Raw genomic sequence first — 200,216 nt, 5'->3', positions numbered from 1 at the left:
TTTACATTTTTGCAAGAAAATTGAAATTGAATCCAACATTTCATTGGTACGTAAAACTAGTGTCGCTCCTGTTATTAGGCACGGATATATTTCTTCAGCCGCAGCATCAAAACTCATTGAAGCAAATTGTAATACACGATCATTTTCATTAAGTTCAAATGTATTGCTGGCACTTAAAGTGTGATTAACTAAACTCTGATGTTCAATCAATACCCCTTTAGGTTTACCAGTTGAGCCAGAAGTATAAATCACATAAGCAAGATTGTTGGGCTTAACATTAGCGTTTGGATTTTCGACATTTGCTTCATCAATTTGTGCTAAACGTTCTTTATCTAATAAGACTTCGATTCCAGAATCTTCTAAAATAAAATTTAAACGTTCTTCAGGATAACTTGGATCTAATGGCACATAAGCGGCACCAGCCTTGAGAATTCCTAACATTCCCACAATCATTTCAAGGGAACGCTCTATAGATAAACCAATTAAAGTATCTGGTTTAACATCTAAATGGTGAGCGACTTGATTAGCACGTGCATTTAATTCTCTATAAGTTAATTCTTGATTTTCAAATTTAACCGCAATTGCATCTGGTGTTTTTTCTACTTGTTCTTCAAAAAGTTGATGTACACATTTATCTAAAGGATAATCAGCCGCTGTATTATTCCATTCTACTAATAACTGATCTTTTTCAGTCTTGGTTAATAATGAAATTTCTGATAAACCTTGTGTTGGATTTGCTATAATACTTATTAAAATATTCTGCAAATGCCCAAACATGCGATTAATGATACCAGTATCAAAACGTGCTGTTTCATACTCAAGCATTAAATGCAGACGACTATCCACTGTAGCTGATAATACTAATGGATAATTAGTTGTTTGTAGCAGAGTAAAATCACGTTTTTCCCAATCACCACCTTGAGCACGTAAACTACTGTTAAGATCAGCATTTTCAAATACTAAAATACTATCAAATAAGGATGAATCAGCCCGAACTTCACTCCATTGTTGAATCTGAGTTAAAGGAGTATGTTCATGTTCCCGCATTTCTACCCAATGGCGACGCAGACTATTTAGCCAAGTTAATACATCCATATTAGCATCAAGCTTCGTGCAAAATGGAACCGTATTAATAAATATACCCGCTCTGTTACTAGGTTCAATTTTAGTCCAATGACGACAAGCTCTTGTTGCACCAAAGACAACTTTATCATCACCACTATAGCGACTCAATAAAATTGCCCAAGCTGCTTGTACTAAAGTATTAAGCGTCAAACCATTTTGTTCAACAAAGAATATTAAACTTTCAGTTAAAGTCTCATTTAAATCATAGGCTTTTTCAAGATAAGCTTCTTCCTCAACAACAGATTCAGCACTCTTAATTAAAGATGTTGGAGCTTCCACACCACTAAGACTTTTTCGCCAAAATTGCTCTGACTTAGAAAAATCTTGTTGTTCTAACCATTCAATATATTCGCTATAAGGATAAACTTTGCTTAAATTTAACTGTTTATTTTCATTAAATATTCTATAAATATTAAACAATTCTTTAAATAAAATAAAATATGATCTACCATCTAAAATAATATGGTGATGTGTCCAAATAAAACGATAATCATTGTCACTAAATTTAAATAAAGCTAATCTTATTAATGGAGACTCGGTAAGATCAAAACCTTGTTTTTTATCAGATTCTAAATAAGCTGCTAATTGAATATCGGGATTATCAATATCGCTCCAATCTTCACAGTGTAATGGACAATTAACTTGTTTATAAACTATTTGTTGTGGTTCATTTAACCCTTGCCACTGAAATCCAGTACGCAAAACAGCATATTGTTCTATAATTTTTTGCCAAGCTTGCTCAAAAGCCTTAATGTTTATATTTTCATTTAAATTACAGATAAACTGCTGAAGATAAACACCATTATTTGGTTGCTCAAGGCTATGAAATAACATGCCTTTTTGAACAGGAGAAAGGGGATAAGTTTCATGAATTTGATCATTTGTTGACATAGAATTTTTTCTCTATTAATGCAATTAAATCTTTGTTGATTTTTTAGTAATCAATTTCTATGCCATTTATAATTAGGATCAAAATTTCTGAGAATCTTTCAAATTTATACTTACCTAAAACATTAACAAATTACTTGGTTATTAATCCAGCCTAAAAATTATTACCATCTGGTAAATAACGTACCAAATCTCCAGTTTTATAGAGACGCTTATTGAAATGAGAAATGAATTTTTCTGCTGTTAATTCAGGGCGATTTAAATAGCCTCGTGCTACACCTATTCCGCCAATATGTAATTCACCGGCTACGCCAGTTGAACCAGAAGTATAAATCACATAAGCAAGATTATTTGGCTTAACATCAGTGCTTGGATTTTCAACATTTTGCTCATCAATTTGTTCTAAACGTTCTTTATCTAATAAGATTTCTATTCCAGAATCTTCTAAGATAAAATTCAGACGTTCTTCAGGATAACTAGGATCTCATGGCACATAAGCAGCACCAGCTTTAAGAATTCCTAACATTCCCACGCTCATTTAATTTTCTATAAGTTAATTGTTGATCTTCAAATTTAACCGCAATTGCATCTGGAGTTTTTTCTACTTGTTCTTCAAACAGTTGATGTACACACTTATCTAAAGGATAATCAGCCGCTGTATTATTCCACTCAATTAATAATTGATCTTTTTCTGCTTTGGTTAATAATGATATTTTTGATAAATTTTGTGTAGGATTGGCTATGATGCTGATTAGAATAGTCTGCAAATGCCCAAATATTGTTTCAGCATTTGGATAATCAAGCATCAAATGCAGACGATTATCCATTTCTTCAAATGCAACAACACTATCAAATAAAGGCAAATCAGCCGGAATATCGCTCCATTGTTGAAAAGGAATATCTTCATATTCCTGTATATCTAGCCAATTGTGATGTAGATTATTTAACCAAGTTAATACATCCATATCAGCATCAAGCTGAGTGCAAACTGGAACAATATTATTAATACCAGTTGCACCAAATATAACTTTATCTTCACCACTATAACGACTTAATAAAATTGCCCAAGCCGCTTGTAGCAAAGTATTAAGCGTCAAACCATTTTGTTCAGCAAAGAATTTTAAACCTTCGCTTAAAGTTTCGCTAAAATCAAAAGTTTTTTTTATACAAACCTCATCCTCAACACTCCTAATTAAAGGTGTTGGAGCTTCTACACCACTGAGACTTTTTCGCCAAAAATATTCGCTATAAGTATAAATGTTGCCTAATTCTAACTTTGTAGTTTCATTAAATAAAGTTAAATATGATTTAGCATCTACAATATTATGAGATGTCCAAATAAAACGATAATTATTATCACTAAATTTAAATAAAGCTAATCGTATAAATGGAGGTTTGGTAAGATCAAAAGCTTGTTTTTTATCAGAGTCTAAATAAGCAACTAATTGAATCTCAGGATTATAAATATCGCTCCAATCTTCAAAATGTAATGGGCAATTAATTTTATCTAAATTTTGCCAAGCCTGCTCAAAAACCTCAATATTAATATTTTCATTTAAATTACAAATAAATTGTTGAAGATTTGTTGACATAGAAATTGTTCTCTGCTACTTTATTTGTGAGCAAATGTGATCACTCACGGTTAAATTTGCGATTCATCCAAGCAGGTTGCTTACTGGAAGTACTTCCAGAAACAGAGCCGTCTTGTCCCCGCACGTTAATTTCCGGTTAGCCCCCGGTATTTTGCTACTCGGTTAAGAGAGAAGACATATGCCTTCTCGTTCAATATTTATTGCTGCATTTAAATCACGATCTATTTCAAAACTACATTTATCACACAGATAAATCCGTTCAGAAAGTTTTAATTCATCTTTCTTGTTACCACAGTTTGAGCATGTTTTTGAAGAAGGAAACCATTTTGAAACAGTTGAAATCCAATTTCCAAAAAGAGTTGCTTTATATTCAAGCTGCCGTTTAAACTCGTAAAAACCCATATCACTTATAGCCTTAGCTAATTTATGATTCTTCATCATCCCTTTAACATTCAAATCCTCAATGCATATTATCTTGAAGTCTTGACAAATATGATGAGTTAGCTTATGCAAACTATCTTGACGAATACAACGGATGCGGTAATGAAGTTGTGCTAGCTTAATTTTCTGTCGATTATAACGTTTGGATCCTTTGGTGCATTTTGCCAAATGTCGTTGAATTCTAGCCAATTTGTGACTAAGTTTTTTTAAGGGTTTGGAACCTTCTATGGTAGAACCGTTGGATAAAGTAGCTAAGTTCTTAACACCTAAATCAACACCTACAGCGTCAGCTTGGTTTTCACTGATCTTGTGTGGTGCAAAATTCATTTGGATGTTAAGACTAACAAACCACCGGTTAGCTATACGAGAAACGGTTGCTGATAATACCTTGCCTTCAAACCTAAGACTTTCAGTTACAGACACCCAACCTAGTTTAGGTATTCTGATTTTATTTGCTTCAATTTTAAATTGATCATTAGAAAGATAAAATGAGTCATGAATTCCTTTCTTTTTAAACCGTGGGTATTTGCTTAGATGCTTAAAAAAACGCTTAAATGCCGAACCCAAATCAATAAAGGCTTGTTCGGCAGCACATTTTGTAACATTGAATACCCAAGGAAATTCAATCGGTTTGATTGCATTAAAAGCCTTTTTGACTGCTAAAGCAGTTGGTTTTAAACCAGCATCATATTGCCGTTGCCATTCAGCTAAACCCCAATTATAAGCAAACCTACTAATACCACAAGCTTGTCTAAAGTATTGATCCTGTTTTATTGTTGGATTTTTTATTTGTATCTTATGGCTTAGAACTATCATTTTATTTGCGTCACATAATGTGATTTCATTTCCGCTATTATATCACTTTTATCCACATAAATCATTACTAGTAATCAGCTCTTAATGTTAAGTAAGTCTGTTAATTTCTAGTATTCCAATTTCTATGCCATGTGAATTATATTAGTATCAGATGAATTATTAGAAGCAAGCAGTTGCAAATGCGATTTAATTCGTGTGCCTAATGTACTTACTTGTGGTTCTACAAATAGTGTGTCATGATATCCCGGTACCTCCTCCATTGTCACGTTTCCTGTCACTAAACTATTTATTTGTTCTGATAAAGTTTTATCTATTTCCAATTCTGAAATTAGTTCAGATGATAATAATAAGCTCAAATTGCCTGAATAAGATTGAGGTTTATAATCATCTAAAGCATTAAAAAATGATTTAATTAACAATGTATGTTGTAATTGTAGTGGTAAACTTTCCCCAGAACCTTCATATTTTTGTTTTTCTTGTTCTAATTGTGATAGAAGCTTTGATTCTTTCCTAGCTTTTAATTTAGCCTTAATTTTATGTATAATAAATTTTAGTCCAAATTTCGCTATATTTTTTCCAAATTTAGAAGCTCGTTGATTCAGAGAAAATGATGAATCAGCATACCAATCCACATCAATAAAACCTAAATATGCTACTTCTTGCCCTTGTTTATTAAGTTGTTGTGCCATTTCAAATGCTACTTTCGCGTCTGAACAATATCCACATAAATGATACGGACCTTCTGGTTGTAAAATACGAATTTCTTGCAAATACTCTGTTGCCATAGTTTCTACAGTTAAAACTTCTTCAGAATGCAAACCAAACATATTTAAACCATATATTGGTTGTTCTTTACCAAGCGAGGGTACTAACAGACGAGCATAATCAGTAGAACCTAGAAAAAACAATGGTTTGCGCTTAGAGTGTTCCTGAATTGGCAACAATGCACGCCAAGTAGCTGTATCAGCTTGATCACGTAATATATCAGCAAATTGTGCAATAGTTGGTGCTTGAAACAGTTTAATAACTGATATTGCTTTATCAAAAGCTTGCTCAATTTTACCTAGCAAAGTGATAGCTAATAAAGAATGCCCACCTAAATCAAAAAAGTTATCATGCACACTAATGACATTAACGCCTAATACCTTTTGCCAAATTTCAGCTAATTGTTGTTCCAATTTATCGCGAGGTGCAATGAAAGAATCGGTTTTAGTTTCAATTGGAGCAGGCAAAGCACGTCGATCAATTTTACCATTTGGCATCAGCGGCATTTTTTCTAAGCTGACAAAAACCGCAGGTACCATATAATTAGGTAATTCTGCCTTAACCAAATCACGTAAACCATCAATTGAACCAACAATATAAGCCACCAAACGATCTTCTCTAACAATCACTGCGACTTCATCAACATGCTGCATTATTACAGATTCGATTTCACCAAGTTCAATCCGGAAACCGCGAATTTTAACTTGATTATCAATCCGCCCTAAAAATTCTATATTACCATCTGGTAAATAACGTACCAAATCTCCAGTTTTATAAAGACGCTGATTGAAAAGACAAATGAATTTTTCTGCTGTTAAATCTGGGCGATTTAAATAGCCTCGTGCTACGCCTATTCCACCAATATGCAATTCACCGGCTACGCCAATTGGTACAATTTGTTGATATTTATCTAAAATAAATATTTGGGTATTAGCGATTGGTCTGCCAATTGGAACTGAATTAGTGTCATCTAATTTCGTTTGATAAGTAGTTGCCGTAATTGTGCATTCTGTTGGACCATAAGCATTGAGTAAATCAATATCAGTTGTTTCATGCCATAATCTTACAGTTTCTAGCGGTACAGTTTCACTACCAGCAATAACAAGACGTAAACAACTTGGCAATCTTTCATTTAATACCCAAGTATGCCAATATTGAGCTGGTAAATTTAGAACAGTTAATTGTTGTTGTTCAACAAAATTGGTGAAATCAGATACAACGGCTTTCCATAGAATTAGTGTCGCACCACTAAGCAAAGTTGGAAAAATTTCTTCAGTGGCTACATCAAAATTAAAGCTGGCAAATTGTAGTAATTTATCTTTAGGCGTTAATTTATATTCATCAATAATGGCAAAATTATGATTAACTAAACTCTGATGTTCAATCAATACCCCTTTAGGTTTACCAGTTGAACCAGAAGTATAAATCACATAAGCAAGATTATTGGGCTTAACATCAGTGTTTGGATTTTCGACATTTGCTTCATCAATTTGCTCTAAAGCTTGTTTATCTAATAAGATTTCTATTCCTGAATCTTCTAAGATAAAATTAAGACGCTCTTCAGGATAACTTGGATCTAATGGCACATAAGCCGCACCAGCTTTGAGAATTCCTAACATTCCCACAATCATTTCAAGAGAACGTTCTATAGATAAACCAATTAAAGTATCTGGTTTCACATCTAAATGATTAGCTACTTGATTAGCCCGCTGATTTAATTCTCTATAAGTTAATTGCTGATTTTCAAATTTTACTGCAATTGCATCTGGAGTTTTTGCGACTTGTTCTTCAAACAGTTGATGTACACATTTATCTACAGGAAAATCAGCCGCTGTATTATTCCAGTCTATTAATAATTGATCTTTTTCAGTTTGACTAAGAATATCTAATTCAGCAATTGACTGTTCTGGATTAGCGACAATATCTTCCAATAAAGTTTGGAAATGTACCATCATCCGCTCAATCGTACTCTCTTCAAATAAATCAGTGTTATATTCAAATGAAGCTGTCAGTTCTGAATTAGCTTCTTCCACCATGTCGAGAGTCAGATCAAACATCGCGGTGCCAGTATCTGCTAACAAAGGGCTTATACTTAAATCAGGCAATTCTAAATCTTGCATCGGCGCATTTTGCAACACAAACATTACTTGAAATAACGGGTTTCTACTTACATCTCGTACAACTTGTAACTCTTCAACTAACTTTTCAAATGGTACATCTGAATTTGCATAAGCACCTAAAGTCACTTCACGCACATCTGCCAACAATTCAACAAAACTAGAATCTCTATTAATCTTAGAACGCAAGACTAAACTATTAACAAAAAAACCAATTAAATCCTCTACTTCCGCATGATTACGCCCAGCAATTGGAGAACCAACGACTATATCATCTTGCCCACTATAACGATGCAATAATATTTGAAATGCACCTAATAGGGTCATAAATAAACTTACACCTTGTTGTTGACTTAAAGTTTTTAATGCTTTTCCAACTGAAACTGGTAATAGTAAATCAAGTTTGTTACCATTTCTAGTTTGAATAGCAGGGCGTAATTTATCAATAGGTAAATCTAATGCGGTTGGCATTCCATCAAGCTGCTGTTTCCAATAACTTAATTGTGTTTCCAACACTTGTTCTGATAAATATTGATGTTGCCAAACCGCAAAATCAGAATATTGAATCGCTAATTCTGGTAGCGTATTTCCTTTATAAAGGGCTACAAGTTCATCAAATAATACACCAATTGACCAACCATCAGAAGCAATATGGTGCATAACTAAAACTAGCACAAACTCATTAGAATTAACTTCTAATAAAGTTACTCGCAACATTAAATCAGTTGAAATATCAAAAGGTTTTGCCGATTCTTCACTAATAAAAGTTTCAGCATCAGCTTTAACTACTGGTAAATCCACAACAGCATTATCAATAACAACTGGAACTGGTTTACCATCAACATTTTTTAAAATAGTACGAATGACTTCATGACGTTCAACTATAATATTTAAGCTTTGTTGCAACCTAGCTATATTCAAATTGCCAGTTATTTTAAATGAAATCGGCAGATTATACATTGCTGTATTTGGCTCTAATTGTTCTATAAACCACAAACGTTGTTGAGCAAAAGACACCACATCATGCTGATCACTACGAGGAATAATTACCGTTTCTTTTGCCTCTGAATTAATTCGCTCAGCTAATCCAGCTATAGTAGGAAATTCAAATAAATCGCGCTGTGTAACAGGCAGACGAGAAACTAATTGAGTTGCTATTAATGAATGCCCACCCAATTCAAAAAAATTATCATGCACACCAATAGAATCAACACCCAACACTTGTTGCCAATTATCGGCTATTTTTTGTTCCAATTCATTGCGAGGTGCAATGAAAGAATCAGTTCTAGTTTCAGTTGGAACAGGCAAAGCACGTCGATCAATTTTACCATTTGGCGTTAGCGGCATTTTTTCTAAGCTTACAAACGCCGCAGGTACCATATAATTAGGTAATTCTGCTTTAACAGCATCACGTAAACCATCAATTGAACCAACAGTATAAGCCACCAAACGTTTATTACCCGGCTGATCTTCTCTAACAATCACTGCGACTTCACTAACATGCTTCATTATTACTGATTCTATTTCACCAAGCTCAATACGGAAACCGCGAATTTTAACCTGATTATCAATCCGCCCAATAAATTCTATATTACCATCTGCGCGATAACGTACCAAATCTCCGGTTTTATAGAGACGCTGATTGAAAAGATAAATGAATTTTTCTGCTGTTAAATCTGGGCGATTTAAATAGCCTCGTGCTAAACCGATTCCACCAATATGCAATTCACCAGCAACACCTGTTGGTACAATTTTTTGATTTTTATCTAAAATATAAATTTTAGCCTTAGTTATTGCTTTGCCAATTGGAACTGAATTAGCCTCATCTGATAATAGTTTAGTATTGTAAGTAGTTGTTGTAATGGTAGATTCAGTTGGACCATAAGCATTATATAAACTAGCATTTAATGTCTCCAAAAAGCGATTTTTAAGTTCTACTGACAAAGCTTCGCCACCACAAAATACTCGTTTTAATGATATACAAGTTTTAAATTCTTTATCTTCTAGCAACATTTGCAATAAAGAAGGAGTAGCTTGAACCATAGTCACTCCTTCATCTTTAATAACTTTGATTAAATAATTAGTATCTTGATGCAGCAGAGGTTTAGCAACTATTAATTGTGCCCCCACTAATAAAGGTGCATAGAACTCTGGAATAGAAGCATCAAAACTAAAAGGAGTTTTTTGTAGAACTTTATCAGTTTTAGCCAATGGAAAAGTGGTTTGCATCCATTGCATATGATTACTAATGGATTGATGATCTATCATCACACCTTTAGGTTTTCCTGTTGAACCAGAAGTATATATTATATAAGCTAAATTATTTTTATGAAGTTCAATAATAGGATTATCATTCTGTTGTTGAGCAATAAGTTCCCAATCTGTATCTAAACAAATAATTTTAGTATTTAAATTAGGTAATTGACCAACTAACTTTGCTTGAGTTAATAAAACCGGTGCTTGTGAATCCGTCAACATATAATTAAGACGCTGTTCAGGATAAGCAGGATCAAGAGGTACATAAGCCCCACCAGCTTTAAGTATTCCGAACATTCCTACAATCATTTCAAGAGAACGTTCTATACAAAGCCCCACAATAACATCAGCTTTAACACCCAAACCAATAAGATGATGAGCTAATTGATTAGCACGCGCATTTAATTGACTATAAGTTAATTGTTGATTTTTAAATTTAACTGCGATAGCATCAGGTGTTGTTTCGACTTGTTGCTCAAAGAATTGATGCAAACATTTTTCTAAGGGATAATTTGACATAGAAATTTTTATCTATTAATGTAATAATTAAGTCTGTTAATTTCTACTATTCCAATTTCTATGCCATTTGAAAATGGCAATTTTTGCTTTTTAATATATAATAAAGAGTTTTGAAGGAGATTTACCATCGCCAATTCATATTCTAAAGGCGGTATATTTGATCTGATGCCTCATGCCGCAGTCATCATGCTTTCAATTATTAGCTTTATTTCCACCTATTCAGGTATGCAATCTCTAATGACTAATATTGGAGATAATGGATTAGGTATATTTGGTTTTATGCCCTCTGAAATTATAAACCTTATATCATTCCTATTTACTTTCACAGTCCAAATAATGATTATATATCATGCAATGCACATAAAAGGTGCTGGTTGGTCTATATTTCATTTACACAGAAACCTCGTAATGAAAAGCTGGCATATTACCGTATATATAACATTTACGTTATTAAGTGTAGGTTTTAGTTACGCCTTTTGGTTTGAACGTATTGGAGCTGACACTTATTCTAAAGACATTTATCGAGAAGAAGTGTATAAAAGCTTACAAAGACTAGATGAATTTAGAAATGCTTATACAAACTTTTCTAATATAACCTCAAATTTAGCATCATATTCTCAACAAAAAGCCAGAGAAGAGCGTCAAGTTGGAGGAACTTGTGGAGGTGCTGCCAAAGTAGGCGCGGGACCACGGATGCGTTTAAGATCTGAAGATGCTATCTATTTTGCCGCGCAAAAAAGGTATTTTGATCAACAAACTAGAGAAATTGACCAACTAATTAATAAGTTAAATTATGAATTACAATTTAACATGACTAAAACAGAAGGTAGTTTCACTAGTCAACAAATTGAAAAAATGCAACTTCAATTAAATCAGGCAAATTTAAAAGCCAATATATTAAGACAAAGTTCAATTAGAACTGCATTTATTAGTTGGTTAGGACAACGGATTGATACAGGTAAAAACGGTATTCCAGATGGTCATGGCAAATTATTTATCTGTCCAGATAGAACCATTGAAACCATGAAAAATGAATTATTAAAAGTACAATTTCCAGCCTTATCGGAAAATATAAAACTGTTTAATCCTAATGATTCTAAACAAAGTGTATTTCTAGCTTTTAAACGAATAAGTGAATTTGTTACTTCTATATTTCAACAGCTATGGAATGGCACAGAAAATAGCATAATATTGAAATTAGCTGAAATTATACCACTAGTTGGTGGAATTTTAATTGATTTTATGATCTTTATTGTCGCACCTCCAGAAGGAACTAGCAATATTCTAAATCGCAGAAAAAGCTTCCTATCTTCTGTCAACCATGCCTTTAGCGACAAACCTTTATTGCATGAAAATGTATGGAGAGAATTAAAGAAAAATCTTAATTTAATTAAAAAATATGAATTTCGTTATGGCAAACGTCACTATCTTATATATCCTACCCATTCCAGACAAGAAGAACATTTAATGCTAGGAGAAATGATAGATTTATTGATTGATAATCATGGAATTAAATTACTAAGTGGTAGAATAAAAAACCAAGAAATAGAACATCAATGGATAAGCAATCACCCAGATTTAAGTGAATTAGAAGTGTTTTCTATCTACGAAATGAGACCGAAAATACGTCAAGAATTAATAATAGAAAAATGGCTATGGTCCAAGAAAAAAAGCGATACCACCCCAACGACGATAGATATTTTACAAGCATTGCATAGAGCAGTATTGCATAATATTTATGATTATTTATTAAGTAAGGTTAAGCATAGACAAGAAAGAACTATGGCGCGTTTGGATATTTGATTTAAGTAGGGTCGGTGAAAACCGACCAACACCAAAAGGGCTAAAAGTGGTATGATAAGCCTATCAATTAATTTTAATTCAAACTATCCAACATCACCCGAACCAACGGTGATAAATGATTACCACTAATCCGCTTACCAAGTGGTTTTTTAGGATCAGAATGTCCAACTAATACCAAATAACTGTAAAGTCTGCCTTTCCAAATTATACCTCCGACTATATATTTATCTAATATTGGTGAAATCCAGTTTTTGGATGTTTTTCCTAAAGTCGAGGTACCGGTTTTGGCAATATGTAATTCTACTTCACTGTTGTATTCAGGTGTCCAATCTTGTAAGGATTTTAAAGTGCCGCGCATATTACCGCCTTTTAATCCTGCACTTAATACTGTTTTTACAAATTCAATGGTATTAGGTTTCGCAAAATAATCTGCTATTCCACTTAGATCGGGGTTATTCATAGTTGGCATTTGTCGTTTTACAATTACACCATTTTCTGTAATTAGTTCTACTTCTTGCACTATACTTGGTTGCAAAGCTGTCGGAGTCGCAATAATACCTGTTGTAATACTATGTATTATTCCATGCAGAGTATGGGGTGAAGCACTGACTAAGCCTAAAGTTATTGCTGTACTTAAAGGAGTTTTATCTTTGACATTGAATTGCAAACCAAAGTTGTTTAATAATAAAGCTAATTGCTGTTTCTTAATGGTTTTTAATCTATTAATAAGAGGTAAATTCAATGAACGTCCAAACACCATTTTAGGGCTATAATTGGAGAATCTTACTGAACAATTTTTTAAGCCTTTTGGACTACCATATGGTCCAGGGTTATGTACACCATTAATTGCTTTATTACAATAATTGGGTTTGTTAGCATTATCTCCTGCCGCTCCTAAAAATACTGCCGCTGCTAGTTTTGCTATTGATGCTACTTGGCGTGTTTCATTGTCTATAATATATTTTCCATCTTTACGTTCTGATTGTTCGCCAGAATAAATAGTGTCTTGTGAATTAGAATAGTAACGCAATAATTTACCATCAGCATTGGCTAATGCTAAAACTACTTGTGCTACTTCAGCATTTTTAGTTGGCAATAGGTTTAGTGCTAAACGTTGTTCTATTTTTAGACTGGTTTCTATGCTTTTTAAGGTTTTTTCTACTCGGCGTTTAAATTTTACATTATCAATTGTATTAGTATTTAAATGGATAGCATAAACTTTATCGCGCCATTTCATACCATACTGTTCTTGCAATTCTCCAATTGCTTGAATCATTTCTCCACGCACAAAAAATAAACTGCGTCTATAAGGATTAGCCAAAATGCCAAATTTTTTAAGTTCATCTTTTGGTAATAAGCTTGCCACTTTAACTGGGCTGTATGGTTGAGAAGCAAATTTCAATTCATCAACAGCCTGTAGATTAGCCTTTGGGTAGGCGATTTTAATACCTTCTTTAGCACGTGCTTTTAAATATTCCCAACGTTTTATTGCCAATTTTTGAGCTGATTCATCATTTAAAGGAGCTAATAAAATTGGTTTTTTAAAGGCAGCCGCTAACATAGCTTGTTCAGCTACAGTCAAATCTTTGGGTGCTTTACCAAATACAATCCTAGCAGTAATACCAATTCCATACAGAGCGGCTCCCATTTTAGAACCCGGGGTGCCATTTACTAATGGAACGTGCATGGCTAACCAAATTTTCAAATCATCAGGATATAAATTTTTAAATAAAATCGGCGCGTGTAATAATTCGGTGAATTTACGTCGCAGTTTTTTCAATTTAGAATCATTAGGGTTAGCACTTTCATGACGCATAGAACGAATTAACATCATGGTTAATGATGATGCGCCTTTAGAATCGTCACCACCTAAAAATCCCAAACTACGTTGAGCTAAAGCAAAAACATCAATTCCACCCCATGAGCGGCTAGGATCATCAATATGTCGATCTTCTAAAGCCTTCAGCACCTCCCACCAAGCCTCTGGAACCTCACTAACATATAAACTTTTATGATCTTGCTCCGCACTTTCAACATCCAATTGCGGTGGAATAATACCTAAGAATTTATCAGTTTGATCATAGACACCAGTACCATGAAATCTTTGATGAGCTATGCGATAATCTTCAAATACAAAAGAATTAGTACTGATTGCATAACTATAAATTAAAACTCCAATTACAGCAAAAACTAGTGCAATTACTAAGACAGTTCTACGCCATAGCAACAGTGCTAGTAATATCAGTAACACTTCGAGAAACAGAGCAAAAAAATATAAATACCGATTAGTTATAAATTTTGGATCATATATACCTAAAGTTATTTTATAATGCCAAATAATATGACGAAATTCTTCATAAAAACCTAGCAATTTTAAACGTATGTGCCATAAAAACTCTTGCATTATTGTTAATTATCCATATTGTGTTATGTTACGCTTAGCACTTCCTGCTTTACAAAAATTTCTTCTAAATCTTCCTTAGTAAGAGAAACAATAAAATCATGAAAGTTCATTTTTTACCTCCCTAATAACCACAGAACTATCTAACTGTTCTAAACATCGACTATAACTTTGCTTATGCCGCTCACAACCCTCTTGATGGCACGGCACACAATCACCCACACCCTGCACTAATACCACATTATTTTTATCTGACCAAGGTGCCCATTTTACAGGATTAGTTGGTCCATACAACGCTATAGTCTTAGTACCAGTTGCAGCCGCTAAATGAGTAACCGCCGTATCTGGACCCACATATATTTGACTTTTACTAATTAATTCAGCTACATCACTAAAACGTAACTTGCCTGCTAAATTTATGATTTTCTCAGATTGTTGTTTTAATAACACATCATTAATATAAGCCTTTTCTACTTCACTATTACCACCAGTAAGTACTACATATAAATCCATTTCTAGTAAATAGTCAATTAACTGACACCAGCCGCTGATTGTCCAACGCTTATAATGCCACATAGGTAATAAGTGCAATACCGCAAATCTCGCTTGTTGCCAATCAAAATAATTATGTAATACTGAATCATCAGCTTTTGGAATTACTACCTCATAATATCTCTTAATACCCAACAAATCAGCCAATCTAAGATTTTGAAGAACCGTATGCGTACTATCATTATCTAACTCAGTATAAGCTGCTGTTATCCAACGCTTCCAAGCATCTTGCCAGCGTTTAGCAGGAACCAATGAAACTCGTTGCCGTGCAGCTAATAGAGCGTAAATTAAAGGTCTATCACCAGCTAAAGTAGAAACAGCCAAATCATAGTGACGAAAAATCCGCTTAAATAAAATTTTATATTGACTAAAATTCGGATGCTCAGCCACAGAAATCAGACTATTATAATCAGGATTACCCTCTAACATACCCCCCTTATTATCATAAACCAACACATCTATGATCGAATCAGGATATGCACGACGCAAAGAACGTAATAGCGGCGTAACTAATAACACATCACCTATTTGCCGTGTTGCAATTAATAAAATTCTAAGCTGTTTCTTTGATCGTTTTGCATATGGATTTTGTATTGATAGTGAAAAATCATAGTTATCCTTCATATCAAAAACCCTTGCATTGTTTCTGCTCAAACTTGTTAATGTGACCGATATTTAATAACATTACTTCGTATGAAGTCACTACATATTTGTAATGAACCATTTGCCATGTTGCAATTAATAAAATTTTCATAATTTTAACTTAATACGGTCATAAAAGCGTAAACGATACAATAATCTACTTTGATTTGTATCATCAGTAAATGCAGTACGACTATGTAATACATTATTACATAGTACCCCTTGATTAGCTTCCAATTTACATTTAAAAATATAAGGAGAATCAGATTTCAAAAAATCACTCAAAAATTCCAAAGCCTCTTTCGCTTTTGATTTCCACTTAATACTACGAGTGCGGGCTGTATAACGCATATGCAAACTCTCATTAAAACAAAACACTGGTCCAGTTTGTTCTGGGCGTACTTCAGTATTAGCCGGAATCGTCATCACAGTTGGATCCATCAGAGCTGCAATATATTCAGGATTTTCATCCCGTAACTTAATATAAACAATCTCAGGATCTAATAAACCATTTTCCCCACCACTGATAGCAGGTTGAATACAATGAAGCAAAAAAGCATGTATTTGCTGTTCAAGAGTGTTATAGTAACCATCTGTATGCCAATTTATACTCCTATTCGTATAAGGTATATATTCTTGAGAGTGATTATCATTCACCTCTACAGCGGTAATACCATCATCATTAGCGCATAAATTTTTATCTAAACAAGATAAATCAAACTGCGCCGCTAATGCTAGTAATCCAGATTTATCAATCTTTGCCTCTAGCTTATAAATAACCATATTTGTTTTATTACAACTATGACATATCTGATTATATTCATTGGATGATAAATTATAGGGATTTTTTATAGAAACAGATATTAGCTTAGAAGGATACTGATCTAATTTTTCATCACGCCATTTCAAATATAAATCTTCATCAGCTAATGAAAAGTTCATTGATCGGCTTGATTTTTGTATGTTTTTCATAAATTTCTGAATTCTTGACTAAAATAGTATATTATAGATATGTTCATAAATTTTTTTCAAAATTGATTAAAACAAAATTAGTATAGTATGATATACTATTAAATAATGGAAGAATTAGTCCTATATTTTATTCAATGTTAAAATAAATGAACTAACTTTTAAAATCATTAAACTAAGGAGTAACTAATATGGGTAAAGCAATGCACGATACCCCAATGCTAGATCAATTGGAAAGTGGTCCTTGGCCTAGTTTTGTGACTGGGTTAAAACGTCTAGCAAATGATGAGAGCCTTACATATCAAGATATGGTAGTTGATCTATTAGGTCAATTAGAGCATTCCTACAAAACCCGTAAAGGTTATTGGAAAGGCGGTACTGTAGGTGTTATTGGTTATGGTGGCGGGATTATCCCTCGTTTTTCTGAGGTTGCTGCTGAATATCCAGCATCTAAAGAATTCCATACCTTACGTGTTCAACCACCAGCAGGTATGCATTATGACACCAAACTCATGCGTAATTTGTGTGATATTTGGGAAAAACATGGTTCAGGCTTAATAGCATTTCATGGACAAAGTGGCGACATTATGTTCCAAGGTGCTAGTACTGAGAAAGTTCAAGACGCATTTAATGATTTCAATGAAATCGGTTTTGACTTAGGTGGAGCAGGTCCAGCAGTACGTACAGGTATGTCATGTGTAGGTGCAGCACGTTGCGAACAATCTTGCGCGAATGAACAAAAGATTCTTCGTACTTTGGTAAATAACTTCTTGGATGATATGCATCGTCCAGCTCTACCTTACAAATTTAAATTTAAAGTATCAGGTTGTCCTAACGATTGTATGAATGCAATCGAACGCGCTGATATGGCTGTCATTGGTACTTGGCGTGACGACATGAAAGTCGATCAAGAAGAAGTCAAGGCTTTTGTAGCTAAAAATGGCAGTAAATATGTAGTTGATAACGTCATTAGTCGTTGTCCTACTCAAGCATTATCATTAAATGATGATAATACTTTAGCTGTTGATAATCGTAACTGTGTGCGTTGTATGCATTGCGTTAACGTTATGACTAAAGCTTTATCTCCCGGTGATGATAAAGGTGTTACTATTTTAATGGGTGGTAAACGTACTCTTAAAATCGGTGATTTAATGGGTACAGTTGTGGTACCATTCATGAAATTAGAAACCGAAGAAGATTATGAGCGTATCACTGAAATAGCTGAAGAAACTATTGATTTCTTTGCTGAAAATGCTTTAGAACATGAACGTACTGGGGAAATGATTGAACGTATTGGTTTAGTCAACTTCCTTGAAGGTATTGGCTTAGAAGTTGATCCAAATATGATATCAGAACCTCGTCAATCTTCCTATGTTAGAATTGATACATGGGAAGAAGAAGCTGATAAATGGAATGAACGTAAAGCTGAAGAAAAAGCTGCTTAATTAATTTCAAAGACCTGTCTGACAGGTCTTATGGTATTTTAAATAACAATATTAATAGGAGAACTTTATGGCTGCACCAAGGATGCCAATCGAAAGTGGAGTACCTGATCCATTTCAATACATGCACCCCGTAATGATCAAAAACTACGGTGCTTGGAAATCACATCATCGTCCTCGCCCCGGTGTTTTATGTCACTTAGCTAAAAGCGGTGATCAAATTTGGACTGTACGTGCTGGTACTCAGCGTCAAATGGATTTATATACCATTCGTACATTATGTGATATTGCCGATGAATATGCAGATGGTTACATGCGTTTTACTATTCGCAGTAACATTGAATTCATGGTTGATGAAGAATCAAAAGTTAATCCATTAATTGAAAAATTAATAGCAGAAGGATTTCCTGTAGGTGGTACTGGTCCTTCTGTAACCATGATTGCTCATACTCAAGGTTGGTTACATTGTGATATTCCTGCTACTGATGCTTCAGGTGTTGTAAAATCATTGATGGATGAATTGCATGAAGAATTCATCAAAGAAGATATGCCTAACCGCGTACACATCACAACTTCCTGTTGTCAAATTAACTGCGGTGGTCAAGGTGACATTGCAATTAATATTCAACATACTAAGCCACCAAAAATTAATCATGACTTAGTTGCAAACGTATGTGAACGTCCTTCAGTTGTAGCACGTTGTCCAGTTGCCGCGATTCGTCCAGCTCTAGTGAATGGTAAACCTACATTAGAAGTAGATGAGAAAAAATGTATTTGTTGTGGTGCTTGTTTCCCTCCATGCCCACCAATGCAAATTAATGATCCTGAACATTCTAAATTAGCAGTATGGGTTGGTGGAAATCACTCTAATGCTCGTAGCAAGCCAAGTTTCCAAAAATTAGTAGCTGCTGGGATTCCTAATAATCCACCTCGTTGGCCTGAAGCTGCCGAAGTTGTTAAAAATATCTTAAATGTCTATAAAAAAGACGCTAAAGATTGGGAACGTATTTCTGATTGGGTAGAACGTATTGGTTGGCCGCGTTTCTTTGAATTGACAGAATTACCATTTACCAAGTTCCATATTGATAACTGGCGTGGTGCTCGTCGCAGCTTGAATTCCTCTACACATATTCGTTTTTAAATAAATAGAACCAAGTGAAAAGTGAAAACAATATTTTCACTTTTCACTTTTGGCTCTTAATACTTTAGGAGAAGTCTATACAATGAAGTTTGGTATATTGGTCAATGAAGGACCATATCAACATCAAGCCTCTGATTCTGCTTATCAATTTACTAAAGCAGCTTTAGAGAAAGGGCATGAAATTTTTCGTGTCTTTTTTTATCATGATGGTGTTAATAACGCTACACGTCTAACAGTACCACCACGCGATGACCGTAATATTGTGGATCGTTGGTCTGAATTAGCTAAAGAGCATAACTTAGATTTAGTTGTGTGTATAGCTGCTGCGCAACGACGTGGTCTGTTAGATGAAAATGAAGCTAAACGTCAAGGCAAAGATGCGAATAATATCGCTGAAGGTTTTCGTATTTCCGGTTTAGGTCAATTGATTGAAGCTGGTATCCAATCAGAACGTTTGGTAGTATTCGGAGACTAAAAGGAGAATATAATGGAAGAAGATGAAGAAATAATTAAAAAATTCCTCTATGTCAACCGTAAAGCACCTTATGGTACTGTTTATGCGTTAGAATCATTAGAAGTAGTATTGATTGGCGCAGCATTTGACCAAGATGTGAGTTTAGCTTTTATTGATGATGGTGTGTACCAACTCAAAAAAGATCAAAACACATCAGTAGATGCTGGCGCTGGTATGAAGAATTTCTCTAAAACTTATCGCGCTCTTGAAGCTTATGATGTTGAAAAACTCTATGTAGATAAGAAATCTATGGATGAACGTGGATTGTCTGTTGATGATTTACTTGTAGATGTAGAGATTTTAGACGAAGCAAAAATGGCTGAAATGATGGGACAACAAGACGTTGTCTTAAGTTTCTAGGCGGGAGAATAATATGTTACATACAGTAAATAAATCACCGTTTGAAAAAAATTCATTAGAAACTTGCTTGCGTTTAGCCAGTGCCGGTAACGCAGTTTTATTATTTGAAGATGGTGTTTATGGCGCAGTAAAAGGCACACGTTTTGAACCAACTGTTTCTAATGCTCTAAGCAATAATAAAATTTATGTCTTAGTTTCTGATCTTGAAGCAAGAGGCATGAATAAAGACAACGTTATTGATGGCGTAGAAACAGTTGATTATGCTGGTTTTGTAGATCTAGTTGCAGATAACAAATCAGTACAAGCTTGGTTATAAATTTTAATACACAACACAAAAATAGGTCAATATAAAATGGCAATTGAAGTAAACGGAAAAACAATCGAAACTGATGAAGAAGATTACTTAGTAAATTTATCCGATTGGACTAAGGAAATCGCTGAAGTTTTAGCAAAGCAAGATGAATTAGAACTTACAGAGCAACATTGGCAAATTATTAATTATTTACGTGATTACTACGAAGAATACCAAATTGCTCCAGCAGTTCGTGTCTTGACCAAAGCAATTGGTAAGAAATTTGGTAAAGATAAGGGTAATAGTAAATATTTATATACTTTATTCCCTTATGGTCCCGGCAAACAAGCATGTCGTTTTGCTGGTTTACCTAAACCAACTGGTTGTATCTAAAATTTAAGATCATCCCTTACTCTGGACCCGACTCATGGTAAATCATAACCAGAGTGAGGGGGAATGAGGATATATAAACATAATGGGATTTTGGACGGAGTTTTATGCTCTCTCATTTTATCTAGCTACTCTAATTTTATTAGCGGGCTTAGCTCACAAGATTTATCAATACGCTAAAACACCTGCCCCTTTAAAAGTACCCACCATGCCGGCTCCTTTAACGCAACGCGGTGTTGTTTTGCGTCTATTGAGTGAGGTTATTTTCTTTCGTAGTTTATTTCGTGCTAATAAATGGATTTGGCTGTTCGGCATGTTATTTCATGGTGCTTTATGGCTAGTTCTGATGCGTCATTTACGTTATTTCACCGAACCTGTCTGGACTTGGGTGGTATTAATACAACCTATTGGTCAATATGCTAGTTTTGCAATGATGCTGGGTTTAGTAGGCTTATTAGTACGACGCATTGTTGTTGAAAGAATTCGTTATATAAGTAGTCCTTCTGATTATTTAATGCTGATTTTATTACTAGTTATTGGTGGTAGTGGCATGATGATGACTTTTGTTGCACATACCGATATTGTTCAATTTAAAACATTTGTATTAGGTGTAATGTCTTTTGATTGGCAAGAAATTCCTACAGATAGCATGTTATTAATACATTTAGGTGCAATTTTATTATTAATGATAATTTTTCCTTTTAGTAAATTACTACATGCACCCGGGGTATTCTTTAGTCCAAGTCGTAATCAAGTGGATAATTCAAGAGAAAAACGCCATGTTGCCAAATGGGCGATTAAACAATTTGAAACCAAACAGAATTAAGGATGATATATGGCTAAGGTAAAATTTGAAACACCTGATGTAAGACCATATCCGGTAATACCAATCTTGAAACAAGATTCAATGAAAGGTGATGGTCCTTTTGTTGCTAAGCCGCCAATGCAAGCAGCATTAGGTTATCCGGGAGAATTGGTTGATAATTGGCAAGAAGTAGCCATTGAAAAAATGGGCGATTTGTTAGGTAAATATCGTTCCTTACGAGTATATTTAGATTCTTGTGTTAAATGTGGTGCCTGTACTGATAAGTGCCATTATATGCAAGGTACACAAGATCCTAAAAATATGCCAGTGGCTCGTCAAGATTTATTACGACAAGTTTATCGTCGCTATTTTACTGTAGCAGGCAAATTGTTTCCAAAATTAGTTGGTGCAAAAGATTTAACTAAAGATGTTCTTGATGATTGGTATAATTATTATCATCAATGTTCACAATGTCGCCGCTGTTCAGTATATTGTCCTTATGGAATTGATACTGCTGATATTTCAATGGCAGCCCGTGAAATCTTGGATACAGTCGGTAAAGGCCAGAAATATTGTAATGAAATTATCGGTAAAGTCTTTAAAATCGGTAATAATTTAGGACTACCAGAACCTGCATTACGCGATACTTTAGAAGGCATCGAAGAAGATATTAAAGATGAAACTGGTATTGATGTACGTTTACCTTTAGATGTAGAAGGTGCTGACATACTATTAGTTACTCCATCTGCTGACTTTTTTGCTGAACCACATGTTGATGGTTTAATTGGTTATGCTAAGGTATTTCATCAAGCAGGAGCCTCTTGGACTGTCAGTTCTTATGCTTCCGAAGCTGCTAATTTCGGTATGTTTATCGGTAGTTATGAGAATATGCGAGAAATTTCCTTACGTATTCGTAAGGCTGCGATAGATCTTAAAGTAAAACGAATAGTGTTTGGCGAATGTGGTCATGCTTGGCGGGTAGCTTATAGCTTCTTAAATACTTTAGCTGGTCCTTTTGATTTTCTGGATCAACGTTATCCGATTCCGCAACATATTTGTGAATATACTTACGATTTAATTAAACAAGGCAAATTGCAGTTTGATAAATCGAAGAATGATGATCGTCGAATGACTTTTCATGATTCCTGTAATGTAGCACGCGCTTCTCGTATGGGTGATATACCGGGTGGTCAATTTGTAATTCCTCGTGAAGTTATTAAGGCAACTTGTAATCATTTTTATGATATGCCTTCTGATACCATTCATGATCAAACATATTGTTGTGGTGGTGGTGGCGGGTTATTAACTGATGATCTGATGGAATTACGTGTTAAAGGTGCCTTGCCGCGTATGGAAGCCTTAAAACATGTGGTTGAAACTCATGGTGTTACTCACATAGCGGCTATTTGTGCTATTTGTAAAACTCAATTTCTTAAAACATTACCATTTTATGGATTTGAAATGGATCAAATCATCAGCCTTCATCAATTAGTAGGTGATGCACTGATCTTAGATGATAAAACTGATAACTAAATGGAGATAATATGTCTGTTAAAGCCGAAGAAATAGAATCAAAAACAACTGATCTAACTTTCCGTAAATATGAAGATGGCGATGACGCTCATCCTGAATGGAAAGACGAAATTTTCCAAGCTAGTTGGACTCATAAATGTCCAACTTACGTACACCGTACACCACCTTGTCAAGGTAGTTGTCCATCCGGTGAAGATATACGTGGTTGGTTAGGTATTGTGCGTGGTATGGAAAAACCACCTGAAGGTGTAGAATGGCAAGAATATGCTTTTCAACGTTCCACTGACGCTAATCCATTTCCATCTATAATGGGTCGCGTTTGTCCAGCACCTTGTCAAACTGGTTGTAATCGTAATGCTGTTGAAGATTTTGTGGGTATTAATGCGGTTGAGCAGTTTATTGGTGATAATGCTTTAGATCAAGGTTATAAATTAGCTGCTGCTGGTGCAGAAACTGGTAAAAAAGTAGCTATTATTGGTGGTGGACCAGCTGGTTTAGCTGCTGCTTATCAATTACGTCGTAAAGGTCATGCCTGTACTGTTTTTGATGATCATGAAGAGTTAGGCGGCATGATGATGTATGGTATTCCCGGATATCGTACTCCTCGTGATAAACTTGGTGGTGAAATTCAACGTATTCTGGATCTGGGTGTTGAAATCCGTATGAATACATGGGTTGGTAAAGATATTAGCATTGCTGATGTAGAAAAAGAATATGATGCTATATTATGGGCGATTGGTTGTCAATCTGGTCGCGCTTTACCAGTACCCGGCGGTGATGCAGCTAATTGTGTTTCTGGTGTTGCTTTCTTAAGTGAATTCAATCATAAAACTAAAGATTCAGTACCTAAACGAGTTGTAGTAGTTGGTGGTGGTGATACTTCTATCGATGTTGCATCTGTAGCACGACGCTTAGGTTATAACCATATAACTGAAGAGCAATTAAAAAATTCCGTACAAGATAATTCATCTCAAGGCTCACAATTGGGATATGTAGCTCATGATGCTGCTGAATTAAGTGCGCGTGAAGGGGCTGATGTTACTTTGACATCATTATTCCCAATTGAAAGTATGACTGCTGCTGAACATGAAGTTCAAGATGCTATTCGTGAAGGTGTGGATATTCATGGTAGTGTGATGCCTACAGAAGTCATATTAGACGATCAAGGGCGTGCTACTGCTTTGAAGATGGTTAAATGTACATTGGATAGTAAAGGTGCTCCTACAGCGATTGAAGGCACAGAATATACCATTGAAACCGATTTAGTAGTTTCTGCAATTGGACAATATGGTGATTTAACTGGCGGCTTAGAAGATTTAAACAATGGACGTGGCTTTATTGACGCTGATGCAGTTTATCAAGTCAAAGGGCGTGAAGGTCATTTTGTAGCTGGGGATATTGTTAGACCACATCTATTAACAACTGCTATTGGTCAAGCCTCTGTTGCTTCTGATACTATTGATCATTACTTGAAACATCAAGAACAAAGCAAGCGTCCAAAAGTCGATGTACATCATTTTAACTTATTAGCTAAGCTTAATGAAACAGATTTAGAACCAGAAGCATTTGTTGTTGAAGAAGCAGGGGATTTACGTGGTACCTCTGATAATAATTATGCAGTGCATAATTATGAAGATCGTTCAGCCAACGATGTGATTGCACCAGAAGCCTTGTTCTTGGGACATTTTCCTTATGAAGAACGTAGGTTACGTGAAGATATGCCAGTCAGTTCTGACGAAGTATTAGGACACTTTGGTGAACGTATGAATGGTTTAGCTACTGATCAAGCAGTGGATGAAGCTAAGCGTTGTATGAGTTGCGGCATGTGCTTTGAGTGTGATAACTGCGTTTTATTCTGCCCACAAGACGCTGTCTTGCGTACTCCGAAAAAAGTTTCAACAACTGGACGTTATGTTTATACCGATTATAATCGTTGTGTTGGTTGTCATATTTGCGCAGACGTTTGTCCAACTGGTTACATCAATATGGGTTTAGGTGAATAATGAATTTAAGAATAAGCCAAATAGGATTTGGGTTATTATTAAGTGTGGCTGTTAATGCTGTTGAAACACCAAACCCACCAAAAGCTAATAAACAATTTTCTACTGAACAATCTTGTGTAGAACCAATTGAAATTATGCGCCGTTATCATGGGCATTTTCTAAAGCATCATCGTAATGATACTATGCATAGTGGTGTACGTACCACACAACATAGTCTGATTGAATGTATTAATTGTCATGTTACAGCAGATGATGATGGAAATTATCCTAATGTTAATGAAGGCTCAGAACATTTCTGTCGAAGTTGTCATAATTATGCGGCAGTAACGATTGATTGTTTTCAATGTCATGCTAGCAAACCAGAGAAAAAATAAATAAAAAATATAGCAAGCGATTAGCCTCGCTTGCTATTGATTTTATTAACTTTATCCTTTGAATTATCATCACCCCATCCTCATTAAATTAGAACTAATCACAAGGTTTTGCTTGCACTTCTGTTAATTTGCTTTTAAGATAAAGCCCACATTGATTACTGACAGGATAAAAAATCAATGCTTTTTAATAGTCTTTGTTTTGGAGAAAAGAATGCCAGAGTTTGAAACACAAGTTGAAAAATTTGCAATAAAAATTATAGACCTACACGGTTTTCGTTTTAATGAAGGATTTTCATGTTTAATCCCTGATGATAAAGTTTATCCTCTTAATGAAGGATTGTTTTTATGGGGCTTTAATAAAAAGCGTATGCGTTTTGAAACCAAGATTGAAAAATTCCATACAGCTTCAAGAATTAACCGCATGAATGAAATGCTGGGTGTTTCTGAAACGGAATATAAAAAAATTTACACTGCTATAGATTCATATTTGGAGTCTTTAAAAAAACTTGGTTTTACTGAAATTGGTAAAGGCGTAGCTATCTTTGGTAGAAAGAAACTCTTTAATGTTACTGCTGAAGCTAAAATTTTTGAAAATAATGTAGCTGCTTTGAAAGAATTTGAAAAAATTACTATCAATAGCCAGATCATGAAATTTGCTGAAAAAAATAATTATTTCAAGGCAAAAAATAAAACTAAGTCTGCATGGGATACTATATTTGCTGCTGCAAAACCAAAAGCAAAGCCAAAAGCTAAAGCTGCACCTAAGAAGAAAGTTGTTGCAGCACCTAAAAAAGTTGTTGCTGCACCTAAGAAAGTTGTTGCAGCACCTAAGAAAGTTGTTGCAGCCAAGGTGGCTAAAAAGCCTGCAGCAACATCTAAGCGATCCGCAACACTTGCAGATAAATTCAAAAAAATGGCTACTGCCAATAAACCAAAAACTTCTGTAAAGACAGGCTCTGAGAAACAAGTATGGGCGAAAGAAGTAAATGGTTTGCATAAAACTATAAAAACATGGCTAAATGATTATAGTAAAAATGGCTATATATCTTTTAGTACTAGTAAGGTTAAACTACATGATGAAGATGTTGGTAATTATGAAGTAAATGCTCTGGAATTAGATATTCTGGGTGGTCATAAGATTGTATTTCAACCAATGGAAATTGGTTTCATAGGTGCAATCGGTAGAATTGATGTTACACATATTGCTCCTGATGATGATGGTCATAAACATATGATGTTATTGATTAAAGATTCTAAGGACAATCTGCATTGGAAATTATGGAAGAACCTAAATATAGGTAATCAACTAGCATTTAATAAGCAAATGTTAGATGAATTATTAAATCAATGGATTGAATTTTAATTTAATCTATTCTCCTTATCTTTACAGATAGGGGGTTATTTGAGAGAGTAAATATTAATGTCACCGACTCAAAATCGCCGTGATTTTCTTAAAAAAACTGCAACAGTTGCCGGATTAACAACAGTTGCCCCCGGCATGTTATTTTATAGTGTTTCTCAGGCTAAACCTGATGGTGAAGCAGTCACTTCTAAAGTGCGTTGGGGTATGTTGATTGATACTACTAAATGTGCTGATGGTTGTAATGACTGTGTGAATGCTTGTACCAAAGAACACGGTTTAAATGATAATGTTCGTGCTGAAATTGCACCACAATGGATACGTAAAGTAGGTTTACGTGATAAGCAAACTGGTAAAGAAACAACTTTGCCGATGTTATGTCAACATTGTGAACACCCACCTTGTGTTGATGTTTGCCCAACTGGAGCCTCATTTAAACGCGCTGATGGAATTGTATTAGTAGATAAGCATACTTGTATTGGTTGTCGTTATTGTATGATGGCTTGCCCTTATAAAGCACGATCTTTTGTTCATGAAAACTTAGAAAACCAAAAACCACATTCTCCACGCGGTAAAGGTACTGTAGAAAGCTGTACTTTTTGTGTGCATAAAGTAGATAAGGGTGAAAAGCCAGCTTGTGTAGAAGCCTGTGGTAAAGCTATGATCTTTGGGGATATAAAAGATCCTGAAAGTGAAATTTCTAAGAAATTAGCTGAAGTAAGTAGTACTGCTTTACGTGCTGATATGAAGTTAAATCCCGGTGTGCGTTATCAAGGAATATAGTTTATGAAGGAAATTCAATTTCAAGAACTTGAAGGCAAGAGTGCAGGTTTTTATGCATTATTAGCAGTATCAGGCTTCTTCCTGTTGCTGGGTTTATATGCTGTTTATAACATGGAACATTATGGTCATGCTATAACTGGTATGAATAATCAAATTGTGTGGGGAATACCACATGTTTTTGCAATTTTTCTTATTTTAGCCGCTTCTGGTGTCTTGAATGTTGCCTCAATCAGTTCGGTATTTCGTAAAACCTTTTATCATCCATTAGCGCGTTTATCAGTATTGTTAGCCATAACCTTATTGGTAAGTGGATTAATGGTGTTAGTGCTTGATTTAGGCCGCCCTGATCGCTTAATAGTTGCAATGACCATTTACAATTTTAAATCTATTTTTGCATGGAATATCATTCTGTATAATGGGTTTTTGCTAATTTCTATTATTTATTTGTGGTTTATGATGGAACGACGGATGAAGCAATATTATCCTACAGCGGGTTTAGTTGCTTTTATTTGGCGTATTATTTTAACCACAGGTACTGGTTCTATTTTTGGTTTTCTAGTAGCACGAGAAGCTTATAATACTGCAATTATGGCACCTTTATTTATTGCCTTATCGTTAGCATTAGGATTAGCAGTATTTTTATTAGTCTTATTGATTGATTGTTGGAAAACACATTGCTCATTAGGAGAAGGTGTATTAGAACGTCCTAAAAAGTTATTAGCTGTATTTATTGTAGCTGTATTTTATTTTGTATTAGCTTATCATTTGACTAATTTATATATAACTGGTCGTCATGGAATTGAATACTTTATTTTAGCAAGTGGTGGTATTTATACAGCTTTATTTTGGGGTGGTTATATATTCTTAGGAACAATAATGCCGCTATTATTGCTTTATCATGAAAAATTTACTCATAGTCGTGCAAGTATTGCCGCTGCTGCTTTATTGACTATCGTAGGTGGTTTTTCATTATTGTATGTCATTATTATAGGTGGTCAAGCATATCCTTTAGATATATTTCCGGGAATGGAAGTAACATCTTCAAATTTTTTTGATGGTGTTGTAAATAGTTACACTCCTAGCGGTTGGGAAATATTATTGGGTATTAGTGGAATTTCTCTGTTTGTGTTACTAACCACTTTAGCTTTAAAAATCCTTCCTTTTTTACCTCGCAGTTTGGCTGATAGTGATATTGAGCCTGAATTTAGAAATTAATTTTCTTAAGCCCCCTAAAGGGGCAATCTGATTATGCCAACAAAAACATTCTATGAAGAACATCCTTTTGCACAATATGTCCGTATTTTAGGTAAGGGTAAAAATGGTTCCCGTCCTTTAACACAAGATGAAGCTTATCAATCTATGCTTATGATTCTTAAAGGCGAAGTTGAACCAGTGCAATTAGGTGCATTTATGATGCTGATGCGCGTGAAGGAAGAAACACGTGAAGAACTTGCGGGTTTTATTCAAGCAGCGCGTGATTCATTTCAATTGCCAAGCGGCATGGCAAAAGTTGATTTAGATTGGTCATCTTATGCTGGTAAGCGTCGTCATTTGCCTTGGTTTCTATTGTCTGCGTTGTTATTAGCAGATAAAGGAATTAAGGTTTTTATGCACGGTGCTGGAGGACATACCAATGATCGTATTTATACTCAAGATGTATTGTCATATTTGAATATTGACTATGCGACTTCATTTGAACAAGCATCTGAACAATTAGAACAAACCAATTTTAGTTATTTGCCGCTAAAATATCTAAGCCCTAAATTACATGAAATTATTGAAATGCGTTCATTAATGGGTTTACGTTCGCCGGTGCATACTTTGGCGCGTATGATAAATCCATTGAATGCCCCTTATGTAATTCAAGGTATTTTCCATCCGGGTTATAGCCCAGTTCACCAAGAAGCGGCTTTATTGCTAAATATGCCTCACCTTGCTGTGATGAAAGGAGAAGGCGGCGAAATTGAGCGTAATCCAGATATGGAATGTTTAGTACAAAGCGTCCATAATGGCGAACTGTCCGATGAAGTGTGGCCACCATTATTTAAAAAACGCCATGTCAAAGAACCAATTTTGGAACCTGAACGCTTAGCAAGCTTATGGCGTGGAGAAATTGAAGATGAATATGCTCAAGCAGCCATCTTGGGAACCACTGCTATTGCTTTGAGATTGATGGAAAAAGCGGCTAGTGTTGATCAGGCACTAGAATTAGCGCAACAGATGTGGGAGAATCGTATATGTCATGGTTAAATAAACTGCCTTGGGCGATGTTAATTATAGGTTCACTGTTTTTAGGTTTATCACCTTTTATGCCTGAACCACATTTATTTGAAAAAGTCAGAATGTTATTTGAAGGTAATTTACATAAACCAATTGATATTTTTGATTTGTTTTTACATGGTACTTTTCCATTGTTATTGTTGTTGAAAAGTATTTATTCTATTATTAAAAAGTAAGCAAAGTGTTAGACCTGACAGGTTTTAAAAACCTGTCAGGTCTGATACGAAGTGAAGTAAATCCGTTGTACTATATAGGTATATTAATATGTCTTACGGAAAATTTAAATCAGTTGAGGAAGTTGCAACAAAATTTGATATTGAAGTTGCGGATAGAACTGCATTTTTAAATGAAATAGAACTTGAAATTTTAGACGTTTTCTTTTCTATGATCACAAAAAATTTGCAGGATGAGACAAACTATATTAATGAATTTGCGATTTGTGAGACAATTATAAGACCTATTTTGGGGATAGTGGCAGAAAATTACAATTTAAAAGTATGGTCACATATGCCTTACAATATAGATGAAAAAAAAGGTTTGGTAGGCGAACCAGATTATTTAATTGCGCCTAAAACTAAATATGGCGCAATGGCAAAACCTTCACTTTGTGTCATAGAAGCTAAAAAAGATGATTTTAATCAAGGCTGGGCACAAGCTTTGTCTGAAATGGTCGCATCTTCTCTGCTAGATGCGCATATCTGCTATGGTATTGTAACTACCGGGGCTATCTGGCAATTTGGCAAACTGGATCAAGGTATTTTTGTAATAGATCCAAGGTATATATCTGCCACTACTGAATTACAATTGGTTTTTAATATAATTAATTGGATATTTCAGGAAATATCCTAAACAATAATGCGAGTTTTATTCATAAAATTATTATTACACCTATTTGCCTTATTACCCTTAGCCATAACACACACTATTGCCAACATATTAGGTAGATTATTAGCGCGATCTTCATCATTACGCATCACTAATGTAACACGTACCAATATTAGTTTGTGTTTTCCTCAGCTATCTGCCGCTGAACAAGCAGATTTAGTTAAACACAGCTTAATTGAAACCTGTAAAACCTTTATAGAAATAGGTAAAATCTGGTTATCACCGCTTGATAAAGCATTAGCTTTGGTGTGTGAAGTAAAAGGTGAAGAATGTGTACAACAGGCATTCGAGCAAGGCAAAGGAGTTATATTTTTAACACCACATTTTGGGGCTTGGGAAATGGCAGCCTTATATGCAACTTCACGTTATACTATGAGTGCCTTATATCGTCCACCCAAATTACATGGATTAAATGACTTAATTCATACAGCTCGTGAGCGAGCAGGTGGGAATTTGATGCCAGTAAATCGTGCAGGTGTACGAGCTTTATATCAACAATTACGGCAAGGAAAAGCCGCTGGTATTTTACCTGATCAAGTTCCAACTGATAATAATGCTGGAATTTTTGTGCCTTTTTTTGGCGTAAAAGCTTTTACTACCGTATTAGTTTCTCGTTTAGCCAATAAAACTGGTGCTAGCATAATTTTTACTTATGCAGAACGTCTGCCAAACAGCAAGGGATTTAAAATTCATTTTTTTCCAGCACCAACCGAGATTACAAGTTCCAATTTGGAGGAGGCTTGTACAGCACTAAATAAAGGCATAGAACACTGCGTAGAAAATTGCCCGGCACAATATCTATGGAGTTATAAACGTTTTAAAATGTCGGTAAACTATTAAGCGGCTAAAATTTCAAATTCAACCGCTTTAGCTACAGGTTTTACTTGCTTGCTCTCTTTGATCAACTCAAGAATACCATAGCTTGATAGTGTTTTTAATGTGCGGGAAAGGTTACTTTGTTTTCTTCCTGTGGTTTCAGATAGTTCTTTTATTGAATTGGGTTTTGTATCTTTAATAATGTGTAATAATGCACGGTTTTCATCGCTTAATACTTCAGCTAAAGAACGCATGGAAGTAAACCAGATTTTTGGTTCATTAGGTTCTGGTTTATAGCTTCCTTTTGCGATTAGCAACATTCTTTCCCTTATTTTTTCTTGTGGCATGATGCCAATACGTACTTTATATTCGTTACTCATATCTATCATTCCTGCTTCTTTAATACTTCATCAACTTTTTCAAAAAAATCTTGAATAAGTTGATAAGGATCTTTGAACTCATAGGGAATACCATTATCTAAACTATGACGATGATAATGATCATATTCAATGATACGACCAGAGTATTTATATTTCTTTGGTAATTTTACTGCATGAGCATTATCATAACCCATGAGTCGTTTACCATATTTATCATGAAGAGTGAGGCTATATCGAAGCCCATGAGAACGTTCTTTTGTAACCTTTGTTTTTGACACCTCAAATTTTACCCAATAACCATTTCCCTGATCTATAATCACTCCATCTAAGTCAAGAAGTGTTTCTAATCCATAATCTTTGTTATCACACATACAATTAGTTATTTTCATATCATCAGGTGATAATTATAGCATAATTAATGCTAACTCAGAGCATTATTAGACTTATTCTGAAAAGCTTGAGCTTAGCTGCTATAATAATCTTATATATAAGATATAGACGATTAGACCAGATTAATCGTCATATATTTGATTCCTTTCATAAAATTATCCATAAATAAACGTGATTAAAAAAATAATATATACATTATTTGGTATCCTCCTATTGAATAATGAAATTTTGGCTAGTGAAGAAGATATTTTTAAACAAGCTCTTGCTTATACAGTTAAAATTAAAGCTAGAGTTGATAAACCATTTCTTGGAGATGAAAAAGGCGCATTTACTGCCGCTGGATTTTTAGTTGATGCTAAACAACGATTAGTAATGACAAATGCACATGTAGTAGCGCGTTCTCCTTCACATGTGTCAGTTGCATTTTATAATGGACATTATTATAAAGCGCGAAAACTTTATGTTGATCCAGTTTTAGACTTAGCCTTATTAAAATTACCTAAAAATTCTATACCTAAAGGGATAAAAGCAGCGCAATTAGAATGTAAAAATATTCCAGCAGTCGGACATCCAGTAGGCGCATTAGGACATCCTTGGGGTATATTTTTTACCGGAACTCGTGGGGTTATTTCTGGCATTACTGATAAATTTGGAGGAGAATTTTTACAAACTGACGCTCCAATAAATAGCGGCAACTCAGGTGGACCATTAATTAGTATGAAAACCGCAAAAGTAGTAGGTATTAATACATCTAGTTTAAATAAAAATCAAGATCAAAATACCAATTTTGCCACACCAATGAAATATGCTTGTAGAGTATTAGAACTATTACAAATAGGCAAAAATCCATCACCACCAGAATTACCAATCCTATTTCAGCTTGATATTGATGATAGTAATAAATTGATAGTTGCTAGCACCCACTTAGCTTCAGATTTAATAGCATTAGAAAACGGTGATATAATTGAAAAATTTGAAAATGAAACTCAATTTATTCATGCGCTTAGAGGTAATTTAGACAATTTTAGTTTAGCTATTACTCGTCAAAATAAAAAAATGATTCTATCAGGCAGACTCAATGCCATGCAATTAGTTACAGAACGTAAAGGTATATTTGTATCAGGAATAGTGATTGCACCTTGGTGGATACGTGATTGGCAAGAAGTGAATTTACCGCCACTAGTAATTCATAATGTAGAAGCTGGCTCTATAGGAGACGATCAAAAAATTCAAAATTGGGATAACCTAGTATCTATTGATAGAAAACCAATGAAAAATTTAAAACAATTATTTGCTTATCTAAAAGCGGCTAAATTACAAGACAAAAAGGTATATCTTACAATTAAACGCTTTAGTGATTTAGATGATCGTTTATATGATTATTTGGAACGCCCTTTAAAAGTTGTAGATTTAAAATATTTTGGTGGCAAAAAAAAATAATCATTTAACTAACTTTTTAACTTTCATGACCCTACAAATATGATTTAACATCATACAAAGTCACATGTGGTTTTAAAACAAATTACCCAATGACAAGTAATAATTAAGACTACCTTGTTTGGTATATCCTGTTCCTAAGAATAGTGATCCAAATGGTGTCTCCCATACAAAGCCTGCTAATCCTCCATATAGTAAATCTGTCATATTTATATCTTGGTAGCTATCCCAAGCATTACCAGCATGTAATAATCCTACTAGTCTGATTCCTAATGCACTTAACACTTCTCGTTGTTTGTGTGTTGTTTGTAAGTTAGTAGGATTGTATAAGCCGCCAAATTGAAATATTAAAGCATGTTTGCCACCTATGTCACCTTCAGGATAACCAGCTAGGTAATTTAAGCCGCCTATTGAAAAACTTTCATATATTGGAGGAGTTGAATGTAGAAAAGTAAACAAACTGGCATTTGTTATTAAAGTTAAGCGGCGATTTATAGGAAACATTTCGCGCATATCTAAGGTTATTTTTTGATAATCTGATTCTGAACCAAATGATTGATTATAAATTTCGCTGTTAAATTTAATTCTTCTACCTTTTCTCGGAAATACCCGATCATCAAGAGTATCGTAGCCAAAACTTAGAGTTAGTAAGTGTTCTTCTGTAGTACCTATAGGTAATATGCTTGGATCACCAATTCTTAAGTTAGCTTGTAACCGCTTATGTTGCATTCCTACACGTAATTCAGCGTAGTTACCAAAGTTCATACCTATATCTACACCTAGTAGAAAACGTTTTAAATCATATTCAGCAATACCTTGTTTGTTTTGAAAAATATCAGTAAAACTTCTACTAAACTTTGCATAAGGCGCGATAAAAAAACGTCGTTTATAATCTAAAGGTTGATAAAATTCCGTAAAAAAACCATAACCGGCTCCCATGCCTAATTCTGTTATCCATTCAGCACCAAAACGATTAATATTTAATTGTTCATGACGTAATAAACTTATAAATTCAGCTTTATCACTAAAACTGGTAGTAGTATTCAAGCCAAAACGAAAATAATTAGGACCCCAGCTTTTTTCACGTATATCAAATAATAAGCCACTATCTCCTTGTTTATTTTGAATAATATCATAAGTAATTTGTTCAAAATCATTTAATGACATTAAACTATTAGTTTCTTTTTCCAGTTGTTCTATATCTAGTTGTTTGCCGATTAATCCTTCTAATTTATTCTGTAATAACTTATTGCTAGTGCGATTATTACCAGTGAATTTCAAAAACGATGGTGTAATTTTTTTAGGTAAAGGAGGTTTTTTTGCTGTGATATCAGCGCGATGCTTATTATAATTATTTGTATTTAAAGCAAAACCTTTGAAAACTGCCGATTTTTTTATAATTGCTTCATAACCTTTACTGATCATCTCAACCCCTTTGGCAAAATCGGTAAAACTATAGCCTTTCAATTCAGGTGTGATGATAATGTCTGCATGTTCTAAAGCGCGTCTAGTATTTTGAATTAGGGCAGCATCAAGAGATTGTGAAGCGATAGTCAAAAAGGAACTGTTGGCTTTAATTTCCTTTAGTGGCATGGAAATATTAACAGCTATTACAATATCAGCTCCCATTGCTCTAACTACATCAACGGGTAAATTATTGAGAATGCCACCATCAACCAATAAATGACCATCAATTTCTACTGGTGAAAACGCAAATGGAACTGCCATAGAAGCGCGAAGAGTTAAAGCTAAATCACCTTTTTCTAAGATAAAGGGTTTAGCCGTATTTATATCAGTGGCAACAGCTTGAAATGGAATTGGTAATTGAGAAAAGTTTTTAAGCCGAATTCCTCTGGTTAGACGTTTCAGGGCTAATAATAAATTTTGCCCACCTACTAATCCAGCCGAAGATGTTAAACTATAATTTTTATCTAAACCAAATTCTAGTTGAAAAAAGCGACGCTGATTTTGCTTTTCACGATAAGACAGTTGATTTCGATCACTTTTTAAATTAAAAATACTTTCCCAGTCGATTTGTTTGACAGCCTTAGCCAATTCTTGGCTTGATAAACCACTAGCATATAATCCACCTACAATGCTACCCATGCTAGTGCCAGCGATATAATCTATTGGAATTTTTAATTCTTCTAAGGCTTGCAAAACCCCAATATGAGCAATACCTCGTGCGCCACCGCCTGAAAAGGCAATACCTATTTTTGGTCTTTCAGAGGCTTGAAGTTGAGTTGATATAAGAAAGAATATGAAAAAAAAATGTGGTTTTAACATAGCGAACTTTGCAGACAAACCTGACAGGTTTTAAAAACCTGTCAGGTTTAGTTTATTGATTAAGCAAGAGCTTTAAATATAGAATCACGAATTTCTTCAACTTTACCAATACCTTCAATACGTATATATTTAGCCGCATTATCAGCTTCAGCAGCTTTTAAATAATATGCAACTAAAGGTTCAGTCATTTCATGATAAACTTTCAAACGTTGTTTAACAGTTTCTTCTTGATCATCATCACGTTGAATTAAATCTTCACCTGTGGCATCATCTTTACCTTCAACTTTAGGTGGATTATATTGAACGTGATAAGTACGCCCAGAGGCTAAATGTACACGTCTTCCAGCCATACGCTTAACAATTTCAGCATCATCAACCGCAATTTCAACCACGTAATCTATTGGCACACCAGCATCTTTCATAGCGTCAGCTTGTGGAATAGTACGTGGAAAACCATCAAATAAGAAACCATTTTCACAATCAGCTTCTTTGATACGGTCCTTAACTAAACCAATGATGATTTCATCAGAAACCAAACCACCTTCATCCATGATTTTTTTAGCTGCTAAGCCTAATTCAGTACCAGCTTTAACAGCAGCACGTAACATATCACCAGTAGAAATTTGTGGAATATTATATTTTTCTTTAATGTAATTAGCTTGAGTACCTTTACCAGCGCCGGGGCCACCTAAAAGAATTAAACGCATTTATATAGTCCTACATGTTAAAAAATGTATATTTTACCGCAAATAGTTAATATAATCAGGTAATTTTTTAATTGTCGTATTATAATTCATTGAATTTGGTCTCCAAAATTACATTATAGTATATAACTCATTTGTCTGAATCAGACATATTAATTAATCCCTATGTCAACAAAATTTATAATAAATCCGGGTGGATGTTTGCGTGGTAGTTTGCGTGTTCCCGGCGATAAATCTATTTCTCATCGTTCTATAATGTTAGGTGCTTTAGCTGAAGGAACGACAGAAATTAGTGGTTTTTTAGAAGGCGAAGATACTCTAGCAACATTAGCCGCTTTTCAAACAATGGGAGTAAATATCAGTCGAAATAATGGGCAAATCAGCATTCAAGGTGTAGGTTTACATGGTTTAAAAGCACCTAATTCTCCTCTATATCTTGGTAATTCTGGAACTTCGATGCGCCTATTATCAGGATTAATGGTAGGTCAAAATTTTTCCGTAGAAATGACTGGTGATGCCTCATTATCGCGTCGCCCTATGCGTCGCGTTACCAAACCATTATCTTTAATGGGTGCAAATATCTCAACTAATGCAGATGGCACCCCGCCACTTAAAATTAATGGCAATTCTTTACAAGCAATTAATTATAATTTACCAATTGCCAGTGCCCAAGTTAAATCTGCTATATTACTTGCGGGTTTATATGCAAATGGTAAAACTTGTGTAACTGAACCAGCACCGACTCGTGATCATACAGAACGTATGTTAGCAGGTTTTGGTTATTCAGTGACAAGAGATGCAAATACTATTTGTTTACAAGGTGGTGGTAAATTACAAGCACATTCAATTGATGTACCGGCTGATATTTCTTCAGCGGCTTTTTTTATAGTTGCAGCTTGTATTGCTAAAGATTCTGAATTGTCTTTAACCCATGTGGGTATTAATGCAACTAGAATTGGAATTATTAATATTTTGCAACAAATGGGAGCTGATATTAGTTTGACTAATCAACATGAAGTTAGCGGCGAATTAGTAGCAGATATTCATATACGTTCCAGTCAATTGCATGGAATCCATATTCCACCACAACAAGTACCATTAGCAATAGATGAATTTCCTGCGATATTTATAGCTGCTGCCTGTGCTGAAGGAAAAACAGTATTAACAGGAGCAGCAGAATTACGAGTTAAAGAAAGTGATCGAATTCAAGTCATGGCAGATGGCTTAAATATTATTGGTATTAAGGCAGAAGCTACAGCTGATGGAATGATAATCCAAGGTGGTAAAATACAAGGTGGTATAATAAATAGTCATGGCGATCATCGTATTGCAATGGCATTTACAATAGCCGCTTTACGTGCCAATGAGACGATTACAGTAACAGATTGCGCTAATGTTGCAACATCATTCCCAAATTTTGTTAAACTATCACAACAAGCAGGGATAAATCTAAGTGAGCAATAATATTCCTGATATAATCATATCATGAGTAGGGTGGGTAGAGCGAAGCGATACGAAGTCAGCGAAGCTAAACCCACCATTTTGTGACTACATAAAATACATGATAAGACATGATAATACCTGTTATAACCATAGATGGAGCTAGTGGAGTTGGTAAAGGCACTGTAAGTTCAAGAGTAGCAAAACATTTTAATTGGCATATATTAGATAGTGGAGCAATATATAGAATACTCGCCTTAACTGCCATAAAAAATAAAATAGCACTAGATGATGAGATTGAATTAGCTATTTCAGCTATTAATTTAGACTTAAATTTCAAAGCATTAGAAGAATTACGCACTGAAGAGTGTGCAGCAGCAGCCTCAAAAGTTGCTGCTTTAGCAAAAGTACGCGAAGCATTATTAGCTCGACAACGCGCTTGCCGTGTTGCTCCCGGCTTAGTTGCAGATGGGCGTGATATGGGAACTATAGTATTTCCTGATGCCAAAATAAAAATATTTTTAACTGCGACGGCTGAAGAAAGAGCACAAAGACGTTATAAACAGTTGAAAGAAAAAGGGATAAATGCTAAGCTATCCGACATAGTGATAGACATTACTGAACGTGATAAACGTGATCGTACTAGATCTATTGCACCATGCCGTGCTGCCGATGATGCTTTTATAATTGATACAACAAATTTATCAATAGATCAAGTGGTAGCACAAATCATTAACCTTTAACAATATCGACTTGTTATTGTCACACAACAAGTCAATGATTTACATTTAGAATGAACGAAAGCTTTGCCGAGTTATTTAACGAGAGTCAATCACAAAAATCCATGAAAACCGGTAGTATTATACCGGGTACAGTTGTAGAAATACGTCAAGATTTAGTTATTATAGATACAGGGCTAAAATCTGAAGGCGTTATCCCTATAAGTCAATTTTATGATGACGCTGGACAATTGGAAGTTGCAATTGGTGATCAAGTAGATGTATCTTTAGACGCTGTAGAAGATGGTTTTGGAGAAACCAAATTATCGCGTGAAAAAGCTAAACGAGCTGCTGCTTGGGCTGTGTTGCAAAAAGCCCATGAAACTAATGAAACTATTACAGGTTTAATTAGTGAAAAGGTTAAAGGTGGATTTACTGTTAATGTCAATAACATTCGTGCCTTTTTACCCGGCTCATTAGTAGATGTACGCCCAGTGCGTGATACTACTTATTTAGAAGAAAACCCGATAGAATTTAAAGTTATTAAATTAGATCAACGACGTAATAATGTAGTTGTATCACGTCGCGCAGTGGTTGAAACAGAAAATTCCCAAGAACGTGAAGCCTTATTAGAATCCATGCAAGAAGGAATGAAATTGCGTGGTGTAGTGAAAAATTTAACCGATTACGGTGCTTTTGTGGATTTAGGCGGTGTGGATGGACTTTTACATATAACAGATATGGCTTGGCGGCGCGTTAAACATCCTAGTGATGTTGTTAGTGTTGGTGATGATGTTGATGTTAAAGTGCTAAAATTTGATCGTGAACGTGTTCGAGTATCTCTAGGATTGAAACAATTAAGTGAAGATCCTTGGGTTGATATTGCACGTCGTTATCCAGTTAATTCACGCTTATTTGGTAAGGTAACGAATTTAGCAGATTATGGTTGCTTTGTAGAAATTGAAGAAGGTGTAGAAGGCTTAGTACACGTTACCGAAATGGATTGGACTAATAAAAATGTACATCCATCGAAAGTAGTTCAGATTGGCGATGAAACAGAAGTAATGGTATTAGAGATTGATGAAGAACTTCGTCGTATATCTTTAAGTATCAGACATTGTCATCCTAATCCATGGGAAGAATTTGCTGCAACCCATAATAAAAATGATAAAGTGGTTGGTCGTATTAAGTCTATCACTGATTTTGGTATATTCATTGGTTTAGATGGCGGTATTGACGGTTTAGTACATATGTCAGATATTTCTTGGAATATCCCGGGTGATGAAGCTGTACGCCAATTTAAGAAAGGTGATGAAGTTGAAGCAGTTGTATTAGCTGTAGATGCTGAACGCGAAAGAATTTCTTTAGGAATAAAGCAACTAGAAAAAGAATCATTTTCTCATTATATAAGTCAATATCCTAAAGGTAGTGTAGTTAAAGGAGTTGTAACTGAAATAGCAAATAATAGAGCTATCGTTCAACTAGATACTGAAGTTGATGGCGTGTTACGAATTCAAGAACTAGCTCGTGAGCGTGTAGAAGATATTAACCATGTCTTAAAAGAGAATCAAGAAATTCAAGCTAAGATCATTAATGTTGATCGTAAGAAACGTAGCATTAGCTTATCTATTAAAGCATTAGTATCAGATGAAGAATCCGCTGTTCTTGAAAATTATAGCAATTCACAACAAGAGAACAATACTGCTGCTACTTTAGGTGATTTAATTAAAGAACAAGCAGATAAACAATAACGCAAGAGGCAATCTTTAACGATTGCCCATATAGCAATGACAAAATCAGAACTAATTGAAGCAATTTCATTAAAACAAACCCATTTATCTCAAAAAGATATTGATCTTGCCATTAAAACTATTTTAGAAAATATGGCACAAGCTTTAGAGCAAGGTGAAAGGATTGAAATACGTGGTTTTGGTAGTTTTTCACTTCATCATCGCCCACCTAGAAAGGGACGTAATCCTAAAACTGGTGCTGCTGTTAAATTATCTGAAAAATATGTACCTCATTTTAAACCGGGTAAAGAAATGCGAGATCGTATTAATACCAGTGGCGGTTTTTAGTCTTAGCGTCAGCTTATGATTAGCCATGAGTTTTTTGTTATGGCTGTTGTTGCCTGTAGCTGCTGCCTCTGGATGGTTAGTAGCACAGCATCAAAAACGGCGAAAACCAATAAGTTCTCATTTATCACCTGATTATTTAAAAGGTTTAAATTATTGGTTACGTGAAGAACCTGATAAAGCAATTGATATTTTCATAAAGTTAATTGATGTTAATAATGAAACTTTTGAAACTCATTTGGCTTTAGGTGTTTTATTTCGCCGACGTGGTGAAGTGAATCAAGCAATTCATATTCATCAAAATATTATTAAAATACCCACCCTTGATCCGCAAAAACGTAATCTAGCACTATTTGAACTTGCTCATGATTATCAAAATGCAGGTTTGTTTGACAGAGCAGAAGATGTATTTAAAAATCTGTTGATTGTTGAAAATTATCAAATTCCTGCATTATCTCAATTATTAAAAATTTATGAACAAGAGCAAGAGTGGGAAAAAGCAATTAAGGTTGCGCAAAAATTAGCAAAACTCTCAGGTAAGAAGATGCCAATTGCGCAATATTATTGTGAACAAGCAGAAAACTATCGAGAGCAAGGAAATACTAATAGAGTGCAACAACTTATACAGAAAGCACTAGATACAGATCCTTTTTGTGTACGTGCAAGTATTATAGAGGCTAGCTTAGCATTAGAAAATAATGATTATAGGCAAGCAATTGTTGCATTTAAGCGGGTAGAAAAGCAAGATCATAAATATATTATTGAAATCATAGATGATTTACATGATTGTTATCATGCAATTGGACAAATTGATCAATTTCAAGTCTATTTGCAAGCAATTTTGAATCGTTATGATGAGATTACACCAATTTTAAGCTTCGTAAAAATTATTCAACAACAGTTAGGCAGACAACAAGCTATAGATTTTGTTTCAAAACAAATGCTTGAACGTCCTTCATTATGTAGTATTAATAGTTTTTTAGCTTTATCTAAAGCGGATAACACATTATTACATAATACTATTACGCAATTATTAAACAATAAAGCATTTTATAAATGTAATAATTGTGGATTTACTGCTCGTAAATTATATTGGCATTGCCCAAGTTGTAAGAAATGGAATACTATGAAATCTATACAAGGCATTGATGGCGATTAATATGTCTCCTTTAATTATTGCTTTAGATTTTGCAGATGCAAAATCAGCATTAGCATTAGCAAAACAATTAGATCCTACACTTTGCCGAGTTAAAGTTGGCAAAGAATTATTTACTCGAAGTGGTCCACTTTTAATTGAGCAATTAATAAATTTAGGTTTTGATGTTTTTTTAGACTTAAAATATCATGATATACCTAATACGGTGGCACGCGCTTGTTTAGCAGCCGCTGATTTAGGTGTGTGGATGGTAAATGTTCATGCTTTAGGCAGTCGTAGTATGTTATTAGCAGCTCGTGAAGCCTTGGAAAAACATTCACAACGCCCTTTATTAATTGCTGTAACAATTCTAACTAGTTTAGAAAAACATGATTTATATGCAATTGGTTTACATGGTAGTGTGGAAGAAAATGTATTGCGTTTAGCTCGTTTAACTGATGCTTGTGGTTTAGATGGTGTTGTTTGTTCTCCTCATGAAATTTCTACTATACGTAAAGCAATTGCTAATGATTTTAAATTAGTTACACCCGGAATTCGTCCAGTTCATAGTGGTTTAGATGATCAAAAACGGATTATGACACCAGCGGAAGCTGTAAATTTAGGAGCTGATTATTTAGTAATTGGTCGTCCAATTACGGCTGCGCCGGATCCCTTACAAGCATTAATGGATATTATTAATGAAATTTAGTGAAAATTGGCTACGTGAATTAGTCAACCCCTCAATTTCACGAGAAGAATTAGTAGCACAATTAACTATGGCGGGTTTGGAAGTTGATGCTGTTGAACCTGTAGCCGCTGTATTTAATAAAGTAGTGATTGGAGAAGTTATTTCTATTGCTGCTCATCCTGATGCTAAAAAACTACAAGTTTGTCAGGTTAATACAGGTGCTGAGCCTTTAACTATAGTTTGTGGTGCCGCTAATGTGCATGTCGGAATGCGGGCACCTACTGCTGTAATTGGTGCGCGTATTGGTAAGATAAAAATCAAAAAGTCTAAATTACGTGGGGTTTTATCTTATGGCATGTTATGTTCGGCTGAAGAATTAGGCTTAGCTGATAGTTCTGAAGGTTTAATGCCTTTAGCGAATGATGCGCCGCTTGGTGAAGATTTACGTGAATATTTGAAATTAGATGATGTCAGTTTTGATGTTGATTTAACTCCTAATCGTGGTGATTGTTTAAGTGTTGCTGGAATTGCACGAGAAGTTGGTGTTTTAACACGCACTGCTGTAAATTATCCTAAGATTTCAAATATTAGTGCTAGCATAACTGATAGTTTTTCAGTGGATATTCAAGCTGATAAGGCTTGCCCTCGTTATGTTGGACGTATCATTAAAAATATTGATGCGAAAGCCACAACTCCTTTATGGATGCAAGAACGTTTACGTCGTAGCGGCTTACGTAGCATTAGCGCAGTGGTAGATGTAACTAATTATGTATTATTAGAATTAGGGCAGCCTATGCACGCCTTTGATTTTAATAATTTATCAGGTGGCATTGAAGTCAGAATGGCTAGGGCTGGGGAATCTTTAACTTTATTAGATGAACAAACTGTAAAATTAGATGAACAAACTTTAGTAATAGCAGATGAGAAGCAAGCTTTAGCTATTGCTGGAGTTATGGGTGGGCAAGCATCCGCAGTTACTGATTCTACTACTGATATTTTTTTAGAAAGCGCGTTTTTTGCTCCTGAATATGCCGCTGGTTGTGCGAGACGTTACGGATTACATACCGATTCCTCTCATCGTTTTGAGCGTGGTGTTGATTCAGATTTACAAGTTAATGCGATTGAACGGGCTACAGAATTATTACTAGAAATTGTTGGTGGAGAAGCTGGAGTAGTTATTGAAAAAGTAGCTGATAGTTTACCAGTAGCTTCCAATATTGAATTACGCGCACATAATATTAAACGGATACTTGGTAAGTCATTTAAGGCTAACGATATTACCGATATTTTCACTCGTTTAGGTATGAAAGTAGAAAGCGGTGACTCTAGTTGGCAAATACAAGCTCCAAGTTTTCGCTTTGATGTCAGCATTGAGGCTGATTTAATTGAAGAATTAGCGCGTTTATATGGCTATAATAATTTACCAAGCCAAGCACCAAAATCGCGCTTAATAATGCACAGTTCAAAAACTATAACTGTAAATCAATTAAAAGAAATATTAGTACAGCGCGATTATCAAGAAGCGATTACTTATAGTTTTGTTGATTCAAAATTACAAGCACAATTGAATCCAGAATTAAAAGCCATAACTTTAGCTAATCCAATTGCTAGCGATATGGCAGCAATGCGTACTAGTTTATGGTCAAGCTTATTGCCAGCGGTACAATATAACCAAAAGCGTCAACAATCACGAGTGCGCTTATTTGAAACTGGCAGACGCTTTATACAGTCACAAACTGAAGGTTTATTACAAGAATTGATGATTGCCGGTGTGGTAACGGGAACACGATTCGCTGAACAATGGGCTGCTGTTTCACAACCAGTTGATTTTTATGATGTAAAATCAGATATAGAAGCATTATTAAATGTTAATGATATTGATTTTAGAGCAGATACACATCCTGCCTTACATCCCGGCAAAACAGCGGCTATTTATCGTGGTGATGAATATATAGGAATATTAGGCGCAGCACATCCTAGTTTAATAAAACAATTAGATTTAATAACACCAGTATTTTTATTTGAATTAAAACTGGCTCCATTATTAGAAAATAAACCACATAAATTTCAAGAACTATCTAAATATCCTAATGTAAGAAGGGATATTGCGTTGATATTACCACAAGATGTAACAGCCATTCAAGTAATGGATTGTATTAAGGAAACAGCACCTGAAATCTTGATTGAATGGCAGTTATTTGATGTATATCAGGGCGAAAAAATAGATTCAAATAAAAAAAGTTTAGCAATAGGCTTGATTTTTCAAGCATTTTCACGCAATCTTATTGACCAAGATGTAGAAACTGTCGTTGAACAGTTGCTAAATACTTTGGAAACTAAATTAGGTGCAAAATTAAGGAATTAAAATAATGGCATTGACTAAAGCTGTAATAGCAGAAAAACTTTTTGACGAAGTAGGCTTAAATAAAAGAGAAGCCAAGGATATAGTAGATTTATTTTTTGAAGAAATCCGCTCATCCTTAGAAAAAGGGCAACAAGTTAAACTTTCTGGATTTGGTAACTTTGATTTACGTGATAAAGAAGAGCGCCCGGGAAGAAATCCTAAAACAGGAGAAGAAATACCAATTTCTGCTAGACGTGTTGTCACCTTTAAGCCCGGGCAAAAGCTTAGAGCTAGGGTAGAATCTTATGCTGGAAATAGCAAAAAGTAATAATGAACTTCCTTCTATTCCGGGAAAGCGTTATTTTACAATTAGCGAAATGGGTGATTTATGTTCAATTAAACCACATGTTTTACGTTATTGGGAACAAGAATTTACCCAATTAAAACCTATAAAACGCCGGGGTAATAGACGTTATTATCAGCGGCAAGATGTGGTTTTAGTACGTCGAATTCGTAGTTTATTATACGATCATGGTTTTACCATTGGTGGTGCTAAACAAAAATTACTTGAAACAAATTCACTAAATCACAAACAATTAAATAATGAATTAATCTCTGAATTACGTTTAGAGCTTGAAACATTATTGAAGATTTTAAATTAACAGGAGCAAAATATGAGTACAGTTGAAGAAGCAATACCAAGCCCTTTAGTATTTACTGATAATGCAGCCGTAAAAGTAAAAGAATTAATCAAAGAAGAACAGAATGATGATTTAATGTTGCGCGTTTTTGTGCAAGGTGGTGGCTGTTCAGGTTTTCAATATGGCTTTACCTTTGCTGAAAGTATTGAAGAAGGTGATACTATTGTTGAAAATCAAGATGTAAAACTATTGATTGATCCTATGAGTTATCAATATATGGTAGGTGCAGAAATTGATTATAGTGAAGGCTTAGAAGGCTCACAATTTGTGATTCGTAATCCTAACGCAACTACTACATGTGGTTGTGGTTCCTCATTTTCCGCTTAAAAATCAATTAAACCTGACAAGTTTTTAAAACCTGTCAGGTTTTTAGCTAGTTAAATAAATTCATAGGAGTCTAACTAAATTGATTACTTTAAGATTAGAGCCAAATTTAGAACATAATGTACAACATACCGCTAATATTCTTGGTATTACAACATCTGAATTAATTCATCAAAGTATATCAGAATATATTAGTAAAGTATCAAAACCAACTCCTTGGGAACTTGGTAAACATTATTTTGGTAAATATTCAAGTGGAAAAGGTAATTTATCTAAAGATCGAAAAGAATTATTGAAATTAAAGCTAAGAGAAAAAAGAAAATGAAGAAAATTCTGATTGATTCAGGTCCTTTGATTGCTCTTTTTGATAAGTCAGATAAATATCATGAAAGTGCTATTAAATTCATTCAAAATAATAAATTACCTTTAATAACTACAATAGCTTCAATAACAGAAACCTTGCATCTATTAGATTTCAATCGTAATGCTCAAATTGATTTTTTAGAATGGATAAATAATGGAGCCTTGGAAATACAGAATATTGAAATATCTGACTTTAATAGAATTAAAGGTTTGACAGAAAAATATCGTGATTTACCTATGGATTTTGCAGATTCATGTCTAGTATTTTTAGCTGAAAAACTTAACATAAATACGATTGTAACAATAGACATTGATTTTTCAATTTATAGAATAAAAGATAAAAATACATTTGAAATTATATATTTATAAGAAATATCAAAATTAGTTTAGCTAAATGAAATAATAATTGCTTAGAAGGCTCACAATTTGTAATTCGTAACCCTAACGCAACTACATGTGGTTGTGGTTCCTCATTTTCCGCTTAAAAATCAATTAAACCTGACAGGTTTTTAGCTAGATTTAAGATTAATCATTTGTTGATTGAAATCAATCGTTATAATGAACTGGCTCAAAATATCATTTCCAATGAAACCATTAATTCCTAAACTTTCTTTGATTGCTCCAAATTCAATTTCATTTAAATATACCTTTAAATGGAATATTTTCCACAATGAATTCTTCTGTGGTGCTGGGAAGTGAGTAAAGTACATCTTTTCCTTGACTGTTATATTTTTGATATTCTGTTCTTATTTCTTTAGCATCATTACTAACTTTCAGAACTTCTCCGCCTAAGATTTTATATCTGTGCAAAGATATATGTTCTTCTACTAAATTACCTAATAAAATAAACTGATCAGGATAACGTTGCTTAATATCAACCCATTTCATAATCTTCACCTTATAACTTTCATGCTTAGTCAAATAAAGATATTATTATCTCACTTAAAACTTTGGAGTTCAAGGTTTCATGCTATGGTCTATTTATTGCTAATAGGTATGTTATTTCACTATTAAACAATTAAATATATGTCGCCGAATATTCGTTCTTTTGTACGTGATCTCGCAGGTGATTTGCTCTATGCTACTGGTATTACACAGCCTTCAAAGAGAATCAAAGATCATCCGTTTTCTATTGTCACCTTTCATCGTGTATTGCCAGCAGAACTGTTGAAATCATATCCTATTAATGGCATTGCAGTGACACCCAGCGAGTTTGAATGGTTTGTAAAACTTTTTAAAAAACATTTTATTTGTGGAACCTTGTCTGAAAATTTTGCCCGCTGGCAAGCTGGTGAAGTTACAGAACGCCCTTTACTTAGTATTACTTTTGATGATGGGCAATTAGACAATTTTGTTTATGCTCAACCTATATTAAAAGCCGCTAAAATTCCTGCCACTTTTTTTGCGGTGACAAATGGTGTTGAATATAATGAGACTTTATGGTATGACCGTTTAGCTTATGCTGCTGTTAAGGCTGGTAAATCTCCTGTCAATATAGTTGAACAAGCTAAAACTCTTAGTGTTGGTGAACGTTTAAATTTAGTTCAGAAATTTGAACAAGAAGTAGGTGGTTTAGCCCGCCCAGATTGGGATGGTATGATGAATTGGCAACAGTTAGCTGAATTGGCAGAATATGGTCATGAAATTGGTTGTCATTCTATGACACATCCTATTTTACCTTTATGTAATGACACATCATTACAAGATGAAATAGTTTTATCACGTAAAATACTTCAAGAAAATCTTAATACTCCAATTACATCTTTTTGTTATCCCAATGGCGATGCTGATCAGCGCATAATTAATCTGGTTGAGGAAGCTGGTTATACTAAAGCAGTTACCACAAAATGGGGGCAAAATAACAATAGTAATTCTCCTTTTACCTTGAAGCGGTTTGATATTCAAGGTAAAACTAGCCGCTCCAGACTAGGAGACTTATCTGAATCACGTTTGGCATGGCGATTAAGCCCATATTTTCCTAAGAGGATGTAATAATGCGTATTGCTTATCTTGTTAGTCAATATCCCGCTCCTTCACATACCTTTATTCGTCGTGAAGTTGAAGAACTACGTAATCGTGGGCTTGACATTCAAACCTTTAGTATTAGATCACCTTTAAAAGCAGAAGTAATATCTGATAGTGATCATCGTGAACATAAAAATACTTGGTATTTGTTACCAGCATCGCCGCTATTATTGATATGGGCACATTTTGTATCATTAATACTACATCCGATTCGATATTTTAAAACTCTTAAATTAGCATTTAAGCATAGTACACCGGGCATTAGTTTACATCCTCTGTTTTATTTTGTTGAAGCAATTTATTTAGCGGCAGAATTAAAGCAGCGTAAAATTACACATTTACATAATCATTTTGCTCAAGCAGGTGCAATTGTAGGTTTGCTAGCAAGCCGCTATTTAGATATTAAATGGAGTTTTACTGTTCATGGAACCAGTGAATTTGATGGTGCCGCTGGTTCATTGTTAAATGATAAATTAGCAGCGGCTGATTTTGTGCCTTGTGTATCTTATTTTGGTCGTGCTCAAGTAATGCGTCTAGTCAATCCAAATCATTGGTCAAAACTATTTATTTCTCGTTGTGGAGTAGATTTAGAAAATATGCCTCAGCGAATTGAAGATAATCATGATACTATACGTATTTTATGTATAGCGCGTTTATCTCCAGAAAAAGGTATTCTTGGATTAATTGAAGCTTTTGACAAAGCCCTAAAACAAAACCCGAATTTAGAATTAAGAATAATTGGAGAAGGTTCAGATCGCCCTATTATAGAGCAAAAACTGCCTAAAAACTGCCAATTACTTGGGCGGGCTTCAGAAACAGAAGTATTTAAACAATTAACATCAACAGATATATTTGTAATATCCAGTTTTATGGAAGGATTACCGGTGGTATTAATGGAAGCCTTAGCCATAAAAGTACCTGTGATAGCACCTTGTGTTGCTGGAATTCCAGAATTGGTAACAGATGGAAAATCAGGCTTATTATTTAGCCCTTCTAATTGGGAACAACTAAGTGAACGTATATTACAACTAAGCAATGATAAAGAATTACGTAACAACTTAGCCACAGAAGGGCAACGAAGAGTAGAAACAGAATTTGATATTAAACGCGCTGTTGAACCTTTGTTATTGAAATTAAACTATGAACCTTGAAACAGTTTTAGCTAAAGCTGAACAATTATATACTGAACATGAAATCTCTGATACAATGGATGAGATGGCAGCGGAAATTAATCAACAATTACAAGATAAATTGCCCATATGTTTAACTGTCATGAATGGCGGTTTAATTCCAGCCGGGCAATTATTGCCACGTATGAATTTTCCCTTAGAAATGGACTATATTCATGCTACTCGCTACAAAAAGGCAACTACAGGCGGTGATTTAGAATGGGTTAAATATCCTAGTATCAGTTTAGAAAATCGCACAGTCTTAGTAATTGATGATATTTTAGATGAAGGCTTGACTTTACAAGCAATTGTTAAATATTGCCTTGAAGCAGGTGCTAAAGAAGTATTTACAGCAGTATTAGTAGAAAAACAATTAGAGCAACGTTCTGGATTACAAAAAGCTGATTTTACAGGATTAACTGTACCAAATCGCTATGTTTTTGGTTATGGTATGGATTATCAAGGGCAATTACGTTATGTGCCCGGAATTTACGCAGTACATGGATTATGAATAATAAATTAGCAATAATTGGTGGTTCTGGTTTAACCGAATTACAAGGCTTAGAAATTATTAAGCGGCAAGTTGTAGAAACACCTTATGGTTCTAGCCCTGTAGTTTATGGAATATATAATAATCAAGAAATAGTATTTTTAGCTCGTCATGGAGCTAAGCATACTATTGCCCCGCATAAAATAAATTACCGCGCTAATATATGGGCATTAAAACAAATTGGGATTAAAAATATTATTGCAGTAGCAGCGGTAGGTAGTATTAATCCTGCATTTAAAAATACTGAAATAGTAATTCCACATCAAATAATTGATTATACATATTCACGAGAACATACATTTTTTGATGAAGAAATTGTAACTCATATTGACTTTACCGAACCATATTGTGAAACTCTGCGTCAGAAATTATTAGTAGCAACGGAAGCTCATTCAAAAGCTGTACATGCGGTAACACAAGGACCTCGATTAGAAACAGCGGCAGAAATTGATCGTCTGGAAACAGATGGAGCTGATATTGTAGGCATGACAGGAATGCCAGAAGCAGCTTTAGCTCGTGAATTAGAATTATGTTATGCTTGTTGTGCAGTGATAGCAAATGAAGCCGCTGGACGTGGTAAAGCAGAAATTACTATGGCAGAAATTGAAACCAATTTAATTAATGGTATTGCTAAAGTTCAAACATTATTGAGTAATTTTATTAAAATGAATGATTGAAATAGCTCTTAATATATATGACAAGCATATAAGTAGTTTAATTTTTGGAGATAAACGTAAACAGTATTTACAAGAATTTACCAAAAAACAACCAAATCATGATATTCACTTAGAACGATTATCTGATACAATCTTATATGCTGTCAATTTAGATGGAGTAGCTACTAAATATAAACAATATATTAATAATCTACGTGATATTCGTCAACAACTCGAAATAATTCAAACTAAATTAAACCAACCAATATTATCTTCCGCGTTGGTTTCAGCACCTCAGCAAATCACCTCAAGACAAGCACATCACTTTTTAAAAGACATTTCACCCTTAAAACATATAACAATTCCAATAGCAAAAGATTGGATTCCAATTTTATTTCATGATAATGGTATAAATTATATTGGTTGGCAATCACCAGATTATTTATCTGAATTAGGATGCCAATCATATTCACAATGGCAACCAAATAATAATTTATTATCAAAAACTAATCCCATTGAAATTAACAGCTTTTTAGATTATGGAGAACAATTTGATTTTGACTTTGTAACTGTTAATGCGGCGGGCAATATTATTAAACGTCAGCGTCAACAAAGTTATTGTAAATTAGAAAGCTTAGATAATACAATTAGTTTAGAAATGATTTATATTCCCGGTGGATTATTTACTATGGGTTCACCAGAAATAGAAATTGGTAGAAACCATGATGAAATACAACAGAAAGTTCAAGTAAATAGTTTTTTTATGAGTAAATTTGCCATTACACAAGCACAATGGCAAATTATCATGAATAATAATCCATCCTGCTTTAGGGGTAAAAATTTACCAGTAGAGAAAATTTCTTGGTATGACGCAATGAAATTTTGCGAACGCCTATCTGAAAAAACTGGAAATTTTTATAGATTACCAACAGAAGCAGAATGGGAATATGCTTGTCGCGCTGGCACCACCAGCGCATTTCATTATGGTGAGACTATTACACCACAATTAGCCAACTATGATAGCAATTCAAAAGGAACTATTTCAGTAGGTAATTACTACCCCAATGCCTTTGGTTTATATGATATGCACGGTAACGTCTGGGAATGGACAGCTTCAGGATACGAAGAATCTAATGAATATAAAGTATTACGTGGAGGCTCATGGGGAGGAGAACATCACAGCTTACGCTCAGCATATCGCTACAAAGGTACAGCATTTGTGCCAGTAAGAATGGGAGGATTTAGAGTGGTGATGATTAACTAATCAATAGGAATTTGGTGTAATTATTGCTATTGATTAGTATTTTAACAAGCAATTATCAGTAAATTAAGAAAGGATTGATTTATGCTCTTAAAGTCATATATAAATAATATTACTTTAATTTATCAATCTATATGACCAAAAAATCTAATGCCGCTGATCATGGTATTTTTATCAGCTTACTAATTTTAATATTCTGGTTACCTTTACCTTTGGGCAGCAATCGCCCTTGGGCATGGGCTATCATGGAAGTATGGATATTTAGCTTATTTATCGCTTGGTTATGGAAGTATCGGCGAGGTTTGGTTAATCCTACACAGGTTTTTCATAAAGCTAAACTGATAATCGCAATATTTATTTTATGGCTTATATACATTGCATTTCAGTGCATACCATTACCTTTCTCAATTGTTGAATTGTTATCTCCAAAAGCCGCTGAAATACATACTTTGGTAACTGGATTGCCTCCAGTTACTGCAACTCTCTCTGTAATCCCTCATATAACAACTGTTGCTTTACTCAAAAGTATTAGTTATGTATTGCTATTTGTATTGATTCTATTAGTTGTCAACCGACGCAAACGACTACGCTGGTTAGCCTACGCCTTAGTCTTGAGTGGTCTATTTCAAGCGGTTTACGGCAGCTTAATGACATTATCTGGTCTTGAATACGGTTTTTTGATTCAAAAGATCCATAATTTAGGGCTAACAACTGGTACTTTCATTAACCGCAATCATCTGGCTGGCTACTTAGAAATGTGTTTGGCAGTGGGAATTGGTTTGTTGATTGCTCAATTGAAGGATTCTACTAGTGCCACTTGGCGGCAACGTTTACTAGCTTTTTTTAATTGGTTACTGAGTGACAAAATGCGCTTGAGATTATACCTTGCCATGATGGTCATCGCTTTAGTGTTGACACGTTCTCGTATGGGTAATACCGCTTTTTTTGCTAGTATGCTAATTGCTGGTGTTATCGGTTTAGTGCTATCCCGACATGCTACCCGAGCAACCATCATACTATTAGTTAGTTTGATTGTGATTGATATGTTAATTGTCGGAGCTTGGTTTGGTATAGATAAAGTAGCTGATCGCTTGGAACAAACCAGTTTTGCCAGTGAACAGCGTGATGAAGTTGATATATATACTATTCCTTACTGGCAAGATTACTTATGGACAGGCTCTGGTTTAGGTACTTTTGCTCAGACTTTTCCTAGTTATCAACAACATGATGTCACTGGTTTTTTTGACCATGCTCATAATGATTATTTGGAATTTGGCGCAGAAACTGGAATTATAGGAATGTTATTAATAGGGGTCAGTGTGATTTTATCCTTCATTATGGCCCTATTAGCACTATATCGACGGCGCGATCCCTTATGCAGGGGCATAGCCTTTAGTGCCGTGATGGGGATAACGGCTATACTTATTCATAGTACTGTAGATTTTAATCTACAAATTCCTGCGAATGCAGCGACTTTTATTATAATTTTAGCAATGGCATGGATAGCCAATTTTCTAGGATCCCACAATCATGGCTAATTTAACTAGTTTTATCATTGCTTTTAGCATTGTAGTGTTTATTTTATATAAATTCAGACCCTTGGCAAGGCGTATTAAGCTTATTGATAATACTTATCAGAAATCTATACCCCTTATTGGTGGTATTGCTATGTTTTGTGGTTTTATCTTAGCACTGTTGACTTTAGATATGCCACTGTCAGGATTACGGTTTCTAATTGCTGGAGCTACCATTTTAGTGATAGTTGGGATTTTGGATGATTTTCATGAATTATCAGTATCAATACGATTTATAACTCAAATTATGGTAGCAGTCTTGATCACTATAAGTGGTGACATAGTAATTCACGATCTAGGAACTATTGGTTTATTAGGCTGGTTTGCAGAACCTTTAACTATTTTAGCAATCCTTGGTGCAATTAATGCTGTCAATATGACCGATGGTATAGATGGTTTAGCAGGTGGATTAACGCTGATTACTATTTCTGCCTTAGCTTTTATCTCTTGGCAAGCAAATTTATACCAAGAATTGAATCTTGTATTGTTATTAATTAGCTGCCTGCTGGCATTTTTGATATTTAATGCACCCTATAGAAAGAAATCAGGAGCATTAATATTTATGGGCGATGCTGGTAGCATGTTTTTGGGATTTATGATTGTGTGGTTTTTGATAAGTCTATCTCAAGGTGAACAACCCGCTATGTCTCCTGTGACAACACTGTGGATTTTTGCTTTACCTTTATTTGAGATAACTACCATTATGATATTCCGTACCTTAAAAGGATCTTCTCCATGTGCTAGGGATAGGAAACATATCCATTATATCCTCTTAGAGCTTGGTTTTACAGTTCATAAAACTCTTTTAGTTCTATTCGGAACTGCTATTTTAATAGCAGTTTCTGGGCTTTTAGGATTTTATTTAGGTGTTTCTGATAAAGTTATGTTTTGGACATTTATGGCTTTATTTGGATTATATTTTATCTTATATCTAAAACTTGTCGCCATAAGCCGAATGCAATAGGTTTATTATATAACTTCTCAAAAATATCACGGGCATTGTTACCCATTTCTTGACAACTTTGTGGATTGTTTGCTAATCGTTTAATATGATTAGCAAGATCATCGCTATCTTGTTCAGATATTGTTAGACCACAATTATTGCTATCTAAAATACGTGGAATTTCGCCTGCTTTATCTCCAATATAAAGAGTAGCTCGCCCAGCGGCAGCAATACCATAAAATTTACTGGGTACAATTAAACCTTCTAAATCAGAACGTAAAGAAATTAGGTGAACATCAGGTACTGTTAAACTATTGCTTAATTCTTCCCTTGGTTGATAGGGGCGGAACATGACATTGGTTAAGCTGCGTTTCTGGACTTCATGCTTTATCCATGTTCGCATTGGTCCGTCTCCAATAAATAAAAAGATAATCTGTTTATCTTCAATCAGCTTTTCTGCCGCTTCTAATATAGTCGCAAATTCATGAGCACGTCCCATATTTCCGGAATAACCCACTACAAATTGCTTTGAAAGTCCCCATTTCTCAGTTAATGGATTATTAGCTTTTGCTATTGGTTGAATATGATCACCATCTACCCAATTAGGTATTATCCTGATTTTACTTGATGCTATTCCAAGCTGCTCTAGCCGTTTTGCCATCAAGTGACCTAATACCACATTTGTCAACGCGCTGCGTAGAGAACGATTTCGTAACCATTGTAGGATACTCAGTAGTGGACCTCGTCGCATACCAACAACACCTAAAGATGTGGCTATTTCAGGATAGACATCTTGTAACCAATTAATTAAGGTGGCACCACGCAATTTAACTATCACAGCCGCTACAACTGAAATAAATGGTGGATCAGTTTTAGCTATGACCACATCAGCTTTTGAAGTTAAACGCCACAATCGCCACGCCGCTGAGAAATAAAAACTCAAATAATCAACAGCACGTCCCAACAAACGTTGCCGCCCAAAACGGGTAGTCCAAAGACGATGAATTTGAATGGAATTTTTGATTTCAAACGGCGGGAGCTTTTGTTTGGGATCATCATAGCGTTGGCTACTGGTGATGATATGAATATTTTTATCTTGAGATAGGTCAAACGCAAGATCAGTCAATAACTGACTAGTTGCCGACTGATCTGGATAAAAGTAACGGTTTATAAATATAATTTTCATTAATAGTTTTCTAAATACCATTGATAAGTAGCAGCAAGTCCATTTTTAAAACTAAATTTAGGCTGCCAACCAAGCGATGTCAAACGTTTGGTATCTAATAATTTTCTAGGTGGACCCTCGGGTTTACTGACATCAAAGACAATCTCGCCATCAAATTCTACCACAGTTTTGATCAATTCTGCTAATTCACAAATACTAATATCAACTCCAGTACCAATATTTAAGTGTGAGAGCATCAGATCAGAATAAATGGCATCATCTAATTGCATCACATAGAAACAAGCCTCAGCCATATCGTCCACATATAAAAATTCGCGTCGCACATTACCAGAACCCCAAATTGACACTGATGGTGCCTTATTTAATTTGGCTTCGTGAAATTTTCTAATTAAGGCTGGAATTACATGGCTATTTTCCAAATTAAAATTGTCATTTGGACCATACAAATTAGTGGGCATAACACTACGATAGTTGGTACCATATTGGCGGTTATAGGATTCGCACAGTTTTATTCCGGCAATTTTGGCAATCGCGTATGGTTCATTAGTGGGTTCCAAACTGCCCGTAAGTAATTCAGATTCCGCCATTGGTTGAGTGGCAAATTTGGGATAAATGCAAGAACTACCCAAAAATAGTAAACCTTCTACTCCATTTTGATATGCTGCGTTTATTAAATTAGCCTCAATCATCAAATTATGATAAATGAATTCGGCTGGATAAGTATTATTGGCATGAATGCCACCGACTTTAGCCGCAGCTATGATCATATAATCAATCTGGTTTGACTGAAAAAAATTATCCACATCCGCTTGACGAGTTAAGTCTAATTGAGAATGAGTTTGGGTAATGATATTTTGATAAGCTTGAGCGTCGAGTTTTCTTAGTAAGGCTGAACCGACCATGCCTCTGTGTCCTGCTATGTATATTGTTGAATTTTTTGGTATCATTTACTTAATCCTAAGATTTGTCGGAATGTACGAAGTTTTAGACCTGACAGGTTTTAAAAACCTGTCAGGTCTTTCGCCTTGTAACAAGTTATTCATTATATTCAAACACTCCAAACCCATGTTCCTTAACCAAACTATCCCGTTTAGCCGCTTCTAAATCATTCAACACCATTTCTTTCACTAATTCTTCAAAAGAAATACGAGGTTGCCAGCCCAATTTGTCCTTGGCTTTACTTGCATCACCTAATAAAGTTTCCACTTCAGTTGGGCGGTAATAGCGCGGATTAATTCTGACAATCACTTTATCATTGCAGATGCCAATTTCTTCTTCACTTTGCCCTTGCCATTCTATAGTCATACCTAAAACTTGTGCCGCTTGTTGTACAAAATCCCGTACTGAATATTGTACTCCTGTTGCAATGACAAAATCTTCAGCTTGTTGTTGCTGCAACATCAGCCATTGCATTTCAACATAATCTTTGGCATGTCCCCAATCTCGTTTCGCCTCAAGATTACCCAAATAAACACAATTTTGCAAACCTAAACTGATTCGTGTCAAGGCACGAGTAATTTTTCGGGTGACAAAGGTTTCTCCTCTTAGCTTAGATTCATGGTTAAAAAGTATGCCATTACAAGCATACAAACCATAAGCTTCTCGATAATTTACAGTAATCCAATAGGCATATAATTTTGCTACTGCATATGGAGAACGGGGATAAAATGGCGTGGTTTCTGTTTGTGGCGTTTGTTGAACTAATCCATAAAGTTCAGAAGTAGAAGCCTGATAAAAGCGAGTTTTTTTCTCTAAACCTAAAATCCGAATAGCTTCTAAAATCCGCAAGGCACCCAGCGCGTCAGAATTAGCAGTATATTCAGGCTCTTCAAAAGAAACTTGAACATGCGATTGTGCCGCTAAATTATAAATTTCATCTGGCTGTATTTGTTGAATAATTCTAATTAAACTGGAAGAATCAGTCAAATCACCATAATGCAAAAAAAACCGCTGATTATCTTCATGCGGATCCTGATAAAGATGATCAATTCTATCGGTATTAAATAAAGACGAACGGCGTTTAATGCCGTGAACTTCGTAGTCTTTGTTGAGTAAAAATTCGGCTAAGTATGCGCCGTCTTGTCCGGTTATTCCGGTTATTAGGGCTTTTTTCATTTTTATTATTCCACAGTTTCTGATTACAATAGTTGTTCCATAAATGGCCAACTTGTCATCCCGACGATAGGAGGGATCTTGAATTATCAGGCACTTAAGATCCCTCCTATCGTCGGGATGACAAATAAAAAATATCCTGTACTTAGCTAATTATTTCAGATTAAGGTAGTTAATGAATTGATCAACAGCGGCTTCTAAATCTTCTAAAGTTGTTTTCCTTATATTCTTAAATTCTTCTCTAGTATCACCAGTGACAAGCACACAGCCTTCTGCCTCAGCGTATGCAGCAATTAACCAATCTATTGTCGCGCCGCATGTTTTTCCGCTTCCTTGAGTATTGGTATTCAATCCCAGACAGGCAATACAACGATTTCGTTTAAATCTGCGCCACGCTTGTGTAGTTGCAAATTGTTTTCCCACCAAATTGGCGACAACATCAGCATGATGGGGTTCAAATGAGGCAATAGTGATGCCTTTATCTGTCAGCCCTTTCATGATTTCGTTGGAATTATAATGTTCTTGGTATTGTTGTTTCAAATCATGCAGTTTTTCTGCATGTGCCGGTGCTGGAATAACCAAATTGAATTGATATTTATTATCATAATCTTTAATACGGTTGATATTATTACACAATTTTATAAAACGTTGGTTGCTAAATAATGCATTGGTATCAAATACCACTGTTAAATCATATGTATTAAGTAAGTTATAAACTTCATTTTGGTTCATTTTTAATCCACTGGTTCTGCAAACAAATTATCAAATTGCTTGTCGGTTAATAATTCTACATGTCCAGTGTCTTTTCGTTCTAACAGAACGATACCACCCCCTTGTTCAAGTTCAAGCCGTTGACGAATTCGTTCTGGTAGTCTGACTAATCCATCTGTTGACACGTAACACAATGGCGCATGTTCTTTGCCTACTAAGTAGGGTGAATCAGCATGATGATGAGTAAACAAGATGGCTTGTTTAATTGATTTCAATTCCACTGTAGGTATGCCATTGATTTGACGCATGGCGTAAAAATGTTTACCAAATTCAAAGGCTGGTGAATGACTGGTTAAAAATAGTTGTTGTGGACCTACCGGTGCTTCAATAATGTCTTTAAAAATTTCTCGTAAACGTAATTGTAGTGTGTAACGTAAATTTAATTCTGGTTCTTCAATAGCTACAAAATTCGCATTGCTCATCAACAGTCGCGCAATCAAGGCAATTATTTGTTGAATACCAGAACCCAATAAATCAATAGGAATTCGTGTTGATGGCGATTGAAAGGCTAAGTTGGCACGACCGGTATGGCGATTAAAAAGTACCACAAATTCGCCTAAATTCAAAACATCATTGAATTTTTTCATGATTTTAACAAACAATTCCCATCTTTTGTAATGGGAAGGTTCCGGAGATTCTTTGGCATCATACAATTGTAAGCTTAAAGCCTGTGGAACAACACTACGCTCGGCTTCGATTTCATCTGGAGAAATCCGGCGATCAAGTCTAATTAAGGCAAACCGATTACTGGTTTCTTTAGTTTTTAGTATAAAATGTTGGGCAAGAAAGAGGGCTAAGCGTGCTGCATAAGTTTTCTGTTCAGCACTAACTTCATGATGACTTACATCAGTTCCATTGGCAAACTGATATTTGGTGATTTTATAGTCCAAATTATCTGAGTTAAGGTGTTTTAATTGGATCGCTATTTGTACTTTCGAGCTAGGAAGTAGCGGTTGAATATCGGCTAGTTCGAGTTCTTCAGGTTGAAGCGTGAACGTGACGTTGATTTCAATTGGTACTGGTTTTTCTAGGTTGAATATATTACTGGGATAAAATCCCTGTTCTTCAAGTTCAGAGAAACGCATTTTTTTTGCCAAACCATCTTGAACCAGTAACAGTTGAAAAAATAATTGCATTGCTTCAAGCAGATTCGATTTTCCAACATTATTTTCTCCATGAATCACCGCAATTGCATTTAAGTTTTCAAGGACAATTTCTGTTTGAAAGTTTTTAAATCCTTTGACTGCAAATCTTTTTAGTTGCATTGTTTGGTTTACTCCTTATTATTTATTAACTAAAGCTAATCTTAATGTTTATTTCTAAATTTGTTATACTATAATTTAGTACAACGAATTTAGAAATCAACTAATTTTTAGAACGTCTTATAAACCAATTGCCCATTACCAACACATCCATCTTAGTTCGCAGAAAACAATCCAAAGCCTCTTCTGGTTTACAAACCACTGGCTCATTCTCATTAAACGAAGTATTCAATACCATTGGCACTCCGCTGAGTTTATGAAATTCTTCAATGAGATGATAGTATCTAGCATTAGTTGCTTTAAACACTGTCTGCAATCGCCCAGAGCCATCAACATGTGTCACAGCTGGAATTTTTGAGCGTTTATCTTCTCTAATCTGAAATACTTTCATCATAAATGGCACTTCGTCATCTTCTTCAAACCATTCACTTACGGCTTCGCGAAGAATGGAGGGGGCAAATGGGCGGAATGATTCTCGCCGCTTAATCTTCAGGTTCAAAATTTCTTTCATATCCGCCCGCCGTGGATCACAAATAATGGAACGATTACCCAGTGCCCTAGGTCCCCATTCCATACGTCCTTGAAACCAACCAACTACTTTGCCATCGGCAATCGCCTGAGCAGTGCGTTGACATAAAGTCGCTTCATCTGCTATTGCTTCAATTTGACAAGCTTGTACCTTTAATTCCTCAGATTTTGCGTTTAATACTTGACTGATTTGTTCATCACTAAAACTGCTGCCCCAATAAGCGTGATCCATGACAAAATCACGATTATATCCATCAAGTTGCTGAGCAATTACAAATGCAGCACCAATAGCACCACCGGCATCACCAGCCGCTGATTGAATATAAACTCGCTTAAATGCTGTGTTTCGATACACTTTACCATTAGCCACAGAGTTCATAGCACACCCACCTGCTAAAGTCAAATTATCTATTGCATAATTTTGGTGTAATCTGTTCAATAAATGAAAAAATGCTTTTTCATACATTGCCTGTATAGAATGGGCAATATCTCGGTGGTGATCCGTAAGCAATGCAAGCTATTTCCTAACAAAGCAGAGGCTTACTCCGTTTGGAATTTCTTTAGGACATGGTTTCCAACTCTTATCCAAATACTCTTTGCCTAAGACACCATATATGTATCCAGGCCAATCGACAATTACGCTTATTTGTTCTATATCAAGGTAACGTTTAAGTTCACCCTTTTCTAAATATTTAAGGGCGTCAAAGTCAATTTTTCCATCAAGATTCACGACATTGGAATTGAAAAAACCAATTACTCCACTTTGAAAAGCTCCTACCTTCACCAAGGGTGAAAACTCTTCGTAAATAAATTTAGCTGTTATAGAATGGCTATTGCCTATTCTACCTGTATGCAAGCTTAAGAAGGCCCAGACAAAAAAGCAAATAGGTAAAATTAACAAAATACCAGTTTTGAATTGAATAGACTTATTTTTAACTTTTCCAGACACCATAATAACTATTAATGTTAACAGGAGGATAATAATTGGTGCTGAGTATCTTGCATAGAAATGAGTTGCTGCAAAAAAGAACGGGTAAATTAGCACCAATGTAGACATTGAAAAGAGCCAGCTATACCACAATCTTCGATATGGCTTCATCTCGCTAAAATTGCTACTGCTCTCCCCATTTTGGTGTTGTACCCAAGCAATAAGACCTATTAGAGATATGAAGGCAATCACACTAAGGGTAGTCAATCCACCTGTATACATCCACGGTGTCATGTGCTCAATGATTGCTTTTCCCATTATCCAGAATCGCCCAAAGGTATTATCTACACTTATCAATCCTGCCTGTGCAATACCTGAAGAGGGTATCCAATGACCAGTTACAGAATGTACCCATATGAGCCAAGGACTAACAAATGAAAATGCAACACTCCCCACGATAAGAGTTTGTATCAGAGTTAATCGGCGATATAGCAGTTGGGCGCACAAGAATACAAAAAATATTATACCGAAATCAATTCTTGCCAAACCAGTCATGCCAGCCAAAGCACCAAATATAATTAATTGCCGAATTTTGATTTTCTCTGGTAGTTGGAAAGTGTATAATATACAAACAGCCAGAACAGTTAGATAAATACCGGTTTCAAGTCCGTATGTAAATGCCCTGAATAGCCAGAAATTGAAAATTATACACGTAAAAGCCAAGATATAAGCAAATTGCCCATGACTATCCCCTTTGGAATCGCAGAGCGAGCGTACAATGCTTCCTATAACGTGTCCAAATACTAGCAAATTAGTAACACCAAAAATTATTACGACTCGACTGAAAGTCCATTTATCAGCACCAAACCACTGTACTAACCAAGCAAGTCCCGCATAAATGAAGGTACTCATAGGTTGGATTCCAGTTGTTGGTTTACTATAGTTGTAAAAAAGGCCGTGTTCGCTAGCCAAGTTCCAAGCCACAGTTAGCATGTAGTACCCATCCTCACCAAGAGGTTTATCAGCTAAGAATGGCATAAAAATACCTGTAGACATTGATAGAGGAAAACCAGTATGTGAGCCAAAAGCTATCCATAACCCGTAAACCAAATATACTACCGACATGTACAATAACAAATAAAACATATTTTTTTTATGCATGATATAATTTTTCCTTATTAATGTCATCTATGAACTCAAAATGTGACGACTGAAAAATAGACTACTGCTCCATTATAATGAACGTCTTATAAACCAATTGCCCATTACCAACACATCCATCTTTGTCCTTAGAAACCTTTGTTATTCATTCCGAACATTTTGGATCATTTTCATCATTATTGAAGATAGAATCTGTTGTCCAAGAACGTTTGGATGGATATTGTCACGGTATGGATTTTGACCTTTGTTAATATTCTTCTGGAACAGTTGTGAATCTTGGTAAATAGGAATTTGTAGATTTGATAAGATCCCTCGTATGGCACCATGACCCTCATTAGGCAAGCCAGATTCAAGTTCCTGTTTTGTCCAGTGCAACAACAGCATAACCTTAGCCTCTGTTGTCTTTGCATTTAAAATCATCTTTCTTAATGCTTGAAGAGATGAATCAATCGCTGTCTGTTTTGTCAAGCTTGCTTGTACTGGATGCGTTTCATTATTATATATCAATGGTAAGTATTTAGGCAAATATCTGGTTATGCCTTCCCATACAGCAAATATTGGTTTATTAGTAGGATGGGTATTCGGATTTAATGGTAAAAATGTTGGTATATCCGCATAATCATGGCTTGACAATACAAGTATAACTATATCAGCGTTAAAAAATCCAAATTCCTTAGAATGTGCTAGAATGTTGATTGGCCCCCAACTGCCAGCGGATATGTTGCCTACAATCACAGGTATTTCAATCTGTTTAGACAACTCTTGCTGAAGAAGACTAGTTGCTAACTGACTATGATCAGTCAAGTTACCACCATTAATAACACTATCTCCGTAAACCATCACACGCAATTCACTTGCTTGTTTTTTAATTTTATCAAAGTGATTGCTACGCATTCCATATTGGTTTATTAGTATCCTATTGCCAAAACGCTTAACATCTTGGTTAGGTTTAAACATGTACTCAATGGAGGAATGTTCAATTGAAATAGCTGGATCACCCAAACCTAAGACGAATCTAGCAAATAATTCAACACTAACAAAACTTACTGCTATCAGAATCAACAAAAATTGCGACTTTTTATTTAAAATACTCATAATTAATGCACATTTTACCATTATTTAATAATCCCTAGTAGGGGGTTGTGTTTCATACTATTGTTCGTTGGGATAGTACTGAAGCTGTCATTCCTCTATAAATTGTCCAAGCATCTAAGTTTTTTGTAGCTATACTACCTAATCCCAAGACTGCACCTTCAGCTATTTTCACACCCGGGGCTACAATAGATTTTGCACAAAGCCAAACCTTATCTTCTATAAAAATAGGTTTATAAATTAGTTCAAAGTTTTCCTGACTCCAGTTATGGCTTCCAGTACAAATATATACCCCTTGAGAGAGGCAACAATGACTACCAATATGTACTTTAGCAAGATTATCAATCCAAACTTCTTCACCAATCCAACTATAATCACCAATTTCCAAACGCCAAGGAAATTTAACTCTAAAGCGAGGTTTTATATTAACACCTTTTCCAATTTTAGCTCCAAACAAGCGCAACAAAAACACGCGATATGCTGAACCGGGAATCCAAGAACTAATAAAAAATTCTTGTAATAAAAGCCATAAAGCTTCAATCCATACAGAACGTCCCCGATCAAAACCTTCTGAATTATAACTATCTAAACGCAAAATATTTTTCCTTATCCATCAATAACTAGAGCTGCGGAAGCATCACCGTGATAGGCGTTTATGCCTAGAATAGTTGCCATTTATAATATCCTTTAATCGAGAAATTCATCATTATTCATTGACCAGTTTCAAAGTATAATCTAACAAGCTTGGATTAAAATAAATTTTAGATGACCTTAAAATTTCAATATGAGGTTTAAGAGATTGAAGTATTCCTTTTTTCTTGGCTTCAATAAGAATACCAAGACTTCCAATGACTTTTATGCGGTTAAGTTTTGCTACCCTTCGTCCCGCTTTTTCATCAATTAACAAATAGTCTGCTTGGAAATGTTTATACAATGCGATAGAACTCAATTCACCTTTATCCAGTGAACTTCCTTCAATTACAAAACTATTCAAATCCAAATCAGTGACTTTTTCTTGTAAATATTCTTTAAGTTGAGCTGCTCCAACTTTGCCACTAACAGTTACTTCTTTATAAACCTCTAGCGAAACTTTAACCTCATCAAATAGTTTTTCTAAAATATCTAAACTTTCGCAGATTGCCAATGCCACTAAAGGTGATGCGTCAGCTACTACAATCATGATAATTCCTTATCCAACATAGCAACTTCTGTTTTTAATTCTTCATTATTTTCATAGGTTTGGTGTTCAATACCTCTTTGTTGACATTCGTATAAAAATTCATAGCGATCTATTTTTCCAATAAATTCAATTGCTGCTCTTACCGAAAGTAGCCCATTTTTATACATATCAATGGCAGTATTCAATTTTAATAATTTTATAAATTTTTCCGGCGATTGAGAGATTACATATTTTTCGGGAATTTCAATAATTAGTTCCATAGTATTTATCCAATTTATTTTTAGGGAAAAATAAAAGTGTTATTATCTTATTTAACAATTTATTTTTATTAGCAGTATAACTTACTTAAACCAATATTGCCAGCTTGCAAACAATAGCTAATTGCTTCAGAGGGAAATCCCGTCGTGATAGGCATTTATGCCTAGAATAGTTGCCATTTATAATGTCCTTTAATTTTTCGTACAACTAATTGTAATTTACTAGTCTTACTGTCATTCCGACGATAGGAGGAATCTTAAGATCCCTCCTATCGTCGGGATGACAAATCCTGTACTTTTCACAGTTCAAAATCCTTCTGCAATAGATACAAGGACAAAAACTTAATTCGTTTATTTACTTCGTTACTTCGTTTCTAAATTAGTTGTACTAGTATATACCTTGTTTAGTACAACTAATTTAGAAGTCAACTAATTGTAATTTACTAGTATTACTGTCATCCCGTCCCAACCAACGGGAGGGATCTTAAGATTACTTACGAAAAACAGCAATCATTGATTTCGCCAACATAGGAACACGTCCAACACGTATAAAATAAATATCTCGAAAACCAGCCTCCAAAAGGAGTTGTTTAAGTGTCTCCATTGACCAAAATTTTATGTGTCCTCCATCCCAAAGTGCTGTAAAGTGTGCGTCCATTTTTCCAGTGATAGCCAAGGCTAAATTTTTGAAATAACCATGATAAGGGGTTGAGATAATGCCTAAACCATCTTCTTCTAACAGGTTATAAAAGGTTTTCGCAAACTGCCTTGGATCATATAAATGTTCAACAACTTCCAAACTTACAACAATAGGGAATTGCCCATAAACATCAGACAAATTATCATAAGCTGAGCCATGATAAAGTTGTAGTTGAGGAAATGCCTTATTTGCTTGTTCAATGCCCATCTTTGAGGCATCAATACCAACAACTTTGTAGCCTGATTGATGGAGCATATTTGCCGTTACGCCGCTTCCACAACCAATTTCAAATACTTTATAAACACTTGTTTTTTTAATTGTTTTTGTAAAACTGGCCACAAATAACGGTGGGCACATCCAATTTCTGTGTTGGAATAGTGGTAATTTTGGAATACATTGTTATAATTTGACATAAATACATAAGCTTTCTGCAATAGTGAATCAAGTGGCTAAGACCAATTTAGTACAACGAATTTAGAATTAAACGAATTTTTTAATCGATTATTAAAATACCCTTATCTTCAGCAACTGTCTATCAGCTAGAAGCATCCCCATGATAGGTATTTATATCTAAAATAGTTGCTATTTAGCAAATATAATTCGTTTAATTCTAAATTCGTTGTACTATACTATACTATACTATATTCGTACAATCTTAAGCTCTAACTGATTTCCATAAAAATTAGCTAAAATCCCTAATTTCATATTAAATTGTTTTAATCGTGTTTTCATTCTAACTTGCATAACTTCATCAATGCTACTAATTGCAAAAACACCTAACAATACCTTATTTTCCACTTTAATAACTCGGACTGATTGTACATCAAGGTAATGCTTATGATAATAAAGTTGAATCTTGTTAATATATTCATAACCCAAATTTTGATATTGTAATTCAATCATCACGGCTCGTTGGTAAATGCGGTGAATAAAACCGGGACCAAGTATAACATATACTTGGTATAAAACTTTTAAAATACCTTCAGTAAGTTCAGCATATAAAATATCTTTGCCCAATGGTGGTGATTGCCATTGAAACTTGGCAGTTTTATCGCGGATGAAATTAGGTAAGCGTTGATCTTCAAATGATTTAGCTCCGAAATTCGCGATAATGGCTAAATCAGCATTCGTCAATTTTAGGTAAGAAATGGTTTGAGCTTGGTGAATTGGCATAATTTTAGGAGCTACTTTAATTTCAAAAATTATTTTGCCTTCCTCAAGCCAATGATCAACATAATATTTGCCTGCTGATATGTTTCTATAGCTAACTTCAAATTGTTTTTCTGGTGTACAACTTATACCATGTTCTCTTAGTCCATAGGTAATAGCCTTTTGGTAAATTTTCTCTGGTAATAGAGGGCCAAGTTGATTATAGACATCAATCAAAACTCCGCGCACTGTATAACTTAGTTGTTTGTGGATAAGTTGGGCCATAAGGTATTTAGTACAACTAATTAAGAATTCAACTAATTTTAAAACTGGACAGAGTTTACAACCCTGTTCAACTATACTTAATTCGTTTAATTCTTAATTCGTTGTACTATACTATACTATACTATATTATGTTAGTACAACTAATTAAGAATTCAACGAATTTTTTATTGCTCTTGACTAGAACCAATATCCTTCTGCAATAGATACAACGACAAAAGCATTTCAGCTAACATACGTTGAAACGCATAAAACCAACCGGCACGTCCATCAAAAATACCACCTTTGATAAACAAACAATATAATAATATAACAAACGGAGAAAAAAAGCGTAATTTTCGTATCCGATCAGCCCACCGGAGTTCACGCCAATGCTTTGTCGTTATTATTTCCAGTTCAAGTTTTATATACCGATCTTGTGCCTGTAGCCAATGATATAATGGTTTTCTATCATCATGTAATATTGATGCTTTTAATGAACTTACCGTTCCCTGTATAACAACGCGCTGTGTATGTCCATCTTGTCTATAGTTAGCTTGAGTACGACGGTATAAAACCGTAACCGGTGGATAAAGAGAACCCTTCAATGTTTTACCAAAAACACTGTACTGAAAAGAGGCGGAATAAGCATTAATTTCTTGATTTGATTTGAGTGTTCGTAATTCCTCAATGATTTCATTTGTTAATACATAGTCTGCATCTAAGGCAAGTACCCATTCTGTTTTAATATCTGTATTTTGAAGGGCATAATTCCATTAATTTGCATGACTGTCAAAAGTTCTTTGAAATAATCTGACTTGTTTAAACTGCTGAATAATATTGAGAGTGTCATCTGTGCTAAAACTATCTACAATGACAATATCTTTTGCCCAAGAGAGCTTGGTTAAAGTACGCTCAATATTAGGCTGTTCATTATAGGTCAGTAAAATTGGTGTAATTTGTTCAAGCATTATTTTTTCCAAGTGTGAACTGTGATTGATCTAATGTGCTATGACTTGCACCATTTTATGATACTGTAGTACAACGAATTATGAAATAAACTAATTTAATTAGTTCCTAATAATTATGTGATAATTACTTCGTTACTTTGTTTCGTTTATTTCTTAATTCGTTGTACTAACTTTTTGATAAACCCCTTCCATTTGACCAGCAATCACCGCCCAACTAAATTGCTCTTTAACCACCCGTTGCCCCATATTTCCCATTTCTACACCTAAATCTGGATTATCTAACAGTCTATTAATATTTTTCCCTAAAATATCAGGATCACCTTCACAAACCAAGCCGGCTTCAGATTTTGCCACTACATCTGCTAGTCCAACTTCTGGCGTTACGATAACCGGGCATCCATAAGACATCGCTTCCAATACCACAATCCCAAAATTTTCAGAATAAGATGGTAAGACTAACATAGACGCGCTTTTTAATACATTTTCTTTATCTTGATTATAAACAGGGCCTATAAATTTAATACGATTAGTCACAGCATTTTTTATAGCTATTTGCTCAAGCGTTTTTTGATAAGCTTCTTCATCATTACCAGCAATAATGAGTTTGCCTTTGGGAACATAAGCCATCGTTTCAATTAATCTATCTAAGCCTTTTTCCCAATTAACACGACCTAAAAATAAAATTGTGTTCTCATTATCTTTAGCTCTTTTTTGAGTAATTGCATCTGGTATATCAATTCCATTAGGAATCATAAAAATAGGCGGAAGTTTAAAAGCAAACGGCTTTAATTCTTCTTCTTCAAGCTTACTGGTGACATGAATTCCACTGGCATGTTCTAAGGTATATTGTTCAAATAATTTTATCCATAAGGATTTTATCCAAAAGCTTTTTCGTTTGATTAAATCCTTAACTAACATACCATGTGGTGTAATTAGATACGGTACTTGTTTTTTTTGACAAATCCTTGCGCCTAGAAGAGTGGGCCAGAGAAAAACAGAATGTAAATGCACAAGATCAAAAGAATTGATAGACTGTTTTAACGCCTTTTTCATGTCTGGAGAATAATACAATCTACGGAGTCGCTGAGATGGATAATACCAAACCTTGACTCCGTCAATATCTACTGGCACACCTAAAGGCACATCAGAATTGTTAGGGCCATCAACATTGGTGGTGAATACATGGACTTCATGGCCTTGCAGTGTTAAGCTTTTACATAAACCATGCACTACCCAAATTGGGCCACCGTAACGGTAGGCTGGGATGTAAAAAGGGACTATGTGGAGTATTTTCATGAGATATTTCTATTTAACTGCTTCTATTAACTAATATAGAATAGGAACATTATTACTTTTTTTGCGCCGCCGCGTAAATAGCATTAACAAACTGTTTAACCATATTGTCCATTGAAAACTTATTGGCTACAGTATTGAGAGCTTGTGTAGACATTTTGGAACGAACATCAGGATGTTCTGCCAAAAATAATATCTTTTCTACCAAATTATCAACATTTCCTTCAGAAAACAGCAAACCATTTTCCCCATTCTGTAAAGCTGCAATTTCAGGCATTTGATTAATCATATTCCCGTGTGTAATAACTGGTAAACCATAACTGAAAGCATGTATCAAGCTCAAACCAATAGCCCCGGGGTAAACCAAACATTCTGCACTCATAAACCAAGGTGCCATCTGCATCTGATCAAACAGGGAGCCAACCCACCGTATATGACCATCAATGCCTAGCATTGATGCCTGTTTCATTAAACGTTGTTTTTCTTTACCTTCACCAATAACTACTAGCAAATAATTACTATCAATTTTGGATATCCTAGCTAAGGCATCCAACATAAGATCCAACCCTTTATTTGCAGTCAGGCGACCGCAAAACAAAAGTATTCGCTTGTCCAGTAGATTATTTTGAATTTTAAATTTATCTAATCTGGAAGCTGACCACGCAAGCATCGCTTTTTGTATCGGTTTCTGGTCAATTGTATTGTTTGTGGCAAAAAGTTTGTCAGGGGAAAATCCACGCTGTTTATATTCTTCTACTTCCTTATCCGTATAAAGTAAAATAACATCCATCCAACGCATAATACTTCGGCGGATTGTTGCAGTGATTTGGCTTGAACTTGCTGACCAACCATGTCCCCACCAGACTACACCTATATTGCGCCGTTTAGCCTTCAAAATTAGCGGGAAATTGCTTAGAAAGCGAGGATTACCTGACACCACTAGTACATCACCAGATTGCAAATCTTCGCTAAGACGCAATCTTTTCTGCCACAATAAGCGGTTACCAATAAAACCAATACATGGATGATTTAAATGGATAAAATCCTCAAATTTACTGACACTTTTCAAATCAGCATAGGGTAATCTTTTACTTGCATATACCTGAATTTGCAATCCATCTACGCAAGCTAGCGCGTTAAAAAAAGCCACTCTATACTCAAGAACAACTGGCTGAATAATTTGAACTCTTATCATAACAATTTAATTTATTAAATATTTTTTAAACTTATTTGGTCGGAATCTTAAATATCGTGGCAATAATATTTTTCTCTGGTGAGTTTGGTGACATTGAACATAAATAGTAATGACAGCAGCCATTAAACCCCACATTGTACCGCTTCCCCACAAAGAACCAGATAAAAGCGCAGCTATCAAATATTGCATGTAAAGTAACGCAATCCAGCTATAACTAATGGAATTAGTACGTATCAATTGGAAAGCAGCCATCACACTCATAGCAATGACTAAACAGAATGCAATCCCGCCAATAATGCCTGTTGCCATAAAGCTTTCAATTACCACATTATGAGGATAAAAATGACTATTCAGCTCTTCCAATGCACTACCTAATAAAGGATTATCAAGAAATTGGTTCCATGCGTCTGTAAAGGATCGCATTCTTGCACCAGTACTTTGATCTATCTCTACTGCTCCTTGTATTCGCGTAATAAGTGTAAAACCCAACTTTTCTTCGATATATTGGGCACCTATGTATATAATGATGGACAATAGGGTGACAAAAATCAGTATTGTTAGGCTACTTCTTAGTTTAAATTCTGAAAATATTAAAATCATTAAACATAAAATTAATGCCAATGCAGGACCTTTTGATGCAGCAACACCAACAGCAAATAATCCCAATATAAGAAAAACTCCAAAAACAAGATTGACGGACAACGATAACTTAGTTCTATTTAATAATAAATATAAACTGCTAATAATTGCTAACGAAGCACCAAGATGCCCCAAAGAAATAGGATTAAGAGTCTCGCTTTGCATTCTCCCCACTGCTAAACTGCGTTCATTTACTCCTGCAACAATACCCAACCAATTTAAATACAAACTAAAAATACAAGCTAGAGTGATCACGATTACAGTCATATTAAACATGCGTTTCAGCGTTTTATTGTCAACATTAACCAGAAACGCAAGCATTGGGATTAAGCAAACTCCAAAAGTGAATAAATAATATGTGGATACCTCGCGTCCCAAATATATCGGAAATAAGATTGTATCTGACAACAATCTCAAAATGTAAAATGACCAAAACACAAAAAGTGGCAACAAAAAAATGCCTTTATAGTTATGCTTTTCTCCGAAAATATATGATAAAATTATAACTATACTTAACCCCAATACAAAGGCACGATATGGTATAGAAACAACCTGACTATCTACTTTCAAGATAAGTGGTAATGATGAAACTAGTGGATATCCTGCTATGGTTAAAGCATAAAGCAAGGCAATTCCCCAAGAAATTAGTTCTTTTTTATTCATTAACTTCTAACTGCTACATTGTGATCTCATTCTAGCCAACAATATGATCCATACAAAATACAAAAATGAAAGACAGACACTTGCGCCAACCACACCAATCAAGCCAAACCATTTTGCCCCCATGAAATTAAGTACAATACCTAATAGCGCGATGGCAATTTTTGGTACAATTAAGTCACGAGTTTTATTACTAGTCATCATTTTTTGAGAAATAATTTCTCCAACAGAGAAAAAGCCGCTTGATAAAACCATGAGAGGGAGTAAATATGAGACTGTTCGATATTCTGGAGCAACTAACAGACTAAATATAAGTTCATGCAGCCAAAAACTAATCAAGATTCCAGTGAAAGTTATGCATATCCCCACTACCGCGATTCTACTTATTAATACATGTGTATGCTCTATACGTGCTTGATCAGAACCATCACCAGCACGCTTGAACAATATTGGTAATACAAATTGTAACATTATACCAGAAAGTAATGGAATTGGATAATAACCAAGTTGATATAGCACAGTATATAAACCTACTTCATGTGTTGAAGTAAAAATTTGCAATACCCAACGTTCCGATGCTACTTGTGCCCAAATAAATATTGACCATGTGGCAATGGGCCAAGCATAACTAAACATCCGCTTGTTCCAGTTTTTAATATCACTAGCTATAACTGTTGATTTATCAAAACTTAACACCATAATTTTGCGATTAAAAAACCATAACTGTGATCCAAGAACTACCAGTGACGCTAAAACATATCCACACATAGCCACATAGCTAAACGAGCCAATAATTCCAATAAGTCCCACTGCGCTCAAAAACCGTAACCATGATGCCAGTCCTTGATGCCATGCCACTATTAAGCGTTGGCGTGCGGCATTTTGTATTCCATCCAGTATTAAATTATAACCTGATAATAATGCAAAAATAAACGCAGCTAGTACTAACCACAACCATTGTGAATATCCATATATTAATAATCCTAAAAAAAAGCCAACATTTGTAATAACTAGCAACAGAACCGTTACATAAATTAACATTTTGCGAATTCCATGCAACAACGCTGGTAACTGCTTAACTTCTTGAGCAGGATTAAAAAAACGCGAAGAAGCTTTAGCTATTGGTGATAATAGCACTTGTATGAAAAGCATCACTATTGTCATACCCAGTGCTACTTCACCATAAATATTTGGTGGAAGTACCTCAGTTAACAGCCGTATCCCTACTATTACACCCAAGGCAGTCATAAATTGACCTAACCCCACCCATAGCAATTCACGTCCTAAACGTTGGAAACGTGAAAAGTTTGAACGGGATATTATGAACGTTTTATCCATTCAGTTTATCAATTCCAGTTTAGTAAATATCCTCATGTCATTCCAGCCATTTTAGGGCTGAGTGAACTATAGGGAGTAATAAAAGTCGTGCTTAGTTTTTGAATTATATCACCTATAAAAGGTATTTTTGCTGGCATAGATAATTGTTTAACCCAACGGGGAATATCAAAAAATGCCGGATAACCACCAAATAATTCATCACCCCCCAATCCTGAAACAGCAACTTTTAATCCAAGCTCTTTGGCAGCTTTGCTGACAAACCATGTATTAATGCCATCAATAGAAGGTTGATCCATAGCCGCTAGAATTTTGGGTAGCTCCGCTACAAATTCCGCTTCTGTGACAATTCGAGTAGTATGTTGGGTGTCATACCTTTTGGCTATCTCAGCTGCTAAAGGAGCCTCATTTCTATGTTGTTGCTGAAATTCTTCAAAGGCTAAGGTAACAGTTTGAATATCCTTTTGTCCAGCATCTTTCATAAGGGCAACTAATGCGCCTGAATCCACTCCTGATGATAAAAAAGCACCAACAGGAACATCTGCAACTAAATGGTGACTCACTGAATCTAATAAAGCCTCGCTAGCCGCCTCTTGATTGAATGCTTGAGGATTTTCAATCGCTTGACAAAAAACCTTCGCCAAAGAAAAGTAATGCTCTGGTGTATGTGTACCAATCTCATCCACCCAGATAAAACTGCCGGCTGGAACCGCTCGTATTTGTTGGTAAATCGTATAAGGTTCTGGAACACTGCCAAATAATAAAAAGCCAGTAATGCCAGCAGGCTCAATGGAACTGGATATTTTACCACCAGCTAAAAGAGCTTTGACTTGTGAAGCAACTCGTACTGTCCAACCATCATCAGCGTAATACAGTGGCTTTATACCATAAGGATCACGAGCCAGCAAGAGTTTATTTTTCTTAGCATCCCATAGTGCAAATGCAAACATCCCCCTCAGTTCTGACAACATAGCCACACCTTTTTGTTTATAAAGATGCAGCAAAACTTCGGTATCAGATTGAGTTCTAAATTGAATACCTTGAGATTCAAGCTGTTGGCGTAATGCTTTATAATTATAAATTTCACCATTAAAACTGATAACACACTGTCCATCAGTGCTACTCATAGGTTGAGCAGCACGCTCATTAATATCTATAATAGACAAGCGTTGGTGGGCTAAACCAATTTTGCCATTTTTAGAAAACCATGCTCCTTTACCATCAGGGCCTCTCGCAGACATATGATCACGAATAGCACATAATTCTTTGCGATTAACTTCTGGGGCGGCGTAATGGTAATTATATATAGCTGCTATAGCACACATATTATTAAATAATATACAATATTAAGTTAGATTAACTGGAGTTATATTCTGTTGTGCTACTAGTTCATTAATTCGTTGTGCAATCTCACCTTTGGCTTGCCTCAGTAATTTTATTTCGGATGCGTTCAACATTCGGGGTGTTGAGCAAGTAACGTGCTTCAGACTCTGTAAGGCAGTCAAGCCCAAAACCGAACTGTTGTTGCCACCAGTTTTCAAGTTGTTCTCCATGTTTCAACCTCAAGTATTCAAGTGTTTGTGATGTTAAAGCTAAATTTGCTGAGTGTGGTTTTCCAGTTAATACGGTTGCTCCCAACACTGTGCCATTACCTTGTATGATATGTGCCCGCAAATTTGCCAAGGTTCCGCCTTGCCCGACAAAATCATCAACCAACAAATAATCATACCCAGCTAATACCTTCCCATCGAACCTTGCTTGCCTCGCCAGACGGGAAAAGCCATCAGCTCCAGTGTGTCCAACGATGTTGGTTTGTATAATGCTGTTGTCAGTAGTCCAACCCAATAGTTGAGCAAGAACATCCGCCAATGCTTCGGGAATTGCATTAACACCCATTCTTTCTACAGCGTGAGCAGATACTAGAATGGGCTTTTGTTGATTGTATGATTTCGCCAATTGTTCAACAATCATTGGATTCAGCAAGGAATTAACTAAGATGTAAGCCGAGCTTGGATCTCCCGATTTGGCGGCGCGGTAAGCATAGTGTTGCTTTACTGCTGACTCATTGTTGTGAATCCACACGAGTGGAACTGTATTCCATGTATAACGGATTATCATTTTGTTTTTAGATATTTATTTACCATCAGGGCCTCTCGCAGACATATGATCGCGAATTGCACACAATTCTTTGCGATTAACTTCTGGGGCGGCGTAATGGTAATTATATATAGCTGCTATAGCACACATAGAATATAATATTATAGTACAACGAATTTAGAAATAAACGAAACGAAGTAACGAAGTAATTGCATGACTGCTAAAACTATGTACTAATTAGTTTATTTCTAAATTCGTTGTACTAATTAAATAATTAATTTGTAAGGCAGTCAAGCCCAAAAGCGAACTGTTGTTGCCACCAGTTTTCAATGCTGCAAAGCATCTAAGTTCTGTTGTGCTTGTGCATGTCCAAGTGTAGACGCTTTTTTAAACCACTTCTTAGCCAGATTGATATTTTTTTTGACCCCTTCGCCTTTTAGATACATGAGTCCTAGTGTATTTTGCGCGTCACTATCTCCCAATGTTGCTGCTTTACGAATCCATTTTGAAGTAGTCTTAATTAATAGTTCTGAGGAAGATGGTGAAACATTTTCTGTTTGCGCTATCGGTGAAGCAATAATATAGCCTCTGGAAATTTCTAATCCATTGATTTCAGTATTGGAAAACTCAGTGGGATTATTATGTTTCTCTAAAAAATAGTGTACTTTTTTAACTAACAAAAAGATCATTGACATCCAGCAAAATCACCGCATTAATTTTCATTTTTTCTTCATGAGTGAGTCTTGCTTGGATTTTCTCAATAACATCTCTTAAAACGGACATGTCATTATCTGGCAAGCCTTTTGAAGCAATGATAACATCCCAGTCATCAAAAGCACTTGCTCGTTCAAGTAAAGAAAATAATTTAAACTGGCCTTTTTCTTCTGCCAGTGCCTGCTCTATAGCAAAAAACTTCTTAATAAACTCGTTCATTAATTGATTCCTTTTATTTGAAAGCGTTTACTAATGTCTCAGTTGAAGTAAGCATGTCTTGTGCTGTTTGGCGTGCGTGTGAACCAATCGGTTTATAACGGATTTCTGGATTCCATTTTTCCACAATTGACCATTCTGTTGAAAAATGATTTCTTATCTTTTCGGTAACGCCAGAAAATTTCAGTAAAGTCACCAAATCATGCACTTTCAAAAATCTGGGATTTTGGAAATACTTATTATACAAGGCACAAAAATCGTTGGGATTAATATTATACAAGTTTTAAACACACTTACTTTTAATAGATTTTTCGATGATTTTACAAGTCATCATTAAAAATTCCTTATTGGTTTCAGGAAAATTAGTATATCCTAGCGTTTGGCAAATTCTGGCTTTCAAGGATAATTCAACCGCGTATCCGCATAAATAGGTGGCTGCGTCATATCGTTTGGCATCAAATAAAATGTGTGCCTCCTTGATACGTGCTTTTGCCAAAGCTCTTAATTCCGTTTTTGTTGTCATGTTGAATCTATTTAATATGAAATAGTTGGTGCAAATTATTATGACATTTAATTTGGACTAACCGGATTTGGTTGTTTAGTAACAATATCAACCTTAATTATTGTTCCTGTAGGTTTATCACTAGTATCTACTTCTATTAAGGTAGTTGAACTTTCTGGATCTTCAACAACACGTCTTCCAGTTGTTTCACCAGTAGTAACTTCTACTTCTACTAAAATGTTGCTGGTTGGGCTTTCTGGAATAAAGCCGGGTAGATCACTATTACCTACATCTCCAGCTTGTATTTGATTTGCTATTGCTGGAACATTAGGTGTTACTACTACACTTGGTGCAGCACTAGGTTCTGGTGCTGGAGTGGTTTTTGGAGTGGTTTTTGGAGTAGTTGGAGCAGTATTCTTAGCTGTATCTGCCGCAGCACTTATGGCAGCTGCTTTATCAGGAATTTTAGCAGCGATCTTTTCGACAACTTTATTAGCCGCTGTAGGTTCAGCAGCCACAACAATTGCCACTGCTGTTTCTACCTTTACTCCTACTTCAACTAAAACATTAGCGATACCTGCTGCTTTTTCTGGGTTTTTAGCAATAACTTTTTGAACAACACTAGCAGCCGCTGTAGGTTCAGCAGCTACAACAATTGCCACTGCTGTTTCTACCTTTACTCCTACTTCAACTAAAGCATTAGCTATACCTGCTGCTTTCTCAGGGTTTTTAGCAATAACTTTTTGGACAACACTAGCAGCCGCTGTAGGCTCAGCAGCTACAACAATTGCCACTGCTGTTTCTACATCTACTCCGGCTTCAACTAAAGCATTAGCTACATCTGCTGCTGATTCTCCATTTTCAATTGCATCTTCAACGGCTTGTTCTGGTGGTACACCAGCGGCAATGTCACTAGCTACATCAGCTTGTACTACCGAAAACGCAGTACACAGCATTCCCATGCCTAACCATCTTATCATTTGCTTATTCATAATTTGTTACCTCAATTAACACGGCAAAATTTGGCAAACACCTTTTTTTGCCTACCATAGATACACATAACATATTTACGTTTGTGTCTTTTAATAAGCGTCATCATTAAACGAGCTTGTTTGCGCATCCCTCGTTCAACTGTTGCAAATATAACAGTTCGTCCTTTTTTTCGGAACTTTTTAGGTAATCTATACCAAGCAGCTAAGCCTACCTCAGCTATTGCATGTTGTACAAAAGGTACCCATGCTCCTAAAATATAGGCATTTTCTAATGCGGCTAAAAATTGTGCATCATATTGTCGCAATCGAAATTTTATAATGGCAATATTTGCCCATATATAAGCTGAAACTGGTTTTTGTTGAACTGCCTTTAAATAATAGTTCAATGTTTGTTGAAGAACTATTTTTTTCACAGCACCATAGCGATATAATTGATAGTACGCAGTACCCTGAGATTCTAATATTTCAGGATTATATGGCTCCAAATACCGTGCTTTAGCAAGCATGGTATGAATTGATTTCCAAGAATCTTGGCTTATTCTACCTTGCTTCTCCCATTGTTGCAAGTCATAATTAGCTTGTTTCACAAATAAATCAGCGAAACCCCATGAAACTGCAAAATAAATCAAGCATAAAATTATACCAATTAACCCAATAGCCATTATTTGACTTAATTTATCTAGTGATCTGTTCTGGTGTGTCATGTACTAATTTCCATGCTGCGGTTTCTCCAATAATTTCTGCCGCTGCCTTCCGCGCCTGTTCTAAATTGGGTGGACGATATTTTATATTATGAGCATCAGTAGCTATAACATCTACCAATTCATTTTCTAACATTTGTTGAGCGCATAATTGTTGCCTATGCCCAAAATTCCCTAATAAAGAACCAGCAGTTATTTGTAATAAGCAGCCAAGTTCAATGAACGGGTAAATTTTTTCTATATTAGCTACAATCTCAGCATTTCTTTCTGGATGGGCAATTATTGGGCGAATTTTTCGATTCATTAACCAACGCACCATTTTATCACTGCCCAATGGTATATGATTATAAGGCATTTCTAATAATAAAATATTATAGCCATCCAAACTACCTAAAAAAGGTATCTGATTATTTGTGATCATTAGCATTATTTCTGGACAAATTCTCACTTCCGCTGCCATTCCAATTTGAAGCGAAATATTATTGTCTTTTAATGCTTGTTGAAATTCGATGAAAGCAACGCGAATGCTATTAATATCATTATCAAAACGCCCCGGCTGAATATGTGGTGTAACAATAGATGTTTTGATGCCATTGGCACTAGCTATACGTGCCAGTGCCAGAGATTCTTTCATATTGCTAGCACCATCATCTATACTGGGTAACAAGTGGCAATGTAAATCAATCATTTTATTTAATAACTATAACCATATTTATAATATGGAGCATATTTTGCTAGCTTTTTGAAATCCACATTATTTAATACAATACTATGTACAGGTATCTCCATTTGATAAAAACGTTTCACGCCATCAATAACTAGTTGATAAGGCGTTTCATCTGCCTTAACAACATACAATACTTCAGTGGCTAGCTTAGCTAATACTAAGGCATCACTAACTTGTAAGCAAGGTGGACTATCAATAACAATATATGTATATTCTTCAGCTAATTCTGTCAACAATTCTTTAAACCGCAGAGATGAAAGCAATTCTAAGGGATTAGGCGGTATAACACCACTAGGAATAATATCAAGTCTTATTCCTTCTTCCTCTACATGATATAAACATTCTTCAAATTCTTTTCTTGTTGCTACTAATTCAGATAAGCCTGGACTTTTATTATTTAATCCAAATGCTTTAGCTATCCTTGGTTTACGCATATCAGCATCAATCAACAAAGTTTTTTCCATCTGCCCTAGCGCAAATGCTTGATTAATTGCAAAAGTTGTCTTACCTTCTGCTGCCACAGAAGAAGTTACCATTAATATCTTCTGCGGGCTATCAAGTGCTGATAACATAATACCAGTACGTGCCGTGCGAATTGATTCAGCAAATTCAGATTTAGAATCACTTAAAAACATCCATTGAATTTTCTTTAACTGGTTTCTTTTACTGAGCTTTAGTTTAGGTATAGCAGTTAATAAAGGCATTCCCAATTTTCGTTCAACATCTTCACGATTTTTGATCGTGTTATCAAGATACTCCAAGAAAAACGCCAACATTGTTGAAAACATAAAACCTAATACTAAGCTGATAATCACAAGACGTTTCTTGTTTGGCTTATAAGCTATAGCACTAACTAATGCTAAATCTATTATACGCCCCACTGTTTTCAGAGCTTGTATGTCTTGCGAGACATCGGTTTCCTTAAAGCGGGATAAAAATACATCATACAATTGAAGGTTGGCTTTAACTTCCCTTTCCAGTATCCCCAGTTGATATTCTTTACGGTTCAATTGTTGAATTTTTAATTCATTTTGTTTCAAAGAAGTTGTAAGAGCCTTAACATTGGCAATGGCGATTTCATATTCTTTGATAATTCCTCCTATTACCCGCTTAATTTGCATAGCAGTATTAGCTTTTGCTGTTTTCAGTTCAGTCTTAGCCGCGATAACTTTAGGATGTTTACGTCCATAACGCTGACTGAGTCTTGAAAGGTTTTTTTCTGCATCCAGTTCGGTGGTTTTTAGAGTTTGTACCAATTGATTCTCAAGAATCGTTGGAATAGATTCAAAAGCGTCTGTAGAACGCCCACGAAGCTTTCGTACTTGTTTGTATCTACTTTCAGCTTCTGTTAATCGCAGATTAGCTCTAACTAGATTAGTGGCAGTTTCTTCAATTTGTCTAGTTGCAATACCTTTAATACCTGTAACATTAATTAGCTGGTTACGTTCCATATAGTTTTGCATTTTTTGTTCAGACAGTCTCAGATTTTTACGCAAACCTTCTATACGTTTATTTAACCACGATGCAGCTTTATTAGTTATTGCTAATTTAGCATCAAGATCACTTTCAATATACAATTTAATCAAAGCATTAGGAACTTTGGCTGCTAATACTGCATCAGATGATTCAAAGCTAATATTAATTAATTGGCTATTACGCACAGGCATAACGCTTAACTGCCCCATTACAGCTTGAACTATATTTTTATGTTTATCTTCAACCGTGGCAATTTCTTTCTTAGGCTCCGGCAACCACGAACTGGGAAGCATTTTGCGCCAATTAAATCCTTGTGACTTTTGATTAAACACAGGATGATTTACTAAATTGAGATGATTTACTACTTTCTCAGTTAAAGTCCGAGATTTTAAAATTTCTAATTGACTTTGATAATATTCTTTTAAGAACGGATTAACTCCATAAATATCCTCAATAGAAGCTATGCTTTTCTGCTCAGATTCTATAAGCATCTGCGCCGTAGAACGATAAATAGGCTTTAATGAAAATGTGATTAATGCAGCCAATAAACCTATCAACAAAGTTAGCCCAAATATCTTCCATTTGTATTTATTGAAAGTATGCCAATAATTTTTGAAATCATCAGTTGTTTCATGTTCTTCGAGTTGAGCAGTTAGATATTTGTCATCATTTGCTACCAGTGCTTGCGAATCACCCTGTGTTTTCATACATTCTTCCTTATTGTTATTATAAAGATGCTTGGACTCTTATGAAAAATATGTTTTGATCAAAGTCATCAGTGTTATAGTTTGAATCTCGCTTATTAATATCTAAACCAGCACTGAACATGATATTTCTTGACCAGTTATAATTCATAGCAAGATTATAAGCTGTGAGATCATCTGCACGATCTATTTCCCTAACATCACCGTCAAAATTAATTTTTGCCATATAAAAGCCCACAGTGGAAGAAATACGTGGCATCCACACATGTTTTTCACTGATAGAAAAATCTTGGGTGATTAAAACATCACCTATACCAGTTGTATCATTAGTAAATTTACCAGTCGAAATGTCCACTGTTGAACGATTTGATGCTTTCCATTGCATTGCAATTTTCCAATTAGCACCAGAAAAATCATTACGTAGATCAGAATCAAAAGCTTTACTCAAATATCCTATTTGAGCACTACCACTTGTTTTAGCTGTAGCCTGCCATTTTGCACCCACCGATAATGTAGATATATCACTACTTTGTGTAGAACCAACAAATTGATAATCTATTATAGAATAAGCAGTCTCAACGAACACATTTATCTTAGGTAATATCTGGTAAAGAACCCTAGCCTTTAAAGCAGTGTCATTAAAATCATCTATTTTTTCAGCGAAACTAAAATCTTGGTAACGTTTGCTAATATGCCCTAATTCTGCTTCAACAGTATATTTTGAACCTAATTCGTAACTGAACTGACTCATCAAACGAGTTAAGCCCCATGTATTTGGAAGAGTACTATCACCACGGTCAGTAGTACCACGAGGATCATGTCCCATTAGGTAATCAGCATTTACAAAAAATTTAGCACGGCGTGTTAATTGCCACTCTGCTTCGCCCAAAAAGCTAATATCTTCATAGTTGTCATTAGAATTTGCAGTATAGCGTCCAACTTCAGTTCCCACAGTCAGTGCATAACCGCTGGAACGTTGCTTGCGCTCAAATTTTAATTGAGGAGTGAATACAGTAACAAACGAACTAACCTCATTTTCAGAAGCCCACGCTATATTGTCATCATGTTTAAATTGTACTCCAATTTCAGGAAACATCCTAATAGTACCACCAAATGGTATGCCTTTAGCTGCCAAGACTGTCTCTGAAAATAGCAATATTAATACTAATACTAATACTAATCTCATAAATTACCTCTTTTTTATTAAAATAAACTTTCTTTAATTGTGATAACATCACCGGGATAAACTGGTGTACTTAGCTTAACACGTTTAGCTTTTCCTGCTTGATCTTTTTCAGGTAAAATATAAATTTTACTCCACCGTGCTGAGCCATATTCAGTAAATCCACCAGCCATTGAAATAGCCTTTTCAACAGTAAGACCGGGGATAAAGTCATATCCTCCAGAATTTTTAACTTCACCATTTATAAATACTTTTTGATACTTCTTAACTGTAATAATATCTCCGGGTTTTACAGCCGAAAAAATACTGCTAAGTGTCTGAGTATGTTCATTTCCATGATGAGCAATAAAAAGTTGTCCACGTGCAGCTTTTTCGGTGAATCCACCAGCCATAGAAATAGCAGTTTTAATTGTTAGCCCCGGCAAATAAACATAATCACCGGGTTTTTCTACTTCGCCATCAACAAAGAATTTTTGATATTCTTGGATTGTAATAATATCCCCAGCTTTTACTTGTGTATAAAGATTGACAGCTATCTTGGTTTGTTCTTCTCCTTGATGGATAATATAAATTTCTTCACGTGATGATTTTTCTGTGAAACCACCAGCCATTGAGATGGCAGTTTTAACTGTAAGATTTCGTAAATAAGCATAACTACCGGGATTTTTAACTTCACCATCCACAAAGATTTTTTGATATTCTTTAATAGTTATAACATCTCCCGGCTTTACTGGTGCATAAAGATCGGTAATATATTGTGTATCTTCATTTCCTTGATGAGCAATAAAAATGGCGTTGTGATCAGCCTTTGCTGTCAAACCACCAGCCATTGAGATGGCAGTTTTAACTGTTAAATCCCGTAAATAATCATAAGCTGCTGGATTCTTAACTTCACCATCCACAAATATTTTTTGATATGGCTTAATTGTGATAATATCACCGGGTTTGACAGCTTCGTGAAGATCAACAATAGGATCTATCTGATCATTGCCTTGATAATCAAGTATAATTGCCTCACGATTTGCATTTGGTGTAAAGCCACCTGCCATTGATATAGCAGTTTTCACTGTCATATCTCGCATATAATTATAACCACCGGGATTTTTTACTTCACCATCAACGAAAAACTTTTGATATTCTTGGATCGTTATAATATCTCCGGGTTTAACCTGCGTATAAAGATTAACCAGTGATAGTGTTTGTTCATTACCTTGATGACCAATAAAAATTGCCCCGCGATCAGCCTTTTCTGTGAAACCACCAGCCATAGAAATAGCAGCATCAACAGTCTGACCAGGCAAATAATCATAACCACCGGGATTTTTTACCTCGCCACCTACAAAAAACTTTTGATATGCTTTGATGTTGATAATATCTCCGGGTTCAATATTCATATTAAGATCAACAAGATATTGTGTCTGTTCTTTTCCTTGATAAGAAAGAAGAATTGCTTCACGATCAGCCTTTTCGCTAAAACCACCAGCCATTGATATAGCGGTATCAATTGTTAAACCGGGCATATAATTATATGCACCAGAAGTTTTGACTTCGCCACCCACAAAAAATTTTTGATATTCTTTGATGGTGATAATATCTCCGGGTTCAAGATTCATATTTATATCAACAAGATACTGTGTATTTGGTGCCCCTTGATAGACAAGAAGAATTGTTTCACGATCAGCCTTCTCTGTGAAACCACCAGCCATTGATATAGCCTTTTTAACTGTAATACCATTCAAATACTCATAACCACTGGGATTTTTCACTTCGCCATCAACAAAGAATTTTTTATATTGCTTAACCATTATAATATCTCCCGGTTTGACAGGCATATTAAGGTTGGCAGCTATTTCACTTTTATTCTTAGGGATAATGACAATTTCATTACGAGAAGCTTTTTCTGTAAATCCACCCGCCATAGATATAGCCTTGCTAACGGTTAGACCATGTAAAAAATTATAACTACCAGCTTTTTTAACTTCGCCATCCACAAAGAACTTTTGATATTGCTTAATATTGATTATGTCTCCCGGTCCGATGTAAGTATCAAGCTTCGCAGGTAATGCTGTTGCAGCTTCATCCCCATCACGGATTATGAATATTTCATCTCGTGAAGCTCTTTCAGTAAAACCACCAGCTAAAGATATAGCTTTATTAACGGTCATGCCCGGCACAAAATCATAACCACCGGGCTTTTTGGTTTCACCATTGACAAATAATTGCCTATATTCTAAAATTGCAACAGTTACTTTGGGATCAATTAAATAGTCACCATCTAAACCTGATGATACAAGTTTTTCTACTTCGTTGACAGTTAAATCAGCAAGATCTAGTTCACCTAAAAATGGATAAGAAATTATACCTTCTTCACTCAAACGAACTTTCATACTAAGATCTTTTTCACTAAAAACCTTAATATCTATAAGATCACTCTTTCCTAGACGGTAGTTTGATAATATATCAGTTAAATTTAGCAGTGGTGCTGGATCCATAACTAATGAGTGTCGTTGTTGATATTGATCTCTAGTTATGCGTTTAACTGGCTTTTTATGACGTTTGACTAGCCTTTTATAAGGTTTCACTGATCTTTTATGACGTTTGACTAGTCTTTTATAAGATTTAACCGGCTTCTGTTTCTGAGGTTTAAACTTAAGTAACTTTTTCTGACGCTTAATTTTCTTACGCTTAAACTTAATCAGTTTTTTATGATGCTTTACCCGCTTTTTAACTATCAGTTTTTTAGGAAGAGGTGTAGAAAATTGCGGTTGTCTTATTTGACTTGGAACTTGCTCCTGTTTAGTAAAAATAATTGGAAATATTTCTTCTATGAAAGGCTGACGTTCGAGTATCGATTCCTTTTTATCTTTAGAAGCTTGTGCTTGTTTCTGTTTAGTAGTAGCAGTAACAATTTGTGGTTGATGAAATTGTGGTTGTCTTATTTGCGTAGCTGCTCGATCCCGTTCAAATCTGTTTGAATTTGATTCAATAGGCTCATAAGTTTCTGGCAAAGTATTATTATCCACTGACTCGGTTAATGTGGAACAACTGCTTATTAAAAATAAAAGCAATACTAATGACAAAGTGTAATGTTTCATAAATTATTTTTATAATGTTTTAGAATGATCATTAAAGTTTTAAGCAATAAACATTCCGTTTATTATAAAATAAGTATATTATATAAAATATATATGTGTGTGATTTTGCAATAAAGAAGTTAGGATTAGTTCATAACAGCTTCATAAACTATATTTTATAGCGAAAATTATGAAGGTGCCAAGTATACATCGGCATTTTTGTTTATTTAATTAATTTACCAGACTTACAATAAATTTTTGTATATTGATTTTAAATCATCTATTTTGGTAGAATCAAAATTTTAAGAGTTTTAATTCAATTTTATTGTTCATAATACTAGTTTTTCAGTTGAGTTTTAGCTTCAGCAAACAACCAATTTAAACAATTAAATAATTTCTGCAAATTCTCTAATGCAGAATAGCTAATAACATCCATTGTCAAAATCTGGTTTTTTAAGCTAGCAAATTGCCAAATATTACCTGTGGTAACTATACCAAAAATTGTCATTGACTCATTTTGATTAAAATTTTGTGCTGCAATCATTTCAGACAAAGCTTGCGCCCAACCTTCATTAAAGTTCTCTTTCTTTGCCTCGGCTACACAAATAACTGGCTTGTTAAAAGTTGTACCAATAGGAGAAGCGGGCGCAATCAGAAAGTCAGGAATACCGATCAATCCGACTTTTTCATCCACATCAAAACGCATATGCGACCATACAGGCAAATCATTGGCATTGGCAACCAAATTTAAAATAGGCGAAATCATGGTTTCACAAATCGCGCTTTCACTTACATAATTACGACGAAGTTGCAAATTTCAGCGCGACTTCTTCATAAGTTTTGAATGTTCCATAGGACATAATTAATGAAAAGATTGAAAATAGTTATGAATGTGCAACATCAGTTAATAAAAACTTTAATTGGTACGTTAAAAAAATTTGCAAATTTTTTTGCCTGATCTTTACTTATGTTACGTGTTCCCTTAATAATTTCGTGTATATCACCGCTAATATTAACTAATTCACTTGGTTTTATGTTGTGATTTTTCATGAGCATAGAAAGCATTTCATGACTTTCTACTTTGGGTAGTTCTAAATATTTTTCTTCGTATTCTTCAATACGATCTGCAATCATATTACCAAAGATAAAATACATATCATTATCACTAGTTGATAAATCTAGTATTTCATCCATTTGTTCAGCACGTTCTAATATTTCTTCCTCAGACTGTATTGGTGTTTGTGTAAGCTTCATTAAGTAATTAAAATCTGAAACATAGTTTTTAATTGTTTCATCAAATGATTTAAATAAATCAAAACATACTAGTATATTTTTTGTCCTTGTTTGTTTATTAAGATTCATTATATTTTCCTTATTTAATATTTAATTTACACCATTTATCGTATTTTTGATGTGAACCAACAAATCGTATAAAAATTCTATGATTGGTTGGATGTATTCTAGTTACTATTCTACAGTTAGTACCATGCACATCAAAAATATATAAATCAATATCACTCCCAAAAGTTTTATCTGTAACATTTCGTGCTGGAACACGATCAACATTCCATCCACTACTTTCTTTCCATAGTGTTTTTATTTGCTCAAAAGATTCAAAATTTATATTTTTTTGTTTAAAAGTTTCCATCCATAGTTTTAATCCTGTTTTCCATTGTGGATAGAGAAGCATGGTATTTTTGATTCTTTTTTGGGTAATGATTCTCAAAATTGTACTTCCTTATTTAACTATAAGAGGATATAAAGAAAGGATTAAGAATAGTGAAGGATGGTGCCGGTGAAGAGATTTGAACTCCCGACCTACTATTTACGAAACAGTTGCTCTACCAACTGAGCTACACCGGCATTTTTGTCTATTTTACTATATTTGTAATTCTGGTACAATCTGTTTCACGCCTTTTATAATATTTTGTTGATTATAATCATTACAATCTTCAGTTAATTGTCTTAAATTAGTCATTACAATTTCGATATCATTATGACGATGAGCCGCTAATAAAATTTTAGGATGATTAGTAGCAGCTAGTTTTTCATCAGTATAAAACAATTCTTCATGTAATTTTTCACCGGGGCGTAAACCAGTATAAATAATCTTAATATCTTGCTCAGGTATCTTTCCTGAAAGACGCACCATTTGTTCTGCCAAATAACTAATTTTTATAGGCTTTCCCATATCTAATACAAAAATTTCGCCACCTTGACCCATCGCGCTGGCTTGCAAGATTAATTGACAAGCTTCCGGTATAGTCATAAAATAACGATTAATTTCAGGATGAGTAACCGTAACTGGACCACCTTTTGCGATTTGTTGCTTAAATAAAGGCACAACACTACCTGCTGATCCTAAAACATTGCCAAAACGCACCGTAATAAAACTAGTATTACTATTTTCATTCATAGTTTGACACAAAATTTCAGCAGCGCGTTTAGTAGCACCCATTATATTTGTTGGATTTACCGCCTTATCAGTTGAAACCATTACAAAAGTTTTACAAGCATATTCAACTGCCGCTTCAACTAAAGCTTGTGTACCTAAAATATTATTACGAACCGCCTCTCTAGCTTGCGATTGTAACATCGGAACATGCTTATAAGCCGCTGCATGAAAAATCACTTCAGGTTTATACTTCGCTAAAATATGCCTTATTGCCACTGAATCTACAATATCGCCTAAATGAGCATATAAAACTAAATCAGGAAATTCTTCACGTAATTGCAGTTCGATTTTATAGAGATTATATTCACAGCGTTCAAAAATAATTAAAGCTGTAGGATTTAATCCTGCGACTTGTTGGCATAATTCGCTACCAATTGAACCACCACCGCCGCTTATCATAACTACTTTTTTATGTAAACCCAAACTAATAATATTCCAATCTAACTTAATTTTAGCACGCCCCAATAAGTCATCAATTGCAATATCATGTAAAGCACCGAAATTGACCTGTCTATTCACCAATTGATCCAGCTTAGGCAAAGTCATTACAGGAAGTTCACAACCTTTACACAAATCAACTACACGACGCATTTGCTCATCACTGGCTGATGGCATAGCAATGATGATCAAATCAATTTGCATAGTTTCAATAGTTTCAACTAATTGATCGAAATTACCCAACACAGGAACACCCTGAACATTACCACCATGCAAACGGGAATTATCATCTAAAAAAGCTAGCGGCATATACTCATTACCACGAATACGCAGCATATCACGCACTAGCATATCTCCCGAAGTACCAGCTCCTAAAATTAATACTCGTTTAGGATGAGCTTGATCAGTTAATAAAAAATTAAAAGAATGTTCATTCAAGACACGAAATATTAACCGAGGCAATCCGAGAAAAATAATTAATAGAAAAGGATAAAACAGTAAAGAAGAACGTGGAATTAATGCCAAACGATTAAATAATACTAAGACTAAAGCAATGCTAAGACTACCAATAAAAGCAGCACGTAAAATAGAAAGTAAATCTGGCAGACTGGCAAATCGCCAAATTCCTCTATACAAACCACCTTGCCATAAAACCAAACTTTGTACTATAATTACAATAGGTAAAGCTTGCCACAGCGTAGCTTCTACATCTGGAAATAATGGCCATTCATAACGAATTAAAATAGCTAATGTCCATGCAATACCGACCATAAGAATATCATGTAATATAATAGGCAAGCGATTATAAATCAAAGACATATTCTTATAATAATAATTTTTTAAAGGTTTTGAAAATCAAAGTTATATCTAATAACAAACTCTGTTGTTTGACATATTGTTGATGATAAGCCAGTTTAATAGGTAAAATTTTTTCTATATAATCAAATTCAGGTTGCTGTGAATTACCTAAAATTTCATTTTCATTATGGAATTCAATAGAAGCATAATCTGTAATGCCAACCGGCACTGATAATACATAATCTTTAATAATATCTGGATAATGAGCGACATATTCAGCTACTTCTGGACGTGGACCAACTAAGCTCATTTCCCCTTTTAGCACATTAATTAACTGTGGTAATTCATCTAATTTAGAACGGCGTAAGAATTTCCCACAGCGTGTAATACGTACATCCTGCCCCACAGTTAATTTTAGTTCAGATAAGGCAGGGTGCATAGTTCTAAACTTGATGATCTTAAAAGATTTACCAAACTGACCCACACGTTCTTGCAAAAAAAATACCGATCCTCTACTACCTAATTTTATCCAGATTGCAATGATTAAAAACAAAGGGCTTAACAATATCAAACCGGGTATTACACAGCAAACATCAAAAATACGTTTACTGTTCATTTTAAAATAGTTCTAACTTGCGTAATAACTCTATCAACATCATCATCGCTCATACAGGGATAAATCGGCAGACTGACAGCACGATTATAAACATCTAAAGCTACAGGAAAATCTTCTGCTTTTAAATCATAACGATCACGCCAATAAGTTTGTAAATGCAATGGAATAAAATGGACACTAGTGCCAATACCCGCAGCCGCCATACGTTCAATAAAAGTATTACGATCTATTGTTGCTAAATCTAACTGTATAACATATAAATGCCAAGCATGACTACTATAATCAGCTTGATAAGGGATAGTCAATGGCAGATCGTTTAAATTATTTGTGTATAAATTAGCAATTTCAGCGCGTCGTTGTTGAAAAGACTCAGCTTTTTGTAACTGATGAATTCCTAAAGCCGCCGCCATATCAGTCATATTATACTTAAATCCCGGAGCCACAACATCATAATGCCACGAAGAATTACGATCAAATACATCTCGACTCATACCATGTAAACGTAAAATACTCATACGTTCAGCATATTCTGGATTTGCTGTTGCTATCATACCACCCTCACCAGTAGCCAAAGTCTTGGTGACATAAAAGCTATAAACAGTAATATCACCCAAGCTACCTACCATACGCCCCTTATAAAGCGTAGGTAAAGCATGAGCGGCATCTTCAACAACTTTAACTGAAAACTCAGCCGCTGACTCTAAAATTGGATCCATATCACAAGCCTGCCCTGCAAAATGCACAGGAATAATAGCTTTGACACCATCAACAATATCAAGAGTAGCCGCTAATTGATAAGGATCAATATTAAAAGTTTGAGGATCAATATCAACAAAAACTGGATCTGCACCTAAATAACGTATAACTTCCGCTGTTGCGGTAAAAGTATAAGGACTAGTAATAACCTTATCACCAGCTTGAATCCCAATAGCCTCAAGAGCTAAATGCAAACCAGCAGTACAGGAATTAACAGCTAAAGCATGATCAACCCCGACAAATTGAGCAAAATCATTCTGAAACCGCTTAGTTTTTGGACCAGTTGTCAACCAACCAGATTTTAAAGTATCTACTACTTCATTAATTTCTTCTTCACCGATACACGGCAATGCGAATGGAAGAAAATTATCATTCACCTTTTAACTCCATTTGTTGCAACCAATTAGTAACCACATCAGACCATTGTAAATGCTTTTCTATATAAGTTCTGCCATTTTTACCTAATTGTATTGCATAATCAGGGCTATTAATTAAATCTCGTACCGCTTCAGCTAAAGCTTGATGATTTCCCGGTTTAACCACAATACCTGCTTTTGCTTTAGTGACTAATTCTTTACCTTCGCCGCTGCCACTATATAATACTGGTTTACCACAAGCCATAACTGCTAATGCTTTTGCTGGGCGAGCGCATTTTAGTAATGGAGAATCTATAATTGTCGAAATCCCAGCTAAACTTAAACCATACAAACGCACAATAAATTCAGGCGTTTTAGGTTCCCAAAACAAGACATTTTTTAATCCCATTTGTTTAGACATTTCTTGTAAACGGCTTTTTTCAGAACCACCACCAACACATAAGAATAACACATTAGTATCAGACAATAATTTAGCGGCATCTAAAATCACCTCCATACCATGTGCATATCCATGCGTACCTGTATATAAAATCAACTGCTTATCAGCATCTAAACCTAATTCTGCGCGAAAAGCAGCATCAGGTGCTTGTGGTTTAAACCACTGAATATCAATTCCGTTTGGTAACAATAAAACTTTTTCTGCGGCTACTTGTTTTTCCTTAATCAGAATTTGACGTAAACCTTCAGTTACAATGGTAATATAACTAGCTTTACGATACAAAAAAGCTTCTAATTTATAAGCTTGCCGCAACATAAAACCATCACGCATTAAACCCAAATCTCGCACCGAATCAGGCCATAAATCTGCTACATTAAATATAAAAGGTACTCGCCAAGCTTTAGCAGCCAAATAAGCCGTAATACCTAAAAATAATGGTGGAGACTCAACAAACAAATAATCAGGCTTTTTAGCTTTACGTAATCCAATAAACGCGCTAAGCATAAAAGAAAAATAATTCAACAAACGCTTAATACCTGCACCACTAGCGGCATACATCCAGACACGATGCACTAATACGCCTTCCCAGACATCTGCCTTATAAAAACATCCCTTATATTCTGGAAATATTTTACCGTGAGGATAATTTGGTAAAGCGGTTACTACTTCGACTGTATGCCCTAAACGTAACAATTCACGGATCATAGCAGCCATTCTTACTTGAGGTGCGCCAGTTTCAGGTGGGAAATATTGAGTTAATATTAAAAATCGCATTTATCTACTACCATTAAAAAATGCGCACATAACAATTCCTCTTCAGGTAGATAACGAAATTCTTCATCTAAATCACTACGAATCAACATCTTTTTCTTTAAATGATGTTGTCGTCGTTCTAAAAATCGTATAGATAAACCATAACGCTCTGCCAAGGATAAATAAGCAATTGGGCGCAAACGATTTTGATAATGTAAACCACAATTACCAATACGCTCCCAGATCTCATCATCGTAACGCAAAAAATTTAATGGAGTAATTGAAGGATCACTAGAAGCATAATCATCATAAGGCATAAGATTATGTGCAATCCAACCACCGGGCTTTAAAATTCTGGCACTTTCTTGAAAAATTTTCTCTAAAATAGGTTTAGGAATATAACTTATACAAGAATTACTATAAATCATATCCACCGAATCAGCTTGCCACTTAGTTTTCCTAAAATCAAAAGGAGCATGGTACTCAATACCATATTCCTTCCAATGTTTTTGCCACGGCTTACCATGTGGATGTAAGCCAGCCCAACGAGTTAAAAGTTGATTGGCAGGTATCTCAGCAAGATCAGCAATCTCATTCGCATGAGCAATCAAATAATCAAGTGTCTGCTCAACATATGACTGTTTTATATGTTTAACAATATCAGTCATTACAATGCTTTTAGCCCCCATACCATAAAATAATGCAGGTAATAAAGGATGCCAACCAGCACCAATTTCAACCAAATCCTTACCCTTAACTGACTTACCAGCTTGAGCAAGCATATAACTCATTTCTACAATACTATAATGACGACGTGCCAAATCAAAATTTCGATTTAAACCAACAGTTGCCCGTACAGTATCAAACAAACGATTACCAAATGGAAATAAACTAAATAGTTTATAAGCTAAAGCTCTGCGCCGCCATTTTGGTAGCATAATTAACTAGTTCCCCTACTACGTAATTTTTCCCATAACCAGATTCGTTCCATACGACGACGTTCTTTATTAGATAAAATAGGTGCCGCAACGGGGCTACGGGAATCAAGTAATTCATTTACAGGTAGAAATTGCCCATCGGGTAAAGCGGCAATTTCTCGTAATATTTTTTCTACAGCTGGTAATACTTTACCATTTTGGACAAACCCCATGCCAAAATGAGCATAAACAATACAAACTCCAGCTTGTGCCACTAATTTACTTATATTTTTTGGTGATAACAAAGCTATAAACCGTTCTGGCGTACCACCATCACAAGAAGAAAACCAACGTGGTACATAAGGTCTATAGGGATCCCTATAAGGCAAACTTGGATTAACTTCAGTTAAATCAATTTGTTGAACAAAAGTAAAATTGCGGGAATAACGGATCGTTTGTTGACAAATATCTCCCCAAAAATAAGGACTATCTGGATTTTCTCCTTCATAATGCCATTGTTTCAGTTTTTGATTTAAACCAACTATAGCACGTAACAAAGGCGAATTAAAACGCGCTGTTGCCCAATAAAGATTATCCCTATTTCTGGAATGATTAATATGAGTACTAGGCAATTTAGCTAAAACCTTATCAAACTGCTCCAAGCCTTGTATAGTTCTAGCACGAATATTAGAACCGGCTGAAGCACCATGAAAAGCGATTTCAAATCCGTCATCCTGTAAGGACTTTACCCATGCTGCATAATCTTTATCCTGTAAAGTTGCAGACATGACATATGGATTATTAGCTTCTTCACAACGTAATGACCACACTGTTTTTGTTATTCTCATATTTAGAGAAGCTAACAAATCATAAATTGGTTTGACGTTATCTAATGTTGCACCATCTGTATCATCAACAATAGTGAAGCTAAACTTAGACATTATTAATATTTATATTTAAAATTCAATGAAACTACATCACCTTGATTAAGCTTATCATCAGTAGCATCATTATTATTTATTAAATAATGAGCCGATAAACTAAATTTAGAATCTAAATAATAATTTAAACCCAAAGTAGTATTTTTATTTTGTTGCAGCTTATTATTATTAATATTATCTATTTGATTCAAACGAGCAACTACTTCCAGCGCACCTTTTTTAGAAAAAGGCTTAAATTTTTCTAAAAATTTACCAGATCTATATGAAGGAGACTCACCAGTTAAAAAATAACTCGCCCGCAAATAATAACCATTATTAATGGAATTAATCATTCCATTATTAATTTGTGAATTTACAGAACTATTCATATATTCTGATTGAAATAATAACGATCCAAAAGCTACCGCTGCTTCCAAATTTAAAAAATTTTGATTACCATTATCACGAACCGAATAAGCCATACCTAAATGCAATAAGCGACCTTTCTGTTTAAATGGCGTATAAGTAACACGACTAGTTACAGAATAATTACTAGGATTAGCCTTACCTGTATAAATGCCACTCATAAGGTTTACTTTACCATTATTACGAGAAAACATTAAACCATATCTTTTAGAAGGTTTTAAAATATCTTTAATAATAGAAGGCTCAACATTAGGGCTATTTTTGTGAAACTTGCTCAATAATTCTAAGCTCAAAGGTTCATCAATTTTACCAATAGTAACATTCATAGCATTTCGAGTTTTATATTTTAGATAAACTTCTTTGAATTGTTTCTCAGTTCTAACCTTGTCAGGATCTAGTTTAAGTTTACCTTTCCAATGTTTGCTCAACGCACCTTTTAAGTCAAAATTTGTGGTTTTGGCATAAGTGGGATATGAAATAATCAAAGCATTTAAACAAATTACTACAAATAACGTTTTTCTTAAAATCATCTACTACCTGTTCCTTATAAATAATCATTAATTATATACTAAGATAGATGCTTCAAATCTAATTTATATTTTATGGGTTATAAACATAAATTATTGAAGTATCTATCCTTTTTTTATAAAGCTAGATATATGCCAAAACGAATAGATAATGATATAATAATATTTTTATTAATTAACCTAAAAGTAACTAGTGATAACTAAACTACGTAATATCGCCATCATTGCTCATGTTGATCACGGCAAAACTACCCTTGTTGATCAACTTTTACAACAATCAGGAACATTAGAAAATCGCAATAATAAATTAGAAAGGGTCATGGATTCTAATGAATTAGAAAAAGAACGTGGAATTACCATACTTTCTAAAAATACCGCTGTTCGTTGGAAAGACTATCGAATTAATATTGTTGATACCCCCGGACATGCTGACTTTGGAGGAGAAGTTGAGCGCGTACTTTCAATGGTAGATTCCGTATTATTGCTAGTTGACGCAGTAGAAGGACCGATGCCACAAACTCGCTTTGTTACCGAAAAAGCCTTAAATCGTGGTTTATGCCCAGTGGTGGTAATTAATAAAATCGACCGTGATGGCGCACGTCCAGATTGGGTATTAGACCAAACCTTTGAATTATTTGATAATTTAGGTGCTGATGATGCACAATTAGATTTTCCAGTAATTTATGCTTCAGCAATCAATGGCTATGCCAGCGAAGATAGCGGTGTGCGTGACGGCAATATGGAAACCCTATTTGAAGCCATTATTAAACATGTACCAATTCCTGATGTTGATCCTGATGAACCGTTTCAATTACAAGTATCTGCCTTAGATTATTCTAGTTATGTTGGTCTTATTGGGATTGGACGGATTAGTCGTGGCAGAATTAAAACTAATTCTCCAATTACTATTCTTGATACTGAAGGTAAACAACGTCAAGCTAGAATATTACAGATTTTAGGATTTCATGGTTTAGAACGAGTAGAAATGGAACAAGCTAATGCTGGTGATATTATTGCTTTTACCGGTATAGATAAATTAAATATCTCAGATACTCTCTGCGATCCAGAACATGTAGAGGCTTTACCAGCTTTAACAGTTGATGAACCTACAGTTAGTATGACTTTCCAAGTTAATACTTCACCGTTTGCTGGCAAAGAAGGTAAATATGTTACTTCACGCCAAATTCGTGAACGTTTAGAACGTGAATTATTACACAACGTTGCTTTGCGCGTTGAATATATGGATGATCCTGATAAATTTTTAATTTCAGGGCGTGGTGAATTACATCTAGGAATTTTAATTGAAAATATGCGCCGTGAAGGCTATGAACTAGCCGTCTCCCGTCCTCAAGTTATTATAAAAGAGATTGATGGCGAACAATGCGAACCTTATGAAAACCTGACTGTAGATGTAGAACAAAGTCATCAAGGTACAGTAATGGAAAAATTAGGAGAACGTAAAGCCGAATTAACTAATATGCAACCAGATGACAAAGGGCGAGTAAGACTTGATTTTACTATACCGGCTCGTGGTTTAATTGGCTTTCGTACCGAGTTTTTAACCGCTACATCTGGAACTGGCTTACTATACCATGTTTTTGATCGTTACGCGCCAGTCAAAGAAGGTACTATTGGACAACGTAATAACGGAGTTTTAATAGCTAATGGACAAGGTAAAACTTTAGGTTATGCTCTATTTAATTTACAAAATAGAGGACGTTTATTTATAGATCCGGGTACAGAAGTATATGAAGGTATGATAATTGGACTTCATTCACGTGACAATGATTTAATTGTTAATCCACTGAAGGCTAAACAATTAACCAATATTCGTGCTGCTGGCACCGATGAAAATATTTTACTAACACCACCTATCAGAATGAGCTTAGAACAAGCTATTGAATTTATTGATGATGGCGAACTAGTAGAAATAACACCAAAAAGCATTAGGTTGCGTAAACAGTTTCTAAAAGAACACGAACGCAAACGAGCATCACGGTCTGCATAGCAACTGCTTAAATCATTATCTTCTGGCGACAGACCTGACAGGTTTTTAAAACCTGTCAGGTCTTTAGGCCAATGATGACCAAGCAATATCCAAATCTTTAGCCGCCTTAACATCATCCAAGCGTCGAACTGGCAAGGTATAAGGTGCCTGCTTCAAAGTCTCGATATTTTCATTAGCTTCTTGTTGAATTTCAGCTAAAGCATTGATAAAGTCATCTAAAGTTTGTTTATCTTCAGTTTCTGTCGGTTCAATCAATAAGCATTCTGGTATCAATAATGGAAAATATGTCGTTGGTGCATGAAAGCCTTTATCTAACAAGCGTTTGGCAAAGTCCATTGCTGTAACTCCTTGTTCTTTAGCTTGACGTTTTAGTGTCAAAATAAATTCATGAGTTGCACGACGCTTTGGAAATGCCATGTCAAATCCAGCTTTTGCTAATTGGTTTTGTAAATAATTAGCATTTAAAGTAGCAAATTCTGCTACTCTTTTCATGCCTTCACGCCCCAATAAACGCGCATAAATATAAGCACGCAATAACACTCCAATATTGCCTGCATATGCTAATAAACGTCCTATCGTGTCAGGAATATCTGTTTCTGTAAGCCACTTATAATGTTCTCCATCATAAGCAACTAGGGGTACTGGCAAGTAAGGTAATAAACGCTCATTAACTCCAATTGGTCCAGCACCCGGCCCACCTCCACCATGTGGCGTAGAAAATGTCTTATGCAAATTAATATGAATTACATCAAAACCCATATCTCCGGGGCGGACTTTACTTAAAATAGCGTTCAAATTCGCGCCATCATAATATAATAAGCCACCAGCCTCATGCACACATTTTGCTATCTCACTGATTTGTTGTTCAAACACGCCTAATGTTGATGGGTTTGTCAACATAATTCCTGCTGTTTTTGGACCAACTGCCTTTTTTAAGGCTTCAAGATCAACATTACCATCAGCATCAGTTGGAATTTCACGTATTTTATAGCCACACATCACCGCAGAAGCTGGATTAGTTCCATGTGCCGCATTTGGTACTAGCATTTCTGTACGCTCAGTATCTCCACGTTTCTCATGATAAGCACGTATCATAGATACACCAGCAAATTCTCCTTGAGAACCAGCCGCTGGTGCTAAAGAAATAGCCTTCATACCAGTTACTTCTTTCAGAATTTCTTGCAAATCATACAAGCAAGCCAATAATCCTTGACTTACTGAACTTGGATGCATTGACAAAAAACCGGGTAACATCGCCAAGGTATTACAGGCACGAGGATTATATTTCATCGTGCAAGAACCTAATGGATAGTAATGAGTATCAATAGAAAAATTTTTCTGTGATAAGCGGGTATAATGACGCACAACTTGCATTTCTGAAGCTTCAGGCAAAGTTGCGCGTTTTTTACGTAAAAACTTAGCTGGAATATCTTTTATTTCTCTACGCTTAGCAGGATATTGTGAACTGGCTGAACGCCCTGTATATTCAAAAATTAACATGTTTCAAAATCACCAAATTGCATTAAACGCTGATAACGTTGTTCTACCAACTCATCAACAGGTATTTTTTCTAATTCCGCTAAAGTTTGTTCTAAAACATTACTTAAATTTTTACCCATCATTTTAACGTCACGATGGGCACCACCCAAAGGCTCAGGAATAATAATATCTATTAAATCTAATTCCTTTAAGCTGTTTGAAGTAATCTTCATAGCTTCAGCGGCTTCAGAAGCCTTATCAGCACTTTTCCATAAAATAGAAGCGCAGCCTTCAGGAGAAATGACAGAATAAGTACTATACTCTAACATACAGATTCTATCACCTACGCCAATTCCTAAAGCACCACCAGATCCACCTTCTCCTATCACTGTGCAAATAATAGGAGTTTTCAAATCAGCCATTGTATATAAATTACGCGCAATAGCCTCACTTTGCCCGCGTTCTTCTGCATCAACACCGGGATAAGCTCCCGGAGTATCAATAAAAGTCAAAATAGGCAATTTAAAACGTTCAGCCATCTTCATAAGTCGTAACGCTTTACGATAACCTTCTGGTCTAGGCATACCAAAGTTACGCTCTATTTTTTCCTTAGTATCGCGACCTTTTTGTTGACCAATAATCATTACCGGACGATCATTAAACCGCGCCAAACCACCAATCATTGCCTGATCATCGCCAAAAACACGATCACCGTGTAATTGCTCAAAATCAGTAAACATCATATCAATATAATTGAGAGTATAAGGTCGTTGAGGATGGCGTGATAGTTGAGAAATTTGCCAATCAGTTAAAGAAGAAAAAATTGAACGTGTCAGTTCTTTACACTTTTCTTGTAATTTAATTATTTCTTCATTAATATTAAGATTGCTATCTTTACCTACATGATGTAGTTCATCAATCTTAGCGTCTAATTCTGCAATTGGTTGTTCAAATTCAAGAAAATTAAGATTCATCAAATTCTGGTTTTAATTGACGTGAAAGTAAAGCTTGTACAGCTTCATGGGGAGAAGAAAATCCTTGTAAAACATTATCTACTTGTTCTACAATCGGCATTTCAATTTCTAACTGTTTTGCTAAAGCTCTAACTTCACGAGTTGCCCATACACCTTCAACGATTTGTCCTATATCAGTTTGAGCCTGATTTATATCCTTACCTTGTGCTAAAGCATAACCAAAACGACGATTACGCGATTGATCATCAGTACAAGTTAAGACTAAATCACCCAAACCAGCTAAACCCATAAAAGTATCGGTTTTTCCACCTAAAGCTAAACCACAACGCATAATTTCTCTTAAACCGCGTGTAATTAAAGCTGTACGAGTATTAGCACCAAAACCTAAACCATCAGCAATACCAGCGGCAATTGCGATAATATTTTTCAGCGCACCACCGATTTGTACACCAATAATATCACTACTAGTATAAGGGCGAAAACTCTGATTATGGAATAATTTAACTAACTCTTGAGCATAATCAAGATTAGATGAAGCAATTGTGACAGCAGTTGGTAAACCAGCTACGACTTCATCAGCAAATGATGGACCAGATAAAACTGCTAAGGCTTGTTTAGCACCTAATTCTTGTTCAGCAACTTGGTGTAATAATAAGCCGCTGTTATTTTCTAATCCTTTAGTTGCCCAACAAATACGGTGCTTAGCTGTGAGATAGGGTTTAAGACGTTTCAGTGTTTCACGAAAGGCATGACTAGGTACGACGATCAAAATATCTTTGACTTCAGAGATACAATCTTCAATCAGATTTGGTGTTTCAAGACTCCAAAGCCAAACATTATGACCATTACGTTGTAAAACTAAACTGAGTGCAGTGCCCCATGAGCCTGCACCCATTACTAAAATATTTTGTTTCTCCATTACTAATGGAGAGTTGTAGGCTGATCAGATTGTTTCTGCTGTTGTTCAGCATATAAAGCTTCAAAATTAATTGGTGCCAATAATAGCGGCTGAAATCCACCCTTTGTAACTATGCTAGAAATCATCTCTCTAGCATAAGGATATAAAATGGTTGGACAATATGTATTCAACATATGTTTCAATTGATCTTCAGCAAATCCACTAACAACAAAAATTCCTGCCTGATGAACTTCTACAAGAAAAGCTGTTTTTTCTTCACTTTTAACAGTTACAGTAATATTTAATACTATATCAAATACCTTTTCTTCTAACTGTTTAATATCATTTGATATTTCATACTCCATTTTTGGTTTCCAATCTTCCATAAAAATTTCTGGAGAATTAGGAGCTTCAAAAGAAATATCCTTAACATAAATATTTTGTATGCCAAACTCTTCTTGTTGCATATTATTTCTTACCTTTTTTCAGGGGTAAATTCGCATTTTGCCATGCCGTAACACCGCCTTTTAAATTAAAAACTTTTTCAAAGCCATGTTTTTTTAATGTACGACAAGCACTACTAGAACGATTACCACTCATACAATTAGCGATGATGGGGCGATTACGATATTTTTCTAAACTACGAAGTTTAGTAGCCAAATCGTTTAAAGGAATATGTATGGAATTAATAATATGTCCATTTACATATTCATTATCTTGACGAACATCAAGGATAATAGCATTGTCATGGTTAATTAATAAGGTAGCTTCTTGTGGTAATAAAGACTTGATACCACTAATTGACTCACCTAAAAAAGACCATACTAATAAACCTAGAATAACACTAAATGCCACCACTAAACCGGGATGATTACCGGCAAATTCCACAAATTGTTCCATAAATACTACTATTATTTATAACCTAATTTTTTCAGGATCATAGCCAATGGGCAAAAACCTGTAAAACCACTTTGAAATAAATTAAAACCAACAAATGCAGTAAACCATAACCAATTAGGATTGTGATAATGGCTTAAAGTTAATGATAATAAAATAAAAAAACCAGCAACAATAACTACAATGCGTTCAATTGTCATAAAAAACCTCAGTTAATATAAGCTAACAGTTTTGGGTATTATCAAGCTTTGATTCAAGCATCATCCACAGAAAGTAGAACAAAATACTTCGCGCATCATACTAATTAAACGTAAAGTACGTACATCACTGACATGATAATAGACGCGATTAGCATCTTTACGTGATCCTAAAATACCTTTATCACGCAAAATTGCCAAATGCTGAGAAATATTACTTTGTGAAGTGCCTACCTTATCAACAATATCTTGAACACTGTATTCATTCTCACCCAAAACACATAAAATCTTTAAACGTAATGGATGAGACATAGCCTTCATTGAACGTGCAGCTCGTTCAATATCATCATCATGAGCCATTAGGGTTAGATTTGAATACGCGCTTGACATTGATTTCATGTCAAACTCACTAAAATTTGCAGTTATCATAATTATAAATCCGGTTTATTACATTATATTATAATTTATTTTAACAGCATTTGAGAATATATCAAACTACTTTCATAAAAAAAATTAATTTGTTATACTTGAAAAAATTTAATGTTAGCAGAGAAAAAATTATTCATGTATAAACTTGTTTTATTAAGACACGGTGAAAGTGTGTGGAATCAAGAAAACCGTTTCACTGGTTGGACAGATGTAGATTTAACAGAAAAAGGAAAAATAGAAGCTTTAAATGCAGGCAAGTTATTAAAAAAAGACTATACATTTGATATAGCTTATACTTCAGTTTTGAAAAGAGCTATTAGAACTCTTTGGATTGCCTTAGATGAAATGGATGCTATGTGGATTCCAGTTGATCGTGATTGGCGTTTAAATGAAAGACACTATGGTAATCTTCAAGGCTTAAATAAACTTGAAACCGCTAACAAATATGGTAGTGATCAGGTTAAAATTTGGAGACGCAGTTATGATGAATTACCGCCTGCACTTGATAGATCTGATGAACGTTATCCCGGGCATGATCCACGATATCACAATCTTAGCAAGCAACAATTACCAGTAGTTGAAAATTTAAAAATGACTGCTGATCGTGTTTTAGAGTTGTGGCATGAAAGTATAGCACCAAACATTAAAGATGGCAAAAGAATTATTATTGCAGCGCATGGAAATAGTTTGCGAGCTTTAGTACAATATTTAGATAATATATCGAAGGAAGATATGATAAATTTAAATATTCCTACAGGAGTTCCTTTAGTTTATGAATTAGATAAAGACTTAATTCCTATTAAAAGTCAATATTTAGGTGATAATGAGGATATTGAAAAAGCTATGCAAGCAGTTGCAAATCAAGGCAAAGCTAAGTAATCAACTAATATTTGTATTGATATTAATGGTAGTTTCAACATCTACCATGTCTAATGAACAAATCCGTGAATTAGAATTACGCATCAAACAACTTAAAGCGCAAATGTATAATGCTCGTAGTCAATATGGGAGATTGCAACAGAAGTTAAAGCAGAAAGAAGAACAAATAGGTGATATTGCAAATCGTATTCACACATTACAAAACGCGCTGACAAACAAACAAAGAACCTTATATAAGTTAAAAAAACAAGAAAATCAAATACAAAGAAAATTACAAGCAAAACGCAAAGTTTTAGCAAAACAAATAACTGCCGCTTATGTAATGGGAAGGCAAGATTATTTGAAATTATGGTTAAATCAAGAAGATGTTTTTACTGTTGGTAGAATGTTGACTTATTATGAATATTTAAATCGTACTAAAAGTAATCAAATTCAGACAATTAAAATTTCTTTAGAAAATTTAATCACACTTAAAGATACAATTAAGTTAAAAAAAGCTGATATTAATAATGTTATTAATACACAGATTAAGAAAAAACAAGCATTAATATTCAATTATCAACAACGTAAAAAAATTTTAGCGCAACTAGCTAATACGCTTGAAAATCAAAGCACAGAGCTAAAGCGTTTACAAGAAAATAAACGCCATTTAGAGACCTTATTATCTACCTTAGATACAGTACCTAAAACTGATAATTTACCCGGTTTAAAAGGTAAATTCGCACCACCAGTAAAAGGGCGAATCTTAAAACGATTTGGCGATAAATTAGTTGCTGGTTTAAAATGGCAAGGTATGTTGATTGCAGCACCATTAGGAAATAAGATTCGAGTTATTGCACCCGGGCAAGTAATATTTGCTCAATGGTTTCGCAATTTTGGTTTATTAATTATAATTGATCATGGTCAATCTTATATGAGTTTATATGCTCATAATCAAAGTCTATATGTTAAAATGGGTGATTGGGTACAAGCTAATGATATTATTGCAACTGTAGGTAATAGTGGTGGTAATAAAATATCTGGCTTATATTTTGAAATTCGTTATCAAGCTAAACCTCAAGCACCACGTAATTGGTTACATTAATTAATATAATTAGGAATATGAAAATGAAAATAATCTTTCGTTATTTACCTAGCGTCTTTCTAGGCGCAATACTTGGTGGGTTAATTGTAGTTGGAACAACAGTTTTTGCTGACCGTTCTTATAATAACCCTATGTTAAATTTGCCACTTGAAGACTTGCGGGCATTTAGTGAAGTCTTTGAAAGAATTAAAACTGATTATGTTGAAAATGTAGAAGATAAAGTTCTGCTTGAATATGCCATTCAAGGTATGCTTAATGGTCTTGATCCGCATTCAACTTATTTAAATCCTCAAGCTTTTAAAGAAATACAAATTGGTACCAGTGGTCAATTTGGTGGGCTTGGTATTGAAGTTGGTATGGAGAATGGTTTTGTTAAAGTTATTGCACCTATTGATGATACACCTGCACAACGTGCTGGAATAAAATCTGGTGATTTAATCATTCGTTTAAATGACAAATCAGTAAAAGGCATGACTCTAGCTGATGCGGTTAAAATCATGCGTGGTAAAACCGGTAGTCCAATAATTTTAACCATAGTTCGTGAAGGTGAAACTAAACCTTTAAACATTAAAGTTATTCGTGCAATTATTAAAGTTAAAAGTATTAAAAGTCGTAGCTTGGAATCAGGATATGGTTATGTTCGTATTAGTCAATTTCAAAGCCAGACAGGTAAAGATTTACGCAAGGCTATTAAACTGCTAAAAGAAGGTAATAACAATCAGTTAAAAGGCTTAATCTTGGATTTACGTAATAATCCCGGTGGTGTATTAAATGCGGCAGTAGCAGTTTCTGATGCTTTTCTGAAAAGTGGTTTGATAGTTTATACTGAAGGGCGTATTCGTGATGCTTCTTTTAGATTTAGAGCTCGCCCAGATGATTTGTTAAATGGTGCTCCAATTATTGTATTACTTAATGGTGGTTCAGCTTCAGCGTCAGAAATTGTTGCAGGCGCACTGCAAGATCATAACCGTGCTGTAATTATGGGCGTTAAAAGTTTTGGAAAAGGCTCAGTGCAAACCATATTACCTATGAATAATAACGCGGCATTAAAATTAACTACAGCTCGTTATTTCACACCAGCTGGTCGTTCTATACAAGCTAAAGGCATAGAGCCTGATGTTGTATTAGCAGATAAAAAATCAAAAGAGAAATCATCAGGTTTTAGAATTAAAGAGTCTGATTTGGCTGGTCATTTAGAAAGTAATACTAGTAATGGTAGTTATAAGAAGAAAAAGCAAATCGTGTTGCCAAGAAGAGATCCTAAGAAGTTAGGTTCTGCTTTGGCTAAAGAAGATTATCTGCTTTATGAAGCTCTTACTTACCTAAAAGGTATGAAAGCAATTAGAAATAATTAAATATGGCGACTGTACTTGTTCCTTTAGCACAAGGTTGCGAAGAACTAGAAGCTGTTACTATCATTGATATCCTGCGTCGTGCTGAAATTACAGTAGTTACTGCGGGATTAGATGATAAACCAGTGATAGCTAGTCGTGGTGTGGTATTAGTAGCTGATACCACATTAGATGATGTTCTAAAACAATCTTTTGATATGATTATTTTACCGGGTGGTTTAGCCGGCAGTGATAATTTAGATCGTGATCCTCGTATTCATAAGATACTGCAAGACATGCAGCAACAAGGTAAATATACTGCCGCTATTTGTGCTGCACCAAAAGTTTTGGCAAATGCAGGTTTATTAGAAAATAAATCTGCTACCAGTTATCCCGGCATATTAGAAAATGTATCTGATGCGTCGGTGGTTAAAGATGGACTAATAATAACTTCAAAAGGCCCTGCGACAGCAATGGAATTTGCTCTGGAACTAATTGAAATTTTAGCAGGAAAAGACAAACGACTTGAAGTTGCAAAAGGCTTATTATATGAGCAGTAAAACAGTAAATATTCCTAATATTAGTTGTCAACATTGCACTAATACAATTGAACGCGAACTCAGTGAATTAAAGGGTGTTATTAAAGTAAAAGCAGAAGCTGATACTAAAATGGTCACAATTGAATGGGATGAATCAGCAACTGATTGGAAGCAAATTGCTGATTTATTAGATGATATTGGTTTTCCTGTTAATTAATTAAGAACAAGTAAACCTGTCAGGTTTGTCTAAAATTTCATAAGGGCGAACATCCAAAATAGCTGATCGCTCTAAAATTATATCAGCTATTAGTCGCGCTGAGGCTAAACCTAATACAATTCCATTACGAAAATGCCCAACATTAATATATAATCCTTCAATATCAGGATGTTTGCCAATATAAGGCACACCATTTGGTGAACTAGGGCGTAAACCAGCCCAATGTTTTTCCACTTGGTAATTTGCTAATTTGGGTATTAAATCAAATGCAATTGATTTTAATTCTTCTTTGGCGGCAGTAGTAGTATTTTTATTAAAACCAACATGTTCTAAGGTGCTACCTACCAAAACGTAACCATCGCGACGTGGAATGACATAATGATCTTTAGCTAATACTATCCGTGAAATTAAAGCTGGTGGAGTTTTAAATAATATCATTTGCCCACAGACTGGTTTAACATCAATATTTTCAATAAACTTAGCACTCCAAGCACCAGTTGCTACAACTACTCGGTTAGCAGCAATAAATTCTTGTTCAGTTTCTACCCCTACAATTTTATTATTGTCTTGTCGTAAAGTTTTGACTTGTTGATGTTCTAATAATTTAACTCCTGACAATATCAAAGCTTGTTTTAAAGCTTGAAGCAAACGCGGATTGCGAATATTACTTATATCAGGCAACCATAAACCTTGTTGATAATTAGGATTTAATTGAGGTTCACATGCTTGTACATTATCAAGAGATTCTAAATTAACCTTATATTGATCAGCCCAAGCACGAGCCTGAGAATAATCATCAGTATCAAGAACCAATAAACCGGTATGATGTAATTCTGGATCAATTCCAGTTTTAGCTATTATATCATCAACAAAACTAGGATAATGTTGCTGGCTCCAACTAGCTAAAGCATTAACAGGATCAGAATAACGCCAAGGATAAAGAGGAGAAACAATTCCACCACCAGCCCAAGATGATTCTTGCCCAGTATTTTGCCGCTCAATTAAAGTTACTTTTAAACCAGCGTCTTGTAATTGTAAAGCTGTCAATAAGCCGCTGATGCCACCGCCAATAATTAAACAGTCATTCATGTGAAGTATCCAATAAATTTATTAATTTTTGTTTTAATGTATCAAATTTTTTGTGTGAAAAATCATAAGGTTTATTAGGGTATGCGATTTTATAGATTTGATTTAAAATACTTTTATGATTATCTTTTGATTTAAATTCTGAACAGGATAAGAAATTTTCTATACACTTTTTATGTTGTTCAGGGATGGTAGAAAGTATTAATGATTCTAAATATCCTTCTTTAGTTGTAGGATCACAAACAATATAAATATCTGAATATTCAGTAATTCCTAATTCATCAATGATATTTTTTAACTCATTTTTGGTATTTTTATAGCCACCATATTTTTGATCTTTATCTTCGTAATCGGCATCGACAACAAATAAAAGTTTATTAATTTGTTCATTTTCAATACTATCTTTTATCTTTTGATAATTTAGATGTTCTGATTTAAAAAAATCACTTTTTCCACGCATAACTAAGAATCCTATTCTATCAATATCTAATTCTAATTTTTGTATTAACAGTTCTAATAATTCTTTATCATTTTTTCCTTCATGTAATATAACAACTGGTTTTATTAAAGAATTAGGATATTTTTTGAGTCGTGAAGGTCTTTTGGTTTCGCCTTTTTTATGAAGTTGGTTTCCTGTTCCCTTTTTAGCCATACCATTTTTCCAATTTTTCAATAAAAGGACCTAGAGCAGGTATAGCTCCATATCTACCTTCAAAATATCTTTTTTCTTTATCTACATCAGGAACACCTGAGTCATTTGTTTCATCAAAATATTTAAAATCTGAAAGAGCATAAATCTCAGTAGCTTCCCAATTATTCTTTTCAACAAAATTGATTTGGTCTCTCCTAAGTGGGCAATATGTCAGTATATTTGTATCATGAGTAGCAAAAATAATTTGTGCCCCATACGGATTTGTGACTTTATTTAAAAAAATATTTATTGAATTAATAGTAATAATAGGATGCATTTTAGCTTCAATTTCATCAATAACTAAAACACCTCCTTCACTCAAAGTTCTAATGATGGGACCACTTAAATGAAATACTTTTTTTGTACCTTCTGATTCATGTTCATCTAAATTCCAATTCACAGATTCAGTAGTTGTAGCACCTTCTCTATTGTATAATTTATGAGTTGTAATTGTTTTAATTATTTGACCACCGGGAATTTTATCTAATAGATTTCTAATGTTTTTATCTAAGTTATCTGACATCTTTGCTACATCAAAATCTTCAATTACAATGTCTAAATTATGAATACCTAAATTAAGTAACATTAAATATTCTTTAATTTTTTTTCTATATTCCTTATTTTCCCACAAGTGAACAGTTCTAATTTCTTCACGTTGAGTTTCTATGCCATTAATAGAAAGCAGTTTATCAAACCATTTAAAAATTAGTTTAGCACCAGAAACATTTAACATATCACAGGTTGAAATAAATAAGGAATTATCTCTTGTAGCTTCAATAGCAGCATTAATTAATTCAGGAGAACCTTTATAGTCTTCAGAAGCATCAATTATGTCACCTTCTCGTTCAAATAACATAACTTCCTGATGTGTTGCATCGAAGCAATAAAGCCATTCTCTAAGAACTTCTTCTTTATTATACTCAAGCCCAAACCGATAACGGTTTTCATCAATAATAAAGGTAATTTCTAACTTGGTTGGTTTTAATTCATATCCTTCTCTTAGTAAAAAAGGTTGATATGGCAGTTTAGTTGTTGAATTTGAACGCGCGGATAAATAGAGTAGTTTATTTAATAATTCAATTGCACTAAGTAGATTGCTTTTACCACTTGCATTATTTCCATAAATTCCAATAGCATTTAATACCTTATATTTACCATTTTCAAGAATGTTATTTAACTGTTGTTGTTCTGAAGGTACTAAACTTAATATTTGTTCATCTCCAATTGAACGGTAATTGGAAACCGAAAATTCTACTAACATATTACTATATACATAAGAAATTGTGAAATTTTATTCCAATAAATTTATTAATTTTTGTTTTTAAAATCATAAGGTTTATTAGGGTATGCGATTTTATAGATTTGATTTAAATTCTGAATAGGATAATAAATCATCTATATATTTTTTATTTCTGTTATCATTTAATAATCCTGCTAGCAATTGGGCAACCATAAAGGATTGCCCCTACAAATTTATAAAATATACTGACTCAAGTCTTCATCATTAACCAGCTTAGTTAAATGTTTATTGACATAGTCAACATCTATAATAACCGCTTCGTCTTGTTTTTCTGAGGCTTCAAATGATATTTCTTCTAATAGACGTTCCATCACTGTATGTAAACGTCTGGCACCTATATTTTCGGTTTGTTCATTTACTTGCCATGCCATTTCTGCAATGCGTTTAATTCCATCTTCTGTAAATTCTAGCTTTAAATCTTCTGTGTTCATTAAAGCAATGTATTGTTCAGTTAATGAGGCGTCTGGTTCTGTTAAAATACGAACAAAGTCTTCCGCATCAAGTGCATTTAATTCTACACGAATTGGTAATCTACCTTGTAATTCTGGAATTAAATCTGATGGTTTCGATAAATGAAAAGCTCCAGAAGCAATAAATAAAATATGGTCAGTTTTAACCATACCATATTTTGTACTTACAGTTGAACCTTCAACTAGTGGCAATAAATCTCGTTGCACTCCTTCACGCGATATATCAGCACCTCTAGCATCGGAGCGCGTTGTTACTTTATCAATTTCATCTAAAAATACTATTCCATTTTGTTCAACACGTTCAATTGCTTGCGTTTTTAATTCTTCTTCATTTACTAAATTAGCAGCTTCATCTTCTTGAAGCACTTTCATCGCATCCTTAATTAGCATTTTACGACTTTTAGTGCGTTCACCTGCCATATTTTGAAACATGCCTTGTAATTGATTTGTCATTTCTTCCATGCCCGGAGGTGCCATGATTTCTACACCTACACGCGAATCATTTACATCAATTTCAATTTTTTTCTCATCAAGTTTACCTTCACGCAACATTTTTCTAAATTTTTGTCGCGTTGCAGATGAGTTTTCATTGCTGTCGCTATCACGCGCTGATGGCAATAAAGCATCTAAAACTCGTTCCTCAGCGGCATCTAATGCCTTATCTTGTACATGAACCATAGCTTCTTCACGATTCATTTTTACTGCCATATCAGTTAAATCGCGAATAATAGAATCCACTTCACGTCCAACATAACCTACCTCAGTAAATTTTGTGGCTTCGACTTTAATAAAAGGAGCATTGGCTAATTTAGCTAAACGGCGAGCAATTTCGGTTTTACCTACGCCTGTTGGTCCAATCATTAAAATATTTTTTGGAGTAACTTCGTTGCGTAAATCTTCTTCTAACTGCATACGTCGCCACCGATTACGTAGAGCAATAGCAACAGCTCGTTTTGCAGCGTCTTGACCAATAATATGCTTATCTAATTCACTAACAATATGCTTTGGTGTCATTTTATATCTAAAGTTTCAATGGTTAAATTATTATTGGTATAAATACATATATCAGCCGCAATATTCAATGATTTTTCAATAATTTCTGTTGCGGTTAAATCAGTATTATCCAATAAAGCTCGTGCTGCTGATTGCGCAAATGGTCCACCTGAACCAATTGCCATTAAACTATCTTGGGGTTCTATAACATCACCATTACCAGAAATAACAAAAGAAGCCGTATGATCTGCTACAGCTAGCAAGGCTTCTAAGCGGCGCAACATACGATCAGTACGCCAATCCTTAGCTAATTCAACAGCAGCGCGAGTTAAATTACCATGATGTTTTTCCAGTTTTCCCTCAAAACGTTCAAATAAAGTAAAAGCATCAGCGGTTCCACCAGCAAATCCAGCCAAAACTTTATTATGATATAAACGTCTAACTTTACGGGCATTATGTTTCATAACAGTATTACCCATTGAAACTTGCCCATCGCCGCCGATGGCTACTTGCCCATCACGGCGCACAGATAAAATCGTGGTACCTCTAAATTGTTCCATATAAAATCCTTCGTAAATTAACGATAATCTCTTAAATAATGCCATTCAAAGAAGCGTTTTGCCCAATTAAATAATCTTAATTTTGGCATAAGTCGAGTTTTTTTCGGGCTACGATAAACTAACATTCCTTTATCCAGAGTATCAACAATACATACCAACTCAGTTTTAAACTCATGAGTTTTTTGTTCTGATAATATGTTTTTTGCCGCTGCTTCTGCTTGTAAGTCAGCCATATGAGCTTGTTTTGGCATCCAATCTGGACCGGGGAAACTTCCAATATCACCTACTACATAAATGTCTTTAAAGCCGGGTACACGACATTGAGCGTCACCTTTAATAAATCCACCTTCTGAAAGTGGTAAGCCGCTATTTTGAACCCATTCATTACCAGTCATTCCGGGCATAAACATGGTCAAATCACTTTTAATATCACCGCCTTCATTATGTACAGCATCCGCACTAAAGCCTTTCATTTTGTGGCCTAAATCAGTACGTATATTATACTTTTTCATTTCACCCAATAAAGCGGTAACAGCTTTTGCGCCTAAGCGTTTACCCGGTTCAGGTGCTGGACTAAAAAATACCAATTCAAACTTATCACGGCGTTTTTGCTTTCTTAATAAGGTATCAATTCCAAATAAAAACTCAAAAATTGGACCACCGCGCATTGCCCCCGGTTCTTTAGGATTAGTTGCAAAACCAAAGGCTAAAGTTCCACCATCCATTTCAGCAAGCCGATCACTATAAGCTTTGGTAGGAATATAACCTTCGCAAGGCGTATAAACATGTTCAATGCCGGGCAATTTTTTCAGAAAACGCCCACCTGACGCTATGATCAAACTATCAAAAGCTATAGTTGTTGTATCAGTATCAGTCTGTATTTGTCGCGCTTCAGGATCTAAACCAGTAACACTAGCCGCAATATGTTCTACTTTATGACGCTTAAAAAACTTTTCTAAATTAATAGTTAAATCATCTTGAGTACGTAAACCAGCAGGCACCCAAATCAAACTGGGATAATAAAATAATTCTGGGCGTGGAGAAATTAAAGTTATGCTATCTTTATATCCTTGCTTACGCAGAGTTTTAACCGCAGTTAAACCTCCAAATCCAGCCCCAATAATAACAATATTTGACATAGTTAAAAATAATGTTGAATATAATAGAATTAGATATTATATAATTAACGTTTACAAAAAACTCAACTTAATAATATGATGAAAAAATACATACCTCTATTTATATTTATTGGATTTGGATTACAAGCTTGTAATGATGCTGAAGAAAAGGCGCCAGCTAATCCTAATGGCACCATAAGTGACGCTACAAAGTCTGAACAAGGTCAATTTTTAGTTATTAAACAAACAGCTAAAGATCCTGATTCCTATATTATTGAAGAAAAGCATCCTAGTTCTACTGGAACTCGTGCTATTTTAAAGGATATGGAAGGCAATGAGCGTATGCTCACAGAAGAAGAACTGAAAAAACTAGCTGAAGCTGAAGCGGCAAAAGTTGAAAATGGTACTTCTAATCTGACACAAACACCACAAGCAAGTAGCCCGGGTTTAAGCTTAGGAGAAACTATTTTAGCAGGTGCTGCTGCTGGCTTAATAGGTGGTTTGATTGCTAGTAAATTAGCTGGTAATTCTAATTACCAACAACATCAACAAGTACAACAACAACAGACATCAGCTTATCAACAACGTCAAGCTACTAGTCGCAAGAGTTTTACACGTAGTACCAGCACAACACCAAGCTCAAGAAGTAATTCTGGTAGCAGCAGCATTTACGATAAAGCTAAAACTTCACCAAGTAGTAGAAAAAGTAAAAGAAGAGGCAGAAAATAGATAATATCTAAACCTGACAGGTTTTTAAAACCTGTCAGGTTTAAAATCAGTAAGAAGTATATTTTTTTTCAAATTCTATCATTGCACAATAAGAATTCATCAAAATTCAAAGGTTCAACCATATTCATCCATTCCTTCAAGAGGCAAAATTTGCTACTAAATGAGTCAAAGTAGTTTTACCAACTTGCCGTGTGCCAAGTAAAAAGACTACATCTGCGGAATTAAAACCTGCTAAAATTTCCTTGGTTAATTCTCTTGGTAACATTTTTAGTCTGGAATTTTAATACTGATATTGGAATTGTAAATAATACGATCTAGGTATTTCATTAGTATAAATTGCACTACCGGGACTTCCAAAACCACCAAATTCACTATGCTGACTATCAAGCAAATTACGTCCACCTAAACTGATAGCCAAATTTTTGTTGGCTTGCCATCCTAAACGTAAATCAAAACGAGTGTATCCTGCTAGCTTTTGAGATTCAAGTTCATCAACATAATATAAGCTAGCGTCTAATTCTAAATTATCTTTAATATTCCATAATGAACGTAAACTAACTTGATTTGTTGGTGAATTATGTTCTAATAACTCAGAACCAGTATAGTTACTATTAGTTGTTACTTCTAAATTAGTATGTAAATAGCTATAAGTACCAATTAATTTCCAAGCATCTGTTACTTGCCAATGACTAGCTAATTCTAATCCATAACTATATCCAAACATTTGATTATCAAATTGATTAAAAATAGTTGGTATTGGAAATGGCTGAAAGCTAGTTTCTATAGAACGCAATTCATCATAATCATTATAAAATAAACTAGCATCTACTAACAAATTATTTGTGGGATTAAAACGATAACCCAATTCATAAGCTATTAATTATTCTGAATTTAATTCAGGATTACCACTAATTAGCAACTTAGGACTATGAGGTATTATTATGTTCAATTGTAAATCTTGATCTATACGAGATGGAGTTCTAACAGCGCGTGATACCGCAGCCCACATACTATGTTTCTCATTTATATTCCACAACATACGTATATTTGGTTGAATTTCAAAACCAGTAGAATGGTTCTGTTCAAATTTTGAACCTATTATTAAACGTAAATCATCTGTAACAATAAATTCATTTTGAACAAAAGCACTAAATAAATTATATTTTTTATTATTAGGAATATAACTGGTAAACTCTGAATTATCAATTGAGCTATCAGTATAACGAAAACCTAAACCCCACATAAATTCATGTTTATCACTCAGTTGTGAGCGATGTTGAAAATCTATATCATAGATATTATGAGTTGACTGCAAATAAATCTGATTACGTTTAACCCTATTAAAATAAGATTGTAAAATCATTTCGCCGCTATCCATTTTATGTTGCCAACGACTTAATAAGTGTAAACCACTGACTTTATCTGTAGAATTTAAGCGTTCAGTGGATATCATATTAAAACTATTGGATTTCATAAATCCATCATAAATCCCAGCTTCTAAAGTAAAATTATCATTTTCTGATGCTGCCCAATCCATATTAAAACCAGCACGTTTCATTTGCCAATTATCATTTTGATCAGCACCTAGAGCATCAACAAAACTATCATGCTCATAAAATTGGCTATATATTCTATAATGAGCATTCTCACCTACTTTACCGCCATATCTTACTCCTAAAACATTCTGTTCTTCACCCTTACCGAAAGAATTAGTAATTAAAACGCCTTGCGTATCTTTAGCAGATTTAGTGATAATATTGATAACTCCATTAACAGCATTTGCGCCCCACAAAGCAGCCCCGGGACCCTTAATAACTTCAATACGTTCAATATCTTCTATTAATGTACTTTGAAAATCCCAATTGGTTTGAGAACGCAATGGGCTATGCACTGCACGTCCATCTATCATCACTACTAATTTACCAGAAGATTGATCATTAAAATCTCTAGCACTAATAATCCATTGATTAGCATCCACTCTTGCTACTTGTACCCCCGGCACCATTCTTAATGCTTCTGGAATACTAGTAATTCCAGCGCGACGAATATCTTCTTGAGTAAGAACAAATAAAGCCGCTGGTGTTTCACTGAACTTTTGTTCCTTTCGCGCTGCCAAACTCGCACTAGGGTTAAAAACTTCAACATTCATTAATTCAGTTAAAGACATTTTCTTTAACTTATTAATAATAATCAGATCTTCTTCACTTGCATAACAAGACATTACGGGTAATATGAGTAATCCAGTAAGTAAATTATATCTAATTGTTTTCCACATAATGCTCTGTATTTAATGCCTATATTGCAATTGTAAATAAAATGATCGTGGTATTTCATTGGTATAAAGTAAATTGCTACTATTTGCAAAACCACCGAATTCACTATGCTGACTATCCAATAAATTACGCCCGCCTAAACTTATAGCTAGATTTTTGCTAGCCTGCCATCCTAAACGTAAATCAAAACGAGTGTATTGTGGTAACTTTTGAGATTCAACCTCATCAACATAATATAAAGCAGCATCTAATTCTAAATTATCTGTCATATTCCATAATGAACGTAAACCAGCTTGATTTGTTGGTGAATTATGTTCTAATAATTTAAAACCAGTATAGTTACTATTAGCTCTGACATCTAAATCAGTATATAAATAGCTATAACTACCAATTAATTTCCAAGTTTCTGTTACTTGCCAATGACTAGCTAATTCTAAGCCGTAAGTAGAACCAAACATTTGATTGTCAAGTTTATTCAAAATCATTGGTACTGGAAACGGCTGAAAGCTAGTTTCTGTCGAGCGAAGTTGATCATAATCATTATAAAAGATACTAGCATCAACTAACAAATTAGGTGTGGGATTAAAACGATAACCTAGTTCATAAGCTATTAATTCTTCAGAATTAACTTCAGGATTACCTCTAATTAATATCTGTGGGCTATTAGGTATAATTACGTTAATTTGTAAATCCTCATCAACACGAGCTGGAGTTCGCACAGCCCGTGATACAGCAGCCCACATACTATGTTTCTCATTGATATTCCACAACATACGTATTGTTGGTTGAACTTCAAAACCAGTATAATCATTATGTTCAAATTTTGAACCTAATATCAAGCGTAAATCTTCTGTCAGACTAAATTCACTTTGAACAAAAGCACTAAATAAGTTATCTTTTCTATGATTAGGAATATAAGTTATAAGCTGTGAACCATCAATTAAACTATCAGTATAACGAAAGCCCAAACCCCAGATAAATTCATGCTTATCACTCAGTTGTGAACTATGTTGAAAATCTATATCATAGATATTATGAGTTGAATCCCAATAAGTTCCATTACGTTTCATCCTATTAAAATAGGATTGTAAAATCATGTTGCCGTGTTGCCAACGACTTAATAAATGTAAACCACTGACTGTAGTTGTAGCATTTATTGGTTCATTTGGATTTGTAAAACTAGCAGAATTTAATTTCATAAATCCATCATAAATCCCACCCTGCAAACTAAATGAATCCCAATCGATGTCAAAACCAGCACGTTTCATTTGCCAATTATCATTAACAACACTATCATGCTCATAAAATTTACCATAGACACGATAATGACCATCTTCACCTAATTTACCGCCATGTCGTATTCCTAGAATATTTTTCTCTTCACCTTTAGCAAAAGTACTAGTAATTAAAGTGCCTTGTGTATCTTTAGCTGATTTAGTGATAATATTGATAACTCCATTAACAGCATTTGCGCCCCATAAAGAAGCCCCCGGACCTCTAATAACTTCAATACGATCAATATCTTCCATTAAAGTTCCTTGAACATCCCAATTAACTTGAGAACGCAAAGGGCTATAAACTGTACGTCCATCTATCATAACCAGTAATTTACTAGCAAATTGCTCATTTAAACCTCTGGCACTAATAGCCCATTGACTAGAATCCATTCTTGCCACTTGTAAGCCCGGCACCATTCTTAATGCTTCTGGAATACTAGTAATGCCAGCACGACGAATATCTTCTTGAGTCAAAACAAATAAAGCTGCTGGTGTTTCGCTTAACTTTTGTACCTTTCGCGCTGCCAAACTGCCGCTAGGATTAAAAATTTCCACTTCCATTAATTCAGTTAAAGACAATTTCTTTAAATCATGAATAGTCATACGATTTTCATCACTTGCATAACAAGACATGACAAGCAATAATAATAAACTAGTAATTTTTTTCATAACCTACAAGTTTCGCAATATATAATAAATTAGCACTAATTTTTAATCCAACCGCTTTGGCATTATTAGGTGCAATATAAAAACGCACTCGCCTACCTACATTGTAAAATTCAACCATTCCGCCCTTTATAGCAAAATTTTTTATATCACTTACAGTTAAAATTGGATATCTTTGTAAATAAGCATAGATTTTCCTTAAATTGTTTCGTTCTGATTTGCTAACAAATAAAATTTGACAGCTACTAGCATGGGTAATATTTTTTAAACGTATAATTTTTACAATACGTCTGTCAACTGTTTCATTTTCTACAGCCATATCCAGTTCCTTCTCAAAAGGATCTTTGCCTAAAACGCAAATATTAAAGTTAGCATATTTTTTGCTAAAAGCAATAGGTGGCCATCTAACAAAATACACAAAGTTATATAAAAACACTGCTTTAAGTTGATATTCATAAGCAATATTTGGTCTTGCGTAACTAGTATTTACTAGAAATGTTAATAAAATGACAGTTATAGCTAATCGTAGAAAAGCTTTAAATGAAATGAAATGGTAGATCATGTCTATATATTTAGTTCGTTAATGTGAGGTTATGTTTCATTTGCCATATTATCTAACTAGCACATTGAATACCATTTTAAAATTATAATTGGTACGATAACTGAAGAATTAATATTTCATTGGGATTAATAATAAATAAATACAAATGCGGATTTTTGATAATAGTTCACTTAAAAATAAACTTAGAGTAATAATTCTATTAACTAGTGGAATAGTGTTATTCTTAGCCTCAGTAGCTTTTGTTACTAATGATACATTGACTTTTCGTCGTAATATGGTGACTGATGTATTTGTACTTGCTGAATTAGTAGGGATCAATAGCACTGCGGGATTACTGTTTAAGGATAATTTTGCGGTAGAAGAAAATATGCAAGCATTAAAAGCAAATAAGCATATTGTGTTTGCAAAAATATTCAATAAAAAACATCAGTTATTCGTCACTTACTTTAAACAAGATGTCGATAAAACGTCATTACCTAATGTTCCAATTCTGACAGAACGTCAGACAATAAAAAATAACTATATTTTTAATTTTAGTCAAGACTATGTTGATATTTTTAGAAAAATTTATACAAACAAACAAAAATTTGTAGGTACTGTATATATTAGATCAGATTTAGAAGCTTTTTATCAACATCTATTTTGGGCTGGAAGTATTATTACTATCATTATAATTTTATCATTATTATTAGCTCTAATCTTAGCTTTTAAATTTCAAACAGTGCTTACTGCTCCAATTGATAGTTTGTTAGCAACTATGAAAGCAGTATCAAAATTTAAAGATTATTCTTTATCTGCGAAAAAAATTAATAATGATGAGTTAGGTAAATTAGTAGATAGCTTTAATGATATGTTAGCTCAAATTAAAAATCATGAAACAGAGTTAGCAAAAGCGCGTGATCAAGCTATGGCTGCTAATCAGGCAAAGAGTGCTTTTTTGGCTAATATGAGTCATGAACTTCGTACCCCTTTAAATGGTATTTTAGGTTATGCACAAATTTTAATTAAAGATAGAACATTAAATGAACAGCAAAAAACCGGTATATCCATTATTCAACGCAGCGGGGATTATTTATTAACACTGATTAGTGATATTTTAGATTTATCTAAAATTGAGGCAGGTAAATTGGAAATTTTCCCCGCAGAATTTCATTTAAAACCTTTTTTAAATAGTTTAGCTGAATTATTCAAAATGCGGGCACAGCAAAAGGATATTGAATTTATTTACAAATTCTCTGACAATCTTCCTATTGGTGTTAGTGGGGATGAAAAACGTTTACGACAAATTGTTATTAACCTTTTAGGTAATGCAATTAAATTTACTAAACAAGGGCAAGTTAGTTTTAGCGTTGAATTTTATGACAATAAATTTATATTTAAAATTATAGATTCAGGGATTGGAATCGCTAAAGAAGAATTAAAAAATATTTTTTTACCATTTCAACAGGCTGGTGATAAAAACTCTAAAGAGCAAGGTACTGGTTTAGGTTTATCTATTACTAAAAAATTGATAGATAGGATGGGTGGAAAATTACATGTTGATAGTATATTAGGGCAAGGTTCTACTTTTTGGGTAGAATTGGAGTTACCAATTATATCAACTATGGTTGAAGAACCAAAGTCAATTAATATACCACAGGTAATTGGATATAAAAATTCTGAAACTCCATTACAAATTTTAGTAGTTGATGATAATTGGGAAAATCGTGCGATACTTCAAAATTTGTTAGAACCATTAAGTTTCAAGATTATTACTGCCGTTGATGGTATTGAGGGAGTTAAATTAGCTGCTGAACATCAACCTGATTTAATCTTAATGGATTTAGTAATGCCAGAAATGGATGGTTTTGATGCAACTCGTGAAATTAGAAAGATAACTGCATTGAAAGACATTCCCATTATTGCAGCTTCTGCTAGTGTATTTGAAGAACATCATCAATTAAGTTTAGATGTTGGTTGTAATGAATTTTTAGATAAGCCAATTCGTGAATCGGAATTATTAGATGTTCTAAAGCGATTTTTAAATGTAGAATGGATTTATGAAACCTTGCAAGAGAATAATATAGAAGTTACAGAAGAACAGCCACTAGTAATGTTGTCAACTGAACAAGCCACAACTTTAACCGCTTTAGCTAAATCTGGTAATATAAAAGGGATTATAAATTTTGCTAAACAACTAGATTCAGAACTGACTCCAATGGCTAAGAAAATTACCGATTTAGCAAAAGGCTTTGATATTAATGGTTTACGTTTTTTAGCACAAGAAATGCTAGAAAAATAATTTTTTTTCGTTATAATTCTAGTTATGAACCTCCTGATTAAAAAAATATTTTCAGTAATCAAATGGCTATTATTATTATTAATACTATTAACAATGATTATTCTTGCTAGTAACTTATGGATAGAATATCAAACTAAAGATCGCCTTTATTCTGATGTTAATGCTATTCCTGCTAAACGTGTGGCTTTAGTTTTAGGTACAAGTAAACGTTTACGCTATCGTCGTATTAATCGTTATTTTAAGTATCGTATTGATGCAGTAGTGAAACTGTATAAAGCTGGCAAAATTAAACATATCATAGCTAGTGGTGATAATCGTACTATTTACCACAACGAACCTGTAGATATGCAAAAATCTTTGATGGCACAAGGGATTCCTAAAGAGGCAATAAGCTTAGATTATGCCGGTTTTCGTACCTTGGATTCCGTTGTGCGTTGTAAGGAAATTTTCTCACAAGATAATATAATTATTGTATCTCAAGCTTTTCATAATAAAAGAGCAATATTTATAAGTGATTATTATGGAATTAAAGCGATTGGTTTTAATGCTAGAGACCTTTCATTTAGTGCTGGTAAAAAAGTAGTATTGCGTGAATATTTCGCTCGTTTTAAAGCGGTTTTAGATTTATATATTTTAAAAACCAAACCTAAATTTTTAGGTGAAAAGGTTGAAATACCTGATCATTAATCATAAACCTGACAGGTTTTTACAACCTGTCAGTTATAACAATTCATAATTTGTTTCAATTCCAACAAAATCTTCTCACGTTCAGCTAGATCAAATTCTTTAATGTCATCAATGATTTGACCATTTTCTAGTTGTTTGATAACTTTATACACACAACAACATCCTTGTTGACAAATTTTTTCTAAACAAAATTCAATTTTTTTATTCATGACACGATTTATTTTTATTACTGGTGGAGTTGTATCTTCATTAGGTAAAGGGATTTCATCCGCTTCTTTGGCGGCAATTCTTGAAGCACGCCAGCTTAAAGTGACTCTAATTAAATTAGATCCTTATATTAATGTTGATCCGGGCACTATGAGTCCATTTCAACATGGTGAAGTTTTTGTTACTGATGATGGTGCAGAAACTGATTTGGATTTAGGGCATTATGAGCGTTTTGTGCGTACAACAATGACGCAACATAATAATTTTACTACTGGGCGTATTTATGAAAATGTCATTCGTAAGGAGCGGCGCGGTGATTATTTAGGCGGCACTGTTCAGGTTATCCCTCATATTACTGATGAAATTAAGCAGTCAATTGTCAATAGTGCTGATGGTTATGATGTCGCTATGATAGAAATTGGCGGAACTGTAGGTGATATTGAATCTTTACCTTTTTTAGAGGCTATTCGTCAGCTTGGTAGAGAGTTGGGGCATGAACGTGCATTATATATCCATTTAACCTTATTGCCTTATATTCCATCTGTAGGTGAACTTAAAACTAAGCCTACTCAACATTCAGTTAAAGAATTACGTTCTATTGGTATTCAGCCTGATATTTTATTGTGTCGTTCTAGTCGTGAAATACCTAGTGGTGAACGCGATAAAATCGCTTTATTTACTAGTGTTGATAAAGAAGCTGTGATTCCAGTAGTTGATGCTGATTCTATTTATAGAGTACCTTTATTGTTACATAAGGAGGGCTTAGATCAAATAGTTTGTGATAAATTAAAATTAAATACAGCGGCTGCTGATTTATCGGAATGGAATTCAGTATTAGCGGCTATGGATCAAGCTAAAGGTAGCGTCAAAATTGGCATGGTAGGAAAATATGTCGAATTAACCGATGCTTACAAGTCAATCAATGAAGCTTTAATTCATGCAGGAATACATTTACATACAAAAGTTGAAATAATTTATTTTGATTCAGAACAAATTGAAACACCAGCTCTAGCAGAAGTTGATGCGATATTAGTGCCCGGTGGTTTTGGTAAACGCGGTATTGAGGGTAAAATTAGTGCAGCGCGATTTGCACGACAAAACAAAATTCCATATTTAGGAATATGCTTAGGAATGCAAGTAGCGGTGATAGAATTTGCCCGTTCAATCGGCTTAATTGATGCGCATAGTACTGAATTTAATCCTAATACGACTAATCCAGTAATAGCATTAATTGCTGAATGGATGACAGAAACTGGTGAAACCGAACAGCGAAATGAACAATCTGATAAGGGTGGAACTATGCGTTTAGGTGGACAATTTTGTAACTTAGATACCAACAGTAAGACTTACAAAATATATGGCAAAGCACAAATCCGTGAACGCCACCGCCATCGCTATGAATTTAATAACAATTACATGAAACCATTACAAGAAGCTGGTTTAATGTTTGCGGGAATGTCAGCAGATGGTAACTTGGCAGAAGTTATAGAACATAAAGATCATCCTTGGTTTATCGGCTGCCAATTTCATCCTGAATTTACCTCCACACCTCGCGATGGGCATCCATTGTTTTTGAGTTTTATTCAGGCTGCAATTGACAATCAAACTCTATAACTCTATTATCAACAATCACATCTTTAGGGCGCACTCGGCTTTTGAGTATTAAGCCCTCTAAAGTTTTACAACGACTCAGGGCAACATACAATTGCCCATGAGCAAAAGCTCCCCAACCCAAATCAATAATCACCTTATCAAATTGTTTACCTTGGCTTTTATGGATAGTAATACCCCATGCCAGTCGCAGCGGATATTGTGTAAATGAACCAATTACTTCAGTTTCCATTTTTTGAGTGTTTTCATCAAATTTATATGATAAAGTTTGCCATTTTATCGGTTTAACATTATAAGTTTGATGATCAGAAACTTTAACCTCAATATGATTATTGCTTATTTTCTTGATTACGCCCAAGGTTCCATTTACCCAACGATCTTCAGCATCGTTTTTGACAAACATTACTTGTGCGCCTTCTTTCAGATCTAATATTAAATCAGTCGGCAAACTGCCTTTTTCAAATTTGTTCTTAACTTCACCTTCAAATTGGTACAAGGTACCGGGCAATTTTTTTAATTGCGCCGTATTGATTTCATTGGCAATTTTATTAGTTGTGGTTAAAGTTATATAATAATCATTGAGATCTGATTCAAATTGCGGCTGATAACGCTGATTGATTTGTTGAATATCGCTAGAAGTGGCTTGATTATTACGGATACTATTGAGTAAATGAATAAAATCCTGCTCTTTTTGCCGATAAACCTTGGTTAATTCTATAAATTCCATATTAACTTCAGAAAAAACTTTGGCACTGAAAAAGAATGGAGTTTTATAATCATTTGAAGATAAATATGATTCATCATTCTTAGACAACACTGGAGGCAGTTGAAATAAATCACCAATAAAAATCATTTTCGCACCACCAAATGGTTTAAGCTTATTTTTACCATTTAAGCGCATAAAACGATCAATAACATCTATCATATCAGCCCTTACCATTGAAACTTCATCAATTACAATAGTATCAATAGATTTATAAATCTTACGTCGGTGAGCTGCAACAGTTTTAACTTCATCAGGAGTGATAGCACGAGGCGGCAATCTGAAAAAAGAATGTAAAGTAGCACCACCTACATTAAGAGCAGCAATGCCAGTAGGTGCCAATATAACCCATTTTTTGTCATTATGTAGTTTAAAATATTCTAACAAAGTAGATTTACCAGTACCTGCCTTGCCAGTAATAAATAAACATTGATCATCATTATCCATAAAATCATAAGCCTGCATAAACTCTTTAGTAAGTTCTAACTTACTAGGAACATGATCAGACTTAGTTTCGCAGCGTAATAAAGATTTAAAATAATCAAAATTTTCACAAATAGCAGTACCATGACGGCTAATGATTTCAGTAAATCTTTTTTCTAAATTATCCATTAAATTCTCAAAACAATCAAATATAGCATAAAACGCTACAGCTTAGCAATTCAACTATATTTTTACACCTTGTTATATTGAAAATATCACCCCAACTCATAGGAAGGTTAATTTTTTTTAGTAGGAGTTTATATATGGAAAAATATTTACTATTTACACCGGGACCAGTAAATGTAGCAAAAAACGTGCAAATGGCCATTTGTAAAGAGGATATTTGTCATAGAGAGACAGATTTTGACTGTTTATTACAAAGTATTGAAAATAAACTACTGAAACTATTTGAAATCAAGACCATTGCCTATTATCGGGCTGTAGTCATTACCGGTTCGGGGACGGCAGCGAATGAATCGATACTTTCTTCAGTGGTTGGGAATAAAAATATTCTGATTTTATCCAATGGTGAGTTTGGCGAGCGGCTATTCAACATTTCTAAGATTCATAATAAAAATACCTTTCTGCTGGAATTTGCTTGGGCAGAAAGCTTGGATTTGGAAAAAATAGAAGCTTATCTTCAAAAACATCAAATTGACATCGTGGCTATGGTTCATCATGAGACCAGTTCGGGAATGTTGAATCCTTTGGAAAAAATTGGCGCATTAGCAAAAGCAAATGGTGCTATGTTTATTGTGGACTGTGTGAGTAGTGCTGGCGCAGAAGTTATTGATATGGAAAAATGTAACATCGCATTTTGTTCAAGTTCGAGTTCAAAAGCTATTGGTTCTTATTCAGGATTATCTTTCGTGGTCGGAAAAACAGAAGAATTTGAAAAATTAAAAAATCTTCCAATTAAAACCACTTATCTGAATTTATACAAATTTTATGAGTTTATCAAAACTCTTTCACAGACACCAAATACACCTGCGATTCACCTGTTTTTTGCTCTGGAACAAGCATTGATCAATATCCTAAATGAAGGGGTTTCTAATCGCTATGCTAACATTAGACGTAAAGCAAATATTTTAAGACAAGGTATGTTGAATTTAGGTCTTAAATTTGTGATTGATCAGACAAAAATGTGTTCAGTCTTAACCACTGTTTATATACCTTCTCACATTAATGTGAATATTTTCCGTCAAAAGTTACGTAATAAATCTATTATTATCTATGAAGGAAAAGGTTGTTTTAAAAACCGAGTGTTTCAGGTAGGTAATATTGGTGAGTTATCTTTTGATGACATCCAGTTTTTTTTAGATACCCAGCGAGAAGTTTTGCAGAGTTTCAATCATACGGAAACAAAAACAATTGTTTCAATCAAAAAAGAGAATTTAAATAGCCAGTTAATGGATTGCCAAAACTAAATGGAAGTCATATAATGAGTGATACAAAACCTACAGCAAAAATAATTATTGAACCACCTTACTTTAGTAATTGGGCAGATTTATTTATGCCCAAAATAGCAAATATGATTTTGCCATTCGTTTCAAGATTTGAGTGGATTACACCAAATAGGGTTACTTTGTTTTCTTTTTTCTTGTATGTATTGGGTTGTTTATTTATCTTTATTGATGTTCCATATCACCTATTTTATACAGCAATTCTTTTGCCTATAGCCTATATAGGAGATTGCCTTGATGGGCAGTTAGCACGAACTAAAAAATTATCTTCTGATATTGGTAATTATCTTGATAAAGTGGTTGATGTCTTAAAAATATATATAATTACAATTTGTCTTGCCTATAGTGCTTATATTACAACTAATAATGTTATCTATATCTTCCTTGGTTTTACCGCTTGTTTTTTCTTTAATTTAAGATATTACATTAAACTTGAGACAATTTTTAGTCAATTTAATCAAGATTCTCAATATTTAGTTAAAGCAAAAGAAAGAAAACAAGAATTATATATAATCAAGCAAAGAGAATACGAAAAACTTTCAACCAGCTTTTTAGGCAAAATCAAATTATTTTGGCTCAAAAATCGGAGTATATTTTGGGTTGATGAAGCGGAATTTGTGATTTTTACCAGCATAGGAGCAATATTTAATCAAATGATCTTGGTGTTGTGGATTTTAGCTGTTAGTCAGGTTTTAATAGCTTGTTGGAGATTATTTGAACGAGGATATCAGACTCACAAGGCAAAAGAAAAACTTCTTGATCCAATGAGAAAATAAAATGAAAGCAATAATATTAGCCGCTGGAGTTGGTTCCAGAATTAGACCATTAACAAATAATTGTCCAAAAAGTCTGTTAAAAGTTGGAGGCAAGACTATTCTGGAGATGATGATATCTCATATTCAGGATTGTGGAATCAATGAAATTATTTTTGTTCTTGGATATTTAGAAGAGCAGATAAAAGATCATGTTAAAAGCAAATTTCCAGATTTAAATGCCCATTTTGTTATAAATGATAAATACGCTGAGACAAATACTGGTTTTTCTTTAATGTTAACCAAGGATTTGATCGGTAGTTCAGGTTTTGTAAAGTTTGATGCGGATGTGGTATTTGATAAACAAATACTTAAAAAGCTGATTGAATCCGAATATGCAAATTGTTTATGCTTTGACAAAGATATTAATCTTGATGCTGAAGAAATTAAGGTAATTATTGATGATAAAAACCGGGTACTTAAAGCCAGTAAAAGCGTGAACCCTAAAGATGCGATTGGTGAATCAATAGGAATTGAAAAAATTGATAGTGAAACAGCAAAGTTATTGTTTACAGAATTACAAATAATGATGCAAGATGAACAAAATCATCAAGAATATTATGAAGCTGCCTATGAAAGATTAATTGAAAAAAACCTAGCTTTTTATGCTTTAGATATTTCAGGGTTTAAATGGATAGAAATTGATACAAAGGATGATTTTCTCACAGCAGAGAAAATATTTTCGTTTTAGTATATTCAGGCAAGCCGATGATTGATGACATTGGTTTCGCGTAGCCAACGATCTTGCAGAAAAGTTATGAGGATGTTTTGTTCACTTTCTTTAGTCTATTGAATAAATAAATCAACTATGTTACTATTAAGAATAGTACACATAAAATTTATTTATCTAAAAAAGGTGAAACATGGAAATCTTGGCAGCCCTTATAGCTGGTTTTTTCACTCTGGCTGGCATATGGTTACGACACTATTTAACAAATCAAACTGAAGCTCCTAAGCAAGAAACAATCAAAAAGAGAAAAAGTCGTCGTGGAAAAGGCTTGTTCATTTTTGTTGTAAATATTTTTGCATTCTTATACATAGTTTTAGAAGCATTTAATAATTCTGAGCTACCCGGCACATGGACACTTTTATTCCTTTTATTTAGTCTGTCTGTAATTCCTATCTATTCAATATATCTGATGATTAAGGGGTAATCTTACTTACTGATTTGCCTTATTAGGGAGCCTTGTAGGATCGGTGATAATAGGCAATTTAACGTCGCTTAGCCCCGTTATTTTGATTTACAAATTTTTGAATCAAATAAATACATCACTTTAATAATCATTTTTAAGTACCTTCTATAGTTTCTCAATATAAATTGTATTGAATATATCAAAAACTGAAAAATACAATACAAGAACTTATTCCAATTCAATTCCATAGAATCAGTCATTCAGTTACAAGCCGCCAATCAAGTCAAGCAATTAGTAGCAAGTTATGTTATTTTCATGCAAATTATACGCCTAGTAAAGTTAGTTTTTGTGAATGATGTAAAAAGGCAACTAAAACTATTGCTGGGCAATTTTTGAGGTATAATAGATATCTTTGATAATTAGAATCCAAAAGCAAACAATCTTATGCAAAAAAATCCACTAGAAATTCCGATTAGCTCGAATCATCTTTACAGCTTAGCGCGAGCAAATCAATTAACCAGCTATGCACTTGAATATAGTTTACGTAAAATTAAAATTATTCCCGATGCTAAAGCATGGCGAAAAATTATTGACAATCTTTTATTACTGCTAGGTACTATTTTAGTAGTAGTAGGGATAATTTTTTTCTTCGCCTATAATTGGGCAGATTTGAGTTATTTTAGCAAATTCGGATTACTTCAAACGAGTATATTGATACTAGCTATTTTTGCTAGTTGGCGAGGAATTGAACTGCTCGAAGCTAAAGTTGCTTTACTAGCAACAACCGTATTATTGGGCGCATTATTAGCTGTTTATGGTCAAGCCTATCAAACTGGTGCAGATGCTTTTAGCTTATTTATGACTTGGGCTATTTTGATTATCCCTTGGGTATTGCTTGGTCGCTTTGCGCCTCTATGGTTATTATTGCTAGTGCTACTCAATCTAAGTCTCATTCTCTACTATAAACAAGTAATTAATCAGTCTTGCGACGGAATATGTAGTCAATTGTTTTTATTGCTATTTATAGTCAACGGAACCGCAATGCTAGTTTGGGAAAATATTCAATTACGCAACATATCTTGGTTGCGTGGACACTGGTTAGGCGTAATTATCTTCAGCATTGTTTTAATTGTCCTGATAATACCCACCTTATATGCAATTGTAAGTAAGTACTGGCAAAACGATTTATTATTAATGTTGGTAGTCGGCTTATATGTAGCAACTACCGCTTTAGCTTTATGGTATTACCGTTACCAGCGGCAGGATTTATTATTATTAGCAGTTTGCCTATTAGGATTATTGATAGTCCTTACAAGCTTAGCATATCAATTGTTGCCATTTGATAATGTATTAAATATGCTAATTTTAGCTCTACTAATTATTGGACAAGCTAGTTTAGCAACCAATTGGCTGCAACATGTTGCTCAAACTTGGCAGAAGGAGGCATCATAATGAGTAAACAACTAACACTAGCCGCCGTGATTGACGATTTAATAGCACAAAAGCAATTACCAAACGAAGCTCCAGCAGAAATAGCCAAAACTTTGAATGTATCCTTGGAACAAGCATCAACACCTTGGTTTGTTAGTGCCTTGATAGCAGTCAGTGCTTGGCTATCTGTTATACCATTTCTAGCTTTTATTGCTCTCAGCCATTTGGTTGAAGAACCAATATCGGCAATAATCGTCGGATTAATATTGCTAATTGGCACCGTTATCTTACATAATTCAAAAGGTCACATTTTATTCTTAGATCAATTAGCTTTAGCTTTAAATTTAACCGGACAAGTTATGTTGATTGTTGGTATTGCTGGTGAGAGCAAAAATGTGGTAACAGTATGTTTAGCCATATTATTTATGGAAATGCTACTGATTAAAATTTATTCAGATCATATTCTTCGTTTTCTCTCTGTCTTAATAGCCACAGCGGCAGTCTTAGTACTAATCTATGATTTAAAACTTTACCTAGGAATTCATATCTTGATTTTCTTGATAGCAATAGGTGCAATTTGGTACTGGATAGCAGAGGCGAGCCACTTAACAGATAAAGTTATGGCGAGCTTGCATCAACCTTTGGCTTACGCTTTTATAATAGCCTTGCAGATTATATTAGTCCCATCATCCATTTTACCAAATAGTCAGTTGATTTCACCAGTGACTTGGTGGTATTCAAGCTTTAGTTTAACAGTATTACTACTAGCTTTAGAATATTATATTCTGCGCAGCAACAATATCACATTCTCTATGAAAACTTATATTATCTTTGCTGGCACCCTATTAGTTGGATTATTGCTCTATCAAAGTCCCGGCATAATAGCTTCTATTATCGTGCTTATATTGGGATTTCAACGAGGCAATCGCGTTTTAATTGGATTAGCAATATTTTTTCTAAACATATTTTTGATATCTTACTACTATTACTTAGACATAACATTACTAATGAAATCTATTAGCTTAATGAGCGCAGGCTTAGTTTTGCTAGGGCTACGTTTTATATTGAAATGGGTTTTTCCACTATCAGAAGGAGGACAATAATATGCGTCATCCATTAATATTGATTATTGCAATAATCGTGTTAGCAGTGATAAATTTTAAAATTTATGAGAAGGAACAACTGCTTGCTAAAGGCACAACTGTATTATTGAAATTAGCACCCCGTGATCCTCGTTCATTGATGCAAGGGGATTATATGGAATTGCGTTATGATATAGTCAGCCAACCAGCATTAAAAGCGGCAGAGCGAGATGGCTATTTAGTGATAAGTATAGACGATAAACAAGTAGCTAATTTCAAAAGGATTTATGAAGAAAGCACAGTCTTAGTAGCAGATGAATTTCTACTACAGTTCCGCAAACGGGGGAATGATATTCGGTTAGGTGCGGAATCATTTTTCTTTCAAGAAGGACAAGCTAAATGCTACGAGAATGCTCGTTATGGAGAAATACGCTTAGCAGTTGGCTCAGGGGAAAGTGTTTTAGTCGGGCTGCGCGATGCTGAGTTTAAGAAATTGCAGGATATATGTAACAATATTTAGGCTATAACTATTATATTATCTATGTATCCTGTATATAGAATCAGCTATTGATGGATTCATTCTTGGATTTAATTTAAATAAAAATCCGTTTATTCCGTAAATCCGTTGTACTTAATAACAATTATGTCAAATCAATAGTACAACGAATTTACGGAGTAAACGGATTTTTTGTAAACAATAGCAAGTTAAATAATTAACCAAGAAATGCAATACAACAACCTATTCCAATTCAACTCAATAGAATCAGTAATAGAACTCCAAGCCGCCAACAATACCAATCAAGCCAAGCAGTTAGTAGCAAGTTATGTAATTTCCAAGCAAATGGCTCTACGCCTAGTCAAGTTAGTTTTTGTGCATGATAACAAGGCATTATTAATAGTTGGCAATTATGGCACTGGTAAGTCGCATTTAATGGCTGTTATTTCTAGTATTGCTGAAAATGCTGATTTGCTCAATGAATTAACCAATATTAAAGTTAGGAAAGCAGCTAAGGCTATTGCTGGGCAGTTTCGAGTTTTGCGGATTGAGATTGGTGCCACTACTATGTCTTTGCGGGATATTCTGTTTTCAGAGTTGGAGCGGTTTTTATCTCAATTTGATCTTAATTTTGAGTTTCCTGCCGCTAGTTCTATTACCAATAATAAAGCCGCTTTTGCGGATATGATGTTGGTGTTTGAGCGGCAGTTTCCGGGGCAAGGCTTGTTGGTGGTGGTTGATGAGTTGTTGGAATTTTTGCGTTCTCGTAGTGATCAGGCTTTGATTTTTGATCTTAATTTTTTGCGCGAAGTTGGTGAGGTTTGTAAACATTCGAGATTTCGTTTTATCGCTGGTGTGCAGGAGGCTATTTTTGATAATCCTCGGTTTGAGTTTGTTGCTAATGCTTTGCGTAGAGTGAAGGATAGATTTGAACAATTGTTGATTACTCGTCAGGATATAAAATATGTAGTTTCTCAGCGGTTATTGAAAAAAACTGCTGTTCAAGAGCAAAAAATTCGAGATTATCTCAGTGGTTTTGCTAGTTTTTATGGTAATATCAATGAGTTTATTGATCTATTTCCGGTTCATCCTGATTATATTGATATTTTTGGACGTATCACTGTCATCGAAAAACGCGAAATCCTCAAAACCATCGAATATAGTGTCAAGTCTCTACTTAAACAACAAGTTCCTACTGATCATCCCGGCTTAATTACTTATGATAGCTATTGGCATATTTTACTACAAAATCCTTGTTTTCGCTCTTTGCCCGAAATTCGTGAAGTAATTGAATCCAGTCAAGTTTTAGAAAATAGACTCAAAAAAGCTTTTACTCGCCCCATTTATCAAGATATGGCATTGCGAATTATTTATGCTTTGTCGGTGCATAGGTTGACAACTCATGATATTAATACTCCGGTTGGTGTTACGGCGCAAGAATTAAGGGATAGTTTGTGTTTGTATCATCGCAGTATTGAGGATTTAGGCGGTAATCGAGCTGATGATTTGTTGTCATTAGTTGAATTGGTGTTGCAGGAAATTATAAACACTGTTAATCGTCAATTTATTTCGTATAATCAACATAATGGTCAATATTATCTTGATATTAAAAAGAATATTGATATTGATGCCATTATTGAAAAACGGGCTGAAAGTTTAGAGCAATCACAAATTCAGCGCGACTATTATACTGCATTACGACAAGTGATGGAAATAGTATCGGATGATAATTATGAATTAGAATGGCGTTCTCATAAAGTTACGCGCTTAGGTAGTTTTGCTGAAGCTGAATGGGGTTTTGTCTTGTGTTTTGGCAGAAAAGAGCTTTATTTTCAATTAACTGTCAGAGATGAAAAGTTTGAAAAATTATTAGCTTTATATAGTGCCACTAATGATTTAATGTTGAGTTCATCTGAAGATTATGAGTATAAATCACAACAATATTTAGCTGAATTAGTGCAATGGTTACAGGCTCATAAGGCTGATTTTGAGGTACAAAATAAAAAATTATCCAATTGGATGCCGCTAGATAATTTCCGTGATTTGGTAGATATTGTTGCGGATAGTTATTTAGATAGTTATTTTTCATTGTTGGCTCCTGAATATCCTTATTTTCCAACCTTGGTTTCCCATGAAAATATTGCCACAATAACTCAAGAAACTTTACGCTGTCTTAATATTAAGACTCGTAGTAAACTAGCTGTTGGTATTTTAACCGCCTTAAAGTTATTAGATGATAAACAGCAACTTGTACCTTATAACAGCAAATACGCAGAAATTATTTTAGAACTGGTATATCAAAAACCACCGGGAAAGGTTTTAAATCAAGGCGAATTATATTCAGTAATTACTGTCACTCCTTATTGTTTGGAACCAGAATTGGTGATTATTTTAATAGCGGCACTGGTATATGTTGGAGAAATAAGCTTAGTATTAACAAAACAAAGCTATGACGCTAGTCAATTTGAATATATTGCTGCTAGACCAATTAAAGAACTCTTAACATTCAAACACCTAGAAAAGCATAGAGATTTTAATTTATTCGCGCTGAAGGCATTATTTGAATTATTAGAATTACCCAGTGGCTTAGATATAGCAATAACAGAATATGATCAAACAGCAGTAGAACTGTTACAAATTAGAATAAATCAACTGTTAAATCAAATAGTAACAGTTCAACATAATTTAAATAGTGACTTATATTTTTGGGGAAAACCAGTATTAAGTTCAGCCGAAAAATCATATTATCAACAATCATTATCAACCAGCAACAACTTTTTAGAATCATTATTAAATTATACTACACCAGTAAAATTTAAGAATTTAAAATATTCCGCAAGTAAAATCACAGCTCAATGGAGTGGATTAAAGATATTAAAAAATATCAAGCAATTAATAACCATCTTAAATGAACTAAGCCCAACAGTAACTTATTTAAATGTAGCAGCTACCAATTTACCTGAACAACATGAATGGATAATAGAAATGCAACAGCTACGAGATTATCTATGTCAGAAAATTAGTGATGTGACTCAACGTAATGCCAGCGGCTTTAGTTATCATAGCCAACAACAGCTAAATGCCTTAAAAAATCAATATATAAAAGCTTATATACTACTACACCAACAAGCACGTTTAAATCCAGAAACAGAACAAATCAAACAAGACTTATTAAATGACAAGCGTCTAAAAAAGCTAAAACAACTCAGCCCAATATCCATCCTACCACATCAAGAACTAATAGAATTTGAACAAAAACTATTAGAATTTCAAAGCTGTAATGCCTTAACAACAAAGGATTTAACAGCAACAACCATTTGCCCCCATTGCCAGTATAAAGCTCAGGAAACTATTTCAGTAGAATATAGCCTAATGGAACTAAAATACAAACTAAACAACCTATATCAACAATGGACAAAAATCCTACTGCTAGAAATAGAAAAATCCCATACTTACGAAGATTTAGAAGACTTCCTAATCAGCCGCACCTTACCAGAACAAATAAACCGTAATTTTATAAAAGCCTTATTAAACAGCCTATCCAAACTAAAGCAAATAAACATAAATTATGACGAACTATATCAATTTATAAAGCGGGATGGCTTGCCAATTACAGCGGCAGAAATAGAAACACGGTTTCGTGATTATATTAAAAGGCAGATTGAGGATGAGGATGTTGAGGTGGTTCGGATTGTATTGTGACAATTAACTCATTTTAGCAGCCCATATAGTTAATTCTAATTCTGTTTCATCTAAAAGACGATAATGTGGTTTACGCCCTGATATCTTTAAACTTTCAGAAAAAATAATCGGTACACCTTCACCTCTTTTATCCATTAGATAATGACGTGAAATATTTTTATGATTGACTGAACAACGCGCTAATAAACTGGCTAATAGTTGATTACGGGTTACTTGACGAGCTTCCATGCTTTCAATATTTAAACTATTACTGAGATTGCCGGGAGAATTTATTTGCAGACGATCCGCAAATACCGCTTTTAAGCTATATTGTGGTTGATCAATACGTCCAAGTTGTTTTTGGGCATGAATTAACATATTTTTTTCAACAAAATACAAGGCTTGTGATATTTGCTGATCTAAAGTTCCTTTGCAATCTTGCGCGTCAATTTGATAATTGGCATCTCGTGTAGTGCTAGCATAGTGTACAGCTTGGATATAGGCATTGGGCAACCACTGTTGTGGATTAGATGTACACATTAACACCCCTGAAACACTGATATTTTATGATGTTAATAAGTGCATTTTTTCTAATTTTGTGCGTTCGCTTTGCTCATTTTCAGGCAAAAAACGGCGATATAATTCAGGTTCAAGATCAGAAAATATGGTATTAGGTACAGCTTGTTCATCAAAATAAATAATTCTGACTTGGCTACGCTGTTGGAATAAACGCGCTAAAAAATCAGGAGGCATTTGTCGTTTTGCGCTACCATAACGATAAAAATAACCATTAGAACTTTGATGTACAAAGAGACTTTTTTCAATATAATCCACACCCAAAATAATACGACCTTCTGTGCTATTTGCAAACGCTGCAATTTCATCCGCTAAACTTTTTTTATTCGGTGCTTGTATTTTATTAGCTTTAAAAATTAATTGCTTAAATTCTATGCTAGAATCTTCACCAAGCCGAATTTGATAAAGTAATTCACGAATTTCTTTACTCATATTCATGCTAATAATTCCCAACGAATAGTAAAGATTGTAGTAATTTTATGGCTTAATTCCAAGCTTTCTTCTGCATCATCTAACAATTTATCTGCTTGATTATCAATGTCTTTTTTATTTTCATAAAATTCCATCATTTTATTATCCCTGTATTTTTCAAGTTTTCTGATTTCTTTTCTTAATTCTATTTTTTCCTTTGAGTTTCTTAAGTCTTTTTTCTTTAAACGAATTTCCGTATCCAAATCTTCCAAGCTTGTTTGAAAATCGCTGATTTGATTCTTACGCCAGTTTTCTAATTTAATATCTTCCTGATCAAACCATTTTTCGTTATCTGCTTCAACCTTAGCTAAATACTTCTTTGTCTTTTCTTCTTTTAACTGCTCTAGTTTTATAACATCAGGAGAAAAATAAACATTCTTCTCTCCTAGTTTTGCAGGAATTAATAATAATTCTTCTCCAAAATTTTCAGGTAATGAGTCATTGTTATCAGAATAAACATTGACTAATAAGTATTCAACACGACGTTTCTTACTTTTAATTTCTAATAGATTTAATTGCAAATAGCCCTTAAATCCAATAAATTTATCTAAATAAACCTCTTTTGGTAATTCTTGATATTTATTATGAAACTGTAATAAAGATACATTGTTATTAGCTAATGAGTCTTTAATATTAATTGATTCAGCTTGCGCTAATCGCTTTAACATTCTTTGATATTTCTGCAAACCATTGTTAATCACTACCCAACGACTTAGATTCACATTATGAGTAAAATTATCTAATATATTTTTAGCTGTATTTTTTTCACTGATCTCCAATTGTTGTTTAAAGTATTCTTCTAATTTATTAAAATACTCATCATGAATTCTTTTTTCAATATCAATATTATTAGCAACAGTTCCTAGTATTTCATCATTTGCACCAAAAACACCATCAAATAATTTGAATTTCTTGAAAAGCTCAAACATTCTACAATCAGCGCGATTGTCACGATTAATAAAATTCACTACAATGACATCATTTTTTTGTCCATAACTATGCAGTCGCTGAATACGTTGTTCTATACGCTGTGGATTCCAAGGTAAATCATAATTAATAACAATAGAACAAAACTGTAAGTTAATACCTTCTCCACCCGATTCAGTAGAAATTAATATTTTTGCTTTATGTTTAAAATGATCAACAATAGCCGCTGTCATATCAGGCGTATTATCATTTAATAGCACTAACTGATCTTTATAAGCTTCGCTTTCTAATAATTCTTTGATATATTGCTGAGTTTGCACTGATTCAGTAAAAATAACAACTTTATCATTTCCTCCCATTTTTTGATTCATTTCAATTGCTTTGGGCAACGCAAGCAGTAAGGCTTCACCTTTGCGATTTTTTTTATAATCTTGTGTTATTGAATAACGCTGTGTGAATTTAATATTCCCAATGTCTTGCACATCTTTTCGTAGGGTGCGATAGACAATAGTTTTAAGACTATTAATATCGCCCAAAAAATTTGCGTCAATAATATAAATTAAATCATATAATTCATCTATAGAGTTTTGTAATGGTCTAGCAGACAATAACAATTTAAAATTAGATGAAAGTGTATTATTTAACTTTTTTGCATTATGAGCTTCATCAAAAACCACAATATCCCATGTTATTTGCTGTAAAAATTTATCATTCTGGGCAGCAAATTCATAGGAACAAATAATAATTTTTTTTTGATCAAAAGGGTTTTTAATACCTTTTTTTAATATTAAGCTGGGTAGGTGAAATTTATCCCAAAGCTCTTGTTCCCATTGTTTGCGTAAACAAGCTGGCACAATTAATAAAACTTTTTGTTTTTTTTCTGCCCAACGCTGAGCAATCACTAAACAAGCTTCAATGGTTTTACCTAAACCCACTTCATCAGCTAACAAAACACCCTTTGAAAAAGGCGATTGTAAAGCAAATAATGCAGCCTCTATTTGATGAGGAATTATATCTAACTTCGCATTAGCTAGTGTTTGTAAGATAGTTTCTTCAGGTAAACCATGGCGCGTTAGCCAATAGGCGAAATAACAACTTTGATACTCAGAATATAATTTTTTCATTAATTATCCCTATACGCTTCTCATAAAATGGAATTCAGCATTTTTATGCTAAGAATAATTGCTAGCAGGGAAAATATTTTTTTAATCATTGCTACTGGTAATATATGGACTAATTTCACACCATATGGAGCAGTTATAAAGCTTGCGATTGAAATAAATAGTACCGCAGGTAGGTGTACAAAACCAAGTGTATAGTTTTCAGGAACAGATAATGACCATCCATTTATTATATAACCTAGTGTTCCTGCTATTGCAATAGGCAATCCAATTGCTGCTGAGGTGCCAATTGCTTTTTTTATTTCTACATTTTGCCAAATAAGATAAGGTACAGTTAAAGAACCTCCGCCAATTGCAACAAGGGCTGATATTGTTCCTATTCCTGAGCCTGCTACAGATAAGCCTAGTGTTCCTGCTAATTCTCTGTTTGGCTTTGGTTTTTTGTTTAAAAACATTTGAATTGATACATAAGCCATGAATATTGCAAAAAAAATAGCAAGATAAACTGAGCTTAGATAAGAAGCTAGAAAAGTGGCTAGAAATGTTCCCAGAATAATTCCTAAACTCATTTTTTTTACCACATCCCAGATTACTCCTTGCTTGGCATGGTGAGCGCGTAAACTTGAAATTGAAGTAGTGACAATAGATGCCATTGAGGTACCTAAAGCAAGATGAACAACATTTTCAACAGGGATACCTTGTATTAGAAACATTGTAGTTAATACTGGCACCATGATTGCGCCACCACCAATACCTAATAAACCTGCCATAAAGCCAACAACAGAGCCTAGCAATAAATAATATAATATCCAGTGTATTTCTATCATTTAATTTTTACTTAAAATTGTTACCTAGTCGTTAATAATAACACCAAAGTATTCGTTGTACTATTAGACTTGTTCCTTAATAAGAATTATCATGAAGCCCCCCTTTTTCTCGTCAGCGCAAGCTAACGAGAAAATTATATTCTGAGTAATGCCTAAATTATAGTGTATATTTTTAACATAAATATATGAAAACTGATGTACAATTGCCTTTGGACATTTACCCTCTGAATATTGAATAGCCTCAGTGATACCTTGTTTGATACTATTAAAAAATCAGACATTTGTAGCTCCATAATTTTTCAAATTAACCTCCCACCATTTCTCAACCGCCTCTCTATATTCAAGATATTTATCATCTGCAACCAAAGCCTTTTTATTTTGCAACACCAATTTATGTGTAGCAGCACGATATATTCTATAAGCTTCACTTAGTTGCTGTGTAGCTTCTTCATCCAATATTTGATGTTTTGCAAATAGTTTTAGTGATGGCAATACTCCTGTTGTGTCTAGCAAGTCTGGGTATTCTGATGCCCAACGTAGTACGCCGTATTGTACTAGGAATTCTATGTCAACTATGCCGCCTTTTCCTTGTTTTAAGTCAAATTGTTTGCCGCTTTTGTCTAGTTGTTGGCGCATTTTGTCGCGCATTTCTATAATTGCTGGTTTTAATTTTTCTATGTCGCGGGGTTGGCTTAGTATTTTTCGGCGAATTTGTTCAAATTCTGCCATTGTTTCAGCGTCGCCAGCTATGGCTCTGGCACGCACTAGGGCTTGGTGTTCCCATATCCATGCGTCTTCTTGTTGGTATCTTTCAAAGGATTTTAGCTTGTGTACTAATAAGCCTGATGCGCCGTTGGGGCGTAATCGGGAGTCTATTTCGTATAATACTCCTGCTGGGGTGTTGGTGCTTATAATATGAATTAGGCGTTGGGCTAGGCGTAGAAAAAATCTGGATTGATTCTGATCATTGTATAAAAATACTAAGTCTAAATCTGAGCCATAGCTTAATTCTTTTCCTCCTGCTTTGCCATAAGCTATTACACAAAATCCTTCATTTTTTTCATGAAAATGGTCTTTGGCAATTTTTAAGGAGTTTTGTACTAATGTCTCTGCAAGGCTAGTTAAATAATCGCTTGTTACTTCTACGCTTAGTTCAGCCGCTGCTATATGTAATACGTTAGCACGTTTGAATTGGCGCAAACTATCCATTTGCATTTCTAAGTCGTCAACAGGCAAGTGTACTTCAAATTTGTCAGGATTGAAATTACGTTCGTCTAGTAGTTCATCTAGTAATATCGGATAGCGAGTAATTTGTTCTGTAATCCATGCACTTTCGGCGCAGAAATGTATTAATTTCTTTAAAACTTGTGGGCGTTCTATTAATAAACTTAGATAAACTGTACGTTGTGCTACTGCTTCAAGGAATTTTAAAGCACGATTTATGGCTTCATGTTTATTATCTTGTTCAACAGCGGCAGCTATGATTTGCGGAATTAAAACATCTACTTTGTCTCGTCCATTTTTGCTTAGTTTATTGATTCGAGAAGAATTTAATAGTTGTTTTAATTGTTTGGTTATTAGTTCTGCTTCATCTAATTGATTTATTAATTGCCAATGATCAATTGTTTCTGCTTTCGGAACCTCTGGTGCAATTACTTCGGTAAATATTGCTTGTACATGTTGTTTATGATCTTGTAATTGAATCATAAATTCTGACCAATTTTCATAGCCCATACTGTAAGCTAAACGCTTTTGATTAGCTTCATCTGTTGGTAAGGCTTGAGTTTGTCTATCATCAATTTCTTGTAAATGATTTTCGCTTAAACGTAAAAAATAATAGGCTTTACGTAAGCGATCAATTACTTCTTTAGGTAAAAGTTGATGTTTTTCTAATTGTGTTAAGGTTGTTAATAAGTGACGCTGTTGTAAATCAACTAATCTCCCACCGCGTATTAATTGAAATACTTGACAAATAAATTCAACTTCACGAATACCGCCTCTGCCTAATTTTAGGTTATCTGTCATACCTTTACGATTAGCTTGTTGATCAATTTTAGCTTTAAGATTACGTAAAGATTCAAAGGCATTAAAATCTAAATAGCGGCGATAAATGAAGGGGCGTAGGCTAGCAAGTAGGGAATCATCACCAACAACTGTTCGTGCTTTTACTAAGGCATAACGTTCCCAATCGCGAGCATTAGATTGATAATAATCTTCCATTGCGGAAAAGTTAGTGACTAATGGTCCACTATCACCAAATGGTCTGAGACGCATATCTACTCTAAATACAAAGCCATCAGCGGTGATTTGATTTAGTGCCATGATTAATTTTTGCCCTAAACGTAAAAAGAACTGTTGATGACTACGCGGACGCTTGACACCAACAGTTTCACCAGCTTCAGAATAGGCAAAAATCAGATCAATATCGGAAGAAAAGTTTAATTCTTGCCCACCAAGTTTACCTAATGCTAGTACGGTCATAGACATAGGTATATTTTTATGATAAGGCGTACCGAGTTGAGCAGTGACATGTGGATAAAGCCAATTAAGTGTGGCTTCTATCATAGCATCTGCTAAATTAGACAATGATTTCAAGGTTTCTGTCAAATCAGCCCAAGCGGCAATATCGCGCCAAGCAATACGTACCATTTCGCGTTGCCGAAACAAACGCAGAATTTGCATTAAAGTAGCTTCATCATCAACATCAGATAATTGAGCTACAAGCCGTAAAGAATAATCAATATGATCAGATAATAAATCGCCAGTTTCAATTAAATCATTGTATAAATCAGGATTTTGTTGGCAATGTTTGGCTACAAAGGGGCTGCATTGCCAAACTTTTTCTTGGCTGTCGAGGATGGCTTGATTGGTCTGAGGTATATTTTCTTGGTTCATTATAATTTTTTAATTATCCCGAATTTTTTTATTCATGTCTCATTATATATTAATTAGTAGGTTTAAATCATCAAATAGTTTTTAGTAAAAACCAAACAGGAGAATATAAAATGAGTCAAATTTGCAAAAATTGTCAAGCAAACAATAGTGATGAAGCTTGTTATTGTGCTAACTGTGGTAATAGTCTTAATGAGTTTGAACAAAGTCAAGGAAAAACAGAAGAGGAACTAATAAAGTTAGCCAATCAAGGAGATATGCAAGCTCAAGCAGACTTAGGTGACATATATCTCAACAAAGAGCATTATACAGAAGCTTTTAAATGGTATAGAAAAGCAGCAGAGCAAGGACATACATTAGCTCAACAAAATCTTGTGCGAATACAAGAAGAGTTAAATGAACATGAAAATGAAGTAAATGAAAATCAACAGCAAGTAAAAAAATCAAATAAGAATAGTGGCTGTTTCATAGTCACAGCCGTCTATAACTCCCCAACTGCTCCAAAAGTAATGATCTTAAGAGAGTTTCGAGACCAAAAACTTTTAACTACTTCATTAGGAAAAAGTTTTGTTAAATTTTACTATAAATACTCACCACCAATTGCCAACTTATTATCAAAACACAAGCTTTTACCCAGAAATTGTTAATTTGTGTTGATCAATCAATATTCTAAGTAGTGATATTTCTTGACTAATATTATTAACTTCATTCTCGAAGTTTACAATATCTTCTTGGGCTGATTCATATTTTTCAATTGATCTTGATATAATATCTATTAAATCATTCAATGGATCATCTGGAGTATCTTTTGCCTCAGCAAATAGATGTTCTATTATTTCAAGTGCTTCTTCATAATCTTTTTCAGACTTTATATGAAGGATATTTGATGCTTCAGATGCAAACCCTAGAAAAGAGCTTGTTAGGTTTTTGGGTTTTATAGCTAACATTATAGTTCTCCTTTCCTGTATTTATTACAAAGTTTATCATACTCGGCATGGGTAACAATATGCTTTACATATATTTTTTGGCATGAGAATAGGATTGCTGCAATAAGTCTTAAATTATTACCTCCTATATCAATTACCCACCATTTATCTTTGTATTTAAAGTTATCAAGTGAAGCAAATATTTGCTTCACTATATTTGGTGAGTCAAATTCCATTTTTCTCAGTACATTGTATGTATCCATGATTGCATCTCTATCATTTGGATGCTTACTTGATGCTTGAAAAAATGGTTTCTTTGAAATTACATGCACAAGAATCAATCCCCATATATAAATGCTACAATAATTGTAAGTCTAATTTAGAACCTAAACCTTATACTTATTTTTGCAAATTATAATCATAACTGGAATTAAATATATTTTTTTCATCTAAAGTGAGTAACTGTAGCAAATCCATCTCCATTATCTCAGCAATTTGTTGCAATCTTGAAAAGTTCACATCCGTTTCACCTCGTTCCATCTTAGCATAGGCATGAGTAGTGATTCCTAATTTGTCTGCAAACTGTTCTTGTGTCCAACTTTTTAGTGAGCGAATTAATTTAATATCTTGATTGTATTAATAATCTTATTTAAGATATAAATAGCTATATCGCTAAATAAAATTACTTTATTTTATATTGTGATAAAATTTTGATGTTAAGGTCTCACAGCGAGTGTAGCCACTTTAATGATACCTATAGCAAGTTACGCATCAGACAGACGCAGGATGTCGTGATAAAGCTAATGGTGAATATTTAAGTAGTGGTATATAAGGATAATACCTATATTATTGCCGGAGCGGGTGATTCAAGTGTCCGTGATTTGGATATTATAGTGTATGATCATAACTTTAATAAACTACGTAAGGATATAAAAACAAATTCAACACTAAAAAAGTTTTTAACACAGGAACTTTTCAGATAATAAGTAGAGACAAGGCGTGCCTTGTCTCTACTTATTTTGCTTGCATAATAAAAATATCTATTTTGGCATATCTTCATTCATCATCTGGAGTATCTTTTGCTTCAGCAAATAGATGTTCTATTATTTCAAGCGCCTCTTCAATTACACCCTCGTTGTTTTTGTTATGCAATTTTTCTTAGAATTTCTGGTTTGCGTGGAGGAAAAGTGACAAGTTTTCGTTTTGAGTTTGCTTGTCGTTTACAAATATCTTCAAAAATTGCATTCAAATTATGTTTGAATTGTGCTGCATATTGTTCTCTTAATTGACGTGTTTCTTTAACAATAGGATCTTGCCACATAAGGATTATCCCTCCATTAATTCTTGTGGTGTACAGATGATTGGTGGTTCGTAACCATGACTGCGACAGACAGACTCAACTTTCGGACGCATAACTGCATTTGCAATGTGTGTACAATTCCAAGTCAGCAGATAATCCATAGCATTTACAGTAGCAACGGCAATATGATAAGCATCAATCTCCGCTTTTTTTGGAAGCGGTCCTTCTATTATTAATGCTTTGGCTAATGCTCTTGCTTCATCAGCAACTTCTAATGCTGTAATACCTTCAAGTACAGCCATTCGTCGAGCAGATGCTTCTGGATGTCCTTGTGATGATTCAGCTATGACAAATTCTGATATAAATACTTCAAACGCCGCTTTGCGGTTTTCCCACCATTCGATGGTAGTATTTTGGTTTGCCATAGCGCGAATATCATTACTTGGCCTAGCTGTCAAGTAGCTAGGAATCGAGGTTTCAATATAAACTTTTGGTTTCATAGCTTGTTTAAGCTGTATTTCTACTTAGGCTAAGGTACGATACAATATTTGTTGAATAGTTAAATTGTTATATTATAACACATATCGTTGCTGTCTTAAAACAAATTAATATCCCACAATTTCCCAACCACCTTTCTATGTTCTACATATTTATCATCTGCAACCAGAGCCTTTTTATTTTGCAATACCAGTTGATGTGTAGCAGCACGATATATTCTATAAGCTTCACTTAGTTGCTGTGTAGCTTCTTCATCCAATATTTGGTGTTCTGCAAATAGTTGTAGTGATGGCAATACTCCTGTTGTGTCTAACAAGTCTGGGTATTCTGATGCCCAACGTAGTACGCCGTATTGTACTAGGAATTCTATGTCAACTATGCCGCCTTTTCCTTGTTTTAAGTCAAATTGTTTGCCACTTTTGTCGCGCATTTCTATAATTGCTGGTTTTAATTTTTCTATGTCGCAGCTTTGGCTTAGTATTTTACGGCGAATTCAAATTCTGTCATTGTTTCAGCGTCGCCAGCTATGGCTCTGGCACGCACTAGGGCTTGGTGTTCCCATATCCATGCGTCTTGTTGTTGGTATCTTTCAAAGGCTTTTAGCTTGTTTACTAATAAACCTGATGCGCCGTTGGGGCGTAATCGGGAGTCTATTTCGTATAATACTCCTGCTGGGGTGTTGGTGCTTATAATATGAATCAGGCGTTGGGCTAGGCGTAGGAAAAATCTGGATTGATTCTGATCATTGTATAAAAATACTAAGTCTAAATCTGAGCCATAGCTTAATTCTTTTCCTCCTGCTTTGCCATAAGCTATTACACAAAATCCTTCATTTTTTTCATGAAAATGGTCTTTGGCAATTTTTAAGGAATTTTGTACTAATGTCTCTGCAAGGCTAGTTAAATAATCGCTTGTTATTTCTACGCTTAGTTCAGCCGCTGCTATATGTAATACATTGGCACGTTTGAATTGGCGCAAAGTATCCATTTGCATTTCTAAGTCGTCAACAGGCAAGTGTATTTCAAATTTGTCAGGATTGAAATTACGTTCGTCTAGTAATTCATCTAGTAATATCGGATAGCGAGTAATTTGTTCTGTAATCCATGCACTTTCGGCGCAGAAATGTATTAATTTCTTTAAAACTTGTGGGCGTTCTATTAATAAACTTAGATAAACTGTACGTTGTGCTATTGCTTCAAGGAATTTTAAAGCACGATTTATCGCTTCATGTTTATTATCTTGTTCAACAGCGGCAGCTATGATTTGCGGAATTAAAGCATCTACTTTGTCTCGTCCATTTTTGCTTAGTTTATTGATTCGAGAAGAATTTAATAGTTGTTTTAATTGTTTGGTTATTAGTTCTGCTTCATCTAATTGATTTATTAATTGCCAATGATCAATTGTTTCTGCTTTCGGAACCTCTGGTGCAATTACTTCGGTAAATATTGCTTGTACATGTTGTTTATGATCTTGTAATTGAATCATAAATTCTGACCAATTTTCATAGCCCATACTGTAAGCTAAACGCTTTTGATTAGCTTCATCTGTTGGTAAGGCTTGAGTTTGTCTATCATCAATTTCTTGTAAATGATTTTCGCTTAAACGTAAAAAATAATAGGCTTTACGTAAGCGATCAATTACTTCTTTAGGTAAAAGTTGATGTTTTTCTAATTGTGTTAAGGTTGTTAATAAGTGACGCTGTTGTAAATCAACTAATCTCCCACCGCGTATTAATTGAAATACTTGACAAATAAATTCAACTTCACGAATACCGCCTCTGCCTAATTTTAGGTTATCTGTCATACCTTTACGATTAGCTTGTTGATCAATTTTAGCTTTAAGATTACGTAAAGATTCAAAGGCATTAAAATCTAAATAGCGGCGATAAATGAAGGGGCGTAGGCTAGCAAGTAGGGAATCATCACCAACAACTGTTCGTGCTTTTACTAAGGCATAACGTTCCCAATCGCGAGCATTAGATTGATAATAATCTTCCATTGCGGAAAAGTTAGTGACTAATGGTCCACTATCACCAAATGGTCTGAGACGCATATCTACTCTAAATACAAAGCCATCAGCGGTGATTTGATTTAGTGCCATGATTAATTTTTGCCCTAAACGTAAAAAGAACTGTTGATGACTACGCGGACGCTTGACACCAACAGTTTCACCAGCTTCAGAATAGGCAAAAATCAGATCAATATCGGAAGAAAAGTTTAATTCTTGCCCACCAAGTTTACCTAATGCTAGCACGGTCATAGACATAGGTATATTTTTATGATAAGGCGTACCGAGTTGAGCAGTTACATGTGGATAAAGCCAATTAAGTGTGGCTTCTATCATAGCATCAGCTAAATTAGACAATGATTTCAAGGTTTCTGTCAAATCAGCCCAAGCGGCAATATCGCGCCAAGCAATACGTACCATTTCGCGTTGCCGAAACAAACGCAGAATTTGCATTAAAGTAGCTTCATCATCAACATCAGATAATTGAGCTACAAGCCGTAAAGAATAATCAATATGATCAGATAATAAATCGCCAGTTTCAATTAAATCATTGTATAAATCAGGATTTTGTTGGCAATGTTTGGCTACAAAGGGGCTGCATTGCCAAACTTTTTCTTGGCTGTCGAGGATGGTTTGTTTCATTTATATCTACCTAGGAAAGGGTAACATTTTTATAGGTGCCGCAATTCTATCTATATTAAACCCCATTCCTCCCAATTGATGATTTAAACTACTAAACTGTTGATTTATTCGTGCCATATCTACACTCATCACAGTCAAATTATTATTTAATGACTTTATATTAGCATTGACATTACTAATGCCTTGATTCATTGTGAAAATATTATCATTGATATGACCTACAGAAACTTGCATTAATGGCATTACCTTTATATGTTTATCTACCCCATCAATTGAAATTCTAACTAAATCAACCGATTGTTTGACATTATCCATATTTTCTGCCATATATACTATATTCTTATTGATATTCCCCATGTGATGTACTACATCATCTAAGCTTTTAGTTATATTCCCCATATCTGATAGTAAAATAGCGATCAATGCAAACACAGCGCATAAAACTAAGATTAATCCAATAATACTAACCCGTATCATTTGAGCTGTTTGATTACCAATTTTCACTATCGCTTGCTCTCTATGTTGCATAGCTGAATTAAATTCACGTAAAGATTGTTCGATTATTTCGGCCATTTGCCGTGGTTCTTGTTCCATATTTAAATACCTGCTTCAGGAAAGACTTGCTGTTATTTCAAATTTTCAGTAAAATTAACCGTTTTTTGGTCAAATAAATAATAAAATTATGCAAACTAATATTCATCCTACCTATAATGATATTAATGTTACATGTAGTTGTGGTAATCAATTTACCACTCGTTCAACTGCTAATAAAGAATTAACTATTGAAGTATGTTCTGCTTGTCACCCATTTTATACTGGGCAACAAAAAATTATGGATACTGCTGGACGTGTAGAAAAATTCAAACGTCGTTATACCAGAAAAACTGCATAAGTATTTCTAAAGATCTGCTTAGTTTTTTGACGAAGGCAGATCATCATCATCCATTAAAACTTTATGAGCAGGACCTTCTAAATCATCAAATTGTCCTGATCTTATTGCCCATAAAAAAATTAATATAATCACTGAGATTAAGATTAATGATATTGGAATTAATAAATATAATATATCCATAGTATTTTGTATGTGTAAGTTATACGGACGTTTTGATTTACAACAAGGTGATTTTAATCTAAATGTTGATGTGCAAATACCCGGTATTGGTATTACTGCTATATTTGGTAAATCGGGTTCAGGTAAAACTACCTTATTACGTTGCATTGCTGGTTTAGAGCGTGCGCGAAACGGTTTTTTAAAAGTAAATAATCAGTGTTGGCAAGATAAATCATTTTTTTTACCCACTCATAAACGCCCTTTGGGTTATGTTTTTCAAGAGGCGAGTTTATTTAGCCATTTGTCTGTTCAAAAAAATTTGGAATATGGCTACCGTCGCACACCTAGCTCATTGCAACAAGTTAGTTTCGATGAAGTAGTTGAATTATTAGGATTAGCGGCTTTCTTGAGACGCTATCCAAAAAATTTATCTGGTGGCGAACGTCAACGAGTTGCAATTGCTCGCACATTATTAACTAGCCCACAATTATTATTAATGGATGAACCATTAGCAGCACTTGATAGTTATAGTAAGGCGGATATTTTACCTTATTTCGATAAATTACATAAGGAATTATCTATTCCAATATTATATGTTAGTCATGCAATTGAAGAAGTTGTACGGTTGGCGGATCATCTTTTGATAATCGAAAAAGGACAAATTATTGCTGATACTTTTAAGCGCGATGATAAGGATGATTATTCAATAAGCTCCATGCTCGATACAATTGTTCGGCTACCATAACTCGCACTATTGTATGAGGTAAGGTTAATTTAGATAATGACCAATGTTGATTAGCCCTTTGTAAACAATCACTTGATAAGCCATCTGGTCCACCTATTAGTAAAGCTACTGAATTATATTCATTCATCCAGTTAGCTAATTCTTGGCTGAGTTTTACACTATCCCACATTTTTCCTGCTTCATCTAGTGCTATGATATAAGCACCTTTTTTTATTGCCGCTAACATTCGTTGATCTTTGTCACGTTTTTGTAGCGGTATTTCAATTAGGTTTAGTGAATAGTTAGCTGGTAAGCGTTTTACATATTCTTTAAAACCAGTATCTATCCAATTAGGCATTTTATGCCCAATACAAATTAAGTCTATCTGCATTACAATATATAATTTATTTAATAGGAATATAAAATGGATATACAATCAGCATTAAAAATTGTTATAGAAAATCATGATTTAACTATAGCAGAAATGTCATCTGTCATGCGCAGTATTATGACTGGTGAAGCTACAGCGGCACAAATTGGTGGATTCTTAATCGCGTTGCGCATGAAAGGTGAAAGTGTCGAAGAAATTACTGCCGCTACGCAAATTATGCGTGAATTAGTCACATCAGTATCTGTCGATAGTTCCAATTTAGTTGATATTGTAGGTACTGGCGGTGATGGTATGCAAACTTTTAATATTTCTACTTGCAGCGCGATTGTTGTAGCAGCCGCTGGTGGTAAAGTTGCTAAACATGGTAATCGTTCTGTATCTAGTAAATCTGGTAGTGCTGATGCCTTAGAAGCATTAGGTGTTAATATTCAACTAAAACCAGAACAAGTAGCAGAATCTGTAAATAAACTAGGTATCGGTTTCATGTTTGCGCCACTACATCATAGTGCCATGAAACATGCGATTGGTCCACGTAAAGAAATGGCTGTACGTACTATATTTAACTTATTAGGACCATTAACCAATCCTGCTAGTGCGCCTAATCAAGTTGTGGGCGTATTTAGTGATGCGTGGGTAGAACCAATTGCAGAAGTATTAAAGCGTCTAAATAGTCAACACGTGTTAGTAGTTCATTCAGAAGATGGCTTAGATGAAATAAGTATTGCTGCCCCTACCAAAGTTGCTGAATTACATAATGGCAATATCAGCACTTATACCATCGCGCCTGAAGATTTTGGTTTGAGTCGCGCTGATTTAAGCCATATACAAGTAAATTCGATAACAGAAAGTGTCTCAATGTTACAAAGCGTATTAGATAATAAAGCCAGTGCTGCTAGAGATATAGTAATTCTAAATGCTGGAGCCGCTATTTATGCAGCCGGTTTAAGCGAGAATTTGCAACTAGGTATTAAACAGGCACAAACGGTAATTAGCAATGGTAGTGCGCGTAACAAATTGGCTCAATGGATAGAATTGACACAACAACTATGAATAAAACCCCAGATATTTTAAAACAGATCCTGCAAAAAAAAGTAGAAGAAATTCAAGAACAAGCAGAAAAAGTTCCACTAAAAAAATTAGCAACTAATGAAATTCCACCACGTGGTTTTGTAAAATCCTTACAAGCAAAAAAACCTGCTGTCATTGCTGAAATAAAAAAAGCTTCTCCCAGTAAAGGCATATTAAGAGCAGATTTTGATCCAGTGGCAATAGCAAAAAGCTATGAACAACATGGTGCAACTTGTTTATCAGTCTTAACTGATAAGCACTTTTTTCAAGGAGCGGATGAATATTTACAACAAGTACATAATGCCTGCAAGCTACCGATATTACGCAAAGATTTTGTTATTGATGCTTATCAAGTCTATCAAGCGCGAACTATTGGAGCAGACTGTATTTTACTAATTGTAGCAGCATTAGGTGACGCTCAACTAAATGACTTAGCAGGCTTAGCCACTCATTTAGATATGGATGTACTAATAGAAGTGCATGATGAAGAAGAATTAGAACGTGGGCTTGCACTAAAATTACCTTTAATTGGTATTAATAATCGTAATTTACGTACTTTTAACACTGATTTAAATACTACAATTTCATTATTAGACAAGATACCAGAACAATATATTGTAGTTAGCGAAAGTGGAATTCATACACCAGCAGATATTGCCTTATTACGTCAAGCAAATGTCAATACATTTTTAGTTGGTGAAGCTTTTATGAAAGCACCTGATCCCGGTATAGCACTAGCTAATTTAGTTAATAGCTAGGAGAAAAGAGGTGGCAGAGAACAAAGATGATGATCTAGCATTTTTTAGAAATGCGATGAAAAATGTTAAACCATTACATAATGATAAAATCGTTCTAACAAAACCACTTTCCAAAAAAAAAGCTTATATAGAAGAACAAGAAAATATCAATAAAGATATTTTATATGATCACAATATAAGGGAGGTGGAAACAGAAGAAGAATTATTATTTAAACGCACGGGAATACAGCATTATATAATTAACAAATTGCGACGTGGACAATTTAATATACAAGCAGAATTGGATTTGCACGGAATGACAGTGCTGGTAGCACAACAAGAAGTGAGAAATTTTTTAGAAAAATGTCAATATCGTAACATTCGATGTGCAAGAATTATACACGGGAAAGGTTATGGTTCAACAGCAAAACAGCCAATTTTAAAAAATAAATTAAATTTATGGCTACCACAATGTGGTGAAGTATTAGCTTTTTGTTCAGCTCGCCCTTCAGATGGTGGAACTGGTGCAGTATATGTATTAATTAAACGATAAAAAATCCCCCGCTTCCCTTTTGGGGAAGGGAGGATTTTAGGGGAAAACTATTTCTTAGGAGCTTGAGGAGCTTGAGGAGCATAACCATAAGGTGCAGGAGCATAACCATAAGGAGCTGGAGCATAACCATAAGGAGCTGCGCCATAACCATAGCCATTACCACGACCATTATAACGGTTATTACCATTATAGTTATTATAACCACGACCATTACCACGACCATTGAACTTAGAATTGAAGTTCATGTCACCCCAACCGTTACCATTCATCCATTGGTCCATCATGTTATTGTTAGAACCATTGTAACCATTGTTATAACCATTGTTGTTATAACCACTCCAAGGAGAACCACCCCAAGGAGAACCACCCCAAGGATTACCACCCCACCATGCTTGAGCAGATGTAGCAGCTAAAACAGAACCACCAAGAATTGCTGAAATAGCAATAGCTTTTACGAAATTTTTCATTGCATTTGTCTCCAATTATAAAGTATTAATTATTTTAATTATATCATTATTATAATGATAATATTATATTTAAGGTCGATTTTATTAAAATCAAGTATGATTATTTAGCAGCTTCTTTTTTTGCTGGAGCAGGAGCTACAGGGGCACCATAGTAAGGGGCATAACCATTGTAACCATTATAGCTATTAGAACCATTATAGCTATTAGAACCATTATAGTTATTATAACCACGACCATTACCACGTCCATTCATAGACATATTGAAGTTCATATCACCCCAACCGCTACCGTTCATCATGTTATCCATAACATTATTGTTATATCCATTATTATAACCATTACCATTCCAAGGACCACCCCACCATGCTTGAGCTGGTATAGTTAATACTGCGCCACCAAGAAGGGCCGCTAATGTAATTGCTTTAGTTAAATTTTTCATTTGTTTAGTTCCTTTGTTTCAGTTGATGGAACGCATTATACACACTCATTAGCATATTAGCAACTACTAATATTAGTATTTAATAAAATAATTAATTAACAGATTGTTTTTTATAACAAAAAAATTTAAAAAAAATTAAACGCACTGATTCTAATAAGTTGATATTGGCATAAACACTGCTATACTTATTAAGTATAAGGTTAATAAATTTTGCAGGAGATAACAAAATGAATATATTAGGCAAAGAATTTATTACAGAACATATGCCACAAGGCTGGGTAATCTGTGAAGAATTGAAATATGGAGTATTTAATATAATAGATAAGAAATTATCTAACCGTAAACATGCCAAAGCTAAACTACAATATATAAATGATAGTTTAGTGAAAGATTGTCAAAATCGAGGAGTGAATCCAAAAGAATATTGGCATTATAATGGCACAAAATTACTGATGAAATTAATAAGTAAATAAATACTAAAGACCTGACAGGTTTTAAAAACCTGTCAGGTCTATGTTTATTATGCTGCTGCGGTTTCAGCTTTTTCCATAGCTTTTTCAAGCATAGGTTTTAAGTCGCCTTTCTCATACAATTCTAAAGTTATATCACAACCACCAATCAATTCGCCTTCAACATAGACTTGAGGAAATGTTGGCCAATCTGCATAGCGTGGTAAATTTTGAAAAATTTCTGGATCTTCTAATACGTTTATATAACCAAATTTTATATTACAAGCTTGTAATGCCTGAGCAGTACGACTAGAAAAGCCACATTGAGGCATTTGTGGCGTACCCTTCATATAAATGACAACTGGGTTATTTTCGACTTGCTCTTTAATTCTATCTAAAACATCCATAATAAAATTACTTTCAAAATAAATAAATAGTTTAAATGGTTTGATTTTTACTCTTTTTCAAGAGTGATTGAATCAATATTAATTATGAATAATTCTTATTATAATCATCATGTGTTTTTCTGTACTAATCAACGTGCAGAAGGTCAACGTTGTTGTCAAAATCATGACGCTCAAGCTATGCGCGATTATGTCAAAAAACGTTCTAAAGAACTAGATATTATTGGAGCTGGTAAGGTTAGGGCTAGCACCGCTGGCTGTTTAGCTCGTTGTGGAAAAGGTCCAGTTTTAGTAGTTTATCCTGAAGCTATATGGTATAGCTATAAAAATCAAGCAGATATTGATGAAATAATTTCTGAACATTTACAAAATGGACGTATAGTGGAGCGGTTGAAAATTGATAATTAATGGTGCTGTTGGTGATTTGGAAGTATTAGTGGATATTCCAGTTGATTGTTCATCTATTGCTGTGGTTTGTCATCCTCATCCTTTGTATGGTGGCACTATGGATAATAAGGTTGTTTATATGATTGCTAAAGCTTTCAATGGTTTAGGTATTGGAACCGTGCGTTTTAATTTTCGTGGAGTTGGTAAAAGTAGCGGCAAATTTGATAAGGGTATGGGTGAAACTGAAGATTTAGCTGCGATTGTGGATTGGTTAAATCAAAAATATGCACCAACAGAATTATATTTAGCTGGTTTCTCATTTGGTAGTTATGTGGTATTACGGGCTTTTCGTGATCTGAAAGCCAGTCGCTTATTATTGGTTGCACCAGCAATAGATCGTTTTGAAATGGCTGGATTAGCTTTAACTAATATACCAACTTTAGTAATTCAAGGTAATGAAGATGAAATAGTATCACCGCAAGCAGTAACTGAATGGATAGCAACTCAAACTTATCAACCAGAACTAGTGATGTTGCCAGATACTGGTCATTTTTTTCATGCTAAGCTTCATCAATTACGAGATACGATTACAAAGTATTTCTTTCTGAAAAAGAAATAATATCATAAAAACCTTATTAAAAGGCTTTATTAATGAGTGTGACCTTCATTTGATGTCAAGATTATATCATTGTAGGCTGGGTTAGCTTATTGAGCGTAGCTCAATAACGTAACCCAGCATTTATCACGCTTTGCTGGGTTACGTTTTTTTACTGCGTAAAAAAATCTAACCCAGCCTACATTTCAGGCAAAAGTTTTTTTGCTTCGAGGCAAAAGTTTTTTTTCAAAAAACATTCGCCTGAAATTGAAAATAAACTTATAAACACTTAAGTCAATGGCATTGACTCTACAAACATGATGTTACATCAAATTAAGGTCACACTCTTATTAATTCTAAACGCCCTGCAAGGGTGAAATAGTTTTTTGGGAATTGAAACGCCGACTTTCAAATTTAGAAAAGCTGTTTTATTACCGTGAAAAATCTGCTGAATGTGATTCAAGTCTGTTATCAATTAGATGATCCAGAAACTAAAAAACGTGAAATTAAGGGCTTATTACAAGCATGTAAAAATTTTGGTTTAAAACAAGGTAAGATTATAACTTATGATAGTTATGATTGTTTCCAAGTTGACGGAATTGTTTGTGAATTGGTTCCTGTTATTGAATTTCTTAATTAGAACTTCCAAAGTGAGTATCATACATAAATGGCTAAAATAAACTTAAACATAACAGGAATGATGTGCGCCAATTGCGTGCGCACTGTTGAACGAAGCTTATTAAAAAAAACTCCGGGTGTTGTTGCTGCTAATGTTAATTATGCAACCGAGTCTGCGAGTATTGAATATTCTCCTAAGCAAGTTTCTCCTGCTGACATTGTTGCCGCTATTAAACGCGCGGGTTATGATGTTGCTGTAGAAAAACCAGCAGAAGCAAATGATATTGCTAACAAATTTTGGATTGGCTTAATTTTTACTTTGCCGCTTTTTGTATTAAGCATGAGTCGCGATTTTAGTTTGATTGGTGAATGGGCACATGCTAGCTGGGTGAATTGGTTAATGTTTGCCATGACGCTGCCTGTACAATTCTATGTAGGTTGGGATTTTTATGTTGGTTCTTGGAAATCGCTTAGAAATGGTGCTGCTAATATGGATGTATTGGTGGCAATGGGTAGTTCTGTTGCCTTTTTTTATAGCTTAGCGGTGATTTTAAATCCAATTTGGGGTGAACATGTCTATTTTGAAACAGCGGCACTTATTATTACCCTAATTAAATTAGGCAAATTATTAGAAGCTAAAGCTAAAACTAAAACCGGTGCCGCTATTGAAAAATTAATCGGGCTTCAAGCTAAAACCGCCAAAGTAATACGTGACGGAATCGAACAAGATATAGCCATTGAAAAATTGCTGGTAGGTGATCTAATCATTGTACGCCCGGGCGAAAAAATTCCGGTTGATGGCAAAGTCATTGAAGGGCAATCTAGCGTCGATGAAAGTATGATAACTGGTGAAAGTTTGGCAGTGTCAAAATCTAAAGATGATAATGTCATTGGCGCGACACTGAATAAACAAGGATTACTAAAAATAATTGCAACTAAAGTTGGTGCAGATACCGCTTTGGCTAATATTATTCGCCTTGTTCAAGAAGCCCAAGGTAGTAAGCCAGATATTCAAAATTTAGCAGATAAAGTCGCAAGTATTTTTGTACCAGCCATAATTATATTATCTATTTTTACTTTATTAATCTGGTGGTTAGCTATAGGTGCTGACTTTACAGATAGTATGATTAGAATGGTAACAGTATTAGTAATTGCTTGCCCTTGCGCATTAGGCTTAGCAACTCCAACAGCGATTATGGTTGGCACCGGTAAAGGGGCATTACAAGGAATTTTATTTAAAAATAGTCAAGCCTTAGAACAAGCACATAAACTAAAAACCATCGTCTTAGACAAAACTGGCACCATCACCAAAGGGCAAGCAACAGTAACAGATCTAACTATAAGCAATGAAATTTTACAACTAGCAGCATCAGCAGAGCGTGGTAGTGAACATCCACTTGGTGAAGCGATTGTCAGATGTGCCAAGGAACGTGGCTTAAAATTATTTGAACCATCAGAATTTAAAGCTATTAGTGGGCAAGGAATAATAGCAACAGTATCAGATAAACAAATAGCTATTGGTAATAATATGGTGGGTTTCGCTTCGCTCTACCCACCCTACATAACCAATAAAAATTTAACCAATAAAAATTTAGTAGGGTGGGTAGAGCGAAGCGAAACCCACCATGCAAGCAATAAAAATTTAGTAGGGTGGGTAGAGCGAAGCGAAACCCACCATGCAAGTCTTGAAGCTGAAGGAAAAACAGTAGTTTCAGTAACAATAAATGATGAATTTGTAGGTTTCATAGCAATTGCAGATACAATAAAAAGCACTTCTAAAGCAGCAATAGCCGAAATGCAAAAATTAGGCTTAAAAGTCATAATGCTAACCGGCGACAACAAAACCACAGCCACCGCAATTGCTAAACAAGTTGGAATTCAAGAAGTCATAGCAGAAGTATTACCAAAAGATAAAGCAAATACCATCAAACAACTACAAACCCAAGGCTTAGTAGCAATGGTAGGTGACGGCATAAATGATGCTCCAGCTTTAGCTCAAGCAGATGTAGGAATTGCCATAGGTACAGGAACCGATATTGCGATGGAAACCGCCGATTTAACCATCATGCAAGGTAATTTAAATTCGGTAGTTGATGCAATTAAACTAAGTCATGCCACCATAAGAACCATAAAACAAAACCTATTTTGGGCATTTGGATATAACATCATACTAATACCAATCGCAATGGGAATTTTATATCCATTTATATTACACCCAGCAATAGCTGCCGCTGCAATGGCATTTAGTAGTGTTTCTGTGGTTATGAATAGTTTACGATTAAAAAGGTAACTATACGCCTTGAAATTTTTTTAGAAAAAAAACTTGACATTTAATTTAAATGAACTAAAATTATCGTCTTTTTCTTCTATAGGATATATATAAATCAAATGAAAAATAAAACTATGCGTAAATCCTTTTCTTTAGGAATTTTATTAACGTTTCTTCTGGCATTTACTCCTCTTCAAGCCATTCAGGCAGAACCCATGCTAGGAGAAGTTAAATTATTTGCAGGTAATTTTGCTCCAAGGAACTGGGCATTAGCTCAAGGTCAATTATTAAATATCAGACAAAACTCAGCACTTTATTCTATATTAGGTAATACTTATGGTGGTGATGGTAGGACTACTTTTGCCTTGCCAGATCTTCGCAAACAGGTTTTGCATACAAATGGATTTATGAATTATATAATCTGTATTATAGGTCAATATCCATCTCGTAACTAATAAAAATAGCTATATGCTATCCTCAAAAAGTCTATTCATAATTTAATTAAACATTATTCCCTGACAGGTTTTTAAAACCTGTCAGCAATTCTAAGAATAATACACCTAAATTATAATTATCATTTATAAAATATATATGGGATTGCGATGAATAGATATACCACTTTTAATTTTTTCAATAGTTTGTCAATTTTCCGGGGCTTATCATTTATACTTTTTATTGATGAATTTATATAGTAATCTCTATGAACCAAAGCATTGATAATCAATTCACCAAATACTTCTTCGTCTATTTCTAATATACCATTAGAATTTAAATTCTTCTCTTTTTGTACTCTTCTTAGTTTAGTAGTTATAAAACTTATTATACGCTCATAAACTAAAAACCATCGTCTTAGACAAAACTGGCACCATCACCAAAGGGCAAGCAACAGTAACAGATCTAACGATAAGCAATGAAATTTTACAACTAGCGGCATCAGCAGAGCGTGGTAGTGAACATCCACTTGGTGAAGCGATTGTCAGATGTGCCAAGGAACGTGGCTTAAAATTATTTGAACCATCAGAATTTAAAGCTATTAGTGGGCAAGGAATAATAGCAACAGTATCAGATAAACAAATAGCTATTGGTAATAATATGGTGGGTTTCGCTTCGCTCTACCCACCCTACATAACCAATAAAAATTTAACCAATAAAAATTTAGTAGGGTGGGTAGAGCGAAGCGAAACCCACCATGCAAGCAATAAAAATTTAGTAGGGTGGGTAGAGCGAAGCGAAACCCACCATGCAAGTCTTGAAGCTGAAGGAAAAACAGTAGTTTCAGTAACAATAAATGATGAATTTGTAGGTTTCATAGCAATTGCAGATACAATAAAAAGCACTTCTAAAGCAGCAATAGCCGAAATGCAAAAATTAGGCTTAAAAGTCATAATGCTAACCGGCGACAACAAAACCACAGCCACCGCAATTGCTAAACAAGTTGGAATTCAAGAAGTCATAGCAGAAGTATTACCAAAAGATAAAGCTAATACCATCAAACAATTACAAACCCAAGGCTTAGTAGCAATGGTAGGTGACGGCATAAATGATGCTCCAGCTTTAGCTCAAGCAGATGTAGGAATTGCCATAGGCACAGGAACCGATATTGCGATGGAAACCGCCGATCTAACCATCATGCAAGGCAATTTAAATTCGGTAGTTGATGCAATTAAACTAAGTCATGCCACCATAAGAACCATAAAACAAAACCTATTTTGGGCATTTGGATATAACATCATACTAATACCAATCGCAATGGGAATTTTATATCCATTTATATTACACCCAGCAATAGCTGCCGCTGCAATGGCATTTAGTAGTGTTTCTGTGGTTATCAATAGTTTGCGATTGCGGATTGTAACTAAATTCTCTATAATATAATATTATTTTTTATAGGGATAAATTAATGAAGATTATAATTAAAATATTATTATCAATAATAACAATATATATATTATGGCCTTATCTAAATTTTTATAGATTGGATAATGCAGTCTCAACCAACAATATGATTGTATTTGAGCAATTGGTAGATATTGAATCTATACGTAGAGTTCGTAAGGAAAATATTCAATGGAAAATGCAAAAGCTTCAGGGTAAAAATGGTAGTTTTTTACCTGATGTTCTTGCAGATGCCGCTATTAATCATATGATTAATTATCCTAATTTACTTGCAAGTTTGCGTCAAATTAACGGTTCTTTGTGGCAACATACAAGTTTTATATTCTTTGAATCACCAATTCGTTTTATGATTAGATTAGGTAATCTAGGTCATAATCCTCTTTATATTGAAATGACTTTACAAGGTTGGGTTTGGCGTGTCACAGCAATTTATGAATAAATTCTTGAAAAGAATATTGCAATTATTAGTTGTTATAACAGCACTTGTACTAACTGTAGTTTTAGTTATTGTTTTAGTTGTTAATCCAAATGATTATAAAACTCAAATTTCTCAACTAGTTGAGAAACAGACTGGGCGTAGTTTAACTATTGATGGTGATATTAGTCTCACATTTTTTCCTTGGCTAGGTTTAAAATTGGCTACAGTAAAATTAGGTAATGCGCCCGGTTTTGATACCACGGTTGAATTTGCTTCATTAAATGAAGCCCATGTGCGTGTTAAATTGTTACCATTATTTAGTAAGCAATTAGAAGTTGATACTATCTTTGTAGATGGAATGAAAGTTAGGTTGACGCGCAAACAGGATGGTCATACTAATTGGGAAGATTTAGTTGCTTTACAGGGCGATAAATCAGATGATAAAACTATGCAAGACTTTAATATTAATGGTTTATCAGTAAATAATTCTCATATGGTTTGGGATGATCAACAAGCTGGCTCACGCTATATATTATCTAATTTAAATTTAAATACATCTGCCATAATTCAAAATAAGCCAATTCAATTTCAACTAAAAACCACGGTTGATTTTTGGGGTAAAAAAACCTTTAAAATTAAATTTGATTTTAATAGTCAACTTAGTTTTAATCCTAAAACTCAAAGATATGCTTTAAATCCATTAGAAATGATTGCGACAATTGCAGGTAAATCTTTACCCGATGGTAAGCAAACTCTAGCGGTAAGCACTTTTGTAGATTTGGATTTAAAGCGAGAAAGTTTAATTATTGATAAATTGAAATTTAAGCTGATGGATGCTAGTTTAAATGGGCAATTAAAAGTTAAACAATTTCTTAGTAATCCAAGTTTTTTAGGTAATATTAAATTAGCAAATTTAAATGTACCTAAATTATTGCAAACTTTAGGTATGGATATTAAGTTGCCTTTAACTAAAGTGAGTTTAAATACTAACTTTAATGCCAATATGAAAAATTTAGATTTTAGAAATCTAAATTTGCTAGTTGATGAAAATAAATTATATACTTCAAGATTACAGCTGGATTTAGAAAGACAAAAATTAATTTCTAGCCCTGTAAAAGTAACCGCTTTTGGAGTTAATCTTCATACTCAATTAAATATTAATGATTTATTTTCTGAACCTACAATGTATGCTACATTGCATGTACCTACTTTTAATCCACAAAAATTGTTGAAAAAGTTAGAAGTCTCATTACCATTTCCAACAAAATATGCAAGTTTAAAAACCGAATTTGAATTGCGTAAAAAGCAAGTAATGGTATTCAAAAATTTGAATGTGCAAGTTGATAATAATAAGTTGCAAAGCTATTTTATTAAGTTTGATCTTGGTAAGGAAAATTTGCGATCAGAAGCATTATCATTAAATTTATTAGGAGTTAAGTTGCTAGTTAGTAAAATTAAAGCGACAAAAATGTTTACTGATATACAAGCACAAGCAAGATTGGCAGTCGCACCTTTTAATCCACGTAATTTATTGAAAGCTTTAAATCAAGAAGTTCCAAAAACTCAAGATGCCAAAGTATTAAGGCGTTTATCATTAAATACTAAATTACAAGCTAGTGGCTCTCAATTGAATTTAGAAAATTTAAAGATAAAACTTGATAAAACTAATTTAATAGGTAATTTATATTTAAAAAATATCAAGCAAGCGACAATTGCTTTTAATTTATATTTAGATCAAATTGATATTGATAGTTATTTACCTCCCGAAGCTCCTTCCTCATCTTCTCCTTCTTCTTCTGATAATCCTTTATTGTTACCATTAGAAATATTACGCGATTTAGATATAAATGGAGGATTGAAAATTGGTAAAATGAAAACATATGGAATGACAATTCAAGATTTAGAATTTGCAGTATCTGCTAAGGGTGGTAATTTTAAATTAATCCCCAAATTAACACTTTGATTTAATAAATATAGGAATAATGTCACTATGAGTCGTATGGTAAATTGCGCAAAATTAGGTAAAGAAGCTGAAGGTTTAAAATTGCCGCCTTATCCGGGTGAATTAGGTAAACAAATTTACCTGACTATTTCTAATGAAGCTTGGCAAATGTGGCTAAAGCATCAAACGATGTTAATTAACGAATATCGTTTAGCAGTAGCTGATCCAAAAACGCGCAAAATGTTAGAAGCAGAAATGGAAAAATTTTTATTTGGAGAAGGTTCAGAAGCTCCAAAAGATTTTGTCGCACCAGCGTAGTAAACTTACTAAACCTGACAGGTTTTAAAAACCTGTCAGGTTTTTTAATTTGCATTATTTGAATTTGTACATCATAATTCTGAATGATCATTTTAAAATAGGAATTAACCAATCATGAATTATCTCTTTATCCCCTTAATTATATTCAGTCTAAGTTTTACAGCTAATGCAGATTCCTTGCTGGAAAAAATGCAATCTAGTTTTTATCAATTAAATAAAACAGATAATCAGAGAATTATTCAAAACAAACCTGACAGGTTTCAAAAACCTGTCAGGTTTAGATCAGATTCTATACTTAGAAACCTTAATGGTAGTATTAGATATATTAGCGGCAAAAATCTTGAAGCTGCAAGTAAGCGCAGTTTTCGTTCTATAAAAGCACGTGATTTAACAACCGCAGTTAATTTTCTCAAAAAAAATAGTTCTCTACTACAAATAGAAAATCCTAGTAAAAATTTTACCATGATTAAATCTACTAAGGATGAACTAACTGGTGGTAGCCGTTTGCGTTTTGAGCAAAGTTATCAAGGTTTAGCTATATGGCCTAGTGAAATCGGCATTCATTTGAATAACAATGGTAATGTGACTTTAATGAATGGTTCATATCTGAATCAACAGCGTCGTCCATTTAATGTGAAACCTGTAGTTACTGCCGATATGGCGCAAGAAAAAGCATTAAATGGCAAACCTAGTAATACTAAAGTAAGTAAAAAACCGGAATTAATTATTTATTTACCTGATAATGATTCATCAGCTCGACTTGCTTGGCGATTAGAATTAGAAGTTAGCTTAGATCAAAAACTTATGATAATTATTGATGCTTTCAATGCTGATATTTTAACGGAATTTAACCAAATTCATAATGCCGCTATTACTGGATCAGGCGTAGATTTATTAGGTCAAACCCGACCATTGAATCTGTTTGAAGAAAATGGTCAATATTTAATGGTTAATACTAGTAAACCTATGTATGACGCTGCTACAAAAAAGGGTGTCATTTTAGTTTATGATTGGATGAATAATCCAGATTCAGAACCTTTTAATGCGCCATTAATACGATCAAATAATCCAAATATCGGTTTTTTGCCTGATGCAGTTAGTGCTGCTTATAATCTTTCTAATACTTATGATTATTATTTAGAACGTCATCAACGTAATTCCTTAGATGGAAAAGCTGGTGATATGGTAGCTATAGTACGAGTTGGACGTAATTTTAAAAATGCCTTCTGGAATGGTAAAGCTATGTTTTTTGGTGATGGGCAACCATTTGCTGCTAGCTTAGATGTAGTTGCGCATGAGTTGACTCATGGCGTTATTCAACATACAGCAAATCTGGTTTATCAAAATCAATCAGGGGCATTACATGAAGCCTTTGCTGATATATTTGGTGAAATGGTTGAAGCGCGTCAAAATAGTGGTAAAAATGATTGGTTATTGGGTACCCAAGTAGGTGAAATAATTCGTAGCATGAGCCGCCCTGAAGATCATAGTCAACCATCACACATGAACAATTATCAATATTTACCTAACACAGAAGATGGTGATAATGGCGGAGTACATATTAATAATGGTATTATTAATCATGCTTATTATTTATTTGCTCAAAGCATTGGTATTAAGGATGCTGAAAAAATATTTTATCGCGCACTTACTAACCATTTATTAAAAAATTCTCAATTTGTTGACGCTAGGTTAGCTGTATTAAATTCTGCTAAAAAATTATTTGGAGAAAATTCTACACAAGTTCAAAAAGCCGCTGAGGCTTTTGATAAAGTTGGAATTACTGCAAATACTGCTAGCACTCCACCGCCAGCTTCTTTTCCATCAGTTCAAGGTGAAGATGCACTATTATTTGCTTGTTTATTACAAGATGGTAGTGTTCATGTTTGCCGTGATGAAAAACCTACTGATCAACAACCAATTGTTCTTTCTCAAAGTACTGTAGCTCCTACTCGTATTGCAGTTGATGGTAGTGGTGAAATGGCTGCTTTTATTACTTCACAAAATGATTTATGTTTAATTCATACTGCCACCGGTACAGAAGATTGCCGTCATAATCCCGGTACACATCATTCTGTAGCAATGTCTCCTGATGGTAGATATGTTGCTTTTGTATTGTTGGATGCTAATGGACAAATTACACCAAAAATTACTGTAGTAGATATGAAGGCTGATACAGAAAAAACCTATAAATTATATGCACCTTCTGACAGCAAACAGCCAGTTTATAGTATTGTCGCTGCTGATTCAATGACTTTTAATGCTAATGGTGTATTATTATATGATGCTTTAAATCAATTTAGTGGTGCAGATGGGCGTACTTTTCAAAACTGGGCAATTTATTCTTTGAACGTCAATACTGGTGCTATTCAGAATGTGGTTGAACCTGATCAAGGTGAAGATATTGGCTTTCCTAGTTTAAGTAAAACTAGTGATAATTTTCTAGTTTTTGATGTTTATAAAGATCAAACTAAAACACTTCAAGTCTATACAATGAACCTCAATACTGGTAAATTTGCTAAAATATCAGAATTTCAAGGACAAAAAAGCGTTCCTAGTTACAATGGTGATGATAGTGCGATTGTTCATATGTTTCCTGACAGTGGTGTAGCTTTCAATACTCAATTAATACGCCAACCAATTGCAAAGGATCGTATAACTCCACAAGGGCAAGCAACTACTTGGTTAAGAGGTGTATCTTTTGGAACGGTTTATAGACGCGGAAAATTTGTGGGTCCACAATCATATGCGGCATATTTTGATGTACGTACTTCTATATTGAAAATAAATGCTATTACAACACAATCAGGTGAATTACGTACATTTGATATGAAATTAATTAATGGCAATCCATTAACTTTTCAACTAATAAATAACCAAGCAGCAACAGAAACAGATGGTCTTAAAGCAACTATGGAAGCTAATAATAGTATTATTATACCACGTGCAGAATTGACAGAATTAGATGGTAATACCAGTTATTGGAAAGTGAATATGAACTTAGAAAAGACTGATACTTATGTAATTCCTGAAGGTGGATTAATTCCATTACAATGAGTTTATTCATAAAAACTGTTGGAACAGGTAAGCCCTTGATATTATTACATGGATGGGGCTTTAATCATAATATTTGGAATGATTTAGCGGCTCAACTCGCAACAGAATATTGCGTTTATCTAGTAGATTTACCCGGGCATGGAAATAGCCCAATGTCTGAATATAAATTAGAACTACTAGCTGAAAAATTAGCCGCTGAATTACCTACTGATGCTATCTGGTTGGGTTGGTCATTAGGCGGTTTATTGGCAATGGCAGTAGCTAGATGGCATCCAAAATCAGTGCAATCTTTAGTTTTAGTAGCCACCTCACCTAAATTTGTTAGCGGCAAAGATTGGAATAATGCCAACTGTGCTAAAGTATTAAACCAATTTGCTGAACAACTAACAAATGATACTGCAACTACATTACGACGTTTTTTAGCCTTACAAGTTACAGAACGTCAACAGTTACGCGATCTACAAACACTATTAAAAACTAATAAACTACCCCAAACAGCGGCTTTAAAAGCAGGCTTAAAATTATTGCAAGATACTGATTTGCGAACAGAACTATCACAGATTAATTGCCCAGCATTATTATGCTTAGGTGGAAAAGATAAAATTGTACCAGTTGCTGTAGGTGCAGACTGCCAAGCTTGGTGGCAAGACTTAGAAATTGTCATTATCAAACCAGCAGGGCATATACCATTTTTATCTCATCCGGAAAATTTTGTTTCGATTTTAACTAATCTTTCCAATCATAATTCTTAATTGTAACTGTCATAGTATAACTAGCATTACCACGTATTGATCCCACAATGATTTTAACCACATTGGTTTTACCATTTCTTGACCAGCCCGGGATAAGGCAATTCACCATACCAATATTTTGCCTCATTTTTTAATGTTACATATTTACCACGACGGTTTTTATAAATCGCAAGATCAAAAACAGCATTGTTTTCAAGTGATAAAATTTGTACTTCCATCACTTGCCCTGCTCCTGCTTTTAAAAAATGTTCATTAGTAGTGCCACGTACTATTGCACCTTCAATTGTGTTAGAGCTACTTCCACGTTGAAATTTGATTTCTTTAGATTTACTCGCCATTCCAGACTGGATGTATTTACTACTCACATAACCAATTTTGCCGCTATTCAGTTTTACTTTATTCCAAGAATCGTAAAAATGTAAAATATTAACTGCTGAACCACGACTAATACGACTAATAATTCTGCTACCTATTCTTCTGCTAGAACGAACATTTAATTTGCCACTGTTAATACTAACTACACCGCAGTCATTAGAACGAGTAATATAATTGCGCTTAGCATAAGCAATTTTGCCATTATTCAACTTGATTTTATAATATGAACCCCTAGTAGATAAAATTCTTAATGCAGAACTCTTACTAGCTTTGTAAATTACTCTTGATGAGCGACTTGCTTTTTGACGAATATTTAATGAAGTGCCTTTAGTGGTAACCAAACCACAATCAGCGGCATAAGCTGGAATAGCAAACAAACTATAATTAATAGTTAATGTTAATAACAATATATATTTATTCATATGAATTACTCCTTAATAAAAATTAAATTTAAATGTCTAATATACATCTTGTGAATTAATAGTTCAAACATTACGTCATAATTCCTGAAGCTGGATTACCTGCCAAGCTTGGTGGCAAGATTTAGAAATTACCATTATCAAACCAGCAGGGCATATACCATTTTTATCTCATCCGGAAAATTTTGTTTCTAATTTAATCAACAACAATAAACCAAAAAAAGTAAATAAACCATTAACAATCAACAATTCAAATCCAAATTTGAATCCAAACCATTGTTCAGAATTTATATTCAAAATATAACAAATTAGCGGCGCAAGTATAGCGACAATTGGTACATAACCATCTTTTATCTGCCATTTAGTAAATAAACCAAAAGCATATAAGCCTAATAATGGACCATAAGTATAGCTTGCGACTGTAAATAACATACTGATTATACTTTGATCATTAATTGCTTTAAATACTAAAATTACAATTATTAATAGCACTGAAAATCCAAAATGCACTAATTGGCGCAGTTTCACTTGGTGTTCATTTAGCTTTAGAAAATCAATACTAAAAGAAGTCGTTAATGCCGTTAGTGCAGAATCTGCACTTGAATAAGCGGCTGCAATTAAACCTAAAATAAATAATAAGCCTACTACTATCCCTAATTCTCCATTGATCGCAATCATTGGATATAAATTATCGCCTGTTGCTGTTATACCTTTTAGATTTGCATATTGATATAATAAAGCTCCAAGTGCAAGAAATACAAAATTTACAAACACCAAGATTATGCTAAACCAAAACATATTTTTTTGCGCCGCTTTCAGATTTTTGCAACTAAGATTTTTCTGCATCATATCTTGATCAAGCCCTGTCATCACAATCGCCATAAAAGCTCCTGCCAAAAATTGCCTGAAAAAATATTTAGGATCGCGCCAATCCTCAAAGAAAAATATCTGTGAATATTCATTATCATATAAATCTTTAACAGTTAAATCCATATGATTTACAATCAAGATTACAGTCATAATAACTGCTAACAACATAAATAATGTTTGCAGAGTATCAGTCCAAATTATTGTCTTAATCCCACCTTTAAAAGTATAAAGCCAAATTAACAGAATAGTAATAATAACTGTAACAAAAAAAGGAACATGCCACGCATCAAAAACAATCAATTGCAGAACCATTGCAACCAAATATAAACGAAAAGCGGCACCAATGGTTCGAGATAATAAGAAAAAGAAAGCCCCTGTTTTATATGACCAAAAACCGAAACGTTGTTCTAAATAACCGTAAATAGAAGTTAAATTCAAACGATAATACAAAGGCATTAATACAGTAGCAATAACTAAATAACCAAATAAATAGCCCAATACCATTTGCATATAAGAAAATTGAGTACTATCTACCCAACCCGGCACTGAGATAAAAGTTACCCCAGAAAGACTGGTGCCAATCATCCCAAACGCCACTACAAACCAAGGCGATTGCTTATTGCCTAGGAAAAAAGTTTTATTATCATCATGTTTTCCAGTAAAAAAGGAAATTAAAACTAATATAGAAAAATAACTAATTATTGTTATTATTATATATGTGTTTTGCATAAGTATCTTTTAATTTATTTAAATTAATATTATCAGGCGCAACTTCTAAACCTTTTTCAATCCAAAATAAACTAGATTTATATTTTTTCTGTTGTTGTTTTTTGAAGGCTAACTTATAATAAGCATTAGCAATTTCAATTATTCCATTTTTTGCTTTAATATTATTTGGTTGAATTTTTAAAATTTTCCGATAAGTGTGTAAAGCATTATTTTTAATTGGAGCAGTATATTGTTGTTTACTCATCTGTCGTTCAGCCCGTGTAAATAAACTATTAATAATCTCATTTAATAGATTTTGTACCGTTATACTATTTGGTGCTAGACGCACTAGTTTTTTATATATTACATAAGCACTATTGGTTTTTGAATTACTTAATCGCCCTCTTTTAATTTGTTTTTGAGCTTGAATTAATAAAGTTTTCACTTCATCAGATAATTGTTCATCTTGTTTTAATGTTTTTTGTTCTATCAGTGGTATTATTTTTACAGGTTCAGGTTTAGACTCTATTTCCTTTATATTAAAAGGATATAAATAAACTACTGTTCCTATTATAGTAACAATCAGAATAATCATAATAAGCCATATCCAATTTGTTTTTGGAAACTGTTCATTACCAATCACTACTCTATTCTTGAAAACAGGATCATTAATACGCATATTTTAAATACCTAATTTTTAGTTATAAATTTTCCTATCAGGAGTAATTCCATTGATTCGTCCCTTTGCCGGTTTACGCCCTCTACCTGAATATACAAGTCAGGTAATTGCACCACCTTATGATGTCTTAAATACTGAAGAAGCACGTATTCGTGCAAATAAACGCCCTTGGAGTTTTTTGCATATTTCTAAACCGGAAATAGATTTACCAGTAAATACTAATCCTTATAGTGAAGAAGTATATGCTAAAGGTGCAGAAAATTTGCAAAACATGCTTAAAAATGGCATCTTAAAACCAGATACACAAGCTTGTTATTATTTATATAGTTTGACTATGGATCAACATCAACAAACTGGTTTAGTTGCTGTTGCAAGTGTTGATGATTATAACAGCAATCGTATTCGTAAACATGAGTTCACTCGCCCTGATAAAGAAGACGATAGAGTACGTCAAATTGACGCATTAAATGCCCAAACAGGTCCAGTTTTTTTAACTTATAAACACAATAACATTATTGATGAATTAGTAATTAAACTAACAACAAACACTCCTACAGTTAATGTCACTGCTGATGATGGTGTTATTCATAAATTATGGATTGTAGATAATTCATCTGATATAAATCTCATTACTTCTACTTTTGATAGTATGGATTGTTTATATATCGCAGATGGACATCATCGTTCAGCAGCAGCGTCACGAGTCGCAGCACAACGGCAAGCTAATAATTATTTTTTGAGTGTAATTTTTCCAGATAATCAAATGCAGATTCTTGATTATAATCGTGTTGTCAAAGATTTAAATGGATTAACTATTGATCAATTTTTAGACGGTATAAGCCAATCATTCAGTATTAATGCACATAAAGAACCAATTAAACCACAAAATAATGGTGAGTTTGGTATGTACCTAAATGGACAATGGTATAAATTAGAGATACACTCAGATAAAATTCCTAACAATGATCCAGTAGCAAGTCTTGATGTTAGCTTATTAACTGATCAGATACTAAATCCAATTCTAGGTATTGAAGATTTGCGTCGTGATAAACGTATTGATTTTGTAGGTGGTATTCGTGGTTTGTCTGGATTAGAAAAGCGAGTTAATAGTGGAGAAATGACAGTGGCTTTTGCATTATATCCTACTTCTATGCAAGCCCTTATGGCAGTAGCTGATGCAGAACAAGTAATGCCACCAAAATCAACTTGGTTTGAACCCAAATTGGCTGATGGCATTGTTTCACATCAATTAATCTAAAAAACTACGTAAAGGATCACATCGACTTGGATGGCGAAGCTTGCGTAAAGCTTTCGCCTCAATTTGACGAATACGTTCCCTAGTTACATCAAATTGTTTACCCACTTCTTCTAAAGTATGATCAGTATTCATATCAATTCCAAAACGCATTCGTAATACTTTAGCTTCACGAGGTGTTAAACCATATAACATATCTTGTGTGGCACGCCGCAAACCTTCAAATGTTGCTGATTCAACTGGACTTACAAGACTAAGATCTTCAATAAAATCACCTAAATGCGAATCATCATCGTCTCCAATTGGAGTTTCCATTGAAATAGGTTCTTTGGCAATTTTCAGAACTTTTCGCACCTTATCTTCCGGCATTTCCATATATTCGGCTAATTCTTCTGGAGTCGCATCACGCCCCTTTTGTTGTAAAATTTGTCGCGATACCCTATTCAATTTATTAATGGTTTCAATCATATGAACAGGAATACGAATGGTACGAGCTTGATCAGCGATTGAGCGTGTAATTGCTTGACGAATCCACCATGTAGCATAAGTAGAAAATTTATAACCACGTTTATATTCAAATTTATCTACAGCTTTCATAAGCCCAATATTACCTTCTTGAATTAAATCAAGAAATTGCAAGCCACGATTGGTATATTTTTTCGCTATCGAAATAACTAAACGTAAATTAGCTTCAATCATTTCTTTTTTAGCGCGTCGTGATTTAGCTTCCCCAATAGACATGCGTCTATGAATATCCTTAATATCAATTAGCTTAAAGCGACATTTAGTTTCAAAAAAAATCAGCTGATTTTGTAATGATCTTAACTCTGTTTCATAAAATTTTAATTTTGGTACATAAGCTTTATCATTCTTTAATAAACCATCAACCCAAGTTTTATTAGTAATATTTTTCTTAAAAGAAGCAATAAATTCAGTTTTATTGATTCCAACTTTAGTAACACAAATGTTTCGAATTTTTTGCTCAAATTGGCGAATTAAGCTAACAGTATTACGTAATTTATAGGTTAATTCATCTACTATTTTTGGTACAATCTTAAATTGCAAAAAGTAATCCGCAATGATTTTACGTAATTTTTTATATTCATCTGAATAAATCCCCTTACTGATTTCTATATCCAATAATTGAGCATGTAATAGAGTTAAAGAGGTAAAACGAAGTTTAACTTCCTCATCATTCAAAAAATCTTCCTCATCAATCAGAGTAGTATCATCATCATTGACTGCTTTCTCAATATCAATAGGCATATCAACATGTGGAGAGTCACTAAATCCAGATATTACTTCAGAAGTTCTTATGTCACCACTTTTAACTAGATCATAATACTTTAAGAAATCTTTGATTACTTCAGGATAAGTAGCAAGTGCTGATAATGCTTGATAAGTTCCTTCCTCAATACGTTTAGCAATATTAATTTCACCATCTCGCGTCAATAAATCGACCGTACCCATTTCACGCATATACATGCGTACAGGATCAGTAGTACGCCCAAATTCACCATCAACACTAGTTAAAACAGCCGCTGCTTCTTCAGCAGCATCATCAGCAACGGGAGTGCCAGAAATTAACAATACATCTGCATCAGGTGCAAATTCATGTACTGGAATACCCATCTCATTTATTACATTAACAATATTGTCAATATGTTCTTGATCGACAATATCATCAGGTAAATGATCATTTACTTCGTGATAGGTTAAAAAACCTTGTTCTTTACCCTTTGCAATGAGTGCCTTCAATTGTGATTGTTGTTGCTCTTGGTTCATAACCTTGTTATCAGTTCTCATATTGTGAATTTTGACCACGAGATTTGTATAAAGATTTCAATTCTTGTTTTTCTTCGGCAGTCAAAGATGTAATATTATGCGTTAAATACTTCATACGCTGAGCCATGTAATCTTTATACAAGCGGTTGATCGCCCCTAAAAAATCTTTCTCAATATTAATCTGAGCTTCTGTGAATAATGCTTTTTGTGCAGATAATTTATTTATAGTTTCTGCATATTCAGTATCGCGCCAATGTTCACAGATTGCATCTAAAGTTAATTGAGGATTGTTTAATGTTAATTCAATTAATCCATGTAGTAGTTTTATATCTTTATCTTTCAAACCATATAATTGTTTAGGATTTTCAATTGATTGAGATAATGCTGGTTTATGCAATAAGCATACTATAGCCTGATGTACTAATGAAAGTTCTCTTAAACTAGTTATTTGTTTAAAATGTTTAAAATTTCTTCTACGTTTCTGTGGTGCTTGATAAGTGATTTGTTTTAACTTCTGCCACATTTGCTCTTGATAAGGTCCTTTAGGCAAACGTGTTAATAAGGCTTTGGCTTTTTTAATTAAAGCAGCTTGTCCTTCTGGAATATTTAAATTAACCTGTTGTATTAATGTATCAAATAAAAAATTTGATAAAGGTATTGCTCTCGTGAGACGAGTGCTAAAAGCTTGCATACCTTCTTTACGTATTAAACTATCTGGATCATGTTCTGATGGTAAAAACAAAAAATTCACTTGTCGCCCAGCATGAATTAATGGTAATGAAGTTTCTAAAGCTCGCCAAGCAGCTTTTTGCCCTGCTTTATCTCCATCAAAACTAAAAATAATTTCTGATACTCGACTAAATAAAATTTTTATATGATCTTCAGTAATTGTTGTACCTAAAGCTGCAATTACATTTTTGATTCCAGCTTGTGATAAAGCTATAACATCCATGTAACCTTCAACTACAATAATGTTTTTTAAAGGATGTAGTTTATTAGCTAAATACCAACCATATAATTCATGTCTTTTTTTAAAAAGTTCGGTTTCAGGAGAGTTTATATATTTTGGTATTTCTTTATTTTGGTTAAGAGTGCGCCCACCAAATGCAATAATTCTCCCTCTTTTATCTAAAATTGGAAACATCACTCGATCACGAAACCTATCATAACGCCGTCCAGAGTCATTTTGTTTGACCAAGCCAGTTTTGAGTAAGTTAGTTCGTTTTTCAGGAGTTGTACCTAATGTTTTTAACAATATATCCCATTCTGCTGGTGCATAACCTAAACCAAAATCACGCGCTATTTCTCCACTAACCCCTCGTGTTTTTAAGTAATTGATTGCTTTGGTGGAATTACGTAATTGTTGCTTAAAAAACTTTGAAGCTTCTATCATTAATTGATATAACTCATCATAAGATTTCACAGAACTACCTTGCTCATATTCCATTTCTATACCCAGTCTCGAAGCTAATTCATGAACAGCTTCAACAAAAGTTAAATGCTGATATTCAATCAGAAAAGTTATAGCTGTACCATGTACACCACAACCAAAACAATAATAAAACTGTTTTTCAGCACTAACTGTAAATGAGGGTGTTTTTTCATTATGAAATGGGCAACATGCGGTATAATTTATACCAGTTTTACGTAATGATATATAACTATTTATTAAATCAACAAGGTCAATACGATTAATTAATCTATCAATAAAATTGCGAGGAATACGCATTTTTTTAAACCACCCCGAAGGGTGGGAAGGGAATCTAACTCAAACGTTGTTTTAGATTAGCACTTAAAGCTCTCATATCAGTACGTCCCTGTACTTTAGGTTTGAGATGTGCCATTATTTTACCGAGATCTTTCATAGAAGCTGCTCCAGTTTCACTGATTGCAGTTTCAATTAAATCTTTTAATTCAGCTTCAGTTAAAGCTTGCGGCATATAAGTTTGTATAATTTCAATTTCAAAGGCTTCTTGATCAACTAAATCTTGACGCTCAGCTTTTTGAAACTGTGCCAAAGAGTCTCGCCGTTGTTTGAGCATTTTATCTAAGATTACTATGACTTGAGTATCATCTAATTCAATACGCTCATCAATTTCTTTTTGTTTAATCGCGGCTTGCATTAAACGTATCACACCTAAACGTGGCTTATCCTTAGCACGCATGGCGTTTTTCATATCTTCAGTAATTTTGTGTTTGAGAGATTCTGTCATAACTTAATACATACGTTCGCGACGCAAAAGATCACGGTTCATTCTTTTACTCTGACGTTTAACAGCAGCGGCAGCTTTACGTTTACGGATTGAAGTTGGTTTTTCGTAGTATTCACGACGATGTACTTCAGCTAAAATTCCAGCTTTTTCACAATAACGTTTAAAACGGCGGATAGCAACCTCAAATGGTTCATTTTCTTTGACACGTACTGATGGCATTGAAGATTTTGTCTCCTTAATTAAATTAAAATTAGAAATCTAACATTATAATGCTTGATTAATTGATTCACAAGGTATATATTTAAATTTAATTTTATTAAGGAGCAATTCATATGAATAAATATATATTGTTATTAACATTAACTATTAATTATAGTTTGGTTGCTATTCCAACTTATGCAGCTAGTTCTAACATCATTGAAGGTGAAATATTACATGGCACTACTAGTCGACATTTTTTAAAAGCAGGGGCTGGGCAATGGATGGAAGTGCAAGTTTCATCAATTAGAAACAATGCTGTTTTTGATCTTGCTATTTACAAAAACCGTAGTGGTAAATTTTTAACTCTAAAAAATAAGGCAAAATCTTGGTATGGCAAATTGCCTTCTCCCGGTTGGTCAAAAAATCGTAAAAGCAATGTAGTTAAAATTACTCTGAGATCAACACGTGGCTATGCTAGTTATACTATGATGGTTAAAATTAAGAGTTATGATTGGAAAGATTAGTTAATTGATGTTACGCCTTCTCGTTCACACGCTCCAGCGCACTCCCTTATACACACAAGGTAGGGTCGGTTCCGTTTACGGAACCGACCATACAAGGTTCTATCAAAGATAACGTGTAGCTTGTTGTGAAATTTTTTGTTCGGTTGCACTATCTGCAATATCATTAGCAACTGCTCTTTTTTTCAGGCTTTTATATTCATCAATTTCAGTTTGTTGTTGATTTTGGTATCTATTAGTATAAGCCTCAATCAATTTACCTCTTGCATTTAATTCATAATCCAGTAAGTCAAAGATTTTATCTATCACTTTAAATACACCATCACTATTTTCTGGTAAAAATTGTGATGTTGACATTTGTTGTCCTTTTTTCACAATTTCTTTCCAAGATGGATCATCTTCTCCTAAACGAGCTTCAAGTAAATTACTTTGTTGTATGTCAACTTTCTTTTTCAAACCATTTACTTGTTCAATTATTTTATATAGTTGTTTAGCTTCTATTTGTTGTTCTGAATTACCTTCTTGTATCACATCGCGTAAAATACCTTGAACCCTACGTGCATCATCTCCAGCTAAATAAGTTCTAACATTTTCAAGCTTATCTTTAATTTCATCATAAGGATTTTTTAAACTTGCTAAAGGTTTTTGCTTATTAGCTTTAGCAGCGCCACCAGTTAAAGGCATTTTTTCTTTAGGGTCATAATCTGAAAAATTATTAATTTCTGATTTATCATCAGTTAGTAACTGTTTTTTTCTGCTAATTAAAAAGGCTAATAAAAGTAATATAGCTATGGTTACAATTCCCATAATTCTAGGTAATTCTTGTTTTTCAAACCATTGTTTTATACTCTCTGTTTTAGTCTTTACTAGTTGTTTATCTTCGACTTTAGGAACAGGTGGTGCTATCGGTTCCGGTTTTGAGATTGCTGCTTTTTCTTCTACTATAGTAGGGCAAATAATATTTTGGCTGTTGTTCCATTCTTTGTTTTGTCGTACAAACTCTTTTGAAGCTTCCCTAACTGTCAAGGCTAACATCTCAGCACGTGACGGTATTATTAAAGTTTGATTAGATTTTAAACTATTTATATTGCATGACTTATAAAATGCTTGAGGATTAGCTTTTAATATCGCTAATAAAGCTTGTATTCTGGAAATAGATTTATCTGAGCGTATAGTATATGCTATATTCCATAATTTTTCATTTGCTTTAATTGGTCCATAAGTTTTTGATATTGCAATATTTGTACTTATTAAAAGTGTTATTAACGCTAATAAACGTATTTTAAAAAAAAGCGTATTCATTTTTTTATATAAAAATTTAATTAATTAAATTTTCATAAAGCATTAAGTATGCCATTACTTCCAGCCAAATTGTAAAGAGTTAAATTCTAATGAAAATATATAAGCAAGATTAATAATTGGAATTGCTTGATTTTCCCGATAAAAACAAGATAAGCAAAAAGGTTTCCAGTATTGCAGTTCGCTTGGTAACTCGCACATTTGATCATCACTAACATTAATACTTTGTGGTATGCTCGCACAATTGATTCCTGCATATTTGACAGGTTTTTTAGCATCATCCTGATACAATGCAATACCTACTACATCATCTCTAATTGACTTTTTGCCTATTAATAAATAGGATATATCAAGCAACGGCAAGATACGATCTTGAAACACTAAAACTTGATTACAATATTTTGGTGTACAAGGTATTTCAAATATTTTTGGTGACATTAAAATTTGCCACATTTCATTATATCCAACCGCAGCTTGTAAGCCATAACCAAAATCTAACAGCCAAGCTTTACTAGTAGTCATAATTTTAATAAATATTTTACTAAAGTTTTACCTTTACAAACGCAAGCAATTTGATCTTTATATGTAACTAAATGTGTAATTGGGGATTTAGATAATCTCATCACAGGTGATAATTCTTGAATCTCAGTTTCATCAATTTTTATTTTTTCTACTTCTTCACATAAAAGTGCCACCATTGTACTTTTAAATAACACTATAAATTTACATTGATTAGAATTTTGTATTAATAAATCTTTATTTAAATTAAAAACCATTGCTTCTAATCCATATTGAGTAAAAGTACTAATAGTTTCTACTAATTCAATATCACTTTGAGGTACTAATAAATATCTATCATCAAATTTTAATATCAGATATATATTATTCAATAGCATTCTCAATCATATCTAATAAATCCTTATCATTATATGGTTTAGTAAAATAATGATCAATACCAACTAATTTTGCTTGCTCTCTATGTTTTTCTGTGGTACGTGATGTAATCATAAAAATAGGTATATTTTTAGTTTCTTTATGAGCGCGAATATATTTGCTTAGTTCTAAACCATTCATACGTGGCATTTCCATATCAACTAACATTATGGTTGGCATAGTATTTTTAATTATTTCAATAGCTTCAATTCCATCTTTTGCTAATACAGTATCAAATCCTGCTTTTTCCATTGTAAGTGATAATGATTTTCTAACGCTTAGAGAATCATCCACAATCATCACACGTGGTGTTATTATGGTAGAAGATTGAGTCATAGTTTGATTCTTATGATCTGTAGTATAAGATGCTGATAAAGAACTACGTAATAATTCTGGTAAATCTAGTAAAGGTACAATAGAACCATTACCTAGAATCGCAGCACCGGTAACGCCGTGAATGTTATTTACATATTTACCCATTCTTTTCATAACTAAATCTTGAGTGTCTAAGACTTCATCCACAAGTACAGCTGTAATTCCAGTTTCTTCACGTACTAAAATAATTGGATATTTTTCTGCTTGTTCGAGAACTGCTTTATCTCTTGATATATTTAATAAATTAGCTAAATCTCTCAGTGCATAAATCTCTTTTTCTAATCTAAAATGTATTTGTTCACCGATGTGTTGGAATGTTCCTACATTAGGTGCTATTGCTAATTCTAAAAAATTACTAGGAATAGCAAAATGTTGATTAGCAACACGTACTAATAATACATGTACTGTAACCAAGGTCATAGGTAGTTTCATTGAAATGGTTGTACCTTTACCGGTTTCAGAACTTAAATCTAGTGTTCCTTTCATTTCACGTATATTAGTATGTACTACATCCATACCAATACCGCGCCCAGACATTTGTGTAACGTCAGATTTAGTTGAAAAACCCGACATTAATATTAAACGCGCTAATTCTTGTTCAGTCAGTTCTTGATGTTGAGTAATTAAACCCCGTTCTAGTGCAGTTGCATGAATTTTAGGGTAATTCAATCCTTGACCATCATCTTGACATTTAACAACAATATTATTGCCTTCATGATAAAAACTTAATTTAATTAATCCTGTAGCAGATTTTCCTGATTTATGACGCTGTTCAGGAATTTCTATTCCATGATCAATGGCGTTACGTAATATATGTTGTAATGGATCGGCTAAATTATTTAAGATGTCGCTATCTATTAAAATCTCTGTGCCAATAACTTCTAGTTCTACTTCTTTACCGGTTGTACGACTAGTTTGTCGAATATTACGCTTTAATTTGGTAATCAGATTTTTAACTGGCACCATGCGAGTTGTCATCAGATTGGTTTGGAAGTCTTTATTTAGTCGTTCTTGTTCTATGACTATAGATTCTAAATCATCTAATTCCTCATAAATAGTTTGCGTTAATTCACGATTATCAGCAATAGATTCAATAAAACCATGTGTTATAGAATGCAATTCATTATATGCTTCAAATTCTAAAGGGTCAAAACCTTCTATATTTTCAATTTTATTAATATTATGGAAGACATTAGTTATGCAACGTACATCTACTAGATGTTCTAACTCGAAACTTTTTTTTTGAATCTGTGAATTTTGTTCTGTTAATCTATGAGTATTTAGTAGAACATGCTTTAATCTTTCTTGAATTTGTTTAGTTGATATAGATAGTTCACCAACTAAGCGCATTAATTCATCAATAGTCTTAGTGCGAACTCTTAAAACTGGTTGAGCTTCTTCCGTTACAGGTGTAGAAGAAACAGTAGCAACGGGAGTAGGGGTACTGGAAACTGAAGGTGCTTCTATGTTGCCCTTATCAATATTATTAGCCCAGTCTAATAATGTTTGTAATACATTTAATGCTAGTTGTGGTTGTTCCTGATTTTGACCTAATAAAGTCTCAACCATTAATGCTAAACAATCGCCTGCTTCTACTAAAGTGTCTGTTAAATTTTTAGGTGGTTTAGTGTTATGTTCTGTAAAATATACTAAAATATCTTCTAAATTATGAGCAATATTAGCAATACCTTTGATTCCAATAATATTAGAAGAACCTTTTAGTGTATGTGCTAGACGTTGAGCGCGTCTAATTTCATCAAGATTATAATTGTCAATTATAAATTGGATACTTTCAGAAAAATCTACTGTTAATTGAGGTGTTTCTTCTAAATAAGCTTCTAATAGTTCTTGATTTATATCTGACGGAATAGTTAAAGAAACGTCATCTGGAACCGCTTTGGTTTGACGTTTTACTATAGTTTGTTCTTCAAGTTCTTGAATTACGAGTGATTTTGTTAATTGATTTAATAAAGTATAAGCGTCATCATCAGTTAATGGATGAATCCATGTAGCATCACGCAAATAATTCACCAGTTCGATGATATTATCCGTAGGTGCTGTAAAATAATCTAATACAAACTTAGGCCATTTTTCTAATAGACTTGTAACTTGTTTTGTCTCTGCAACAGTAGCATCCTGCAAAAAGCTAACATTAGAAATAATAAACAAACAAATACTTTGTAAACCTTTCATTTCTAACATTTCTGCTGCTATATAGATGCGTTGCATTAATTCAGTATATTCATCTATTGAATCCAGAGCTTGTTGTAAATCACTTTGAATTGATTCAATTTCTTGACTAAGTGCTTCTATAACTTCAGTGCTACCTAATGAAATATCTTTAATTTCTTCTGGAATTTTTAATGGCTGAAGATCATTATGAGTTTTTTCTTCTGAGACCAGCAATTTTAATAAATAACTAGCGGCTTCTGATTCCAAAGGCATTGGCCATGCGGTCTCTTGCATAAAAGCAATTAATTCAGACGCATTGCTTGATTGTAAATATTCCAATACCTTTAATGGCCATTGTTCAAAATAATGCAGTGCTTTTGTAGTATCATCTGCAATTAGAAAGGCCATTAAATTATCATTAATAAATGTACAAACATCAAGCAATCCATTGAGACCAGCTAACTCAGCTACATCCCAAATTTCTTGTACTTTATTAGTATATTCTTCAATTGCTTCTAAAAATTCTGGGCTATCATTAGCCATAGATAAACATTTCTCAAGGGCAACAGTTAATCCTTCACTCGATTCAATAATCTGTTGACACACGATCTCCAATATATCTTTTTCCATTGTCAAGCTTATTGTTTACTGATAGGTAATTTAAATACACGAATTGATTGCATTAATTGTTGAGAATAATTAACTAAACTATTAGTTTGCATAGTTTGCTCTTCCAATTCTCTTGCTGTTTCTTGTGTACTATCTTGAATGTTTTTTGCTCGTTCGTATAATTCATTACTAACTTGCGCTTGCTGCCTAGAAGCCATTGCTATTTGTTCTACAACTTCTACTAAATTAGAAGTGGTTTTTTGGGTATCAGTCATTTGTTCACCAGCGCGTTCGGTTAATTGTGATCCTTCTACAACTAAACCAATACTTTTATCCATAGTAGCAATGGTATCATTGGTTTCCATTTGAATATTTTTCACCAAGGCTGAGATTTGCGATGTTGCATTACGAGAACTTTCTGCTAAACGTTGTACTTCTTCAGCAACTACAGAGAAACCACGCCCAGCATCTCCGGCAGCGGCGGCTTGCATACTGGCATTTAACGCTAGTACATGAGTACGTTCTGCAATATTATTGATGAGGTCAACAATACTACTAATTTCTTGAGAACGTTCTCCTAAACGTTTAATGCGTTTTTCAGTTTCATGAATTGTTTCTCTGATTTCTCCCATACCTTTAACACTGCTATTAACGGTTTCTAATGCGGTTTGAGTAGTCTGAGTGGCTTTATTAGCAATTTCATTACATGATTGTGCTACTTCAGCAATTTTATTCATAACTTCAGCAGCGGCTGAAAGTTCGTTCATAGTCACATTAACTTCTTTCCGTTCTTTTTCTGCAACTATAGATACTTTATCACCTTGTTTTTTAACCTGTACAGATGCTGATTCTACATATTCAGTAATAGTACGTACTTTAAGTAAAACTTTACTCATTTCCGATGCCATTTGATTAATAGCATCTGCCAAAGGTCCAGTAACATCTTCAGTAACAGGCACTTGAACCGTGAGATCGCGTTGTAAACTCAATTGATGAGATGCTTGTAATAATTTAATTATTGAGTTGTTTAATTGTTCATTTTCTTCTTCTGCTCTAGCCAAAGCCATTAGACGATCATCTAATAAACCATTAAAGGCTGCGCTTAATGTTTCTAATTCATCACCGGTTTTAATATGACTACGAGCTTTAAAATCACCTTTTGCAACTTTATTAACTGTAGATGCCATATGGCTAATTGGTTTTACTACAATACGACCAAAAAAGTAAAAACCTGCAACTCCACCAACCAACAAAATTACTAAAGCAATAGGAATTGCTCCAAGATAAATTTTAGCTGTTAAGGCTTCTAAACGTGCTAATGATTCTTCTTCTTGTAAATTAGAAAAAATCGCCCATTGTAATCCCTGTACATTGATAGGAGCAAAAGCTGATAATACAAATTCTCCACGATAATCTTCATAAAGATCAAAACCAGTAACACCAGCAAAAGCGGCACGAGTTCCGGGATTATCAACTCTTTGTAAAGCCACGGTTGTATCTTTGAGCTTGATGTTATCAATTGTTGTCTCTGTTAATTCTGCTTGTTGAGCTGCAACTAAATAGGCTTTTTTATCTTCAACTAACATGCGACTATCATTGCGCATAGTGCCATCAGTAGCAACAATATAGGTTTCTCCAGTTTTACCAAATTCATCAAATCGCCATACACGATGATTGGTCATAATATCATTGATATTATTAATAGATAATTGAAATATTAAGATTCCAATTTTTTGTTTTTCATCATAAATTGGTGTAGCAATAAATGCGGCTGAACTATTATATAAAGGTAAATACTTGGTAAAATCTGTTATAGCAATACTTCCCTGAGTATGAGAAGGCTTATTTGCTTGTTCAAAAACTTGAGCTAAACCAGTTTTAGCATATGGTCCATTTTTGAGGGAAGTCGCAAAATCTAATTGTTTTAATACTGAATAGACAACTTCGCCGCTATTGTTGACTAAAAACACATCTTCAAAACCAAAACGTCTTTGAATACTATGTATATAAGAATGATATTTACGATGTATCTGTGTATAACTAGAATTATCAGATGCAGCTAATAATTCTTCTTTGGTACCTAGAGGATTCGGATTATTTGCAATATAATGATATTGTAAGGCAATCTGATGATCTGTTAACTGATTAATCACTTCTAACATATCAGGCACATCATTCGCATTTAAGGCATTGAATTCATTTATAAAGTCATTTATATAATATTGTTTTAATGCTGATTTATATTTATTAATATTGATTAAGTCTTGACTTTTATAGTAGTATTTTTTAAATTTACGCATAGCATTTACAGTGGTTCTAAGTTCTGCGTAAACTTGTATTTGATTAAATACCAAATTGAAATATTCTTCAATTTGAGTTTTCTTAGCATCTCGCAAGGAGGTAATATGATTTCTAGCATTTTCAGTTAATGCTTGTCTGCCTAAGGTATCAGCAATTTCACTAGTGACAATAGCCGTAATTAAAACTGGAATCACTGCTAATAAAGCTGATCCAATAAACATCTTTTGTCGAAGAGTCATGTTGTTAATTTACTCGCAAGATATTGAAAAAAACCTAAATGATCAAATTGTAACCAAATTTGACCATTTTGATCATAGCCATTATTCATATATGGTTGAAGAATAGCTGGTAATGGTGGAAGATGAGTGAGTTGTTCGCTTTTGACAAAATTTAAGTGTGTTGGCAGACTATGAATCACAATTGCTCCTGCTGTCTCATTTTCTCCTAAAATTACTAACATTGGTTTTTTAACTTTTGCATGTTCAAAGTCTAATAATTTATACAAGTCAAATACTGGTATTAAATTACCACGTAAATTCATTAAACCTATAAACCAATTAGCAGTAAATGGAATTGGAGAAATAGATAACATTTCTGATAATTCACTCATGGTTTTGTTTGCAATCACAAAGCCTAAATTACCAATTAAAAAACCTAATCTCCGTGAAACTTCTTCAGTTGGAATAGATTCATCAGTTTGATGTAAAAAGGAACGGTTTAAAGCTTGACTAGGAGCTAACATATACAAAATTTTGTAAATGTTTGCCGCTAAAATGTAATAAAGCTGGTGTACGCCCGGGATAAGAAATCCATTTAATAAATGGTTTATTATTTGTTAATTTATGACGTTCAACAAAATAACGTAAATGGCGCATAGACTTTCTAATTTTATTATTACGAATTGCCGCAAGTGCTTTAATTGCTGTGTCATTTAAAGGTGTAGTGATTAATTGTGCTTCATAAGCTTCGCGAGATAAATGAGCTAAACTTGCTAAAACATCTAAAGTTGCGCCCTTTTTATGAGCTTGTAATCTATTCATAATAGAAAACCATACTTTTAATAGAGCTTGTCCAAATTGAGGAAACTTATTTAAAGTTTCGCGATGTATTAGCACCACATCAAATATTTCTTGGTGGATTTTATGAGTATCAAATAATATTTTTGCTCCAAAATTATTAGTTAATTTGTATAATTTAGGATTATGAGTTACAATTCCATTAACAGTGTTATCAGAAATATATTTTTCAAGTTTCATAACTTTAGTTGTTTTGACGCTATCAAAAGCTATTTGGTTTCTAATTAAATAACGATCTAGGAGATAATTAGATGTCAAATCATGATTTAATATAAAGTTTTTATTCTGATTATTTGATGATGTTACTATTGCATGATTACCCATACTATGATTAGTAATCAAAATTACATCTGCTGGAATATTAGATTTCACAATTTTAGCAACAGCATCAATATTAGATATTACAATTGCATCAACTTCTTTATTGATAAATTTATCTATGGTTGCATCATAATTTGCTGAGATAAATCGTATATCAATGTTATCTTGTTTAAATAAGCCTTCTTCATTAGCTAAATGCCAAGGCATCGAAGCAATCTGAGGGGCAACTGCAAAACTAAATCTAAGTTGTTTGTTATCATTTTTTTCTTCAGTTGCGAAATCGCAACCGTATAAAAATAAACTGATTAATATTATACGAAACATAATTTAATTTAAATTAGGTAAATATTCATTAATAACTTCTTTAAGCTGTTCTTGCTCAACTGGTTTGGTTAAATAAAGGTTTGCGCCTGCCATTGTTCCTTTGATTTTATCAAAGTAGGAACCTTTGCCTGTCAACATAATAATAGGAATATGTTTAGCTTCTTTATTAGCTTTAATTTCCTTACAGACTTTATAACCATCAATTCCCGGTAATACTAAGTCTAAAAAGATAATGTCGCATAAACTACCTTCTATATACTCCAATGCTTCTTCACCTGTTTCAGCAAATTCAATTTCTATACCATATTGCCCTAATAATAAATCCATAGATTTACGCACTGCAAGACTGTCATCAACAACTAATGCTTTGACACCAAAATTTTGCTTATGGTTTTTTACTGCACTAAATAAAGTGGCATTTGTTTCTTCTAATATTTCTTCATCATCAATCACAACCCCGGGGATGTATTGATAAACATCCATAACCATCTTATCCAGCGTTTCTAATACTCGTTTTAATGTTAATGGGCGACGTAAGTAAACTTCAGTAGAGTCTGCTGCTTCTGGTGTTGTTTTAGTAACAAAAACGACGGGAATCTGGCTATTATTACTACTAAAATTACGCCATTCTGTTACAGCATCTTCATCGTCATGATCCACAAGAGCGATATCAGATGTATCTCTTTCAGTTGGGTTTACAATCTGATATTTGCGACTATTTGATGCGGCTAGCTTAAAAATACTAGCTAATGTACTTTGTTCATTAGCTGCTAAACCAAATATGCCTATTTTAAATATTTTATCCATCGATATTATTTCCCTTTATTATGAGTTAGACCATACAACAGCGTAATTCAAAATTAATATCTTGCTGAGTTTGCAAGGGTCGTTCCTCTACTGTGTTAGTTTCAAAAAAACGAATGGTAAATCGTTGTTTTCCACCGCTAATTTCTGGATAACAAGCATGTACAATTGGCATTAATACTTGAATTATATGGTAATTAGTATTGGTAGGTGAATCTAATTTTGATTGAAAAAGTCCACCAGCTGCAATTTCTGGTGTAGTCATAGCATTACTGCGAATTAAGTATAAATTTAAATCAATTGCGTCACGTAATGGTTCTAATGGTTCTAACCAATGAGCTAAGTCATCTTGTCGTCGTTTAGGATACTTTTGTAACCAATGATAATAAGCTGGTAAATCACTGCTAGATGTACCACCCGCAATATTACGACGTTGTTTAATAACACTAATTAATTTATGTTGTAATATTTTTTCTCCTAGAACTTCACCAGCTTCATTTAGCCTATCTATAAGTATTCCAGTTTTATTGATTAATTTATTTAATCGTTCATTATCAACATCTGGTAAACTTTGCCATTGTTCTAATATTTGTATGTGATATTCTAAATCTTTAATTAGTTCTGCTTTAAAATCAATACGACTGGTTAAATCTAAGATTTCAATAATACTATTAATAACGGCGCGACTATCCCATTCAGATGGTCCTTTTAACCGATACATAATATGTTCAAATAGATATTCTAGTCGTAATAGAATTCTAATGCGTTCATTTAATGGGTGTTCATAAAGGATTTTTTTTTTCATGTTTTGGAGTAATCCTTATGTAAAGCTAAGACTTTTGATTTTAATTGCTCTAAGCTAATGTCATTCAAAATTACATCATCTGCTATAGCAAGTCGCGCTTCTCTAGTTGTTTGGCTCATAAGTATTTGTTCAATTTGATTGGAGCTAATACCATTACGATCTATAATCCTTTGACGCTGCAAGTCAATTGGGCAATCAATTACAAGAATATGATCTACTAGTTTAATTTGATTAGTTTCTATTAATAAGGGTATGCTTAATATACAATAAGCTGTTTTTATTTTAGCAGCTTTTGCTAACATAAGTTGTTGAATGCTAGGATGTAAAATTTTTTCTAAGCGATGGCGCTGTTCAGTATCTGAGAAAATTATTTTAGCTAATTTTGCTCGATTCAGACGACCATCTGCTTGTAGTATTTTAACACCAAAAGTTTGGACGATGAGTTTAAATGCTGTAGTTTCAGGTTCTGTTAGAGAACGTGAAATCACATCAGCATCTATAATCGGTACTCCTAATTGAGCAAATAAATTAGAAACCGTAGTTTTTCCACTTGCAATTCCGCCCGTAAGTCCAATTTTTAAGCTTGGCTTATCCATATTAAATAATTGTGAGTAATTATATCACCCCATAATAAAGTTATCCAACCTGCTGCGGCTAAATATGGACCAAAAGCAATAGGTATATTTTTATCTTTGCCATAATAAAATATTAATACACTACCAACTGTTGCTGCAACTAGTGAGCCTATTAAGATTATAGGTAGTAAAGCTTGCCATCCTAACCAAGCTCCTAACATCGCGAGTAATTTAAAATCGCCATAACCTAAGCCATCTTTAGCGGTTATTAATTTGTAAATCCAATAGACTGTCCATAGCGATAAATAACCTATTATTGCTCCTATGACGCTGGATTCAATATCTGTATATAAACCAAATAAGTTACATATTATTCCTAACCATAAAAAGCTTATGGTGATATTATCAGGTAATATTTGATGTTTTATGTCAATGCCACTAGCGGCTATTAATGCCCAAGTAAGTGTTAATGCTGCTAATAAAGTCCAATTAAATCCAAAATGCCATGCTGTAATCATGGCTAAGATTGCACTTATTGCTTCAACTAATGGGTAACTAAAATGAATTTTTTTATCGCAAAATGTACATTTAGCTCGTTGCCAAAGATAACTAATAAGGGGAATATTTTCTAATATTGTTAGTTGATGTTGACAGTGTGGGCAATGTGAACGTGGAAGACTTAGGTTAAAAACCTTGCTAACCTTGGTTTGATCAATTTGTAATAATTCTGCACATTCTTGTCGCCAATTACGCTCTATAACTATAGGCAAACGATAAATAACTACATTCAGAAAACTACCAATTACCAGTCCGAATATTCCTGCAATTATGATTAAAGTCATTGTTTTAAAAAGTTTTCTAGTAAGGCATGACCCTGTTTAGTTAAGATGGACTCTGGATGAAATTGTACGCCCATTATAGCTAATGTTTTGTGTTGAATACCCATAATTTCTTGGGTTTTAGTCGAAGCAGTAATTTCTAAACAATCTGGTAATGAAGTTGGTTCAATCACTAGTGAATGATAACGTGTGGCTTCAAATGGATCGGGTAAATTTTTAAATACGCTAGTATTATTATGATAAATTGCTGAAGTTTTACCGTGCATAATTTGTTGGGCTTGAACAATTTTACCACCAAAAGCTTGTCCAATGCTTTGATGTCCAAGACATACTCCTAATAGTGGTATTTTGCCAGCAAAGTGTTTAATAACGGCAATAGAAATTCCAGCTTGATCAGGTGTACAGGGTCCGGGTGATATAACTATATGTGTTGGCGCAAGTTGTTCTATTTGTTCTATATTTATCTTATCGTTACGAAAAACTTGTACCTCTGCGCCTAATTCACCAAAATATTGTACTAGATTATAGGTGAAAGAATCATAATTATCTATCATTAATAACATTTATATTTCCTTTTGTGTGAAACCAGCGGCTGCCATTGCTACTGCTTTAAATATTGCACGCCCCTTGTTCATACTTTCTTCCCATTCTGTTGCGGGTACAGAATCTGCTACAATACCGGCACCTGCTTGAATATATAATTTATTGTCTTTAATGATTGCGGTACGGATAGCAATTGCGGTATCCATATCAGAATGCCAAGATAGATAACCAATCGCGCCTCCATAAATTCCGCGTTTAATTGGTTCTAATTCATCTATAATTTCCATAGCTCGTATTTTAGGAGCGCCGCTGAGTGTTCCGGCTGGTAAGGTGGCTTTTAAAACATCTATAGTTGTTAATGATGGTTTTAAGTGACCGATTACATTAGAAACAATGTGCATGACATGAGAATATCGTTCTATTCCCATATTTTCAGTTAATTCGACACTGCCTATTTCAGATACTCTGCCAACATCATTTCTACCTAAATCAATTAACATTAAATGTTCAGCGCATTCTTTAGGATCGGCAAGTAAATCTTTTTCTAAGGCTAAATCTTGTTCTTCATTGGCACCACGGGGGCGGGTTCCTGCTATGGGGCGAACTGTTAATTTTTGTTCTTCTAAACGTACTAAGATTTCTGGTGATGAGCCAACTATATGAAAATCATCTAAATTTAGATAATACATATAAGGTGAAGGGTTTATACAACGTAAAGCTCGATATATATCTAGGGGTGGAAGTTCACAATCAATTGATAAGCGTTGTGATAATACCACTTGCATAATATCGCCTTGAACAATGTATTCTTTTGCACGAATAACGGCTTGTTCAAACTGTTCACGTTTAAATTCTGATTTAAAATCAGTTTCATTAATGGTGCTAGTTTTTGTAGATTGAAAAGTTAATGTGTCTCTTAAACGCGCAACTAAGGCATCTAAATTTTGTTCAGCAGTAGATAAGGCGTTTTCTTGATTTGGATCAGCATGAACTATAAGATATAATTTACCTTTCAGATTATCAAAAATTACTAACTCATCAGACAGCATTAATAAAATATCTGGAGTATTTAACGGATCGGTTAGTGAAGTTTTTGCCAGACGCTGCTCGGTATAACGTACTGTATCATATGCAAAATAACCTACTAAACCACCGTTAAAAGTTGGTAATTCAGCTAATTTTGGAACACGAAAACTTTGTTTAAACTCCTCAATCCATTGCAATGGATCAGGCGTGTGCGTATCCTCAATAATAGAACCATCTTTATAAACCTTAACTTGATGATTATACACCTGCACTATGGTATTAGCAGGCAAACCTATTATGGAATAACGCCCCCATTTTTCTCCACCTTGTACAGATTCTAATAAATAAGAATATGCCTTATCTTGGGTTAATTTTAAATAGGCACTAACAGGCGTATCTAAATCAGCTAATACTTCGCGTTTGATGGGGATACGGTTATAGCCTAATTTGGCTAATTGAGAAAATTTTTCTGGTGTCATTAGTTTTTTTCGGTGGGTTTCGCTTCGCTCTACCCACCCTACATCTATTTTTCACAGTAGGGTGGGTAGAGCGAAGCGAAACCCACCAATTTTTTAAATGCTACTTTTCAAATACAGAAGATAAGTCTATAAATGAATCAATTACGGCATCAGGTTTTGCAAGATTAATATCTTGCCCATGATTGTAACCATAACTGACACATACCACACTAAATCCAGCGGCACGCCCTGCTTGAACATCATTTATAGAATCGCCTAAAATTAGAGAATTCTTGGGTTTTATTTTACACTTTTTAGCTGCATGTAACAATGGTAATGGGTCTGGTTTTTTCTTTGGCAGACTATCACCACTGAGTATTATTCGAAAATAATGATGTAAATCTAATGATTCCAATAAAGGAATAGTAAATTTCTCGTCTTTATTAGTAATACAAATTAATACAGCACCTTGTGATTTTAACCAATTTAAACCTTTGCGTACACCGGGATATACTCTGCTATAACGCGCATTGCATTCAGTATAGAATATATCAAACAACTGCATTGCTGATTTAAATAATTCAGGATCTGGTTCACCGTCTAGTTGATCAAGTAAAGCTCGTTTAACTAATCGTTCTACTCCATTACCTACCCAGTTCCGAACTTTCTCTTCACCTCGTTCTGGTAAATCAAGTTGCTTCATCATAGCATCAACTGCATAGGCTAAGTCTGGAACACTATCAATTAAAGTTCCATCTAAATCAACTAAAACTAATTCTGGGATTGTTAATGGCATTATTTTACCTTAGCTAACTCTGAACGCATTGCGTCAATTGTGGATTTATAATCATCAGTATTAAAAATGGCAGAACCTGCAACAAAGGTATCTGCACCAGCTTCTGCGATTTCACCAATATTATCAATTTTTACACCACCATCAATTTCTAAGCGAATATCACGCCCACTGTCATCAATGATTTTACGTGCTTCACGTAATTTATTTAAGGTTTCTGGAATAAAAGATTGTCCACCAAAACCGGGATTTACTGACATTAATAAAATCATATCAACTTTATCCATGACATGCTTGAGATAATCTAGTGGTGTACTTGGATTAAATACTAATCCTGATTTACAGCCATTTTCACGAATTAATTGTAAAGTTCTATCAATATGTTCACTGGCTTCAGGGTGAAAAGTAATATAACTAGCACCTGCTTTTGCAAAGTCAGGAATGATACGATCCACTGGTTTGACCATTAAATGTACATCAATGGGTGCTGTGATACCATGCTTTACTAGAGCTTCACAGATTAATGGTCCAATTGTGAGATTGGGTACATAATGGTTATCCATGACATCAAAATGAACAATATCAGCACCGCTAGCTAAGACATTAGTGACTTCGTCACCTAAACGCGCAAAGTCTGCTGATAAAATAGATGGTGCAATTTTAAATTCTTGCATTATAAATAACTCCTAGATTGTAATTATAAGTGGTTAATGTATTATACATTATCAACTGTTTCAAGCATAATCTAATATTTATCTTGACTCAAAACTAATAATATTGTAAATTACGGGGTTTTTTTTGGAAGATAAAATGCGATTATTCATAAGTTTATTCTTGTTGACATTTTTTGTATCTAGTTTAGCTAGCCCAGTGAAATTGCTGGATATGCAAATTTTGCAGCCAAGCAAATATAATATGCGCTTAGTTTTTAAACTTAATTCTTCTACAACTCATAAGGTTTTTGCTTTAAGATCACCTAATCGCTTGGTTATTGATCTTACAAATACTAGTTTAATTAATAAAATACACAATAAGCATCATTTTTTTCTAAAAAATATTCGTAGTGCAATACGTAATAACAATGATTTAAGAGTGGTTTTAGATTTAACAACACGAGTGCGTAGTAAGAGTTTTTTTAAGGGAAATAATTTAATTATAGACTTAAATAAATGGGGTACTAAATCAAGAGATATTATCACTACTGACTATAATCAAGCTCCTCTTCCTCCTCTTCCTAAAGCTAAACGTGAATTTGTGATTGCAATTGATGCAGGGCATGGTGGCAAGGATCCCGGTGCTACTGGTTGGAATGGTACTCAGGAAAAAAAGGTGGTTTTAGCTATAGCAAAAGAGTTAGAACGTTTAGTTGCTAAAGAGGCTGGTATGCGCCCAGTTATGATTCGTGATGGTGATTATTTTGTTAAATTACATAAGCGGCTTGAATTAGCGCGGCAATATAAGGCTGATTTATTTGTTTCTATTCATGCTGATGCCTATCCTGATAATCATAAAGTGCAAGGTTCATCAGTTTTTATGCTTTCGCAAGAAGGTGCTAGTAGTGAAGCAGCTAGATGGTTAGCAGAGAAAGAAAATGCGGTGGATTTAATTGCTGGGATTAATTTACATGATAAGGATAATTTATTAGCCGAAATTTTATTAAATTTATCTCAAGTAGGTACCTTAAAAGATAGTGCGAATTTGGGTGAAAATGTATTAAAACATTTATCTAAGGTGGGTAAAGTGCATTCTAGTCGATTACAAAGGGCAAATTTTGTGGTTTTACGTTCTCCAGATATTGCTTCTATTTTAGTGGAAACTGCATTTTTATCGAATCCAGCAGAAGAACGAAAAATTAATAGTCCATATTATCGTCGTCGTATTGCGACTGCAATTATGTTAGGTATTCGTGAATATTTTGCTAATGATAAATTAATATAAGCAATATATCCAAAATAAATATCGCATGATTTCACGATTTTTTGTTGCTTTTTCTATATCGTCAATATGCTCAACTATTGGTTTATCATATAACAAAAATAAGTACAACGAATTACGTGGATAAACAAATTATTTAAATTAAACTTTATTAGTTTATCCACGTAATTCGCTGTACTTAATATTATGTAAATATTCATAGATTATATATTGCCACTAATAATAAGCAAATTTACTATAAATGCTAATAAAATTGTAATGTTATTGCAAATGAATAATAAAAATAATAGTGTCAATTAGAGAATCTAAAATTTCATGCTTCACCATTTAATGTTTTGAGAAATTCAATTAGTTCATTTTGTTCTTTTGCAGTTAAATTCATTGAAAATTTGATTCATTATTTTGTAATTGATCAGCAAATTTGTCAAAAGAAGAATTTTTTGAAATAATGGTTTCTTCATAGCTTGCAATGGATTTCCCTATATTGACCCAACGCTTATCAAAAAATAGTTGTTTACCAAATTTGATAGCTTTAGGATTGCCAGAAACAGGATTACTTGGATCAGCTTGAGTCTAGTCTCTAAAAACCTGACAGGTTTTTAAAACCTGTCAGGTTTGATTGTTATTGACAAAGGTTTTTATCAATAGGTACATTATTTGTGATTTTTAATACACCATTTTTTTGTGTAGTTGCTGTATCTAAAGTTACTTCATAGCAATCTGGTGCTACTGATATGGTTTTTCCTCCGGGTAACACTGCTACTTTAGGAATTGCTAGGCTCGGAATACAAAATTTATGTTGAGCTGCTGAGTATGCTGGGAAGCTTGTTCCAGCTACGTCGCTTGTTAGTGTGGCTCCAATTTGTGCAGCGGCGCATACTGGAATGGTAATATTTTGAGAATTGCCGCCGGGTATTATTGATACTACACTTACACTGGTTACATTGCCTAATGCGTCAATTGTTTCCATTGGAATACGAACATCTTTAAAGCCGGGAAGTATGTCTAATTTGAAACTATTGGTTCCATCATCATAGAATCCTATAGGTGCTTCAAATAAGGCGTATTCTCCAATTGGTTCGTCTGTTAGCGGATCATATAATTCAATCATAAATTTCTCAAATGTAATCTCGCCTGATTTGGTCAGATCATTTGCTATTGCGTTGTATGTTGCTGATGGTGCTGCTTCTAATCCAGTTAAACTTGCACTTAAACAACCTGCTATTGCTATAGATAGTACTTTATTTTTAATGTTCATTTTTGATGCTCCAGTTATTGACAATTATTTGTAGGAATCTTTCTAATTTGTTTGATTTTTAATATATCGTTTTGTGTGGTTGACATATCCATTGTTATTTCTTGGCATTCTTGTCTTAGTTGAATGTTATTACCATCTGGTAAATTAACCACATTAGCTATTTTAATATTAGGAATACATAAAGTTTCTTGTATTCTTGAAAAGGCTGGCAGACTATTATTGTTTTGACCAATTTTCGCGGCTGAACATACTGGATATTTAAATCCTTCTGTTGAGGCTACTCGATTAGGAATAATAGATATTATTTGAACTTGTGCCATATTAGTTAAGGCATTTATTGTCGTTTGTGGAATACGAACATCATTAAATCCCGGCAATACTTCTAATGTGAAATTGCTTCCTGCTGGTGCAGAAAATATTGCATATTCTCCTGTAGGTTTGTCTGTAAGTGGTTGATATAATTCCATCATAAATTTATTGAAAGTAATATCACCTGCTTTTTCTGGGTTCTTATTACTAATTATGTAAATCGCTGATGCAGTTTGTGAAGGATTGCTTGTTGCTGTATTGCTGTTAATTACTACTGGTGTTGTTGTAGCTGTTGTGGTGTTATCACCTGCTATAGCAATTTGAACTTCACCATGTGTTACTCCTGAATTACCAGCTATGGCAACCTTAATAGCTCCTGCTGTAAAGTTATTTCCAATATTCATAACATTTCTACCACTAAAGGTAATTTCTGATGGAGAATCATTAGATGTTGCTGTTATTAGGAAAGTTACTGTTGTATCACCTAATGTGAAATTTTGGGCTTCACTGAAGCTGATGCCATTAGTTCCTGATATGCTTGGAGCTGTTTCCCAATTAGTACCATTTGGTAAGGTAAATGTAATGGTTTTATTGAGTTGTAGTAAGCCTGCTACTGTTTCTTTAATAGTAACGCGCCCAATATTAACCTTGTTTTGACCTATTTGATAAGTAGGAATTAGTTCATCAGCAGTATTTCCAGTGCCTGTACCCACTGGTTTGTCAATAATAGTAAAGGTTTTTGCTATATCAGTTCCTAATACCGCACCATTACCGGGATTTAACAATTTAAATGTAATCGTTTCATTTGGTTCATTTTGAGTATCATTTTTAATTACAAATGGACGACGTGGACTATTATCGCCATCAGCCCAATTTAATGTACCAGTTAAACATCCTCCCATAGTTAATTCATAATCATCAGGGCATGAAGCTGTACCACCTGTAATTTCAATATCTACAGAAACTGCGCCACTGTTACTACCATTACGAACTATTTCAACACCTGCTATTCCAATATTTTCTAAATCACTTGGAGTACCAGATATATTAAATATACCATCACCCGGAGGCACTTTACCTTCACCTGTTAGGCTAATACCAATTTTATAAGGAGCGCATGGCGCGTTAGCATTATCACTTTCAATAGTAAGCTCTAAAATGGCTGTTAATGCTCCTGCTTGTTTAGGTTCAAATACTATATTTAGTGACTTTTGTTGACCAGTATTAAAAAGAGTAGTGGATACTGAAGTTACAAGATTGAAACTATTAGAATGAGAACCGACCATTTGAGCATTGATAATTCGCACACCATCTGCACTTATATTGGTAATTTGTACTGTTTGTTGTGGTGATGATTGATTAACTGTTTGCTCTGTAAAGCTTAGAGATAATGGAAAATCAACTGGTAAATCAACTAAAGCTTGTAGAAAAGCAGTAATATCATTTATCATATTGTCATTTAAACCCGGGGCACCACCAATTTTACCGGCTGCGGGTGAAGTGATAAATTCACTTGAATCATAAAATTTTACAGCGTCTCGTAGCGTTGCCGCTGAACCATCATGAAACCAAGGGCGGGTCATGCAAGTACCTAATAATGAAGAAATATTAAATTTTCTACTATTAGCAGGTGTATCTGGTGCTTGTTCAGTTGGTAAACCATCTGTAGTATTAATAGCTTGCTTGGCAACCCCAGTATTAAAATCTTCATTTACACCTTCCTGAGTATTAAATTCGCCACTAGCATGTGCTAATACATCACCACTATGGCAAACAGAACATTTGGCAACACCTTCAAAGAAATCGCGACCACGTTTTTGAGCTGCTGTAGTTGCTAATTTATCTAAATCACGTTGGCTGGAGACAGCTACTTGTTTCATAAAAACGTCCATTGCATCTAATTCTGCTTGCAATGGTTCTCTAAAATCGCTGCCAAATTGACGTTGTAAAGTTCTAGGAAAATGCTGTTTAACTGCTCCTGCTGCAAAATCTTGCAAGGTATTAGCACCACCAAAGGGTGGACTCCAACCAAATGGTCCAGTTTCTCCGACATTAAGAAGATGTGGAGAATTTCGCATAAATTCAGGCTTATCTGTACCATTAACATTTTCTAAAATTAAAGCGCGTTTAATTCCACTGGGATTTTGACCTTTCATTAAAGTAGGATTTTCTAATTGATTCAATCCACCAGCAGTAAATTGACTGATTGAACCAGTATTACCATTACTATCTGTGACAGTACCATTTAAATTACTACCACCATAAATAAGATAAGTATCATTGGTACCAGAAAGTATTTTTGCAGTATTACTATTGCTATCAGTTATAATTCCTCGCAAATCGCTAGGTTGAGATTTAGCACTTAATTGCAGAGTATTAAGATTAAATTCAGCAATAAATAATGGATCAGTGGCAGGTAAAGCATCAATTTGTTCAGGATTTAGACCCAAATGCGGCTTAATATGACAAGTATTACAGGTGCGACCATTACCCTCAAAGGTTTCCCTCATAAATACATTATGACCCTGTTCCTTAATGCTTGATTCAGTTAGAGTTATTTCTCCATCATGATTTTCTAAAAAATCATGATCATTTCCGACTTGTGTAGTTGCAGGTGTAGGATTATCTAATTGAAAATCAGCATTATTATGACTTCCATGATTATGAAAATTTTGAAAACGGGATAAACTACGTGCGCCTAAAATTGGTAATGAAGTTAAACCACCATAAGAAAGGCATAGATTTACTCCAAAGTGACCGGGATTATCAGAATTTCCTTGAAAACAAACCTTACCAGTAATAGGTATAATTTCACGAGGCATAATAAAATCAGGTGTAGGTGCGCCCGGCAAATCAGCAAATGCTTGAGTTGCAATAAGTATAATGTGTTCAGACTGAGTTACATTAGGATTACTAGGGAAAACAAAACGACCAGTTTGCTGATCATTGGCATTAAAAAACACCAACATAGTTCTACCTACTGATTCACTCCCTTGTGGACCCCATAAATGTTGTCCTAAAGGAACAGACATTTCAACAAATTGCACATTAGAATCACCATTTAATCCTGCCATTATTTCATTTATACTAACAATATGATTAGTTGCAAAAGCCTGATAGTGTATGATGGCTATCAAGAATATAAGTATCTGTCGTTTTCTCATAATAACTTGTCCTTTCTTTTTGTATTGGTAAACATTGAAATTAGACTACATATTTTATAGACGGACAGATGAGAATTTTTCGCCAAAAAAAGTTTTACTAAATTTTATTTATAGAAATCATGAAAAATACAAATAGATTTGAATTTCAAAAAACCATGCTAGAAAAAGGTGCTGATGAATTACAGCGGCATATAAGTCGCTTGGATGAAATTTTGTCCAAAATCAAGGCAGGCTGCATCACAGTTTGGATTGCCCTCATAGGTTGGGCATTTAGTAGTAATAATACAGAGATGGTTTCTTTGGGAGCTATTGTGATTATTGGTTTTTGGTTGTTGGAGGGTTTTTTTAGAGGTTTACAGGCTCGATATTTAGCCGCTTCAGCGAAACTGACTGAATTTTTAAATGATAAAACAGCCCTTGATAACAGCTTTGAATCCTTAGAATTTCCAGCCAATGTTGTTTATCCAATGACATTTTCTGAATCAGAATCGACTAAATTTAGAATGTATTGGCGTGGTTTATCCGCTTTATCTACTAGTGTTTTTTATCTGTTTTTGGTGTTTGTTAATTATTTGTTGTGGGTGTTTTGATGCAATTAAACCTGACAGGTATATCCACATAGCGTGGCAAATTGTCTTGAAAAGGTAATATCCCTTACATTATTTAATTCAGAAAAAATGGAAACTTTGTTGCTTTTTCTATATCGTCAATATCATCTAAATATGACAATAATTAGCTTTTAAGTAGGTACGCAAAAGTTTATTAACAAAAATAAGTACAACGAATTACGTGGATAAACTAATAAAGTTTAATTTAAATAATTTGTTTATCCACGTAATTCGCTGTACTTAATATTATGTAAATATGTTAAAAGATTTATATGTACCGACATAAAAATTTAGGAGTTATGATATGAATCAAGATATAAGATGGATACAACGTTTTTCTAATTACAAAAAAGCATTAGCTCAATTAGAAGCAGCGGTAAAAATTAGTATAGAACGACAATTATCTGATTTAGAAAATCAAGGTATGATACAAGGTTTTGAATATACCCATGAATTAGCGTGGAACACTCTAAAAGATTATTTAGCATATCAGGGTAATAATAGTATTAAAGGTTCAAGAGATGCTACCAGAGAAGCATTTAAAGTTGAACTCATTTATGATGGTGAAGCTTGGATGGATATGATCAAAAGTCGAAATCAATCTTCCCATACTTACAATGAAGATACAGCACATGATATAGTAACAGCGATTATAAATACTTATTACCCCTTATTTACTGAATTACAAACAGTAATGCAAAGCTTAATGCAAAAAGAAATAGATGAAAATGAAATTTGGATTAAAAGAACAGACAATAAATAAAATTATTAAAGTTTTTCAGTCTTTTCCTGAGATAGAACAAGTTATATTATATGGTTCACGAGCAAAAGGTACAAATAAACATGGTTCTGATATTGATTTAACTATTAAAGGCAAAAATTTGAATTTACAATTAATTAATAAAATTAATCTTGAACTAGATGATTTATTATTACCTTACACATTTGATGTTTCTATATATAATCAAATAGACAATTCAGATTTACTTGAACATATTAAACGAGTTGGAAAAGAGTTTTATCATTGTGGTTGCCATTAAAATATTGAGTTAAGTTCACAAGGTTTTTCTAATTATAGATTGCTTTGCTCCATTAGGATATGTTATTCTGTTACTTGAATATTACCAATATCATCAATGTCAATTTTAAATTCTTTTAAAGCCATTTGTAATGCTTCAGGTACTTGTATAGCCGGTGGTGCAAATACATCAATTTCTAATTAGGAGATACATCAGCAGCTAATTTTACATCTTGTGTGAGAATCACATTTGTCAGTAAAGCGCGATCTTTTTTATTAATTATCACACCTTCACTCTTAATATTACCACTTATTATTCCTCCAATAATAACCGCTTCTGTTGTTATTGTAATATCAGATGGTTTATCATCATTATTTATTATCCAAGTATAACTGGATATAAGACTCAAAATTAGCTTCTAATTCTGTTTGTGTATATCCACATAGCGTGGCTTGTTGCTTTTTCTATATCGTCAATATGCTCAATTATTGGTTTATCATATTTAGCGGCAATATCATCTAAATATGACAATAATTAGCTTTTAAGTAGGTACGCAAAAGTTTATTAACAAAAATAAGTACAACGAATTACGTGGATAAACTAATAAAGTTTAATTTAAATAATTTGTTTATCCACGTAATTCGCTGTACTTAATATTATGTAAATATGTTAAAAGATTTATATGTACCGACATAAATAGTTCATCATTAGTATTAGATATTAGATTGAAATCAATAATAATAATTGGATAAGATTGCCAGTCAATCTGATCATAGATATATAAACCCTGAAAAAGTTGTTGATTGCCTGAAAAAGATTTGCCGAATCTGCGAGGGCGAGAGAGAAAAAAATATTCTCCTGATTCAATTAATTCAGCAATCTGTTGAGTTTTATCAACATATAGATAGTTGCCTTTTATAATCTTAGAAAATGTTTGAATGCCTATGGGTAATTTTTTCATGTTTTATGCCTTTTCAATTTTATAACCAATTTCTTTCCCTAAAACCCCCACACCAAGATAAACACGCTTACGTAAATTATTTAAAAAGCGTTCTCCATAATTTTTGTCTTTGATTTGCGCAATAGCTTTATTAGTCAAATTATCCATTTTAGTGCCTTTTTCAGCATATTTGAATTCAATCAAATAAATCTTGTTCTCAAATTCCAATACGCCGTCAATACGCCCCTTATCTGTTAATATTTCTAAATCAATCTCAACACCCATTAACACTGCTACCATATAAAATAAAGAATGATAATAAGCTTCCTTCTTGATATGTAAGTTGTATGGAATTTTGGCAAATAAGGCACGGATTATATTTATAAAACCTTCAATATCATCATTTTCTAAACAATCAAGTAAATCTTCTGCCGCTGGTTGAATATCTCCTAAATCATTTTTAGTAAAATTACTAAATAGAAAAGTCATAAAAGCTTGTTTTACTTCAAAATTAGGATAATTTAATATATATTGAATTGTTCTGGATTTTTGATTGATTTCACTTATAGTCAAATAACCAGTTTGAAATAAAAGTGCGAATATATTTAGATTTTCAAGATTGTAACTATCAAACAGAATTTCAGACACTTTTTTATTTTCAAATTCGGTGGTATCAAGTTCTGTTTTTTTGATTAGCTTCATTAAAAAAGTTGGAGTGCCAGTTGCAAACCAATAATTACTAAAGCGTTGATCCATAAATAAATTAAGAATTGAGAACGGATTATACATTTTATCTTTAGCATTCCATGAATAGCCATTATACCAAGTCTTAATTTTAGTTAGTAAAACTGGTTTTTTGATTTCTAAAACAGTGCCAAGATTTTGAATATAAGACTCAAAATTAGTTTCTAATTCTATTTGTGTATATCCACACAATGTGGCAAATTGTCTTGAAAATGTAATATCCCTTACATTATTTAATTCAGAAAAAATCGAAACACGAGAAAATTTAGAGACACCAGTAAGGAATACAAAGCGTAGAAATGGATCAGAAGATTTCAAAATACCAAAAAAATCTCGCACTATTTCACGATTTTTTATTGCTTTTTCTATATCATCAATATGCTCAACTATTGGTTTATCATATTCATCTATTAAAATTACAACTTTTTTCTGAGTCTTTTCTGAGATTTTTTCTATTAATTCTCCAAATTTATCCTTAATAAATATATCAGATAGTTTAATGTCATATTTAGCGGCAGCCTTATCTAAAAATGATAATAATGATGTTTTAAAGACTTCGTCATTCGTGTATGAAATTTTATTGAAATCAATAATAATAACTGGATAAGATTGCCAGTCAATCTGATCATAAATATATAAGCCTTGAAAAAGTTGTTGATTGCCTGAAAATATTTCTGCTAATGTTGAAATTAGTAAAGATTTGCCGAATCTGCGAGGGCGAGATAGAAATAAATATTTACCTCCTTGCAATAATTCAGTAATTTCTTTAGTCTTATCTACATATAAATAATCTTCTGTGATTATTTCTGAAAATGTTTGAATGCCTATGGGTAATTTTTTCATGTTTTATGCCTTTTCAATTTTATAACCAATTTCTTTCCCTAAAACCCCCACACCAAGATAAACACGCTTACGTAAATTATTTAAAAAGCGTT

At 34.0% G+C, this 200,216-nt stretch carries 198 protein-coding genes, 1 tRNA gene and 2 pseudogenes; 82 read left to right on the top strand and 119 right to left on the bottom strand.

Going from position 1 to position 200,216, the window contains the following annotated elements; all coding sequences use genetic code 11:
* From BHU68_RS04625 to BHU68_RS04605, 5 genes are all read right to left on the bottom strand, one after another.
* Positions 1–2,016 (bottom strand): condensation domain-containing protein (locus BHU68_RS04625; RefSeq protein ID WP_141700068.1); only part of this gene is annotated, 2,016 nt, incomplete at its 3' end.
* Between the two features lie 151 nt (positions 2,017–2,167).
* A complete protein-coding gene (locus BHU68_RS18255) occupies positions 2,168–2,350 on the bottom strand; it encodes an AMP-binding protein (protein WP_069470361.1) in 183 nt (60 codons plus the stop codon).
* A 172-nt stretch (positions 2,351–2,522) separates the two neighbouring features.
* The gene (locus BHU68_RS17125) at positions 2,523–3,605 is read right to left on the bottom strand and encodes a condensation domain-containing protein (RefSeq protein WP_069470362.1); all 1,083 of its coding nucleotides are present in this window, start codon (positions 3,603–3,605) and stop codon (positions 2,523–2,525) included.
* A 162-nt stretch (positions 3,606–3,767) separates the two neighbouring features.
* Positions 3,768–4,862: an RNA-guided endonuclease InsQ/TnpB family protein gene (locus BHU68_RS04610; RefSeq protein ID WP_216092861.1), complete on the bottom strand. Its 1,095-nt coding sequence runs from the start codon at positions 4,860–4,862 to the stop codon at positions 3,768–3,770.
* A 122-nt stretch (positions 4,863–4,984) separates the two neighbouring features.
* A complete protein-coding gene (locus tag BHU68_RS04605) occupies positions 4,985–10,519 on the bottom strand; it encodes a non-ribosomal peptide synthetase (protein WP_069470363.1) in 5,535 nt (1,844 codons plus the stop codon).
* Positions 10,520–10,927: 408 nt separating this feature from the next.
* On the opposite strand from BHU68_RS04605, the gene BHU68_RS04600 reads away from it, so the two are divergent.
* Complete coding sequence (locus BHU68_RS04600; RefSeq protein WP_141698807.1) at positions 10,928–12,322, top strand: hypothetical protein; 1,395 nt, start codon at positions 10,928–10,930, stop codon at positions 12,320–12,322.
* 73 nt (positions 12,323–12,395) lie between these two features.
* On the opposite strand, the gene BHU68_RS04595 is transcribed toward BHU68_RS04600, so the two are convergent.
* The 3 genes from BHU68_RS04595 to BHU68_RS04585 form a co-directional block, all read right to left on the bottom strand.
* On the bottom strand, positions 12,396–14,726 hold the full coding sequence (locus BHU68_RS04595; protein ID WP_069470365.1) for a transglycosylase domain-containing protein: 2,331 nt from the start codon (positions 14,724–14,726) through the stop codon (positions 12,396–12,398).
* 96 nt (positions 14,727–14,822) lie between these two features.
* Positions 14,823–15,899 carry a glycosyltransferase family 9 protein gene (locus BHU68_RS04590; RefSeq protein ID WP_083234194.1) on the bottom strand — a complete coding sequence of 359 codons (1,077 nt, stop codon included), beginning with the start codon at positions 15,897–15,899 and terminating at the stop codon, positions 14,823–14,825.
* Between the two features lie 126 nt (positions 15,900–16,025).
* Positions 16,026–16,889, bottom strand: a complete 864-nt coding sequence (locus BHU68_RS04585; protein ID WP_083234193.1) for a TauD/TfdA family dioxygenase — start codon at positions 16,887–16,889, stop codon at positions 16,026–16,028.
* Positions 16,890–17,077: 188 nt separating this feature from the next.
* Between BHU68_RS04585 and dsrA the strand changes: the two genes are divergently transcribed.
* From dsrA to BHU68_RS04500, 17 genes are all read left to right on the top strand, one after another.
* Positions 17,078–18,331, top strand: coding sequence for a dissimilatory-type sulfite reductase subunit alpha (gene dsrA / locus BHU68_RS04580; RefSeq protein WP_069470367.1), 1,254 nt, complete (start codon positions 17,078–17,080; stop codon positions 18,329–18,331).
* A gap of 67 nt (positions 18,332–18,398) precedes the next feature.
* A complete protein-coding gene (gene dsrB, locus BHU68_RS04575; protein WP_069470368.1) occupies positions 18,399–19,469 on the top strand; it encodes a dissimilatory-type sulfite reductase subunit beta in 1,071 nt (356 codons plus the stop codon).
* Positions 19,470–19,551: 82 nt separating this feature from the next.
* The gene (tusD, locus tag BHU68_RS04570; RefSeq protein ID WP_069470369.1) at positions 19,552–19,944 is read left to right on the top strand and encodes a sulfurtransferase complex subunit TusD; all 393 of its coding nucleotides are present in this window, start codon (positions 19,552–19,554) and stop codon (positions 19,942–19,944) included.
* Positions 19,945–19,956: 12 nt separating this feature from the next.
* A complete protein-coding gene (tusC, locus tag BHU68_RS04565; RefSeq protein ID WP_069470370.1) occupies positions 19,957–20,343 on the top strand; it encodes a sulfurtransferase complex subunit TusC in 387 nt (128 codons plus the stop codon).
* 13 nt (positions 20,344–20,356) lie between these two features.
* Entirely contained in the window at positions 20,357–20,659 is a 303-nt protein-coding gene (gene tusB / locus BHU68_RS04560; protein WP_069470371.1) for a sulfurtransferase complex subunit TusB, read from the top strand.
* A gap of 36 nt (positions 20,660–20,695) precedes the next feature.
* Positions 20,696–21,028 carry a TusE/DsrC/DsvC family sulfur relay protein gene (locus BHU68_RS04555; protein ID WP_069470372.1) on the top strand — a complete coding sequence of 111 codons (333 nt, stop codon included), beginning with the start codon at positions 20,696–20,698 and terminating at the stop codon, positions 21,026–21,028.
* A gap of 82 nt (positions 21,029–21,110) precedes the next feature.
* Complete coding sequence (locus BHU68_RS04550; RefSeq protein ID WP_069470373.1) at positions 21,111–21,851, top strand: respiratory nitrate reductase subunit gamma; 741 nt, start codon at positions 21,111–21,113, stop codon at positions 21,849–21,851.
* Positions 21,852–21,860: 9 nt separating this feature from the next.
* On the top strand, positions 21,861–23,363 hold the full coding sequence (gene dsrK, locus BHU68_RS04545) for a sulfate reduction electron transfer complex DsrMKJOP subunit DsrK (RefSeq protein ID WP_069470374.1): 1,503 nt from the start codon (positions 21,861–21,863) through the stop codon (positions 23,361–23,363).
* An 11-nt stretch (positions 23,364–23,374) separates the two neighbouring features.
* Positions 23,375–25,366 carry an NAD(P)-binding protein gene (locus BHU68_RS04540; RefSeq protein ID WP_069470375.1) on the top strand — a complete coding sequence of 664 codons (1,992 nt, stop codon included), beginning with the start codon at positions 23,375–23,377 and terminating at the stop codon, positions 25,364–25,366.
* Complete coding sequence (locus tag BHU68_RS04535) at positions 25,366–25,740, top strand: hypothetical protein (protein WP_069470376.1); 375 nt, start codon at positions 25,366–25,368, stop codon at positions 25,738–25,740. Before BHU68_RS04540 ends, BHU68_RS04535 begins: the two co-directional genes overlap by 1 nt.
* A gap of 211 nt (positions 25,741–25,951) precedes the next feature.
* On the top strand, positions 25,952–27,103 hold the full coding sequence (locus tag BHU68_RS04530) for a hypothetical protein (protein ID WP_069470377.1): 1,152 nt from the start codon (positions 25,952–25,954) through the stop codon (positions 27,101–27,103).
* 57 nt (positions 27,104–27,160) lie between these two features.
* Entirely contained in the window at positions 27,161–27,883 is a 723-nt protein-coding gene (gene dsrO, locus BHU68_RS04525; protein ID WP_069470378.1) for a sulfate reduction electron transfer complex DsrMKJOP subunit DsrO, read from the top strand.
* A gap of 3 nt (positions 27,884–27,886) precedes the next feature.
* Complete coding sequence (gene nrfD / locus BHU68_RS04520) at positions 27,887–29,098, top strand: NrfD/PsrC family molybdoenzyme membrane anchor subunit (RefSeq protein WP_069470379.1); 1,212 nt, start codon at positions 27,887–27,889, stop codon at positions 29,096–29,098.
* 33 nt (positions 29,099–29,131) lie between these two features.
* Complete coding sequence (locus tag BHU68_RS04515) at positions 29,132–30,133, top strand: glycosyl transferase family protein (protein WP_171899482.1); 1,002 nt, start codon at positions 29,132–29,134, stop codon at positions 30,131–30,133.
* Entirely contained in the window at positions 30,121–30,339 is a 219-nt protein-coding gene (locus tag BHU68_RS04510) for an RND transporter (protein ID WP_069470381.1), read from the top strand. Before BHU68_RS04515 ends, BHU68_RS04510 begins: the two co-directional genes overlap by 13 nt.
* A gap of 88 nt (positions 30,340–30,427) precedes the next feature.
* The gene (locus BHU68_RS04505) at positions 30,428–31,012 is read left to right on the top strand and encodes a hypothetical protein (RefSeq protein WP_069470382.1); all 585 of its coding nucleotides are present in this window, start codon (positions 30,428–30,430) and stop codon (positions 31,010–31,012) included.
* A gap of 6 nt (positions 31,013–31,018) precedes the next feature.
* On the top strand, positions 31,019–31,888 hold the full coding sequence (locus BHU68_RS04500) for a lysophospholipid acyltransferase family protein (protein ID WP_069470383.1): 870 nt from the start codon (positions 31,019–31,021) through the stop codon (positions 31,886–31,888).
* On the opposite strand, the gene BHU68_RS04495 is transcribed toward BHU68_RS04500, so the two are convergent.
* A complete protein-coding gene (locus tag BHU68_RS04495; protein WP_069470384.1) occupies positions 31,885–32,244 on the bottom strand; it encodes an HVO_A0114 family putative DNA-binding protein in 360 nt (119 codons plus the stop codon). The genes BHU68_RS04500 and BHU68_RS04495 overlap by 4 nt on opposite strands.
* A 5-nt stretch (positions 32,245–32,249) precedes the next feature.
* Positions 32,250–32,615: a toxin-antitoxin system TumE family protein gene (locus tag BHU68_RS04490; RefSeq protein WP_069470476.1), complete on the bottom strand. Its 366-nt coding sequence runs from the start codon at positions 32,613–32,615 to the stop codon at positions 32,250–32,252.
* 232 nt (positions 32,616–32,847) lie between these two features.
* Here BHU68_RS04490 and BHU68_RS04485 point away from each other — a divergent pair, with 232 nt between their 5' ends.
* The gene (locus BHU68_RS04485) at positions 32,848–34,074 is read left to right on the top strand and encodes a trypsin-like peptidase domain-containing protein (protein WP_069470385.1); all 1,227 of its coding nucleotides are present in this window, start codon (positions 32,848–32,850) and stop codon (positions 34,072–34,074) included.
* Between the two features lie 72 nt (positions 34,075–34,146).
* Here the strand turns inward: BHU68_RS04485 and BHU68_RS04480 are convergent, their stop codons facing one another.
* Positions 34,147–36,357 carry a patatin-like phospholipase family protein gene (locus BHU68_RS04480; RefSeq protein ID WP_069470386.1) on the bottom strand — a complete coding sequence of 737 codons (2,211 nt, stop codon included), beginning with the start codon at positions 36,355–36,357 and terminating at the stop codon, positions 34,147–34,149.
* A gap of 59 nt (positions 36,358–36,416) precedes the next feature.
* Positions 36,417–37,064: an adenylate kinase gene (gene adk, locus BHU68_RS04475; RefSeq protein WP_069470387.1), complete on the bottom strand. Its 648-nt coding sequence runs from the start codon at positions 37,062–37,064 to the stop codon at positions 36,417–36,419.
* 162 nt (positions 37,065–37,226) lie between these two features.
* Here adk and aroA point away from each other — a divergent pair, with 162 nt between their 5' ends.
* From aroA to BHU68_RS16695, 13 genes and pseudogenes are all read left to right on the top strand, one after another.
* Positions 37,227–38,525: a 3-phosphoshikimate 1-carboxyvinyltransferase gene (gene aroA / locus BHU68_RS04470; RefSeq protein ID WP_069470388.1), complete on the top strand. Its 1,299-nt coding sequence runs from the start codon at positions 37,227–37,229 to the stop codon at positions 38,523–38,525.
* 107 nt (positions 38,526–38,632) lie between these two features.
* Positions 38,633–39,244, top strand: coding sequence for a (d)CMP kinase (cmk, locus tag BHU68_RS04465; RefSeq protein WP_069470389.1), 612 nt, complete (start codon positions 38,633–38,635; stop codon positions 39,242–39,244).
* A 50-nt stretch (positions 39,245–39,294) separates the two neighbouring features.
* The gene (gene rpsA / locus BHU68_RS04460) at positions 39,295–40,971 is read left to right on the top strand and encodes a 30S ribosomal protein S1 (protein ID WP_069470390.1); all 1,677 of its coding nucleotides are present in this window, start codon (positions 39,295–39,297) and stop codon (positions 40,969–40,971) included.
* Positions 40,972–41,007: 36 nt separating this feature from the next.
* Positions 41,008–41,298: an integration host factor subunit beta gene (locus tag BHU68_RS04455; RefSeq protein ID WP_069470391.1), complete on the top strand. Its 291-nt coding sequence runs from the start codon at positions 41,008–41,010 to the stop codon at positions 41,296–41,298.
* A gap of 25 nt (positions 41,299–41,323) precedes the next feature.
* Entirely contained in the window at positions 41,324–42,454 is a 1,131-nt protein-coding gene (gene lapB / locus BHU68_RS04450; RefSeq protein WP_069470392.1) for a lipopolysaccharide assembly protein LapB, read from the top strand.
* A gap of 1 nt (position 42,455) precedes the next feature.
* Positions 42,456–43,139, top strand: a complete 684-nt coding sequence (pyrF, locus tag BHU68_RS04445; RefSeq protein ID WP_253180925.1) for an orotidine-5'-phosphate decarboxylase — start codon at positions 42,456–42,458, stop codon at positions 43,137–43,139.
* A complete protein-coding gene (gene pheT / locus BHU68_RS04440) occupies positions 43,129–45,483 on the top strand; it encodes a phenylalanine--tRNA ligase subunit beta (RefSeq protein WP_069470394.1) in 2,355 nt (784 codons plus the stop codon). The genes pyrF and pheT overlap by 11 nt, the downstream gene beginning before the upstream one ends.
* 4 nt (positions 45,484–45,487) lie before the next feature.
* Positions 45,488–45,790, top strand: a complete 303-nt coding sequence (locus BHU68_RS04435; RefSeq protein WP_069470395.1) for an integration host factor subunit alpha — start codon at positions 45,488–45,490, stop codon at positions 45,788–45,790.
* Entirely contained in the window at positions 45,768–46,124 is a 357-nt protein-coding gene (locus BHU68_RS04430) for a MerR family transcriptional regulator (RefSeq protein ID WP_069470396.1), read from the top strand. Before BHU68_RS04435 ends, BHU68_RS04430 begins: the two co-directional genes overlap by 23 nt.
* A 12-nt stretch (positions 46,125–46,136) precedes the next feature.
* Positions 46,137–46,490 carry an iron-sulfur cluster insertion protein ErpA gene (gene erpA / locus BHU68_RS04425; RefSeq protein WP_069470397.1) on the top strand — a complete coding sequence of 118 codons (354 nt, stop codon included), beginning with the start codon at positions 46,137–46,139 and terminating at the stop codon, positions 46,488–46,490.
* A gap of 79 nt (positions 46,491–46,569) precedes the next feature.
* A complete protein-coding gene (locus BHU68_RS04420) occupies positions 46,570–46,812 on the top strand; it encodes a CopG family transcriptional regulator (RefSeq protein ID WP_069470398.1) in 243 nt (80 codons plus the stop codon).
* A complete protein-coding gene (locus BHU68_RS04415) occupies positions 46,809–47,219 on the top strand; it encodes a type II toxin-antitoxin system VapC family toxin (protein WP_069470399.1) in 411 nt (136 codons plus the stop codon). The genes BHU68_RS04420 and BHU68_RS04415 overlap by 4 nt, the downstream gene beginning before the upstream one ends.
* A gap of 41 nt (positions 47,220–47,260) precedes the next feature.
* Positions 47,261–47,335 (top strand): annotated as a pseudogene (locus BHU68_RS16695) (iron-sulfur cluster insertion protein ErpA); the annotation flags it as partial.
* Positions 47,336–47,483: 148 nt separating this feature from the next.
* Here BHU68_RS16695 and BHU68_RS04410 read toward each other — a convergent pair.
* Positions 47,484–47,738, bottom strand: coding sequence for a hypothetical protein (locus tag BHU68_RS04410; protein ID WP_069470400.1), 255 nt, complete (start codon positions 47,736–47,738; stop codon positions 47,484–47,486).
* 138 nt (positions 47,739–47,876) lie between these two features.
* On the opposite strand from BHU68_RS04410, the gene BHU68_RS04405 reads away from it, so the two are divergent.
* From BHU68_RS04405 to BHU68_RS04375, 7 genes are all read left to right on the top strand, one after another.
* Positions 47,877–48,842 carry a polysaccharide deacetylase family protein gene (locus BHU68_RS04405; protein ID WP_069470401.1) on the top strand — a complete coding sequence of 322 codons (966 nt, stop codon included), beginning with the start codon at positions 47,877–47,879 and terminating at the stop codon, positions 48,840–48,842.
* 2 nt (positions 48,843–48,844) lie between these two features.
* Complete coding sequence (locus tag BHU68_RS04400; RefSeq protein ID WP_069470402.1) at positions 48,845–50,026, top strand: glycosyltransferase family 4 protein; 1,182 nt, start codon at positions 48,845–48,847, stop codon at positions 50,024–50,026.
* Complete coding sequence (locus BHU68_RS04395; RefSeq protein ID WP_069470403.1) at positions 50,016–50,555, top strand: hypoxanthine-guanine phosphoribosyltransferase; 540 nt, start codon at positions 50,016–50,018, stop codon at positions 50,553–50,555. The genes BHU68_RS04400 and BHU68_RS04395 overlap by 11 nt, the downstream gene beginning before the upstream one ends.
* A complete protein-coding gene (locus BHU68_RS04390) occupies positions 50,552–51,271 on the top strand; it encodes an S-methyl-5'-thioinosine phosphorylase (RefSeq protein ID WP_069470404.1) in 720 nt (239 codons plus the stop codon). The genes BHU68_RS04395 and BHU68_RS04390 overlap by 4 nt, the downstream gene beginning before the upstream one ends.
* Positions 51,264–52,514 (top strand): formylglycine-generating enzyme family protein, encoded by a 1,251-nt coding sequence (locus BHU68_RS04385; RefSeq protein WP_069470405.1) that lies wholly within the window; start codon positions 51,264–51,266, stop codon positions 52,512–52,514. The genes BHU68_RS04390 and BHU68_RS04385 overlap by 8 nt, the downstream gene beginning before the upstream one ends.
* 131 nt (positions 52,515–52,645) lie before the next feature.
* Entirely contained in the window at positions 52,646–54,049 is a 1,404-nt protein-coding gene (locus BHU68_RS04380) for an O-antigen ligase family protein (RefSeq protein ID WP_069470406.1), read from the top strand.
* A complete protein-coding gene (locus BHU68_RS04375; RefSeq protein WP_069470407.1) occupies positions 54,042–55,049 on the top strand; it encodes an undecaprenyl/decaprenyl-phosphate alpha-N-acetylglucosaminyl 1-phosphate transferase in 1,008 nt (335 codons plus the stop codon). Before BHU68_RS04380 ends, BHU68_RS04375 begins: the two co-directional genes overlap by 8 nt.
* Here BHU68_RS04375 and BHU68_RS04370 read toward each other — a convergent pair.
* The 42 genes from BHU68_RS04370 to BHU68_RS04170 form a co-directional block, all read right to left on the bottom strand.
* A complete protein-coding gene (locus BHU68_RS04370; protein ID WP_069470477.1) occupies positions 55,006–56,214 on the bottom strand; it encodes a glycosyltransferase family 4 protein in 1,209 nt (402 codons plus the stop codon). The genes BHU68_RS04375 and BHU68_RS04370 overlap by 44 nt on opposite strands.
* Positions 56,214–57,161 (bottom strand): GDP-L-fucose synthase, encoded by a 948-nt coding sequence (gene fcl, locus BHU68_RS04365; RefSeq protein ID WP_069470408.1) that lies wholly within the window; start codon positions 57,159–57,161, stop codon positions 56,214–56,216. Before fcl ends, BHU68_RS04370 begins: the two co-directional genes overlap by 1 nt.
* A gap of 88 nt (positions 57,162–57,249) precedes the next feature.
* A complete protein-coding gene (gmd, locus tag BHU68_RS04360; protein WP_069470409.1) occupies positions 57,250–58,329 on the bottom strand; it encodes a GDP-mannose 4,6-dehydratase in 1,080 nt (359 codons plus the stop codon).
* Positions 58,330–58,479: 150 nt separating this feature from the next.
* A complete protein-coding gene (locus tag BHU68_RS04355; protein ID WP_069470410.1) occupies positions 58,480–59,058 on the bottom strand; it encodes a hypothetical protein in 579 nt (192 codons plus the stop codon).
* Positions 59,059–59,060: 2 nt separating this feature from the next.
* Positions 59,061–60,362 (bottom strand): AAA family ATPase, encoded by a 1,302-nt coding sequence (locus BHU68_RS04350; RefSeq protein ID WP_069470411.1) that lies wholly within the window; start codon positions 60,360–60,362, stop codon positions 59,061–59,063.
* Between the two features lie 100 nt (positions 60,363–60,462).
* A complete protein-coding gene (locus BHU68_RS04345) occupies positions 60,463–61,398 on the bottom strand; it encodes a carbamoyltransferase family protein (RefSeq protein WP_216092862.1) in 936 nt (311 codons plus the stop codon).
* Between the two features lie 6 nt (positions 61,399–61,404).
* Positions 61,405–62,976, bottom strand: a complete 1,572-nt coding sequence (locus tag BHU68_RS04340; RefSeq protein WP_069470413.1) for a hypothetical protein — start codon at positions 62,974–62,976, stop codon at positions 61,405–61,407.
* 141 nt (positions 62,977–63,117) lie between these two features.
* Positions 63,118–64,071, bottom strand: a complete 954-nt coding sequence (locus BHU68_RS04335; RefSeq protein WP_141698804.1) for a hypothetical protein — start codon at positions 64,069–64,071, stop codon at positions 63,118–63,120.
* Between the two features lie 52 nt (positions 64,072–64,123).
* The gene (locus tag BHU68_RS04330; RefSeq protein ID WP_069470415.1) at positions 64,124–64,663 is read right to left on the bottom strand and encodes a WcaF family extracellular polysaccharide biosynthesis acetyltransferase; all 540 of its coding nucleotides are present in this window, start codon (positions 64,661–64,663) and stop codon (positions 64,124–64,126) included.
* Between the two features lie 111 nt (positions 64,664–64,774).
* Positions 64,775–65,248: a DUF3368 domain-containing protein gene (locus tag BHU68_RS04325; protein WP_069470416.1), complete on the bottom strand. Its 474-nt coding sequence runs from the start codon at positions 65,246–65,248 to the stop codon at positions 64,775–64,777.
* Positions 65,245–65,508 (bottom strand): UPF0175 family protein, encoded by a 264-nt coding sequence (locus BHU68_RS04320; protein WP_069470417.1) that lies wholly within the window; start codon positions 65,506–65,508, stop codon positions 65,245–65,247. Before BHU68_RS04320 ends, BHU68_RS04325 begins: the two co-directional genes overlap by 4 nt.
* Positions 65,509–65,995: 487 nt before the next feature.
* Positions 65,996–66,562 (bottom strand): class I SAM-dependent methyltransferase, encoded by a 567-nt coding sequence (locus tag BHU68_RS04315; RefSeq protein WP_141698803.1) that lies wholly within the window; start codon positions 66,560–66,562, stop codon positions 65,996–65,998.
* Positions 66,563–66,844: 282 nt separating this feature from the next.
* Positions 66,845–67,639: a GxxExxY protein gene (locus BHU68_RS04310; RefSeq protein ID WP_069470418.1), complete on the bottom strand. Its 795-nt coding sequence runs from the start codon at positions 67,637–67,639 to the stop codon at positions 66,845–66,847.
* A 164-nt stretch (positions 67,640–67,803) separates the two neighbouring features.
* Positions 67,804–68,223 carry a hypothetical protein gene (locus BHU68_RS17510; protein ID WP_216092566.1) on the bottom strand — a complete coding sequence of 140 codons (420 nt, stop codon included), beginning with the start codon at positions 68,221–68,223 and terminating at the stop codon, positions 67,804–67,806.
* 168 nt (positions 68,224–68,391) lie between these two features.
* The gene (locus BHU68_RS17505) at positions 68,392–68,586 is read right to left on the bottom strand and encodes a glycosyltransferase (RefSeq protein WP_216092565.1); all 195 of its coding nucleotides are present in this window, start codon (positions 68,584–68,586) and stop codon (positions 68,392–68,394) included.
* Positions 68,587–68,739: 153 nt separating this feature from the next.
* Entirely contained in the window at positions 68,740–69,882 is a 1,143-nt protein-coding gene (locus tag BHU68_RS04300; RefSeq protein WP_069470419.1) for a glycosyltransferase, read from the bottom strand.
* A 52-nt stretch (positions 69,883–69,934) separates the two neighbouring features.
* Positions 69,935–71,029 (bottom strand): glycosyltransferase family 4 protein, encoded by a 1,095-nt coding sequence (locus BHU68_RS04295; protein WP_069470420.1) that lies wholly within the window; start codon positions 71,027–71,029, stop codon positions 69,935–69,937.
* A 51-nt stretch (positions 71,030–71,080) separates the two neighbouring features.
* Positions 71,081–72,376 (bottom strand): O-antigen ligase family protein, encoded by a 1,296-nt coding sequence (locus BHU68_RS04290; protein WP_069470421.1) that lies wholly within the window; start codon positions 72,374–72,376, stop codon positions 71,081–71,083.
* Positions 72,377–72,382: 6 nt separating this feature from the next.
* Positions 72,383–73,711 (bottom strand): lipopolysaccharide biosynthesis protein, encoded by a 1,329-nt coding sequence (locus BHU68_RS04285; RefSeq protein ID WP_069470422.1) that lies wholly within the window; start codon positions 73,709–73,711, stop codon positions 72,383–72,385.
* Between the two features lie 32 nt (positions 73,712–73,743).
* Positions 73,744–75,033 carry an asparagine synthase (glutamine-hydrolyzing) gene (gene asnB / locus BHU68_RS04280; protein ID WP_069470423.1) on the bottom strand — a complete coding sequence of 430 codons (1,290 nt, stop codon included), beginning with the start codon at positions 75,031–75,033 and terminating at the stop codon, positions 73,744–73,746.
* An 85-nt stretch (positions 75,034–75,118) separates the two neighbouring features.
* Positions 75,119–75,826 (bottom strand): phosphoribosyltransferase, encoded by a 708-nt coding sequence (locus BHU68_RS04275; RefSeq protein ID WP_069470424.1) that lies wholly within the window; start codon positions 75,824–75,826, stop codon positions 75,119–75,121.
* 305 nt (positions 75,827–76,131) lie between these two features.
* A complete protein-coding gene (locus BHU68_RS04270; protein ID WP_083234108.1) occupies positions 76,132–76,500 on the bottom strand; it encodes a tetratricopeptide repeat protein in 369 nt (122 codons plus the stop codon).
* On the bottom strand, positions 76,475–76,738 hold the full coding sequence (locus tag BHU68_RS04265) for a hypothetical protein (RefSeq protein ID WP_069470426.1): 264 nt from the start codon (positions 76,736–76,738) through the stop codon (positions 76,475–76,477). The genes BHU68_RS04270 and BHU68_RS04265 overlap by 26 nt, the downstream gene beginning before the upstream one ends.
* 13 nt (positions 76,739–76,751) lie before the next feature.
* Positions 76,752–76,931, bottom strand: a complete 180-nt coding sequence (locus tag BHU68_RS04260; RefSeq protein ID WP_069472915.1) for a hypothetical protein — start codon at positions 76,929–76,931, stop codon at positions 76,752–76,754.
* A gap of 87 nt (positions 76,932–77,018) precedes the next feature.
* The gene (locus BHU68_RS04255; RefSeq protein ID WP_069470427.1) at positions 77,019–77,258 is read right to left on the bottom strand and encodes a HEPN domain-containing protein; all 240 of its coding nucleotides are present in this window, start codon (positions 77,256–77,258) and stop codon (positions 77,019–77,021) included.
* 47 nt (positions 77,259–77,305) lie between these two features.
* On the bottom strand, positions 77,306–78,229 hold the full coding sequence (locus BHU68_RS04250; RefSeq protein WP_069470428.1) for a hypothetical protein: 924 nt from the start codon (positions 78,227–78,229) through the stop codon (positions 77,306–77,308).
* An 11-nt stretch (positions 78,230–78,240) separates the two neighbouring features.
* Positions 78,241–78,933, bottom strand: a complete 693-nt coding sequence (locus BHU68_RS04245) for a hypothetical protein (RefSeq protein ID WP_069470429.1) — start codon at positions 78,931–78,933, stop codon at positions 78,241–78,243.
* Entirely contained in the window at positions 78,905–79,618 is a 714-nt protein-coding gene (locus tag BHU68_RS04240) for a tyrosine-protein phosphatase (RefSeq protein ID WP_069470430.1), read from the bottom strand. The genes BHU68_RS04245 and BHU68_RS04240 overlap by 29 nt, the downstream gene beginning before the upstream one ends.
* A 5-nt stretch (positions 79,619–79,623) precedes the next feature.
* Positions 79,624–81,840 carry a GumC family protein gene (locus BHU68_RS04235; RefSeq protein ID WP_083234107.1) on the bottom strand — a complete coding sequence of 739 codons (2,217 nt, stop codon included), beginning with the start codon at positions 81,838–81,840 and terminating at the stop codon, positions 79,624–79,626.
* A gap of 19 nt (positions 81,841–81,859) precedes the next feature.
* Positions 81,860–83,023, bottom strand: a complete 1,164-nt coding sequence (locus BHU68_RS04230) for an outer membrane beta-barrel protein (protein WP_069470431.1) — start codon at positions 83,021–83,023, stop codon at positions 81,860–81,862.
* A 17-nt stretch (positions 83,024–83,040) separates the two neighbouring features.
* Positions 83,041–86,115 carry an SLBB domain-containing protein gene (locus BHU68_RS04225; protein WP_083234106.1) on the bottom strand — a complete coding sequence of 1,025 codons (3,075 nt, stop codon included), beginning with the start codon at positions 86,113–86,115 and terminating at the stop codon, positions 83,041–83,043.
* A gap of 316 nt (positions 86,116–86,431) precedes the next feature.
* Entirely contained in the window at positions 86,432–86,908 is a 477-nt protein-coding gene (locus BHU68_RS04220) for a hypothetical protein (protein WP_069470433.1), read from the bottom strand.
* Positions 86,909–86,994: 86 nt separating this feature from the next.
* Positions 86,995–87,456, bottom strand: a complete 462-nt coding sequence (locus BHU68_RS04215) for a helix-turn-helix domain-containing protein (RefSeq protein ID WP_069470434.1) — start codon at positions 87,454–87,456, stop codon at positions 86,995–86,997.
* A 10-nt stretch (positions 87,457–87,466) separates the two neighbouring features.
* The gene (locus tag BHU68_RS04210; protein WP_069470435.1) at positions 87,467–87,820 is read right to left on the bottom strand and encodes a type II toxin-antitoxin system HigB family toxin; all 354 of its coding nucleotides are present in this window, start codon (positions 87,818–87,820) and stop codon (positions 87,467–87,469) included.
* 61 nt (positions 87,821–87,881) lie between these two features.
* Positions 87,882–87,957 (bottom strand) — tRNA-Thr (locus BHU68_RS04205).
* 16 nt (positions 87,958–87,973) lie between these two features.
* On the bottom strand, positions 87,974–89,806 hold the full coding sequence (locus BHU68_RS04200; protein WP_069470436.1) for a polysaccharide biosynthesis protein: 1,833 nt from the start codon (positions 89,804–89,806) through the stop codon (positions 87,974–87,976).
* A gap of 4 nt (positions 89,807–89,810) precedes the next feature.
* The gene (locus BHU68_RS04195; protein WP_069470437.1) at positions 89,811–90,401 is read right to left on the bottom strand and encodes a sugar transferase; all 591 of its coding nucleotides are present in this window, start codon (positions 90,399–90,401) and stop codon (positions 89,811–89,813) included.
* Positions 90,398–91,534 carry a DegT/DnrJ/EryC1/StrS family aminotransferase gene (locus BHU68_RS04190; protein WP_069470438.1) on the bottom strand — a complete coding sequence of 379 codons (1,137 nt, stop codon included), beginning with the start codon at positions 91,532–91,534 and terminating at the stop codon, positions 90,398–90,400. The genes BHU68_RS04195 and BHU68_RS04190 overlap by 4 nt, the downstream gene beginning before the upstream one ends.
* Positions 91,527–92,747: a glycosyltransferase family 4 protein gene (locus tag BHU68_RS04185; RefSeq protein WP_069470439.1), complete on the bottom strand. Its 1,221-nt coding sequence runs from the start codon at positions 92,745–92,747 to the stop codon at positions 91,527–91,529. The genes BHU68_RS04190 and BHU68_RS04185 overlap by 8 nt, the downstream gene beginning before the upstream one ends.
* Positions 92,735–93,664, bottom strand: coding sequence for a class I SAM-dependent methyltransferase (locus BHU68_RS04180; protein ID WP_069470440.1), 930 nt, complete (start codon positions 93,662–93,664; stop codon positions 92,735–92,737). The genes BHU68_RS04185 and BHU68_RS04180 overlap by 13 nt, the downstream gene beginning before the upstream one ends.
* A gap of 2 nt (positions 93,665–93,666) precedes the next feature.
* The gene (locus tag BHU68_RS04175) at positions 93,667–94,584 is read right to left on the bottom strand and encodes a hypothetical protein (protein WP_069470441.1); all 918 of its coding nucleotides are present in this window, start codon (positions 94,582–94,584) and stop codon (positions 93,667–93,669) included.
* A gap of 2 nt (positions 94,585–94,586) precedes the next feature.
* Complete coding sequence (locus BHU68_RS04170; protein ID WP_069470442.1) at positions 94,587–95,519, bottom strand: porin; 933 nt, start codon at positions 95,517–95,519, stop codon at positions 94,587–94,589.
* A 190-nt stretch (positions 95,520–95,709) separates the two neighbouring features.
* Here BHU68_RS04170 and typA point away from each other — a divergent pair, with 190 nt between their 5' ends.
* Positions 95,710–97,524: a translational GTPase TypA gene (gene typA, locus BHU68_RS04165; RefSeq protein ID WP_069470443.1), complete on the top strand. Its 1,815-nt coding sequence runs from the start codon at positions 95,710–95,712 to the stop codon at positions 97,522–97,524.
* A 63-nt stretch (positions 97,525–97,587) separates the two neighbouring features.
* On the opposite strand, the gene gcvPB is transcribed toward typA, so the two are convergent.
* The 7 genes from gcvPB to BHU68_RS04130 are packed head-to-tail and all read right to left on the bottom strand — an operon-like array spanning position 97,588 to position 102,359.
* Positions 97,588–99,024, bottom strand: coding sequence for an aminomethyl-transferring glycine dehydrogenase subunit GcvPB (gene gcvPB / locus BHU68_RS04160; RefSeq protein WP_069470444.1), 1,437 nt, complete (start codon positions 99,022–99,024; stop codon positions 97,588–97,590).
* Positions 99,018–99,977 carry an acetyl-CoA carboxylase carboxyltransferase subunit alpha gene (locus BHU68_RS04155; RefSeq protein ID WP_069470445.1) on the bottom strand — a complete coding sequence of 320 codons (960 nt, stop codon included), beginning with the start codon at positions 99,975–99,977 and terminating at the stop codon, positions 99,018–99,020. Before BHU68_RS04155 ends, gcvPB begins: the two co-directional genes overlap by 7 nt.
* Positions 99,967–100,896 carry an NAD(P)H-dependent glycerol-3-phosphate dehydrogenase gene (locus BHU68_RS04150; RefSeq protein ID WP_069470446.1) on the bottom strand — a complete coding sequence of 310 codons (930 nt, stop codon included), beginning with the start codon at positions 100,894–100,896 and terminating at the stop codon, positions 99,967–99,969. The genes BHU68_RS04155 and BHU68_RS04150 overlap by 11 nt, the downstream gene beginning before the upstream one ends.
* A 2-nt stretch (positions 100,897–100,898) precedes the next feature.
* Positions 100,899–101,342, bottom strand: coding sequence for a protein-export chaperone SecB (secB, locus tag BHU68_RS04145; RefSeq protein WP_069470447.1), 444 nt, complete (start codon positions 101,340–101,342; stop codon positions 100,899–100,901).
* Between the two features lies 1 nt (position 101,343).
* A complete protein-coding gene (locus BHU68_RS04140) occupies positions 101,344–101,775 on the bottom strand; it encodes a rhodanese-like domain-containing protein (RefSeq protein WP_069470448.1) in 432 nt (143 codons plus the stop codon).
* An 11-nt stretch (positions 101,776–101,786) separates the two neighbouring features.
* Positions 101,787–101,972, bottom strand: coding sequence for a YgaP family membrane protein (locus BHU68_RS04135; RefSeq protein ID WP_069470449.1), 186 nt, complete (start codon positions 101,970–101,972; stop codon positions 101,787–101,789).
* A 60-nt stretch (positions 101,973–102,032) separates the two neighbouring features.
* Positions 102,033–102,359, bottom strand: a complete 327-nt coding sequence (locus tag BHU68_RS04130; protein ID WP_069470479.1) for an ArsR/SmtB family transcription factor — start codon at positions 102,357–102,359, stop codon at positions 102,033–102,035.
* A gap of 174 nt (positions 102,360–102,533) precedes the next feature.
* On the opposite strand from BHU68_RS04130, the gene gpmA reads away from it, so the two are divergent.
* The 5 genes from gpmA to BHU68_RS04105 are packed head-to-tail and all read left to right on the top strand — an operon-like array spanning position 102,534 to position 106,448.
* On the top strand, positions 102,534–103,277 hold the full coding sequence (gene gpmA / locus BHU68_RS04125; protein ID WP_069470480.1) for a 2,3-diphosphoglycerate-dependent phosphoglycerate mutase: 744 nt from the start codon (positions 102,534–102,536) through the stop codon (positions 103,275–103,277).
* 25 nt (positions 103,278–103,302) lie between these two features.
* The gene (locus tag BHU68_RS04120; RefSeq protein WP_171899514.1) at positions 103,303–104,361 is read left to right on the top strand and encodes a murein hydrolase activator EnvC family protein; all 1,059 of its coding nucleotides are present in this window, start codon (positions 103,303–103,305) and stop codon (positions 104,359–104,361) included.
* Between the two features lie 23 nt (positions 104,362–104,384).
* Positions 104,385–105,716, top strand: coding sequence for a S41 family peptidase (locus BHU68_RS04115; protein ID WP_083234159.1), 1,332 nt, complete (start codon positions 104,385–104,387; stop codon positions 105,714–105,716).
* Positions 105,717–105,718: 2 nt separating this feature from the next.
* Positions 105,719–106,252: a DJ-1 family glyoxalase III gene (locus BHU68_RS04110; protein ID WP_069470452.1), complete on the top strand. Its 534-nt coding sequence runs from the start codon at positions 105,719–105,721 to the stop codon at positions 106,250–106,252.
* Positions 106,242–106,448: a heavy-metal-associated domain-containing protein gene (locus tag BHU68_RS04105; protein ID WP_069470453.1), complete on the top strand. Its 207-nt coding sequence runs from the start codon at positions 106,242–106,244 to the stop codon at positions 106,446–106,448. Before BHU68_RS04110 ends, BHU68_RS04105 begins: the two co-directional genes overlap by 11 nt.
* On the opposite strand, the gene thiO is transcribed toward BHU68_RS04105, so the two are convergent.
* The 6 genes from thiO to BHU68_RS04075 all read right to left on the bottom strand — a co-directional run bounded on the left by thiO (position 106,449) and on the right by BHU68_RS04075 (position 112,687).
* A complete protein-coding gene (gene thiO, locus BHU68_RS04100; RefSeq protein ID WP_069470454.1) occupies positions 106,449–107,537 on the bottom strand; it encodes a glycine oxidase ThiO in 1,089 nt (362 codons plus the stop codon).
* Positions 107,530–108,186: a DUF3226 domain-containing protein gene (locus tag BHU68_RS04095; protein ID WP_069470455.1), complete on the bottom strand. Its 657-nt coding sequence runs from the start codon at positions 108,184–108,186 to the stop codon at positions 107,530–107,532. Before BHU68_RS04095 ends, thiO begins: the two co-directional genes overlap by 8 nt.
* Positions 108,179–109,486, bottom strand: a complete 1,308-nt coding sequence (locus tag BHU68_RS04090; protein WP_216092584.1) for an AAA family ATPase — start codon at positions 109,484–109,486, stop codon at positions 108,179–108,181. The genes BHU68_RS04095 and BHU68_RS04090 overlap by 8 nt, the downstream gene beginning before the upstream one ends.
* Positions 109,487–109,698: 212 nt before the next feature.
* Entirely contained in the window at positions 109,699–111,009 is a 1,311-nt protein-coding gene (gene hslU / locus BHU68_RS04085; protein WP_069470456.1) for an ATP-dependent protease ATPase subunit HslU, read from the bottom strand.
* Positions 111,006–111,548, bottom strand: a complete 543-nt coding sequence (gene hslV / locus BHU68_RS04080) for an ATP-dependent protease subunit HslV (RefSeq protein WP_069470457.1) — start codon at positions 111,546–111,548, stop codon at positions 111,006–111,008. Before hslV ends, hslU begins: the two co-directional genes overlap by 4 nt.
* Positions 111,549–111,565: 17 nt before the next feature.
* The gene (locus tag BHU68_RS04075) at positions 111,566–112,687 is read right to left on the bottom strand and encodes an NAD(P)/FAD-dependent oxidoreductase (protein WP_069470458.1); all 1,122 of its coding nucleotides are present in this window, start codon (positions 112,685–112,687) and stop codon (positions 111,566–111,568) included.
* A gap of 75 nt (positions 112,688–112,762) precedes the next feature.
* Between BHU68_RS04075 and BHU68_RS17500 the strand changes: the two genes are divergently transcribed.
* Positions 112,763–113,395 (top strand): hypothetical protein, encoded by a 633-nt coding sequence (locus BHU68_RS17500; protein ID WP_216092585.1) that lies wholly within the window; start codon positions 112,763–112,765, stop codon positions 113,393–113,395.
* Between the two features lie 136 nt (positions 113,396–113,531).
* Here BHU68_RS17500 and BHU68_RS17995 read toward each other — a convergent pair whose 3' ends face one another.
* From BHU68_RS17995 to BHU68_RS04050, 4 genes and pseudogenes are all read right to left on the bottom strand, one after another.
* Positions 113,532–113,660, bottom strand: a complete 129-nt coding sequence (locus BHU68_RS17995; protein WP_256359144.1) for a hypothetical protein — start codon at positions 113,658–113,660, stop codon at positions 113,532–113,534.
* Between the two features lie 15 nt (positions 113,661–113,675).
* Positions 113,676–115,544: pseudogene (locus tag BHU68_RS17840) on the bottom strand (TonB-dependent receptor plug domain-containing protein).
* A 138-nt stretch (positions 115,545–115,682) separates the two neighbouring features.
* A complete protein-coding gene (locus BHU68_RS04055) occupies positions 115,683–117,614 on the bottom strand; it encodes a TonB-dependent receptor plug domain-containing protein (RefSeq protein ID WP_069470461.1) in 1,932 nt (643 codons plus the stop codon).
* On the bottom strand, positions 117,598–118,173 hold the full coding sequence (locus BHU68_RS04050; protein WP_069470462.1) for a YfiR family protein: 576 nt from the start codon (positions 118,171–118,173) through the stop codon (positions 117,598–117,600). Before BHU68_RS04050 ends, BHU68_RS04055 begins: the two co-directional genes overlap by 17 nt.
* Positions 118,174–118,318: 145 nt before the next feature.
* Between BHU68_RS04050 and BHU68_RS04045 the strand changes: the two genes are divergently transcribed.
* Positions 118,319–120,454, top strand: a complete 2,136-nt coding sequence (locus tag BHU68_RS04045) for an ATP-binding protein (RefSeq protein ID WP_069470463.1) — start codon at positions 118,319–118,321, stop codon at positions 120,452–120,454.
* Positions 120,455–120,478: 24 nt separating this feature from the next.
* Positions 120,479–121,141: a SanA/YdcF family protein gene (locus BHU68_RS04040; RefSeq protein ID WP_069470464.1), complete on the top strand. Its 663-nt coding sequence runs from the start codon at positions 120,479–120,481 to the stop codon at positions 121,139–121,141.
* A 29-nt stretch (positions 121,142–121,170) separates the two neighbouring features.
* Here BHU68_RS04040 and BHU68_RS17990 read toward each other — a convergent pair whose 3' ends face one another.
* Complete coding sequence (locus tag BHU68_RS17990; RefSeq protein ID WP_256359143.1) at positions 121,171–121,293, bottom strand: hypothetical protein; 123 nt, start codon at positions 121,291–121,293, stop codon at positions 121,171–121,173.
* A 55-nt stretch (positions 121,294–121,348) separates the two neighbouring features.
* On the opposite strand from BHU68_RS17990, the gene BHU68_RS04030 reads away from it, so the two are divergent.
* On the top strand, positions 121,349–122,962 hold the full coding sequence (locus tag BHU68_RS04030) for a CTP synthase (protein ID WP_069470466.1): 1,614 nt from the start codon (positions 121,349–121,351) through the stop codon (positions 122,960–122,962).
* Here the strand turns inward: BHU68_RS04030 and BHU68_RS04025 are convergent.
* On the bottom strand, positions 122,928–124,334 hold the full coding sequence (locus BHU68_RS04025) for an ATP-dependent DNA helicase (protein WP_083234937.1): 1,407 nt from the start codon (positions 124,332–124,334) through the stop codon (positions 122,928–122,930). The genes BHU68_RS04030 and BHU68_RS04025 overlap by 35 nt on opposite strands.
* 134 nt (positions 124,335–124,468) lie before the next feature.
* Between BHU68_RS04025 and BHU68_RS04020 the strand changes: the two genes are divergently transcribed.
* The 9 genes from BHU68_RS04020 (at position 124,469) to BHU68_RS03985 (ending at position 134,324) form a co-directional block, all read left to right on the top strand.
* Positions 124,469–125,632 (top strand): pyridoxal-phosphate-dependent aminotransferase family protein, encoded by a 1,164-nt coding sequence (locus BHU68_RS04020; RefSeq protein WP_069470467.1) that lies wholly within the window; start codon positions 124,469–124,471, stop codon positions 125,630–125,632.
* Positions 125,633–125,646: 14 nt separating this feature from the next.
* The gene (locus BHU68_RS04015) at positions 125,647–126,444 is read left to right on the top strand and encodes a CDP-alcohol phosphatidyltransferase family protein (RefSeq protein WP_069470468.1); all 798 of its coding nucleotides are present in this window, start codon (positions 125,647–125,649) and stop codon (positions 126,442–126,444) included.
* 1 nt (position 126,445) lies between these two features.
* Positions 126,446–127,171 (top strand): phosphocholine cytidylyltransferase family protein, encoded by a 726-nt coding sequence (locus BHU68_RS04010; protein ID WP_069470469.1) that lies wholly within the window; start codon positions 126,446–126,448, stop codon positions 127,169–127,171.
* A gap of 172 nt (positions 127,172–127,343) precedes the next feature.
* Entirely contained in the window at positions 127,344–127,634 is a 291-nt protein-coding gene (locus BHU68_RS04005) for a hypothetical protein (protein ID WP_069470470.1), read from the top strand.
* 192 nt (positions 127,635–127,826) lie between these two features.
* Complete coding sequence (locus tag BHU68_RS18250; protein WP_445082167.1) at positions 127,827–128,009, top strand: DUF6079 family protein; 183 nt, start codon at positions 127,827–127,829, stop codon at positions 128,007–128,009.
* A gap of 48 nt (positions 128,010–128,057) precedes the next feature.
* A complete protein-coding gene (locus tag BHU68_RS04000; RefSeq protein WP_069470471.1) occupies positions 128,058–129,065 on the top strand; it encodes a DUF2157 domain-containing protein in 1,008 nt (335 codons plus the stop codon).
* Positions 129,065–130,147 carry a DUF4401 domain-containing protein gene (locus BHU68_RS03995; RefSeq protein WP_069470472.1) on the top strand — a complete coding sequence of 361 codons (1,083 nt, stop codon included), beginning with the start codon at positions 129,065–129,067 and terminating at the stop codon, positions 130,145–130,147. The genes BHU68_RS04000 and BHU68_RS03995 overlap by 1 nt, the downstream gene beginning before the upstream one ends.
* Before the next feature lies 1 nt (position 130,148).
* Positions 130,149–130,646: a GDYXXLXY domain-containing protein gene (locus tag BHU68_RS03990; RefSeq protein ID WP_069472782.1), complete on the top strand. Its 498-nt coding sequence runs from the start codon at positions 130,149–130,151 to the stop codon at positions 130,644–130,646.
* 204 nt (positions 130,647–130,850) lie between these two features.
* Entirely contained in the window at positions 130,851–134,324 is a 3,474-nt protein-coding gene (locus BHU68_RS03985) for a DUF6079 family protein (protein ID WP_069473694.1), read from the top strand.
* Between the two features lie 3 nt (positions 134,325–134,327).
* Here the strand turns inward: BHU68_RS03985 and BHU68_RS17835 are convergent, their stop codons facing one another.
* The 5 genes from BHU68_RS17835 to glnE (BHU68_RS03965) form a co-directional block, all read right to left on the bottom strand.
* Positions 134,328–134,843 carry an ATP-binding protein gene (locus BHU68_RS17835; RefSeq protein WP_253181154.1) on the bottom strand — a complete coding sequence of 172 codons (516 nt, stop codon included), beginning with the start codon at positions 134,841–134,843 and terminating at the stop codon, positions 134,328–134,330.
* Positions 134,844–134,867: 24 nt separating this feature from the next.
* Complete coding sequence (locus tag BHU68_RS17830; RefSeq protein ID WP_253181155.1) at positions 134,868–135,317, bottom strand: AlbA family DNA-binding domain-containing protein; 450 nt, start codon at positions 135,315–135,317, stop codon at positions 134,868–134,870.
* Positions 135,314–137,401, bottom strand: coding sequence for a DEAD/DEAH box helicase (locus BHU68_RS03975; protein ID WP_069471051.1), 2,088 nt, complete (start codon positions 137,399–137,401; stop codon positions 135,314–135,316). Before BHU68_RS03975 ends, BHU68_RS17830 begins: the two co-directional genes overlap by 4 nt.
* Before the next feature lie 20 nt (positions 137,402–137,421).
* Positions 137,422–138,225 (bottom strand): sulfite exporter TauE/SafE family protein, encoded by an 804-nt coding sequence (locus tag BHU68_RS03970; RefSeq protein WP_069471052.1) that lies wholly within the window; start codon positions 138,223–138,225, stop codon positions 137,422–137,424.
* Positions 138,226–138,498: 273 nt separating this feature from the next.
* A complete protein-coding gene (gene glnE, locus BHU68_RS03965; RefSeq protein WP_069471053.1) occupies positions 138,499–141,120 on the bottom strand; it encodes a bifunctional [glutamate--ammonia ligase]-adenylyl-L-tyrosine phosphorylase/[glutamate--ammonia-ligase] adenylyltransferase in 2,622 nt (873 codons plus the stop codon).
* A 110-nt stretch (positions 141,121–141,230) separates the two neighbouring features.
* On the opposite strand from glnE (BHU68_RS03965), the gene BHU68_RS03960 reads away from it, so the two are divergent.
* Positions 141,231–141,764 (top strand): zinc ribbon domain-containing protein, encoded by a 534-nt coding sequence (locus tag BHU68_RS03960; protein ID WP_069471054.1) that lies wholly within the window; start codon positions 141,231–141,233, stop codon positions 141,762–141,764.
* On the opposite strand, the gene BHU68_RS03955 is transcribed toward BHU68_RS03960, so the two are convergent.
* The 8 genes from BHU68_RS03955 to BHU68_RS03930 form a co-directional block, all read right to left on the bottom strand.
* Entirely contained in the window at positions 141,747–142,064 is a 318-nt protein-coding gene (locus tag BHU68_RS03955; protein WP_069471055.1) for a hypothetical protein, read from the bottom strand. The two genes, BHU68_RS03960 and BHU68_RS03955, sit on opposite strands and share 18 nt — an antisense overlap.
* Positions 142,064–142,306 (bottom strand): type II toxin-antitoxin system HigB family toxin, encoded by a 243-nt coding sequence (locus BHU68_RS03950; protein ID WP_253180963.1) that lies wholly within the window; start codon positions 142,304–142,306, stop codon positions 142,064–142,066. The genes BHU68_RS03955 and BHU68_RS03950 overlap by 1 nt, the downstream gene beginning before the upstream one ends.
* A 136-nt stretch (positions 142,307–142,442) precedes the next feature.
* Positions 142,443–142,658 (bottom strand): helix-turn-helix domain-containing protein, encoded by a 216-nt coding sequence (locus BHU68_RS18245; RefSeq protein WP_256365565.1) that lies wholly within the window; start codon positions 142,656–142,658, stop codon positions 142,443–142,445.
* Positions 142,659–143,187: 529 nt separating this feature from the next.
* Positions 143,188–143,364 (bottom strand): hypothetical protein, encoded by a 177-nt coding sequence (locus tag BHU68_RS17120; RefSeq protein WP_171899567.1) that lies wholly within the window; start codon positions 143,362–143,364, stop codon positions 143,188–143,190.
* 5 nt (positions 143,365–143,369) lie between these two features.
* Positions 143,370–143,843: a type II toxin-antitoxin system VapC family toxin gene (locus BHU68_RS03945; protein ID WP_069471057.1), complete on the bottom strand. Its 474-nt coding sequence runs from the start codon at positions 143,841–143,843 to the stop codon at positions 143,370–143,372.
* Between the two features lie 95 nt (positions 143,844–143,938).
* Positions 143,939–144,271, bottom strand: a complete 333-nt coding sequence (locus BHU68_RS03940; protein WP_069471058.1) for a hypothetical protein — start codon at positions 144,269–144,271, stop codon at positions 143,939–143,941.
* Positions 144,272–144,315: 44 nt separating this feature from the next.
* On the bottom strand, positions 144,316–146,490 hold the full coding sequence (glnE, locus tag BHU68_RS03935) for a bifunctional [glutamate--ammonia ligase]-adenylyl-L-tyrosine phosphorylase/[glutamate--ammonia-ligase] adenylyltransferase (RefSeq protein ID WP_069471059.1): 2,175 nt from the start codon (positions 146,488–146,490) through the stop codon (positions 144,316–144,318).
* 6 nt (positions 146,491–146,496) lie between these two features.
* Positions 146,497–147,084 carry a hypothetical protein gene (locus tag BHU68_RS03930; RefSeq protein ID WP_069471060.1) on the bottom strand — a complete coding sequence of 196 codons (588 nt, stop codon included), beginning with the start codon at positions 147,082–147,084 and terminating at the stop codon, positions 146,497–146,499.
* An 88-nt stretch (positions 147,085–147,172) separates the two neighbouring features.
* Here BHU68_RS03930 and rpmE point away from each other — a divergent pair, with 88 nt between their 5' ends.
* Positions 147,173–147,382 carry a 50S ribosomal protein L31 gene (gene rpmE / locus BHU68_RS03925; RefSeq protein WP_069471061.1) on the top strand — a complete coding sequence of 70 codons (210 nt, stop codon included), beginning with the start codon at positions 147,173–147,175 and terminating at the stop codon, positions 147,380–147,382.
* An 18-nt stretch (positions 147,383–147,400) separates the two neighbouring features.
* On the opposite strand, the gene ccoS is transcribed toward rpmE, so the two are convergent.
* Positions 147,401–147,562: a cbb3-type cytochrome oxidase assembly protein CcoS gene (gene ccoS / locus BHU68_RS03920; protein ID WP_069471062.1), complete on the bottom strand. Its 162-nt coding sequence runs from the start codon at positions 147,560–147,562 to the stop codon at positions 147,401–147,403.
* Positions 147,563–147,572: 10 nt separating this feature from the next.
* On the opposite strand from ccoS, the gene modC reads away from it, so the two are divergent.
* On the top strand, positions 147,573–148,286 hold the full coding sequence (gene modC / locus BHU68_RS03915) for a molybdenum ABC transporter ATP-binding protein (RefSeq protein ID WP_069471063.1): 714 nt from the start codon (positions 147,573–147,575) through the stop codon (positions 148,284–148,286).
* On the opposite strand, the gene rlmH is transcribed toward modC, so the two are convergent.
* Complete coding sequence (gene rlmH, locus BHU68_RS03910; RefSeq protein WP_069471112.1) at positions 148,219–148,656, bottom strand: 23S rRNA (pseudouridine(1915)-N(3))-methyltransferase RlmH; 438 nt, start codon at positions 148,654–148,656, stop codon at positions 148,219–148,221. The genes modC and rlmH overlap by 68 nt on opposite strands.
* A gap of 33 nt (positions 148,657–148,689) precedes the next feature.
* On the opposite strand from rlmH, the gene trpD reads away from it, so the two are divergent.
* Genes trpD through BHU68_RS03895 form a run of 3 tightly spaced genes read left to right on the top strand, consistent with a single transcriptional unit; the run spans position 148,690 to position 151,014 of the window.
* Complete coding sequence (gene trpD / locus BHU68_RS03905; RefSeq protein ID WP_069471064.1) at positions 148,690–149,706, top strand: anthranilate phosphoribosyltransferase; 1,017 nt, start codon at positions 148,690–148,692, stop codon at positions 149,704–149,706.
* On the top strand, positions 149,679–150,482 hold the full coding sequence (gene trpC / locus BHU68_RS03900) for an indole-3-glycerol phosphate synthase TrpC (RefSeq protein ID WP_253180943.1): 804 nt from the start codon (positions 149,679–149,681) through the stop codon (positions 150,480–150,482). Before trpD ends, trpC begins: the two co-directional genes overlap by 28 nt.
* Positions 150,483–150,492: 10 nt before the next feature.
* Positions 150,493–151,014 (top strand): Smr/MutS family protein, encoded by a 522-nt coding sequence (locus tag BHU68_RS03895; protein WP_216092647.1) that lies wholly within the window; start codon positions 150,493–150,495, stop codon positions 151,012–151,014.
* Positions 151,015–151,061: 47 nt separating this feature from the next.
* Here the strand turns inward: BHU68_RS03895 and BHU68_RS03890 are convergent, their stop codons facing one another.
* Positions 151,062–151,481 carry a hypothetical protein gene (locus BHU68_RS03890; RefSeq protein ID WP_069471067.1) on the bottom strand — a complete coding sequence of 140 codons (420 nt, stop codon included), beginning with the start codon at positions 151,479–151,481 and terminating at the stop codon, positions 151,062–151,064.
* 100 nt (positions 151,482–151,581) lie between these two features.
* Positions 151,582–151,920: a sulfur globule family protein gene (locus tag BHU68_RS03885; protein ID WP_069471068.1), complete on the bottom strand. Its 339-nt coding sequence runs from the start codon at positions 151,918–151,920 to the stop codon at positions 151,582–151,584.
* A gap of 227 nt (positions 151,921–152,147) precedes the next feature.
* Here BHU68_RS03885 and BHU68_RS03880 point away from each other — a divergent pair, with 227 nt between their 5' ends.
* Entirely contained in the window at positions 152,148–152,393 is a 246-nt protein-coding gene (locus BHU68_RS03880) for a hypothetical protein (protein WP_069471069.1), read from the top strand.
* 47 nt (positions 152,394–152,440) lie between these two features.
* On the opposite strand, the gene grxD is transcribed toward BHU68_RS03880, so the two are convergent.
* Positions 152,441–152,776, bottom strand: coding sequence for a Grx4 family monothiol glutaredoxin (gene grxD, locus BHU68_RS03875; protein WP_069471070.1), 336 nt, complete (start codon positions 152,774–152,776; stop codon positions 152,441–152,443).
* Between the two features lie 84 nt (positions 152,777–152,860).
* Between grxD and BHU68_RS03870 the strand changes: the two genes are divergently transcribed.
* The 11 genes from BHU68_RS03870 (at position 152,861) to bioH (ending at position 165,025) form a co-directional block, all read left to right on the top strand.
* Positions 152,861–153,181 (top strand): (2Fe-2S) ferredoxin domain-containing protein, encoded by a 321-nt coding sequence (locus BHU68_RS03870; RefSeq protein ID WP_069471071.1) that lies wholly within the window; start codon positions 152,861–152,863, stop codon positions 153,179–153,181.
* The gene (locus tag BHU68_RS03865; protein WP_069471072.1) at positions 153,171–153,779 is read left to right on the top strand and encodes an alpha/beta hydrolase; all 609 of its coding nucleotides are present in this window, start codon (positions 153,171–153,173) and stop codon (positions 153,777–153,779) included. Before BHU68_RS03870 ends, BHU68_RS03865 begins: the two co-directional genes overlap by 11 nt.
* Before the next feature lie 412 nt (positions 153,780–154,191).
* Positions 154,192–154,395, top strand: coding sequence for a hypothetical protein (locus BHU68_RS03860; protein WP_069471073.1), 204 nt, complete (start codon positions 154,192–154,194; stop codon positions 154,393–154,395).
* 27 nt (positions 154,396–154,422) lie between these two features.
* A complete protein-coding gene (locus BHU68_RS03855; RefSeq protein WP_083235040.1) occupies positions 154,423–156,663 on the top strand; it encodes a heavy metal translocating P-type ATPase in 2,241 nt (746 codons plus the stop codon).
* Positions 156,664–156,761: 98 nt separating this feature from the next.
* A complete protein-coding gene (locus BHU68_RS03850; RefSeq protein WP_069471075.1) occupies positions 156,762–157,097 on the top strand; it encodes a phage tail protein in 336 nt (111 codons plus the stop codon).
* A 388-nt stretch (positions 157,098–157,485) separates the two neighbouring features.
* Complete coding sequence (locus BHU68_RS03845) at positions 157,486–158,517, top strand: HAD-IC family P-type ATPase (protein ID WP_083235039.1); 1,032 nt, start codon at positions 157,486–157,488, stop codon at positions 158,515–158,517.
* A gap of 25 nt (positions 158,518–158,542) precedes the next feature.
* Entirely contained in the window at positions 158,543–158,977 is a 435-nt protein-coding gene (locus BHU68_RS03840; protein ID WP_069471077.1) for a DUF2939 domain-containing protein, read from the top strand.
* Positions 158,970–160,919, top strand: coding sequence for an AsmA family protein (locus BHU68_RS03835; RefSeq protein ID WP_069471078.1), 1,950 nt, complete (start codon positions 158,970–158,972; stop codon positions 160,917–160,919). Before BHU68_RS03840 ends, BHU68_RS03835 begins: the two co-directional genes overlap by 8 nt.
* Positions 160,920–160,946: 27 nt before the next feature.
* Positions 160,947–161,216 (top strand): oxidative damage protection protein, encoded by a 270-nt coding sequence (locus BHU68_RS03830; protein WP_069471079.1) that lies wholly within the window; start codon positions 160,947–160,949, stop codon positions 161,214–161,216.
* A gap of 114 nt (positions 161,217–161,330) precedes the next feature.
* Positions 161,331–164,273: a M4 family metallopeptidase gene (locus tag BHU68_RS03825; RefSeq protein WP_069471080.1), complete on the top strand. Its 2,943-nt coding sequence runs from the start codon at positions 161,331–161,333 to the stop codon at positions 164,271–164,273.
* Positions 164,270–165,025, top strand: a complete 756-nt coding sequence (gene bioH / locus BHU68_RS03820; RefSeq protein WP_069471081.1) for a pimeloyl-ACP methyl ester esterase BioH — start codon at positions 164,270–164,272, stop codon at positions 165,023–165,025. Before BHU68_RS03825 ends, bioH begins: the two co-directional genes overlap by 4 nt.
* Before the next feature lie 68 nt (positions 165,026–165,093).
* On the opposite strand, the gene BHU68_RS03815 is transcribed toward bioH, so the two are convergent.
* From BHU68_RS03815 to BHU68_RS03805, 3 genes are all read right to left on the bottom strand, one after another.
* On the bottom strand, positions 165,094–165,822 hold the full coding sequence (locus BHU68_RS03815; RefSeq protein ID WP_069471082.1) for an SH3 domain-containing protein: 729 nt from the start codon (positions 165,820–165,822) through the stop codon (positions 165,094–165,096).
* Positions 165,823–165,990: 168 nt separating this feature from the next.
* Positions 165,991–167,418, bottom strand: a complete 1,428-nt coding sequence (locus BHU68_RS03810; RefSeq protein WP_069471083.1) for a sodium:solute symporter — start codon at positions 167,416–167,418, stop codon at positions 165,991–165,993.
* Complete coding sequence (locus BHU68_RS03805; protein ID WP_069471084.1) at positions 167,384–168,076, bottom strand: hypothetical protein; 693 nt, start codon at positions 168,074–168,076, stop codon at positions 167,384–167,386. The genes BHU68_RS03810 and BHU68_RS03805 overlap by 35 nt, the downstream gene beginning before the upstream one ends.
* A 52-nt stretch (positions 168,077–168,128) precedes the next feature.
* Between BHU68_RS03805 and BHU68_RS03800 the strand changes: the two genes are divergently transcribed.
* Positions 168,129–169,334, top strand: a complete 1,206-nt coding sequence (locus BHU68_RS03800) for a DUF1015 domain-containing protein (protein WP_253180917.1) — start codon at positions 168,129–168,131, stop codon at positions 169,332–169,334.
* On the opposite strand, the gene rpoD is transcribed toward BHU68_RS03800, so the two are convergent.
* The 4 genes from rpoD to rpsU are packed head-to-tail and all read right to left on the bottom strand — an operon-like array spanning position 169,326 to position 173,548.
* Complete coding sequence (rpoD, locus tag BHU68_RS03795) at positions 169,326–171,116, bottom strand: RNA polymerase sigma factor RpoD (RefSeq protein WP_069471113.1); 1,791 nt, start codon at positions 171,114–171,116, stop codon at positions 169,326–169,328. The two genes, BHU68_RS03800 and rpoD, sit on opposite strands and share 9 nt — an antisense overlap.
* Positions 171,117–171,126: 10 nt before the next feature.
* Complete coding sequence (gene dnaG, locus BHU68_RS03790; RefSeq protein ID WP_069471086.1) at positions 171,127–172,845, bottom strand: DNA primase; 1,719 nt, start codon at positions 172,843–172,845, stop codon at positions 171,127–171,129.
* 34 nt (positions 172,846–172,879) lie between these two features.
* Positions 172,880–173,329, bottom strand: a complete 450-nt coding sequence (locus BHU68_RS03785; RefSeq protein WP_069471087.1) for a GatB/YqeY domain-containing protein — start codon at positions 173,327–173,329, stop codon at positions 172,880–172,882.
* 3 nt (positions 173,330–173,332) lie between these two features.
* Positions 173,333–173,548, bottom strand: coding sequence for a 30S ribosomal protein S21 (rpsU, locus tag BHU68_RS03780; RefSeq protein WP_069471088.1), 216 nt, complete (start codon positions 173,546–173,548; stop codon positions 173,333–173,335).
* Positions 173,549–173,661: 113 nt separating this feature from the next.
* Between rpsU and BHU68_RS03775 the strand changes: the two genes are divergently transcribed.
* Positions 173,662–174,054 carry a hypothetical protein gene (locus BHU68_RS03775; RefSeq protein ID WP_069471089.1) on the top strand — a complete coding sequence of 131 codons (393 nt, stop codon included), beginning with the start codon at positions 173,662–173,664 and terminating at the stop codon, positions 174,052–174,054.
* Between the two features lie 102 nt (positions 174,055–174,156).
* Here the strand turns inward: BHU68_RS03775 and BHU68_RS03770 are convergent, their stop codons facing one another.
* The 15 genes from BHU68_RS03770 to rpe form a co-directional block, all read right to left on the bottom strand.
* Positions 174,157–175,353 (bottom strand): FimV/HubP family polar landmark protein, encoded by a 1,197-nt coding sequence (locus BHU68_RS03770; RefSeq protein WP_069471090.1) that lies wholly within the window; start codon positions 175,351–175,353, stop codon positions 174,157–174,159.
* A gap of 54 nt (positions 175,354–175,407) precedes the next feature.
* On the bottom strand, positions 175,408–175,872 hold the full coding sequence (locus BHU68_RS03765; protein ID WP_069471091.1) for a hypothetical protein: 465 nt from the start codon (positions 175,870–175,872) through the stop codon (positions 175,408–175,410).
* A complete protein-coding gene (locus BHU68_RS03760) occupies positions 175,869–176,240 on the bottom strand; it encodes a hypothetical protein (protein WP_141698799.1) in 372 nt (123 codons plus the stop codon). Before BHU68_RS03760 ends, BHU68_RS03765 begins: the two co-directional genes overlap by 4 nt.
* Positions 176,233–179,460: a hybrid sensor histidine kinase/response regulator gene (locus BHU68_RS03755; protein ID WP_083234156.1), complete on the bottom strand. Its 3,228-nt coding sequence runs from the start codon at positions 179,458–179,460 to the stop codon at positions 176,233–176,235. Before BHU68_RS03755 ends, BHU68_RS03760 begins: the two co-directional genes overlap by 8 nt.
* Positions 179,461–179,468: 8 nt before the next feature.
* Positions 179,469–181,979: a methyl-accepting chemotaxis protein gene (locus BHU68_RS03750; protein WP_069471094.1), complete on the bottom strand. Its 2,511-nt coding sequence runs from the start codon at positions 181,977–181,979 to the stop codon at positions 179,469–179,471.
* On the bottom strand, positions 181,976–182,482 hold the full coding sequence (locus BHU68_RS03745) for a chemotaxis protein CheW (protein WP_069471095.1): 507 nt from the start codon (positions 182,480–182,482) through the stop codon (positions 181,976–181,978). The genes BHU68_RS03750 and BHU68_RS03745 overlap by 4 nt, the downstream gene beginning before the upstream one ends.
* On the bottom strand, positions 182,469–183,461 hold the full coding sequence (locus tag BHU68_RS03740; protein ID WP_069471096.1) for an ABC transporter substrate-binding protein: 993 nt from the start codon (positions 183,459–183,461) through the stop codon (positions 182,469–182,471). The genes BHU68_RS03745 and BHU68_RS03740 overlap by 14 nt, the downstream gene beginning before the upstream one ends.
* A 3-nt stretch (positions 183,462–183,464) precedes the next feature.
* Positions 183,465–184,268 (bottom strand): response regulator, encoded by an 804-nt coding sequence (locus tag BHU68_RS16255; protein WP_083234157.1) that lies wholly within the window; start codon positions 184,266–184,268, stop codon positions 183,465–183,467.
* Positions 184,269–184,293: 25 nt separating this feature from the next.
* Complete coding sequence (zapD, locus tag BHU68_RS03730; protein ID WP_069471097.1) at positions 184,294–185,070, bottom strand: cell division protein ZapD; 777 nt, start codon at positions 185,068–185,070, stop codon at positions 184,294–184,296.
* On the bottom strand, positions 185,067–185,666 hold the full coding sequence (gene coaE / locus BHU68_RS03725) for a dephospho-CoA kinase (RefSeq protein ID WP_069471098.1): 600 nt from the start codon (positions 185,664–185,666) through the stop codon (positions 185,067–185,069). The genes zapD and coaE overlap by 4 nt, the downstream gene beginning before the upstream one ends.
* Positions 185,648–186,487, bottom strand: coding sequence for a prepilin peptidase (locus BHU68_RS03720; RefSeq protein WP_069471099.1), 840 nt, complete (start codon positions 186,485–186,487; stop codon positions 185,648–185,650). The genes coaE and BHU68_RS03720 overlap by 19 nt, the downstream gene beginning before the upstream one ends.
* A complete protein-coding gene (locus BHU68_RS03715; RefSeq protein WP_069471100.1) occupies positions 186,484–187,047 on the bottom strand; it encodes an anthranilate synthase component II in 564 nt (187 codons plus the stop codon). Before BHU68_RS03715 ends, BHU68_RS03720 begins: the two co-directional genes overlap by 4 nt.
* The gene (gene trpE, locus BHU68_RS03710; RefSeq protein WP_069471101.1) at positions 187,048–188,532 is read right to left on the bottom strand and encodes an anthranilate synthase component I; all 1,485 of its coding nucleotides are present in this window, start codon (positions 188,530–188,532) and stop codon (positions 187,048–187,050) included.
* A gap of 100 nt (positions 188,533–188,632) precedes the next feature.
* Entirely contained in the window at positions 188,633–189,307 is a 675-nt protein-coding gene (locus BHU68_RS03705) for a phosphoglycolate phosphatase (protein WP_069471102.1), read from the bottom strand.
* The gene (rpe, locus tag BHU68_RS03700) at positions 189,307–189,978 is read right to left on the bottom strand and encodes a ribulose-phosphate 3-epimerase (RefSeq protein WP_069471103.1); all 672 of its coding nucleotides are present in this window, start codon (positions 189,976–189,978) and stop codon (positions 189,307–189,309) included. The genes BHU68_RS03705 and rpe overlap by 1 nt, the downstream gene beginning before the upstream one ends.
* A gap of 136 nt (positions 189,979–190,114) precedes the next feature.
* On the opposite strand from rpe, the gene BHU68_RS03695 reads away from it, so the two are divergent.
* The gene (locus tag BHU68_RS03695; protein WP_069471104.1) at positions 190,115–191,242 is read left to right on the top strand and encodes an N-acetylmuramoyl-L-alanine amidase; all 1,128 of its coding nucleotides are present in this window, start codon (positions 190,115–190,117) and stop codon (positions 191,240–191,242) included.
* Between the two features lie 619 nt (positions 191,243–191,861).
* Here the strand turns inward: BHU68_RS03695 and BHU68_RS03690 are convergent.
* Together BHU68_RS03690 and BHU68_RS03685 are read right to left on the bottom strand one after the other, a co-directional pair.
* On the bottom strand, positions 191,862–192,497 hold the full coding sequence (locus tag BHU68_RS03690; RefSeq protein WP_069471105.1) for a hypothetical protein: 636 nt from the start codon (positions 192,495–192,497) through the stop codon (positions 191,862–191,864).
* 14 nt (positions 192,498–192,511) lie between these two features.
* A complete protein-coding gene (locus tag BHU68_RS03685; protein ID WP_069471106.1) occupies positions 192,512–195,970 on the bottom strand; it encodes a Calx-beta domain-containing protein in 3,459 nt (1,152 codons plus the stop codon).
* Between the two features lie 119 nt (positions 195,971–196,089).
* Here BHU68_RS03685 and BHU68_RS03680 point away from each other — a divergent pair, with 119 nt between their 5' ends.
* From BHU68_RS03680 to BHU68_RS03670, 3 genes are all read left to right on the top strand, one after another.
* A complete protein-coding gene (locus tag BHU68_RS03680) occupies positions 196,090–196,560 on the top strand; it encodes a hypothetical protein (protein WP_069471107.1) in 471 nt (156 codons plus the stop codon).
* A 322-nt stretch (positions 196,561–196,882) separates the two neighbouring features.
* A complete protein-coding gene (locus BHU68_RS03675; RefSeq protein ID WP_069471108.1) occupies positions 196,883–197,341 on the top strand; it encodes a nucleotidyltransferase substrate binding protein in 459 nt (152 codons plus the stop codon).
* Positions 197,301–197,618, top strand: coding sequence for a nucleotidyltransferase domain-containing protein (locus BHU68_RS03670; protein ID WP_069471109.1), 318 nt, complete (start codon positions 197,301–197,303; stop codon positions 197,616–197,618). Before BHU68_RS03675 ends, BHU68_RS03670 begins: the two co-directional genes overlap by 41 nt.
* 175 nt (positions 197,619–197,793) lie before the next feature.
* Here BHU68_RS03670 and BHU68_RS03665 read toward each other — a convergent pair whose 3' ends face one another.
* From BHU68_RS03665 to BHU68_RS03655, 3 genes are all read right to left on the bottom strand, one after another.
* Positions 197,794–198,006, bottom strand: coding sequence for a hypothetical protein (locus BHU68_RS03665; RefSeq protein ID WP_069471110.1), 213 nt, complete (start codon positions 198,004–198,006; stop codon positions 197,794–197,796).
* 219 nt (positions 198,007–198,225) lie between these two features.
* Complete coding sequence (locus BHU68_RS03660) at positions 198,226–198,558, bottom strand: AAA family ATPase (RefSeq protein ID WP_069471111.1); 333 nt, start codon at positions 198,556–198,558, stop codon at positions 198,226–198,228.
* 3 nt (positions 198,559–198,561) lie between these two features.
* Positions 198,562–200,124, bottom strand: a complete 1,563-nt coding sequence (locus BHU68_RS03655; RefSeq protein WP_069470217.1) for an ATP-binding protein — start codon at positions 200,122–200,124, stop codon at positions 198,562–198,564.
* Positions 200,125–200,216: the final 92 nt, after the last annotated feature.

This window comes from Candidatus Marithrix sp. Canyon 246, assembly GCF_001723685.1.
Lineage (GTDB): Bacteria > Pseudomonadota > Gammaproteobacteria > Beggiatoales > Beggiatoaceae > Marithrix.
The sequence above is the reverse complement of the archived record's forward strand: the minus strand, read 5'-3'. Positions and strand labels throughout refer to the sequence as shown.

Bases quoted from the DNA above. Each gene is read 5' to 3' on its own strand.
- BHU68_RS03945 (WP_069471057.1), bottom strand. From the start codon at position 143,843: ATGAAACCAAAAGTTTATATTGAAACCTCGATTCCTAGCTACTTGACA.
- BHU68_RS04180 (WP_069470440.1), bottom strand. From the start codon at position 93,664: ATGCTACCAAAATGGCGGCGCAGAGCTTTAGCTTATAAACTATTTAGT.
- BHU68_RS04090 (WP_216092584.1), bottom strand. From the start codon at position 109,486: ATGTTAGTAGAATTTTCGGTTTCCAATTACCGTTCAATTGGAGATGAA.
- BHU68_RS03660 (WP_069471111.1), bottom strand. From the start codon at position 198,558: ATGAAAAAATTACCCATAGGCATTCAAACATTTTCTAAGATTATAAAA.
- BHU68_RS04005 (WP_069470470.1), top strand. From the start codon at position 127,344: ATGGAAATCTTGGCAGCCCTTATAGCTGGTTTTTTCACTCTGGCTGGC.
- BHU68_RS04310 (WP_069470418.1), bottom strand. From the start codon at position 67,639: ATGGCCCAACTTATCCACAAACAACTAAGTTATACAGTGCGCGGAGTT.
- BHU68_RS04610 (WP_216092861.1), bottom strand. From the start codon at position 4,862: ATGATAGTTCTAAGCCATAAGATACAAATAAAAAATCCAACAATAAAA.
- thiO (WP_069470454.1), bottom strand. From the start codon at position 107,537: ATGAATGACTGTTTAATTATTGGCGGTGGCATCAGCGGCTTATTGACA.
- BHU68_RS03930 (WP_069471060.1), bottom strand. From the start codon at position 147,084: ATGGAACAAGAACCACGGCAAATGGCCGAAATAATCGAACAATCTTTA.
- BHU68_RS04400 (WP_069470402.1), top strand. From the start codon at position 48,845: ATGCGTATTGCTTATCTTGTTAGTCAATATCCCGCTCCTTCACATACC.
- BHU68_RS03740 (WP_069471096.1), bottom strand. From the start codon at position 183,461: ATGTTTCGTATAATATTAATCAGTTTATTTTTATACGGTTGCGATTTC.
- BHU68_RS04290 (WP_069470421.1), bottom strand. From the start codon at position 72,376: ATGAATAAAAAAGAACTAATTTCTTGGGGAATTGCCTTGCTTTATGCT.
- BHU68_RS04135 (WP_069470449.1), bottom strand. From the start codon at position 101,972: ATGACAATTGAACGCATTGTAGTTATTGTTGCTGGTTTTTTTATTTTA.
- BHU68_RS03985 (WP_069473694.1), top strand. From the start codon at position 130,851: ATGCAATACAACAACCTATTCCAATTCAACTCAATAGAATCAGTAATA.
- zapD (WP_069471097.1), bottom strand. From the start codon at position 185,070: ATGAAAAAAAAAATCCTTTATGAACACCCATTAAATGAACGCATTAGA.
- BHU68_RS04540 (WP_069470375.1), top strand. From the start codon at position 23,375: ATGTCTGTTAAAGCCGAAGAAATAGAATCAAAAACAACTGATCTAACT.
- BHU68_RS04275 (WP_069470424.1), bottom strand. From the start codon at position 75,826: ATGATAATCCGTTATACATGGAATACAGTTCCACTCGTGTGGATTCAC.
- BHU68_RS04500 (WP_069470383.1), top strand. From the start codon at position 31,019: ATGCGAGTTTTATTCATAAAATTATTATTACACCTATTTGCCTTATTA.
- BHU68_RS04215 (WP_069470434.1), bottom strand. From the start codon at position 87,456: ATGAATCTTAATAAACAAACAAGGACAAAAAATATACTAGTATGTTTT.
- grxD (WP_069471070.1), bottom strand. From the start codon at position 152,776: ATGGATGTTTTAGATAGAATTAAAGAGCAAGTCGAAAATAACCCAGTT.
- BHU68_RS04155 (WP_069470445.1), bottom strand. From the start codon at position 99,977: ATGAATCTTAATTTTCTTGAATTTGAACAACCAATTGCAGAATTAGAC.
- rlmH (WP_069471112.1), bottom strand. From the start codon at position 148,656: ATGCAGATAGACTTAATTTGTATTGGGCATAAAATGCCTAATTGGATA.
- BHU68_RS04150 (WP_069470446.1), bottom strand. From the start codon at position 100,896: ATGGAGAAACAAAATATTTTAGTAATGGGTGCAGGCTCATGGGGCACT.
- BHU68_RS04195 (WP_069470437.1), bottom strand. From the start codon at position 90,401: ATGAACAGTAAACGTATTTTTGATGTTTGCTGTGTAATACCCGGTTTG.
- BHU68_RS04535 (WP_069470376.1), top strand. From the start codon at position 25,366: ATGAATTTAAGAATAAGCCAAATAGGATTTGGGTTATTATTAAGTGTG.
- BHU68_RS03995 (WP_069470472.1), top strand. From the start codon at position 129,065: ATGAGTAAACAACTAACACTAGCCGCCGTGATTGACGATTTAATAGCA.
- BHU68_RS04595 (WP_069470365.1), bottom strand. From the start codon at position 14,726: ATGCAAGAGTTTTTATGGCACATACGTTTAAAATTGCTAGGTTTTTAT.
- BHU68_RS17125 (WP_069470362.1), bottom strand. From the start codon at position 3,605: ATGTCAACAAATCTTCAACAATTTATTTGTAATTTAAATGAAAATATT.
- ccoS (WP_069471062.1), bottom strand. From the start codon at position 147,562: ATGGATATATTATATTTATTAATTCCAATATCATTAATCTTAATCTCA.
- BHU68_RS04415 (WP_069470399.1), top strand. From the start codon at position 46,809: ATGAAGAAAATTCTGATTGATTCAGGTCCTTTGATTGCTCTTTTTGAT.
- BHU68_RS04510 (WP_069470381.1), top strand. From the start codon at position 30,121: ATGTCATGGTTAAATAAACTGCCTTGGGCGATGTTAATTATAGGTTCA.
- erpA (WP_069470397.1), top strand. From the start codon at position 46,137: ATGAGTACAGTTGAAGAAGCAATACCAAGCCCTTTAGTATTTACTGAT.
- BHU68_RS04120 (WP_171899514.1), top strand. From the start codon at position 103,303: ATGGTAGTTTCAACATCTACCATGTCTAATGAACAAATCCGTGAATTA.
- BHU68_RS03815 (WP_069471082.1), bottom strand. From the start codon at position 165,822: ATGAATAAATATATATTGTTATTAACATTAACTATTAATTATAGTTTG.
- rpmE (WP_069471061.1), top strand. From the start codon at position 147,173: ATGCAAACTAATATTCATCCTACCTATAATGATATTAATGTTACATGT.
- pyrF (WP_253180925.1), top strand. From the start codon at position 42,456: ATGTCTCCTTTAATTATTGCTTTAGATTTTGCAGATGCAAAATCAGCA.
- glnE (WP_069471059.1), bottom strand. From the start codon at position 146,490: ATGAAACAAACCATCCTCGACAGCCAAGAAAAAGTTTGGCAATGCAGC.
- dnaG (WP_069471086.1), bottom strand. From the start codon at position 172,845: ATGCGTATTCCTCGCAATTTTATTGATAGATTAATTAATCGTATTGAC.
- BHU68_RS04095 (WP_069470455.1), bottom strand. From the start codon at position 108,186: ATGGCTAAAAAGGGAACAGGAAACCAACTTCATAAAAAAGGCGAAACC.
- BHU68_RS04375 (WP_069470407.1), top strand. From the start codon at position 54,042: ATGGCTAATTTAACTAGTTTTATCATTGCTTTTAGCATTGTAGTGTTT.
- BHU68_RS04455 (WP_069470391.1), top strand. From the start codon at position 41,008: ATGACAAAATCAGAACTAATTGAAGCAATTTCATTAAAACAAACCCAT.
- asnB (WP_069470423.1), bottom strand. From the start codon at position 75,033: ATGTGTGCTATAGCAGCTATATATAATTACCATTACGCCGCCCCAGAA.
- BHU68_RS03990 (WP_069472782.1), top strand. From the start codon at position 130,149: ATGCGTCATCCATTAATATTGATTATTGCAATAATCGTGTTAGCAGTG.
- BHU68_RS04170 (WP_069470442.1), bottom strand. From the start codon at position 95,519: ATGATTTTAAGAAAAACGTTATTTGTAGTAATTTGTTTAAATGCTTTG.
- tusD (WP_069470369.1), top strand. From the start codon at position 19,552: ATGAAGTTTGGTATATTGGTCAATGAAGGACCATATCAACATCAAGCC.
- BHU68_RS16255 (WP_083234157.1), bottom strand. From the start codon at position 184,268: ATGGATAAAATATTTAAAATAGGCATATTTGGTTTAGCAGCTAATGAA.
- rpsA (WP_069470390.1), top strand. From the start codon at position 39,295: ATGAACGAAAGCTTTGCCGAGTTATTTAACGAGAGTCAATCACAAAAA.
- rpsU (WP_069471088.1), bottom strand. From the start codon at position 173,548: ATGCCATCAGTACGTGTCAAAGAAAATGAACCATTTGAGGTTGCTATC.
- BHU68_RS04550 (WP_069470373.1), top strand. From the start codon at position 21,111: ATGGGATTTTGGACGGAGTTTTATGCTCTCTCATTTTATCTAGCTACT.
- BHU68_RS04600 (WP_141698807.1), top strand. From the start codon at position 10,928: ATGAAAAGCTGGCATATTACCGTATATATAACATTTACGTTATTAAGT.
- BHU68_RS03765 (WP_069471091.1), bottom strand. From the start codon at position 175,872: ATGACTACTAGTAAAGCTTGGCTGTTAGATTTTGGTTATGGCTTACAA.
- BHU68_RS03705 (WP_069471102.1), bottom strand. From the start codon at position 189,307: ATGCCATTAACAATCCCAGAATTAGTTTTAGTTGATTTAGATGGAACT.
- BHU68_RS04325 (WP_069470416.1), bottom strand. From the start codon at position 65,248: ATGATTGTAGTAGCTGACGCATCACCTTTAGTGGCATTGGCAATCTGC.
- BHU68_RS04315 (WP_141698803.1), bottom strand. From the start codon at position 66,562: ATGTGCCCACCGTTATTTGTGGCCAGTTTTACAAAAACAATTAAAAAA.
- BHU68_RS17505 (WP_216092565.1), bottom strand. From the start codon at position 68,586: ATGCTTGAACAAATTACACCAATTTTACTGACCTATAATGAACAGCCT.
- modC (WP_069471063.1), top strand. From the start codon at position 147,573: ATGTGTAAGTTATACGGACGTTTTGATTTACAACAAGGTGATTTTAAT.
- BHU68_RS17995 (WP_256359144.1), bottom strand. From the start codon at position 113,660: ATGTTACCAAGAGAATTAACCAAGGAAATTTTAGCAGGTTTTAATTCC.
- BHU68_RS04435 (WP_069470395.1), top strand. From the start codon at position 45,488: ATGGCATTGACTAAAGCTGTAATAGCAGAAAAACTTTTTGACGAAGTA.
- trpD (WP_069471064.1), top strand. From the start codon at position 148,690: ATGGATATACAATCAGCATTAAAAATTGTTATAGAAAATCATGATTTA.
- BHU68_RS04495 (WP_069470384.1), bottom strand. From the start codon at position 32,244: ATGAGTAACGAATATAAAGTACGTATTGGCATCATGCCACAAGAAAAA.
- dsrA (WP_069470367.1), top strand. From the start codon at position 17,078: ATGGGTAAAGCAATGCACGATACCCCAATGCTAGATCAATTGGAAAGT.
- BHU68_RS04585 (WP_083234193.1), bottom strand. From the start codon at position 16,889: ATGAAAAACATACAAAAATCAAGCCGATCAATGAACTTTTCATTAGCT.
- BHU68_RS04030 (WP_069470466.1), top strand. From the start codon at position 121,349: ATGACACGATTTATTTTTATTACTGGTGGAGTTGTATCTTCATTAGGT.
- BHU68_RS03685 (WP_069471106.1), bottom strand. From the start codon at position 195,970: ATGAGAAAACGACAGATACTTATATTCTTGATAGCCATCATACACTAT.
- BHU68_RS04395 (WP_069470403.1), top strand. From the start codon at position 50,016: ATGAACCTTGAAACAGTTTTAGCTAAAGCTGAACAATTATATACTGAA.
- BHU68_RS03975 (WP_069471051.1), bottom strand. From the start codon at position 137,401: ATGAAAAAATTATATTCTGAGTATCAAAGTTGTTATTTCGCCTATTGG.
- BHU68_RS04340 (WP_069470413.1), bottom strand. From the start codon at position 62,976: ATGCATAAAAAAAATATGTTTTATTTGTTATTGTACATGTCGGTAGTA.
- BHU68_RS03670 (WP_069471109.1), top strand. From the start codon at position 197,301: ATGAAAATGAAATTTGGATTAAAAGAACAGACAATAAATAAAATTATT.
- trpE (WP_069471101.1), bottom strand. From the start codon at position 188,532: ATGACACCAGAAAAATTTTCTCAATTAGCCAAATTAGGCTATAACCGT.
- BHU68_RS03680 (WP_069471107.1), top strand. From the start codon at position 196,090: ATGAAAAATACAAATAGATTTGAATTTCAAAAAACCATGCTAGAAAAA.
- BHU68_RS04015 (WP_069470468.1), top strand. From the start codon at position 125,647: ATGAGTGATACAAAACCTACAGCAAAAATAATTATTGAACCACCTTAC.
- BHU68_RS17830 (WP_253181155.1), bottom strand. From the start codon at position 135,317: ATGAATATGAGTAAAGAAATTCGTGAATTACTTTATCAAATTCGGCTT.
- BHU68_RS04405 (WP_069470401.1), top strand. From the start codon at position 47,877: ATGTCGCCGAATATTCGTTCTTTTGTACGTGATCTCGCAGGTGATTTG.
- cmk (WP_069470389.1), top strand. From the start codon at position 38,633: ATGATAATACCTGTTATAACCATAGATGGAGCTAGTGGAGTTGGTAAA.
- BHU68_RS03950 (WP_253180963.1), bottom strand. From the start codon at position 142,306: ATGGATACATACAATGTACTGAGAAAAATGGAATTTGACTCACCAAAT.
- BHU68_RS03850 (WP_069471075.1), top strand. From the start codon at position 156,762: ATGAAAAATAAAACTATGCGTAAATCCTTTTCTTTAGGAATTTTATTA.
- BHU68_RS03655 (WP_069470217.1), bottom strand. From the start codon at position 200,124: ATGAAAAAATTACCCATAGGCATTCAAACATTTTCAGAAATAATCACA.
- BHU68_RS03750 (WP_069471094.1), bottom strand. From the start codon at position 181,979: ATGACTCTTCGACAAAAGATGTTTATTGGATCAGCTTTATTAGCAGTG.
- BHU68_RS03830 (WP_069471079.1), top strand. From the start codon at position 160,947: ATGAGTCGTATGGTAAATTGCGCAAAATTAGGTAAAGAAGCTGAAGGT.
- BHU68_RS04110 (WP_069470452.1), top strand. From the start codon at position 105,719: ATGGCGACTGTACTTGTTCCTTTAGCACAAGGTTGCGAAGAACTAGAA.
- nrfD (WP_069470379.1), top strand. From the start codon at position 27,887: ATGAAGGAAATTCAATTTCAAGAACTTGAAGGCAAGAGTGCAGGTTTT.
- BHU68_RS03775 (WP_069471089.1), top strand. From the start codon at position 173,662: ATGAATAAATATATATTGTTATTAACATTAACTATTAATTATAGTTTG.
- dsrO (WP_069470378.1), top strand. From the start codon at position 27,161: ATGTCACCGACTCAAAATCGCCGTGATTTTCTTAAAAAAACTGCAACA.
- BHU68_RS17120 (WP_171899567.1), bottom strand. From the start codon at position 143,364: ATGTGGCAAGATCCTATTGTTAAAGAAACACGTCAATTAAGAGAACAA.
- BHU68_RS04020 (WP_069470467.1), top strand. From the start codon at position 124,469: ATGGAAAAATATTTACTATTTACACCGGGACCAGTAAATGTAGCAAAA.
- BHU68_RS03840 (WP_069471077.1), top strand. From the start codon at position 158,543: ATGAAGATTATAATTAAAATATTATTATCAATAATAACAATATATATA.
- adk (WP_069470387.1), bottom strand. From the start codon at position 37,064: ATGCGTTTAATTCTTTTAGGTGGCCCCGGCGCTGGTAAAGGTACTCAA.
- BHU68_RS03940 (WP_069471058.1), bottom strand. From the start codon at position 144,271: ATGCGCGACAAAAGTGGCAAACAATTTGACTTAAAACAAGGAAAAGGC.
- BHU68_RS04040 (WP_069470464.1), top strand. From the start codon at position 120,479: ATGAACCTCCTGATTAAAAAAATATTTTCAGTAATCAAATGGCTATTA.
- BHU68_RS03855 (WP_083235040.1), top strand. From the start codon at position 154,423: ATGGCTAAAATAAACTTAAACATAACAGGAATGATGTGCGCCAATTGC.
- BHU68_RS04140 (WP_069470448.1), bottom strand. From the start codon at position 101,775: ATGGAACAATTTGTGGAATTTGCCGGTAATCATCCCGGTTTAGTGGTG.
- BHU68_RS03960 (WP_069471054.1), top strand. From the start codon at position 141,231: ATGAGTCAAATTTGCAAAAATTGTCAAGCAAACAATAGTGATGAAGCT.
- BHU68_RS04050 (WP_069470462.1), bottom strand. From the start codon at position 118,173: ATGATCTACCATTTCATTTCATTTAAAGCTTTTCTACGATTAGCTATA.
- BHU68_RS04480 (WP_069470386.1), bottom strand. From the start codon at position 36,357: ATGTTAAAACCACATTTTTTTTTCATATTCTTTCTTATATCAACTCAA.
- BHU68_RS04025 (WP_083234937.1), bottom strand. From the start codon at position 124,334: ATGGATAATTTAGAAAAAAGATTTACTGAAATCATTAGCCGTCATGGT.
- BHU68_RS03720 (WP_069471099.1), bottom strand. From the start codon at position 186,487: ATGACTTTAATCATAATTGCAGGAATATTCGGACTGGTAATTGGTAGT.
- rpoD (WP_069471113.1), bottom strand. From the start codon at position 171,116: ATGAACCAAGAGCAACAACAATCACAATTGAAGGCACTCATTGCAAAG.
- BHU68_RS03770 (WP_069471090.1), bottom strand. From the start codon at position 175,353: ATGAATACGCTTTTTTTTAAAATACGTTTATTAGCGTTAATAACACTT.
- glnE (WP_069471053.1), bottom strand. From the start codon at position 141,120: ATGAACCAAGAAAATATACCTCAGACCAATCAAGCCATCCTCGACAGC.
- BHU68_RS04255 (WP_069470427.1), bottom strand. From the start codon at position 77,258: ATGACAACAAAAACGGAATTAAGAGCTTTGGCAAAAGCACGTATCAAG.
- BHU68_RS03970 (WP_069471052.1), bottom strand. From the start codon at position 138,225: ATGATAGAAATACACTGGATATTATATTATTTATTGCTAGGCTCTGTT.
- fcl (WP_069470408.1), bottom strand. From the start codon at position 57,161: ATGATACCAAAAAATTCAACAATATACATAGCAGGACACAGAGGCATG.
- BHU68_RS04385 (WP_069470405.1), top strand. From the start codon at position 51,264: ATGATTGAAATAGCTCTTAATATATATGACAAGCATATAAGTAGTTTA.
- BHU68_RS04555 (WP_069470372.1), top strand. From the start codon at position 20,696: ATGGCAATTGAAGTAAACGGAAAAACAATCGAAACTGATGAAGAAGAT.
- lapB (WP_069470392.1), top strand. From the start codon at position 41,324: ATGAGTTTTTTGTTATGGCTGTTGTTGCCTGTAGCTGCTGCCTCTGGA.
- tusB (WP_069470371.1), top strand. From the start codon at position 20,357: ATGTTACATACAGTAAATAAATCACCGTTTGAAAAAAATTCATTAGAA.
- BHU68_RS03810 (WP_069471083.1), bottom strand. From the start codon at position 167,418: ATGCAAAACACATATATAATAATAACAATAATTAGTTATTTTTCTATA.
- pheT (WP_069470394.1), top strand. From the start codon at position 43,129: ATGAAATTTAGTGAAAATTGGCTACGTGAATTAGTCAACCCCTCAATT.
- BHU68_RS03745 (WP_069471095.1), bottom strand. From the start codon at position 182,482: ATGTTAGCTCCTAGTCAAGCTTTAAACCGTTCCTTTTTACATCAAACT.
- hslU (WP_069470456.1), bottom strand. From the start codon at position 111,009: ATGACACCAAAGCATATTGTTAGTGAATTAGATAAGCATATTATTGGT.
- BHU68_RS03695 (WP_069471104.1), top strand. From the start codon at position 190,115: ATGCGATTATTCATAAGTTTATTCTTGTTGACATTTTTTGTATCTAGT.
- secB (WP_069470447.1), bottom strand. From the start codon at position 101,342: ATGCAACAAGAAGAGTTTGGCATACAAAATATTTATGTTAAGGATATT.
- gmd (WP_069470409.1), bottom strand. From the start codon at position 58,329: ATGAAAAAAGCCCTAATAACCGGAATAACCGGACAAGACGGCGCATAC.
- gcvPB (WP_069470444.1), bottom strand. From the start codon at position 99,024: ATGTTAATTTTTGAATATACAGGGCGTTCAGCCAGTTCACAATATCCT.
- BHU68_RS17835 (WP_253181154.1), bottom strand. From the start codon at position 134,843: ATGTGTACATCTAATCCACAACAGTGGTTGCCCAATGCCTATATCCAA.
- BHU68_RS04370 (WP_069470477.1), bottom strand. From the start codon at position 56,214: ATGAAAATTATATTTATAAACCGTTACTTTTATCCAGATCAGTCGGCA.
- BHU68_RS04285 (WP_069470422.1), bottom strand. From the start codon at position 73,711: ATGGATAAAACGTTCATAATATCCCGTTCAAACTTTTCACGTTTCCAA.
- BHU68_RS04320 (WP_069470417.1), bottom strand. From the start codon at position 65,508: ATGGAACTAATTATTGAAATTCCCGAAAAATATGTAATCTCTCAATCG.
- BHU68_RS03890 (WP_069471067.1), bottom strand. From the start codon at position 151,481: ATGAAAAATTTCGTAAAAGCTATTGCTATTTCAGCAATTCTTGGTGGT.
- BHU68_RS04225 (WP_083234106.1), bottom strand. From the start codon at position 86,115: ATGAAACATTACACTTTGTCATTAGTATTGCTTTTATTTTTAATAAGC.
- BHU68_RS04185 (WP_069470439.1), bottom strand. From the start codon at position 92,747: ATGCGATTTTTAATATTAACTCAATATTTCCCACCTGAAACTGGCGCA.
- BHU68_RS03955 (WP_069471055.1), bottom strand. From the start codon at position 142,064: ATGTTAGCTATAAAACCCAAAAACCTAACAAGCTCTTTTCTAGGGTTT.
- BHU68_RS04430 (WP_069470396.1), top strand. From the start codon at position 45,768: ATGCTGGAAATAGCAAAAAGTAATAATGAACTTCCTTCTATTCCGGGA.
- BHU68_RS03785 (WP_069471087.1), bottom strand. From the start codon at position 173,329: ATGACAGAATCTCTCAAACACAAAATTACTGAAGATATGAAAAACGCC.
- BHU68_RS03835 (WP_069471078.1), top strand. From the start codon at position 158,970: ATGAATAAATTCTTGAAAAGAATATTGCAATTATTAGTTGTTATAACA.
- BHU68_RS04130 (WP_069470479.1), bottom strand. From the start codon at position 102,359: ATGTCAAGCGCGTATTCAAATCTAACCCTAATGGCTCATGATGATGAT.
- BHU68_RS04530 (WP_069470377.1), top strand. From the start codon at position 25,952: ATGCCAGAGTTTGAAACACAAGTTGAAAAATTTGCAATAAAAATTATA.
- gpmA (WP_069470480.1), top strand. From the start codon at position 102,534: ATGTATAAACTTGTTTTATTAAGACACGGTGAAAGTGTGTGGAATCAA.
- BHU68_RS03805 (WP_069471084.1), bottom strand. From the start codon at position 168,076: ATGCGTATTAATGATCCTGTTTTCAAGAATAGAGTAGTGATTGGTAAT.
- BHU68_RS04410 (WP_069470400.1), bottom strand. From the start codon at position 47,738: ATGAAATGGGTTGATATTAAGCAACGTTATCCTGATCAGTTTATTTTA.
- bioH (WP_069471081.1), top strand. From the start codon at position 164,270: ATGAGTTTATTCATAAAAACTGTTGGAACAGGTAAGCCCTTGATATTA.
- BHU68_RS04105 (WP_069470453.1), top strand. From the start codon at position 106,242: ATGAGCAGTAAAACAGTAAATATTCCTAATATTAGTTGTCAACATTGC.
- BHU68_RS04380 (WP_069470406.1), top strand. From the start codon at position 52,646: ATGACCAAAAAATCTAATGCCGCTGATCATGGTATTTTTATCAGCTTA.
- BHU68_RS04115 (WP_083234159.1), top strand. From the start codon at position 104,385: ATGAAAATAATCTTTCGTTATTTACCTAGCGTCTTTCTAGGCGCAATA.
- BHU68_RS03715 (WP_069471100.1), bottom strand. From the start codon at position 187,047: ATGTTATTAATGATAGATAATTATGATTCTTTCACCTATAATCTAGTA.
- BHU68_RS03880 (WP_069471069.1), top strand. From the start codon at position 152,148: ATGAATATATTAGGCAAAGAATTTATTACAGAACATATGCCACAAGGC.
- BHU68_RS03755 (WP_083234156.1), bottom strand. From the start codon at position 179,460: ATGGAAAAAGATATATTGGAGATCGTGTGTCAACAGATTATTGAATCG.
- BHU68_RS04270 (WP_083234108.1), bottom strand. From the start codon at position 76,500: ATGTCAATGATCTTTTTGTTAGTTAAAAAAGTACACTATTTTTTAGAG.
- BHU68_RS04335 (WP_141698804.1), bottom strand. From the start codon at position 64,071: ATGAGTATTTTAAATAAAAAGTCGCAATTTTTGTTGATTCTGATAGCA.
- BHU68_RS04240 (WP_069470430.1), bottom strand. From the start codon at position 79,618: ATGATTGATTTACATTGCCACTTGTTACCCAGTATAGATGATGGTGCT.
- BHU68_RS04055 (WP_069470461.1), bottom strand. From the start codon at position 117,614: ATGAAAAAAATTACTAGTTTATTATTATTGCTTGTCATGTCTTGTTAT.
- BHU68_RS04000 (WP_069470471.1), top strand. From the start codon at position 128,058: ATGCAAAAAAATCCACTAGAAATTCCGATTAGCTCGAATCATCTTTAC.
- BHU68_RS04515 (WP_171899482.1), top strand. From the start codon at position 29,132: ATGCCAACAAAAACATTCTATGAAGAACATCCTTTTGCACAATATGTC.
- BHU68_RS03690 (WP_069471105.1), bottom strand. From the start codon at position 192,497: ATGAACATTAAAAATAAAGTACTATCTATAGCAATAGCAGGTTGTTTA.
- aroA (WP_069470388.1), top strand. From the start codon at position 37,227: ATGTCAACAAAATTTATAATAAATCCGGGTGGATGTTTGCGTGGTAGT.
- coaE (WP_069471098.1), bottom strand. From the start codon at position 185,666: ATGGATAAGCCAAGCTTAAAAATTGGACTTACGGGCGGAATTGCAAGT.
- rpe (WP_069471103.1), bottom strand. From the start codon at position 189,978: ATGCAAGAATTTAAAATTGCACCATCTATTTTATCAGCAGACTTTGCG.
- BHU68_RS04250 (WP_069470428.1), bottom strand. From the start codon at position 78,229: ATGAATAAGCAAATGATAAGATGGTTAGGCATGGGAATGCTGTGTACT.
- BHU68_RS04045 (WP_069470463.1), top strand. From the start codon at position 118,319: ATGCGGATTTTTGATAATAGTTCACTTAAAAATAAACTTAGAGTAATA.
- BHU68_RS04265 (WP_069470426.1), bottom strand. From the start codon at position 76,738: ATGAACGAGTTTATTAAGAAGTTTTTTGCTATAGAGCAGGCACTGGCA.
- BHU68_RS04300 (WP_069470419.1), bottom strand. From the start codon at position 69,882: ATGAAAATACTCCACATAGTCCCTTTTTACATCCCAGCCTACCGTTAC.
- BHU68_RS04175 (WP_069470441.1), bottom strand. From the start codon at position 94,584: ATGTCTAAGTTTAGCTTCACTATTGTTGATGATACAGATGGTGCAACA.
- BHU68_RS04590 (WP_083234194.1), bottom strand. From the start codon at position 15,899: ATGAAGGATAACTATGATTTTTCACTATCAATACAAAATCCATATGCA.
- BHU68_RS04235 (WP_083234107.1), bottom strand. From the start codon at position 81,840: ATGAAAACACAGGGTGATTCGCAAGCACTGGTAGCAAATGATGACAAA.
- trpC (WP_253180943.1), top strand. From the start codon at position 149,679: ATGGATAGAATTGACACAACAACTATGAATAAAACCCCAGATATTTTA.
- BHU68_RS03870 (WP_069471071.1), top strand. From the start codon at position 152,861: ATGAATAATTCTTATTATAATCATCATGTGTTTTTCTGTACTAATCAA.
- BHU68_RS04230 (WP_069470431.1), bottom strand. From the start codon at position 83,023: ATGAGATTAGTATTAGTATTAGTATTAATATTGCTATTTTCAGAGACA.
- BHU68_RS17500 (WP_216092585.1), top strand. From the start codon at position 112,763: ATGATGAAAAAATACATACCTCTATTTATATTTATTGGATTTGGATTA.
- BHU68_RS04200 (WP_069470436.1), bottom strand. From the start codon at position 89,806: ATGTCTTTGATTTATAATCGCTTGCCTATTATATTACATGATATTCTT.
- BHU68_RS03675 (WP_069471108.1), top strand. From the start codon at position 196,883: ATGAATCAAGATATAAGATGGATACAACGTTTTTCTAATTACAAAAAA.
- dsrK (WP_069470374.1), top strand. From the start codon at position 21,861: ATGGCTAAGGTAAAATTTGAAACACCTGATGTAAGACCATATCCGGTA.
- BHU68_RS04390 (WP_069470404.1), top strand. From the start codon at position 50,552: ATGAATAATAAATTAGCAATAATTGGTGGTTCTGGTTTAACCGAATTA.
- dsrB (WP_069470368.1), top strand. From the start codon at position 18,399: ATGGCTGCACCAAGGATGCCAATCGAAAGTGGAGTACCTGATCCATTT.
- BHU68_RS04350 (WP_069470411.1), bottom strand. From the start codon at position 60,362: ATGCAACTAAAAAGATTTGCAGTCAAAGGATTTAAAAACTTTCAAACA.
- BHU68_RS04505 (WP_069470382.1), top strand. From the start codon at position 30,428: ATGTCTTACGGAAAATTTAAATCAGTTGAGGAAGTTGCAACAAAATTT.
- BHU68_RS03825 (WP_069471080.1), top strand. From the start codon at position 161,331: ATGAATTATCTCTTTATCCCCTTAATTATATTCAGTCTAAGTTTTACA.
- BHU68_RS04355 (WP_069470410.1), bottom strand. From the start codon at position 59,058: ATGAACCAAAATGAAGTTTATAACTTACTTAATACATATGATTTAACA.
- BHU68_RS04490 (WP_069470476.1), bottom strand. From the start codon at position 32,615: ATGTGTGATAACAAAGATTATGGATTAGAAACACTTCTTGACTTAGAT.
- hslV (WP_069470457.1), bottom strand. From the start codon at position 111,548: ATGGAACAATTTAGAGGTACCACGATTTTATCTGTGCGCCGTGATGGG.
- BHU68_RS04010 (WP_069470469.1), top strand. From the start codon at position 126,446: ATGAAAGCAATAATATTAGCCGCTGGAGTTGGTTCCAGAATTAGACCA.
- BHU68_RS04075 (WP_069470458.1), bottom strand. From the start codon at position 112,687: ATGTCAAATATTGTTATTATTGGGGCTGGATTTGGAGGTTTAACTGCG.
- tusC (WP_069470370.1), top strand. From the start codon at position 19,957: ATGGAAGAAGATGAAGAAATAATTAAAAAATTCCTCTATGTCAACCGT.
- BHU68_RS03885 (WP_069471068.1), bottom strand. From the start codon at position 151,920: ATGAAAAATTTAACTAAAGCAATTACATTAGCGGCCCTTCTTGGTGGC.
- BHU68_RS04245 (WP_069470429.1), bottom strand. From the start codon at position 78,933: ATGACACACCAGAACAGATCACTAGATAAATTAAGTCAAATAATGGCT.
- BHU68_RS04605 (WP_069470363.1), bottom strand. From the start codon at position 10,519: ATGTCAAATTATCCCTTAGAAAAATGTTTGCATCAATTCTTTGAGCAA.